Origin of the sequence: Micromonospora sp. NPDC000316 (assembly GCF_042898885.1) — a bacterium.
Classification (GTDB): domain Bacteria; phylum Actinomycetota; class Actinomycetes; order Mycobacteriales; family Micromonosporaceae; genus Micromonospora.
Genome location: NZ_JBIAZG010000004.1, coordinates 224,206 through 442,284, shown reverse-complemented (window position 1 = coordinate 442,284; position 218,079 = coordinate 224,206). Strand labels below are relative to the sequence as shown.

Sequence of the window (218,079 nt, the reverse complement as noted above, 5' to 3'; positions counted from 1 at the left end):
GGGGTGGCCGTTTCTCCCGCCCTCCTACCCCCGGGGGGGGGGGGGGGGGGGGGGCGCCGTCCGGGTTGGGTGGGGGGGGGGCGGGGCGGCCCCCCCCCCCGGGGGGGCCCCCCCCCCCCCACGTCTCGGCCCTTTCACCCGGAAACGGGTCTAACACCTAATTGCTCGTGGGGCCTTTTGGACGTAACAGTTTGGCATCGTGGGTACCGATTGTTCGGTTCTGAACCTTGATTGCCTTCGATTCGAACGTCAGGCGACGATTGAGGCACGATCCGATACCAACCGGCTACCGGGCTGTTTCCGGTCACACGCCACGGGAGCTATGGTCACCGCCATCGGTGACCCCTGTCACCACGTTGTCCGTACCCCCAAGGACGAGGTGAAAGCACGATGCGTGCACCCAGGCCGAAGGTCGCGATCGCGGCCGTCGCGGTCGCGGCCCTCGCGGTAGCAGGCTGCGCCGAGAGCAACCGCGACGACAGTTCCAGCGGCAGCAAGAAGGACACCCTCGTCTTCGGCGTCGCCGGAGACCCGAAGGTGCTCGACCCGAGCTTCGCCAGCGACGGTGAGTCGCTGCGTGTGGCCCGTCAGGTCTTCGAGACCCTCGTCCGACCGGAGGAAGGCGGCACCAAGGTCACCCCCGGCCTGGCCGAATCCTGGACCCCGGACGCCGCCGGCACCACCTGGACGTTCAAGCTCCGGTCCGGCGTGAAGTTCCACGATGGCACCGACTTCAACGCCGAGGCCGTCTGCGTCAACTTCAACAGGTGGTACAACGCCAAGGGCCTCATGCAGAGCCCGGACGTGACCGCCTACTGGCAGGACGTCATGGGCGGCTTCGCCGCGAACGAGAACGCGGACCTGCCGCCGAGCCTCTTCAAGTCGTGCGCCGCCAAGGACGCGACCACTGTGGACCTGTCGTTCACCCGGGTCTCCAGCAAGATCCCGGCCGCGCTGATGCTGCCCTCGTTCTCCATCCACAGCCCGAAGGCGCTGCAGGAGTTCGACGCCAGCAACGTCGCGGGCACCGCCGAGGACATCAAGTACCCGGCGTACGCGACTGAGCACCCGACCGGAACCGGCCCGTTCAAGTTCAAGTCCTGGGACATCGCGAACAAGACGCTGACCCTTGAGCGCAACGAGGACTACGCGGGCACCAAGGCCAAGCTGAAGACCCTGATCTTCAAGACGATCTCGGACGAGAACGCCCGCAAGCAGGCGCTGCGCTCCGGTGACATCCAGGGCTACGACCTGGTCGGCCCGGCCGACGTCGAGCCGCTGAAGGGCGAGGGCTTCAACATGCTCACCCGCCCGGCGTTCAACGTGCTCTACCTGGCGATCAACCAGAAGGGCAACCCGAAGCTCGCCGACATCCGTGTCCGGCAGGCCATCGCGTACGCGCTGAACCGTCAGCAGCTTGTCGACTCGAAGCTGCCCCCGGGCGCCAAGGTCGCCGACAACTTCATGCCGGACACCGTCGAGGGCTGGAACGGCGACGTCACGAAGTACACGTACGACCCGGCCAAGGCGAAGGCGCTGCTGGCCGAGGCGGGCGCGTCGAACCTGACCCTGCGGTTCCACTACCCGACCGAGGTCACCCGGCCGTACATGCCGAACCCGAAGGACATCTTCGAGCTGCTGTCGGCGGACCTGAAGGCGGTTGGCATCACCGTCGAGGCAATCCCGCTCAAGTGGAGCCCGGACTACCTCAACGCCACCACCTCCGGCGACAAGCACGACATCCACTTCCTCGGCTGGACCGGTGACTACGGCGACGCCTACAACTTCATCGGTACGTTCTTCGACCGGCCGAAGGACGAGTGGGGCTTCAACAACAAGGCCCTGTTTGACCAGTTCAAGGACGCGGACGGCACCGCCGACATCGCGGCCCGTACGGAGAAGTACAAGGCCCTGAACAAGGCCGTGATGGACTTCCTGCCCGGTGTGCCGATCTCGCACTCGCCGCCGGCGATCGTGTTCGGCAAGGACGTGACCGGCGTCAAGGCGAGCCCGCTCACCGACGAGCGTTTCTCCAGCGCCGAATTCAAGTAAGTCCTGATCTGACGCAAGGAACGCGGGCGGGCGCTGTCGCACAGCGCCCGCCCGCAACCCTCCGCACCCCTTCGAGGCCGCCGTGTTCCGGTTCATCGTCAGGCGCCTGCTTCAGCTGATACCCACGCTGTTCGGGCTCTCCCTTCTGCTCTTCATCTGGCTACGTCGGCTTCCCGGCGGCCCCGAGACCGCCATCCTGGGTGAGCGCGGCACGCCCGAGATGCGTGCTGCCATCCGCCGCAACATGGGTCTCGACGAGCCCATCCTTGTGCAGTACGGCCGATTCGTACGCCGGATGATCAAGCTCGACCTGGGCACCTCGACCTCCACCAAGCGGGCGGTCACCACGGAGTTCATCGAGCGCTTCCCCGGCACCGTCGAGCTGACCATCACCGCCATGGTGATCGCGATCGGTGTCGGCATCCCCCTCGGTTATCTGGCCGCCCGACGTCGCGGCCGGTTCCTGGACCACGCGTCCGTGGGCGGCTCGCTGATCGGCATCTGCATCCCGGTCTTCTTCCTGGGCTACGTGCTCAAGGCGATCTTCTCGGAGAACCTGCACTGGTTCCCGTCCAGCGGCCGGCAGGACCCGACGCTCGGGGCGACCCGCGTCACCAACTTCTTTGTCCTCGACGGACTGATGACCCGCGAGTGGGACGCGGCAGCCGACGCCATCTGGCATCTGGTGCTGCCCGCCATCGCGCTTGCCAGCATCCCGCTGGCGATCATCGTCCGGATAACCCGGGCGAGCGTGCTGGAGGTTCTCAACGAGGACTTCGTCCGAACCGCCGAGGCCAAGGGCCTGACCGAGCGGACCGTCCGTGGCCGGCACGTGCTGCGCAACGCGATGCTGCCGGTGGCCACCTCGATCGGCCTGCTCGCCGGCGGCCTGCTCTCCGGTGCCGTACTGACCGAGACCGTCTTCGCCTTCAGTGGCATCGGAGCATTCGTCGCTGAGGCCATCGGCCAGCGTGACTATCCGGTGCTGATGGGCTTCATTCTGATCATCGCGGTGGTGTACGTGCTGGTGAACCTCCTGGTCGATCTCTCCTACAGCTTCATCGACCCGAGGGTGAGGGTCCGATGACCCTCAGCCCGGGCAAGAAGCGCGAAAAGATCGACCGGCTCTCGGAGTTGGCCGCCCGCGACGACGAGCGCGGGGTCAGCCTCTGGCAGGAGGCGTTCCGCCGGCTGCGCGGCAACCCGGCGGCGATCGTCGGCGCGATCATCCTGGCGATCTTCGTGTTGGTCTCGGTGATCGGGCCGTTCCTCGTGCCGTACGCGCCGACCGACACGATCGGCATCCGCGAGGGCCTGATCAAGCCGGGTGTCATTCCCGGCCCGACGAGCGAGCACTGGTTCGGCTACGACCACCAGGGCCGGGACGAGTTCAGCCGGATGATCGTGGGTGCCCGGCAGACCCTGCTGGTCGGCGTGGTCTCCACCCTCATCGGCCTGGCGATCGGCGCGCTTATCGGCGGCATCTCCGGTGCCGCGGCCGGCCTCGGTGGCCGGTGGGGGCGGTGGATCGACACCGTTCTGATGCGGTTCGTCGACATGCTGCTGGCGATGCCGAGCCTGCTGCTTGCGGTAAGCATCGCCGCCCTGCTCGGTGCCAGCCTGACCACTGTGATGATCGCGGTCGGTGTGGTCTCGGTGCCGGTCTTCGCGCGGCTGCTGCGCGGCTCGATGATCTCCCAGGCCAACAGTGACTACGTGCTGGCGGCCACCTCGCTCGGCGTGAAGAAGTCGAAGATCGCGCTGACCCACGTGGTGCCGAATTCGCTCGCCCCGGTGATCGTGCAGGCCACCCTGACCCTGGCCACCGCGATCATCGAGGCCGCGGCGCTCTCCTTCCTGGGCCTGGGTAACCCCGACACCGCCGTACCGGAGTGGGGGGTCATGCTCGCCGACGCGCAGCAGTACCTCGGCATCCGGCCGTCGCTGGCGATCTACCCGGCGGTCGCGATCATCATCACCGCGCTCGGCTTCACCCTGCTGGGTGAGGCGATGCGCGAGGCCCTCGACCCGAAGCTGCGGAAGTAGGCCCCTAATGGCACTGCTCGAAGTGGACGATCTGTCCGTCACGTTCGCCCGGCGCGGCCAGCGGACCGTGCACGCGGTCGACGGGGTGTCCTTCTCCGTCGACGCCGGTGAGGTGGTCGGCCTGGTCGGCGAGTCCGGCTGCGGCAAGAGCGTCACCTCGCTGGCGCTCATGGGTCTGCTGCCGAAGCAGCCCGGGCTGCGGGTCGGTGGCAAGGCCGTCTTCGACGGCACGGACCTGCTCCAGCTCGACGACAGGTCCCGGCGGGACATCCGTGGCCGGGACATCGCGATGATCTTCCAGGACCCACTCTCGTCGCTGAACCCGGTGATCCCGATCGGGTTGCAGGTGACCGAGGTGCTCGCCCGGCACCGGGGGATGAAGGGCGACGCCGCAGCCAAGGAGGCGGCGTCGCTGCTGGACCGGGTCGGCATCCCCGACCCGAAGCGCCGGCTGAAGGAGTACCCGCACCAGCTCTCCGGCGGGATGCGGCAGCGCGCGTTGATCGCGATGGCGGTGGCCTGCCAACCTCGGCTGTTGATCGCCGACGAGCCGACGACCGCGCTCGACGTCACCATCCAGGCCCAGATCCTGGAGCTGCTCAAGGATCTGGTGCGGGATTCCGGCACCGCGCTGCTGATGATCACGCACGATCTCGGTGTGGTGGCCGGGATGGTCGACACGGTGAACGTGCTCTACGCCGGCCGAGTCGTGGAGACGGCCCGCCGTCGTCCGCTGTTCCGCGAGCCGCGTCACCCGTACACGGTGGGCCTGCTCGGTTCGGTTCCGCGCCTGGACGCTGGGCGGGGCGAGAAGCTCACCCCGATTCCCGGTTCGGTCCGCGACCTGCTGCCCTGGCCGGACGGCTGCGCCTTCGCCCCGCGTTGCGCCCGCCGCACCGACGAGTGCGTGGGTCAGCCGCCGGAGCTGGTGCACACCTACGACGGGCGCAGCTACCGGTGCGTCAACCCGGAGCCGGTGCCCGGCACGGTGCCCGCTCCCCGCGAGGAGGAACCAGCGTGAGCGAGAACGACATCCTCGTCGAGGTACGCGACCTGAAGGTGCACTTCCCAATCAAACGGGGAGTGCTCTTCGACCGGGTGGTCGGGCACGTGAAGGCGGTCGACGGGGTCGACCTGAGCATCCGGCGCGGCAAGACGTACGGCCTGGTCGGCGAGTCCGGCTGCGGGAAGTCCACGCTCGGGCGGGCGCTGCTCCAGCTCACCCCGCCCACCTCGGGTGAGGTCGAGTTCGACGGCGTCGAGCTGACGACGCTGCCGGCTGGCAAGTTGCGCACCATGCGGCGTCGGATGCAGATGATCTTCCAGGATCCGATGTCCAGCCTCGACCCCCGGCAGAACGTCGAGTCGATCCTGACCGAGGGGTTGCAGACCCACGGCATCGGCACCGACCGCACCGACCGTCGGCGGATCATCGGCGAGACGCTCGACGCGGTGGGGCTGCCCCGCTGGGCGTTGTCCCGCTATCCGCACGAGTTCTCCGGCGGGCAGCGCCAGCGCATCGGCATCGCCCGCGCGGTGGTGCTCGGGCCGGAGCTGATCGTCGCCGACGAGCCGGTCTCGGCGCTCGACGTGTCGATCCAGGCCCAGGTCGTGAACCTGCTGGACGAGCTACAGGACAGCCTGGGGCTGACCTACCTGGTGATCGCGCACGACCTCGCGGTCGTCCGGCACATCTCCGACACGGTAGGCGTCATGTACCTGGGCGCGCTTGTCGAGGAGGCGCCGAGCGACCGGCTCTACACCGAGCCACTGCACCCGTACACCAGGGCTTTGATGTCCGCGGTGCCGGTGCCGGACCCGGACGTGGAGGATCGGCGGGAGCGGATCCTCCTCGCGGGTGACCTGCCCTCGCCGGCGAACCCGCCGTCCGGGTGTCGTTTCCACACCCGCTGCCCGTGGGCGCAGCCCACCCGCTGCAAGGACGAGCGGCCGGTGCTGCGGGAGATCGGCGCCAGCCGGGTCGCCTGCCACTTCGCCGAGCAGATCGCCAGCGGAGAACTGCGCCCGCACAAGGTAAGCGTGCAGATCGTCCGCCCCGAGGGCGAGGGCGACTCGCCGGGCGTGGTCTCCGCCCCGAGTGAGCCCGGCTCGTACGTCTGAGACAGCGCCGCCCGGAGGTCGTCAGCCCTCCGGGCGGTGCAGCAGGGCCACCGCGACACCGTGCACCGCGTCCAGCCCTGCCGGGTCGGCAAGCGCTACCGACCCGCCGGTCACCACGTACCACTCGTCCGCGTCCTTGTACTGCACCCGCAGCGTGACAGTGCCGTCCGCGTACTCGGTGCGCAGGGTCAACTCGCCGGTGATCACGCCGACCTCGTCGGTCATCACCCCACCCGGACCGGGCACGATGTCGGCGGTGCGGCTCTGCGCGCCGCCGGCACCGTCGGAATCCGCGACCATGCCGGCCCCCGGCACGGCGGCCGGGGTTTCGGCGGCGCCGTCCGCGACCATGCCGGCCCCCGGCACGGCGGCCGGGGTTTCGGCGGCCCCGTCCGCGGTCATGCCGGCTGTGGCCGGGCCCTTGTCAGCGGCACCCGCGGCCTCTGTCACGAATTGCTCCCCACCCTGCAGCCCTCCAACATGTCGGTCAGAGCGGACTTCTCGGCACTTGTCACCGTCAGTCGCCAGTAGTGCTTGACGGTTACCCAATCTTCGGCGTACTGACACCAGTACGACCGGTTCGCCGGCTTCCACTGGGACGGGTCCTGGTCACCCTTCGACCGGTTCGACGACGCGGAAACCGCGAAGAGCTGCGGTCGTGTCGTGTCGTTGGCGAAGTCGCCACGCTTCGTGTCGTCCCACTCGTCGGCGCCCGAACGCCACGCGTTGGCCAACGGCACCATGTGGTCGATGTCCACCTCAGAGGGGTCGGCGGCGCTGCGGCCGTCGTACACGCTCTCCCAGCGACCACCGACCACGTTGCAGCCGGACAGCTTCACGTCCTCGCCGTCGCGCTGCAGGATGGTGTCCCGCACGTCGCAGTTCTTGCCGGTGTTCCGCCAGTGCGGAAAACGACTCCGGCTGTAGCCCTTCATCGAGCCGGCCTCGGCGACGGTCAGCTCACCCAACTGCTGCGCCGCACTGCCGCCGCCACCCGACGGGGACGCCTCCGGTTCGTCCGGAGGGACGCAACCGGCAACACCAAGCGCCAGCGCCGCGACGAGCGCGGTCACCGCCGCGCGCGATCCTGATCTGGTACGCACAGACGACACCTCTCCAGCTTGCGGGCTCTCGGCGATTGCGCACAGTACCCGGGCACGGTTTCGGCGTTTCGTGGCGTCTCCCACAATCTGCAAGGCAGATTGGTGAGATGACCACCGCCGTCCCCTCGCCCGCGCTACGGATGGGCACCGCCGCCGGTCGGGGGACGCTGCTCGCCGCAGTGCTCGCTTCCGGAATGGTCTTCCTCGACAGCACTGTCGTCAACGTGGCGCTGCCGAAACTCGGCCAGGATCTCGACGCCAATGTGGCCGATCTCCAATGGACTGTCAATGGCTACCTGCTGATGCTTGCGGCGTTCGTGCTGCTCGGTGGGGCGCTCGGGGATCGCTTCGGCAGGCGGCGGGTCTTCCTGATCGGGGTGGTGTGGTTCACCGTCGCCTCGGTGCTGTGCGGGCTGGCCCAGGGCACCGGCACGCTCATCGCGGCCCGTTTCCTCCAGGGCGTCGGCGGCGCGCTGCTCACCCCCGGGTCCCTGTCGGTGCTCCAGGCCAGCTTCCACCCCGACGACCGGGGACGGGCGATCGGTGCCTGGGCCGGCCTGTCCGGAGTGTCCACGGCGCTGGGGCCGTTCATCGGCGGCTGGCTGATCGACGCGCTGTCCTGGCGGTGGATCTTCTTCCTGAACCTGCCGCTCGCCGTGCTGGTGCTGCTGGCCGCCGTGCGCTGGGTGCCGGAGAGCCGCGACGAGAACGTCTCACGGACGCAGGGGCCGGGCCACACCCGACGCCGGTTCGACGTGGCCGGGGCGCTGCTCGGCGCGCTCGCGCTCGCCGGCGTCACGTACGCCCTGATCGACGCGCCCGCACGCGGCCACACCTCGGCTCCGGTGCTTGGCGCGGCGGTCGTCGGGGTGGTGGCGGCGGTGACGTTCGTCCTGCTGGAACGGCGACGCGGCGACACCGCGATGCTGCCCACCGGCCTGTTCGGCAGCCGGCTCTTCTCGGTGCTGAACATCTTCACGGTGGTGGTCTACGCGGCACTCGGCGGCTTCACCTTCTTCTTCGCCGTCTATCTGCAGAACGTCGTCGAGTGGTCGGCCTTCCGCACCGGGATCGCGCTGCTGCCGATGACGGTGCTGCTGCTCCTCGGATCGGCTCGCGCCGGCGCGCTGTCGGCACGGATCGGCCCGCGACTGCCGCTGGCCGTCGGGCCGGTGGTGGCCGCGGTGGGTCTGCTGCTGTTGCGTGGCGTCGGGCCGGGCGCGTCGTACTGGCGGGACGTGCTGCCCGGGGTGCTGCTCTTCGGCGGCGGCCTGACCCTTGTGGTGGCGCCGCTGACCGCGTCGGTGCTGGCGGCGGTGCAGGACCGCTTCTCCGGAGTGGCAAGCGGCTTCAACAACGCCGCGTCCCGGGCCGGCGGTCTGCTCGCGGTAGCAGCGTTGCCGCTGCTTGTCGGCCTCTCCGGCGGCGGGTACGAGCAGAAGACCGAGCTGACCGACGCGTACCGTGCTTCGTTGCTCTGGTGCGCGGGGCTGCTGCTGGCCGGCGCGGTGCTGGCCCTCGTGCTCGTGCACCGACCGCCCCGCGCTGCCCCACCGTCGCAGCCCTGCCACTCGATGCCCGCCGCGACACCTCCGCGATAAGGAAGGGCCCCTTGTTAACGCCTGGGCGCTAACAAGGAACCCTTCCTTACAGCTCAGCGGCGGGCGCGGTTCACGGCGCTTGTGACCGCCTTGATCGAGGCGGTCACGATGTTGGCGTCGGTGCCGACGCCCCAGACCGTGCGGCCGTCCACCTCGCACTCCACGTACGCGGCTGCCTGCGCGTCACCACCGGAGGAGAGCGCGTGCTCGTGGTAGTCGAGCACCCGCACGCCCACCCCCACCGACTGGAGCGCGTTGACGTACGCGTCGATCGGGCCGTTGCCGATCGCCGTGAGCGACCGCTGCTCGGCGGCCACGACGACCTGGGCCTCGATCTCGACCTTGCCGTCGGTGGTGCCGATCGTGTAGTCGGCCAGGCGGACCGCCGGGTCGGGCTGGTGGTCGAGCAGGTAGTGCGTCGCGAAGATCTCCCACATGGCGCGCGGGTCGACCTCGCCGCCGTCGTGGTCGGTGACCTGCTGCACCACGCCGGAGAACTCGATCTGGAGCCGGCGGGGCAGGTCCAGTTGGTACTCGCTCTTCATGATGTACGCGACGCCGCCCTTGCCGGACTGCGAGTTGACCCGGATGACCGCCTCGTAGGTGCGGCCCAGATCTTTCGGGTCGATCGGCAGGTAGGGCACGGCCCAGGTCTGCTCGTCCACAGGTACGCCGGCAGCCTTCGCGTCGGCGTGGAGGGCGTCGAAGCCCTTCTTGATGGCGTCCTGGTGCGAGCCGGAGAAGGCGGTGTAGACCAGGTCACCCGCGTACGGGTGGCGCTCGTGCACCGGCAGTTGGTTGCAGTATTCGACGGCTCGCCGAATCTCGTCGATGTCGGAGAAGTCGATCATCGGGTCGATGCCCTGCGAGAACAGGTTGAGCCCCAGCGTCACCAGGTCCACGTTGCCGGTGCGCTCACCGTTGCCGAACAGGCAACCCTCGACCCGGTCGGCGCCGGCCAGCAGGCCCAGCTCGGCGGCGGCCACACCGGTGCCCCGGTCGTTGTGCGGGTGCAGGCTCAGCACCACGCTGTCCCGGCGCGGCAGGTGCCTGTGCATCCACTCGATCGAGTCGGCGTACACGTTGGGCGTGGCCATCTCGACGGTGGCCGGCAGGTTGATGATCAGTGGCCGGTCGGGCGTCGGGTCGATCACGTCGATCACCCGGGAGCAGACCTCCAGCGCGTACTCCAGCTCGGTGCCCGTGTAGGACTCCGGCGAGTATTCGTAGAAGATCTCGGTGTCCGGGGTGTGGATCTCGGCGTACTTCTGGCAGAGCCGGGCGCCGGTGGTGGCGATGTCGGCGATGCCGTCCTTGTCCAGGCCGAAGACGACCCGGCGCTGCAGCGTCGAGGTCGAGTTGTAGAAGTGCACGATCGCCCGCTTCGCACCGCGCAGCGACTCGAACGTCCGGTCGATCAGGTGCTCCCGGCACTGCGTGAGCACCTGGATGGTGACGTCGTCCGGGATCATGTCCTGTTCGATGAGCTGCCGGACGAAGTCGTAGTCGGTCTGGCTGGCCGACGGGAAGCCGACCTCGATCTCCTTGTAGCCCATCTGCACCAGCAGCTGGAACATCCGGCGCTTGCGCTCGGGTGACATCGGGTCGATCAGCGCCTGGTTGCCGTCGCGCAGGTCCACCGCGCACCAGCGCGGCGCGGCCTCGACGGTGCGGGTGGGCCAGGTGCGGTCCGGCAGCTCGACCCGGACCTGCTCCTGGTAGGGCTGGTAGCGGTGGTACGGCATCCCACTCGGGCGTTGCCGAGCGATCGGATCGGTGTCAGCGGCGGTGACAGGTTGAGCCATCTCAGAGTGCTCCCTGGAACATGTGGCGTCAGCAGATCGGAAGGTGTCGGCGAGGCGTCGGGCAACGGTGCCCACGCGGCTGCCGAAAAGAAACTCGGATGTGCTGGACGGCGCGATGCGACTCCGCGACGAGGTGCCGGCCGGTTAGGCCTCGTCGCGGCGGCTAAGGAGAAGAAGCGCACGCCACATGACCAGGTAACCGTACGTGATGGAACTGGGGGTGGAAAGGCAGGTCCGGACTATGGGACCAACGTCATGGTCTGCTCCGGAGCCGTGCCGCCAAGCCTCGGCGTCCGTTCGGCCCAGGCCACCACGGGTACGATCGCCAGCCCGACCAGCACGAAGATGGCCGCAGTCGGGTACCACCCCCAGCCGCCGGTGCTTACCCCGAGCGCGGTCAGCCCCGCCGGGGCGATCAGGTACTGCACCTGCTCGCCGAGTCGCAGCGCCCCCACGTACGCGCCGCGCTGGTCGTTCGGCGGAAGGGTGGCGGTGAGCCCCCAGGCGCCCGCCGACTGGATCAACTCGGCGAGGATCAGCAGCATCGCGGCGGCCACCAACACCACGATGGTGAGCACACCCCGGGTTGCCCCGGAGATCGGCAGGACCAGGCAGAACACGGCGACCAGCAGGCCACCCCGGCGCGAGGCCCGGGCCGCGCCCGACGCGGTGTCGGCGCCCCGGCTGGCGCGTACCTGGAGCAGCACGATCAGGATCGTGTTGAGCAGCACCAACCCTGCGATCACCGTCTTCGGGGCGTCCGTGTGGGTGATGATCCAGAGCGGCAGCACCGTCAGGTAGAGCACCCCGTGCGCGGTGAGCAGCCCGGACAGCAGGGACACCGCCAAAAACGGGCGGTCGCGGAGCACTGCGAGCCGGCCCATCGGCTCCGTGGCCCGGGCCACGTGGGGCAGCCGGGGCAGTCGTCGCACGAAGAGAGCCGTCACCAGGACCACAGTGGCGATGAACCAGACCATGCCCCGGTACGCCGCGATGGTGTCCACGGCCAGCACCACGCCGCTGATCACCGCGCCCAGCCCGAAGCCGACGTTCAGCAACGAGCGCTGGTAGGCCAACCCCGTGACGCGCTCGGCCGGGGGGAGCGCGTTGATCGAATACACCTGACGAGCCACGCCTGTGGCGGCGTCCACGGTCCCCAGCGCCACCACCACCGCGAGGAAGCCGGCGAAGCTGCCGACGAAGGGGTAGGACGCGAAGAGCGCCGCGTCCAGCACCAGCCCGCAAACCCAGACCCGCTGCGGTCCGTACCGGTCGGTGAGCCCACCCAGTGGCACCGTACCCAGCAGCGACACTCCCGCCGAGATGGACAACCCCAGCCCGACCTGGGCGGCGCTGAGCCCGAGCGCCCGGGTGAAGAAGACGGCACTGCCTGCGTGGAACAGGCCGCTGCCGATGGCGTAGACCATGGCCTGCACGGCCAGGGCACGGGTCAGCCCGGGCGGCGGAATGACGTCTCGGACAGCGGTGCGGATGGTTTCTCTGGCCCCCATGGCGGTGAGTGAACCGTGCCCCCATGGCCCCGGTCGAACCTTTTAGTCTGAGCCGAATCCGGCGTACGGGGGTGCGTGTGTCTGAGTTGCGGTTCAGCCTGGCCGACGTGGCGGGAGTGCGGCTCGCCGTGTCGCCCGTCAACGAGACGGTCCTGAGCATGTGGGCTGTGGCCGACCCGGTCCACTACGCCGTGCACCTGCCCTGGATCGAGCGGGCCCGGGTGACGTTGCGTCGCCCCGAGGTGGCCGTCCGGGTCCGGCCGCTGACGGAGCTGACCTGGCAGGGTTGCCCGTTGCCCGACTTCCTCACCCCGGCGGCCCGGCCCAACGTGACGATGGCCGAGCAGCTCGACCACATCGCCGCCACGCCGCCGGCCGTCGTGGTCAAGGATCTGCTGGCGACCACCCCGCGTCGGCCGTTGAGCGCGTTCGGGCGGGCGCTGCTCGCCGAGCCCCGTGAGCTGCTGCCGCAGCTCGTCAACGCGGTGCGGGTCTGGCACGACGAGGCGATCGCCCCGGACTGGTCGCGGATGAGGGCGCTGCTCGACGCCGACGTGGCGTACCGGGCCGCTCAGCTCGCCGAGGGCGGTGCCGGTCGGTTCTTCGAGCAGCTCCACCCGAGCCTGCGCTGGCTCGGCGACCGGGTGGTGAGCGACGACCCGTTCGAGCGGGACTTCGATCTCCGTGGTCGAGGGTTGGCGCTGAACCCGACGGTGTTCACCGAGCGGCGGGTGCTGTGGAACCTGTTGGAGGATTCGCTGCCGGCCGCGGCGTACCCGGTCCGGGCTGTCGGAACGCTCTGGGAGGCGACCCCGGCGCCGCCCGGTGACTCGCTGGCGCGCGTGGTCGGCCCCGGCCGGGCCGCGCTGCTGCACCTGCTCGACACGGCGTCCACCACCACCGACCTGGCCCGACTCGCCGGGATGTCCGCCGGGAACGTCTCCCAGCACCTTGCCGCGCTGCACGCAGCCGGTCTGGCCTCCCGGTCCCGGCAGGGTCGGCACGTCATCTACCGCAACACCGAGGCCGCGACGATCCTGCTTCGGGCCAGCCGTGGCGGGTGACCCGCGGTCAGCAGAGCAGCAGGTCGGTGACCGGGCGGCGGTGACGCAGGTCGGTTTCCCGGGCGCGTAGGTCGGCCGGGAGCGCGAACGGGTCCCCGAGCCGCCCGACGGCGGCGACCACAAGCGGGCGGACGCCACCGGGCATGTCGAGTTCGGTGGCGAGGCCGGCCTGATCGAAGCGGGTGAGCTGGCGCACGTGCAGGCCGAGCGCTGTGGCCTGCAAGGTCAGGTGTGCGATCGCCTGACCGAGGTCGTACGCGGCCCGCTCGGCGTCGCCGCCGGTGTGCGCGCCGACCACAAGGGTCGCGGCGTGCCTGGCCCAGCCCTGGTCGCTGTCCGGAAGGCTGACCATGATCCGCTTCCAGTTCTCGTCGTCCCGGTGGCCGAGAGCGAACCGCCAGGGCTGCCCGTTCTCCTCCGACGGCGCCCAGCGCGCGGCCTCCAGCAGCGAGGCGGCTTCGTCCGAGGTCAGTTCGGCGCTCGGGTCGAAGGCCCGAGGGCTCCAGCGGAAGGCGAGCAGCGGGGTCAGGTCAACCATGGTGAGAATCGTCCCGTACGGGTGATTCGAGACTCAGGGCAGCCTCGGCAAATGTGGTCAAACGCACCCGTAACGGGATGAAGATCAGGGCGTTCCCGCGCTCGGGCTGTCCGACGGGTCGGGGGTCGGAGGTGCCGCGGTGTCGAGGGGCTCCGCGTCCGCCACCACCGGCCCGGCCAACTGCACGGTCGCCGGTGCGGGGGCGGGCGGGGCGGCCAGCCGCAGCGTCCCGGCGGCGGTCCGGACGCCCGTCGGCGTGCCGTCCGGGTCATAGCAGTAGATGCCGACATCAAGCGGGGCGTTGAGCGAGGCCGACGTGGACTCCACCGAGTAGCAGGCGCCGGTAAGCCCCTTGGGTGTGGCGGCCAGGGCGACCGCGAGCGGCGCGCGTCGGTCGGTCAACACGTCAAGCCAGTCGGTGAGCGCGTGCTGGATCCGAGGGTCCAGCCGGCGCGGGAGTGCGTCGTCGCGCTCACCGAGGCGTACGCACCGCGCCGGCTCGGGTCGAGCGCTCGACGGAAGGGCGCACTGGAACAGCCCGTCGGCCGTGGCGGCCAGCGAGATGTCGGCGGTGCCACCGAGAGCCCCACCCGGCACGTCGACCCGCCAACTGCCGTCGTTCGCGCTCGTGAACACGATGGTGCGGTCGGGGCGGCCGGGTTGGCTGAACACGTACTGCGCCACGAAATGGCGATCCTGCGCGGCGGCCGCCAGAGCGGCCAACTCGTCGCGGGCGGCATCCACCTTGACCGGCTCGGGAGCGGCCGGCGGTGGGGGTGCGGGCTGCTCGGTGCCGCAGGAGAGCAGGGCAGTCGGCAGGGCGAACACGAGCGACCCGAGCACGCGGCCGGCCGAGCGGTTGAGGACGGGCACCGGCTCATTCTGGTGGGTGTGACAGGTTCGCGGGGAACAGCGCGCGACCGGGCCGCCCCGGCGTGTCGGGCACGGCGTTGGGGCGTACCCCCAGAGGCTGCGGACCTGGCCACCCACGCTGACTGACGGGTCACGCGGGCCGGATGGTGGGATCACACGACCCGGCGTCGTGGCCCGCCGCGTACCCTCATGTGGTCTGACATGCGCCGCCGGCCCCGGTTCCGGCGGCGTCGGCACGCTCAGGGACGCTGGGAGGGAGTGCACCGTCGTGGCACTCGTGGTGCAGAAGTACGGCGGGTCCTCCGTCGCGAACGCGGAGCGGATCAAGCGGGTGGCCGAGCGCATCGTCGCCGCCCGCAAGGCCGGCGACGACGTCGTGGTGGTGGTCTCCGCGATGGGGGACACCACAGACGAGTTGCTCGACCTGGCCAACCAGGTCAGCCCGTTGCCGCCGGGCCGCGAGCTGGACATGCTGCTCACCGCCGGGGAGCGGATCTCGATGGCCCTGCTGGCCATGGCGATCCACAACCTGGGGTACGAAGCCCGCTCGTTCACCGGCTCGCAGGCCGGCGTGATCACCACCTCGGTGCACGGCCGCGCCCGGATCATCGACGTCACCCCGGGGCGCCTCAAGGGCGCGCTCGACGAGGGGTCGGTGGTGATCGTGGCCGGCTTCCAGGGTGTCTCGCAGGACACCAAGGACGTCACCACGCTGGGTCGAGGAGGTTCCGACACCACTGCCGTGGCGCTCGCCGCCGCCCTGCACGCCGACGTGTGCGAGATCTACACCGACGTCGACGGCATCTTCACCGCCGATCCGCGGATCGTGCCCAACGCGCGGCACATCCAGCAGATCACCTACGAGGAGATGCTGGAGCTGGCCGCGTGCGGCGCCAAGGTGCTGCACCTTCGTAGCGTGGAGTACGCCCGCCGGGCGGGGTTGCCGATCCACGTCCGTTCGTCATACTCGACCAACACCGGCACGATGGTCACCGGATCAATGGAGGACCTTCCCGTGGAGCAGGCACTGATCACCGGGGTCGCGCACGACCGCAGCGAGGCCAAGATCACGATCGTCGGCGTGCCCGACGAGCCGGGCGCCGCCGCGCGGATCTTCGACACCGTCGCCGGCGCCGAGATCAACCTCGACATGATCGTGCAGAACGTCTCCACCGAGGGCACCGGCCGGACGGACATCTCGTTCACCCTGCCCAAGGCCGACGGCCCGACCGCGATGGCCGCGCTCAGCAAGATCCAGGAGTCGGTCAAGTTCAAGGGCCTGCTCTACGACGACCACGTCGGCAAGGTCTCGCTGATCGGCGCCGGTATGCGCTCGCACCCCGGTGTGGCCGCCGGCTTCTTCGCCGCGCTCGGCGCGGCCGGAGTCAACATCGAGATGATCTCCACCTCCGAGATCCGGGTCTCCGTCGTCTGCCGGGACACCGACCTCGACGCCGCCGTGCGCGCCATCCACGACGCGTTCGAACTGGGCGGCGACAGCGAAGCCGTGGTCTACGCGGGGACGGGTAGGTAGCGCCCGATGACGGCGCTGCCCACCCTCGCCGTGGTCGGAGCGACAGGTGCCGTCGGCACCGTGATGTGTGAGCTGCTCACCGGGCGTCGCAACGTCTGGGGTGAGATCCGGCTCATCGCCTCCGAACGATCGGTGGGGAAGCGGGTGCGCTGCCGGGGCGAGGAGATGGTCGTCCAGGCACTGACGCCGGAGGCCTTCGACGGGGTCGACGTGGCGATGTTCGACGTGCCCGACGAGGTCTCCGCAGAGTGGGCACCCATCGCCGTCGCCCGCGGCGCGATCGCCGTGGACAACTCGGCCGCCTTCCGGATGGACCGGGACGTCCCGCTCGTGGTTCCGGAGATCAACCCCGAGCAGGTCCGCGACCGGCCTCGGGGCATCATCGCGAACGCCAACTGCACCACCCTCGCGATGATCGTGGCGGTCGCGCCGCTGCACCGCGAGTACGGCCTCCGGGAACTGGTGCTCGCCTCCTACCAGGCGGCCTCCGGGTCCGGCAAGGCCGGCGTGGACATCCTGCACGACCAACTCGCCAAGGTCGCCGGGGATCGCGCGCTCGGCTCGCGCACCGGCGACGTCCGCCAGGCCGTCGGCGACGACCTCGGCCCGTTCCCGGCCCCGCTGGCGCTCAACGTGGTGCCCTGGGCCGGCTCACCCGCCGACGACGGCTGGTCGTCGGAGGAAATGAAGATCCGCAACGAGTCGCGGAAGATCCTCGGCCTGCCCGACCTCAAGGTCAGCGCCACATGCGTCCGGGTGCCAGTGGTGACCGCCCACTCGGTGGCCGTCCACGCGGTCTTCGCCACCGAGGTGGACGCCGAAGGCGCCCGCGAGGCGCTGCGCAACGCCCCAGGCGTGATCCTGGTCGACGACCCCGCCTCCGGGGAGTTCCCGATGCCGATCGACGCGGTCGGCACCGACCCCTCCTGGGTCGGCCGGATCCGCCGCGCCCTCGACGACCCGCGCGCCCTCGACTTCTTCGTCACCGGCGACAACCTCCGCAAGGGCGCAGCCCTCAACACGGCCCAAATCGCCGAACTAATAGCCAAAGACCTAAAAAACCAGTAACCCCCACGCGCCCCGCTCCGCGCGCCGCGCCGCGCCGCGCCCTCGCTCGCCCCCGCGATCTTGCAGTTTCTGCCCGGGAAAAAGGGGCAAACGTGGCAAAGGTGCGACCGAAAGTGCAAGATCGCGGGGGTTGGGGGCGGGGGCGGGGAGAGCGCGCGGGGGCGCGGGGGTGCGGGGTTAGGCTGCTGCTAGGTGGACTCCGTCTCGGCCTTGGCGTTTTACCGCGTAGAGGGCCTGGTCGGCTCTGCGGAGGGTGCGGTCGGGGGTTTCGCCGGGGCGGGGTAGCGCGACGCCCACGCTTATCGTGCGACCGGTGCGACGGGCCGCCTCGGCCAGCCGCTCGGCGATCCGGACCGCCTCCTCCGGGCGGTTCACCTCGATCACCGCGACGAACTCGTCACCGCCGATCCGGTACAGCTCGTCCCCGTGTCGCAACGCTCCCTCAAGCGCCCGGGCCAGCCCGACGAGCACCTGGTCACCGGCCTGGTGGCCGTACGTGTCGTTTACCGTCTTGAAGCCGTCCACGTCGATCGCCAGCAGTGCCGTACGCCCCGGTTTGGCCGCCGCTATCCGCTGCCCGAACGGGCCGGTGTGCCCCAACCCCGTCAGCGGGTCCGAGCTGGCCTGCTCCCGAAGCCGAGTCAGTGTGCGCAGCCGGTCCAGGCTGATCCACACCTGCCCGGCGAGCAGTTCCATCAGGCTGACAGTTGTCGAGTCCGGGTGCAGCGCCCGCTCGTCGGCGACCAGCAGCGCCCCGCCCGCGTCGGACGGCCCGACCGGAACGGCGATCAGCGAGCGCACCCCGGCCCGGGTCAGCGGCCGGTAGTCCTCCGTCGGCGGGTGCCCCACCTCGCCCAGCGTGTAGCCGGCCCCGTACCGGTGCGCCCGGTCCACCATCCGACCGAGCGCCCCCGGCCCCGCCCCGGCCAACTCCGCACGGATGCGGATCTCCAGGTCCCCCGGGGTCAACGGCGACGGCCCGAGCCGGGCGCCGTCCGGCCCGCCGATCAGCAATACCGCAGTGGAGAGGGTGGAGACCTCCCGCGCCGCGCGGGTCGCCGCGCCCATCACGTCGCCCTCGGTCGCGGCGGACGAGAGCGCGGCGGCGTGCCGTAGAAGCTTCTCGCTGCGACTCTCCGCCGGAGGGCCGCCGAGAGCGGCGATCCGGGTGCCGAGCCGAGCGGCCACCCGCTGCACGGTGTCCCGCCACGGCTCCAGGTCGACCGGCCCGCTCCACTGCACGTCGAGGACGCCTATCGCCCGGCCGGCCGGGTCCAGCACCGGCACGCACAGCTCCGCGGTCACGTCGGGGCGTACCGGAAGGTAGTCGGGGTCGACTGTGACGTCCGGGACCACGGCGGCGGTGCCTGTGGCGAATACCCGGCCGACGATCCCGGTGCGGGCCGGCACCGTGGCGAAGACCTGCCAGGCGCCGGTCGCCGCCACGCAGCGCAGCCGGTCATGAACATCGAGCAGTACGGAGATGGTCGCCGGGGTGTGCTGGGACATGGCGTCCACCGTCCACCGACAGGCCTCCGGCACGCTCGACGCCATCGTCAGGCGGGCGGTGACGTCACGGATGACTCGCTGATGATCCACTCGCACGTCGTTCCAGGTAGGGGAGGGGATCGGCCGGGTGCCGAGCCGCGCGATCAAGCGTACTCACGGTCGGCCGGGTGCCGATCTTCTTCGTACACATGTGCCATCCACAGGCTGTGGACGCAGCCTGTGGGGTTAGCGTGGGAACCCCCGGTGCCGAGGAGGCGAACCCATGCCCGGTGAGCTGCGGGCCGTCGTGGTCGACGCCGAGAAACAACTCGTCTGGTACGTCGCGTACGGCTCGAACATGCACGCCGCGCGGCTGGCCTGGTACATCGGTGGCGGCTGCCCGCCCGGCGGCCGGCGGACGTACCCGGGCTGCCGGAACCCTCGCCCGCCCCGCCGGTCGGTGCCGGTGTCCCTGCCCGGCGGGATCTACTTCGCCGGCGAGTCCGGTGCCTGGACCGGCGGGATGGCGTTCTACGACCCGCAGCTGCCCGGGCTGGCCGCGGCGCGGGCGTACCTGGTCACCATCGAGCAGTTCACCGACATCGCCGCCCAGGAGATGTACCGCCCAGCGGGGGACGGCGCCGACCTGCTCGCGACAACCGTCGAGGCGATCGACACCGCTGTGGCCGGCGGACGCGCCACGCTCGGCCCCGGACGCTACGAGACGTTGGTCTGCCCGGGACACCGCGCCGGAATCCCGATGCTCACCTTCACCGCGCCCGAGCCGGCGTCGGCCGTACGCTGCCGGCCACCCGCGCCGCTCTACCTCGGCATGATCGCCCGAGGACTGCGCGAGTCGCACGGCTGGCCGGCCGAGCGGATCGCCAGCTATCTCGCACAGCGCCCCGGTGTCGCGGACGGCTGGCTGCCCGACGCTGTCGCGGCCCTGGTAACCAACGCGCTCGCCGCCGACTGACTGCGGCTCGGCTCGACCGGTAGGCGTTCGGATGAGAGGCTGTCCGGGGCGGCGACCCCCAACCGCCGCCATCCACGATCGACACTTCCGACGGCGTCGGTCGGCGGCCCGGTCGACCCACAGTCCGGGCACCGCACACGCCGATTCTCACGAGGAGTCTCATGTCCATACCCGGGATGCGTCGGGCCGCCGTCGGCCTGACCGCGCTCGCGGTGGCAGCGCTCGGCGCGGTCGCCACCACCCCCGAGCAGGCCGATGCGCGACCGAAGCCGGTCGACGTCACCCTGCTTGCCCTCAACGACTTCCACGGCAACCTCGAACCGCCGAGCGGGTCCAGCGGCACCATCGCCGGGCAGACCGCGGGCGGCGTCGAATACCTCGCGACCCACCTGGCCGAGCTGCGAGCCGCCGCCAAGAAGAAGAACACCATCACGGTCGCTGCCGGTGACCTGATCGGCGCGTCCCCGCTGCTCTCCGCCGCGTTCCACGACGAGCCGACCATCGAGGCGCTGAGCATGGCCGGCCTGGACTACGCGAGCGTCGGCAACCACGAGTTCGACGAGGGCGCCGCCGAGCTGCTGCGGATCCAGAACGGCGGCTGCCACCCGGTGGACGGCTGCGGCGACGGCACCCCATTCCGGGGTGCCGGCTTCACATACCTGTCCGCCAACGCCTTCAAGACCGCCACCGGCAAGCCGCTGATGGCGCCGTACGCGATCCACAAGGTGCAGGGCGTCAAGGTCGGCTTCATCGGGATGACCCTTGAGGGCACCCCGGAGATCGTGAGCCAGCAGGGCGTCGCCGGCCTCACCTTCACCGACGAGGCCGACACCGCCAACCGGTATGCCCGCGAGCTGCGGCGCAAGGGCGTGGAGGCCATCGTCGTGCTGCTGCACGAGGGCGGCACCCAGGCCGCCACCGGCGGCATCAACGACTGCGTCGGCATGACCGGGCCCATCGTGGACATCGCCAACCGGATGGACCCGTCGATCGACGTGGTGGTCAGCGGCCACACCCACCAGGCGTACAACTGCGACATCAACGGCAAGCTCGTCACCAGCGCCAGCTCGTTCGGTCGCCTGGTCACCAACATCGACCTGAAGATCGACCGTCACTCCGGTGACATCGTCTCCGCCGCCGCCGAGAACGTGGTGGTCAGCCGGGACGTCGCCAAGGACCCGAAGCAGACCGCGCTGATCAACCGCTACAAGACGGTGCTCGGCCCGGTCGCCGGCCGCCAGGTCGGCGAGACCACCCAGGCCATCACCCGGAGCCAGGAAACCCTCTTCGGTACGGCCATGGGCGAATCGCCGCTGGGCAACCTGATCGCCGACGCGCAACTCGCCGCCACCGACGACGAACAAAATGCCGTCGCCGCGTTCATGAACCCCGGCGGTGTACGGGCCGACCTCGACGCCGGCCCGGTCACCTACGAGGAGGCGTTCACTGTGCAGCCGTTCGCCAACAACCTGGTGACACTGGACCTGACCGGCGCGCAGCTCTACTGCGTACTGGAGCAGCAGTTCGTCACCGGCCGGACGCTGTACCCGTCGTCGACCGTCGGCTACGTGGTCGACCCGGCCGGCACCACCGGCACCGTCGCCGACCCGTGCGCCGGCACCCGAGTGGTCCGGGGCAGTCTCACCCTCGGCGGCACCGCCGTCGACACCGCCGCCACCTATCGGGTGACGGTGAACAACTTCCTGGCCGGCGGCGGCGACGGGTTCAGCGCCCTCACCGGCGGCACGAACCTGGTCACCGGCCAGATCGACCTGGACGCGTTCGTGGATTACCTGACCGCGGAGTCGCCGGTGTCCGCGCCGACGCTCGACCGCATCCGCACCACCGCCGAGGTCCCCGCCGCCTGACGGCCGACCCCGCAACGACCGGGCCCCGGAGCATCCGCTCCGGGGCCTTGGTCGTTGCGCGGGCCTTGGTCGTTGCGCGGGCCTTGGTCGTTGCGCGGGCCTTGCGAGTGTCGGGGCGGGCGCGGGCGGCGCAGTGCGGGCGGTGCCGGGCGGCGTCGCTGCAAAGCGCGGCTGGGTTGCGCGGCGTCAGGCGGAGGCCAGGGCCGGGTCGGAGGTGGTCGGGGTCGTCGTTGCGCGGCCGTCCTGACCGGCGGTGAGCAACCGGCCCAGGGAGAGCGCGATGACCGAGGCGACCAGGCAGCCGCCGACCACCACCGCAACCCAGACCACGCCGTTTGCCGCTCCCATGAGCGGGCCGGCGGTCACCGGGCCGATCACACCGCTGATGCCGAAGATCATCGAACTCATGGCGTTGTACCGCCCGCGCAGCTCGTCGGATGCCAGCGCATTCGTCAACGCAGGCATCACCGGCGACAGCATCGTCTCGCCGAAGCCGAAGATCGCCGAACAGGCCACCACGCACAGGGCTGCCAGCAGGGCGTTGCCGGTGCTGACGACGCCGCCGACGCCGAGGACCAGCCAGGCGGTCGCGAACACCGCACCCACCAGGGCGAGAGCGCCGGTACGGCTGCGCCCCTCGATCCGCCGGATAACCAGGAGCTGGGCGAGCACGATCATCACGGTGTTTGCGGCGAGCGCCCACGCCACCACCCGAGGGCTCACCTCGGCGACCCGCACAGCGAACGCGGTGAAGCCCACCTCGACCTGCGCGTACCCGCAGGTGGTCAGGACCAGGCCGAAGATCACCAGCCGGCGGAACGGGCGGTCGCGGAGCACGGTCAGGTAGCCGCCGGACGGCGCCGCCGCGCCGCCGGCCGCCCGGTTGACGAGCCGGTGGCCCACGCCCGACAGGCTCAACAGGATGAGGGCCGGCATCAGGTAGCTGACCGCGTCCAGCAGGTACAGCGCCTGGAAGGTGATGAGTCGCGCGGTGTCGACGATCGCTCCGGAGGTCATCCCGCCGACACCGATGCCGAGGTTGAGCAGGGCGAAGTTCAACCCGAAGACGCGTTGCCGCTCATCGTCGTCGGTCAGCGAGGCGAGGATGGTGTTGAACCCGGACCAGATCGCCGAGCTGCCGGTGGCCACGACCGTCATCACCAGCAGCGCCGAGCCGGTCGAGTTGACAAGTGCCAGCGAGCCGGTGCCGACCGCCTCGATGAGCAGGCAGGGCACCACCACCCGACGGGCGCCGAACCGGTCGATGAGCGTCCCGCCCAGCGGGGACAGAGCCAGGGTCACCACGCCGTACCAGCCGATCACCAGCCCGGCACGGGTGTCGGTGAGCCCACGCACGTCGGTGAGGTAGATGAACAGGAACGGCAGGGTGAGACCGCGCCCGATCGCCGACAGCAGGGTGCCGATGAGGAGTCGGCGAGCTTCCGGACGGCGGGGCAGGGTTCGGCGCAGCACGCCCGCATTCTGCGTGCACGGTACGACAAAGTGCGAATCGTTTATGCGGCCTTCGCCGTCGGGGCGTGCGGTGGGTGTCGGTGTGCTCTGCCATGCTGGCCCGGTGAGCGTGACCTGGCGGCATCTGCCCGCATCGGCCCGTGAGATCGCCAACGCGGCCGGGGAGGCCGTCGCAGCCGTGCAGCAGCGCGACCCCACGGCGTACGAGGCGGCGGTTGCGCGGCTCACCGGCGCCGACCGGTCCGGCTTGGTGCTCGGCGTCGCGGTCCGGTTGCTGCTGGAGGAGACCCACCCGGACGGGCTGGACGGCGACGACGTCCGCCAGGTGCTGGAACGCTGCGTTCGCTCGGCCGCCGAATGGTGTTCCGACGTCGACCCTCATGTGGTGCTGGTGCTCCTCGCCGGGGCGCTCGGCGTGTACGACCCGGGCGACGACGACCAGCCGCCCAGCCCGGCGGCGGTTGCCCGACACTCTCCGCTGCTCATCGCCGATCTGGTGTCGGCTGCGGGCCGGCCGCTCGACGGCTATCTGGCTGCCGCCTTCGCCGAGATCGAGCGCACCGAACGGCACGACTGACCGGCGCCGCCCATGCTCTTCGTACACCCTCAGGTGGCCCGGGCCGCCGCCGCTCTCAGGCTGGCGAGGGCGTCCGCTCGGCCACCACCTCCAGATACTCCGCCGGGATCCGCACCGTGCCGTCGGTGGCCCGGTTGTTCGTCCGGGCCAGCTGCACCAGGTCGGCGTGCAACTCCGGTCGTCGTTCCTCGGGCAGCGCCTCGAACGCCTTCAACGTCGGCCCGTAGTTGGCCCGGAAGAAGTGGGCGAACTCCTCCGGTGTGCCAAAGCGGAAGACGAACTCCCGGCGTACCGCCCGCAGTTCACCCACCGCGTCGCCGAGCAACTCGCGGAGCCGGCCCTCGTCGCCCCACTGGACCGGCGGGCGCAGCCCTGCCGGTGGCGGCACGTGCCGCCCCACCGTGCGGAACAGGTCGCCGATGAAGCCCTGCGGCGTCCACGACGCCAACGCCAGCGTGCCGCCGGGTCGGCAGACCCGGACCAGCTCCGCCGCCGCCCGCTCCTGGTCCGGCGCGAACATCACGCCGACGACGGACAGCACCGCGTCGAAGGAGCCATCGGCGTACGCCAGCCGCTCCGCGTCCCCGGTGACGAACGTGACCGGGAGTCGTTCCGCCGCGGCGCGTGCGTGGCCCCGTTCCAACAGTTCGGGTACGTAGTCGACGCCGGTGACGACGCAGCCGCAGCGGGCGGCGGCGATGGCGGCGTTGCCGGTGCCGGTCGCGACGTCCAGCACCCGGGTGCCGGCCGACAGGTCGGCTGCCGCAACCAGCCACTCGGAGATCGGGTGGATGAGCGCGGCGACCGCGCCGTAGTCGCCGCTGGCCCAGGTCACCTGCTGGCGTGTCTTCACGGCGTTGAGATCGAGTGCGGTGGTCATCGGTGTCTCCCTCGGACGGCTCGTTGTGCCATCGACGCTAGGCAGGGCGACACCCTCGGTAATCGGCAGAAACACCTATGTTGGCGGCACCAGCCCTCGACGGCGGGCCGTCGCGGCCGCCTGGCCCCGGCTGGGCACCGCGAGCTTGTCCAGCACCGCCGACACGTGGTGGTCGACGGTGCGGGTGGAGAGCGACAGCCGCGCGGCGATCTCGGCGTTGCTGAGCCCGTCGACGAGCAGCGCGAGCACCTCCCGTTGCCGCGCCGTCAGACCGCTCGGGTGCGCGGCCGTCGCCGGCCGCGGCCCCCTCGGCACCCGGGCCATTCCGCGTCCGCGCAGGTCGGCGCGGACCCGTCGGGCCACGGCCACCGCACCAAGACCGTCCAGGATCCGCAACGCTTCACCGGCCGCCGGGCCGTCGCCGCAGGCCAGCGCCTCCACCCGGGAGTACGCGCAGCCGAGCTGCTGCCATTCGTCGGCCGCACCGGCCCAGTCACCCTCGATCAGCCGCCGGTACGGCGACGCCAGCGCGTCAGTGTCCCCGACCGGTTCGCCGACACGCCACAGCCAGTACGCCAGCTCCCCGGCGAACCAGGGTTGGCCCGCCTGCACCGCGAGCTGGTACGCGCGCCGCAGCTCGGCGACCGCCGGCGCCGCGTCGCCGGCCAGCCAGTGCCGTTCCGCCAACGCCACCGCGACCGGCACCACGAACTGGAGTTCCCGGCTCTGCGCCGCCCAGCCTGCCGCCGTGTCCAGGTGCGGGGTCGGCTCGTCGCGGCGGGCACCGAGCCGGCCCAGCGCGACCAGGGCCGGGACGAGGCTCCCGCCGGGCTGCGCAGCTCCGGCCAACGCCCGCTCGGCGTCAGTACGCGCACCGACCCAGTCACCGATCGTCACCCGCAACCGGGACCGGTAGCCCAGCAGGTGCCGGGCGTACCCGTCGAGGTCCCGGCTGGTGGTGAACCGCAACGCCCGGTCCAGGGCCTCGGCTGCCGGCGTGACCCGGTGCCACTCCACCGCCATCGTGGCCATGTTGACAAGCGCGCGTGCCGCGTGGTCGTCAAGGTGGTGCGTGAGGGCGAGGGCATAGCCACGTTCCAGCTCCACGAGGCCCGCGACATCACCGCCCTGTAGACGCGCCGATCCGACGTTGACCAGGGCGTGCGCCTCGGTGTCGGCGTCGCCGAGACGGCGGGCCAACGCCTGTGCCCGGTCACCCCAGTCGATGGCCCGACGGTTGTCGTCGGCGAGCATGAGCAACTGCGACATGTTGCTGTAGGCCATCGCCAACTGCCGACCGGCAGGCGCGGACTCCAGCACCTCGACCGCACGGGTGCCCGCCGTCCGGGCCGCCGGGCTGTCCCCTGTCCACCAGCAGAGCCGGGAAATCCAGCGCAGGTTGTCGCCGATCCGCAGCGGATCGCCGTCGGCTTCCCGCAGGACCAGCGCGGTCCGGCGGGCCTCCAGCGCCCGCGCGGCGAACCCGGCCAGGTACGCCGCCGTGGCGTACGCCTCCAGCAGTTCCGCCCGGCGCGGCGCGGGCAGGTCCGCGGCGTGCGGAAGCGCCACGGCGTAGTGGTCCGCCGCCTGCCGGTGAGCACCCGCCCGGCTGGCCCGCTCGGCCGCCACGGGCACCCAGCGCAGCACCGCCGCCGGGTCGTCGGCGTGGTGGGCGTGGTGCACCAGTCGGGCCGCGTCCACGTCGGCGCGTGGTGTGAGCCGGGCCAGTACGGCGGAGTGCAGCGCCACCCGCCGGACCGGGGACAACGACTCGCGTACCGCACGACCCAGCAACTCGTGCCGGAACGCCACCGCGTTGCCCACGGACACCAGCACGCCCCGGTCCAGGCATTCCTGCACGGCATCCGACGGGTGGCCGTCCAGCAGGTACGGCTCGGCCCGGGACGGCACCACCGAAACCAGAGCGGCGACCTCCCGGGCGGCCACCGGCAGCGCGGCCAGCCGGGCCAGCATCAGATCACGTACGGTCGGCGGCACACCGGGGCCGGCTGCCGCCAGCACCTCGGTGACCAGCAGCGGATTGCCGCCGGTGGCCTGGTACAACCCGCCCGGAGCGCGGCCGGCGGCGCGGGCCAACGCCGCGACGGCGTCGGTCGACAACGCCGGCAACGGCACCCGGCGGACCAGTTGGCGGGGTAGGCCCGCCAGGACGGCGTGCAGTGGATGCTCCACCCCGACCTCGTCGTCGCGCAGGGTCAGCACCAGCAGAGCCGGATGGCGGATCAGCCGCCTCCCCAGGTACGCGATCAGGTCAAGGGTGGCCCCGTCCGCCCAGTGCGCGTCCTCCACCACCATCACGGTGCGGCGGCCGGGGCGGGAATCCGTCAGCTCGTCGAGGAGCGCGTCGAACACGGCACCCCGACGGTCGGCCTCCGGCCCCGCGTGCAGCGCGGCCAGTCGGTCCGCGAGCACCCCACCGACCTGGCGAGCCACGTCGTGCAACGGGCCGAGCGCCCGAGGTGTCAGCAGGGGATCACAACTGCCCCAGAGCACCCTCGCCCTCGCTGTCGCCGCGAACGCGCCGACCAGGGCGGACTTACCCGCGCCCGCCTCACCCGCGACGAGCGCGATCGCGCCGCCGGCAGAGGCCAGCAGCCCGTCCAGCGTGGCGAGCGCATCCGCACGCTCCAGCAACTCCATCGAGGTCGATGCTAGTCAGCGGGACACCGCACAGGCATCGGCCGCGACGGTGACATCCGCGCCGTTCAGTAGGCGGCGCTGGCCTGCGGTAACAGCCGACCTCGGCGATCAGTGACCGCCGGGGCGCGGGACTGTACGGCCCGAGGCGCGTCCCGGCAGAAGGACGCTTCCCGCGATCCGGCCGCCTGCCAGTGCGAGTAGCTGGCCAGCGAAGATCCAGAACGGCCCGACGAAGACAGCCGCAACGCATAGGGACAATCCGATGACGAAAAGAGCACCTCCGGCAGCGAGGGCCATGCGGCGCTTCGTCGCCTCTGCGGTCATGTCCCAGCCAAGCAACTCGTCGTACCTGTCGGTATCCACCAAGCCGCTGCTTCGGTGGAGACGCCTATGCGCCTGTTACCGCTGGGCGTAGTCACTCAGATGGTCATCCAGGATGCACTAGAGGGCACATCCATGGATCGGATGTGCCCTCTGACCTGGTCGGGGTGGCCGGATTCGAACCGACGACCTCTTCGTCCCGAACGAAGCGCGCTACCAAGCTGCGCCACACCCCGAGGCGTGCCGACAAATAGTAGCCCACCCGCTCCGATGGTCAAACTCGGTACCCCCGCCACCCGGACCTCGCCCGGAGCAGCCAAGATCCGCACAACTTCAGGGATGTTGCTGCCTCACGGCGTGCTGAGGCAGCAACACCAGGGAAGCTGCCCGGATCTTGAGGCGGCGGCGGGGGCAGTGGGCGGCACGCGTGCACCGCGGGCGTGTGGGTAGGCGGGGAGTGGGCGTGCGGGTCGACGCCCTCCGCATGCCGTCAGCGGGGGATGAGGGTGAGGATGCTCGCCTCCGGGGGGCAGGCGAAGCGGATCGGGGCGGTCGGGTGGGTGCCGAGGCCCGCGGAGACGTGCAGCCAGGAGTCCGAGCCCGGCCACCGGTGCAGCCCGCGTGCCATCGAGCGGGGCAGGCCGCAGTTGGTCACCAGCGCCCCGTAGCCGGGCACGCAGACCTGGCCGCCGTGGGTGTGCCCGGCCAGCAGCAGCCCGAAGCGGTCGGCGGCCATCTGGTCGAGCACCCGCGGCTCGGGGGAGTGCGTGACGGCGATGGACAGGTCGGCGGAGGACGAGACCGCGCCGGCCACCGACGGGTAGTCGTCCCGGTCGATGTGGGGGTCGTCCACGCCGACCAGGTCGAGCTGCCGACCGCCGGCCTTGAGGGTGGTCCGAACGTTGTTGAGGTCCGCCCAGCCGGCGCCGGTGAACACCTGGCGCAGCTCCTCGTAGGGAAGCTCGACGCCCTCGGTGTACTCCCGGTTGGGCAGGAAGTAGCTGAACGGATTCTTCAACACCGGGCCGGTGTAGTCGTTGGAGCCGAACACGAACGCGCCGGGATAGTCCAGCAGCGGTTGTAGGGCCCGCAGCACACCCGGCACCGCCCCCGGGTGCGCCATGTTGTCGCCGGTCACCACCACCAGGTCGGGGTCGAGGGCGGCCAGCGACGCCACCCAGCGCTGCTTGCGTGCCTGGTCGGGCATCATGTGCAGGTCCGACAGGTGCAACACGCGCAGCGGCTCCGCGTCGGTTGGCAGCACCGGCACGTCGTACCGCCGCAGGGTGAACATGTTGCGCTCGATGAGCGACGCGTACGCGAGGGTGGCCGCGCCGACCGTGGCGGTTCCGGCGGCAAGGCGGAATAGTGTGCGCTTTCGCATGGCGTTCAGGGTAGTTTGACCGACCATGAGCACGCTGAAGGACCGCCTCACCGCCGACATGCGTTCCGCGCTCAAGGCGCGCGACGAGCTGACCACCTCCACGCTACGGATGGCCCTGGCCGCCGTGGGCACCGCCGAGGTCGCCGGCAAGGCCAAGCGCGAGCTCACCGACGACGAGGTGCTCGCGGTTCTCACCAAGGAGGCCAAGAAGCGCCGGGAGGCGGCCACCGCCTTCGCCGACGCGGGCCGCGCCGAGCAGGCCGCGAAGGAGACCGCCGAGGGCGAGGTGCTGGACCGCTACCTGCCCAAGCAGCTCTCCGACGCCGAGTTGACCGAGCTGGTGTCGGGGGCGCTCGCCGCGGGCGGCTTCACCGGCAAGGCCCAGATGGGCCCGGCGATGAAGGCGGCCCAGGCCGCGGTGGCCGGCCAGGCCGAGGGTGGTCGGGTGGCCGCAGAGGTACGTCGCCAGCTCGGCCTCTGACTCAGCGATAGTCCGGACAGGCGAACGGGCGGGCACCCCCAGGGTGCCCGCCCGTTCATCTGCTCTGCGTGTCGGCTCAGCCGCCGGGGCGACCGCCGCCGCCGGGTCGACCGGGTGGGTTACCCGGCCCGCCGCCGGGCTGCCCCGGCGTGGTGCCGGGCGTGGTGCCGCCGCCGCTGCTGACGTCGATGGAGACGACGCCGCCCTTGATCTGGCGGTTGTTCGGGCTGGTGCCTGCGGCGGTGCCCGCCGGGCAGGTCGAGGCCACCCTCCCGTCGGAGACGATCGGCACGAAGCCCGCGCCCTTGAGCCGGGACTTGGCGGTCTCGATCGACTGGCACTTCACGTCGGGGATGCTGCGCTGGTCACCCTCGGAGATCTTCTGGCCCGGAGGTTCGAAGTTGATCCGAGGCTTGCCCTTCATGGCGTCCCGCAGTGTCTCGTACACCGGCGGGTTGATGCCGTCCTTTTCGGCGTGCTTCATCTTGACGTTTGTCTGCGGCCAGTCCGGGTCGGCCATGATGCCGGCCACCGAGTACTGCTTGGTCATCGCGACAAGGGCGGCGGTCTTCTCCGAGTCGGTGGTGCCCGACTTGCCAGCCACCGGCGCGTTGACGATGCCCTTCACCACGCCAGCGGTGCGGCTGCCGCCGCACTTGCTGGTCTTGGAGTTGTCGCCGACCGGGCAGCGGGCGGCGTCAACGGCGGCTCGGGCCACGTCGGTGCTGAACCGCTTCTCGCAGCGCGGGTTGGCGATGTCGAGCTTGTTGCCCTCCGGGTCGCGGATCTCCTGCACCGGGATGGGCTCGCAGTACTTGCCGTCGGCGGCGAGGGTCGCGTACGCGTTGGCGAGGTCCAGCGGCGTGGTGGAGGAGACGCCCAGGGTGAAGGCGCCCCACTGGTGCGCCGCCTCCTTGGTGGCGGCGAACTTGGCGTCGTTGCTGGCCCGGAACTGGATGCCGGCCCGTTTCGCGGCGTCGACCACGTTCTCCGCGCCGACCTGCTGTTGCAGCGGAACGAAGTAGGTGTTGATCGACGCGCTGAAGGCGCTCCACATGTTCTGGACGCCGCCGGCATTCCCGCCGGAGTTGGTCGGGCAGTAGAAGTGGGTCCCCTTGCAGGCCGCGGGGCTGCTGCTGTCGATGATGTATTCCGACTTGAACTGCTTCGGCGCGTTGATCGGGTAGCTGAGCGGGATGCCCTTCTCCAACGCGGCGAGGATGGTGAAGATCTTGAAGGTCGAGCCGGCCTGATAACCGGTGATGCCGTCGCCGCCACTGAGTAGCGGGTTGACGGTTGCCGGGTAGTTGCCCTTGATGCCCTTGCGGCTCTTCGCCGGATCGCTGGAGATCTTGTTCTTCGGGTCCTTCGGGTCGTCGAGCTTGAACTGCCGGTTGACCGCGAGCGCCCGGACCCGGCCGGTGCCGGGCTCGACGACCGCGACCATTGCGGCTTCCTTGCTGTTCACGCTCTTGGCCTTACGAACCGCCTTGTCCGCGCCCCGCTGTGCCTGGACGTCGATCGAGGTCACGACTGTGTAGCCGCCGCTCTTCAACCGCCGCTCACGGTCGTACGAGGTCGAGCCGAACGTCTCCTGCTGCATCCACCAGCGGTAGAAGTAGTCGCAGAAGAAGCCCCACTCGTTGACGTTGGTCGCGACGCAGCCGTTCGGGGTGCGCTTGTCCTTCACGACAAGCTTGACCGCCTTGGCCGCGTCGGCCTCCTGCTGGGTGATGGCCTTGGTGTCGACCATGTTCTGGATGACGTAGTTACGCCGGTCCAGAGCCAGCGGGTAGCCGCTCCTCGTGGTCGGGTCGTTCGTCGTCGGGGCCTTCACCATGCCGGCCAGCAGCGCCGCTTCCTCGATCTTGAGCTTGCTCGGCGGCTTACCGAAGTAGACCTGGCTGGCGGCGTAGATGCCGTACGCGCCGTTGCCGAACGAGGCGAGGTTGAGGTAGCGGGTCAGGATCTCGTCCTTGGAGAACTCCTTGTCGACCTGCAGGGCCAGTCGCATCTCGCGGAGCTTGCGGGCGCTGGTGTCCTCGGTCGCGGCGACCACGTCGGCCGGGTGGGTGGCCGAGTAGGCGATGGCCAGCCGGACGTACTGCATGGTCAGCGTCGAGGCGCCCTGACGGCCGGCGCCTTCGCTCTGGTTGTTGACGAACGCGCGGGCGACACCGTTGATGTCGACGCCGTTGTGCTTGTAGAAGTCGTGGTCCTCGGCCGCGATGATCGCGTTCCGCATGTGCGGCGAGATGTCATCGAACTTCACGTCGCGCCGGTTCTCGTCGTACATCGTCGCGAGCGGTGTCTTGCCGTCCGAGGCCAGCAGGTAGCTGATCTGCGGCGCGCGGGCCACCGTCAGCTCCGTGGGCAGGTTGCCGAAGGTTTCGGCACCGGCCTTGGCCGCCAAGCCGGACATCGCCACCGCGGGGAAGGCCGCCGCAGCGACCACCACGCCAGCCAACAGGCCACATATGAGCAGCGATGCGGCGTTGGTCAGCACATTGTGGTCACGTTTCCGCATCCAGGTCACCTCGACAGGGTACGCGAGTAGGGAACGAGGGGCGCTGGGGCGTTGTTTCCCCATTTCCTGCGTGCGCTGCCCTCGTTGTGCTAAACGCATGACCCCCGGCATGTGGTTGCGTGTGACCTGGCGTGAGTCTCCACCGGATGGAGGTGGCGGCGCAGCGTTTTCGCGGACCTCGGCGGGGTAACCGGCGTTCGATAGCCCGGGAAGCCGGGAGTGTCCGGAATGATGGATTTCGTCGACAACGTTGCGTAATCGGTCGACTACAGAGCATGATGATGGCGGCGACAGCGCCACATGTCGTTCGCGCCGCCTTGGGGAAGGCGAGCCGAACGATCGGGGGGAATTGCCGGCTGCCGTGCAACGAGGTCGGTAGGTACTGCTAGGGGGGACGTGTACACATGGGCATGATCACTGACTGGCCGTCGCTGGCGGCGTGTCAGAACGGGGACCCGGACGCGTTGTTCGTACAGGGCGCCGAACAGAATGTGGCGAAGCGGATCTGCCGGAGCTGCCCAGTTCGGTACGAGTGCCTGGCCGACGCGCTGGACAACCGGATCGAGTTCGGTGTGTGGGGCGGCATGACCGAACGCGAACGCCGAGCGCTGCTGCGTCGTCACCCGCAGGTGACGAGCTGGCGCAAGATGTTCGAGGCGGCGATGAAGAAGAACAGCAAGGACAAGGCCGGCAAGGACAAGATCCTCGTCAGCGCGGCCAACTGACGCCGGTCACGGCCGGCTGATCGCCGCGCCGATCGTCCGTAGCCCGTCGACGTCGTGCACGTCGGCGGGCTGCGCCGTCACCGACACCGCCGGCACGCCCGGGAACGCCTCGGTGAACCGCGCGGCGACCTGCTGCTCGCGTACCGCCTGACGGGCCAGCGCGGCGTGTGCCCGCAGCACGTCGGCGGTGGCCTCGTGCCCACCCAGCTCGGTCAGCCGCTCGGCGGCGGCCCGGCTCTGCTCCGCGTCCAACTCCGGAACCGCCGGTCGGTGCACCCGGTTGAGCACCAGGCCGGCCAGTGGCATCTTCTCGTCCCGCAGCCGGCCGGCGAAGTACGCGGCCTCCCGGACCGCGTCCGGCTCCGGCGCCGCGACAAGCACGAAGGCCGTCTCCCGTGCCTGGAGGATGCGGTACGTCTGCTCGGCTCGCTGCCGGAAGCCCCCGAACATCGAATCCAGTGCGGCCACGAAGCCGGACAGGTCGGTGAGCAGTTGTGCGCCGAGAACCTTCTGCACCACCTTCGAGAACATCCCGAAGGAGGCCGTGACCAGGCTGAACATGCTCCGCCCGCCGGTGCGAGCCGGTGCCAGCAGCAGTCGCAGCATCCGCCCGTCGAGAAAGCGAGAGAGGCGTGCCGGCGCGTCCAGGAAATCCAACGCCGAGCGGGACGGCGGAGTGTCCACCACGATGAGGTCCCACTCGCCCCGGGCGTGCAGCTGGCCCAGCTTCTCCATCGCCATGTATTCCTGCGTGCCGGCGAACGTCGAGCTCATGGCCTGGTAGAACGGGTTCGCGAAGATCTCCGCGGCCCTTGTCGGATCGGTGTGTTGCAGCACCACGTCGTCGAAGGTGCGCTTCATGTCCAGCATCATGGCGTGCAGCTCACCGCCGCTGGCCTCGACGTCGATCCCCTTGACCTGGCGGGGTGTGTTGTCCAGCTCGGTCAGGCCCAGCGACTGGGCCAGCCGGCGGGCCGGGTCGATGGTGAGCACCACAGTCCGCCGCCCGTGGTTCTCGGCGGCCCGCAGCGCCAGCGCCGCGGCGGTGGTCGTCTTTCCCACCCCACCGGCACCGCAGCACACGATGATCCGCACGCCCGGGTCGGCGAGGATCTGGTCGACGTCCAGCTGCGGCGCCGCGTCTTCGGAAGGCACCAATCGAGCGTATCGGGCCGGGTCGGTCCATGCGCCCGTGCCGACATCAGGTGTGAGTCAATCGGCCCGCACGAGGGCCCGCGCCAGGCTGGCGATCCCCGCCTGGTCGATCCCCTCGGGCAACAGCGGCAACTCGACCATCGGCAGCCCCAGCTCCACCAGGTCGGCCCGCAGCGAATCCTCCAGCTCCCGCCGGATGGCCTGGTCACGTGCCTCGCCGTGCAGGCCGGCGACGGTCTCCCGGTCGGCAGGCAGCCCGGCGGCGACCAGCCCACGCCTCAGCTCCGCCGCGCTGACCGCCCGGCCGGCGGGCAGCGGCGGGCGGGTGGCGTTGACGATCACCTTGCCGACCCCGAAGCCGAGGGAGGTCAGGTCGGCGATGGCGTCGACCGTCTCCTGCACCGGCATCTCCTCCAGCAGCGTCACCACGTGCACCGCGGTGATCGGGGAGCGCAGCAGCGCGGCGACCCCCTCGCTCTGGGTCTTGATCGGGCCGACCTTTGCCAGCCGGGCCGTCTCCGCCGTGACGTTGAGGAAGCGGCCGATCCGCCCGGTCGGCGGTGCGTCCAGCACCACAGCGTCGTACACGCGTCGCTGCCCCGAGGTGCGGGTGGTGGCCTCCTTCACCTTGCCGGTGAGCAGCACGTCCCGCAGACCCGGAGCGATCGTCGTGGCGAAGTCGATGGCGCCGAGCTTGCGCAGGGCCCGCCCCGCCGCGCCCAGCTTGTAGAACATGTCGAGGTATTCGAGCAGGGCTTCCTCGGCATCCACCGCGAGCGCCCGCACCTCACCGCCGCCCGGGGCGTCGGTGAGGTGCCGCTCCTCGTACGGCAGCGGGTCGATGCCGAAGAGCTGGGCGATGCCCTGCCGCCCCTCGACCTCCACCAGCAGGGTGCGCCGGCCACCGGCGGCCAGCGCCATGGCAAGTGCCGCCGCCACGCTTGTCTTGCCGGTGCCGCCCTTGCCGGTCACGACGTGGAGGCGGGCCGACCATCCGGTACCGGCCGGGTCGGACGGCCGCTCAGCTGCTCGCACCCGTCGAGCCTATCCAGGGTCGCGGGTCACGCGACCTCGCAGACCCACCAACCCGTCTTCTGCACCACAGTGAAGCGCAGGTCCTGGTCGGCCACCTTCTCGTCGGCGGTGGTCATGGTGATGCGGGTGGAGACGGTCGCCCGGTCCCCGGTCTGGTTGTCGACCTTCGGGGTGGTCCACTTGAAGCGCGGGTTCTGGTATTCGGCCGCGTACTTCTGCACCTCGGCCACCTTCGCGGCGATCTTGTCGTCGTCGCGGGAGGCGGCACAGACGTGGCTTGCCGCCTTGGTGGCGCTGCGATCCTTGTAGACAGCGGTGAGGAACTCGTCGACGGCGACCGCCGGCTCCTTGGCGCCGTCACCGGACTCGGCGTTGCGCAGGGTCAGGAACGCCACCACGCCGCCACCCACGCAGAGCACCATGATCACGACGAGTGCGATGGCCGCGATCAGCAGGCCACGCTTCTTCTTCGGCTCGGCGGTGCCCGGGTACGGCGGGTAGCCCGGCTGGGGTGGCGGGATCGCCCCCGGCTCGGAGGTGGCCGGAGCCGCTGTCGCGCCGGCCCCGAGGGCCACGGTCGCCGGGTCGCCCAGCGGGCCGCCGGGCTGCGGTGCGCCCGACTGCGCTGCGCCGGCCGGAGCCCCGGAGTGCGGGGCGTCACCGGGCTGGGCGGAAGGAACCGCCTGCGTGGGGAGCGTGGACGGGGTGGGCTGGGCCGGAACGAGCGGGCCGGGCTGCGCGGCCGGCCCCGGCTGCGCGGCGATGGCCGGCTGACCGGGAACGGCCGGTGCGTCGGGCTGCGGGGGGACTGTGGGATCGCCGGGTTGACCGGCGGGATCCGGGTGGGCCGCCGGGAGGGCGCGCGGGCCGGTCTGGTCGCCGCTGGGCGGTTGGGTCATCTCGTTCCCCCGAGGGTGCGGCGCCCGGCCGCCACCCCGGGCGCCGAGCGTGATCGAGCGGGCGGCCGGGCGCTGCTCGCGACCGTCCGACGGGAAGGGTAGCGGTCAACCACCCGTTTGGTGTCGCCCGTATCGCGCCGCGCAGGTCACGGATCCGGTCGGCGGGACTGCCGCTTCGGACAGCCCCAGGCCCCCGCATGCGACGTGTCGCATATGTGACTTTAGGGCGTTGATGTGCGCGTCCTGTTGGCGGGACTGCCCCCGCAGACCTACCTTCGTCTCGGCGCGGGGGCCGGTCGGCTGGATGAGCCGACGGGAGGCGTGACCGAGAGGTTCGACCGGAGGAAAGTGCATGCGCGACGCGGACAACATCCCTCGCACCCAGTTTCCGACAAACGACCGGCTGCGCCGGCCCAGGTCGGTGGGGGAGGCGGCGGGCGGGTCGCTCGGCAACCTGCCGATCAACGAGCGGTCGTACCGTCGGGTTCCGGAACCGCCGGAGGTGGTCCGCGTGCCGAGTCGAGCCGTCGAGCGCCGGGACGACGACGAGCCGGGCTTCATCATCCACCTGCCGATCCGGGTCGCCGACTTGGCGTCGGCGACGGCGCTGGCCGGTCGGGTCGCGGTGTCCCTGGCGTTCCTGCCGGAGCTGGACGCCGGCGAGACCACCGTGTCGGACGCCGACGACCAGAACAACAGGTACCGGGTCTTCTGCGACCTGCTGCTGCCCGACCGGTCGCGCTGCCCCCAGGGGTACGGGCACGAGGGGCCCTGCGGGGAGGTGCCGGCCACGCCGGAGCAGCGTCCCGCGCCTCGCTCGGCAAGCGGACCGTAGGCTGTGCCTCGACGACGTCCGTACCGAGAGGGAGCCTTCCAGCGATGCAGAAGTGGGAATACTCCACGGTCCCGCTGCTGGTCCACGCGACCAAGCAGATCCTCGACAACTGGGGTGAGGACGGGTGGGAACTCGTCGCCGTGATCCCCGGCCCGAACCCGGACCAGCTGGTGGCGTACCTGAAGCGACCCAAGGCGTGAGCGCGAGGAGTGCAGCGCAGCGGAGCCCCGCAGTCGCGAACAGAGGGGTGACGGCATGAGCAACGGCCCGCACGCGAAGCTCGCCGAGCTGGGCCTCGAACTGCCCGAGGTGGTGCCGCCGGTGGCCAGCTACGTGCCGGCCGTGCAGTCCGGGCAGCACGTGTACGTCTCCGGCCAACTGCCGATCGCCGACGGAAAGCTGCTGGCCACCGGCAAGGTCGGTGCCGGCGTCTCGGCCGAGCAGGCGAAGGACCTGGCCCAGCGGTGCGCGCTCAACGCGCTGGCCGCGATCGACTCGCTCGTCGGCCTGGAGAACGTGGTCAAGGTGGTAAAGGTGACCGGTTTCGTGGCCTCCGCGCCCGGCTTCACCGGCCAGCCCGGCGTGATCAACGGCGCCTCCGACCTCTTCGGCACCGTCTTCGGCGAGGCCGGCCGCCACGCCCGCAGCGCGGTAGGCGTAGCCGAACTCCCGCTCGACGCCCCGGTAGAGGTCGAACTGATCGTCGAGGTGGCCTAGCCCCCTCAGTACCCCCGCGATCTTGCACTCTCTGCCTGGATGAAAGCCCCGAAAGGGGACGAATCAGGGGCCGAAAGTGCAAGATCGCGGGGGGTGGCGGGCGGGGTCGTACGATCGCAGCCATGAGTGGGCACGTGACGGCGCCGGCGGCGGCACTCGCCGCCGAGTTGCCGGACTGGGTGACGCTGGTGCGTGCGCCCAACCCGGGGCCGATGACGCTCGACGGCACCAACACCTGGGTGCTGCGCGCCGCCCCGGGCGAGCCGGCAGTGGTGGTCGACCCCGGGCCGGCCGACGAGGGACACCTGGCGACGATCGCCGCGCACGGCCCGGTCGGGCTCGTGCTGATCACCCACGGGCATCCGGACCACACCGACGGCTCGGCCCGACTCAGCGAACTGCTCGGCGGGGCGCACGTCCTGGCCGCCGACCCGAGGCACACAATCGGCGGTGCGCCCCTCACCGAGGCGGCCGAGCACCTCGGCGGCTTCGGCCTCGACATTCGTCTGCTGAACACCCCCGGGCACACCGCCGACTCGATCTGCTTCCTGGTTGAGCACGCCGACGAGCGTGTGGTGCTCACCGGCGACACCATCCTCGGCCGGGGCACCACAGTCGTGGCGCATCCGGACGGGCACCTCGGCGACTACCTGGACAGCCTGGAGTTGCTGTCGACGTACCAGGGAATCGCGGCGCTGCCCGGGCACGGCCCGGCGCTTGCCGACTGCGGCGCGGCGGCCGACTTCTACCTCGTCCACAGGCGTGCCCGGCTCGACCAGGTCCGGGCGGCGGTCGCCAACGGCGCTCGCACGCCCGACGACGTGGTCGCCGTGGTCTACGCGGACGTGGACCGTTCGCTCTGGTGGGCAGCCGGGTGGTCGGTCCGCGCCCAACTGGAATATCTGGGTGTCGACACCGGGGAATCCGCACCCGGGGTCAGTGGGTTGGAGCACATGTGACCTGCCCCGTGTGCGGAACTGTCGCCGTGCCCGGCGCGCGGTTCTGCCACAACTGCGGTGCCGCGCTGCCGGCAGCCGCCACGTTGCCGGCGGCCGAGCGCCGGGTGGTCACGGTGCTCTTCGGCGACCTGTCCGAATTCACCTCCTGGTCGGAGGACCTCGACCCGGAGCGGGTCGGCGCGGTCACCGACCGGGTGCTCGCCTCCCTCGCGGGAGCGGTGAAGACGTTCGGCGGGCACGTCGACAAGCTGACCGGCGACGGGATCATGGCGGTCTTCGGCGCTCCGGTGGCACACGAGGACGACGCCGAGCGTGCCGTCCGAGCCGCCCTCTCCATGCAGCGGGCCGTCCGTCGCGTGCTCGACGACGAGCGGGGCGGCGGTGCGCCGCTCGGGCTGCGGGTCGGGCTGAACACCGGCGACGTCATCGCCGGCATCCAGGCCGCCATCGAATACACGGTCATCGGCGACACGGTGAACACCGCCGCCCGGCTGGCCGACGCCGCCGCTGTCGGTGCCGTCTACGCCGGTGGGCGTACCGCCGCCACCACCCGACACGTCGCCTCCTGGCGGGCGCTGCGCCCGCTGCGGCTCAAGGGCAAGCGTGAGCCCGTCGAGGCGTACGAGCTGCTGGGTCTGCTGGACGCGCCGGGCACCCGGTCGGGTCTCGGCGACGAGGCGCCCTACGTGGGCCGGGAGACCGAGATCGGCCGGGTCGCCGGCCGGCTCGCCGAGGTGATCGACCAGGGTGACCCCCGGGTGCTGCTGATGACCGCCGAGGCGGGCATCGGCAAGTCCCGCTTCGCCGCCGAGGTCGAACGCCTCGCCGCCGGATACGACGTGGGTGCCGGCCGGTACGCGGCGCACACCGGCGCCCGGGTCCTCTCGGTGCGCTGCGCCGCCTTCGGTGAGCGGCGCCGGCTCGCTCCGCTCGCCGACCTGGTCCGCGCCGCCGTCGGCCTGCCAAGTGACGCGGCCACCGCGCTGACCCGGCCGGCGGTCGAGGAGCGGCTGCGCCGGCTCGGCCAACGGCTCGCCCGGGCCGGCACCGAGCAACCGCCGATCGTCACCGACCAACTGCTCGCCCTGCTCGGCTATGCCGAACTCCCCGCGCACGCCGGCACCGACAACGGCGAGTGGGGCAGCACTGGCACGTCGGCGGCAGACGCGGAGGCGGTGCCGAACGCTGTCGCCGACCTGCTCAGCGGGCTCGCCTCGGAGGCGCCGCTGGTGATCGTGGTGGACGACCTGCACGACGCCACAGGCGAGACGATCCGCGCCCTCGGGCTGGCCCTGTCCCGACTCACCGGCCCGGTCCTCGTGCTGCTGCTCGGTCGCCCCGAGCTGGTGCGTACCGCTGGTGCGCTGACCCGTGTCGCGGACGCCGAGGTGCACTCCCTGCCGCCGCTGCGCGGCGCCGACGCGGCCCGCCTGCTCACCAGCTACCTCGGCGGCGGAAAGCTGCCGCCGGCCGACGCCGACCGGCTGCTCGCCACCGCCCAGGGCAACCCGTTCTACCTGGCCGAGCTGGTCACCCTACTTATCGAACGCGGCGCGCTCACTACTGTCGAACCCGCTCGAGGTGCCCGACCCGGCCTCGGCGAGCGGGACCAGGGCAACCCGGCGACCTGGCGGCTGGTGCCCGGCTCGCTTGGCAGCCGACTGCTCTCCCGTGACCTCGCGGCAGTGCTCGCCGCCCGTATCGACGCGCTGCCGCCGGGCGCCCGCTCGGTCCTGCGGGACGCCGCGGTGGTCGGTGACACCGTGCCGGACGGCGCTCTGGAGGCGCTGCGCGACCAGCGTGCCGGCCGCGACGGGCGGCCCTCGGCAGTGGTCGCGGTGGAGCTCGAGCGCGCCGTCGAGGAGCTGCTGCAACGCCGCATGCTGCATCGCACCCGTACCGGTTACGCGTTCGCCACCCCGCTCATGCGGGAGGCCGCGTACGCCGGGGTGAGCAAGGCGGAGTTGGCTGAGCGGCACGCCGCGCTCGCCCGCTGGGGGGCGCCGGGCGGCGACGCCGGGGCACCCACCCTCGGTGGTTTCACCGACGAGGCCCGGGACGACTTCGTCGCGACGCACGTCGAGCGGGCCGCCAAACTCGCCGACGCGGTGAAGCTGCGCCCGGACGCCCCGGCCCGCGCCGTGGTCCCGCTCGGGGTCGCGGCGCTCGGCCGGGCCGCCCGCCGGTCGCTGTCCGCGGGTGAGCCCGCGCTTGCCGTCGAGTACGCCGAACGCGCCAACGAGTTGGCCCGCGACGGGATGCCGGCGATCGACAGGGTGGTGCACGCCCGGGCGCTGCTCCAGATCGGTCGGGTCGTTGACGCGCTCGCCTACGCCGAGAAGATCGCCGCGAACGCCGGGGACGAGGCCACCCGGGCCAGCGCCCTGCTGCTCGCCGGGCAGGCCCAGCAGACCGTCGGTGACCAGGGCCGGGCCGTGGCCGCCTGGCAGGAGGCGTTGCAGGTAGCCACGGACGGGGGGCTGCCCACGCTGCGCGCGTCCGCGATGCGCCGGCTCGGCATGGCCGACTTCGTGGGTGGGCGGTTGAGCCAGGCGAGCAGCCGGCTCGCCGCCGCGTACCAGGTAAGTCTCGGTGCGCAGGACCGGCGCGGGCAGGCCTGGTCGTTGCAGAACCTGGCCTGGGTGACCACCACCCGGGGTGACTTCGCCGGCACCGACGCGGTGCTCGGCCGGGCCGCCCGGCTCTTCGCCGAGTTGAAGGACCCGTACGGGCGGGCCTGGCTGCGTGGCACCACGGCGTTCGCCCGGCTGCTCGCCGGGAGGCTGCGCGAGGCGTACCGGATGGCGCAGGTGTTCCTGCCCTTCGGCGAGCGGGTCGGCGAGGCGTGGGCGGTCGGCACCCTGCGCGCGGTCGCGGCGTACGCCACGGCCGAGTTGGGTGAGCTGGCCCAGGCGGACCAGGAGGCGCGCCGCGCGTACCGCGAGTTCGCCGCCGCGTCCGACGACTGGGGGCGCGGGTTCGCGCTTGTGGTCCGGGCCGTGGTGGCGCGTGGGCTGGGCGAGCCGGCACACGCGGCTGACCTGCTGACCGACGCCCTGGTGGAGGCCCGGCGGACCTCGCATCCGCTGCTCACCGGGATGGCCGGCACCTTGCGTGGCTTCGTGGCGCTTGACATGGGCGACTGGGAGACCGCCGAGCAGGCGGCCCGCGAGGTGCTGACGGCCGTCGAGCCGCACAACCCGCAGGCGCCGGCGCAGGTCGCGCCCCGGGTCCTGCTGGCCACCGCCCGACTGGCGGCCGGCGACCCGGCGACCGCGGTCGGGCTGCTCGCTCCGGTGGCGACAACCGCCGCGAACGCGCCCTCGCTGCTCTTCTCCCGCCGACAGACGATGGCCCGGTACGCGTCGGCGCTGCTCGCCCACGGTCAGCGGGAGCAGGCGCTGGACTGGGCCCGACGGGCGGTCACCGTGCTCGCGGAGGACGTGCGCAGCCAGGTGATCGCGGCAAGCGTGCTGGCGGAGGCGCTGGCCGCCTGCGGCCGATCGGTGGAGGCGTTGAGCTGCGCGGACGAGGCGGTTCGCCTGGCGTACTCCACCGAGCAGCGCAGTGAACGCGCCGCCGCCGACGACCTGCGAGCCCGGATCGCCGCCCAGGCATAGCCGTCGCTCCATCCCGTGTTTGGCGGTTCCGGTGATGTGATTGTCGGGGTGACCGGCTAGCGTGTCACCACCGCGTGCCGGTCCACAATGGTGACCGTCGCCGTGCCTGGGAGGCCCCTCATGAAGCTGCCGCGTTCCGTCGCGGGCTGGACCATCGCGGTCTTCGGTGTGCTGGCGCTGGTGATGGGTGCGCTCGGGTTGCTCTGGCCGGAGGCGTTGCTGGGCATGCTCGGGCTGGAGGTGCCGTCGAGCCGCGCCGCCGGTGACCACACGGGCACGTTCGTGCTGGCGTCGTCGATGGCGTCGTTCAACATGGGTGTCTACTACCTGCTCGCCACGGTCACCGAGTGGCGGGCGTTCTACCGCTTCACAGTTGTCTTCCGGTTGGTCACGTTCACCGTGTTCACCATCGCGGTGCTCGCCGACATCGCCCCCGACCGGTTCTTCGGCGTGGCCGCCTGGGAGGGCCTTGGCGCGCTTGCCACCGCCGTTGGCCTGCGCCTGGACGCCCGTCGGAGTGCGCCGGCCGGCACCGGCACCCCTGCCGCCGCCGACGAGACCTCGACCACCGCCGAGGTGGCATCGAGCGACGTCGGGGAGGCTCCCGGTCCGGCCGGTGCCGCTCCGGCGGACGCGGTGCGCTGAGCCTCCGGTCGGGTTGGGTATTTTCGAGCAGTGACCGACACCCCGACCGGCGGCTTGCGGGTGCCGATCGTGCCCGGCCTGACCGATTTGCGGGTTTTTGCCCGTGGTGGATATGCGACCGTCTACCAGGCCACCCAGATCTCGGTGGGGCGTGAGGTCGCCGTCAAGGTAGAGAACCGCACGCTGGACAGCGACCGTGACCAGGCCCGCTTTCTGCGCGAGGCGCGTGCGGCCGGGCGGATGTCGTCCCACCCGCACGTGGTGGATCTCTTCGATGTCGGGGTCACCGTCGACCAGCACCCCTACCTGATCATGGAACTCTGCGACGGGTCGTACGCCGAGCGGATGCGCACCTCGCCGCTCGGGCCAGTGGAGGCCCGCGATCTCGGCATCAAGATCGCCGACGCGTTGGCCCACTCGCACGCGGCCGGGGTGCTGCACCGTGACGTCAAGCCGGCAAACATCCTCTACTCGCACTTCAACTCGGCGGTGCTCGCCGACTTCGGGCTGGCCGTGCTCGCGGAACACCGGGATCCCACTGTCACGCTGGAGGTGCTCACCCCGGCGTACGCGCCACCGGAGATGTTCAGCCACAGCCCGCCATCGCCGGCCGTCGACGTGTACGCGCTCTGCGCCACCCTCTACGCGGTGATGAACGGCCGTCCGCCACGCTGGCAGTCCGAGCGCAACCCCAGCCTGGTCACCGTGCTGGAGATGTTCAACCAGCAGGTCCCCGCTCTGCCCGGCGTGCCGGACGAATTGATCGAGGTGCTGCGCGCCGGGATGGCAAACGATCCGGCCGAGCGGCCCTCCGCCCTCGAACTGCACGACCTGCTCACCAGCCTGCCGTTCGGCTCGCCGCCGAAGCCGGTAAGCGGCGCCCCGATCAGTGGTGGCCCGATCAGTGGTAGCTCGGGCGGCGGTGGCCCGTACGTCACGGGCCAGCCGGCGCCCCGGACCCCGGTCGAGGACGCCCACCCGACGGCCCCCGACACTCGGCGCTGGCGGCGACGCTGGTTCCTCGGCGGCGCGGGGGTGCTCGCGCTCGCCGCCTCAGCGACCGCCGGCGCCTGGTTCGCCAGCAGTGGGCCGCCGTCCGGCCCGTCTCCCGGGGTCAGTCAGGTCGGGGCGCCGCCGACGGGTGCACTGCCCGGCTGCACGACAGGTGCCGGTGCGCCAACAGCTCTGCCCAGCGGTGCCCGGTGCCTGCCGGAGTTGGAGTGCTTCGGCCCGGTGCGCATCCGCGGCAGCCGTGCCGAGGCGGCCCGGGTGCCCTGCGACGCCCGGCACACCTGGGAGACGTACGCCGAGGGCATTCTGCCGGTGTCGCTCGTCGGCGCCGCCTACGACGAGGTGGCCTCCGCCGAGCCGGTCCGTCAGGTGTGCGGCACGAAAACGTTCCGCGTGACCACCGGGATCAGCGACCCGGCCGGTTGGCACCTGGAGGTGCTGCCGCCGGTGGACGGTAGCGTCGACAGGTCCTTCCGGTGCCTGGCCGGGCGGGGTGTGGACGCGCTCACCGGCCCCACCCTCACCGGTCGCTGAGGCCGCCGGGCGTTTCGCGCCTGTCACGCACCGCACGCAGGGCGGCCCGGCTGTCCAGGCTGTCGAGAGTGTCGGCGTCGATCCCGTACGGCATCAGCTCCGCCGGCCCGGTTGCGAACCGGTCTGTCGACTCTGGCTCGTCGTGCTGCCGGGCGGCGGACACGGCCACGCCGGTGACCATGGTCAGCAGCACGAGGAGCAGCGCGAGGAGCACCCCGAGAAGGTCTTGGCGGCGCCACACGACAAGCAGGACCAGGAGCGCGAGAGCTCCCAGAGCGGCGACCGCAGCCACCATCCGCGCGTCGGGCCTGGCCAGTCGATTCACCCTCTAAGCATGGCGTGACCTGGCCGTCTGTCAACCGCAGAGGGCCGGCCGAGAGGCAGCGCCGGCCGGGCACCTCCATGGGCGTGATTCCACTCCGGCATCAAGATGCCGGAGTGGAATCACACGAACGAGGGGGGACCGCCCGGTTGGCGTTCGCCCCCGCCACGGGGACGTGCGGCCTAGTAGGACTTGTCCTGGCCCAGGACGTGCTGGGCCACGAAGTTGAGGATCATCTCGCGGCTGACCGGGGCGATCCGACCCGCCCGGACGGCGCCGAGCAGGGTCGCCACCCCGTACTCGGTGGTCATGCCTGCCCCGCCGAGAGCCTGGACGGCGGTGTCCACGGCGAGCGCGGCGGCCTCCCCGGCGGCGTACTTGGCCATGTTGCCGGACACCCCGGCCTCCAGGTCGCGGCCGGCGTCGTACAGGTTGGCCGCCTTCTGGATCATCAGGCGGGCGAGTTCCACCTGCACCGCCGCGTGCGCCAGCGGGTGCGACACGCCCTGGTGCGAGCCGATGGTCCGGCCACCCCAGACCTTGCGGGTGGCCGTGTACTCGGTGGCCCGCTCGATGGCGTACCGCCCGGTGCCGGCGCCCATCGCGGCCACTGTGATCCGCTCCGGGTTGAGCCCGGCGAAGAGCGCCGGCAAGCCGGAGTCCAACGATCCGCCGAGCAGCGCGTCGGCCGGCAGCCGCACGTCGTCGAGGTAGAGCAGGAACTGGTTCTCCGGCGACAGGATCTCCATGTCCAGTTTGGAGCGGGTCAGCCCGGCCGCGTCGGTCGGCACGAGGAACAGCGCCGGCTTCAGCTTGCCTGTTGACGAGTCCTCGGTGCGGGCCACCACCAGGACGTGGTCGGCCTCGTCCACACCGGAGATGTAGCACTTGCGGCCGGAGAGCAGCCAGTCGTCGCCGTCGCGGCGGGCAACCGTGGCGAGCCGGTGGAAGTTCGAGCCGGCCTCCGGCTCGGTGATCGCGAAGACGATCTTCTCGGAGCCGTCGGCGAGGCCGGGCAGGTGCCGCTTGCGCTGCTCCTCGGTGCCGTGCCGGGCGAGGACCGTGGCCGCGATGGCGGGGGACACCACAAGCAGCAACAGCGGGCAACCGGCCGCCGCCAACTCCTCGCAGACGATTGCCAGCTCGGTGATGCCGCCGCCCCCACCGCCGTACTCGGTGGGGATGTTGACCCCCAGGTAGCCGAGCCGGCCGGCCTCGGCCCACAGTTCGGTGGTGTGCTCGCCGGCCTTCGCCTTCTCGACAAAGTAGCTGTGGCCGTACCGGCGGCCCAACGCCCGCACGGCGTCGCGCAACTGGTCCTGCTCGGGGGTGAGGTCGAAGGTCATCGGGGGTCCTCCTCGGGGTTCGACGGCGCAGGGTCGCTCGGGGCGGATGCGCCGTCGATGACGGCCAGCACGGCGCCGGTACGCACCTGACCGCCGGCGGGCACCGGCAGTTCGGCGACGACGCCGTCGGTGGGGGCGAGCACGGGATGTTCCAGCTTCATCGCTTCCAGCGTGAGCAGCAGGTCGCCGGCCGCGACCCGCTGACCGACCTCGACGTGCACCCGGGTCACCGCTCCGGGCAGCGGCGCGAGCAGCGAACCGGCGGCCAGCTCCGCGGTGGGCAGCGGGAAACGCGGCAGCTCGACAAGGCTCGCCGCCCCGTCCGGGCCGTCCACGAAGACCTCCGAACCCACCCGGTGTACGCGGTACGCGCGCCGCACGCCGTCGACGTTCAGCACCACCCGGTCCCGGGTGGCCTCGACGAGCGCCACGGTCAGCGTGTCGGTGCTGCCGGGTTCGGTCGACCACTCGGCCAGGCCGCCCCGGCGGTCCAGGCGGTAGCGGATTTCGATCTCACCGTCCGGCCCGGTGAACCGGGCGACCTGCGCGACGGCAGGCACGTTGCGCCAGCCCGACGGCAGCCCGGCCAGCACCTTTGCGTCCGCGCGACGGCCGGCAGCCGACGCCAGGGCGCCGGCCAGCGCGAAGAGCGGCAGTCGCTCCGCCGGCACCAGCGGGGCGAAGACCTCCGGATGCCGGTCCAGGAAGCCGGTGTCGATCTCCACAGCATCGAACTCGGGGCTGCGCAGCACGCGGACCAGCAGATCCCGGTTCGTCGACACCCCGTGCAGCTCGGCCCGCGCCAGCGCGCCAGCGAGAGCCCGGGCCGCCTCGGCGCGGGTGGGTGCCCAGGCGATCAGCTTGGCGAGCATCGAGTCGTAGTGCACGCCGACAACGGAACCGTCCACCACACCCGAGTCGAGCCGCAGCCCTGCCCGCTGAAGACCACCGAACTCGCAGTCCACCCCGGGGATGGCGAAGCGGTGCAGGACGCCGGTAGCCGGGCGGAAACCCTGAGCCGGTTCCTCCGCGCAGAGGCGTACCTCGATGGCGCAGCCATGCGCGGACGGCGACTGGGCGTCCGCCGGCAACGCCGCGCCCTCGGCGACAAGCAGTTGCAGCCGGACCAGGTCCAGCCCTCCGGCGGCGGTCAGCTCGGTCACCGGGTGCTCCACCTGGAGCCGGGTGTTCATCTCCAGGAAGTAGATCGCCCCGTCGGGTGCCAGCAGGAACTCGACAGTGCCGGCGCCCACGTAGTCGACAGCCTGGCCCGCCGCCACCGCCGCCTCGTGCAGCCGCTCCCGCACCTCGGCCGAGACGACGCCGGGCGCCTCCTCGATGATCTTCTGGTGTCGGCGCTGGATCGAGCACTCCCGGACACCGAGCGCGGCAACCGTCCCGTGCGTGTCGCCGAAGATCTGCACCTCGACGTGTCGGCCGCGCTCGACGTACCGCTCGACGAAGACAGTGCCGTCGCCGAACGCCGCAGCCGCCTCGCGGCCCGCCGAGGCCACGGCCTCGGCCAACCCGGCGGCATCCCGGACGATGCGCATGCCGCGACCGCCGCCACCGGCGGACGCCTTCACCAGCACCGGGAAGTCGGTGACGTCATCGGTGTCGGTCCAGCTCGGCAGCATCGGCACGCCCGCCTCGGCGAGCAGCGACTTCGCCGCCAGCTTGTCGCCCATCGCGGCGATCACCTTGGCCGGCGGGCCGACCCAGGTCAGCCCGGCGTCGGTGACCGCCGCCGCGAACTCGGCGTTCTCGGCGAGGAAGCCGTAACCCGGGTGAACGGCGTCCGCGCCGCTGCGCCGGGCCGCGTCCAGGATGAGATCGACCCGCAGGTACGTCTCGGACGGCGTGTCACCAGGCAGCCGGACCGCCTGGTCGGCCTCGGCGACGAACGGCGCGTCGGCGTCCGCGTCCGAGTGCACGGCGACCGTCTCCACGCCGAGCGCCCGGCAGGTCGCGAAGACCCGGCGGGTGATCTCCCCCCGGTTGGCGACGAGCAATCGGTTGATCATGTTGGCTGAGCCTGCCTCTCGTTCGCCAGTGCGGGGTTGGGGTTCGGTGCGTTCCTCGTGCTCACCTGCTACATCCGGAAGACGCCGAAACCGTCGGCGCCCTTCACCGGGGCACTGTGGATCGCCGAGAGGCAGAGCCCGAGGACGGTACGGGTGTCGCGCGGGTCGATCACCCCGTCGTCGTAGAGCCGGCCGGACAGGAACAGCGCCCCGGACTGCGACTCGATCTGCTGCTCGACCATCATCCGCATCGCCGCGTCGGACTCCTCGTCGTAGTCGCGCCCCCGCGCTGCGGCCGCCTGACGGGCCACGATCGAGAGCACACCGGCGAGCTGTGCCGGACCCATCACCGCCGACTTCGCGTTCGGCCAGGTGAACAGGAACCTCGGGTCGTACGCGCGACCGCACATGCCGTAGTTGCCGGCCCCGTACGACGCGCCCAGGTTGACCGTCAGGTGCGGCACCGTCGAGTTGGACACCGCGTTGATCATCAGCGCGCCGTGCTTGATGATGCCGCGCTGCTCGTACTCGGTGCCGACCATGTAGCCGGTGGTGTTCTGGAGGAAGATCAGCGGGGTGTTCGAGGCGTTCGCGAGCTGGATGAACTGCGCCGCCTTCTGCGCCTCCTCGCTGAACAGCACACCCCGCGCGTTGGCCAGCACACCCACCGGGTAGCCGTGCAGCTCACCCCAACCGGTGACAAGCGCATCCCCGTACGTCGGCTTGAACTCGTCGAAGTCGCTGCCGTCCAGGATCCGGGCCAGCACCTCACGCGGGTCGAACGGCACCTTCAGGTCGCCGCTCACGATGCCGAGCAGTTCCTCCGGGTCGTACTTCGGCGGCTGCGGCACTGCCGTACGCGGCGACGGGCCGGCCTTGTGCCAGTTGAGGCGGCGGATGCACTGCCGAGCCAGCCGGATGCCGTCGCGCTCGTCGGAGGCCAGGTGATCGGCCAGCCCGGACGTGCCGGCGTGCATCGCCGCACCGCCCAACGACTCGTCGTCGGTGACCTCGCCGGTGGCCATCTTCACCAGCGGCGGCCCAGCCAGATAGACCTGCGAGCGGTCCCGAATCATGATCACGTGATCGGACATCCCCGGCACGTACGCGCCACCGGCAGTGGCGTTGCCGAAGACCACGCTCACAGTGGGGATCTTCGCCGCGGAGAGCCGGGTCAGGTCGCGGAACACCCGACCGCCCGGAATGAAGATCTCCGCCTGGGTCGGTAGGTCCGCGCCGGCCGACTCGACAAGGTTGACCATCGGCAGCCGGTTGGCCAGGGCGATCTCGCCGGCCCGCCGCGTCTTGGCGAGCGACCACGGGTTGACCGCTCCGCCGCGTACCGTCGGGTCGTTGGCCACGATCAGGCACTCCACGCCCTCGACCACGCCGATGCCGGTGACCACGCTGGCGCCCACCGGGAAGTCCGTGCCGTAGGCGGCCACCGGCGACAGCTCCAGGAACGGGCTGTCGGCGTCCACGAGCAGCTCGATCCGCTCCCGGGCCAGCAGCTTTCCCCGCTTGTGGTGCCGGGTCACGTACTTCTCGCCGCCGCCCGCGCGGGCCTGGTCCAGCGCCGCGTCCAGCTCGGCGAGCCGATCCAGCAGCGCCGCCCGGTTCGCCACGAAGCCGGGCGCGGACGGGTCGGCGGTGGTGTCCAGTGTGGTCACAGGCCCATCCCCTTTACGATGATCTCGTTCATGATCTCGGTGGCGCCGCCGCCGATGCCGAGGATCCGGGCGTCGCGGTAGTGCCGCTCCACCTCGGCGTCGCGCATGTAGCCGAACCCGCCGTGCAGCTGCAATGCCTGGTCGACGACCTGATCGCAGGCGGCCACCGCCACGTTCTTGGCCATCGCCACCTCGGTCACCACAGGCTCACCGGCCGCCACCCGAACCGCGACCTCGTGCACGTACGCCCGGGCAGCCTCGGCGCGGGTGTGCATCTCGGCGAGTCGATGCCGGACCACCTGCCGGCTGGCAAGCGGACGTCCGAAGGTCTCCCGGTCCCGGCACCAGCGCACCGTCAGCTCGACGCAGCGCTGCGCTGTGGCGTACGCCTGGGTGGCCAGCGAGAGCCGCTCCGCCGCGAAGTTCTGCATGATCGCCAGGAAGCCGGTGTCCTCCTCGCCGATCCGGTTGGCCACCGGCACCCGCACGTCGACGAAGGACAGTTCAGCGGTGTCCGAGCAGTGCCAGCCCAACTTCTCCAACCGACGACCCACAGTGAAGCCGGGGCTGTCCTTGTCGATGACCAGCAGGCTGACCGAGCCGCTGCCGGGGAAGCCGGTGCAGACCGCAGTGGTCACGAAGTCGGCCCGATGCCCGCTGGTGATGTACGTCTTCGACCCGTTCACCACGTAGTGGTCGCCGTCGCGGCGGGCCGTGGTGCGGATGCCCGCCACGTCCGAACCGCCGTCCGGCTCGGTGATCGCCAACGCGCCGATCATCGTGCCGGCGAGGGTCGGCCGGACGTACCGCTGGACGAGGTCGTCGTCGCCGGGCGTCGAGGTGCCGCCGAGCATGCCGCCCAGCGAGCCGCCGATGCCCACGCCCGCCGCCGCGACCATGTGCGGCAGCGCGATGCCGTGCGTGAACAGGGCCGCGATCAGGCCGGATGACCCGCCGGAGCGGATCACCTCCTCGGTCACGATGATCGAGTCGAGCAGGTCACCGCCGCTGCCGCCGACCGACTCGGGAAAGCCGACGCCGAGCAGGCCGACCTTCGCGGCGCTGGCGTGCAGGGCCCTCGGCACCTCGCCGGCCCGTTCCCAGTCGTCCAGGTGCGGCAGCACCTCCCGGTTCACGAAGGCCCGGGTCAGCTCGCGCAGTTGCCGCCGCTCCGGGGTGTCCACGATGCTCATGCCGCCGCCTCCCGGTCCGCTGCCAGGGGACCGGTCGGCACGCCCGCCGGCAGGTCGACGAGCCGGGAGCGCAGCAGCTCACCGAGCGCCTTGGCCTGCGGGTCGAACCGCGTGGACGCGGCCACCCCCGCCCCGAGCAGGCCCTCGATCACGAAGTTGACGGCACGAAGGTTCGGCAGCTCGTACCGCCGCACCACGAGCGACGCCGTCTCCGGAAGCAGTTCCGCCAGCCGCTCGACGGTCAACCAGCCGCGCAGCCACGCGTACCCGTCGTCGGAGCGCGCCCAGACGCCCAGGTTGGCGTCGCCGCCCTTGTCCCCGGAGCGGGCACCGACCAGTTCGCCGAGCGCCCCACGCCGGGTCGGGCCGTCGACAGCTGTCGCATCGCCAGGTGACGCCTCGGAGTCGGGGACGGGCGCGGTCTGGGTCGGGGGAGCGATCGGCACCCGCTCGCCGCCGGGCAGCACCGCCACGTGCGACACCGCGTCCTGCGGCACCGTGTCGGCGGTGAAGACGCCGTACGGCGTCGCGTCGCCCGGCAGGGTGGTGATCGTGCAACCCGGGTACGACGCCAGGGCCAGCTCCACCGCGGCGGCCGAGAAGGCCCGCCCGGCCCGCGTCCGGTCCATGTCGCGCAGGTGTACGTGGAGCAGGGCGCTTGCCGCCTCGGTGTCGACGGCGTCCGGGTGGTCGGTCCGGGCCAACGTGAACTCCAGCCCTTCCTTGCCGACCGCCTCCTCCATCTGCCCCCGCACCAGGGCCGCCTTGGCCTCGATGTCCAGACCGCAGAGGACGAAGGTCATCGAGTTACGGAAGCCACCGAGGTTGTTGACGCCCACCTTCAACGTCTCCGGCGGGGGAGTGCCCCGGACGCCGGAGACGCGGACCCGGTCCGGCCCGTCGGCGTGAAGCGTCACCGAGTCCAGCCGGGTGACCACGTCCGGCCCCAGGTACGCCGGTGAGCCGACCTCGTAGAGCAGTTGGGCGGTGACCGTCTCGACAGTGACCGCACCGCCGGTACCCGCGTGCTTCGTGAGCACCGCGGAGCCGTCCGGGTGCACCTCGGCGATCGGGAAGCCCGGCCGACGCCCTCCGTCGGGCAGCTCGGTGAAGAAGCTGAAGTTGCCGCCGGTGACCTGCGCGCCGCATTCGAGGAGGTGCCCCGCGACAGTCGCGCCGGCCAACTCGTCGTAGTTGTCACGACCCCACCCGTACCTGGCGATCGCCGGCCCGACGACAAGCGACGCGTCGGTCACCCGGCCGGTCACCACGACATCCGCCCCGGCGTCGAGACAGGCGGCGATCCCGAACGCGCCAAGGTAGGCGTTCGCGGTCAGCGCGTCGGGCCGCTGGAGCGCGTCACCCTCGACGTACCCGACCTTCACCGGCACGCCCAGCCGACCGGCGAGGGCTTCGACGGCGGCGGCCAGGCCAGCGGGGTTCAGCCCCCCGGCGTTTGTCACGATCCGCACGCCCCGGTCGAGAGCCGTGCCGAGGCAGGTCTCCAACTGGCGCAGGAACGTCTTCGCGTACCCCAGGTCGGGGTCGCGCAGCCGGTCGCGGCCGAGGATCAGCATCGTCAACTCGGCCAGGTAGTCACCGGTCAGCACGTCCAGCTCGCCGCCGTCGAGCATTTCGCGCCAGGCAGTGAACCTGTCGCCGTAGAAGCCGGAGGCGTTGCCGATGCGGATCACGCGCGGACTCCGTTCCGGCTGCCCGGTTCGCGGCCGGAGCCCGGCGGGCCGGCGAAGGCCTGCGCCACGTCGAGCCACTCGTCGGCGACCGGGCCGCTGGCCAGCAGGGCGAGATCCGCGCGATGCCGGCGCTGGGTGACAAGCAGGCAGAAGTCCAGAGCCGGGCCGGTCAGCCGGTCGGCGGCGTCCGTGGGACCCCAGGCCCACGTGTCGCCGCCTGGCGCGGCCAGCTCGACCCGGACGGGCTCCGTCGGAACCGGCCGGCCGTGGGCGGCAAATCCGTGCCCGAGAGTACGCACGCCCAGGTGTGCAACGTGCCGGAGCCGATCCGAGGCGGGGCGGGCGACACCGAGCGTGTCGGCCACGTCCTCGCCGTGGGCCCAGGTTTCCATGATCCGCGCGGTCGCCATGGAGGTGGCTGACATCCGGGTGCCGTACCAGGGCAGTTTCTCGCCTGCCGGCACCGCCGCGAGCGCGTCGGTGAGGGCTGTCCGGCCGGCCCGCCAGCGGGCGAGCAGTTCTGCGGGCGGGGCGAGGAACTCCTCGGCGCCGGCGTCGACCATCCGGGTCGGGTCCGGAGCGTTGAGCACGGTCGCGTAGAACGCCTCGGCGTCGGTGGCGGCAAGCACCGCCACGTGGTCGGTCCAGGCGAGGTGGGCGATCTGGTGGCCGATGCTCCAGCCCGGCGCGGGGGTCGGCCGCGCCCAGTCGCCCGCCGACAGAGGTGCTACCAGGGCGTCCAGTTCGGCGGGCTCAGCGGTGAGGTCCGCGAGCAGGTCGGTGAGGTCGACCATTGTGCCTCCGGTCGGTGCGGGCCGGTGCGGCCGGTGGTCAGGGGGTGAGCAGGGTGGCGAGTTGGCGCTTCCAGGTGACGAGCAGGGCGGCGCGACGGGCCGAGTCGTCACTGAGCAGGCTGGCCACGCCGAGCCCGCGGAGAAGGTCGAGGGTGGCCTGCACGGACTCCCGCACGCCGGGCCGGCGCTCGTCGACGCCGAGCAGCGAAACGGTGAGCCGGTGCATCTCCCGGCCCACCATCGCCTCCAGCGGCATCAGGGCGTCGCGAAGCTCGCGGTCGGTGCGGGCGGCGACCCAGAGTTCGAGCGCGGCGACGAAGAGCGGCCCGGTGAACGCGGCGGCGAGCAGATCAATCACCCGGTCCAGCCGCTGCGGGCCGGCCGGCAACGTCTCCGCCTCGGTGCGCAACTCGTCGGCCCGACGCTCGGCCAGGTGGGCGACGGCGGCCGTGACCAGCGCGGCTTTCGTGGGGTAGTGGTGCAACTGCGCGCCACGCGACACACCGGCCCGGGCGGCGACGACTGTGGTCGTGGTGCCGGACCAGCCGTGCTCGATCAGGCAGTCGACAGTCGCCTCCAGCAGGCGGGCCTGGGTGGCGCGACTGCGCTCCTGCTGCGGGACACGGGTCGATGCGGCGGACATGCGGGACAGCCTGCCGGCTCAGAAACAAACAGTCAAGACTGACTTTTTTTGGAGCGTCGCCGCTTCCAGGGAAGGGATGCGGTGGGGCGGGCGGCGCGGTGACGGCGGCGGGGGTGTGAGGTCGGTGTTGGTGGTGCTGCGAGGGCGGCGGCGGGGTCGGTGCTGACGTGGGGTTCGGTGCTGACGTGGGTTCGGTGCTGGCGTGGCCGAACCCCAGGGGACAGGCTGGGTACTGGTGTTTGCATCCTTTGGAGCTGATGTCGCAAACGAATCACCTGCGGTGTGGGGCCTGCGGACTCATCTCCTGGTTGCATCACGGCGGTCGCGTCACGGCGGTCGCGCCCCTCAACCTGCCATCGCTCCCGCCCCGCCCCGCCCCGCTCCCGCTCCCGCTCCTGCTCCCGCTCCTGCTCCCGCTCCTGCTCCCGCTCCTGCTCCCGCTCCCGCTCCCGCTCCCGCTCCTGCTCCCGCTCCCGCTCCTGCTCCCGCTCCTGCTCCCGCTCCCGCACAGGCCATCGGACCGCCGGGCTTGGCGGCCGCCTCGACCCGGTCTCGCCCGCTGATGTCGTAAGCGATTCAGCTCCAAAGGATGCAAACACCCAGTACCCAGCCGGTCCCCTGGCTACTGCCTTTGCGGCCGTCGCGAGGACTGCCGCTGCGACGACTGCCATTGCAGGGACTGCCGTCGCGAGGACTGGCTGCGGACCCTGCGGCGATGTCGCCGGTGAGCACGATGAGGTCGAACGGTGGAGACGTGCGGCTCGGGCGGCACCGCCCTCCAGCGCGGGCAGCACGCCGTGAATCTCGGAGAGCACCGCAGCACCGCAGCACCGCAGCACCGCAACTTCGCCAGAGCCGCCACCCTCGCGCTGACCGGCGTGGCCATACGCGAACGGCCCGGACCGCGCTTGGCGGTCCGGGCCGGAAGGCTCGTCACAGCCGGGGCGAGCCCGGCGGAATCACTCAGACGCGGGCGCGACGGGCCAGGCGCTCGGGGTCGAGGATGATGATGCTCTTGCCGTCCAGCCGCAGCCAGCCGCGCGAGGCGAAGTCGGCAAGCGCCTTGTTGACAGTCTCCCGGGAGGCGCCGACGAGCTGGGCGATCTCCTCCTGGGTGAGGTCGTGCGTCACCCGCAGGACGCCGCCGTCGCGGGTGCCGAACCGACCGGCCATCTGGAGCAGGTTCTTGGCAACCCGACCCGGCACGTCCGTGAAGATCAGGTCGGCGAGCGAGTCGTTGGTCCGGCGCAGTCGCCGCGCCAGCACCCGGAGCAGCTGCTCGGCGATTTCCGGGCGGTTGTTCAGCCAGGGCCGCAGGGCCTGCTTGCGCAGCCGCACCAGCCGGGTGTCGGTCACCGCGGTGGCGGTCGCCGTACGCGGACCCGGGTCGAAGAGCGACAGCTCACCGACCATGTCCGACGGCCCCATCACCGCGATTAGGTTCTGCCGGCCGTCGGCCGCCCGGCGGCCAACCTTGATCTTTCCGGACAGCAGGATATAGAGGCTGTCGCCGGGCTCGCCCTCGTTGAAGACGATCTCGCCCTTGCGGACCTCGATCGTCTCCATCTCCTTAGCGAGCGCCTCGGCAGCTTCCGGGTCGACACCCTGGAAGATCCCGCTGCGTGCCAGTACCTCATCCATCAAGCACCTCCGGTTGCGCGTGCCGTCCGTCGGCCCGGGGCCGCCGTCCGCTGATCCCCTCGCGCGCCGCCAAGTCTAGGCGCACGTGAGCATGAATCAGAGGTCGCCCCTGGAATCCTGATCGGTGGGCGTAACCTGCCCGACGTGCTGAGCGAGCCGAGTCTGACCAGCCGCGTCGAGAACGGGCAGCGTATTCCGCTGCTCGTCTGGCGCACCGACGGGCCGTTGCGGGCGGTCAGCAGTGGCCCGCTCGGCGGTGGCATCGGCGTCCGGCGCTGGGTGTTGAACGCGACGGTGCCCATGTCGTACGACCGGGACGACCCCGCTGAACACCTGGCCGCGCTCGCCGCGGACCTGGCGCTCGACGGGCCCGGAGTCGGTCTGCTGACCGGCGTCGATGTGGCCGAGGTGGTGGCCCGGACCGACACCGGCGTGCGTGCCTGGGCGACGGTCGGGCTCGGCACCCCGGTGCTCGCCGCCGCGCCGGCACCCACCGCGCTCACCCAGCACGTGGGCACGGTCAACATCGTGGTGTACGTCCCCGCGCGGCTCGCCGACTCCGCTCTGGTGAACGCCGTGGCCACCGCCACCGAGGCGAAGACCCAGGCGATCAGCGAGCTGGGGCTGCCGGGGACCGGCACCCCCACCGACTCGGTCACCGTGCTGTGCCCGGTGGACGGGCCGGAGGCCACCTACGGCGGGCCGCGCTCCACCTGGGGTGCCCCGCTGGCCCGGGCGGTCCACGCCGCAGTGCTCGCCGGGGGTGACCGGCTGGTCGTGCCCTGGTCAGACCAGCTGACCGGCTGAAGTTCCGACCGATCGGCCCTCGTCGGCGCGTTTACGGGCCGGTAGGGTCGCCTGCGATGTACGCTACCGCCCCCCTCGCGCCCCGCCCGCGTCGCCGCGTCGCCCTCGGCCTCGCCGCGCTGCTGGCTGCCCTTCTCGTCACCGGTTGCGCCGAGGCCGCCGAGGCCCCGTTGTGGCAGCCGGGCGCCGGCGGCGGTGGCACCGGAGCGCCGGTGGCCACGGCTGGCCCGAAGGCCAGCGGTGACGCCTCGGCCGACGCAGGGGGCGACGCCATCTCGTTGTCCGCGACCGGCGACATCATCATGGGCAACGCGCCGAACCGGTTGCCGGCCGGCGGCGGTAAGGGCTTCTTCGACTCGGTAAAGCAGGCGCTCAAGGCCGACCTGGTCATGGGCAACCTGGAGGAGCCGCTGACGGTGGACACCGGCACCGGCAAGTGCGGGGCCAACTCGACGCGCTGCTTCCAGTTCCGGGCTCCACCGGAGTACGCGGCCCACCTGCGCGACGCCGGCTTCGACCTGCTCAACCAGGCCAACAACCACGGCTACGACTACGGCCCCAAGGGCTACGAGAACACCCAGCAGGCGCTGGAGAAGTACGACCTGGAGCACACCGGCGCGCCGAACCAGATCACAGTGGTCGACGTCAAGGGCGTCAAGGTTGCGGTGGCCGGCTTCTCGTCGTACGTCTGGTCGAACAGCCTTGTCGACATCGCGAAGGCGAAGACTGTGGTCGCCAAGGCCGCCACGATGGCCGACCTGGTCGTGGTGCAGGTGCACATGGGTGGCGAGGGTGCCGACAAGACCCGGGTGAAGCCGGGCACCGAGATGTTCCTGGGCGAGAACCGGGGCGACCCGGTGAAGTTCTCGCACGCCATGATCGACGCCGGTGCGGATCTGATCGTCGGGCACGGGCCGCACGTGCTGCGCGGGATGGAGTTCTACCAGGGGCGCCTGATCGCCTACAGCCTGGGCAACTTCGCCGGTGGCGGCAATTCGCTGAGCAACAGCGGACGGCTCGGTTGGGGCGGGGTGCTGAAGGTGTCGCTCAAGCCCGACGGCAGTTGGGCCGGCGGCTCGTTCACCTCGACGTACATGAACTCCGCCGGCAAGCCGACGATGGACCCGAACGACAGGGGTCTGGGCCTGATCACCGAGCTGAGCCGCACCGACTTCCCGAAGAGCGGCGCTCGGCTCGACGCCGACGGCAAGATCTCCGCGCCGACGGCCGGTTGACGCGACGGGAACGTCCGGGGCGCGACGTAGGCTGACCGTCGTGACCAGTAGCCCTCCCGGTGCCAGCGAGACCGACCTCGGGCGCAAACGCCGTGCCCGCAAGATCGGCCGGGTGCTGGCCGAGACGCACCCCGACGCGCACTGTGAGCTGGACCACTCCAGTGCCCTGGAGTTGGCCGTCGCCACGATCCTCTCCGCGCAGTGCACCGACAAGAAGGTCAACGAGGTCACGCCGAAGCTCTTCGCCCGCTACCCGAGTGCCGCCGCGTACGCCGGTGCCGACCGTGGCGAGATGGAGGAGCTGATCCGGCCCACAGGCTTCTACCGCAACAAGACCGACTCGCTGCTCAAGCTCGGGCAGGCGCTCGTCGACCGCTACGACGGCCAGGTCCCCGGCCGGCTCGTCGACCTGGTGACACTCCCCGGGATCGGCCGCAAGACCGCGAACGTCATCCTCGGCAACGCGTTCGACGTCCCCGGGATCACCGTCGACACGCACTTCCAGCGGCTTGTGCACAGGTGGCAGCTAACCACCGAGACCGACCCGGTCAAGATCGAGCACGCGATCGGCGGGCTGTACGACAAGCGTGACTGGACCATGCTGTCGCACCGGATCATCTTCCACGGGCGACGGGTCTGCCACGCCCGCAAGCCGGCCTGTGGCGCATGCACGCTCGCGAAGCTCTGCCCCTCCTACGGCACCGGCCCGACCGAGCCGGCCGCCGCCGCCAAGCTGCTCAAGGGCCCTCGGGCACGGGACCTGGCGGTGGCAGCCGGGGTCGACCCGGATTTGGTGCCCGCCCAGGCGGTCGCCGCGGAGGTGCCGTGAACCGCCGTCTCGCCCTGCTCGCCCTGCCGCTGCTGCTGGCCGTCGCCGGCTGCACCGGAGGCACGACCGACGACGACCCCGCGCCGAGGCGGGCCGCCGCCGAGCGGCCGTCGCCGTTCCGGGACTGCGCCGCGCTGGGCACGTCGCCCACCTCCGCGCCGCCGACCGCCGCGTCACCCGGCGGCGGGCTGCCCGGGTCCGCATCGCCCGGCGCCGCATCGCCCAGCGCCGCATCGCCCGGCGCCGCATCGCCCGGGACCGGCGCGACGGCTCCCGCCAGCGGCGCGACGGCTCCCGCCGCAGGCGCTCCGGTGCTGCCGGAGCTGACCCTTGCCTGTTTCACCGGCGGTGCGCCCGTCGCGCTGCGCGACGTGGCGGGGCCGGCCGTGATCAACGTCTGGGCCTCCTGGTGCCCGCCGTGCCGCAAGGAGCTGCCCGCCTTCCAGCGGCTCAGCGAGCGGGCCGCCGGCCAGCTCCAGGTTCTCGGCGTGAACAGCCGGGACAGCCGCGGCGGTGCCCAGTCCATCGGTGAGGACTTCGGCGTACGGTTCCCGATCCTTGTCGACCAGGGCGAGGCGCTGCAACGGGAGTTGAACCGCAACGCCATCCCGCTGACCCTCTTCGTCGACACGCAGGGCCGGATCCGGCACATTGATGCCACAGGTGCCCTCGACGACGCCCAGCTCACCACGCTGGTCCGCGAGCACCTCGGCTTGGCGGTGCCGGCGTGACCGTCCGACCGCCGGGCTGGTTCGAGCCTCTGCTGGCCCGGCTGGGCACCGCCCGCGCCGAGGACTTCACCCGACTGACCACCCCCGCCGAGGGTGGCCGGGAGAGCGCCGTGCTGGTGCTGCTGGGCGAGCAGCCCGGCGTCGGGCCCGACGTGCTGGTCCTGCAACGGGCCGCCAACCTGCGCAACCACGCCGGCCAGCCCGCCTTTCCCGGCGGTGCCGCCGACCCGGAGGACGCCGACGTACGCGCCACGGCGCTGCGCGAGGCGAACGAGGAGGTCGGCCTGGACCCGGGCAGCGTGACCGTGCTCGCCGAGCTGCCGAAACTGTGGATTCCGGTAAGCGATTTCGTGGTCACCCCGGTGCTGGCCTGGTGGCACGACCCGCACCCGGTGCACCCTCGGGAGCCCGCCGAGGTGGCGCACGTGGCCCGACTGCCGGTCAGTGAGCTTGTCGACCCGGCCAACCGGATGCTGGTCCGCCACCCCAGCGGTTGGATCGGTCCGGCGTTCTCGGCGCGCGGCATGCTCGTCTGGGGCTTCACCGCCGGGGTGCTTGCCACCCTGCTGGAGATGGGCGGATGGGCCCGCCCGTGGTCGCGCAAACGGGTGGTCGAGTTGCCGCCCAGCGGGGCGACCCCGGCGCCGTCGGCCGGCACCGACGAGGTCGACGAAACCGCCCTACGCTGACCACGCGGTCACCTTCCGCAAGCGATGGTCATCTGTCGGGCGCACTGCCCGTACGCTTGACCCGTGTCCGTCGTGGATCTCGTCCTCCTGCTGCTCATGCTCGTGTTCGCGATCAGCGGATACCGTCAGGGTTTCGTCATCGGCATCACGTCGCTGTCCGGGTTCTTCCTGGGCCTGCTGCTCGGCCTCCAGCTCGGGCCGTTGTTCGCTCGGCAGTTCGTGGATGCCGGCACCCGCGTGCTGATCTCCCTGGTGGCGATCTTCGGGCTGGCCGTGGTGGGGCAGGCGCTCGCCGGCTGGCTCGGCTCGCACCTGCGCAAGACGATCACCAGCGACGTGGGCAGACGGATCGACGACGTCGGTGGGGCTTTCGTCTCACTGTTCGCGGTGCTCCTGCTCGCCTGGCTGGTCGCCGTGCCGCTCGGCTCGTCCTCGGTTCCCTGGCTCGCGTCCGCGGTGCGCAACAGCGCGCTGATATCTGTGGTGAACGGTGTCCTGCCGGAGCAGGCCCACCGGCTGTCCACCGCGCTGGAGGACACCGTCGACACCGACGGCTTCCCGGACGTCTTCGGCGACCTCGCGCCCACCCGGGCCCGACAGGTCGATCCGCCCGATCCGGCGTTGGCCGGCTCCCAGGTGGTGGTCAACGGCCAGCGGTCGGTGGTCAAGGTGCTCGGCTCCGCGCCGAGTTGCTCGCGCCGCATCGAGGGCTCCGGCTTCGTGTACGCCGACGACCGGGTCATGACCAACGCACACGTGGTCGCCGGCACCCGTTCGGTGGCGGTGGAGCTGGGCGGGGAGCGGTACGACGGTCAGGTGGTGGTCTACGACCCCAACCGGGACCTGGCCGTGCTGCTGGTGCCGGGGCTGCCCGGCCCGTCGATGCGGTTCGCCGCCGGCAACGCGGGCAGCGGCTCGGACGCCATCGTGCTGGGCTTTCCCCTCGACGGCCCGTACAACGCGCAGTCGGCGCGGATCCGTGACGTCGACAAGATCAAGGGACCGGACATCTACTCCTCCGGCGACGTCACCCGGGAGGTCTACACGATCCGGGCGCTGGTGCGCAGCGGCAACTCCGGAGGCCCGCTGCTCTCCGCGAACGGCTTGGTGCTCGGCGTGATCTTCGCGGCGGCGGCGGACGACCCCAACACCGGCTTCGCGGTGACCGCCGCCGAGGCCCGCCCGGTGGCGCTTGCCGGTGCCGAACGCAACCGTGCCGTCGCCACCGGCGAGTGCACCTGAGCGTCGAGCGACGTCAGTTCGGTCGACCGGCGGCTTCGCCGGGTGCTGCCCGCCAACTCGTGAACGCGGCAGTGGTCGCCGCGAGCACCGCCACGCCGAGCAGCCAGCCGCCGATCACGTCGCTTGTGAAGTGCACGCCGAGCGCCACCCTGCTCAGCCCGGTAACCACGGTGATCAGCACGGCGGCGATCCAGAGCGCGATCCGCGACGCTGCCCGCCCGGCGTACGGCAGGAACACCAGCAGGAGCACCCCGGCGGCCAGTGTGGCGTTGAGCGCGTGCCCGGAGGGGAACGAGTAGCCGGCGGCCCGTGCCACCGGATCGAGCAACTCCGGCCGGTCCCTGCCGACGAGCAGCTTGAGCAGCGGACCGAGCGACCCGCCGACAACAATCGTGGTGGTCACCCAGAGGGCCAGTCGGCGGGCGCTCCGACGCAGCAGCCAGATCACCACGAGCAGGGAGGCGGCCCGCAGCGGCATTGGCGCGAACACCTCGGTCCAGACCCGCATCAGCGTGACCCAGGCCGGGTGGTCGAGCGCGTAGGCGTGCAGCGCCTCGGTGACAGTCGTGTCCAGCCGGTGCAGCGGCGCCCACACCCCCAGCGCCAGCAGGGCGAGCAGGGCGAACGGCACCAGCACCAGGAACGCCGCCGTCACCGCCAGGGTCAGCCGCAGGCCAAGTGCCTGGTCCGGGTCGAGACGGCGGCGCCGCCAGGACGGCTGCCGGGTGGTGTCGAGGGTACGAGTGCCGGACGTACTCATAGGAAGGGGTCTACCCCGCTCGGCCGCCGATCAGCCCTGCCGATCAGCGGCTGCGCTGACGGAACCGGCGCACCATCAGGGCCGCGCCGGTGACGAGGGCGGCCAGCAGCACGGCCCCCGTCCACAGTTGCTCGGGCGCCGAATCGTCGGGCACGCCCGCCGCCCGGGCCGTCCACCCCGTCTGCGGCCGTGGCGCGGTGAAGCCGAGCGGGTCGCTGCCGGCGCCCTCCACCGGGTCGTCGTCGGCGGAACCGGGGGCCGGGCCGAAGCCGACCACACCGGGCGACGTCTGATCGTCCAGTGGGTTGGCGGTCACCGACGGCACCTGGGCGGTAAGCGCGGCCACCGGATCGACAACGCCGTACCCGAATCGGTCGTCGCGGCCGGTCGGCCCGAGGTCCCGGGCGGTGGCCAGCATCCGGTTGACCACCTCGCCGGCGGACATCTGCGGATAGCGGGACCGGACCAGCGCGGCGGTGGCCGCCACAAGCGGCGCGGCGAAGCTGGTGCCCTGCACCCGCCAGTATCCGGTGGGGGGCCGGGCGCCGACCAGGCCGGTGGCGGGGGCGCTGAGCACCGTGGCCCGGCCGGTGATCGACCCGGACCACAGGTTGTCGCTGTTGCCCTCCAGGCCGGCGACCGCGATCACGCCCGGCTCGCGGGCCGGGTACCACACCTTCGAGTTGGTGGAGGTGGCCAGGTTTCCGGTGCAGGCGACCACCACCACGTCCCGGGCGAACGCGTAGTCCAGAGCCGCCGCCAGAGCCGGGCTGTCGCCGCTGCCACCCAGCGACAGGTTGATCACGCGGGCGCCGTTGTCGACCGCCCAGCGCACGCCCTTGGCGACGATGAGCGCGTCGTCGTAGCGGTTCTCCTCGTCGAGCACCCGCACCGGCAGGATCCGGGCGTCCGGCGCCAGGCCGACCACGCCCCTCTTGTCGTCCTTGCGGCCGGCGATCAGGCCGGCGACTGTCGTGCCGTGCCCCACCGGATCCGGGCCGGCGCCGCCTGCGGGACCAACGAGGTCCACGCCGGTCAGCACCTGGCCGACCAGGTCGGGATGGGTGCCGTCCACTCCGGAGTCGACAACGGCGACTGTCACGCCCCGGCCGGTCGAGGTGCGCCAGGCCGTCTCGGCCCGCAACTCGTCGAGCTGCCACTGCTCGTCGCGGACCTGGTCGGTGCGGGCGACCGTGTCGCCGGGGGCGAACGCCATCGGCGCGCCGGCGATCTGCCCGCCGGTGGTGGGCGCCGTGACGGGTGCGGCGGCCGGGGCCGTGACGGCGAGCGCCGCCACCACACCGAGCAGCGCCCGGCCGGCGACCCCGCGGGTCGCTGCCGGACACCTGTGCCGAACCCCAGTCACATCCCCAGCCATTCACCCCGACGGAACCATGACGATCGGAGATTACCGGTTTCCCCACCCGTGTCGGGAGGAACTACGAAGACAGGTCATGGCGGCGGCAATTGGGCGAGCTGAACGAGGCGTACGCCCTCCCGCCGGGTGACCAGCCGGCCACGGCCCGGGGGCAGCGGCCCGGGCCGGACCGGCCCGACGAGCGCGCCCTCGTCCGGGCTGCCCGCCATCACCAGACCGGCGGTGGAAAGTTCCCGCAGGCGCTGCACGATCGGCTCGTACTGGGCCCGGCCCGCCCCGCCCGTTCGCCGGGCCAGCACCAGGTGCAGCCCGACGTCCCGGGCGTGCGGCAGGTGCTCCTCCAGCGCCCGCAACGGGTTCGCCGGACCGGCCGCCACCAGGTCGTAGTCGTCGACAAGCACGAACAGCTCCGGCCCCGACCACCAGGACCGGTCGCGCAGTTGCTGCCCGGTGACCTCCGGGCCGGGTGCCCGCCGCTCCAGGTATCCGACGGCCGACTCGACCAGGTCGGCGGTGTGCGCCGCGGCGGTGCCGTACCCGATCAGGTGCGGCGTCTCGATGGCGTCGAGCAGACTGCGCCGGTAGTCCACGAGGATGACCCGGGCCTGCTCGGGCGTGAAACGGGTGATGATCGAGGTGGCCAACGCCCGCAGGAACGAGGACTTGCCGCACTCCGCGTCGCCGAACACCACGAAGTGCGGTTCGGCCGCGAAGTCGAGCAGCACCGGGCGCAGGTCCGCCTCGGCGATCCCGATCGGCAGCCGCAGGCCGGTCGTCGCGGTGAGGTCCAGTTCGGCGTACGGCAGCACCGGCGGCAGGAGCCGGATGCGGGGCGCCCGAGGGCCACTCCAGCTGTCGGCGACCCGCTTGACCAGGTCGGTGGTGTCACCGCTGTCGGCGCCGAGCTGCGGCAGCGCGGTGAGGAAGTGCAGGCTCTCCGCCGTCACCCCCCGACCGGGTTGCTCCGGTACGTTCGCCGCCGCCCTGCGCGCCACAAGCGAGTCCGCCGGATCACCGAGTCGCAGCTCCAGCCGGGAGCCGAACAGGTCCCGGATCGCCGGGCGGAAATCCAACCAGCGCAGCGCCGTGGCGACGACGTGCAGCCCGTACGACAGGCCCCGGGTCGCCAGGTCGGTGACCAGGGGCTCCAGGTCGTCGTACTCGCCACGGATGGTGCTCCAACCGTCGATCACCAGAAAGACGTCGCCGAACGGGTCGGCCCCCGGCTGGCTGGCCGCGCCCACTGCGGCCCGACGCTGCCGGTACGCCGCCATCGACTCCACGCCCAGCTCGCCGAAGCGACGCTCCCGCTCGGCCAGCAGTGTCGTCATCTCACCCACGGTTCGCCGGACGGCTGTCGGGTCGGCGCGGCCCGTCACCCCGCCCACGTGCGGCAGGTCCCGCAGTGCGGCAAGGCCACCGCCGCCGAAGTCGAGACAGTAGATCTGCACCTCGGCCGGGGTGTGGGTGAGCGCCAGCGCGCAGATCAACGTCCGCAAGACGGTGGACTTGCCGCTCTGCGGTGCCCCGATCACCGCGACGTGCCCGGCCGCGCCGTCCAGCGCCAGCCAGAGCAGGTCGCGGCGCTGCTCCAGCGGTCGGTCCACGACTGCCACCGGCACGCCGAGCGCGCCGTGCAGCTCGGGGTTGCCCACTGTGAGCCCGCGCGCCGGGTCCACCTCGACCGAGCCGAGCAGCTCGTCCAGGGCCGGTGGCTGACCGAGCGGCGGCAGCCAGACCTGGTGTGCGGGTGGACCCTGCCCGGCGAGCCTGTCGACGAGCAGGTCGAGCAGGGTCTTCCGGCTGCTCTCGTCCTCGGCCACCATCGGCAGGGCCGGGGTGGCCGGCTCGGGCAGCGGCACCGTGTGGGTGGTGAAGGTGAGCAGGCGGGCACCTCCGTCGGCCGCCGTGCCCGCCGACGAGGCCCGGCGGCGGACCGCCCCGGAGACGTACGCGGCCTTGAACCGGGCCAGCGGATCGGTGCCGGCGCGCAGAAAGCCGTGGCCCGGTGAGCGGGGTAGTTCGTGCGCGTCGGGCACGCCGAGGACCGTGCGGGACTCCAGCGCGGAGAACGTCCGCAGCCCGATCCGGTACGACAGGTGGGTGTCGAGCCCACGCAGCCGGCCCTCTTCCAGGCGCTGGCTGGCGAGCAGCAGGTGCACGCCGAGCGACCGACCCAGCCGGCCGATCTGCACGAACAGGTCGATGAAGTCGGGCTTGGCGGAGAGCAGCTCGGAGAACTCGTCGCAGATCAGCAGCAGCGACGGCAGCGGGGCCAGGGGGGTGCCGGCCGCCCGGGCACGCTCGTAGTCGCGCACGCTTGCGAAGTTGCCGGCCCGGCGCAGCAGCTCCTGCCGGCGGACCAGCTCACCGTTGATCGCGTCGACCATCCGGTCGACAAGGGGCAGCGCGTCGGCCAGGTTGGTGATCACGGCGGCGGTGTGTGGCAGCCGGTCGAACGGTGCGAACGTGGCACCGCCCTTGAAGTCGACAAGGACGAAGTTGAGCTGCTCGGAGCTGTGCGTCGCGGCCAACCCCAGCACCAGCGTACGGAGCAACTCGGATTTTCCCGAGCCGGTGGCGCCGATGAGCAGGCCGTGCGGGCCCATCCCGTCCTGGGCGGACTCCTTGAGATCCAGCTCGATCGCGCCCCCGTCGGTGCCCACCCCGATCGGCACCCGCAGCCGGTCCCGGGCCGAGCGCGGCGCCCACCCCTGCTCGGCGGTGAAGCTCTCCGGGTCACCGAGGCCGAGCAGTTCCGGGAGGCCCAGCTCGGCCTGGAGCGGCGCGTCGGGGCCACGGGCCGTGCCGGCCAGCCGGAGCGGCGCCAACCGTCGGGCGATCGCCTCGGCCTCGGCCAGGTCGAGTTGGTCGGCGGTGCCCACCTCGGCGTGCCCTTCGATCGACATGGAGTGCAATCGTCGGCCGCGCAGTTCCAGCAGCAGCGCGTACCTGTCGAGCAGGCGGGGCGGCGGGGTGTCCAGGTCCAGGACGGTGACCGCGTCGATTCCGCCGTCGCCGGTCAGGTCGCTGGCGCCGGTCAGGTCGCCGCCGTCGAGGACCACCACGACGTGCGGGCCGTCGGTGGCCGGGCCCGCTGGACTGAACCGGGAGCGGCTGGCCAGCACGTCGCCGAGTAGCCGTTCCAGGTCGGCGGCCGAGGTGGTGACCAGCCGCACCGGCCCGAGCGCGTCGGTGCGGCCGGGGTGGTGCGCGTGCGGGAGCCACTTCACCCACTCCCAACTGGCCCGGCGCTCCGGCCCCGCGCAGATCGCGATCAGCAACTCGTCGGAGGCGTGGAAGACGGCCAGTTGGGTCAACACGGCCCGGACCAGGGCCTGCGCCGTCGGGTCGCCGCCCGGCGGCCGGCCGGTGCCCGGCCCGCCGCCGAGACGTATGTGCACCCGGGCGAAGCTGCGCAGGGACAGGGCCACCGGCAGTTCCGGCACCACTGAGTACGCGTCCAGGAAGCGGCGCAGCGCGCCCGCTGTCATCGGTTCCAGCTCCTCCAGGGGCCGGGTGACCGGTGGGACCAGCGGGGTGGCAAGCGTCTGCGGCCCGACGGCGACCCGCACGACAGCGAAATCCGGGTCGGTGGGACGCCGCTCCCAGACCCGGTGACTGTCCACGGTCGACCACAGCCGGCCCGGATCCGGGTGTCGGTAGTAGAGCCCGGCCCGCTGCTGCCCGGCGGTCTGTCGTACCCGGCGGCGCAGGGTGGCCAGATGACGCAGGTACTCCCGGCGGGCCGCCATCATCTCCGACTTCTTCGGAGTGCCCGAGGCGCTGCCCCAGGACGTCACGAGCATCGCCAGCGAGGAGAGCCCGAACATCCCGCCGACCACGTACGAGTAGGTGCCGCCGCCCCGACCGAACATCATCGCCATCGCCACCGTGCCCCCGAGCATGGGCAGCAGCATGAGCATCTGCTGCCACCGCCCGCCGGTCACCACGGGGATCTCCGGCGGCGCCTCGACAGGCAGTTCACCGGCGGGGATCTCCGGTGCCGGCCGGCGGGGCGGGCGCTTGATGATGACTGTGGACACTCGGCCTCCTGACAGCGCTGGGTAACCCGAGCCTGGCTCATGGTAGGTAAAGTCCTGTCGTCCGCGCAGCCTCCGATCCCCCTCGATATGGAGACCAGTCGATGACAACAGGGCTGGCCCGCGTCACCATCAGTGCGCCGCAACGGCGGGTGGACGTCGCCCTGCCGGAGCAGACGCCCCTGGCAGAGCTGCTGCCCGACGTGCTCCGACACGCCGGTGAGGGCCTGGCCGACGACGGCGAACGGCACGGCGGCTGGGTGCTGCGGCGCACCGACGGCGCGCTGCTGGCGACTGCCCAGGCGCTGCTGCCGCAGGGCGTCCGCGACGGTGAGGTGCTGCACCTGGTGCCGGCCCGCGCGTACTGGCCCGAGTTGGAGTACGACGACGTGGTCGAGGCGATCGCCGACGGGGCCCGGCGTCGCGGCGGTGCCTGGTCGCCCACCGCCACCCGGGTGGCCGGTCTGGCCGGTGCCGCCGTGCCGCTCGCCGTCGGGCTGCTCGCCCTGCTCGCCGTCGGCCCGACGCACCGCAGCGGTTGGCTCGTGGCGACGGTGGTGGCCCTGCTGCTCACCGTGGCCGGCACTGTCGCCTCCCGCGCCAACGGTGACGGCACGGCCGGGGCGACGCTCGGCGGCTACGCCCTGCCGTACGCGTTCGTGGCCGGTGCCCTCGCGGTCGGCTCCGGCGATCCGGTCGGGCCGCTCGGGCTGGCGCGCTGGGTCGGCGCGCCCGAGTTGCTGGCCGGCTCGGCGGCGCTGCTGTTCGTGGCTCTGCTCGGGCTGCTCGGGGTGGCCAGCCGACTGCGGGTCTTCGTGGCCGGCGTGACGGTCGGCCTGCTCGGTGCCGGCGCGGCGCTCGGCGCGCTTCTGCTGACCCCGGCGGGCACGGCGGCGGTGCTGCTCAGCGCGCTGGTCTTCGCGGTCGGGGTGATCCCGCTGCTGGCGATCCGGCTGGGCAAGCTGCCGCTGCCACCGATCACCCTGCCGGCCGCCACGTCCGCCGACGAGCCGGAGCGGGCCCGGGACCTGCCGGACCGGGGTCGGGTGCACGCGGCGGTCACCCGCACGGAGGAGGTGCTGACCGGGATGCTGCTCGGGCACGCCCTGCTGGCGGTGGCTGCGGCCACCGTGCTCGGGACGACCGGGGGTACGGCCGGACGGGTGCTGGTGGCGGTGGTCTCGGCGGTGCTGCTGCTGCGGTCGCGGCTGTTCGTGGCCCTGCGGCACCGGGTGCCGACGGTGCTCGCCGGGCTGGCCGGCTACGCGGTGCTGGGTGCCGTGCTTGTCGACCGGGCCGACGACACCGGGCGGCTGGCGCTGGTCCTCGGCGGGGCGGCGCTGGGCCTGGTGGCCGTGGCCGCCGGCACCGGGTACGCGCGTCGGCCCGTCTCGCCGTACCTCGGAAGGGTCGCGGACCTCACCGACACGGCGCTCGTGGTCGCCGTGGTGCCTGTCGCCTGCGCGGTCCTCGACCTGTACGACAGGGCCCGGGGGCTGCTCGGGTGAGCGGCCACCGGGCCCGGTGCGTCAGGGTGCGTCAGTGCAGGGTCTCGCCGCGCGCCTCGGCGTCGCGGGCCCGCTGGTACGAGGCGTGGATCTCGGCCTCGGCCTCGGTGCGGCCGACCCAGGTCGCGCCCTCCACCGACTTGCCGGGCTCCAGGTCCTTGTAGACCTCGAAGAAGTGCTGGATCTCCAGCCGGTCGAACTCGCCCACGTGGTGGATGTCGCGCAGGTGCTCCTGGCGCGGGTCCTCGTAGGGCACGCAGAGGACCTTGTCGTCCCCGCCCTTCTCGTCCGTCATCCGGAACATGCCGATGGCACGGCACCGGATCAGGCAACCCGGGAAGGTCGGCTCGGGGACCAGCACCAGGGCGTCGAGCGGGTCGCCGTCCTCGCCAAGGGTGCCCTCGATGAACCCGTAGTCGGCCGGGTACTGGGTGGACGTGAAGAGGGTGCGGTCCAGCCGGATCCGGCCGGTCGCGTGGTCCACCTCGTACTTGTTGCGGTGACCCTTGGGGATCTCAACCGTCACGTCGAAATCCATCTGCACGCTCCCTCGTCTGCCCACGCTGGCTAACGGATATCACTGGCGGCTCCCCCGGACAGGTGAATGCCCACCCGCCGACTCCGGCCGCCGCATAGTCTTCGGACCGAAGTAGTGTCACCCAAGCCGATTTTCGCTGGGGGAGGAGGGGGTCGTGGGGAGGGAAGATTCACACTACCGCCCGGACGGGGGCGCCGCGCGCGGTACCGGACGATCCGGCTCCGGTGGCGCCACCGGACGGGTTCCGGTGCCCGACGCCCACCTCCCTCGGGCCTCCGAACCGACGTCTCCGGCAGGCGCGACGTCTCCGGCATCTCCGGCAGGCCCGACACCGGGTCCGGAGTCGGTCTCCGAGCGGCCTCCACCGCTGCCGTGGCGTCCGTCCGGTCCGGCTCCCGTGGGGCCGAACACCGGCCGCTTTCCGGTCCTCGGCGGTGACCGCCCCACGAGCGCCCCGGCGGCTGGCCGCGCCACGGTGCCGACCAGCCCAGCCCCGGGTGGTGCCGCTCCGACCGGCCCAGCCTCAGGTGGCGCCGCCTCGACCAGCCCAGCCTCGGGTGGTGCTGCTCCGGCCGGGCCGGCCTCGGGTGGTCCCGTTCCAGGGGGTCCTGCCCAGGCCAGCCGTCCGCCGGCCGGTGACCGAACGACGACCCCCGGGGGCGGTCCGCCGCTGGGCCCGCCGATCTCCGCGCTGCCGGCTCCGGCCGGCGTAGAGCCGCCCGCCGCTCCGGCCGGCACTCGCCAGCGGGGGCGGCTCCTCGCCGTACTCGCCGCGGTGGTGCTGCTGGTGCTCGTCGGCGTCGGCGTGGTCGTGGTCCGACCCGGGCCGGTTGCCGGCTGGCTGGGCGAGGACGTCGCGTCCGCGCCGACCGCAGCCGCCGCCACCCCGGAACCAGACCCGTCGGACGTGCTGGCCGGGCCGGACGCGAATGCTCCGCTGCCCACCCCGGACGGGGTCAAGGCCGCGCTGGGCCCGCTTGTCGGTGCGGCCGCCCTGGGTGACCGGGTGAACGTCTCGGTGGCCGACGTGGCGTCCGGCCAGACGCTGTTCGCCAAGGGGGCCGACGACGGGACGGTGCCCGCCTCGGTGACAAAGCTGGCGACCGCGGTGACCGTGCTGGCCGCTCGTGGCCCCGGCTACGAGATCCCGACCCGGGCGGTGGCCGGCGCGAAGCCCGGCGAGGTGGTGCTCGTCGGCGGTGGTGACCCCACCCTCGCGGTGGACAAGAAGGGTTACTACCCGGGCGCGGCACGCCTGGACGACCTGGCCGCGCAGGTGCGTACCGCGCTCGGTGGCACCGCCCCGACAAGCGTCACAGTCGACGGTTCGATCTACTCCGGCCCGGTGTACGGCCCCGGCTGGGATTCCGACATCCCCACCGGCGGCTACGGCGGCGCGGTGACCGCGCTGATGACCGACGGCGCTCGCAGGGACCCGGGAGCCGAGCCCGGCGGCGCCGAACGTGTCGCCGAGCCGGACCTCAGCGCAGGCCGGTCGTTCGCCCGCCTGCTCGGCGTACCGACCGACACCGTGAAGCGGGGCACGGCCCCGGCCCTGTCGACCGCCGCCGGTGGCACCCCGCCCTCCGGCACAGAGTTGGGCACGGTGCAGTCCCCGCCGTTGATCCGGCTGGTGGACATCATGATCAGCGAGAGTGACAACCTGCTGGCCGAGGCGCTCGCCCGCCAGGTGGCGCTGGCCCGCAGCCAACCGGCCTCGTTCGACGGCGCCGCCGCCGCGATGGACGCGGAGGTGGCCGCGCTGGGCCTGCCCGCCGAGGAGATCACCCTCTCCGACGGCAGTGGGCTGTCCCGCCGTAACCGGATCAGCCCGTCACTGCTCACCGACCTGATCCGGCTCGCCGCCAGCCCGGACCACCCGGAGCTGGCAGGGGTCTTCGGTGGTCTGCCGGTGGGCGGGTGGTCCGGCACTCTCGGCGACCGCTACCGAGGCGCTCCGGGCACCGCCGCCGGGGCGGGTGCCGTACGGGCCAAGACCGGCACCCTGACCGGGGTGCACGCCATCGCCGGCCTGGTCACCACAGCTGACGGCCGGCTGCTCACCTTCGCGGTGCTCACCGACAAAGTGCCCGGCGGCACGGACACTGCCCAACCGGCGCTGGACCGGATCGCCGCTGCGTTGGCGGGCTGCGGCTGCCGCTGACCGCGCTCTCCGGCATGGGTCTCGGGAGCCGCGATCGGCGTCGATCGCCGACGCGACCCCGGGCCGGGGTGTCGCGGCGCGGGTACGGTGGGTCCATGGCGCAGTTCGTGGACTGGGATCTGGCCGCCGCCACCGCGGGGGCGTTGAGCAAGTCGGGCCCTCGGGTGTCGTACTCCGAGGCCACCGACGTGGTCGGCGACCTGCGTCGGCTGACCGACGAGGCGGCCGGGCACGTGGCCGACTACACGGGGCTACGGGCGCAGGTGGCGCACCCGCCGGTCCGCGTGGTCGACCGCCGGGACTGGGCGGCCACAAACATCGCCGGGCTGCGTGAGGTGATCACTCCGCTGGTCAGCCGGCTCTCCGGTGACAAGCAGCCGGGCGCGTTGACCGAGGCGATCGGGTCCCGGCTGACCGGGGTGCAGGCCGGCACCGTGCTTGCCTACCTGTCCGGCCGCGTGCTCGGCCAGTACGAGGTCTTCTCCGCCGATCCGGGCCAACTGCTGCTTGTCGCGCCGAACATCGTCGAGGTGGAGCGCAAGCTCGGCGCCGACCCACGGGACTTCCGGCTCTGGGTGTGCCTGCACGAGGTCACCCACCGCACCCAGTTCACCGCCGTGCCGTGGATGCGGGCGTACTTCCTCAGCGAGGTGCAGGCGTTCGTAGACGCCTCGTCCAGCGGCAGCGAGCACCTGGTCGAGCGGTTGCGGCGTGGCGTGGCGACGCTGTCCGACGCGGTCCGCGACCCGGAGAGCCGCACAAGCGTGCTGGACATCGTGCAGACCCCGGCGCAGCGGGCCGTTCTGGACCGGCTGACCGCGTTGATGACCCTGCTGGAAGGGCACGCCGAGTTCGTGATGGACGGCGTCGGCCCGCAGGTGATCCCGAGCGTGGAGCGGATCCGCGCCTCGTTCAACAGGCGTCGCGAGGCGGGCAACCCGCTGGAGAAGGCGATCCGCCGGCTGCTCGGGGTGGACGTCAAGATGCGCCAGTACGCCGAGGGCCGCAAGTTCGTGCACGGCGTGGTCGAGCGGGTCGGCATGGAGGGCTTCAACTCGATCTTCAACTCACCGCTGACCCTGCCCCGGTTGTCCGAGCTTGGCGACCCGGACGCCTGGGTGGCGCGGGTGCACGGCCCGGCCGGCCACATCCCGGCCGCTGGCTGACCGTCCGCAGGTGGCCGCGCTCGCCCCGCCGGTGGCCGCGATCCGGGTGGTGGTCCGCCGCGCGCTGAACGGCCTGCCGCCCGGTGGTCCGGTGCTGGTGGCCTGTTCCGGTGGTGCCGACTCGCTCGCCCTGGCTGCGGCGACCGCCTTCGTGGCACCCCGGCTGGGCCGGTCTGCGGGGCTGGTGACCGTCGACCACGGCCTGCAGGCCGGCTCGGCGCAGCGGGCGGAGGCGGTGGCTGCCTGGGCACGCGAGGCCGGCTTCGCTCCGGTGGAAGTGGCCCGGGTGGAGGTGGCCGGGCGTCCGGGCGGCCCCGAGGCGGCGGCCCGGGAGGCCCGCTACCAGGCATTGACGGAGGCGGCTCGCCAGCACGGGGCTGCCGCGCTGCTCACCGGTCACACCCGGGACGACCAGGCGGAGACCGTGCTGCTCGCCCTGGCGCGGGGAGCCGGCCCGCGCGGGCTGGCCGGAATGCCGGCTCGACGGGACCTGGCCGGGGTGCCGCTGCTGCGCCCGCTGCTGGAGATCAGCCGGGAGCAGACCCGCGCCGCCTGTGCCGCGCTCGGCCTCGACACGTGGCAGGACCCGCACAACACCGACCCGTCGTACGCCCGCTCAAGGGTTCGCGCCGACCTGCTGCCGGCGCTGGTACGCGCGCTCGGGCCGGGCGTGGTGGACAACCTCGCGCGTACCGCCCGGTTGGTGGCGGCCGACAACGCCGCTCTCGACGGGTTGGCGGTGGCGGCGCTGGCGGCGGCCCGGTGTGCCGATGGAGGGCTCTCCGTGGCGGCGTTGGCGGGCCTGGTGCCCGCCGTGCGTGGCCGGGTGCTGCACACCTGGGCGCGGGAGTTGGGCGCCCTCCCGGCTGCGTTGTCCTACGGGCACGTCAACGCGTTGGACGCCCTGGTCACCGAGTGGCACGGTCAGGGGCCTGTCGACCTGCCCGGAGGGATCCGGGTGCTGCGCCGCGCCGGCGGGCTGGCGCCGGTCGACCCCACCTGACTGACCTCCTTTGCTCTGCTTCAACCGGCGCAACAGAAACGGCGCTCAGCTGTTGCGTGGGTTGAAGCAGAGCAAAGGCTCTCCGAGCGGTGCGTCGACCGGCCTGCGTCACAGGTCCGGACTGCCCGCCGGGTCGCTCGGCGGCCTGCGTCAGACGGTGTGTGCGCGGTCCCGGAAGGTGGTCCGGTAGCTGTGCGGGGTGGCGCCGACGCGGCGGCTGAAGTGGTGGCGCAGCGTCGCAGCGTCGCCGAAGCCGGCCTGGGCGGCCACGGCCTCCACGCTCAGCGGAGTCTCTTCCAACAGCCGTCGGGCGAGTAGCACCCGCTGGTTGGTGAGCCAGTCGTGCGGGGTGGTGCCAGTCTCGGCGCGAAAGCGGCGGGCGAACGTGCGCGGTGCCATGTCGGCGCGGGCGGCCAACTCCTCCACCGTGATCGGCCGATCCAGATGCCCCATCAGCCACTCCAGCACCGGCTCCAGGGTCGGTGCCTCGGGCATCCTCGGGATGGGCGCCTCGATGTACTGCGCCTGCCCGCCGTCGCGGTGCGGCGGGACCACCATCCGCCGGGCCAGGCGGGTCGCGGTGGCCGAACCGTGAGCCTGGCGGATCAGGTGCAGGCAGGCGTCGATGCCAGCCGCCGTGCCGGCGCTTGTCAACAGTCGACCGTCCTGGACGTAGAGCGAGTTGCAGCGGACCCGGGCACGCGGGTGGCGGCGCTGCAATTCGTCGACGTAGCGCCAGTGGGTGGTGCACTCCCGGTCGTCGAGCAGCCCGGCCCGGCCGAGCAGGAAGGCGCCGGAGCAGACGCTGAACAGGTGCGCTCCGCGTGCGTCGGCTCGGCGGAGCGCGTCGAGCACCGGCTCCGGAACGGTTGTGCCCATGGCGTGCGCGGGCACGGCCACCAGGTCGGCCTCCTCCACCGGCCCGAGGTCGGCGTTCGGGGTGAGGTGGAACCCGGCGGAGGTGCGGACGGGCGCGCCGTCCGGGCTGCACACGTCGAAGCGGTACGCGGGGAAGCCGTCGGCGGTGCGGTCGGTGCCGAACACCTCTGCGAGGACGCCCAACTCGAACGGGGCGACCTGGTCGAGGGCGAGGACCGCGACAGAGCGAAGCATGTGACGAGGGTAACCCGACAGGTGGCAGTAAATCGATGATCAGTGGCATCTCTGCCACTGTTCGGTCAGCGCGAGTCGTCGCAGACTTGTCTCAGTCCGGTGCGCACCGGCGGCGAAACCGACAGCAACCATGCGAAAGTGAGCGCCGCCATGGAGTTCCTGTTCTTCCTCCTGTTCCTTGCCCTGCTCGTCGCCGCCTCGGCGGCCGGTCTCACCGCGGACAGCCGCGACTCGGCCGACTGGAAGCCCACCGAGGACGGCCGCCGCTGGCAGTCCCGTACCTGCTGATGCGTTTGATGCTTTTTGCGCCGAAAATCCCGGGCGGGACCGCGCCGAAAGGTGCGGCCCCGCCGACGGAGGCCATCCGTCGTACGGCAGGCTAGGAGACATGGCTGACGGCTCCTGGTACGACGCCGACATCGACCACGTGATCATCTCCGAGGCGCAGATCCGCGAGAAGACGGCGGAACTGGCCAAGCAGGTCTCCGCCGACTACGCCCACGTGGGTGACGGACTGCTGCTGGTCTGCGTGCTCAAGGGTGCGGTGATGTTCATGGCGGACTTCGCCCGGGCGTTGGGCCGCAACGGCCCCCCGGCCGAGCTCGACTTCATGGCCATCTCCTCCTACGGCCAGGGCACCACCTCCTCCGGTGTGGTCCGCATCCTCAAGGACCTGGACCGCGACATCGCCGGCCGGCACGTCGTGGTGGTCGAGGACATCGTCGACTCCGGGCTGACGCTCTCCTGGCTGCTGCGCTACCTGGAGTCCCGCTCGGCGGCGAGCGTCGAGGTGGTCGCGCTGTTCCGCAAGCCGGACGCCGTCAAGGTGCCGGTCCCGGTGAAGTACGTCGGCTTCGACATCCCCACCGAGTTCGTGGTCGGGTACGGCTTGGACTTCGGCGAGCGTTACCGGGAGCTGCCCTACGTCGGGGTGCTCAAGCCCGAGGTCTACGCCCGGTCCTGAGGTCGGCTGACCGCTCTCGCCGGCTCGACCCGACGATGTGAGAGCAACTCGCATCGGTGCTCGTCAAGCCGACGTTCAGCGCGCTCTCAGTTCTTCCGGCTACCGTGGAGCCCGGTGGCGTGAAAGTACCCTCGCGCCCGACCCCTCGACCGCGCGACCGGGCGAACGGGTGGTCGGGCCGGAATTCCCGCCACGCCGGTTTCTGCCCGGACCCGCCGTACGACGTCGAAGCGGGGCTGGTGAGGCCGCCCACGGTGCCCGCCGTCGATGGCGACGGTGCGCCGAGTGCGGGGCTCGCAAGCTCACTCGTCGCGTACACGGTGTACCGTCGAATGACCGCGGCGCGGCAGTATTCGCGCTTCGGGGTCGAGGCCGGCCCGCACGGCGGCTCCGGCCGCCGCCCAGTGCGGCGACACCATCAGACGGTCAGGACGTCGATCAGGAGGATGCGGGCGCCTTGGCGCTCGACAACAGTATGGAACGTACGCGTTTCTTCCGCCGACCGGTGGTCTGGATCATCCTGGTCATCCTCGGCGCCGTTGTGCTCAGTCAGCTGTTCACCGCTGGTCCCAGCTACCACCGCGTGGACACTTCCGTTGCGCTCGACCAGCTCCACACTGCCAAGATCAACAAGGTCGTCTTCCAGGACAAGGAGCAGACGCTCCAGCTCAACCTGGCCGAGAAGGCGAAGTTCGGCAAGACCGAGACCGACAAGATCGAGGCTCAGTTCCCGTACCAGGCTGGCGACCAGATCTGGAACGAGGTGCTGGACGCCAAGGCGGCCAACCGGGTCACCGGCCCGGCCGACGCCGAGGTCTCGTCGGACAGCATCTGGGTGAGCCTGCTGGTCAACCTGCTGCCCATCGCGCTGCTCGTGCTCCTGCTGCTGTTCTTCATGTCGCAGATGCAGGGCGGCGGCTCCCGTGTGCTCAACTTCGGCAAGTCCAAGGCGAAGATGATCACCAAGGACACTCCGAAGACGACCTTCGCGGACGTCGCGGGTGCCGAGGAGGCCGTCGAGGAACTGCACGAGATCAAGGACTTCCTGCAGAACCCTGCGAAGTACCAGGCCCTGGGCGCCAAGATCCCGAAGGGCGTGCTGCTGTTCGGCCCGCCCGGCACCGGCAAGACGCTGCTGGCCCGCGCGGTCGCCGGCGAGGCCGGGGTGCCCTTCTACTCCATCTCCGGCTCCGACTTCGTCGAGATGTTCGTCGGGGTCGGCGCCAGCCGGGTCCGTGACCTGTTCGAGCAGGCCAAGACGAACGCCCCGGCGATCGTCTTCGTCGACGAGATCGACGCCGTCGGTCGGCACCGTGGCGCCGGCATGGGCGGCGGTCACGACGAACGCGAGCAGACGCTCAACCAGTTGCTCGTCGAGATGGACGGCTTCGACACCAAGGGCGGGGTCATCCTGATCGCGGCCACCAACCGGCCGGACATCCTCGACCCGGCGCTGCTGCGCCCGGGCCGGTTCGACCGGCAGATCCCGGTGGACGCCCCCGACATGGAGGGCCGCAAGGCCGTCCTGCGGGTGCACGCCAAGGGCAAGCCGTTCACCCCCGACGTCGACCTCGACGCGGTGGCACGGCGTACCCCCGGCTTCAGCGGCGCCGACCTGGCCAACGTGATCAACGAGTCGGCCCTGCTCACCGCCCGTAAGGACCAGCGGGCGATCACCAACGACTCGCTCGAAGAGTCGATCGACCGCGTGGTCGCCGGTCCGCAGCGTCGGACCCGGGTGATGAGCGACCAGGAAAAGAAGATCACCGCGTACCACGAGGGTGGGCACGCGCTGGTCGCCTGGGCGCTGCCGCACGCCGCACCGGTGCACAAGGTGACGATCCTGTCGCGTGGCCGCTCGCTGGGCCACACCCTGGTGCTGCCGACCGAAGACAAGTACACCCAGACCCGCGCCGAAATGATCGACACCCTGGCGTACGCGCTGGGCGGCCGGGCCGCCGAGGAGCTTGTCTTCCACGAGCCGACCACCGGTGCTGGCAACGACATCGAGAAGGCCACCCAACTGGCCCGCGCGATGATCACCCAGTACGGCATGAGCTCCAAGCTCGGCGCGATCAAGTACGGCACCAGCGGGGACGAGCCGTTCCTCGGCCGCAACATGGGCCACGAGCGGGACTACTCGGACTCGGTGGCCGCCGAGATCGACGGCGAAATGCGGGCGCTGGTCGAGCTGGCGCACGACGAGGCCTGGGAGATCCTGGTGGAATACCGGGACGTCCTGGACAACATCGTGCTGGAGCTGATGGAGAAGGAAACCCTCTCCACTGCCGACATGGCGCGGATCTGCGCCCGGGTGGTCAAGCGCCCGCCGCTGGCGCCGTACAACGGCTTCGGCAAGCGCCAGCCTTCCACCGAGCCGCCCGTGCTCACCCCTGCGGAGAAGGACAAGCTCAAGGCGCAGGCCGAGGCTGACGGCGCGCAGGCGTCCGTCGGTGGCGGCACGCCGTCCAACAACTCGGACGGTACGCACTGAGCAACGACCCGACGGCCAGCTCCCCTCACCGGGAGCTGGCCGTCTCCGCGACCGAACCCGACGGCGACGACACGTTGGACTACGTGGCCGCCCGACTGATCAGCGGCAGGCTCAGTGGCCGCCCCGTCGAGGACGCGGTCGACCTCGGCCGGATCGAGAAGGCGGTCCGGGAGATCCTGATCGCGGTCGGCGAGGACCCGGATCGGGACGGGCTCCAGCAGACCCCGGCCCGGGTCGCCCGCGCGTACGCCGAACTCTTCGCCGGCCTGCGGGTCGACCCGGCGCAGGTCCTCAGCACCACCTTCGAGGCCAACCACGAAGAGCTGGTGATCGTCCGGGACATCGACGTGATGAGCCTCTGCGAGCACCACCTGCTGCCGTTCCGAGGCAGCGCGCACATCGGCTACATCCCCGGCCCGGACGGGCGGATCACCGGCCTTTCCAAGCTCGCCCGACTGGTCGAGGTCTTCGCCCGCCGGCCGCAGGTGCAGGAACGACTCACCTCGCAGGTCGCCGACCTGCTGATGAGCAAACTCGCACCGCGCGGCGCCGTCGTCGTGCTGGAGTGCGAGCACATGTGCATGGCGATGCGCGGCATCCAGAAATCCGGTGCCAAGACCATCACGTCGGCCGTGCGCGGCGTCCTACAGTCGGACTCCAAGTCGCGGGCCGAGGCGATGGCCTTGATCATCCCCCGCTGACCCGTACGCTGCTGGTCGGCCGACCAACCCCTGTGTTCGTCGCGGTGGGTCAGCCGGCCAGCAGGGCCAGCAGCAGACCCGCCGTCACCAGCACCGCCGGCACCAGGCAGACGAGCGCGCCGAAGCGCACCGTGCGGTCCAGCCGCTCACCGGGGCCCGCGCGGAACGACCGCCCGACGGCCACCCAGCCGGCGACGAACGCGACCGCCGGCATCGGCAGCCCGCAGATCAGCGCCGCCACACTGGCCGCGCCCGGCCCGGTCGACGCGTACACGATCACCTGGATCAGAGGCACAAGCAGCGCCAGCGGCCCGTACACCAGAAGGTTCCTGGCCCGCGCGGGCCAGGAACCCGGCCGGAACCCGCGACGGGCGGCCAGCGCCGCGTCCGCCGCCTCGGCCCGACCCCGCGCGGCCCGCAGCGCCGCCAGCACGGCCGCCGGGCCGCCGGCCATCGACCGGGCCGCCTCGGTCAGCTCCGGCGGCGACGGCACAAGCGAAATCGCCGGTACGCCAAGCTCCCGCAGCCGATCCTGCTGGCTCGCCAGCCCGGTGCGAACCACAGTCAGCTCCTCGCGAGCAGCCTCCGCCGAGCGGGCCTGCTCGCCGGCCGCCGCAGCCGCTCCGCGACGCACACCGTCCAGCTGACGCGCCGCTGCGAGGTACTCCGCCCACGCGTTGGCAGGCTCCGCGTCCGGCCGCGTGACCGCATCGTCCGGCCCGGCCGTCCGTTGACGGACCGGCCCGGTCACCGTCGCCTCCGCGCTCATCCCCGCACCTCCCGCGCGCACCACCGGATCACACCGCCTCGTCGGCGAACGGCACCAGGACCGTGCCCCGATCGTCCGGACCATCCCAGAGCGTCACCCGGTCGGGACGCGCCCGCCACTCCACCGGCCGGCCGAAGACCGCGGCGAGCTGCGCGGCCGGCACATCCAGCACCGCGACGGCGGCGAGCTTGTCCACCTCGCCCTCCGGCTCCAGCAACGCGGCGAACGGCGGCACCGCCCGCCACCAGCCCAACAGGTGCCGGCCGGCCGGCGGCCCCTCCCGCAGCAGCGCACGCAGCCGGTCCACCGGCAGATCCCGAGGCCCGGGCCGATCCAACCCGAAGACCACCAGGTACGTCGGCAGGTCGTCGTCCGGGTCCGCGAGCAGCGTCGGCAGGTCCGCCATGCTGGCTGGATGGCGGGCGGCCAACTCGGCCGTCAACGCCTCCACAAGCGGTCGGGCTCCCGGGTCGGGTGCCGCCAGCAGAAAACGGGCGGTGCCCGGCGAGTGATGGGCCGCGGTGCTCCGCGCCGCCGTCGCCAGCAACCCACCCGCCGCCGGACCCGAACCCAGCACCGCGAGGTTACGGCCGGCCGCCGGCCCCAGTGGTACGGCAACAGTCGTGCGGGCCACGTCCACGGCCCGGCCGAGCAGGGCCGCCGGCCCGTGCGCCTGCCCCGCCAGCGCAGCACGGTGCCGCGGGTCGTTGCCCAGCAGCGGCCTGGCGTACCCGGCGAACACCACGGGCGGCGCCGACGCCGCCGGACGGGCGGCGAACAGCTCGTGCCGCAGCCGCTCCACCACCTCCGGATGGTCCTGCGGATCGGGGTGGTGGATCAGCCGTTCGTGACCACGAATCGCGCCCCGAGGGCCGCCGAGCCCGCCGGCCGTGTTCACTACCGCGCTGCCGACCGGCAGGCCGGCGGCCGAGTCATTCGTCGGCTCCAGGACGGGGCTGCCACCCGGCAACGCCACACGCACCGGAAACTGCCCGAGCACCGAATCCCGGTGGCCGGCGTCCGAGCGTGCGCTCAACCCCAGCTCACCGGCCCCGGCCAGCACCAGGTGTACGCCGTACGCCCGACCGGCCCGGGCCAACCCGTCCAGCCGGGCGGCCACCTCGGCGGCCAGCCGGTCCCGCTCGGCGAAGATCAGCGGCAGATTGTCCACCACACAGACGATCCGGGGCAGCGGCTGGTGCTGGCGCAACTCGGCGAAGCGCTGCCCACCGGCCCGCCCGCCCGCCTCCGCCCGGCGCTGCACCTCGGTCATCAACTGTTCGAGCAGATCCCGGACGTACTCCCTGTCGGCGGCCATCGCGGCCGCCCGCACCTGCGGGATCCAGGACCGGTCCCGCTCGGTCTGGAGGAACTCCACGAAGGACTCGCCATCCCCGAGATCCGCCAGATAGAGGGCCAGATCGTCCGGACCGTACCGGGCGACCAACCCGAGCAGCGCCGTGGTCAGGAACGCCGCGCGCCCCGCCCCGGAACGGCCACTCACCAGCCAGTGCGGGGTCAGTTCCGTGAAGCCCAGCGGCACCTGTCGGCCACCGGCGTCACCGACCATCGTGGTCAGCCCGTCGGCCGAATCCGCCTCCCAGAGCCGCTCACCCGTCGCCGGCAGCAGACTCGCCAGCCCCAACCGGGAACCCGCCTCCACCTGCTCGGCCAACCGCCGACAGACCGCGTCGACCAGATCGGCCGGCGGGTCCGCCTCGACGAAGACCGGGGAGTTCAACCCGCCCGGCGGCTCGGCACCTGGGCTCGCGAACGACGTTCCCGGCGGGTCGCCAAGCAGCGCGTACGCGTTGCGTAACACCAACGCCGTGGCCCGCGCCAGCGGCGCGCGGGCCGCGTACGGGCCGGCGGGAGGCCACCCCGCCACCACCAGGTGCAGCCCAGCGGCCGGACCCTGCTCCGCCAACGCCTCGATCCGTGCCAGGTCCGTCGGGCCGGTCAGCTCCGGCAACGCTGCGACCACAAGCAGCAGCGTCCGGTCGTGCCGACGTCGCCCACTCGCCCCCGGGGTCACCCACTGCTCGGCCTCGGTCAGCACGGCGCGCAACCCCGCCACGTCCACCGCCGGCGGCGGCAGCAGGCCGGCATCGCCCAGCGCGCTAAACGGGCTGAGCGCGACACCCGTGGCGTCCACCGCGCGCACCAGCAGCGCACCCGCCGGCGCCGCACCCAACAACCGCAGCAGTACGGCCCGGAGCAACCCCGCGACCCGCGGCTCCCGGGCATCGGCGTCCACACTCAGGTGCCCCGTGCCGACAAGCGGCACCAGCGCGGGGAAACGGGCGTCGTCCAACGGCGCCGCCGTGCCCACCCGCACGAACGGAGGCGGGCCGTCACCCGCCGGAGAGTCCACGGCCAGCGAATCCAGGGCGGCACCCGCCCAACCCGGCGCCAGCCGCTCGGCAACCACCCGCAGACGGTCGGCCAACTCGTACTGGCGGCGCTGGTCAGCGGGGGCCGGTCGGGTCTCGTCGAGAATGCCGGCGGCGGCGGTCACGACAGCTGCGGCCCGGCGGTGCAGCGCTGCGGCGCGGTTCGTGCGTGCCTTCGGACCGGCCACCGCGTCCACCCCCTCTACCCGAGGTTGGCAACCCCTCCCGAGCAGAGACGGTATCCCAGCCAGGGCCGCTCCACCGGGAGGTGCCACGGCGGTGCGCCGGTGTTGTCGCGGATCTCACCAGTGGGCAGCGGTCCGTCACGATCCGCTCGATCTGAGGCATTGGCTCCGGAGCGTCCAGCCGTTAACGTCAGGAGGTGGAATCAGTGCAGCCCCCCGCCGGTTCCCAGGTCTCCCGCGTACCGGCCCAGCGGACGCCGTCCGAGCAGCTGCCGCCGGCCCAGCCGGCGCCAGCGCCGGAGCCGCCACGCCGCCGGTTGCGAACTGTCCTCATCGTGGTCGGAGGGGTGCTCGCCCTGCTCGGCATGGGTGCTGCCATCACCGGGTTCGTCTGGTACAACAGGGCCGCCACCCCGGACCGCAGCTCACCCGACGTGGTGGTGGACAACTATCTGCGAGCCTTCCTCGTCGACCGCAACGACATACGGGCGGACCAGTTCACCTGCAAGGACAGCGCAGACCTCCAGGCTTTGCGGGAGCTCCGTCTTGAAATGCAGCAGCGCGAGTCCAACTTCAACGTCACGGTGCGGGTCACATGGGGAGCGTTAACCAGGAACCCATCCGGTGACGGCGAATCGGTCGACACGACGCTCACCATTTCCGGCTCCGCGGATGGCGTCCCCAGAAGCAGCCGGCGGGAGGACTGGACGTTCAGGGTGATCGAAGATGATGACGGCTGGCGCGTATGCGCTGGCACCAAGTCGGGTTGACGTTACTCGATCCACAGCAGGTGGACCGGAACCTCCAGCGTGGTGGGTGACTGGCCGCGCCAGGCCCAGCGGTACCACTCCACCTCGGGCGTGATCCGTACGCAGATGTCGCCCTCGGCGCCCGAGTAGGTCTCGGTGACCGCTCGCATGTCCCGATGTTCCACGCCGCCCTCGACGTGCACGACCCGGCGTCCGGTCACCGCGTCCGCCTCGAAGACGGGGGTGGGCGACGGGTGGGACGGGCCGTCCAGTGAGACCAGCCGGATGCCGGTTTCTCGGGTGCTGTCCGCCGCGGGCCGCTCGACGATCGTCTCCACCCACACCCGCTCCACGGGCATCAGCGGCGCGAACACCTCGACCTGGTCTGCCTCGGCCCGGTACCACTCGTGCTCAGGAATCACCGGCACGTAGGTGCGGGCGCCCTGCACCACCCGGTCGTCGGCGCGCAGATCGCCGCGCCAGCCCAGCCCCGGCAGGCCCACCAGGACCCGCCGCCCGCGTAGCTCCACGGGCTCGGTCGCGGAGACGATGGTCAGCGGACGGGGCGGCCGAGGTGCCCAGTCGGGCTGGTCGGCGAAGGGGTCCGGCATTGGTCCGGTCATGCCCGTGGTGACCTCACTCCGCAGCGCGCAGCGGGGCGCCCCGCTGCCGCATGAACGGAACCGGGTCGATCGCACCGCGGCTGGACCGGTCGCTGCGCTGGTGCACCTCGAAGTGCAGGTGCGGGCCGGACGAGTTGCCGCTGCTGCCGACCTGCCCGATGACCTCGCCCGCCGGCACGATCTGGTCGGGCGCGACCCGGGGACGGGTCACCATGTGGCAGTACCTGGTGATGTAGCCGCCGGCATGCAGCATGTCGACGAACCACCCACAGCCACCCTTGCCGGGATATCCGTCCACGTCGCAGCTCTGCCGCCCACGGTCGTCGGGGTCGCAGCGGGCGACCAGCACTCGACCTGCCGCCGCGGCGCGGATATCGGTGCCCTTGGCCGCGCCGATGTCCACCCCGTTGTGGCTGGGCCGGTCGGCGGTCCGGAAGCCGGACCCGACGTCGCCGGGGATCGGTGCGGTCCAACCGGAGGCGGCGATCTCACCACGCTCGGCGGCGTTGCAGACCGCCTTGCCGTTGATCTCGACGGTCCGGGCGGCACCGCCGGCCAGGGCATCCACGATCGTGCTGGCCAACTCCTCGTGCTTGGCGTACGCGTCCGGATATGCGCTGATCTGGACCTGCTGCGCCACCACGGTCAGCGGCCGACGCTGCCAACTCCGCACCTTGACGAGCTTCTCGTAGAACTTCCGAGCCGTGTAGGCGGGAGTCATCCTCTCGGCGACAGAGCCCCACCCTGGCCGCTGCTGGAACAGCCCCAGCGAGTCGTGGTCGGCACCTACACCCTCATGCGGCAGGGCTAGAGACTCGGGAACGCCGGTGTTCGCCAGGTTGCGCAGGGCGGACTCCTGCATCGCGGTGGCCAGGGCGATCACCCAGCCACGCGAGGGCACCCCCATGTCCTGGCCGACCTTGATGATGATCGCGGCGTTACGGATCTGCGTGTCGCCGTACTCGGCGAACCGGGGGAGCTCCCCGGTGATGTCGACCGGCCGGACGGGGCCGCAACCCCACCCGGCCAGCCGGTCCCCGTCCTCTGCTGCGCCGCCGAGCCCGCTGAGGAAGAACGCCGCCGTGCCGCCCGTGCAGCAGAGCAGGAGCAGCACACCGGTGAGAATGCTGGCGATCAGTCCAATCCGTATGGGCCGGCGGACGGCTGCGGAGGCGCTGCCGGTCACTGCCGCTCCCAGTCCAGGACGTCGACCAGCCAGCCGCCGTCGGCCATGACCAGCTCGAGCCGCAGCCGGCCGTTGTCGAGTGGCAGAAGCACCTCGACGAACGTCTCGGTGCCTGCCCGCACCGTCGACGGACCGGTGACCTTCTCGGCTGGAACGCCGGCAGGCTCGGCGCCGGCCAGTTTCTCGGTCAGCGTCGGCGTCGACAACGGCCGCAGGCCGGCGTGCCATTCCTCGGCGGTCATTCCGGGCCGGCCGAGCCAGGCCGCTGTGAACCGGTCGGCGGTCTGCTCAGGAGTACGGGCACCCACCGGGGTGACCGGTGACGGTGGCGCCTCGGTGGCGAGCACGCCATCGTCACCGGCCTTCGGGTCCACTGTGGTGATCGGCCGGCTCGGTCGGCTGCTCAGACCGTCCGCCGGGCCGAGTGGCCCGGAGGCCAGACGGGCAACCCCGATCACGCCGAAGACGAGCACCGCGATCACCAGCGCCACCCCCAGCCGGGACCGCAGCGCCCGGGTGAAGAGGAACTCCAGGGCACGTCGCATCGCTGTCACCGGGCCTCTGAACGCACCCGCGGTCCGGTGCGGTCCGGCGCACGTTCGGCGGAGCCTGGCCGGTAGACCACGAACGACGGATTCTCGGCCGGCACGTCCGGTTCGGTCCAGGTCGCCGGCTGCCGCCGTCGAGGCTGGGGCGGAACCGGTCGACGCTTGCCGCCCGTCTCCGTTGTCGGCGTCTCGTCAGTGCGTTCCTGACCATCGGGCCGTGCGCCGCTGGCGCGTTGACCCTCGATCGGGGCAGCCGAGGTCGGCACCGGATCTTCCCTGCGCGCCTCCGGGCGTAGCCGGGTCTGCTCCGCGACCGGCGACCGGCGTCCACCCACCGGCTCCGCAGTACCCCCCGGCTCCGCGATGTCGAGCCGCGCCGCGACACGCATGTCCCGGAAGAACCGGCGGTGCCAGGAGCCGGCCGAGCTGACCGCCTCGCTGCTGTCCTTGCCGCCCAGTTGGGTGATCCGTCGGTACGGCCGTAGCAGCAGCCAGCCGACCACTCCGCAGAGCCAGACCAGGACCACCTGGAGCCAGCCGGGCAGGGTGGGCGTACTCATGATCAGATCGACCGCGAACAGGTAGATGGCCGCCCCGGTGCCGAAGATGGCGATGTTGAAGACAGCGGCGACCACGGCGTTCGCCAGCCGTCGAAGGCCGGCGCTGGCTGGTCGGAGCAGCCCGACGGTGCCCAGGATGGGTGCCGCGATCACCGCCCACCGGAAGACAAGGAAGCCCAGTAGCACCAGCAAGGACGCGGTGAGATCGAACATGGCGAAGAGGATGGAGGCCAACACCGCGATGAAACCCGCGCCGACCCGGTCCATGTCCCGGATCCCCTGGAGGTACTCGTACGCCTCCGGATCCTCGGTCTGGATCTGCTGGGCCACCCGCGCCCACTGCTGCTGCTTCGCCTTGATCGTCCCCTGCCGCGTGGCCGGGTTGGCACGGAGCTTCTCGACCTCCTCCCACGACAGCGCCTTGGCGTCGTAGAGCGCGGGGCCGTACTTCCGAGCGGTCTCACTGTCGGCGGAGCCGAGCACCCCTCGCAGCCAGTTCCGGTAGAGCATGGATTCGGTGGCAGTGTCGCTGGCCCGAACGGCGGGCGGCCGGTTGTCTTTGCAAGCTTCGGGATTGGGATCGTCGCACTGTTCCGGGGGGGTGTCTCGGGTTGCGGGACCCACTGCGTCGTGCACCACGCCCAGCGTGGTGACGAGCGTGCCATCCGCGATGTTTGCCGACTTGACCGGCCAGGCGGCAAGCGCGGTGACCGCGACCATGACGAGCAAAGCCCAGCCAGCGGTGGTCATCGCGTTGCTCATATCCGACTGACGGGACCGCCAGAGCAGGTAGAGCCCCACCACGCAGAGGGTGACGATGCCAAAAACGCTGAACACCTTCTGGTAGACAGCCTTGGTCGCCTGCTCGACCAGCGGATCCGCCCAGCCCCACATCGACCGCGGATCCCAGGCTCGCTCCCTCAGGGCGTTCGAGGCGCCGACGATCGCGGTGGCGACCATGAACTCGCCGTTCGCGACAGTAGTGGTGAACTTGTAATCAGGATGCAGGACCGACGACGCGCACCCGCCAGGGATGTCGTACGTCGGATAGCTGTATCCGGCGTAGCCGTAATCGCTGTAGAGCCCCTTCGGACCAAGCTCCTTGGCGGAGTCCGGCCGGCCGGCGAACCAGCCGGCGAGGCCGGAGTCCGGGGTGCCGGGGGTCGGGGCGTTGCGGCAGGTGATCTCGTCCTCGCTGACCGCTTGGAGTTTTGCCACGCAGGCCCGGAAGTCGGCCTGCCACTCCGGGGTCGTACACAGGTCGGCGCGAGCCTGGGCGACGGGCTGGGTGGCAGCGGGCGGGGCGGCGGCGGCAGCCTCCGCACCGATCAGCGGCCAGGTGAGGGTGGCCCCGGCCAGTACGCCGAGGGCGAGCAGGAACGACGCGATCCGTGCCCAGGCCCTCGCCATGTCACGCCTCCAGATCCGGCAGGGGGATGCTCGGGAGCACTCCGGCCGCCGCGGCGATCGCGGCGGGCGTCGTGTCGAGGTGGTCCAGCAGGCCTTCGACGTACGAGACGTCGACTCGGACCTTCTGGACACGGCCGTCGACGTCGCGCATCACGAACTCTCGGAAGCCGAGCCGGTTGGCCGAGTTGGTGTCGGCGGCGGAGAGCGAGGCGAGGGTGGCTTCGTACCCGTCGTTGACCGGCACCCGCAGCAGCCGCAGCGCTTCGGAGGCGATCTCGGCGTCCTCGGCGATCCGGCCGACGAAGACTGTGGAGACGAGGTTCTGCACGTCGAGACCGAGGATGTCGCGGGGGTTCTGCGAGGCCACGAGCGCTGCGAGGTTCCACTTGCGGGAGTCGCGGGCGAGCCGGACGAGGAACGATCGCCCGGAGCGCCAGCCCTCCATGAAGTGCGCCTCGTCGAGGCCGACGAGCTTGCGCGACGACATCGACCCGCCGTAGCAGCGGCGGACGGCGAGCCGGTGCGCGGTGTGCAGCATCGGCAGGGCGAGTGCCTCCTCGGCCGACCAGTACTCGCGTTCGATCTTGAGGTCGGGCAGTCGCAGCCCGGCCATGGTGATGACGGTGAGCGCCGCGTCGGCGCCGAGCAGGCCCTCCGGTGGCCTGCCGAAGAAGAGCATGGCAAGCGGCATCTCGGCGGTGTCGAGCAGGAGGTTTGCCAGCTCCTTGCCGGCGTCGTCGTCGAGGCGGCCGAGGCAGCTCACCACGTCGTCCAGGGTGGACGTCTCCTCGGCGGGGACCTGCCGGACCGCGTGCCGGAACAGGGTGGCGGTCGACGCCTCCCGTGCCACCTGTGGCGGCACCAGCATCATGCAGATGTCCTGGACCAGCATCCGCCGCTCGGCGCGGGCGTTGGAGACCGCGATCTCGAACTCCCGGTCACCGGCGGCGCCGGCCGCGAACTCGCTGCGCAGGGGCGTGGGGATGAGCGAGTAGGGCGCCAGGGTGCCGTGCTCCGAGCCGGTCAGGTTCAACACCCGGGAGTACGGCCGCAGCTCGGGCATGGCGCAGAGCCGGGCCAGCGGCCCGGACGGGTCGAGCAGGGTCACCTGGACGCCTCGGCGGGCGGCCAGGTAGCCCAGGGCGCCGAGCAGGGTGGACTTGCCACCGCCCGGCTCGGCCACGAAGACCGCGAGCCCGGAGCGTTCGCGGACCTCCATGGGGAAGTGCAGGTCGAGGAAGACCGGACGGCGGCAGGTGCCGGCCGTCCGACCGATGAGGTCGCCGCGTCTGTCGCCCACGTTGGAGGCGGCCTGCGGGAGCGCGGCGGCGAGCAGGGGGACCGGCATTCGGCGGACGTAGCCGGTGTTGGCGATCGGCTCGCCTGGGATGAACTCGCGGGCCAGCCAGTCCTGGTTCTTGGGGTGCTGAAGCGAGATGCGCAGCTCGCGGGAGTAGAGCTGGATGAGCCGGCGGGCCCGCTCCAGGCATTCCTCCCTGGTCCGGCCGCCGACGGCGATCCGGTGCCAGCCGTGCGCGCGGGCCGAGTCGACCGGCAGGCCTGTGGTCATCTCGTCGCCGATCACCAGCGCCCGCTTGGCGAGCCGTTCCAGCTCCGGTGGTGCGTCGATGCCGTGCTCGGCGTAGTCGAGCTGCTGGGAGCGGATCATCCGCAGCCGGTGTTCGAGGTTACGGAAGGAGTCGCCGGAGCCGAGGATGTCGACCCGGGTGGAGATCTCCATCGGCCAGGGCAGCCGCTCGTGGAAGTGCAGCCAGGGCTCGTGTCGTTCGGGGATCTCCAGCGGTTCCATCCGGCCGACGGCGAGCACCGCGACGTGTCGTTCCTCGCCGGTCATCCGGTTGACGAGCTTGACTGTCGAGCCGTACGGGGTGCGGTAGCGCTCGACCTGCTCAGTCAGGGCGAGCAGGTCGCCGCGTTCCCACTGCCCGTTGGTGACCGGGGAGAGCCGGCCCGGCGGTGACATGCAGAGTGCCACCGAGCGGTAGAGCAGCCACTCCAGTTCCTGCGCGGTGACCCGCCGGCCGCGCATGCCGAACGCGCCGAGCACCTCGTCGAACTGCTCCACTGTGCGGCCCAGCTTGCGGCGTTCACCGTCGGCGGTGCCCCGGCCGAAGGTGCGCAACAGCCGCTCGGTGAGCGAGTCGCCGAGGGATCGGCGGGCGAATGTGACGCCCAGGTAGGTCTGCCCTTCGGCGTGGTTGACCGACATCAGGTGCCGTTGGGCGGCGACCAGGTGATCGGCCCAGCCGGTGGTGCCGGGCACGTCGGCGAGTGGCGCCGGGGTGTGCGCGTCGATGGTGCGTGCCCACTCGTCGGCGGGGAAAGGCCGGGTGGTGCGGCGCAGGTGCAGCCGGAAGCCGGCCAGGCCCGCGTACTGCTCGGAGATCGCCGACAGCAGCGCCTCGCGTTCGGCGTCCGGACGGAAGGCCCAGCGGACCTCGGGCAGCCAATACCAGGCGGTGACCGTGTTCGGGGTGAAGGTCAGGTGGCCGGCGATCTCGGTGATGGCCAGCTCGACCGACGGATCCCGGTCACCGAACTTGATCTTCGGTGCGCGGACCCGGGTCGGTCGGGTCGGTCGGTCCTGGCGGCTGGCGGACCGCTGTCGGGGGGTGGCGACCTCTCGCCCGGTCGGCTCGGTGCCGGCGGACCTGGGCCGGGCCGCGTCGGTCACGGACGCCGGCCGCGCTTGCCGCTCCAGGGCCGGCCGCTCGGCAGCCGTCACGTCGGCCGCTGTCGCCGGTGCCCGCGTCGGCGGTGCTGCGCCGGCCGGACCGCCTGGCGGTGTCGTCGACCGGTCGATCGGGGTGGCGGGGCTGGTGGTGGCCGAGGTCGACGGGTGGCCCGCGACGGGACCGAGCGCAGCCGGCGGGCGGGGCATGGGCAGCCGGTCGCCGGCCTGGTGTGGCACCCGGGACTCGATGGCCGGGCTTGCACCCCCGCGCCACGGCTCGACGGGCCGGCCGCCGTGCTTGTCGTCGGGGGTCCACTGTGGTTCCGGGTCGGGTGCGCGGTCCGGCACCCGCTGAGCCGGTCGGGTGGGCGCCGGACCCACGGCGGGCTGCTGTGGAAGAGCCGGCTGCTCCCGGGTGGCGGGGCCGGCCGTCACGGCCCGTGCCGAGCCGGGCCGGGACGCGCCGAAGAGGTCCAGGAACGGCGAGTCGATGTCGGCGTTTTCGCCGGCAGCCGACACCGCGGTGGGCTCGGCGGGTGGCGTACGGCGGCTGACCGGCCGGGGAGCCTGGAAGACGCCGACAGCGCCGTGACCGGGTGAGGTCACCAGGGCGGGATCGAGCGCGACCTCATCCTCGGCGTCGTTGTAGTCGAATGACTGCGCACGGTGACTGGCCGGCACGCCCGGCCGGCCGGCCGGGGAGCCCGGCGTGGAAGAGCGACTCATGCGGCAGCCTCACCCACAACGTGTGCCAAACCGATCGGCGTACGCCCGGTCATGCCAGCTCCTCCCGAATCCTGATCCGACTGCCGACCAGGCGCGGGTCGCGCTGCTCGATCGCCGGCTCCCGGGTGCGTCGCCAGTCGGTGAGCGCGGTGCGGATGACCACCCGCGCCGGCCGATCGGGGTCGACGTGCCGGAAGATGAACGACGTGGTCACGATGGCGAGCGCGATCTCCCAGGCCGGGAAGAGCTCGACCGTCAGCGTGAACAGCCAGTGGATGAACATGTAGAGGGGGACGAGCAGCATGAAGAGCCCGTACTGGGCGTAGGGCAGGTGGACCGGAAGGGTGTAGCCGGGCGGCCCGAGGTAGACCAGGCGGGCCCGGTAGATGTCGTCGTCGGTGCGCAGCCGCATCTGGTGAACGCGCCTATTCGAAGATGAGGTCGATCAGGTAATCGCCGACGAAGAAGAGCGTGGCCGCGCCGGCGATGAAGGCCAGCCCGACGATGGCGATTGCGGAACTCGTCAGCACCTTGGATATCTCGCCCCGGCTGGCTCGGCCGATGAAGATGACGCCCAGGACGGCGAGCAGGATCGGCGCGATCTTGCTGGCGAAGAAGGTGACCACACTGTTGGTGTCGATCCCCTTCGGTGCCGGCTCCGCGAGCGGAGCTGACGCCAGGGTGGAGAGCGCGTGGGCGACGCCGGACGACGCCGTCTCCATGAGCTCGAAGGCGATCACTGGAAACCTCCCCATATCGCGGCCGGCCGTGCCGCGGCGGTGCAGTAGGCCAAGCTTGGCGGGAAAATTGCTCACAGGGCGCAGCGTTGTCGACCCTGTGTTCGTTACTCACCACGGAGAGTGGTGAGCTTTGGGCGGTTTTCCCCGCTTTGGCCCTCCCCTCCAGGCTTCGTCATCTCGATGCTGGCCAATTCCAAAGCGTACGGGCCGCCCCGGATTGCGACAAGCGCGAAGGGGCTGCCTGATTCTGCCCGGACGACCGATCGTACACCTGTTCCAATGTGCACGTCAGGGGTGTTGGTTCGGGGGTCCACCCGGGCCGGTGGGCACCGCCGCCACGACCGGTACCGTCTAGTCGTGACCGATCTGGTACGGGCTCCGGGCCCGGTGGTGATGGGCGTCCTCAACGTCACACCGGACTCCTTCTCCGACGGCGGACGGTACGCCGACCTCGACGCCGCCGTCGGACATGGCGTCCGTCTGCGCGACGCCGGGGCGCACCTGGTCGACATCGGTGGCGAGTCGACCCGCCCCGGCGCCGAACGGATCGATGCGGCGACCGAGGCCAACCGGGTCCTGCCGGTCATCCGCGAGCTGGCCGCCGCCGGTGTGCAGGTCAGCATCGACACCAGCCGCGCATCCGTGGCCGAGGCAGCGTTGGCCGCCGGCGCGGCGGTGGTCAACGACGTCTCCGGCGGTCTGGCCGACCCCGATATGGCCCGCGTGGTCCGCGACGCCGGCTGCCCCTGGGTGCTGATGCACTGGCGTGGCCACTCCCAGCAGATGCGCGAGTTGGCCAGCTACACCGACGTGGTGGCCGACGTCCGTGCCGAGCTGGGTCAGCGGATCGACGCCGCGCTTGCCGCGGGGGTGGCCGCCGACCGCATCGTCATCGACCCCGGCCTCGGTTTCGCCAAGACGGCCACGCACAACTGGGAGCTCAGCGCCCGCCTGCCGGAGCTGCTGGAACTCGGATACCCACTGCTCTTCGGGGCCAGCCGCAAGTCGTACCTCGGGCGGCTGCTCGCGGCCGGCGACGGCACGCCGCGGCCCACCGCGCAGCGGGAGGCGGCCACGGTCGCCACAAGCGTGCTGGCGGTCGCGGCGGGCGCCTGGGGGGTACGCGTGCACGACGTGCGCGCCACCGCCGACGCGCTTGCGGTCTGGGCCGCCACCGGAAGCCCGCGCCTGGTCCCCGCCCGGGCCGGTCAGGGACGGCCCGAGTGAGCGGTCGACGCAGCGGCGGCGCACCGGGCAGCCGCAGCACACCGACCGGTCGGGTGGCCGGCCGGCGAGAGGGGAAGCGATGACCGACCGCATTCAACTGACCGGCCTGCGGGCCCGCGGCCGGCACGGGGTGTACGACTTCGAGCGGGAACAGGGGCAGGACTTTGTTGTCGACGCCGTCCTCGAATTGGACCTGGCCCCGGCCGCCGCAAGTGATGACGTCGCGGCGACGGTCCACTACGGCGAGTTGGCCGAGCGGCTGGTCGCGGTGGTGACCGGTGAGCCGGTCAACCTGATCGAGACTCTCGCGGACCGGCTGCTCGCGGTCTGTCTGGCCGACGAGCGGGTCAGCAGCGCCACGGTGACCGTGCACAAGCCGGAGGCGCCGGTGCCGCACACGTTCACCGACGTGGCTGTCACCATGACCCGGGCGCGTACCCGGTGACCCGGGCCGTGCTCTCACTCGGCAGCAACCTGGGCGACCGGCTCGACCACCTGCGTACGGCCGTCGCCACGCTGGGCGACGCCGTGCTTCTGGTCTCCGGTGTGTACGAGACTCCACCGTGGGGGGACGCCGACCAACCCGCGTACCTCAACGCTGTGCTGCTGGCCGAGGACGACGCCGCCGACCCGCGCGACTGGCTGGAGCGGGCGCGGGCCGCGGAGCGCGCGGCCGGGCGGGTCCGCGATCCGCAGCGGCGGTTCGGGCCGCGCACCCTCGACGTGGACGTGATCGCGGTCTGGGACGACGACGGCGAGCCGGTGCTCAGCGACGAGGAGGAGTTGACCCTGCCGCATCCCCGGGCGCACCTGCGGGCGTTCGTGCTGCGGCCGTGGATCGACATCCAGCCCTACGGACGGCTGCCCGGCCACGGCTGGCTGACCGACCTGCTCACCACCGGCCCCGCCGCCGACGACGCGCTGGAACTGCGTCCCCGGCCCGAACTGGCGTTAGAGTCGACGGCATGACCCAGTGGAGCCGGCCGGCATGACGCAGGCGAAGTCCCCACCACCGGGCGACCCGTCGCGGATGGGTCCCACGCGCATCTCGACCCTGGTCGTGGCCGCCCTGGGCGCGGCGGCGGTGGCCTGGTTGCTGATCAGCACCCTCTACGGCGGCTTCCCCCGACTGCCCTGGCTGCCGGTGGTGACGCTGGCCGCGCTCGCCGTGCTGGAGGCGTACGCCGCCATCAACACCCGTGGCCGCATCGACCGCAAGCCCGGCCGGGATCCGGTCAACCCGTTGCTGGTTGCCCGGTTCGTGGTGCTGGCAAAGGCGTCGGCGCTGGCCGCTGCCATCTTCGCCGGTTTCTATGCCGGGCTCAGCGGCTGGCTCTTCGTCGAGACCACACATGCCGCGTCGGAGGACCGGCCGGCCGCCGGCGGCGGGCTGCTGGCGTCGCTGGCGCTTGTCGGCGCCGCGCTCTGGCTGGAGCGATCCTGCCGGGTGCCGGAGCGCCCGGACGACCACGAGCCCGACGAGCGCGACAGCCGCCCCGGCCAGCGCTGAGCCGAGGGGTTACGTCCGGCTCCGGGCGCGGGTACGGTGCCTGCGATCGGAGAGCAAGGGCCGCCCCCGATCCGTCCGTGCGCCGGACCGAGGACGGCCGGCGACTGGGGAGGCGGCGCCATGGGGTACGAAGAAGCGGGCCGGGACCGGCCGATCGAACCCTCGTCCGGGGTTTCCGCCGCAGTCCTGGAGAACGTCTTCGACGACCCTGCCCACGGTGACCCCGGCCGGGACCGCATCGGCGTGCACGTGGGCTGGGAATTCCTGTTACTGGCCAGCCTTGTCGCCCTGGGCTGGCTGCTCTGGCGGGCCGACCCGGATGTGCTGCGTGGGGCCGGCCTGCACACACTGCTCGTCAACGCGGTCGGGCTCGGCCTGCTCGCTCTCGCCGCCGGCCTGAGCCTGCGCACCGCCGCCCCGAACCTGGCCGTCGGGCCGGTCGCGGTAGCCGCCGCGTTGCACTACGCGGAGCAGGGCGACAGGGGTCTGATGGCATCCGTGGGGTCGGCAGTCGTGGTCGCCGCGCTGGGCGGGCTCGTGTTGGCGCTGGCCGTGGTGGTGTTGCAGGTGCCCGGCTGGGCGGCCAGTCTGGCGGGAGCCGCCGGAGTGGTGGTGTACATCGAACGACGTACGGCGCCGGTGCTGGTGCAGGGCAACTACGAGCCCTCGCGGTCGGCCGTCTACCTGTTCGCGGGCTTCGCCGCCGTCGCGGTCCTCGGCGGGGTGTTCGGCGCGATCCGGTCGATCCGGAAGCTGGTCGGCCGGTACCGGCCGGTCGCCGATCCGGCCCGCCGCCGGGGCGCCCTGGCCGCCGTGGTGGCAGCGGGCGCGCTTGTCGGTTCCACCGTGCTGGCCGCGCTCGCCGGCACCCTGCTCGCCGCCAACAACCCGGGACCTGTCACACCCACCTCCGGGTTGCAGTGGACCGTGCTGGCCGTGGGGGTGTCCCTGCTCGGCGGCACAAGCGCGTACGGCCGCCGGGGCGGGGTGTTCGGCACCGTGCTGGCGGTAAGCCTGGTCACCGTCTACCTGGCGTACGCGCCGGAGCGCCACTGGACGGTGAGTCTCTGGGCGGTCGGTGGGGTGGCGTTCGGCATCGGGCTTGTGGTGACCCGGCTTGTCGAGACGTTCGGGCGGCCCCGGCCGGGAAGCGTCGACACGCCCGAGCCGGTCGGCGACGGCGCGATCAGCACGGGCTGGGCGGTGCACCAGGCGCAGCCGGCCGACAACTGGCCACCGACGTTGCCGACACCGCCCGCGCCGCAACCTGTCGACCCGTGGCGTGACCCGCGTTGGGAGGACGGCCCGCGCCGCTGGGACACGAACGACAGGTGAGCCGCGCCGTCCGTCGAGCCGAAGCTGATCTCGACAGTTAGGCTCGGCGGCATGACCGACACACCTGCCGCCACCGCGGGCGGACCCTCGTTCGAGGAACTCGACGCGCTGTCCACCGAGGAGTTGCGGGAACGGGCGTTCGCCCTGGCCCGGGAGCGTCGTGACGTGGGCTTCTTCTGGTCGGTGCTGCGGCGCCTGCCGAACGCGGACGAGGCGACGGTGCTGGACGGCGCACCGAACTCGATCGGCCCGACCATCGACGAGGCCAACGCGTTGTGGCGGGAGTTGACCGGGCACGGATATGAGGAGTCGGCGCCGCTGCTGCGGGCCGCCTTCATCGACTACCTGCTGAAGCACTGAGCCGTCCGGGGCAGCCCAGGTCAGCCCGACCGGCCGGTTCGGGGCCTGGGCGGATCAGGGGACTCGTCAGCCGCTCCGGCCCGGTCAGCCGCTACGGGACGGCCGCCGGCACCGGCGCGCTCGCCGTGCTGCTGCTTGTCGGCATCTGCGGCAGCCCGGCGTACACCGGTTGGGCCGCCAACACGCTTACCGGCCCGGATTCGGCCGGCGGCTACTACCTCCGCACACTCGCGTGGCCGGCCTGGCTGCTGGACGCGGACGGGCAGGCCGGCGGTTTGTTCGCCGCGAACCTGCGGGCCGTTTTGCTGGTGGTCCTCGCGGTGACCCTGCTCTACCTGCTGCCCGCCGCGCAGGTGGCCCGCGTGCCCGGCTCGATAAGCCAGTTCTTCTCCGGCTGGGCCGCGTACGTGCTCGCCGGTGGGCTCGCCGCCGTGCTGGCGGCGCTGCTCGGCCCGGACCCGTCGATGCTGGGAGCGCTGCGGGACGCCAGCGCCGGTGCCGGTTACGGCTTCCTGACCGGCTGGATCATCGGCACCGCGAGCCTCGGCGGTCGTGCCTGACCCGACCGGGTCAGCCCGTCGACCGGCCGAGGTCGAGCAGGCGTTGCCGACTGAGCGCGCCCACCGGTCGGCCGGCGTCGGTCACCACGAGCCGGTCGCGTCCCGAGGTGAGCAACACCGCCAGAGCGTCGTACGCGGTGCCGTCCAGTGGCACGGTGGGCAGATCGGTGTCGCCGGGTACCGGCTCCAGCGCGTCCCGGTCGAGCGGGGTGACGGCCAGCCGGCGGATGCCCCGGTCGGCGCCGACGAACTCGCGTACGAACGGGGTGGCCGGTGAGCCGAGCAGGGCGGCCGGCGTGTCGTACTGCTCCAGGTGCCCGCCCTGGGAGAGCACCGCGATGCGGTCGCCGAGGCGTACGGCCTCGTCGAGGTCGTGGGTGACAAGCACGATCGTCTTGCGGAGTTCGGCCTGGAGGCGGAGGAACTCCTCCTGCAGCCGGGCTCGGACGATCGGGTCCACGGCCGAGAACGGCTCGTCCATCAGCAGCACCACCGGGTCGGCGGCGAGCGCGCGGGCCACGCCGACGCGCTGCCGCTGACCGCCGGACAGTTCGTGCGGATAGCGGCCGCCGAACTGGGCCGGATCCAGCCCGACCAGGTCGAGCAGTTGGTCGACCCGGGCCCGGGTCCGGTCCCGGGACCAGCGGAGCAGGCCCGGCACGGTGGCCACGTTCGCCCGTACCGTCTGATGTGGAAAGAGACCGACGTTCTGGATCACGTAGCCGATCCGGCGGCGCAGCCGCACCGGGTCGACGTCCGTGACGTCCTCGTCGCCGAGCGTGATCCGCCCCGCGGTCGGCTCGATCAGACGGTTGATCATGCGGAGCACTGTCGACTTGCCGCAGCCGGACGGGCCGATAAGCACCACCAACTCGCCGGCCCGTACGTCCAGGCTGAGGTCCCGGACGGCGTCGGTGCCGTTCGGGTAGCGCTTCTGGATGCCCTGTAGGGAGATCGACGCCGCGCGAGGGGATTCGGCCACGTCGGCGGCCTCCGGGGTAACGTCCACGTATGTCCTTCCGCCTGAGCTACCGGGCCGACCCGGGTAACCCCTGGTTCTCCTGGCAGTACGTGCGGGACAACTCTGACACGATCCTCGCCGCCTTGCGTGAACACGCCTCCCTCACCGGGCGCGCGGTGGTGATCGCGGTGTTGATCGCCCTGCCGTTGTCGGTGCTTGCGTACTGGGTGCGTCCGCTTGCCGGCCCGATTCTCGGCGTCACCGGAGTGATCTACACCATTCCGTCGCTGGCGCTGTTCGCGTTCATCGCGCCGTACCTGGGCACCGGGACCACCACAGTGCTCGTCGGCCTGGTCCTGTACGCGCTGCTGCTGATCGTGCGCAACGTGGTGGCCGGGCTCAACCAGGTGCCGCCGGAGGTCAGTGAGGCCGCCGAGGGCATGGGCTACGGCCGGTGGAGACGGCTCTTCCGGATAGACCTGCCGCTGGCGATCCCGGGCATCCTGACCGGGCTGCGACTGGCCACTGTCTCGACTGTCGCGCTTGTCACCGTCGGGGTGCTTGTCGGGCACGGCGGGCTCGGCCAGCTGATCTTCGCGGGTTTTCAGAACAACCTCTACAAGGCCGAGATCATGACTGGCGCGCTGCTCTGCGTGGCGCTCGCGGTGCTGCTGGACCTGCTGCTTGTCCTCATCGGCCGGCTGATCACCCCCTGGTCCGTGCGGGGTGCCCGGTGAGCGCGGCGGCGAACCCGGTGCACCAGGCGGTGCTCTGGCTCAACGACCCCCTGAACTGGACAAACCCCGGCGGCATCCTCGACCGCCTCGGCGAACACCTGACGATCTCCGCCCTGGCGGTGGCGCTCGGCTGCCTGGTGGCCTGGCCGATCGGGCTCTGGCTCGGGCACGCCGGGCGGGGCGGCGGCCTGGTGGTGCTGGTGTCCAACGCCACCCTCGCCATTCCCACCCTGGCGCTGCTGACCATCCTTCCGCTGACCTTCCTCGGGTTCGGCCGTACCCCGGTGGTGGTGGCACTTGCCGTCTTCGCGGTCCCGCCGCTGCTGGCCAACGCCTACACCGGCGTACGGCAGGTGGACGCGGAGGCGCGGGACGCGGCCCGGGGAATGGGTCTGTCCGGCGGGCAGGTGCTGCGCCGGGTGGAGTTGCCGCTCGCGGTGCCGTACCTGGCCGCCGGCTTCCGGACCGCCGCCGTGCAGGTGATCGCCACGGCCGCGCTGGCCTCGTTCGTCAACGGCGGTGGGCTCGGCGAGATCATCCGCACCGGGTTCGGGCTGAGCATCGCGGCCGGCGGTGGCCAGATCCTTGCCGGTGGTGTGCTGGTGGCCGGGCTCGCGTTGCTTGCGGAGCTGCTCCTCGGCATCGTCGAGCGGCTGGTCACCCCACGTCCGCTGCGGCGTGGGCGACAGCGCGCCGTGAGGCCCCTGCCCGCCGACGCCACCGGTCGGGCCTGACGTCGCTCGCCGGTGGCCCCGTCCGGGTGAGCGGACGGCCAAGCGACGACCGGCGGCGGGACGTTCGGTGACGATGCGGTGACGATGCCCATTTTCAAGTTGTCGGTCGGTTGCGGACCATGTTGGGTGGATAGTCGCGGGCGACAGTCAGTCAGGATCGCCCGTCGGACACGCGGCCGGCCCGGGACGGGCCGCGCCGGGACACGGAAGGCGGGCACATGCGCGCACGTACACGTCTGGCGATAGGTGCGATCGGCGCCGTCGCCGCGGCATCGCTCCTCACCGGCTGCGGTGACGCCGGTTCGTCCGGCACCGACGCGCCGCAGACGAGCGCTTCCGGCGCCGGGTGCGCCCCGGTCGCCGGCCAGCAGCTCGTGGCGCTGGAGGATGACAAGAAGCTGCAGAACTCCGACAACGTCATTCCGGCGGTCAACACCAAGGTGGCCACCCCGCAGCTGATCGCCGCACTGGACAAGGTCTCCGCAGCACTCGACACGCCGAAGCTGGTCCAGCTCAACAAGGCCGTCGACGTCGACCGCAAGACTCCCAAGGTGGCGGCCGAGGAGTTCGCCGCCGCCAACAACCTCACCGCGGGCATCGCCAAGGGCCCGGGCGGCGAGATCGTGGTCGGCGCCGCCAACTTCAGCGAGAGCCAGATCCTGGGCGAGCTGTACCGGGTCGCGCTCACCGCGGCCGGTTACCAGGTCAAGGTGCAGCAGATCGGTAACCGGGAGCTCTACGAGCCGGCGCTGGCGAAGGGCGAGGTCCAGGTCGTTCCGGAGTACGCGGCGACGATGGCCGAGTTCCTCAACACCAAGGCCAACGGCCCGAACGCCCAGCCGGTCTCCTCGCCCGACATCAACACGACAGTGACCGCGCTCAAGGCCGAGGGCGACAAGGTGGGCCTCACGTTCGGTGCCCCCGCCGCCGCTCAGGACCAGAACGCCTTCGCGGTGACCCAGGCCTTCGCCGACAAGTACGGCGTGCGGACCCTCTCCGAGTTCGCCGCGAAGTGCTCCGGCAGCGCGACTGTGCTGGGTGGCCCGCCGGAGTGCCAGCAGCGTCCGTTCTGCAAGCCGGGCCTGGAGAAGACGTACGGGCTCTCAGTGGGCTCGTTCTCCTCGCTCGACCAGGGTGGGCCGCTGACCAAGAACGCCCTGCGTGAGGGCAAGATCAGCGTGGGTCTGATCTTCTCCTCGGACGGCGCCTTCGCCACCAGCTGAGCGCACTTTCGGCGTGCTGACGACGCCCCCGCCCACCTCGGGACGGGGGCGTCGTCCGTGGGGGAGCCCGTTCCATCTGGTGGACATCGTGGGTAGGCTGCACATCCATGCCAGCCCCGGCCACCCCCGACGCCCGGCGTCAACCGTTGCTGCTGACCGTGCTCTTCTGGGCCGGTGTGTGCCTGGCCCCGCTGGCTGCACTGATCCTGCTGGTGGCGGACGGTAACGGTCCGCTGCGCGTCGCGGCGGTGCTCGCGATCCTGGCGGTGATGTTGATCGGCCTCTCCATCGCGTTGCGGCCCGACGGTGCCGACGCCTCGGCGCGGGCCGACGAGTTGCTTGACGAGATCGAGGAGCTACGGCGGGAGCTGCGCACCGAGATCGTCGCCGCTGCCCAGCGTGGCAACCAGGCCCTCGACCAGGCGCAGCGGGCCCAGGAGGGGATCGCCGCGGTTCGCCGCCGCCTCGACGCCACAGGCGCCGCCCTCGCCGGCGCCGCCCCGACGGCCGAGCCGCCCGGTCGTGCGCGGGTGCCGTCTGTCGAACCGGTCGGCCAGGCCCCAGCGGCCCGCAGCCGGGTCGCGGCACCCGGCGACACACCGGCCGCACGTGCTCGGGTACCAGGCCCGGATGCCCCCTCCGCGCGCCGGGGCGGCCACGAGCGCGACGACGACGAGCCGGTGCACCGGCCGGTCGGCGTGGTCCGGCACACCGAGACCGTCCACGTCACCACCCGGCACACGGTGGTCGATGGCGGGCAGGCCGAGCCGGACGGACGCTTCGGCAGCGGGTACGTCGGCCAGTGGACCCCGCCGGCGCAGGAATGGGCCCGGGGCGGTGCCGGTCCTCAGGGGAGTGCCCGGTCGGCCGACCCTTCGTGGGGCGACCCGGGGAACCCCCGAGCCGCGTACGACGACGACCGCGCCCGTCCTGCCCATGACCGCGCCCGCCCCGGTGACGACCGCCAGTGGGGCGCACAGCCCTCGACCCGGGGCGAGCCGACCCGGGCTGGCGTACGGGACGGGGCGGGTTGGGGGCCGAAGCAGGACGGGCCCGATCTCGGAGACGACGAGCCGGGCTGGTCGGCCCGCCGCGCCGATCCGCAGTGGACCGGCCCGCGCGACGCGTACGCCCAGCCCGAGGAGCCCGCCTGGGGTGCCCGGTCCCAGCGCGACGACCGCGGCTGGTCTCCGCCGCACGAGCCTGAGCGGGGCGGTGCCGGCGCGCCGCAATCCGGTCCGGCCCTGCGGGCGGACGACACAGGTGAGTACTGGTCGCAGTTGCGGGCCGGTGACCGGTGGGCGGCCGTCCGCGATGACGACAACGGCCGTGAACTGCACGTTGGCGAGCGCCGGGCCGAGGTGCACGCCGACAGCACGGGCACCGAGTACCGGGTGGCCGACCGCTGGGCCTCCGTCCGCCACGAGGACCCGCGCCGCCGCGAGGACCCGCGCCGCCACGAGGACCCGCGCCGGCACGAGGACCCGCGCCGGCACGAGGACGCGCGCCGGCATGAGGACGCGCGCCGGCAGGACGGGCGTGAGTCGTACCACCGGGCCGAGCCGGAGGGGCGGCCGGCGCTGCCGGCGGGTGGGGTGCCCGTGCCGGACGAGTGGCACCCGCCGCGTCAGCACGGCCACGAGGCGGAACCCGCACCCGAGCGGGTCGGACGACGGCGGGTCGAGGAACGGTACGGCTACCCACCGCAGGACGACGTGCCACGTGCCGGCGGGGCCCCGGCCACCGACAGGTGGCGCTGACCCACCCGGCCTACTTGTCGATGTCGCCGACCACGAAGAACATCGAGCCGAGGATCGCGATCAGGTCCGGCACGAGGCAGCCCGGGAGCAGGGTGGCAAGCGCCTGCACGTTGGCGTACGACGCGGTGCGCAGCTTCAACCGCCACGGCGTCTTCTCGCCCCGGGACACCAGGTAGTAGCCGTTGATGCCGAGCGGGTTCTCGGTCCACGCGTACGTGTGCCCCTCCGGAGCCTTCAGCACCTTGGGCAACCTGGTGTTGATCGGCCCGGTGAGCTGGTCCACCCGCGCCAGGCACTGCTCGGCGAGGTCCAGCGACACGTACACCTGGTCGAGCAGCATCTCGAAGCGGGCGTGACAGTCCCCGGCGGTCTTCGTCACCACCGGCACGTCCAGTTGGTCGTAGGCCAGGTAGGGGTCGTCGCGACGCAGGTCGAGGTCGAGCCCGGAGGCCCGGGCCACCGGCCCGGACGCGCCGAACGCGGCGGCGTCGGCGGCCGACAGCACGCCCACGCCCACAGTGCGGGCCAGGAAGATGTCGTTGCGTCGGATCAGGTTGTCCAGGTCGGGCAGCCGCCTGCGTACCTCGCCGATCGCCGCCCGCGCACGGCCGGTCCAGCCGTAGGGCACCTCCTCCTTCAGGCCGCCCACCCTGTTGAACATGTAGTGGATCCGGCCGCCGGAGACCTCCTCCATCACGGTCTGGATGGTCTCCCGTTCCCGGAACGCGTAGAACATCGGCGTGATCGCGCCGATCTCCAGCGGGTAGGAGCCGAGGAACATCAGGTGGTTGAGCACCCGGTTCAGCTCCGCGAGGGCCATCCGCAGCCAGGTGGCGCGCTCCGGCACCTCCATGCCCATCAGGCGTTCCACGGCGAGCACCACACCCAGCTCGTTGGAGAACGCCGAGAGCCAGTCGTGCCGGTTGGCAAGCACGATGATCTGCCGGTAGTCGCGGACCTCGAAGAGCTTCTCGGCTCCCCGGTGCATGTAGCCGACGATCGGTTCGCAGGCGATCACCCGTTCGCCGTCGAGCACCAGCTTGAGCCGCAGCACGCCGTGCGTCGACGGGTGCTGCGGGCCGATGTTCAGCACCATGTCGGTGCCGAGCTGCTCACCGCCGGTCCCGGCGACCAGGCCGGCCCCGGTGCCGACGGTCAGTTCACGGAGGTCCCCGGCGTCGGTGGTCATGCCCGTCATCGTGCCACGGCCGGCCCGAGCCCGATGCCGACCGGTTGGCGCAGCCACAAGTGCCCGCCGAGCCCGGCCGGGTCGGTCAGCTCGGCCACCGCCGACGCGGCGGCCAGCGCCCGCACGTACCCCGCCGGGTCGGTGCCGGCCAGGCTCAGCGGCGGTCGGCCGCCGTCGGCCCCGAGCGCCCGCAGCGCCTCGGCCTGCGAGACCAGGGAGTACGCGCACAGAGCCACTTCCGCGCCAGCGGAGGCGACCGAGTCCATTGCGACGTGCGCGGTCACGTCACAGGACCCGTCCGGCACCGGAGGCACCTGCCGTCCGGCCCGATACCCGGTCAACGTCCCGTCCACGGGTCGGCTCTCCCGCAGGTGCCCGTAGTCGACCGCGACCGCGAGCCCTTGACTGATCTTCTGGATCGCGTTCGCCCAGGCTTCGTCCCGTGGTCTGCCGATCTCTGCTCGGTGGTCGCTGTGGGGGGTTTCCGGGCAGCCCGGCCGGCTCCGGGCGGTCAGGCTTGATCCCTGCGCCGGCCGGGCTGCCCGGAAACCCGACTCGTTTTCGCTTGTCGCGCCCGTCCAGGTCAACCCCAGATCCGGCGCACTGGCCGCACGGGATGGGCTTGTGGGCCACCACTCGTTGAGCCAGTCGAGATCGGCGGGGCTGACCGGCTCCCCGAGCGTCTCCGCGCCGCTTTCGAGGTCGACCAGCACGTATCGCCATCCGTCGGCGGTGTGCACCGCAACGTCGAGTGGGACGTTGTCCAACCACTCGGTTGCCAGCAACACCCCGTTGATCTCGGCGGGAATCTCAGACACCCAGTTGATCTCATCAGGCAGGTGTTGGGGGCGGCTCGCGTACTCGACCGCTGTGAAGCGCACGCGTTCCGCGAGCGACGGACGGACCGTGCCGGACGACGGCTCCTCTCCCAACGGACGGGCGGAGGCCGTGGGAGTCAGGGTTTCCGGGGAGCCCGCCCGCGCAGGGATCAAGCCTGACCGCCCGGAGCGGGTGGGCTCCCCGGAAACCCCCACCGCGAGCCCGGCGGTTTCTTCAGACGCGAGGAGCCTGAGCAGGCTGTGCAATAGTTCCCCCCGCCCAGCGCCCACGTCGACCACGTCGAGGCAGGACGGATGGCCGAGGGCCGCGTCGACCTGCGACAGGAGGAGCAGTAGCGCGCTGGCGAACGCGGGGGAGGCGTGCACGCTGGTCCGGAAGTGGTCGGCCGGGCCGGCGCCGGCCACGAAGAAGCCGGCCGGCCCGTAGAGGGCCCGGCTCATCGCGTCCCGCCACGGGATCGGCATCAGTTCAGTCCGAGTTCAGGGGGCGTCACCGTGCCGACCCTACGGCCACTGTCCGGATGCGACTCCCGATCCCCGCCTTCGTGGCTCACGCCTGGAAGTAGTGCCCTTCGTCCAGGTCGGCGATCAGACCGGGGCGGGTGGGGGTCCAGCCAAGCAGGTCGCGCGTGATCGCGGACGACGTGGGATTGTCCAGCTGCGCGAACGGCCCGAGGAAGCCGAAGTAGGCGTCCGCCAGGTCGGAGCTGATGCTCCGGACCGGGAGGTCGAGGTTGCGGCCGATGGCCGTCGCGATCTCCCGGAAGGGGACTCCCTCATCGGCGGCTCCGTGCAGGCGGGAGCCGGCCGGTGCCTTTTCGAGGGCGAGTCGGTAGAGGTCGGCCGCGTCGAGCGTGTGCACGGCCGGCCACCGGTTGGCGCCCTCGCCGACGTACGCGGCGTACCCATGCCGGCGGGCCGACGCGATGATGATGGTGAGGAAGCCGTTGTGGTCGAGCGAGCTGTGCACGGTGGGCGCGAGCCGGACGATGGAGGACCGCACGCCGCGCGAGGCAAGGTCGGCTACGAAATTCTCCGCGTCGATCCGGTAGCCGCTCGGGAAGATGTCGCGTTCGGTGCCGCTGCGGCCGACGATGCCGCCCGTCGCGAGCATGGCGGTGCCGCTCGTGCCGACCAGAGGCTTGCCGGAGCCGGCCAGGACGTCGGCGAGTGCTGTGAGGGCGTCCAGATCGGCCCTGGCGGCGGCGGCCAGGTCGCCGTTGAGCATGAGGTCGTGGCGGAACGCCAGGTGGATCACCCCGTCGGAGGCGGCCGCCTCTTCGCGGAGCACGTCGAGGTCGGACAGGTCCCCGTGGCGTGCCGTGGCGCCGAGCTTCTCGATGGCGGCGGCGGACGTGTCGGATCGGGCCAGACCGACGACCTCGTGGCCGGCGGAGAGCAGTTCCGGGACGACTGCCGAGCCGAGGTGGCCGGAGGCGCCTGTGACGAATACGCGCATGGTGGGTCCTTCGTGAGAGCTGATATCACCTTGCGACATCACCGTACCTCGCGTGATGTCACCCTGCGACATGCGAGCGGCATTCGATGTCGCGGTGTGACGTCGGATACCATCGCCGCATGGCCCGCTGGCAACCGGACGCACGCGGCCGCCTGGAGGCGGCCGCCTTCGAGTTGTTCCGTGAGCGCGGCTTCGAACAGACCACAGTCGCCGACATCGCCGCCCGTGCCGGCCTGGACAAGCGCACCTTCTACCGGCTCTTCGGGGACAAGCGCGAGGCGCTCTTCAGCGGCAGCGTGCGCCTGGAGGAGGTCCTGGTCAAGACGGTGGCCGAGACCGACGCCGGCCCCTTCGAGGTGGTCATTGCCGCCTTCCGGCGGACGGCGGAGGAGGTGTTCGCCGACCGCCTGGAGTTGGTCCGGGCGCGACAGGCCGTCATCGAGAGCAGCCCGGAGTTGCAGGAGCGCGAACTGCGGAAGACCGGCTCGCTGGTGGCCGCGGTCACCACCGCCCTGCGGGCCAAGGGCCTCGACGAGACCACCGCAACCCTGGCCACCGAATCGGGCGTCACGGTCTTCCGGGTCGCGTACGCCCGCTGGGTAGCGCCCGGCAGCGACGCCTCGCTCGCCGACCTGATCGCCGACGTGGCCGCCGAACTGCGCGCCATCACGTCGACTTCGGAAAGGCGTTGACGAATAGCCCGCGCTGGGGTGGTGAAGGTTTTCACACATCCTGTTTGGGTTCCGCGGCGCGGGAGCATACTTGCGATCGACCGGTACCCCTTCTCGAGGACTGGATCGTCGCCATGAGCGCACCGTTGCGCCCGCGTCCGGCCGCCCAGCTTGGGCCCGCCGTGCCGTGGGACCGCGCCGTCACCGGCGCCCCCGCCACATCCCGTCTGCTCACCGTGGGCATCGTCGGCGCCGGCCGAGTCGGTGCCGTGCTGGGCGCGGCCCTCGCCGCCGCCGGGCACCGGGTGGTGGCCGTTGCCGGCCGCTCCGGGGCCAGTCGTGCCCGGCTCGCCCTGCTGCTGCCCGAGGTGCCCCGTCACCCGGTCGACGCCGTGGCCCGCGCTGCCACCGACCTGCTGCTGATCGCCGTGCCGGACGACGCGTTGGCAGGCGTGGTCGCCGACCTCGCCGAGCGGGGCGCGCTGCATCCGGGCCAGGTGGTCGCGCACACCTCCGGCGCGCACGGGCTCGCCGTGCTGGCCCCGGCCGCCGCCGTTGGCGCCCAGCCGCTCGCCCTGCACCCGGCCATGACCTTCACCGGTACGCCTGACGACCTGGCCCGGCTGGCCGGCATCTCGTACGGGGTGACCGCCCCGGCCGGGCTGCGCCCGCTTGCCGCCCGGCTGGTCGCCGACCTGGGTGGCGTGCCCGAGTGGGTGGCCGAGACGGACCGACCGCTGTACCACGCGGCGCTGGCACACGGCGCGAACCACCTGGTGACACTTGTGAACGAGGCGACCGACCGGCTGCGTGACGCCGGGGTGGCCCGGCCGGAGAAGGTGCTCGCCCCGCTGCTGCGGGCTGCCCTGGAGAACGCGCTGCGGCTCGGTGACGACGCGCTGACCGGCCCGGTCTCCCGTGGTGACGCCGGCACCGTCGAGCGGCACCTGGCCCGGCTGGCGGCCACCGCACCGGAGTCCGTCCCCGCCTACCTGGCGTTGGCCCGGCGTACCGCCGACCGGGCGATAGCCGCCGGCCGGCTCCGACCGGTGGACGCGCAGTCGCTGCTGGGTGTGCTTGCCGACAGCGGTCGGGAGGTGGCGGCATGACGCAGCTTGTGCACACGCGTGCCGAGCTGGCCGAGGCCCGGGCCGCGCTCAAGGGCACCGTCGGCGTGGTGATGACCATGGGCGCCCTGCACTCCGGGCACGAGACGCTGCTGCGGGCGGCCCGGCAACAGGCCGACCACGTGCTGGTGACGATCTTCGTGAACCCGTTGCAGTTCGGGCCGAACGAGGACTTCGACCGCTATCCGCGCACCCTCGACGCCGACCTGGAGGTGTGCCGGCGGGCGGGGGCCGACCTGGTCTTCGCCCCGTCGGTGGCCGACATGTATCCGGACGGCCAGCCCCGGGTGCGTCTCGACCCGGGCCCACTCGGCGCGGAGTTGGAGGGTGCCAGTCGCCCCGGCTTCTTCCACGGTGTGCTGACAGTTGTGCTCAAGCTGCTCCAGCTCACCCGGCCGGACCTGGCGTTCTTCGGCGAGAAGGACTATCAGCAGCTCACCCTGGTGCGGCGGATGACCCGCGACCTGGATGTGCCGGTCGAGGTGGTCGGCGTGCCGACCGTCCGGGAGCCGGACGGGTTGGCGCTGTCCAGCCGTAACCGCTACCTGAGCGAGTCCGAGCGGGCGGCGGCGTTGAGCCTGTCCGCCGCGCTGCGGGCCGGTGCCCGGGCCGCCGACGACGGCCAGGACGCGGGGGCGGTGCTGACCGCCGCACACGCTGCCTTCGGTGCCGGTACGCCCGGTGCTCAACTCGACTACCTGGTGCTCACCGATCCCGAGCTGGAGCCGGGGCCGGTGTCCGGGCCTGCGCGCCTGGTGATCGCCGCGTGGGTGGGCAACACCCGGTTGATCGACAACGCGGCCGTCCACCTCGCCCCGCGCCCCTGACCCGGCCGCACCCCCTCCACCACCTTTCGCGAAAGGCCAGCCCCGATGCTGCGGACCATGCTCAAGTCGAAGATCCACCGAGCCACGGTGACCCAGGCGGACCTGCACTACGTCGGCTCGGTGACCGTGGACGAGGACCTGCTCGACGCCGCCGACCTGCTCCCCGGCGAGCAGGTCGCGATCGTGGACATCACAAACGGCGCCCGGCTGGAGACGTACGTGATCCCGGGTGAGCGGGGCAGCGGCGTGATCGGCATCAACGGTGCCGCAGCCCACCTCGTGCACCCCGGTGACCTGGTCATCCTGATCTCGTACGGGCAGATGGACGACGCCGAGGCCCGGTCGTATCGGCCGCGGGTGGTGCACGTGGACGCCGACAACCGGGTCGTCGAGCTGGGTGCCGACCCCGCTGCGGCGGCCCCGGGAACGGCAGGCGACCCGGTTCCCAGCCCGCTTGCCGTGTCCGGCGTCTGATCCCACGCGACGCGATTCCGGTCTGTCACCGGAAGGTCATTTCCGGTTACCCTTGGCACGCCGTCGGAAGATGGTCGGTGGCTGGGGGAGGCCGCGATGCGCCGTGCCATGACGACCCTGTTCGCCTCCGCCGTCTCGGCGGTGCTGCTTGCGGGCTGCGCCGCGTCCGGTGACCTGGACGGTGACCTGACCGACGACTGGGCGGCGCTGCCGCCGGCCACCGCGTTCACACCTGTCGCCGGTGTGTGTCAGGCCGCCGACTTCGCCGACGTGATCACCCTCGCCAGCTATCAGCCGATCGACTGCGCCGACCCGCACCGGTTGGAGACCGTGTACGTGGGGGCGTTCCCGGCCGAGCAGGCCGCAGCCCCGGCCAACGGGTCGACGGAGTTGCGCGGCGCGTTCGCCGAGTGCGACACCCGGGCCTCCGGGTACGTGGGCGACGACTGGCGGGCCGGGCGGCTGCGGTTGTCGGTGGCGCTGCCCTCCGGGACGGGTTGGGCGGCCGGCTCCCGCTGGTACCGGTGTGACCTCACCGAGCTGACCACTGTCGAGGCGGCGGCCACCGTCGTGGTCCGGTCGGGAAGTCTGCGGGACGCGTTGAAGGCGCCCTCCGGGCTGCGGTTGGGCTGCCAGCAGACCCGTGGCGGGGCGGGCGCGGGTGTGCAGACGCTGGTTCCGGTGGAGTGCGGCACGCAGCACGACGCCGAGTTCGTCGGGGTATGGCGTGCACCGGACAAGCCGTACCCGGCCCGGGACGCCGACTGGGTGCCGCTCTATGACGGTTGCCGCAGCGTCCTCGGCCGGTACGTAGGCGTCCCCGACGACGTCCACCTGCGGTTCCGCAGCGGCGTGGTGGTGCGTCCGCCGGGTGCGGGGCGCTGGCGGGTCGGTGACCGGGGCGTCCGCTGCTACCTGTGGCTCAGCGACCGTACGGTGACCGGCTCCCTGCGGGGCGTTGGCCCGGCCGGCCTGCCGATCCGGACGAAGTGACAAGGGTCCGTCGGACGGGGTAGCCCAAACCACTCGTCCCGCCCCCGTCGCCCCCGAGCGAGGATGGTTCGGGTTGACTGTGGGGATGGACCTTCCGACAGTCGATCTGCCGGCCCTGCCTTCGAAGCTGGCCGCGCCCGCGCCCGGCTGGGTGGAGACCACCGACGTGATCGTGGTGGGCTCCGGGGTGGCCGGGTTGACCGCCGCGCTGCACCTGCGTGAGGCGGGTCTGCACGTCACGGTCGTCACGAAGGTCAACATCGACGATGGCTCGACCCGGTGGGCGCAGGGTGGCATCGCGGCGGTGCTCGACCCGGCGGACACCCCGGCGGCGCACGCCCGGGACACCGAGATCGCCGGGGTGGGGCTCTGCGACCCGGCGGCGGTCCGGGCGCTGGTCGAGGAGGGGCCGACCCGGCTGCGGGAGCTGATGCGGATCGGCGCCGAGTTCGACCGCCACCCCGACGGCTCGCTGATGCTGACCCGCGAGGGCGGGCACCGCGCGGACCGGATCGTGCATGCCGGTGGCGACGCGACAGGCGCCGAGGTGCAGCGGGCCCTGCACGCGGCGGTGCAGCGTGACCCGTGGATCCGGCTGGTGGAGCACGCCCTGGTGCTGGACCTGCTGCGGGCGCCCGGCGACGGCCCGGACGGCCTCGGCCCGGCCTGCGGGATCACCCTGCACGTGCTTGGCGAGGGCAGCGAGGACGGTGTCGGCGCTCTGCTGGCCCGCGCGGTGGTGCTGGCCACCGGGGGGATGGGGCAGGTCTTCGCGGCCACCACCAACCCGGCGGTCTCCACCGGCGACGGGGTGGCGCTGGCGATGCGGGCCGGCGCGGCGGTGACCGACGTCGAGTTCGTCCAGTTCCACCCGACCGCCCTGATCACCCCGCCCGGCGCGGGGGTGCCCGGCGCCGGTCACGCGCAGCAGCCGCTGGTCTCCGAGGCGCTGCGCGGCGAGGGCGCGCACCTGGTGGACTCCGACGGCAAGCGGTTCATGGTGGGCCAGCACGAGTTGGCCGAGCTGGCTCCCCGGGACGTGGTGGCCAAGGGCATCCACCGGGTGCTGATGGCGAGCGGCGCGGACCACGTCTTCCTCGACGCCCGGCACCTGGGTGGGGCCTTCCTGGCGGGACGGTTCCCGACCATCGTGGCGTCCTGCCTGGCGATCGGCGTGGACCCGGCCACCGATCTGATCCCGGTGGCCCCGGCCGCGCACTACGCGTCCGGCGGCGTCCGCACCGACCTGCGCGGCCGCACCTCCATCCCCGGCCTGTACGCCTGCGGCGAGGTCGCCTGCACGGGTGTGCACGGTGCGAACCGGCTGGCCAGCAACTCGCTGCTGGAGGGCCTGGTCTTCTCCCGGCGGATCGCCGAGGACATCGCCGCCGGTCTGCCCGAGCAGGCTCAGCCGGCGGACACCGGTGCCTGGCGCGGCGGCACGGGTTGGGTGTTGCCGGCCGAGGCGACGCCGACCCTGCAACGGGCCATGACGCGGGGAGCCGGCGTGCTCCGCTCCGCCGCGACGCTCGCCGACACGGCGGGGACGCTTACCGAGCTGGGCGTTGCCCGGGGCCGACCGCGGACGGCCGACTGGGAGGCGACAAACCTGCTCACGGTGGCGTCGACGCTTGTTGCTGCCGCGTACGCGCGCACCGAGACGCGGGGATGCCACTGGCGGGAGGACTTCCCGACGGCCGACGAGCGGTGGCTGGGCCATCTGGTCGGCTCGGTCGGGGCGCAGGGCCTGTTGACGCAGCTATGGGAGGAACGTTCATGACAGAGTCGACGCAGGCGGCGTTGCGGGCGGCTGGACTGGATCCGGCACAGGTACGGCAGGTGATCGAGACCGCGCTTGTCGAGGATCTGGGGCCGGATTTCCTCGACGTCACAAGCGTGGCGACCATCCCGGCGGACCAGACCGACACCGCCGACCTGGTGGCCCGCGCGGACGGCGTGCTGGCCGGGCTGGCCGTTGCCGCCGCCGTGTTCGAGCTGGTCGGCGAGGTGACCGGGTTCGGGCGTACCGTCGAGGTGTCGCAGTTGGCCCGTGACGGTGAGCGGGTGGCCCGCGGTGACGTGCTGGCGACGGTGACCGGCCCGACCCGGTTGCTGTTGACGGCCGAGCGGCCGGCGCTCAACCTGCTGTGCCGGATGTCCGGCGTGGCCACCCACACCCGCGCCTGGGCCGACGCCCTGGCGGGCACGAAGGCGATGGTGCTGGACACCCGCAAGACGACGCCGGGCCTGCGGGCGCTGGAGAAGTACGCGGTGCGGGCCGGTGGGGGCACCAACAAGCGCATGGGCCTCTACGACGTCGCCATGATCAAGGACAACCACAAGCTGGCGGCCGGGGGCATCACCGCGGCCTACCGGCGGGTCCGGGAGGCGTTCCCGGAGGTGCCGGTGCAGGTCGAGGTGACCACTGTCGCCGAGGCGGTGGAGGCCGTGGAGGCCGGTGCGGCGTTCCTGCTCTGCGACAACATGACGCCGGAGGTGCTGGCCGAGGCGGTGACCGCGGTGGGTGACCGGGCGGAGCTGGAGGCGACCGGCGGGCTGACCCTGGAGGTGGCCGGGCGGTACGCGGCCACAGGCGTCGACTTCCTTTCGGTGGGCGCGCTCACCCATTCGTCGCCGATCCTGGACATCGCGCTGGACCTGCGCACGGAATAGTTGTCTAGGCTGCGTGCGTGCTGCTCTGCATCGACATCGGAAACACAAACACCGTGCTGGCGACCTTCGACGGCGACAAGCTGGTGCACTCCTGGCGGATCAAGACCGACGCCCGATCGACGGCTGACGAGCTGGGCCTGAAGTTCCGGGGCCTGCTCGCCGGGGACAACGTCGAGATCACGGGCGTGGCCGCCTGCTCCACAGTGCCGGCCGCGCTGCGGTCGCTGCGGACCATGCTCGGCCGCTACTACGCCGACCTGCCGAGCGTGATCGTCGAGCCCGGTGTGCGGACCGGGGTGCAGTTGGCGATCGACAACCCGAAGGAGGTGGGTGCCGACCGGGTGGTGAACACGCTTGCCGCGTACACCCTCTATGGCGGGCCGTCGATCGTGGTGGACTTCGGCACGACCACCAACTTCGACGTGATCAGCGGTCGGGGCGAGTTCCTCGGTGGGGCGTTCGCCCCGGGCATCGAGATCTCCTTCGACGCGCTGGCCGCCCGGGCGGCCCAGCTGCGCAAGGTGGAGGCGACCAAGCCTCGCTCGGTGATCGGCAAGAACACCGTGGAGTGCCTCCAGTCCGGCCTGTACTTCGGCTTCGCCGGGCAGGTGGATCGCATCGTCGAGCGGATGACCGAGGAGTTGGGCGAGGTGAAGGCCGTGATCGCCACCGGCGGCCTCGCCTCCCTGGTGATCAACGAGTGCCGCAGCATCACTCACCACGAGCCGATGATCACGCTGATCGGCCTGCGGATGGTCTACGACCGCAATCTCTGACGCCGGCGCGGGCTCAGCGCCGCCGGGCGCGCAGGACGATCGTCCGGTACGGCAGCTCGACGGTCTGGCGCCCGGCCAGGTCCCTGTGGGTGTCCAGGAGGTGCCGCAGCTCCCGCTCGACCCGCTGCCGGTCCGCGCTGGACGCGGTGAGCCAGTACGACCGGGTGCGGATCATCGCGAGCACCTCGTCGGGGGTGAGCGTGCTGCGGTGGGCGAACTCGCCGACCTCGATGGTGTCGAAGGCGAGGCCGAAGTCCGTGTAGCTCTCGATCAGGTTGGCGGACCGCTCTCCGACGTGGGCGATGCGGCTCAGCTCCGCCACCCAGTCGAGCCGGTCGTCCCGAACGTTCCAGATCGGCGCGAACGTGCCGCCGGGGCGGAGCACCCGGGCGATCTCGGCGTGCGCGGGCTCCCGGTCGAACCAGTGGTAGGCCGTGCCCACAAGCACCGCGTCCGCAGCGCCGTCGGGCAGCGGCACGGCCTCGGCGCTGCCCGCGAGGGCTGTCGTGCCCGGGGTGGCGTCCGCGAGCTGCGCCCGCATCCCCGGATCCGGCTCGACGGGTACGACGTCGTGACCCAGGGCCAGCAGGGTGCGGGTCAGGATGCCCGTGCCTGCGCCCAGGTCGACCACCCGGGCATCGCTCAACCCGTCGAGTGCCCAGCGCACCGCCGCTTCCGGATAACGGGGTCGAAACCTGTCATAGTCGCTCGCCGCAGCGCCGAAGGAGAGGGCGTGAGTGTGATCGACCATGACGGGCAGGTTATCCGGTAACGACCCCCGGAACGCTTGAGTACGCTCGGGCTTGACCCCCCGTAATCTTTCGTGACGAGGAAGCGTGCCGTGAGCGAGCAGAACGCCGTGCCAGTGGACCCCGCCGACGACCTTCCCGAGCAGATGAAGGTCCGCCGGGAGAAGCGGGACCGGATGCTCGCCGAGGGCATCGAGCCGTACCCCGTCGGTTTCTCCCGGACGACCACCCTCGCCGAGATCCGCGCGAAGTACGCCGACCTGGCCACGGACACCGCGACCGGCGACCAGGTCTCGGTCACCGGCCGGGTGATCTTCGTACGCAACACCGGGAAGCTCTGCTTCGCGACCCTGCGCGACGGTGACGGCACCGAGTTGCAGGCGATGCTCTCCCTGGACCGGGTCGGTGCGGAACGGCTGGAGGCCTGGAAGCGCCTCGTCGACCTCGGTGACCACGTCGGCGTCACCGGCGAGGTGATCACCAGCCGTCGCGGTGAGCTGTCCGTGCTGGCCGAGCGGTGGGAGATGACCGCAAAGGCGCTGCGGCCACTGCCGGTGGCGCACAAGCCGCTCTCCGAGGAGGCCCGGGTCCGGCAGCGCTACGTCGACCTGATCGTCAGGCCGCAGGCCCGGCAGATGGTCCGTACCCGCGCCGCGGCGGTGCGCAGCCTCCGCGATTCACTGCACGGGCAGGGTTACATCGAGGTGGAAACGCCGATGCTGCAACTGTTGCATGGCGGCGCGGCGGCCCGACCGTTCGTGACCCACAGCAATGCGTTGAGCACCGATCTGTATCTGCGAATCGCCCCGGAACTGTTTCTCAAGCGCGCCGTGGTCGGCGGCGTCGATCGCGTCTTCGAGATCAACCGCAACTTCCGTAATGAGGGCGTCGACTCTTCGCACTCGCCGGAGTTCGCGATGCTGGAGACCTACCAGGCGTACGGCGACTACGACACGATGGCCGAGTTGACCCGCAATCTCGTGCAACAGGCGGCGATCGCGGTCAGCGGCTCGATGACGGTGACCCACGCCGACGGGCGTGAGTTCGACCTCGGCGGCGAGTGGCGCTCGGTCACCCTCTTCGGGGTCCTTTCCGAGGCGCTCGGCGAGGAGGTCACGGTTCGTACCGAACGGTCCCGCCTCGTGGAGTATGCCGACAAGGTGGGTTTGGCCGTCGACCCGAAGTGGGGCCCGGGCAAGCTGGCCGAGGAACTGTTCGAGGAGTTGGTAGTTCCCGGTCTGCAGGCGCCCACCTTCGTCCGGGACTACCCGGAGGAAACCAGCCCGCTCACCAGGGCGCACCGCACCGAGCCGGGCCTGGCAGAGAAGTGGGACCTCTACGTGCTCGGCTTCGAGCTGGGCACCGCGTACTCCGAGCTGGTCGACCCGGTGGTGCAGCGGGAACGGCTGCTGGCCCAGGCGCAGCTCGCCGCGCGGGGCGACGACGAAGCGATGCGCCTCGATGAGGACTTTCTCCGGGCGATGGAGTACGGAATGCCGCCGGCAGGCGGTATGGGAATGGGAATCGACAGGCTGTTGATGGCCCTGACGGGCCTCGGAATTCGGGAAACGATCCTCTTCCCGCTGGTCCGCCCGGAGTAGTCACAGCTGGCTCTCAGCGAGTCGCAACCGCATCCCATTGACGAGCCGAGCAGTGCGGGGGTTATTGTGCTCTCGTTAGCAGGACACCCTGCTTGAAAGGAATGTGGGACGTGGCCAAGCAAATCATTCACAAGCTGGTCGATGACCTGGACGGTGGGGACGCTGACGAGACCGTCAAGTTCGCGCTCGACGGCGTTCAGTATGAGATCGACCTGTCCGGTGCCAACGCCGCGAAATTGCGCGACGTATTCGCGCCGTACGTCGGTGCCGGCACCAAGGTGGGTCGCGGCGGCGTGGTGATCGGTGGACGAGCTGCCCGTGGCAGGGGTGGCGCGACCGCCGACCGGGAGCAGAACAAGGCGATCCGGGAGTGGGCCAAGAAGGCCGGTAAGGACATCTCGGATCGGGGTCGTATCCCGCAGGAGATCGTCGACGAGTATCACGCCAAGCGCTGATCCGTTCAGCAAGTGGTGGCCGGCGGGCCACCGAGGGCGACACCGACGCCGGGCCGGAGATTCTCCGGGCCGGCGTCGCCGTGTGAGCGGGGCGGTGCCGGCGGGGTTCGCGGCCGGGGGAAGCTTTCGGGCCGGGCCGACGTTGTCCACAACCAGTGGAGTGGACATCCGCAGCCTGTGGACAACTCCCTCAGGGCCGTGCGTGGTGCTCGTCGCCGGCGCCCGGTCCGCCCTCCGCGGGGCCCCGGAGACGCTCCGAGGGCCGGGAGAGGGCTCCCGTCGCGCCAGTCGGATTTCGCTCTGCGCGTAGCGACAGGGGTACCGGAACACCTCCTGAGCGCGGACGGTTGTGCAAAACGACGTGGAACTGACCCAGAGCAGAGACACACGACCTCAGCTGAGTCGGTCAGCGACGATAGAGTAAGGAGGCACGGACGCCCGTCCTGGACGTTCGTGCACCGGCCCCGCCAAGATCTTGACCATCAAGGCGCACGGCACGTGAGGAGCACGAGGGCATGTTCGAGCGGTTCACCGACCGAGCGCGACGGGTTGTCGTCCTGGCCCAAGAAGAGGCCCGGATGCTCAACCACAACTACATCGGTACGGAACACATCCTGCTGGGCCTGATCCACGAAGGTGAAGGCGTCGCGGCTAAGGCCCTGGAGAGCCTCGGCATCTCCCTGGAGGGCGTCCGCCAGCAGGTCGAGGAGATCATCGGCCAGGGCCAGCAGGCGCCGAGCGGGCACATCCCGTTCACGCCGCGGGCCAAGAAGGTGCTGGAGCTGTCGCTGCGCGAGGCGCTGCAGCTCGGGCACAACTACATCGGCACTGAGCACATCCTGCTCGGTCTGATCCGCGAGGGCGAGGGCGTCGCCGCCCAGGTGCTGGTCAAGCTCGGCGCCGACCTCAACCGGGTCCGCCAGCAGGTGATCCAGCTGCTCTCCGGCTACCAGGGCAAGGAGCCGGCTGCCGCTGGCGCCGCCCCGGGTGAGGCCGCGCCGTCGACCAGCCTGGTGCTGGACCAGTTCGGCCGCAACCTGACCCAGGCCGCCCGCGAGGGCAAGCTCGACCCGGTCATCGGGCGCGAGAAGGAAATCGAGCGGGTCATGCAGGTGCTCTCCCGCCGTACCAAGAACAACCCGGTCCTGATCGGTGAGCCCGGCGTCGGTAAGACCGCCGTGGTGGAGGGGCTTTCCCAGAAGATCATCAAGGGCGAGGTGCCCGAGACTCTGAAGGACAAGCAGCTCTACACGCTCGACCTCGGTGCGCTTGTCGCTGGTTCCCGCTACCGCGGTGACTTCGAGGAGCGCCTCAAGAAGGTGCTCAAGGAGATCCGCACGCGCGGCGACATCATCCTGTTCATCGACGAGATCCACACCCTTGTGGGTGCGGGTGCCGCCGAGGGCGCGATCGACGCGGCGAGCATCCTCAAGCCGATGCTGGCCCGTGGTGAGCTGCAGACCATCGGCGCCACCACGCTCGACGAATACCGCAAGCACCTGGAGAAGGACGCCGCGCTTGAGCGTCGTTTCCAGCCGATCCAGGTGGGTGAGCCGTCGCTGGCCCACACCATCGAGATCCTCAAGGGCCTGCGCGACCGCTACGAGGCGCACCACCGGGTGAGCATCACCGACGCCGCTCTCGTGGCTGCCGCGACTCTGGCCGACAGGTACATCTCCGACCGCTTCCTTCCGGACAAGGCGATCGACCTGATCGACGAGGCCGGCGCGCGGATGCGGATCCGTCGGATGACCGCGCCGCCAGACCTGCGTGACTTCGACGAGCGCATCGCCCAGGTGCGTCGCGACAAGGAGTCCGCGATCGACGCGCAGGACTTCGAGCGCGCCGCCCAGCTGCGTGACAAGGAGAAGCAGCTCCTCGGTCAGAAGGCGCAGCGGGAGAAGGAGTGGAAGGCCGGTGACCTGGACGTCGTCAGCGAGGTCGACGACGAGCAGATCGCCGAGGTTCTCGGCAACTGGACAGGCATCCCGGTCTACAAGCTGACCGAGGAGGAGACCTCGCGCCTGCTGCGCATGGAGGACGAGCTGCACAAGCGCGTCATCGGCCAGGAGGACGCGGTCAAGGCGGTTTCGAAGGCGATCCGGCGTACCCGGGCCGGCCTGAAGGACCCGAAGCGCCCGTCGGGCTCGTTCATCTTCGCCGGCCCGTCCGGTGTGGGTAAGACCGAGCTGTCCAAGGCGCTCGCCGAGTTCCTGTTCGGCAGCGAGGACGCCCTCATCCAGCTGGACATGTCCGAGTTCCACGACCGTTACACGGTCTCCCGGCTCGTGGGTGCCCCTCCCGGCTACGTCGGCTACGACGAGGGCGGGCAGCTGACCGAGAAGGTGCGCCGTCGGCCGTTCTCGGTGGTCCTCTTCGACGAGATCGAGAAGGCCCACCCGGACGTGTTCAACACGCTCCTGCAGATCCTGGAGGACGGTCGGCTCACCGACGGTCAGGGCCGGATCGTGGACTTCAAGAACACGGTCATCATCCTGACCACCAACCTGGGCACCCGCGACGTGGCCAAGGCCGTGTCGCTGGGCTTCCAGCAGTCGGAGGACTCCGAGTCCACCTACGACCGGATGAAGCAGAAGGTCAACGACGAGCTCAAGCAGCACTTCCGGCCTGAATTCCTCAACCGGATCGACGACACAATCGTCTTCCACCAGCTGCGCCAGAACGAGATCCTCTCGATCGTCGACATCATGATCCGGCGGATCGAGACGCAGCTGCACAACAAGGACATGGGTCTGGAGCTGACCGACAACGCCAAGAAGTACCTGTCCAAGAAGGGCTTCGACCCGGTGCTCGGTGCCCGTCCGCTTCGTCGCACGATCCAGCGCGACATCGAGGACAACCTCTCCGAGCGGATCCTGTTCAACGAGCTGACCCCCGGTCAGATCGTCGTGGTGGACTGCGAGGGCGACCCGGAGGACATCGACAAGTCCAAGCTCGTCTTCCGGGGCGCGGAGAAGCCGGTCGAGGTTCCGGACGCCGTGCCGGCCGACCTCGGTGGCACCGCCGCTGGCACCGCCGCCGCCGGCACGGACGAGTAGTAGGCAGCAGTAAGGGGACGGGGTCCCGGTGGCGCGAGCCACCGGGGCCCCGTCCCTTTTCGCTGTCCGCCCGCCCTGCACCGTTCACGCCTTCGGGGCGTCCGCCTCGTGCGGTGATCGACTCCGTGTCGGCGATGTGGTGGTGTCCTGATGCCGATAGGCCGCAATATCGGCGATATGGAGTCGATCAGGGCCTGGGCAGGGACGGGCCGTCGCCGGCCAGGCGGAAGGAGTCGGCGCCGACCGGTTCGACCAGACCGTCCTGCACGAGGCCGGCCAGGGCGCGGGCGCGCTGCACGTCATCGGTCCAGACCTGGTCCAGCCGCTGGTGCGGGACCGGTCCGGTGGTCTCCCGGAGGACCCCGAGCAGCAGTCCGCGTACCTGCCGGTCGGTGCCCGCGTACCGCTGGGGTCGGCGGGTTGGCCCGGCCGGTGCGGTCTGCCCGGAGGCCCGCCACGCGCAGACCGACTCCACCGGGCAGGCGGGGCAGCGCGGCGACCGGGCCGTGCAGATCACCGCGCCCAGCTCCATGAACGCGGCGCTGGCCAGCGCAGCAGCGGCCGGCTCCGCCGGGAGCAACTCCTCGGTGGCGACCAGGTCGGCCGGGCGGGTGACCGGCCCGGCGTCCGGTTCGCCGGCCACGGCCCGGCTGACCACCCGCCGTACGTTTGTGTCGACCACCGGATGCCGCTGCCCGAATGCGAACGCGGCCACCGCCCGAGCCGTGTACGTGCCCACCCCGGGCAGCGCCAGGAGCTGATCCAGTCGGTCCGGCACCTGGCCGCCGTGCCGATCCACCATGGCGACCGCGCACTCCCGCAGCCGGACGGCCCGACGGGGATAGCCGAGGCGTCCCCACATCCGGATGGCCTCGGCGGGTGTGTCCGCAGCCAGCGCGGCCGGCTCCGGCCAGCGGGCCAGCCAGGCGTGCCAGGCCGGGACGACCCGGACCACAGGCGTCTGCTGGAGCATGACCTCGCTGACCAGGATGGCCCACGGTGTGACCCCGGGCTCGCGCCACGGCAGGTCACGGGCGTGCTCTTGGAACCATCGGCTGACCAGTGCGGCGAAATCGGGTTGAGTCATGGCGCCGTCGATGATGTCACGCGATGCGTTCCCGCTGGATGGGCGGCTCGGGTGGGGCGCCGCCGCGACTGTGGGCGGATCGGGCAGAATGCGCGGATGAACGAGCTCGCGATCACCGTCATCGGCCGGGACCGGCCGGGCATCGTGGCCGACGTCGCCGAGGTCCTGGCCCGGTTGGGCGCCAACCTCACCGACAGCACGATGACCCGCCTGCGGGGGCATTTCGCGATGACCCTCATCTGCACGGGGCCGGCCGCCGCCGAGGTCGAGGTGGCGCTGGAGGCCCTGACCGCCGAGGGCCAGCTGCTGGCGACCGTACGCGCTGTCACGCCCGACCGGGAGGTTGCCCCAGCCGGCGAGCCATACGTGATGGCGGTGCACGGATCGGACCGGATGGGCATCGTCGCGGCCATGACCCGGGTGCTTGTGGACGCCGGTGGAAACGTCACCGACCTGAGCACCCGGTTGGCGGGTTCGCTCTATGTGGTGCTGGCTGAGGTCGAGTTGCCGGCCGGTGTCGCCGACACGCTGATCGAGCGGCTGCAACGAACTGCCGCCGAGTTGGGCGTGGGGGTCACGCTCCGTCCGGCGGACCCGGATCTGCTGTGAGCGGCGAGCAGAGGCCGGGCGACGGCCAGGACCTGGAGACGTACACCGGCCTGGGTGACTGGACACCTGAGTCGTTGGCGGTGCCGGGTGAGGTGCGGCCCGTCGTGTCGGCCCCGCACCCGGTGTTGAGCCAGGTCGGGGGTGACGTCGATCCGACGGCTGAAGAGACCGTCCGGCTGGCCGCCGACCTGGTGGCCACCATGCGGGTCTCGCCGGGCTGCGTGGGTTTGGCCGCGCCGCAGATCGGCGTGGGCGCTCGGGTCTTCGCCGTCGATGTGACAGGGCATTCGAAGGCGGTCACTGTGCACGGCACGTTCGTGCTCTGCAACGCCCGGGTCGTCGAGGCGACGAGGTGGAAGCCGGGCCGAGAGGGGTGCATGTCGGTGCCGGACCTGACCGGGGATGTGAAGCGGGCCAGCCGGCTGGTCGTGGAGGGTGATCTGCCGGGCAGCGGCGCGGCGGTCCGGTTGGTGACCGACGGTTTCGAGGCACGGGCGTTGCAGCACGAGATCGACCACTGCGCGGGTCTGCTCTTCCTGGATCGGGTGGCCGGCGCACATGCCGTCTACCAGCGAAAGGTCTATCTCTGATCGGGCCGTGGACGACCGGCGACTCCGTCCCTAGTGGAGGGTTGCTGGGTCATCGGAGTGGGGTTACGGCGCGTCGTGCCGGGCTGGCGGGTGCGGCGCGGCTACGGTGGGGGGCATCATGCGTCTGACGGTCGGCCCCCTGCCACCCGCCGTGTACTGGCGGCGTCGCGCCGTCGTACTCGGAGCGGGGCTTCTCTTCCTGATTGTCCTGCTCTATTCCTGCACCGGATCGGGTCGTTCCGGCGGGCGAACGGAGGCGGGGGCAACGCCGACGCCTACCGCGAGTTCGCCAGCCGCGAGCCCGGGGCCGGCCGGGCCGGTGCTGACTCCGCAAACCGGGGAGCCGCCGGCGTCCGAGTCGGCCGCACCGGAAGCCACGGAGCCGACCCCCGAGATCACCAGCAACAATCCGCCGCCGGGCTCGGCCGGGTCGGCGGACGACAGCACCTGCACCGACGCGGAGATCAGTGTGACCGCGGTGGCGCGGCCGACCTCGGTGCAGCGCGGGGCGGTGGTCGACCTCCAGTTGAAGATCAAGAACACCTCGAACCGGACGTGCAGCCGCAACGTCGGCGCCGATCTCCAGGAGATCTTCATCAAGTCCGGTGCCGAGAAGGTGTGGTCCTCGGACACCTGCGGCAAGGTCCAGGGCTCGGACGTGCAGACCTTCACGCCGAACTTCGAGCGCTCCTACCAGGTGGGTTGGAACGGTCGGGACGCCACCCGATGCGACGGCAATGGGCTGGCCGCGGGGCCGTTCCCGCAGGCGGGGACATACCAGGTGTTCGCCCGGGTCGGCACCAAGCTCAGCCCAGCCGTGAAGATCACCGTTACCGGCTGAGCCGGATCAGACGTACCGCTCCAGGATGGATGCCTCGGCGAGCCGGGACAGCCCTTCCCGGACGCCCCGGGCGCGGGCGTCGCCCACCCCCTCGACGGCCTGCAGATCCTCCACTGTCGCGCCCAGCAGTCGCTGGAGGCTGCCGAAGTGCAGCACCAGGCGGTCGACCACGGCCACCGGCAGGCGGGGCACCTTGGCCAGCAGCCGGAAGCCGCGCGGGCTGACGGCGGCGTCCAACGCGTCGGACGCGGCCGGGTAGCCGATCGCCTTGGCGACCGACACCAGGTCGATGAGCTCGGTGGCGCCGAGCAGGTCGAGCTCGACAAGCGCCTCATCGAGGGTGCGGGACTTGCGGCCGACGGGCAGGTAGTCCCGGATGACAAGCGTGCGGTCGGCGTCCACGCCGGCCATCAGCTCGTCGAGTTGGAGGGCGAGGAGGCGGCCGTCGGTGCCCAGCTCGACCACGTAACCGGCGATCTCGTCGGCGATCCGGCGAACCATCTCCAGTCGCTGCACCACGGCCACCGCGTCTCGTACGGTGACCAGATCCTCTATCTCGAGGGCGGACAGCGTGCCGGAGACCTCGTCCAGTCGGAGCTTGTAGCGCTCCAGGGTGGCGAGCGCCTGGTTGGCCCGCGACAGGATCGCCGCCGAGTCGTCGAGCACGTGCCGCTGACCGTTTACGTAGAGGCTGATGATCCGCATGGACTGGCTGACCGAGATGACCGGGTAGCCGGTCTGCCGGGCCACCCGCTCGGCGGTGCGGTGCCGGGTGCCGGACTCCTCGGTCGGGATGGACGGGTCGGGCATGAGGTGCACTGCCGCCCGGACGATGCGGGTGCCGTCGCTTGACAGCACCACGGCACCATCCATCTTGCACAGCTCGCGGACCCGGGTCGCGGAGAACTCCACGTCAAGCGGGAAGCCGCCGGTGCAGAGGCCCTCGACGACCTTGTCGTAACCGAGCACGATGAGCGCGCCCGTACGCCCGCGCAGGATGCGCTCCAGCCCGTCCCGCAGCGCGGTGCCGGGTGCCATCAAGGCGAGGTTTGCCCGCAGCGGGTCACCGGCGCTGCCGGCAGCGGTGGTCACGCTCACGCTGATCGGGCGGGCTGGCGAGCCCACGGCGCCGGTGCGGGCCTGGGGCGGCGCGCCGGCAGGCTTGGTGGTATCGCGGTCGATCGGCACGGGCACAGTCTACGGACTGCCGTGCGGTGGGTGCTGTCGTGGTTACTGTGATGTGTCACGATGCTGCCCCTTCCGAGCATTTCCGCTGGCGCCGTGTTGTCCGATATGGCCGTCCGCGTCGGCACGGTGGGTCACTCGGCGGACGCGCGAGCCGCATGGTGCAGTGCCGAGCGGACGTCAGTGACCTCGGTCACCTTCATCTGCTCGGGCCCGGCGCCGGTGCTTGTCGGGCCGCAACCCGGGGGGACCAGGGCGACCTTGAAGCCCAGCCGGGCCGCCTCGGCCAGCCGGCGTGGCACCGCACCGACCCGGCGCACCTCACCGGTCAGGCCCACCTCACCGATCGCCACGAGGTGCGGCGCGATGGCCAGGTTGAGCCCGCCGGACGCGACAGCCAACGCGACGGCCAGGTCGGCCGCGGGCTCCACCACCCGGATGCCGCCCACCGTGGCCGCGAAGACCTCCCGGTCGTGAAGCGTCAACCGCTCGGTGCGCCGTTGCAGCACCGCGAGCACCATGGCCAGGCGGGCCGAGTCGAGGCCGGAGACCGTCCGCCGGGGCGAGCCGGCCACGGTCGCGCCGATAAGCGCCTGCACCTCGGTGACAAGTGCCCGCCGCCCCTCCATCGCCACGGTCACGCAGGTGCCGGGGACGGGCTCTGAGTAGCGGGTCAGGAACAGACCGGACGGGTCGGCAAGGCTGCTGATGCCACCCTCGTGCATCTCGAAGCAGCCGACCTCGTCGGCAGCGCCGAACCGGTTCTTGACGCCGCGCACCAGTCGCAGCGAGGAGTGCTTGTCGCCCTCGAAGTGCAGCACCACGTCGACAAGGTGCTCAAGCACCCGGGGCCCGGCCACCTGGCCGTCCTTGGTGACGTGCCCGACCAGCACTGTGGCGATGCCCCGCTCCTTGGCGACCGACACCAGGGCGGCGGTGACCGCGCGGACCTGCGTCACCCCGCCCGGCACCCCTTCGGTGCCGGTGGTGGAGATGGTCTGCACCGAGTCGAGCACCAGCAGGCCGGGCTTTACCGCGTCGAGGTGCCCGAGCACCGCCGCCAGGTCACTCTCGGCCGCCAGGTAGAGCCGGTCGTGCAGTGTGCCCATCCGCTCGGCGCGCAACCGCACCTGACTGACCGACTCTTCCCCGCTGACCACGAGCGAGGGGCTGCCGGCGCCGACGGCCCACTGCTGCGCCACATCGAGCAGGAGTGTCGACTTGCCCACGCCGGGCTCGCCCGCGAGCAGCACCACCGCGCCGGGGACCAGCCCGCCGCCGAGCACCCGGTCGAGCTCGCTGACGCCGGTCGGCCGGGCACGTGCCGGAGCGGCGCTGATGGTGGCGATCGGCCGGGCCGGCTCGGTCGGTATCCGGGAGCTGACCACCCGACCGGAGACGGTCGGGCCGGTCACCGTGCTCTCGACCACCGCACCCCACTCGCCGCACTCCGGGCAGCGCCCCACCCACTTGGGCGGCTGGTGCCCGCACGCGTCGCACTGGTAGGCCGGACGCGGGTCGCGGGCGGCGGACCGGCCACGGGCGGCACCGGCGGAGCTGCCGCGCGAAGGGGTCGATCGGGAGGTGGTCACATCAGGACGCTAGCGCTCCGGTGCGACGAAAACACCCCGGCGTGGTGGTCACCACGCCGGGGTGTTTGTCGATGTGAAGGTCGATCACTCGTGGGTCGTGCCACCCTCGTCGTGGCCGCCCAGGCGCTCGATGATCGGCGACGGAACCGGCGGGGCGGTGAGCGGCACCGCGATCGGCACCGGGCTGGTGACCGTGTTGCCGTTGCCGAAGTCGAACGTCACGACGATGTTCTGCCCGCTGCGCAGGGCCTCGTTCAGGCCGATCAGCCGGAGTTGACTGGTGGCCTCCGAGTTGAGCTGGAGGTAGCTCTGCGGGGCCAGCTCGATCCGGGCCGGCTGGCCCGGCGCGGCGGGGCTGGCCGAGCCCGATGCCCGCGCCGATTCCGGGGCGGACGGGGTTGCCGACGACGACCCGGTGCCGGACGGGGTCGCCGACGGGCTGGGCGAGCCGGATTCGGAGGTCGACGGGCTGGCGGAGGCCGACGGGCTGGCGGAGCCCGACGCCTCGGCGGACGGCGTCGCGCTTGCCGAACCGCTCGAGATCACCAGCTCGCGGGCGCTCTCCGTGGTGACGGTGACCGTCACGGTGCTCTTCGAGTCGTTGTAGATCACGGCGTTGAGCAGCGCGTCCTGGCCGGCCTTGTAGCCCTCGGTGCCGGGGTAGTCGACAAGCAGGCCGCGTACCGCGTACGCGCCGTTGGCGGTGGTGAGGCTGACGCCCTGGACCGACGGCTCCTTCAGCGCGGTCTCGGCGACCTGGCCGGTGCCGCATCCGGACGCCAGCAGGCCGGTGGCCGCCGCGATCCCGACCAGCAGCAGGCCTGCCCGTCGGGAACCCCTGATCGAGCGCGTCACGTCGGTCCTCCTCGTTGCGATCCCCACCCGGCCGCACACCGGGCACGGTGGCCATACCCGCGCAGACCGCGTTCCAGGGTAGTTGGAGCTGATCGAGGCCCGCACACGGACCCGGCAATGCCACCTTCCCGGGTGCCCCTCACACCACCCGGCCGCTGGCCACCAGCAGAACGACGTCGATGAGGGCTATCAGCATCACCGCCCGGAAAGCGGACACCGGTCGCCGGCCGGCGCGGGCCGCCGAGCGTCCGGCGTACCAACTCAGTGGCGGCACCACGGCGGCCGTGCCGACCGCCGCCAGGCCGACCGCCGACGGCGGCCCGGGTGGCCCCAGGACCAGGGTCGCGGTCGCGGCGAGGAGCAGCCCCGCTGCGGCCACCCGGCTGCCGGCCGCGCCGAGCCGGTGCGGCAGGCCGCGCACCCCCGTCCGGGCGTCGTCGGCGAGGTCGGGCAGCACATTGGCGAAGTGCGCGCCGGCTCCCAGGCAGGCCGCCGCGACAAGCAGCCAGGCCGGCGGGGTCGGTTCGCCCGGCAGCCCCAGCACCACGAAGGCGGGCAGCGCGCCGAAGGAGACGGCGTACGGCAGCACCGAGAAGGCTGTGGCCTTGAGCGGCCAGTCGTAGAGGAGCGCGGAGACCAGGGCGACCGTGAGCCAGAACGCCGCAGTGGGGTTCGTGGTCAGCGCCAGCAGCGGGCAGGCCACCGCGGCCGCCGCCGCGGCCCAGGCCGTGGCGCGTCGGCCCACCGCGCCAGCGGCGACCGGCTTGTCGGTACGTCCCACTGTGGCGTCCCGCTCGGCGTCCAGCGCGTCATTGGTCCAGCCGACGGCGAGTTGGCTGGCGAGCACGGCGAGCACCACCGAGACGATTCCCGCCGGTCGGTGCCCCACTCCCCAGGCGAGCAGACCGGCCACCGTTGTCACCGCTGCGGCCGGTTCCGGATGGCTCGCCTTGACCAGCCCTAACACCCTCGACGACATAAGGGAAGTCTGGTCGTTACCGAGCAGTCGTGCCACGCTCGGTTGCATGCGAGACGTGGCTGCGGCCGAGGCGTCCACCGGTCACCGGGTGCTGCCGCGCAACGATCCACGCCAGTACGACGACCTGGCCGACGAGTGGTGGCGGCCGGACGGCGCGTTCGCGATGCTGCACTGGTTGGCCGAGGCCCGCGCGGCGCTCGTGCCACCGGCCGACCGGCCCGACGCGATCCTCGTCGACCTGGGCTGCGGCGCCGGGCTGCTCGCGCCGCACCTGGCCGGCAAGGGCTACCGCCATGTCGGTGTCGACCTGACCCGCTCGGCGCTGCTGCAGGCCGCCGAGCGTGGGGTGCGGGTCGTGCAGGGCGATGCCACCGCGGTGCCACTGCCCGACGGTTGCGCCGACGTGGTCTCCGCCGGTGAGCTGCTGGAGCATGTGCCGGATTGGCGGCGCGCGGTGGCCGAGGCGTGCCGGCTGCTACGGCCGGGTGGTCTGCTGGTGCTGGACACCCTTAACGACACGGCGCTGGCCCGGCTGGTCGCGGTGCGGATCGCCGAGCGGCTGCCCGCGGTGCCGCGCGGCATCCACGATCCACTGTTGTTCGTGGACGCCCGCGCGCTTGTCGCCGAGTGCGCCAGACACGGCGTCGAGTTGCGGTTGCGGGGCATCCGGCCGCAGGTCGGCGGCCTGGTCGCCTGGCTGGTGCGCCGGGCCCGGGGGCCCCGGGCGTCAGGTGTGGCGCGCGCCGGTCGGGCCCCGCGCATCGTGTCGACCCGGTCTACCGCCGTGTTGTACCAGGGCCGGGGGGTCCGTAACGGATAGTCGGGTCGTGGTGGGGGTATGGGACGCCGAGGAGGGGGCGATATGACGGTGCACGCGCTTGAGGCGGCCCGCCGGTTGGCGCCGCGGTTCGCCGCGCGGGCGGCGGAGCACGACCGGGACGGCTCCTTTCCGGTCGAGGACTTCCGTGACCTGCGGGAGGCTGGCCTGTTCGGGTTGATGGTGCCCCGCGCGCTGGGCGGGCTGGGTGCCACCTTCGCCGAGTACGCGGCAGTGGCCACTGAGCTTGCCCGGGGCAACGGCGCGACAGCGCTGGTGTTCAACATGCACGCCTCGGTGACCGGCGCGTTGGGCGCGGTCACCGAGGAGTTGGCCGAGGCGCTCGGTGTGCCGGCCGAGGCGCTGGCCGCCCGGGACCGGCTGCTCACCGCCGCGGCGCAGGGCTCCTGGTACGCGGTGGCGATGAGCGAGCGGGGTGCCGGTGCCCGGTTGTCCCAGCTGAGCACGGTCTACGAGGCGACCGACGAGGGCTGGCACCTCAAGGGCAGCAAGACCTTCTGTTCCGGCGCCGGGCACGCCGACGGTTACCTGGTGGCGGCGCGCAGCTCGGCCGACCAGTCGGTGGTCTCGCAGTTCCTGGTGCCGGCCGGCGATGGTCTGACCGTCGAGCCGACCTGGGACGCGCTGGGGATGCGTGCCACCTCCTCGCACGACCTTCACCTGGACGTCACGGTGCCGTCCGACCGGTTGTTGGGCGGGGTGGAGGGGCTGGCCCTTGTGGTCGCCCAGTTGATGCCGCACTGGCTGGTGGCCAGCTACGCCGCCGTGTACGCGGGGGTGGCCCGGGCGGCGATCGACGCGGCGGCCGAGCACCTCAACGCCCGGAACCTGTCCGGCCTGCCGGCGGTGCGGGCGCGGCTGGGCCGGGCGGACGCGGCGACGGCGGCGGCTGAGCTGGTGGTGGCCGAGGCGGCCCGACGGGTGGACGACGCCCCGGGTGACGAGGAGACCAATCGCTGGGTATGGCGGGCGAAGTTGCTCGCCGGCACGACGGCCGCCGAGGTGGCGGCGTCGGTGCTGGAGGCGGCGGGCACGTCGGCGACCCGACGTGGCCATCCGTTGGAGCGGCTCTATCGGGACGCCCGCTGCGGCTCGCTGCACCCGGCCACGTCGGACGTCTGCGCCGACTGGCTGGGCATCGCCGCGTTGGGCGGCGATCCGGACCGTGACGGATCGGCACCGCGTTGGTGAGCCGGCCGCGCGGTTGTCGCGAGGGGATTTGGCCGGCCGAGGTGGCCGGTGGGACGGCAAGGGGGAGGACAGCGTCTGACGAGAGGTGGGGATCGTGCCCGTACCAGTGATCGCAGGGCTCGGGACGGCGCAACCGCCGTCCGCTTCGCAGGACGAGTTGTGGGAGGGCTTCTTCTCCCGGCACTTCTCCGGCACCACCCGGTCGTTGGCCGAGCGGATCTTCGCGAACTCGGGGGTGACCCGGCGTCAGGCAGCGGTAAACCCTCTGTTGGAGGACGTCTCGGAGTGGCCGACCGAGCGGCGGATGCGTCGCTACCAGGTGGAGGCACTGCCGCTGGGCAAGGAGGCGGTCGGGCGCGCGTTGACGGCCGCCGGGTTGGACGCCGGCGACGTGGGCATGTTCATCGTCTGCTCCTGCACCGGGTACGCCACCCCGGGGCTGGACATCCTGCTCGCCAGGGACCTCGGGATGGCGCCGAGCACCCAGCGGATGTTCGTCGGCCACATGGGCTGCTACGCGGCGCTGCCGGGCCTCGGCGCGGCGAGTGACTTCGTCACCGCTCGGGGTCGCCCGGCGCTGCTGCTCTGCGCCGAGTTGACAAGCCTGCACATCCAGCCGTCCAGCGCCCGGGTGGACACCCAGCAGATCGTCTCGCACGCGCTCTTCTCGGACGCCGCGGTCGCCGCGGTGGTGGTGCCGGGCGGCCCGGGGTACGCGTTGCGCGAGGTCACCGCGGTCACCGACACCTCGACGGCCGACCACATGACCTGGGACGTCACCGACGTCGGTTTCCGGATGGGGCTGTCGCCGAAGGTGCCGCAGGTGCTCTCCCGGCATGTCCGCGCTCTGGTGGACGACCTGCTGGCCCGGCACGACGGCACCGGTTCGGAGGTTGACGGTTGGGCCGTGCACCCGGGCGGCCCTCGGATCCTCAACGTGGTCGAGCGGGAGCTTGCCCTGCCGCCGACGGCGCTGGCCGCGTCCCGGGCGACGCTCGACGAGCACGGCAACTGTTCCTCGCCGACGGTGCTGCTGATCCTGGACCGGCTGGCTCGCGCGACAACCGCCCCGCGACGGGTCGTCATGCTGGCGTTCGGCCCGGGCCTCACCCTGTACGCCGCCCTGCTGGATCGACAGGACTGATCGCCGCAGGCCGGGCCGGTACGCTCGCCGCATGGATGCGGCGGAGGGTTACCGGCTGCGGTCTGCGGTGCTCGCCGGGGTGGCGGTGGCCGCCCTGGCGGTCGGCGGCTGGTGGTGGCAGGCCGCCGCTCCGACTGTCGGTTCGGCGCGTCCGTCGACGGCCGAGCCGAGCGGCGAGCCGACCCTCAGCACCGCTATGGAACGTGTCCTGGCCGCAGGGGTGCCCGATGGGCGGCCGGTGACGGTGCGGGTCGACCCCGAGACGGGCGAGGTCAACGAGGTGCGGTCCAGATCGAGGGTGGTGATCGACCCGGCGACCGGTGCGGTCGTCGACGTCGAGGGCCCGCCCGGCGACGGCTTCACCACCGGTGACCTGCCGCTCTTCAAGGAGACGGTCTGGCGTGTACGGCGGGAGCTCAGCCCGGGGGTGGCCGTGACCCGGCGGTCCGCCGACGATGGCGGCCGCCATCTGCTCCAGTTCCGGTGCACCCGGCCCGGCTCCCTGGCGGTGGCGGTCACCGGGGCCCGGGTGGCGGGCCCGTCACACGTCGACTGCGACGGCACCATCGCCACGGCCGAGGTGGTCTCCGCTGGCGGGTCGATCCGGGTGTCGCTGCTGTCGACAGGCGCGCAGCCCATCGACGTCCAGGCGCAACTCGTCACGCTGCCCTGACGCCGGTCAGGCGACGAGGGCTGTCAGTTCTTTCTGGTAGGCCTCGACCGGCCCGAGATCGGGCAGCACGCCTGTCACCACGCCCGTGCGGTCGACGAGGAGCGCGGTCAGGGCGCCGGGTCGGGCTGGTTGGCCCAGGAAGGAGCGCAGCCCGCCAGCGGGGTCGGCAAGCGCCCGGACGTTTCCACCGGCCGGTGGCGTGGCCGCGACCGTCCGCCCTCCGGCCACGGTGATCACGGCGACCCCCGCCGGGGCTGCGGCCGCGGCCTGGGCGACCCGCTCGGGGCAGGGGCAGCCGTCCACGAGGATGATCATGGCGGGGAGCAGACCGCGCAGCGGCACTGGCGCCTGGGCGGCGTCGACGAGATCCAGCGCGGGCAGCGCCCGCCCGGTGACCATCGGCGGCGGCGCGAACGGGGTCGGGGCGGGCCGGTCGGTGCTCCGGTTGGCGCGCGGCCAGGTCACGGCGAGCAGGCCGGCCAGGGTGGTGAGCACCGCTACCAGCAGCACCAGCAGCGGCAGGGCGAGGGCGCGGTGGTCGGCGTGCTGGCCGGCGGCCCGGCGCAGCTCGCGGCGAACCCGGGCGGCCTCGGCGGCGAGCGCCGACGCGTCGTCGGGGACCACTACACGGCCCCACTCGGGTGGCAGGTCGGGCAGGCCGTCGGACGGTCCGTTGCCCTCTGCGTCCGGCTTGCCCATCGGACCCCCTGGAAGCGTCTCGAGAGCGGAGTGTTGCTCGGACTCCAGCGTCCCGTACCGGGGGCACCTCCCGCTACATCTGGGCGCAGTCCCGCCGGGCGGGATACCATGGGATGAGCGCATAGCCCTTGATCTCGACGTTCTGATCACCCGTACCGGGAAGTCATCCGCAGGTTACGGAGCGTGTTCGAATCATCAGTTTGACTGCCTGTCAAGCCGAAGAAAGACCTCTCACAGGGCCCCTGAGCTGCGCCAACGGTCAGGACATCGGTGAGACATCGTTGCCTGATCGTGTTACCCTAGACACAGCGAAAGGGGTTTCGAACCTATGGTTTTCAGTGTCGGCGAGACCGTTGTCTACCCCCACCACGGGGCCGCACTCATCGAGGCAATCGAGACTCGGGTCATCAAGGGCGAGCCTAAGCAATATCTCGTCCTGAGGGTCGCGCAGGGTGACCTGACGGTCCGGGTGCCGGCCGAGAATGCCGAGATCGTGGGTGTCCGCGAGGTGGTTGGCGAAGAAGGCCTCGGCAAGGTCTTCGACGTTCTCCGGGCTCCGCACACCGAGGAGCCGACCAACTGGTCGCGGCGTTACAAGGCCAACCTGGAAAAGCTGGCCTCCGGCAATCCGCTGAAGGTCGCCGAGGTCGTTCGCGACCTGTGGCGCCGGGAGCGGGAGCGGGGCCTTTCCGCGGGCGAGAAGCGGATGCTCGCCAAGGCCCGTGACATTCTCGTCGGCGAGGTCGCGCTGGCAGAGAAGAGCACCAAGGACGAGGCAGAGACGCTGCTCGACAAGGTCCTCACCGAGGCCTAGTCCACAGCATCGTCGTACCCACTTCCTAGCGAAGAAACCACCGAGGACCGCGACGTGACCGCGCAGCTCAATCCGCGCGGTGACGTCGCGGTCCTCGTGCCTGCGGCGGGCGCCGGCGTACGGCTCGGCCCCGGCCGACCCAAGGCGCTGCGCCTGCTCGCCGGTGAGCCGCTGCTTGTGCACGCCGTGCGTCGGCTGGCCGCTGCGGCGTCGGTGCACACGATCGTGGTGGCCGCGCCGTCGGCCGAGGTGGCGGCCGTCCGTGAGCTGCTGGCCCCGGTGGCGCCGGTGATCGTGGTCCCGGGTGGCGCCGAGCGGCAGGCGTCGGTGGCAGCCGCGCTGGCCGCCGTGCCCGAGGGTCCGACGATCGTCCTGGTGCACGACGCCGCCCGCGCGCTGACCCCACCGGAGCTTGTCGAGTCCGTCGCGGCGGCGGTCCGTGGCGGTCGGGATGCGGTGATCCCCGTCCTGCCGGTCGTCGACACGATCAAGGAGGTCGGTGCCGGCGAGGTGGTGCTCGGCACCGTCGACCGGGCCGCCCTCCGTGCGGTGCAGACCCCGCAGGGCTTCCGCCGGGCAGTGCTGATCGCCGCGCACGCCGCCGCCGGCGACGCGCTCACCGACGACGCGGGGCTGGTCGAGAAGCAGGGCGTGACAGTGAGCTGCGTGCCCGGCTCGGAGTACGCCCTGAAGATCACCCGCCCGTTCGATCTGGCTCTCGCGGAGCATCTGCTCGGCACCGCCGGTTGACGCGTACTCTCGATTAATGATCATTCCTCGGGTGGCCATCGGCACCGACGTCCACGCGTTCGAGCCCGGACGCCCCTGCTGGGTGGCCGGCCTGCTCTGGCCCGACCAGGACGGCCTCGCCGGGCACTCGGACGCGGACGTCGCCGCGCACGCCGCCTGCAACGCCCTGCTCTCCGCCGCCGGTCTCGGCGATCTCGGCTCCACCTTCGGTGTGGGCGAGCCCGAGTGGGCCGGCGCGTCCGGTCAGGCACTGCTTACCGAGACGGCCCGCCGCGTGCGCGCCGCCGGCCTGGAGATCGGCAACGTGTCCGTGCAGGTCATTGGCAATCGGCCCAAGATCGGCCGGCGTCGTGTGGAGGCCGAGCAGGTGCTCTCCGCCGCCATCGGCGCCCCGGTCACCCTCTCGGCCGCGACCACCGACGGGCTCGGCTTCACCGGCCGCGAGGAAGGGCTGACCGGCATCGCGGTGGCCCTGGTGTACGACGCGCCAGCCGCCTAGGCTCGCCGCGATGTCAAGCGAACCCGCCCCCGATCGTTCCGCCGCCGACGGCTACCTCGACCGGGCTCAGCTCCTTGCCGAGCTCGGCCGCCACGACGAGGCCGTCACGGAGTTGGCCTACGGGCTCGCGTTGAAGCCCGCGGACCCAGAGGCGCTCACCATGCTCGCCCGGGTGCACCTGGCGGCGGGCCGGCCCGCCGATGCGCTCACCGCCGCCGACGCGGCCGTGGCCGCCGCTCCGGAGGCGCTGCCGCCGTTGGTGGTGCGGGCCATGGCGCTTGCCGACCTGGAGCGCTACGCGGAGTCCGCCGCGACCGCCGACCGGCTGCTGGCGCTCGGTCCGGCCGACGCGTACGCCCAGCGCAGCGCAGCGGCGATCCTGGCCGACTCGCGCAACGGCCAGCCCGCGCTGAACGCGGCCTGGCGGGGGGTCGAGCTGGCGCCCCAGGAGCCGCAGGCGCATCTGGTGCTCAGCCTGGTCGCCGCCCGGCTGGAGTTGTTCGACCTGGCCGAGCGGGCCTACGCGGAGGCGCTGCGGCTCGACCCGCGTCTCGCCGACGTCGGCCAGGACGTGGGTGTCATCCGCCTGGAGCAGCGCCGCTGGTCGCAGGCGCTTGAGCACGTCGCCGAGGCGGTCACGATCAGCCCGAAGCGGATGGACTCGGGGCGGACGATCGCCTACGGGCTGCACCGCCTGGTGCTCTACGGCGCCGGCTGGTCGCTCGTGGCCGCGGTGGTGGTGGCGTTCGCGGCTGCCGCAAACGACGGGTTCTCCCGCATCCTCGCGGTCCTCGCCGCGCTCACCGGCGGGATCGTGGTCTGGCAGCTCGCGGCCCGGCTGCCGGGGCTGACCCGGACCATCCTGCCCAGGCTGTTGCACTCGGACCGAGGGCTGGCCCTGGCGATCTACGCGGTGGCCGCCGCGCCGGTGCTGCTGCTGGCGTACGCGGTGGTCGGCTCGCCGTGGCCGCTGGTGCTGGCCATCGCCGCCACCGCCGTCGCCGAGTTCGCCATCTTCACCCGCACGGCGGCGCGCTCCTGAGTCAGGCGCGACGCGCCCACGTCCAGGCGTACCCCTCGTCCTCGCAGGTGCGGGCCGCGTCGCAGAGGTCCAGCGGGCGGAACGTGTCGACCATGACGGCCAACTCGTCGAAGTAGTCCGCGCCGATGGATCGCTCGGCGGCACCCGGCTGGGGGCCGTGGGTGAAGCCGGACGGGTGCAGCGAGATCGAGCCCTGCTCGATGCCGGAGCCGCGCCGGGCCTCGTAGTTGCCGCCGGTGTAGAAGAGCATCTCGTCGGAGTCGACGTTGTGGTGGTTGTACGGCACCGGGATCGACTGCGGGTGATAGTCGACCTTGCGGGGCACGAACGAGCAGATGACGAAGTTGGGCCCCTGGAAGGTCTGGTGCACCGGCGGGGGTTGGTGGATGCGGCCGGTGATCGGCTCGAAGTCGTGGATGGAGAACGCCCACGGGTAGAGGTGACCGTCCCAGCCGACCACGTCGAACGGGTGGTTGGCGTAGACGTGGCGGGTCCAACCGCGTCGGTGGCGTACGAGCACCTCGACCTCCTCGCCGTCGACGAGCAGCGGCGCGTCGGGGCCGCGGACGTCGCGCTCGCAGTACGGCGAGTGCTCCAGGAACTGCCCGCGTACGGAGAGGTAGCGCTTGGGCGGGCCGATGTGCCCGGACGCCTCGACGGCGAGCAGTCGGGCGGGCTGGTCACCTGTGGGCACCAGCCGGTGGATCGTGGAGGTGGGGATGATGATGTAGTCGCCGGCGACCGCCTCCAGCACGCCGAACGGCGACTCGACCCGCAGCGTGCCCGCCTCGACGTAGAGGCAGTGGTCGCCGGTGGCGTCGCGGAACAGCGGTGAGGGCCGGTCGGCGAGGACGTACCCGATGCGGACGTCGTCGTTGGCGAGCAAATACTGCCGGCCGAGGATCGGGTCGGCGCCACCGGCGTCGAGCTTGTGGGTGCGCAGGTGGCGGGGCTTGAGCGGCAGGTTCGGCGCCCGGGTGAACGCGGGCGGGGTGAACTCGTCGGCGGCCAGGATCGCGGTGGGGGCGTGCCGGTGGTAGAGCAGGGACGAGTCGGACGAGAAGCCCTCCTGACCCATCAGCTCCTCGGCGTAGAGGCTGCCGTCGGGCTGGCGGAACTGGGTGTGGCGCTTGCGCGGCACCTCGCCGACGCTGCGGTAGTACGGCATCTCGCCTCCCGAAATATCCCGTTCACCGGCCAGAGGCGTCCGATAATCGGACGCTGTTGTCCGTTCCTTGTAGCGTCCCGTACATTCTTGTTCCGTGTCAACGCAGGTGCCCGCACTCCTCCACGGCCTGGTGGACGACGCTGCCGTCTTCCCTCCGGGCAGTGCCGCGCTGCACGACGCCCTGGCCGCCCACCGCCAGCACCGCGCCGCCTGGTACGCCGACCTGGTCGGCCCGCTGCTGATTCCCGCCTCGACCGTGGCGGCCGGTGAGCTGAGCGGTCTCGTCGACCCAGGCGAGGGCCTGGTGGTCGGCGTGATCGGTGACACCGGGATCGAGACCCTGCCATTCGCGCTGTCGTTTCTCGCCCCGGACGGCGTCACCGCGCGTCAGGTCGAGGTGGCGATCGCCAAGCGCGGCGAGGACCCGCTGCCCGGCATCGCCGCGCTGCTGCGGCTGATCGACGCGCTACCGGGCGTGGAGGCCGTCTACGCCGAGCTGCCGCTGACTTTCGGGCTGATGGGCGGGCTGGACGCGCTCGCCGCCGCCCGCGCCGACGGGGTGCCGATCGCTGCCAAGTTCCGCACCGGCGGACTGGCCGCCGAACTCTTCCCCACGCCCGCCGAACTGGCCGCGGTGATCTGCGCCTGCCGGGACCGTGGCCTGCCGTTCAAGCTCACCGCGGGGCTGCACCAGGCCGTTCGGCACCTCGACCCGGAGACCGGCTTCACCCACCACGGCTACACAAACGTGCTGGCCGCGACGCTTGCCGCCGCCGGCGGAGAGAGCGTCGGCGCGATCGCCGAACTGCTGACCGCCCTCGACCCGCGCCCGCTGCTGGAACGCGTCGACGTGCGGCGGGACGCGCCGCGTCCACTCTGGGTCGGCTTCGGCTCGTGCAGCATCCTGGAACCACTTACCGATCTGATCCAGCTGGGGCTGGTGAACGGGGGCTACGACGCATGACCTGGGTGACCGGTGTTGACGGTTCGCCGTACGGCGTGACGAACCTGCCGTACGGGGTGTTCCGGTCCGACGAGGGCCAGCCGCGGATCGGCGTACGGATCGGGTCCTGGGTGCTCGACCTGGCCGGCGCGGAGGCCGCCGAGCTGGTGCTGGCCGCCGGCACGCTCAGCAGGCCCACCCTCAACGACTTCATGGCGCTCGGTCGTCCCCAGTGGACAGCGGTGCGGCAGCGGATCACCGAACTGCTGACCGACCCGGCGCACCGACAGGCGGTGGAGCCGCTGCTGATGCCCCTTGACGACGTGGAGATGCTGCTCCCGATCGAGGTGGCCGACTACGTCGACTTCTACTCCTCCGAGCACCACGCCTCGAACGTCGGCCAGATCTTCCGTCCCGGCCAACCGCCGCTGCTGCCCAACTGGAAGCATCTGCCGATCGGCTACCACGGGCGGGCCGGCACTGTCGTCGTCTCCGGCACGCCGGTGATCCGGCCGGCCGGTCAGCGCGCCTCCGCCGAGGGGCCGGTCACCGGCCCGTCGGTACGCCTCGACATCGAGGCCGAGGTCGGTTTCGTGGTCGGTGTGCCCAGCCCACTGGGCTCGCGGGTCTCCGTCGACGACTTCGCCGACCACGTGTTCGGCGTGGTGCTCGTCAACGACTGGTCGGCCCGGGACATCCAGGCGTGGGAGTACCAGCCGCTCGGTCCGTTCCTCGGCAAGTCGTTCGCCACCTCGGTCTCGGCCTGGGTGACGCCCCTGGACGCGCTCGGTGCCGCCTTCGTGCCGGCCCCGGACCAGGACCCGCCTGTCGCCGGCTACCTGCGTGACGTGCCGCACCTGGGTCTTGACCTCCGGCTGGCCGTCGAGTGGAACGGCGAACGGGTAAGCGAGCCGCCGTTCGCCAGCATGTACTGGACGCCGGCCCAGCAGTTGGCGCACCTCACCGTCAACGGCGCGTCAGTGCGCACCGGCGACCTGTACGCCTCGGGCACCGTCTCCGGCCCCGACCGTTCGCAGGTCGGCTCGTTCCTGGAGCTGACCTGGGGTGGGGCGGAGCCGGCGAAGGTCGGCACCGAGAGCCGTACCTTCCTCGTCGACGGCGACACGGTGACCATCACTGCTACGGCACCCGGCCCGGACGGCACCACAATCGCCCTCGGCGAGGTCACCGGAACGATCCTCCCGGCTCGCTGAGCCGCCGCCTTCGAATCGTGGGCGTCGACACCTACCCTGCCCCGGCTCCTTTGCTCTGCTTCACTCCACGCACCACCTGGGGCCCCTTGTTGTTGCGCCAGTTGAAGCAGAGCAAAGGGGTTGAGTAGTCATCCCTCCACCCGCCTCGGTTGTGGTGCGACCCCGCGCCTGTCGGGGTGTCTCATCGGTGGGACTCGTGATCGCACCGGATGTGCGATCACCAGGCCTGTTTGCCCCGTTGGTTGACGCGGATCATGTCGCCCCGCCGACCGGCACACATCAGTCATCGTCTGTCTGCTGGCGGTAGGGCAATCCCATCGCACACGGAGGTAATCACGATGCACGATCTTGCGGGAGCGATCTGGCGGACCAGCAGCCGCTCGAATGACCAAGGGCTCTGCGTGGAGGTGGCGGACAACCTTGTCGACGTCGTCGGCGTTGTCGGGGTCCGTGACTCCAAGGACCAGACCGGCCCCACACTGGCCGTCAGCCCGCCGGGGTGGACGGCGTTCATCGGTGCCATCCGGGGCGGTCGCTTCGAACGCTGACCGGCGCGCCGGCACCTGTCGACGACCCGGTGCCAAGCGACTGCCGAAACGGACAGCGGGGCCCTCGGGTGGTGGAAATTCCGTCCCGGGGGCCTCGTCCGGCCCTCACCGCGCGTACCGTCGACGACACGGGAGGGTGGCATGTCGACGGTGACGGTTTCCGGGCTCATCGAGGCGCACGCTGTCGACGTCTGGCGTCTGCTGACCGACCTGCCCGGCCGGGCGGCGCGGCCGACGGCTGTCGGCCCGATCGAGATGCTGACCCCGGGGCCGTTCGGGCCGGGCACCGCCTGGCGTGAGGAGCGTGTCCAGCCGGGCGGTGGCACGCTCACCGAGGAGTTCTTGGTGGCGGAGGCCCTCGCCCCGCAGCGACTGGTGCTGTGTTCCTCAGGCGCCGGTGCGGATTACCGGATCACCTGGAGCCTGCGACAGGTCCGCCGTCGCCGCCGGGCTCGCACGGCGATCACCATCACCCAGGAGGCGGTGCCGACCGACCCGTACGGTCGGGTGGTGGCGTTGCTGCTCGGCGGGCTCGCCGCCCGGGCGGTCGAGGTGGCGCTCCGGCGTGACCTCGCCGACCTGGCCGTGGCGGCGGGTGCGGCCGGCTCGGTCGAAGCGGCCTGACCGGCACCCAGCCCGCGATCGGTGCGACGGTGGCCATCGCGACCTGGCCGGGGCCTGACCAGTTTCCCTGGGTAGGGTGCCGGGCGGAGGTGCGGCATGGGGTTTCCGAGGGGCCGGCGACGGCTCGTGCCGGCGGTGGTGGCGATGCTCGCCACGGCGGCCACCGCGACAATCGTGTATCGGGTGCTCGCGCCGGCCGAGGTGAGCACGGTGGCGACTGCGGAATACCCGGCTGCGGCCCAACCGCCAGTCGGCGTGGTCGGTCGGCTTCCGGTCGCCCCGCTGATCGTGGACGACAGGCTGCGGGTGTACGCCGCGCACCGCCAGGTCTATGCCGATCGCCCGGTCGACGGGCGGCACCGCACCACCCCCTACTGGTCGTACCGGCGCTGGCCGGCGGAGTTGACGGCAGTGGTGGCCAGCGGCAGCACTGTGGTCAGCCGCTGGTCCGATGGCCAAATGGTCGCGCTCGACGCGCCGACCGGCCGGGTGCGGTGGCGGGCCGAGGGTCCGGTGCCCGCCGAGAGCGCGGCGGTGGTCCGGCGAACGAGGGCTGCCACCGTCTGGGACTCTCGCGGGCTCTACCTCACCCACCTCGCGGACGGCAGGACGGTGCTGGTGGTCACCGGCGACACCGAGGCACGCGGGGTGGAGGTCGCCGGCGGCCGGGAGTTGTGGCGGGTCGACCTGCCCGGCGACTGCCGCAGTGACGTCGGCACCACGAACTCCGGGCAGTTGATCGGCTTGGACAGGTGCGCGGGCCCGGCCACCGTCGAGTTCCGGGACGCGGCGACGGGTGCGGTGGGTACGCGTTGGCGACCGCCGGGTGGCGCGGACGGATTGGTGGCGGCTCCGCTCGGTTGCCGTACCGGCCATTCGGAGTGCTCGGGGCTGCGGACCGCGGGGCCTGGGGACGCGGGTGGTCGGGGCTGGCTGCTGGGCGACGGCGAGCCGATTCCCGCTCCCGCGCTGGACCCGACCGGCACCGCGCTGGCCGGCGAGCAGGCCGTCGCCGTGGTCGACGGGGCGGCGGTGGGTCGCTCGGCGCGTGACGGCACCGAGTTGTGGCGGTCGCCGGGCCTCGGAACGGCACGGGTGCTCGCGGTGCAGCCCGGCCGGGTGCACCTGCTGACCGATGTGAACGACCTGGTGACGCTGGATCCGGTGACCGGTGCGCAGTTGTCCCGCTTTTCGCTGAATGTCGGGTCCGACGGTACGGGCTGGATGCCCGGGGCGGTGTTCGCCGAGGACGGTTATGTCGCGGTGGAGCGGCTCCGAAAGCCTGTCGACCCGGAGGGTGACGACCAGCGCTACTACCTGACCGCCGAGGCGGTCATCCTGGCCGCCACCTGATCGTTAGATCCCGCACCTGGGCACACTCTTTGTCCAGAAAGGGTACGTTTCTCACGGTTCAGGTTTCCGTGGGAAGGGGTCGGCGCATGGGTCGGACGGCAGCCAACTATTTCGTGGGCAGCGCGCTCGCCGTCACCGCGAGCCTCACGCTTGTGGCTTCGCCGGTGCAGACAGCGGACTCGGCGTCGGCGCGTGGGCTCAGCGCCGCAGGAGCCGAGCGGTCGACAGACGACGGCGTCTCCTTCGAGATCGTGCCGGCCTCGCCGACCCCGACCCCGGCCCCGCCCACTCCCACGCCGACACCACCCACTCCCACGCCCAGCCACGGTGGTCAGTTACCGGTCACCGGTTCCGGAGGGTCGGCGCCGCTGCTCGCCGGGCTGGGCGGGGCACTGCTCCTTGTGGGTTGGCTCGCCGCCCGCCAAAGGCGGTCGATCTGATCGCCCGCCGGAGGCGGCAGGTCTGACGGTCTGCGTCCGCGCAGCCGAGGGCTGCCGTTGGCGACGGCGTTGGGGCACCACCAGGCGGCCTCAGCGCCCGGCCGGGACCCGCTCCCGCGGCCTGCGGGCGGGAGGCCTACCGGAACGGTGCGAGCGTCGGGCCAGCACACCGAGGCCGGTGATCAGCAGCAGACCCGCGACGACTGCGCCCACGGCCCAGCCGGAGATCATCCGGGAGACGATGGTGCCCCGCATCCCGACCTGACCCGCGTCGGGGAACTGGATCTGCGCGGTGATGGTGCGCTTCACCAGCCCGCTCTCCAGGTTCACCTCCACCTTCCAGGGGCCGTTGGGCAACTCGGCGGGGAGTCGAGCGACGACCTGCCCGGAGCCACCGGGCGGAAGCGTGACGCCCTGGCCGATCGGGAAGGGGCCGGCCCGGCTGCCTGCCGGCCCATCGCTCAGGGTGACCGTGCCGGTCAGGTCGAGGGCGCGACCGCCGGTGTTGGCGACCTGGATGGTCACCGACGGTTCACCCTCGGGGCTGCGGGCCGGGCGTAGCTCTCCGATCGAGAAGTCGGAGGCCGGTTCGCCGCCGGGGCCGATGTCGAGGTACATCCGGACGCCGACCCGATGGACCTGGGTGATCTCCCCGCTGGTCCGGGGTGCGGACGTCGTGGACGCCCAGAGCACCCCGTACCGCTCGCCACGCGAGGCGGGCGGCGGCACGGTGATGGTCGCCTGGACCCGGGTCTCGCCCCACGGCTGCACCTCCACGGTGTCGCGGTCGAGGGTGGTCCAGGAGGTCAGCTCGTTGGCCGCGCGTCCCTCGCCGAAGCGGAACGTCGATCCCTCCACGGTGGCCGCCGCCGGGTACACGTCGATGCGACGGGTCTCGCCGGTGCGATTGGCGATAAGCAGTTGCCGCTTGATTGTGGTGCCCGGCGGGAGATGGTCGACGATGTAGCGCAGCGCCCGGGGGTCGGCACGGCGGTCGGTCGGTGCTTCCAGCAACCGGATCCCGATGCTGCCCTCGTCCGACCCCGACCCCGACCCCGTTCCCGGCTCGGCCGCGCCGGCCCGGGTCGACAGACCCGGACCGGCGAGGCAGAACAGGGCGAGCGCGACCGCGACGGTCGACCGCCCCCGGGGGCTACGCCACCGAATGTGTCACCGTGCCGGTGTAGGTGCCCGCGACGCTGTCCAGCGGGACGTTGACCACCAGGGTGGGGTTCCAGGTTGCGGTGTTGCCGCCGGTGCCACCAGCGTGGGTGAACGCGGTCAGCGGGGTGGTGCTGGACAGCGGCGCGGCGTCGCCAGCGGCGGCCTGCCCCGGCGTGAAGGTGCCGGTGCCCGTGGTCGCAGACGCCACGCCGGACCAGTAGTTGATCTCCTCGGGGAGGACGGTCTCGGTCGGGGAGCCCGTGCCGGCCTGGAAGACCGAAGCCGTCACCGTGGCGGTCCAGGAGGCATCGTCGGAGGCCCGGGAGTCGTCGACCGTCACGCTGCCGAGTTGGCCGGTGATGGTGCCACCGACGGCACCGGTGCCCAGGTCGGCGGCGGCTGGCGCAACGACGTCGAGCGTGCCGGCGAGCACCTCGAAGGTGGTGTCCGTGGTGTCCGTGGGCGCGGCGGCGGCGGGCGTGGCGAGGAAGCCCACCATCGCGGCGGCAGCGGCCCCGGCGAGACAGATCTTGGCAGTACGCACTGTTCGTTACCCCGTTTTCTCGAAGTGAGCCGGCGTGCGTCCTCGGCACGCCGGCTTACTTCGGAAGATAGGGCACAAACTACGCAAGACCGGACAAACGGTCCTTATGTCACAAGTTGGTCATTCAGGTGTCAGGTTAGGGCCGCCTCGGCCGCCGCCAGGAAGGCGTCGTTCTCGGCAGGCGTGCCGATGGTGACCCGAACGCCGTCGCCGGGGAACGGTCGGACGATCACTCCGCGCGCCTCGCACGACTTGCCGAAGGCCACGGCCCGGTCGCCAAGCGGCAGCCAGACGAAGTTGGCCTGGCTGGCCGGCACGTCGGGCACGAACTTGCGCAGCGCCTCGGTGACCCGGTCCCGTTCGGCGATGACCAACGCGCAGCGGCGCTCCATCTCGGCGACCTGTGCCAGCGCGGCGAGCGCCCCGGCCTGGGCGGCCGTGCTTGTGGAGAACGGGGTCGTCACCTTGCGGATCGCCGACGCCACCGCAGGCTGGGCCACCAGCCAGCCGATCCGCAGACCAGCCAGGCCCCACGCCTTGGACAGGGTGCGCAGCACCGCGACGTTCGGCCGGTCCAGATAGTCGAGGCCGTCCGGCACCTCGGGGTCGGTGACGAACTCCCGGTACGCCTCGTCGATGACCACAAGCACGTCATCGGGCACCGCGTCGAGGAACCGGTCCAGCTCGGCACGGCGTACCGCCGTGCCCGTGGGGTTGTTCGGGTTGCAGACCAGGATCAGCCGGGTCCGGTCGGTCACCGCCGCGGCCATGGCCGCCAGGTCGTGCCCGTGCCCGGCGTCGTTGGGCACCCGCACGCTTGTCGCGCCGCTCGTCGCCGCGATGATCGGGTACGCCTCGAACGACCGCCACGAGTAGAGGACCTCGTCGCCGGGCAGGCAGGTGGCCCGGACCAGGTGCTCGGCGAGCGCCACCGACCCGCAGCCGGTGGCGATCCGGTCGGCGTCCACGCCGTACCGCTCGGCGAGTGCGTCGCGCAGCGCCACGACACCCATGTCCGGGTAGCGGTGCGAGGCGGTGATCGCCTCGGTGACCGCCTCGACCACGCCCGGCAGCGGCCCGTACGGCACCTCGTTGCTGGCCAGCTTGATCGCCTCCGGCAGACCCAACTCGCGTGCCAGGTCGGCCGGGCTGCGCCCAGGAACGTAGTTGGGCAGCGCGTCCAGGTCGGCGCGGGTCAGTCGCAGCGCCGGCTCGTGGCGTCCGGAGTCGGTCATGGGGTGTCTCCCGTGGGCTGGGGGTGGTCGTCAGTGGTGGTGGACTCAGCGGGGTCGGGGAGTTGGACGACAACCGTCTGTGCGCGCTTGTCGTGCAGCGCCCGGCGGAGCGGATGGTCGAAGAGGGGGGAGAGGGCGCCGACCAGTTGCAGCACCAGGCCGAGGCCCGCGCAGTACCAGAGCAGGGTGGGCAGGCCCATCGTGCTCCACCGGCTGAACGCCCGACCGAAGCCCAACGGCTGGTCGGCGGCGATCGGCACCGCGCGGATCCGCATGACCCGCTTGCCGAAGGTCTGCCCGTTTGCGGCCATCGAGGGCACCTCGTACGCCAGCCAGAGCGCTGTGGCGATCATGACGATCACCACCTGGAGGAGCCCGGCCTGCTCGCTGATCGGCGGCAGCCCTTCGGTGGAGGTGTTGCCCTCAAGCCCGCGCCGGAATGCCTCCCGCCAGTACGGCAGCAGCTCCTCCAGCCACCGCCAGACGAACCAGCCGTTGACCACCGCGTTCAGGGCGAACACGATGCCGAAGTCGATCAGCCGGGCGGTGAACCGGCGGCCGTAGCCAGCCAACGGCAGCCCGTGCGGGCGCGGCTCGGGCGGTCGGCCGGGCCAGCCGGGTGGAGCACCCGGCGGCGTCCAACCGGGTGGACCGGCCTGCGGCGTCCACCCGGGCGGCGCACCTGGCGGGGTCCATCCGGGCGGGCCGGCCTGTGGCGTCCATCCGGGCGGGCCGGCCTGAGGTGTCCATCCCGGCGGACCGGCTTGGGGTGTCCAGCCGGGCGGGCCGGCCTGGGGTGTCCAGCCGGGCGGGCCGGCCTGGGGGTCCTGCCCGGGGTGCGGTGCCGAACCGGGGTGCGGCGTCCGGCCCGGCGGGTTTGTCACCCCGTTGGATGCTGCGGGCGCGGCCGGGGTGACAGGTACGGGTGGCGGCTCGACCGGGGGCGGCCCGTCCGGTGGGGTGGCGTCGACGGGGATGGGCGCGCCGAGCCAACCCTCACCGTCCCAGTACCGCCGGGTCTCAGTGTCGGCCGGGTCGACGTACCAGCCTGGTTGCACACTCACGCCGTCGCTCCGCTTCGCTGCGCGTCGGCGTGAGGCGTCACCCTGCTGAGCCTGATGGTTCGCTCGCTGCGCTCACTCACGAGGCAACCTTAACGACGACCGTTCCGGCGAACTTGTCGTGGAGGCACTGCTGCCAGGGCTTGTCCCACAGCTGCCAGAACCCGTCGGCGTAACTCATGCCCGGAACCAGCGAGGACGCCAGGTGCTGCACGAGCCACCGTCGGCCGGCCATCCGCCTGTCGAGCGTGCGGGTCGGGTCGAGCGGCACCACGCGCAACTTCATGATCTTCTTTCCGAGCGTCTGACCGCCGCGCTTGAGGTACTCCACGTGATAGAGCCAGTAGAGCCCGAGCAGCACGACGAACAGACCGAACTGGAGCAGCAGGATCGGCAGGAAGAAGCTGACGAAGAACGTGCCCGGGTCGGGTTCCACGAGGGTGCCGTCCGGGTTGATCTGGGTCATCTCGGTGAACATCCGCCACCAGAGGACCACGAAGATCGGCATGAACAGCACAAGCGCCACGACGGTCGCCAGTGCGGTGTCGATCAGCCAGGCCAGCAGCCGGTCGCCGAAGCTGGCAAGTGGCTGCCCAGCCGGGCTCAACGTCGGTGGCGGCGGGCCCACCGGGCGGGGTGGTCCGGCGTACCAGTGCGGCGGGGCGTACCCGGGCGGGGCGTACTGCGGCGGCACGGCGTACCCCTGGGGGTTCTGTCCGGGCGGCGGCGCGACGCCGCCAGCGGCGGGCGGAGGCCCACCAGCCGGCGGCGTCGGGTACGTCGGAGGCTGCGTCACGCTCGCAAGTGTTACAGGTTGCCGCGCGCTTCCTGCTCCCGCTCGATGGCCTGGAAGAGCGCCTTGAAGTTGCCCTTGCCGAAGCCGAGCGAGCCATGCCGCTCGATCAGCTCGAAGAAGACCGTCGGGCGGTCCTGGACCGGCTTGGTGAAGATCTGGAGCAGGTAGCCGTCCTCGTCCCGGTCGACAAGGATCTTGCGGGACTTCAGCTCCTCGATCGGCACCCGTACGTTGCCGATGCGGGCGCGCAACTCCGGGTCCTCGTAGTACGAGTCGGGGGTGTCGAGGAACTCGACACCGGCGGCCCGCATCGCGTCGACGCTGGCCAGGATGTCGTTTGTGGCGACGGCGACGTGCTGGGCGCCCGGGCCCTGGTAGAACTCCAGGTACTCGTCGATCTGGGACTTCTTGCGGGCGATCGCCGGCTCGTTGAGCGGGAACTTCACCTTGCGGGTGCCGTTCGCGACGACCTTGCTCATCAGCGCCGAGTAGTCGGTGGCGATGTCGTCGCCGATGAACTCCGCCATGTTGGAGAAGCCCATCACCCGCTTGTAGAACTCGACCCACTCGTCCATCCGGCCCAGCTCCACGTTGCCGACCACGTGGTCGACGGCCTGGAAGAAGCGCTTCGGCTGGATGCCGGCGTCGATCATCGGCTTGCGGTCCACGATCGGGCCGCGGGCCACGAAGCCGGGCAGGAACGGGCCGGTGTAGCGGGAGCGGTCGACGAGCGTGTGCCGGGTGTCGCCGTACGCGGCGATGGCTGCCATCCGGACGGTGCCGTGCTCGTCGCTCACCTCGTGCGGCTCGACGACGCCTGTGGCGCCCTGCCCGACGGCGTGCGCGTACGCGGCGTCGACGTCCGGCACCTCCAGCGCGATGTCACTGATGCCGTCGCTGTGTCGGGCGACGTGGTCGGCGCCGTCGGCGTCCGGGCGCACCGCGCCGGTCAGGACGAACCGGGCCGAACCGCTTGTCAGCACGTACTGGGCGTGGTCGCGGTAGCCCTGCTCGGGCCCGCGGTACGCCACGCAGGTCATGCCGAACGCCGTGGAGTAGTAGTGCGCGGCCTGCTTGGCGTTGCCGACCAGGAAGTGCAGGTGGTCGAGGCCCCGCACCGGGAACGGGTCGTGGCTGATGTCGTGGTCGACTGCGCCGACGAGCCGGTCGACGTCGACGTCCTCGGTCGACTTGGGTCGGTCGATCGCCTGGGTCATGGTGGCCTCCCTCGCGTACCGGCCGGCCTCATGGGCCGCCGTGGTCTCCTCTTGTGGCGAGGATCGCGGTGTCCGCCCGGCTGGGCAACTGTTAGTGGAAAGGCTGGTCAGGTTGTGCATTCGGTATCGTCTGAGCCCATGAACGGTGAACAGGCTGTACAGCTCGACGCGCTCGATGTCCGGTTGGTCGAACTGCTCACCGAGGAGCCGCGGATCGGTGTGTTGGAGTGCTCCCGCCGGCTCGGCGTGGCTCGGGGCACCGTGCAGGCCCGACTGGACAAGCTTGTCGACAGGGGCGTCATCGGCGGCTTCGGCCCGGAGATCTCACCGGCCGCGATCGGGTTCGCGGTGACAAGCTTCGTCACCCTGGAGATCAGTCAGCGGCACGGCCACGACCCGGTCACCGCCCACCTGGCCGGGATCCCCGAGGTGCTGGAGGCGCACACCATCACCGGCTCCAGCGACCTGCTCTGCCGGATCGTGGCCCGTTCCAACGCCGACCTCCAGCGGGTCATCGACCTGATCGTGTCCTCCGCCGGGATAACCCGCGCCTCGACGATCATCGCGCTGGACGAGCAGATTCCCTACCGCACGCTTCCGCTTGTGCGCAGCGCCGTCCGCACCGACGGACGATCCACCTCGTAACACCTCCGCGCCCAGAAAGCGCGGCGACACGGCGGCGCGGGCGTACGGAAGATCCGTGATCGTGGCTACGGTGTGCGGTGTGGCGAAGGGGAGCGTGCGCGGTGGGCTGCTGCTTGGCCTCGCCGTGGTCGTCGCCCTCGCCGCCACCGGCGTGTGGAACCCGTTCCCCGGCCTGTGGGACTGGGTGGACCGCAGCCAACCCATCTCCGAGCCGGACGTCGTGTGGCAGCAGCGGGTCGGCGGCACCCCGCGCAGCGTGACAATCGCCGGTGACGCCGTCGTGGTCGAGCAGCGCACCCGGGTCGAGGCCCGCAGCCTGGCCACCGGCACCCAACTCTGGGAGCGCAAGGCGGACTGGTCGGCGGTCGCCGGCGGTGACCGTGACCCGGTCGTCGCCGTGGGCAAGCTCCTGGTCAAGGGGTACGAGCTGCTCGACCCGACCACCGGCGCGACCCGGCGGCGTGACGACGACGCGGTGGCCGTGTGGACGTACCGCAATCTCCTGTTGGACGCCCGCTGCACGGCCGCCACCGACTGCACACTGAGTGCCTGGGACCCGCGCGGCACCAAACCACTCTGGACGGCGTTCCTCCCCGGGGTGCACAGCGGCCTGCTCGCCGACAACCCGGGCCTGCGGGGCACCCGCCGGTTGACCGCCACCCGCATCGACGACGGGGTGGCTGGGCCCGAGCCGGTGCCACCGCTGCTCGGCTTCCCTGTCGACGGCCGCGTGCACGTCGTGGACACCGCCACCGGGCGGGTGCTGCAGAACGTCGAGCCGGGCCGGGACGAGCGGCTCTCCGTGGTGGGGGGCCGGATGTTGCGGATCGCCGCCCGCTCCCAGGACGGCACCTGCTACTACGCCATCTCCGCCCGGGACCCGGCGACCGGGCAGGAGGCGTGGCAGAGGGCCGGTGTCAACCTGCGGACCGCCGACGCCGCGGGCTGCGTGCAGCGCGAGGACCCGCAGGGCGCCCGCAACGTCCTGATCGGCGTCGGCGCGGACGGCCGTGAGGCGGTCATCGACGGGTACGACGGGCGGCTGCTCTGGGTCGGCGACTCGGCCACCAAGCTGATCGCTGTCGACGACCGTTACGCGGTGTTCCGGAGCGCCGACAAGCGTTCGGTGGTGGCCCGTGAGCTCGGCACCGACCGGGTCCTGTGGACCCGACCCGCAAGCGCCAAGGCCGGTGCCGCGCTCACCCCGTACGCGGCGGTGCTCGGCGACGAGAAGCCTTCCCGGTTGGTCGCCGTGGACCCGCGCAGCGGCCGGGAGTTGGCCGTGCTGCGGACCTCCGCGAACGCCCTGGCGGTCGGATCGCAAGGCATGATCGTCGGTGAGGGGCGCGAGATCGGTTACGTCCGCTTCGGAGCCGCCGGAGGCACCCCCGCGCCGCCACCCGGCGACGGCGGAATCCCGGGCCCCGGTGGCAACGGCCCCGGCGGCACCGGCCCGGGCTCGGGCGACAACGATGACTGCGGACCGAAGGGGGAACTCTGCCCCGAGCCCGGTGGCGGCAAGGACGGCTGAGCGAGCGGGTCGACAGGGCGTAGCACGTGGTGGGCCGCGGTCTGTTCGGCCGTTCTGGGAGCGCGGCGGGCCCGGCGGATGAGAGCGTCGTCCCAGCAGCAGCCTGGCGGGTGGGAATGATCGACCGGTCTGCCCTAGGCTTGCCGCTCATGAGCAGTGCCGCCGGATTCTCGTACGCCCCCCTCCTGCCGACCGGCCCCGATCAGACGGAATACCGCCTGATCACCGACGAGGGCGTGGACGTCGTGCACGGCCCGGGAGGTCGCCGGTTCCTCACCGTGGAACCGGCCGCGCTTACCGCGCTGACCGCCGAGGCGATGCACGACATCGCGCACTTCCTACGCCCGGCGCACCTGGCCCAGCTCCGCGCGATCATCGACGATCCGGCCGCGTCGCCGAACGACAGGTTCGTCGCGCTGGACCTGCTGCGTAACGCCAACATCGCCGCCGGTGGGGTGCTGCCGATGTGCCAGGACACCGGCACCGCCATCGTGATGGGCAAGCGCGGCCGGCACGTGCTGACCGACGGGACCGACGCGGAGGCCATCTCCCGGGGCGTCTACCAGGCGTACACGCGGCTCAACCTGCGCTACTCCCAGCTCGCCCCGCTGACCATGTGGGACGAGCGCAACACCGGCAGCAACCTGCCCGCCCAGGTGGATCTGTACGCCGAGGACCCGGACGGGCACCCCGACGCGTACAAGTTCCTGTTCATGGCCAAGGGCGGCGGTTCGGCGAACAAGTCGTACCTGTACCAGGAGACCAAGGCGCTGCTCAACCCGACGCGGATGATGCAGTTCCTGGAGGAGAAGCTGCGGCTCATCGGCACCGCCGCCTGCCCGCCGTACCACCTGGCCGTCGTCATCGGCGGCACCTCAGCCGAGTACGCGCTGAAGACCGCCAAGTACGCGAGCGCCAAGTACCTTGACGCGCTGCCCACCTCCGGGTCGATGAGCGCGCACGGCTTCCGCGACCTGGAACTGGAGGCGGAGGTGCTGGAGCTGACCCGCAACTTCGGCATCGGTGCCCAGTTCGGCGGGCGGTACTTCTGCCACGACGTACGGGTGGTCCGGCTGCCCCGGCACGGCGCCTCCTGTCCGGTGGCGATCGCGGTCTCCTGCTCGGCGGACCGCCAGGCAGTCGCCAAGATCACCCCGTCGGGCGTCTGGCTGGAGCGCCTGGAAACCGACCCGGCCCGGTTCCTGCCCGAGGTCACCGACGACTCGCTTGACGCCGAGACGGTCGTCCGGGTCGACCTCAACAGGCCGATGGACGAGATCCGCGCCGAGTTGTCCAAGTACCCGGTGAAGACCCGGCTGTCTCTGTCCGGCCCGCTCGTGGTGGCCCGCGACATCGCCCACGCCAAGATCGCCGAACGGCTGGACGCGGGCGAGCCGATGCCGCAGTACCTGCGCGACCACGCGGTCTACTACGCCGGCCCGGCCAAGACCCCCGAGGGGTACGCGTCCGGCTCGTTCGGCCCGACCACCGCCGGCCGAATGGACGCCTACGTGGAGAAGTTCCAGGCCGCGGGCGGCTCGCAGGTGATGCTGGCCAAGGGCAACAGGTCGGGTCAGGTGACCAGCTCCTGCCAGCAGCACGGCGGCTTCTATCTCGGCTCGATCGGCGGCCCGGCGGCCCGTCTCGCCCAGGACTGCATCCGGCACGTCGAGGTGCTCGAATACGCGGAGCTGGGCATGGAGGCGGTCTGGAAGATCGAGGTGGAGGACTTCCCCGCCTTCATCGTGGTCGACGACAAGGGCAACGACTTCTTCGCCGAGGTCACCAAGCCGGTGCTCACCGTCGGCCGCCGCTGACCCGACAGGTACGCGTCGCCAAGATCGCGCGAGGTGGAGCGGCTCTCGGCCGAGTTGGGCTGAGGGCCGCGCCACTTTCCCTGCACAGTGGCAGGTGGCGCGGCAGGATGGTACGCGTGACGATTCCAGAGGCGACGGGTTACCGGATCGAACGAGACTCGATGGGCGAGGTGGAGGTGCCCGCCGAGGCGCTGTGGCGGGCGCAGACCCAGCGTGCGGTGCAGAACTTCCCGATCTCCGGTCGGGGGATCGAACCGGCGCAGATCAAGGCGCTCGCCCAGATCAAGGGTGCGGCGGCCGAGGTCAACGGTGAGCTTGGTGTGATCGACGCGAACGTGGCCGCCTCGATCGCCGCCGCCGCCGCGCATGTGGCCGACGGCGGTTACGACGACCAGTTCCCGATCGACGTGTTCCAGACCGGCTCCGGAACGTCGTCCAACATGAACGCCAACGAGGTGATCGCCACTCTGGCGAGCCGGGAGCTAGGCGCGCCCGTGCACCCGAACGACCACGTGAACGCCTCACAGTCCAGCAACGACGTGTTCCCGTCGTCGATCCACCTGGCTGCGACGCAGTTCATCGTGGAGGACCTGCTGCCGTCGCTGACCCACCTCGCCGAGGCGCTGGAGGGCAAGGCGGCCGAGTTCGAAACGGTGGTGAAGGCGGGCCGTACCCACCTGATGGACGCCACGCCTGTCACCCTCGGGCAAGAATTCGGCGGGTACGCCGCCCAGGTCCGCTACGGCATCGAGCGGTTGGAGGGCTCGCTGCCCCGGCTGGGTGAGCTGCCGCTCGGCGGCACCGCCGTGGGCACCGGGATCAACACCCCGCTCGGCTTCGCCGCCGCTGTCATCGGCAGGCTGCGCGAGTCGACAGGGCTGCCGCTGAGCGAGGCGCGCAACCACTTCGAGGCGCAGGGTGCACGGGACGCGCTCGTGGAGACCTCTGGGCAGTTGCGCACAGTGGCCGTAGGCCTCTACAAGATCGCCAACGACATCCGCTGGATGGGCTCGGGCCCTCGTGCGGGCCTGCGGGAACTGCGCATCCCCGACCTCCAGCCCGGCTCGTCGATCATGCCGGGCAAGGTCAACCCGGTGGTCGCCGAGGCGATGCGGCAGGTCTGCGCCCAGGTCATCGGCAACGACGCGACGGTCGGCTTCGCCGGCTCGCAGGGCGACTTCGAGCTGAACGTGATGCTCCCGGTCATGGGTCGCAACCTGCTGGAGTCGATCCGGCTGCTCGCCGCAGCGAGTCGGCTGTTCGCCGACCGCCTGGTGGTCGGCCTTGTCGCGGACGCCGAGGTCTGCCTGGCGTACGCCGAGGGCTCGCCGTCGATCGTCACCCCGCTCAACCGCTACCTCGGGTACGACGAGGCCGCGTCGATCGCCAAGGAGGCGCTGGCCAAGCAGACCTCCATCCGGGAGGTGGTGATCTCCCGAGGTCACGTCGACTCCGGCAAGCTCAGCGAGACCCAGCTCGACGAGGCGCTCGACCTGCTCCGGATGACCCACCCCTGACCTGCGCGCCGCCGCGTGGTGCCGCCCAGCCGAGGAAGCGCGCGTAGAGCGTGGCGGGGTCCGGGCCGTCGTGCGGGTTGAGCCGGTACAGGTCGGCGGCCGCGTCGTGCAGGACCGTGCACAGGTAGATGCTCAACGCGATCCGGTCGTGCGCGTACTCCTGGCGCAGGGTGAGCCGGGCGACCGGGCACGGCCAGGGCGCGGCGCAGACCCGGCAGAGCCAGAGCGGGCGCAGTGGCAGGTGCGGTCGACGTGGGATGGCGGCGCGGTCGTCCGGGGCGCTCCGGGTCATGGTCCGGCCTTCCTTTGGAGCTGAATCGTTTGCGGCATCACCCCGCCGCCGCCAAGGTCGCGGTCGATCCTGGCTGCGGCATGACCCGCCGCCGCCAAGATCTCGCTCGATCCTGGATGTAGTGGTCTCCGTCCGCCGGGACCCCACTACTTCCACGATCGAGCACGATCTTCCGGGGCCGGTCGGCCTGGTCTGGGGTGGGACCGCCCGCCGGGGGAGCGGGCGGTCCCGGGCGGCGCCGACAGACCCGGGGGACGGGCGGCGGTGTCGCGCTTCACAGTCTGGTGATCAGGCGATTACGGTCGGAAGGGTCTGGTCGACCTGTCGTGGCTGCCCTGTTGCAGGCTGGACCGCCGCTGGCGGCCGACTGGAGTTGATCGTCGGCGGGGTGGAGGGCGGCAGGGCATGGCCGATGGGCAGATGACGGCGGCGGCGTTCCTGATCGCGGAGTTGCGGCGGGCCCGCGCCCGGCGGGGGTGGAGTCAGGACGAGCTGGCCAAGGCGGTCAACTACTCGGCGTCGATGGTCAGCGCTGTCGAGTTGGGCCAGCAGCCGCCCACCGGCAAGTATCTGGAACTCGTCGACCGCGCCCTGGACACCGGCGGCCTCTTCGGCCGCATGTCCACCGAGCTGGTCAGCCTGGACCGGGCACAGCCGTGGCTGCGCGGCTGGCAGGCGATTTTTGAGCAGGCGCGCACTGTCCGGTGGTACGAGCCCCGTTACGTGCCCGGGCTCTTCCAGACCGAGGCCTACGCGCGGGCGGTCTTCGAGGCGGGCGACCTGCTCGATGCCGAGGAGGTCGCCCGGCGGCTGGCCGATCGGATGGACCGCCAGGAGGTGCTGCACAGCGAGCGGTCGCCGCACATCGTGGCGGTGCTGGACGAGGCGGTGCTGCGCCGACGGGTGGGCGGGCGGAAGGTGATGCGCGACCAGACGCTGCACCTGGTGGGCATCGCCACCGGGCACCCTCGGGTCCGACTGCACGTGGTGCCGCGTTCGGCCGAGGAGTACCCGGGGCTCGGTGGGCAGTTCGCGCTCGCCACCCTGCCGGACGGCATGGAGTTGGCCTATATGGAGTGCCAGGTTCGTGGTCAGGAGCTGGACCAGCCGCGGGATCTGTTGCGGTTGCAGCGGGTCTGGGAGGCTACCTTGGGCGAAGCCCTGCCCCCGCAGGCTTCCATCGAGTTGATCAGCGAGGTGGCCGAGTCGTGGAGTTGACCGACGCTCGATGGCGCAAGAGCAGCCGCAGCAACCAGGACAACAACTGTGTCGAGGTGGCTACGAACCTGGGGGAGGTGGTCGGGGTGCGAGACAGCAAGGACCCGGACGGGTCCGTGCTCGTCGTCGACGCGTACTCCTGGCGGCTCTTCGTGGCCGCGCCCCCGCGCTGACGCGACCGCCTCGCGCGGCCGGAAATCGGCTCGACGGCGGCGCGCCGTGGGCGGGATGATCCGGCGATGGATGGGGATGGCGCCGGCGTGCCGGCGGCGACCGAGCGGTTGCGGCTGCGGCGGCTGACAGTGACCGATGTGGACGCGCTCGTCGAGTTGGACAGCGACCCCGAGGTCATGCGTTTCCTGACCGGCGGCGTCGCCACCCCGCGTGCCACTGTCCGCGACGAGCAGGTGCCGAGGCTGCTGGCCGAGTACGACAGGCACCCCGGGCTGGGCCGCTGGGCGGCGCTCGATCGGGCGACCGGCGAGTTCGTGGGCTGGTTCGCGCTCGACCCGTCGGCCGACGGTGGCGAGGCCGAGTTGGGCTACCGACTGCGGCGCCCGACGTGGGGGCGTGGCCTGGCGACCGAGGGGTCCCGGGCGCTCGTGCGGCATGCCTTCGACGTGGTCGGCGTGCGTCGGGTGTGGGCCGAGACGATGTCTGTCAACGACCGGTCCCGGCGGGTGCTGGCGAAGGCGGGGCTGCGCTACGTGCGGACCTTCCACCTGGAGTGGGACGACCCGATTCCGGGGACCGAGCACGGCGAGGTGGAGTACGAGTTGTCGGCGCGGGAGTGGGCCGCGGCTCAGGACCGGTAGGCGGCCCGACGGGCGCGGTAGGCGGTCACCGCCGCCCGGTTGCCGCAGCCGGCGTCGCAGAACCGCCGCGACCGGTTGCGGGACAGGTCGACGACCACGTTGCCGCAGTCCGGGTAGTCGCAGATCCGTAGTCGGCTCAACTCACCCATCCGGACCAGGTCGGCCATCGCCATCGCCGCCTCCACCGCCATCCGCGTGGCCAGCGGTGCGTCGAGGGGCACGGCGTGCAGATGGTACGGCTCGTCGTCGTGCCGGATGAGCTGCGGCAACGCCTGGTGCTCCAGCAGCAGTTCGTTGATCACGGCGACGATCTCGGACGGCTCGGCCTGCCAGATGCGGCGCAGCCGGGGCCGCAGCGCCCGGACGGCGTGCAGCTCGGCGTCGGTGCACTCGTGCCGCCCGGTGTAGGAGTGCCGGATGAAGTAGTCGTTGAGCGCGGCCACGTCGGGCAGCAGCTCCCCGTCGCGGCCCGAGGTGTTGACAAGCGCGGCAGCGGCGATCAGCGAGTATTCGGTGTCATGAGCGAACAGCAACTTGATTCCTGTCACAGGTGGCACCTAGCGTCATCGGCACAAGGATAGTTTGCTCATGACATTGTGTCTTCCCGAGGAGCGCGAGATGCACCCACGACCCGCCGCCGGCGCCGCGCTGGCGCTGCTCTCCGCGGTCACGTTCGCCACCTCGGGCACCTTCGCACGCTCGCTCATCGACGCCGGCTGGTCGGCCGAGGCCGCGGTGATCTGCCGCGTCGGCATCGCCGCCCTGGTGCTGGCGGTCCCTGCCGCGCTGTCCCTGCGAGGCAGGTGGGACGTGCTGCGCAGCAACATCACGGCGGTCGGGCTGTTCGGGCTGCTCGGGGTCGCCGTGGCCCAGGCGTGCTTCTTCAACGCCGTGCGCTACCTGCCGGTCGGTGTCGCGCTCCTGCTGGAATACCTCGGCATCATCCTCGTTGTGGTCTGGATGTGGCTGCGGCACGGGCAGCGCCCCCGCCAGCTCACCGTGGCCGGGTCGATGGCCGCCCTGTGCGGGCTGGCGTTCGTGCTGGACCTCACCGGCACCACGAGCTTCCACCCCGTGGGCGTCCTCTGGGGGCTGAGCGCCGCCGTCGGCCTGGCCGGCTACTTCGTGCTCGCCGGCCGTGTCGACCCCCGACTGCCCTCCGTCGCCTTGGCCAGCGGCGGAATGGCCGTCGGTGCCGTCATGCTGCTCATCGTCGGGCTGACCGGCCTGCTGCCGCTGCGCGCCACGTTCGGCGAGGTCACCTTTGCCGGGCAGACCACCAGTTGGCTGCTGCCCATCGCCGGGCTCTCCCTGATCGCCGCCGTGGTCGCGTACCTCGCGGGGATCGCCGGCACCCGCATCCTCGGCGCCCGCCTGTCGTCGTTCGTCGGGCTGACCGAGGTGCTCTTCGCGGTGCTGATCGCCTGGCTGTTCCTCAACGAACTGCCGACCGCCTGGCAGCTGTTCGGCGGTGTGCTGATCATCGCCGGGGTCGCACTGGTGCGCCTCGACGAGCTGCGCGGGACGCCGGCGTCCGCAGCGCCCGAGCCCGCGCTGGCTGTCAGCGCGCGGTGAGACAGTGGGCACCGTGCTGACCACAGTCGTCTTCGACGCCGACGAAACCCTGCTCGACCTGCGCCCGGCAGTGACCGGCGGGCTGGTGGCCGTCCTCGACGAGATGCGGCGGCGCACCCCGGCCGCCGCCGCGGTGACACTCGCCGAGTTGGAATCCGACTGGGGCGCGGTCTTCGGCGAGCTGAGCGCCGCCCCGGTGGCGGAGATCCGCCGCGCGGCGCTGGCCCGATCGCTGGCCCGCGCCGGGCTGGACGACCACCTGGACGAGTTCGCCGCCCTCTTCTTCGCCCGCCGATTCGCCCTCACCCGACCCTTCCCGGACGTGCGGGCTGCGCTCGCCGCGCTGCGCGCCAGGTACACGCTGGGCTTCGCCACCAACGGCAACAGCCGCGCCGAACGCTGCGGACTCGCCGGTGAGTTCACCTTCGAGGTGTACGCGCACGAGAACGGCCTGCCCAAGAAGCCCGCCCCGCAGTTCTACGCGGCGGTGGTCGCGGCGGCAGGCGTTCCAGCCAGTCAGATCGTGTACGTCGGCGACTCGTGGGTGCACGACGTCGTCGCACCCCGGATGGCCGGCCTCCGCTCGGTGTGGCTGAACCGGGCCGGCCTGCCCCGCCCGGACGGATTCGTGCCCGACGCCGAAGTATCCACGATGGCTGACCTGCCTGGTGTGCTGGCTGACCTACCGGCCGGCCTGGCTGCCGGTGCTGGCTGACCTGCCTGCCGTTGCCGATGGCCTGTCTGCCGGGGTTGCTGGCCTGCCGGCGGCGGTTGCTGATCGGCCTGCGGCGGTTGCTGATCGGCATGCGGCGGGTGTTGGTCTGCCTGCCGGGGTCGCTGGCCTGTCAGCGCTGGCAGCCGATCAGCCAGCGGTTACCGTCGATCCGGGTGGAGCGCGCGCCAACCTGGGCGGATCCGGCAGAGATTCACCGTCATAACGGGCGTTCATCTGGCGAAATCCCGCCGGGTGTTGTGTGATGGCTGCCACGTCCCTCAACGAGAGGATCTGATGTGGTGAGCAAGCGCTTCACCGTCGGCGCCGTCGCAACCGCGGCAGTGCTGGCACTTACGGCAGCAGGGCTGAGCGTGCCGGCCAGCGCCGCGCCGACCAGTTCCCGAACCTTCACCGTCGTCGCCGAGGACGGCGTCGCCGCCGACACCGCGGTCGCCGCCATCCGGGCAGCCGGCGGCACTGTGGTGTCCCGGTCCGACGAGGTCGGGATGTTCCAGGTGACAAGCGATCGGGCTGACTTCGCGGCCAAGGCGACCGCTGCCCCGGCGCTTGTCGGTGCCGCCCCGCAGAAGGCGATCGGCCACAAGCCGAAGCTGGACCGCGTCGAGCAGGAACACCTGACGGCCGCCGGCAAGGGGCCCAAGAAGGGGCCCAAGAAGGGTGCCAAGCTGGACCCGCTCGACGACAAGCTCTGGGGCCTCAAGATGATCGGGGCCGACCAGGCCCGCAAGATCGAGCCGGGTGACCGTCGGGTGACCGTCGGCGTACTCGACACCGGCGTCGACGCCAGCAACCCGGACATCGCGCCGAACTTCAACTGGGCGCTGTCCCGTAACTTCGCGCCCGACCTGGTCGACGTGGACGGCCCCTGCGAGGTGCCGAGCTGCCTCGACCCGGTTGGCACCGACGACGGCGGGCACGGCACCCACGTGGCGGGCACCATCGGTGCCGCCGCGAACGGCTTCGGCCTCTCCGGTGTCGCGCCGAACGTTTCGCTTGTCGAGCTGAAGGGTGGCCAGGACTCCGGCTACTTCTTCCTCAACCCGGTCGTCAACGCACTGGTGCACGCCGGCCGGTCCGGGATCGACGTGGTCAACATGTCGTTCTACGTCGACCCGTGGCTCTTCAACTGCACCGCCAACCCGGCCGACTCCCCCGAGAACCAGGCCGCGCAGCGGGCCACCATCAAGGCCATGAAGCGGGCCCTGAACTTCGCCCACGACAACGGCGTCACCCTGGTCGGCGCGCTCGGCAACAGCAACATGGACCTGGGCGCACCGCGTACCGACACCAGCAGCCCGAACTACGGTGGGACGGCGCCGTACCCCCGGCCGATCGACAACAACAGCTGCTGGGACCTGCCCGTCGAAGGCCCGCACGTCATCGGGGTGTCGTCGGTCGGCCCGTCCGGCAAGAAGTCGGACTTCTCCAACTACGGCACCGAGCAGATCTCGGTGGCGGCACCGGGCGGCTGGTTCCGGGACGGCTTCGGCACCGACACGTTCCGTACCGACGCCAACATGATCCTCTCGACGTACCCGAAGCACGTGCTCCAGGAGGAAGGCTCGGTCGACGCGAACGGCAACATCGTCGCCGGGTTCGAGGAGTCGGTCTTCAAGCAGTGCAAGGCCAACGGTGAGTGCGGCTACTACACCTACCTCCAGGGCACCTCGATGGCGTCCCCGCACGCCGCCGGCGTCGCCGCGCTGATCGTCAGCCGGCACGGCAAGCCGGAGCGCCGGGGCGGCTTCGGCATGTCGCCGAACCTGGTCGAGCAGCACCTCTACCGGACGGCCGCCGAGCGCGCCTGCCCGGAGCCGAGGCTGCAGCAGTACCGCAATGAGGGCCGGGACGAGACCTACGACGCGTACTGCGCCGGTGGGGTCAACTTCAACGGCTTCTACGGCTACGGGATCGTCGACGCCTACGCGGCGGTGAAGACCCCGCTCAAGCCGAACGCCCGCCCGTAACGCACCACCCTCGAGGCCCGGCCGACAGACTGTCGGCCGGGCCTCGTCGGCGTTCCGGGCCGCTGTCCGGGCCCCGCCCGACGTTCGGGCCCCGGGCGTGATCGACTCGGGTTCCTTGAAATCGGGGTATCACCGTGCTTGGGATACCCCGATTTCAAAGAACCCGAGATGGTCTTGGCCGGTCGGGTCGAGGGTTCACCGGCGCCAGCCGCGGGAGGTCAGTGCGGCGCCCACCTCGCGGAGCACTGCGGGGAACTCGGCGTGCAATCGTCGGCTGGTCACGTGCAGCACCAGCCACCCCGCTCCGACGAGCAGGTTCAGCCGGCGGCGGTCGCGGTGCAACTGGTCCGCGTCGGCATGCCACTGCCCGTCGTACTCGACCGCTACCCGGTATTCCGGCCACGCCAGGTCGGGGTGCAGGACAACCCCGGTGGGCAGGCGCACCGGATGCTGGGCGACCGGGCGCGGCAGCCCGCCCAGCACCAGGCGTACCCGTAGCTGCGATTCCGGCGGGGACTGGGCTCTGCCGTCGGCCAGGTCGAAAACCCAGCGTGCCCGACGGCCACCGGAACGGTCCGCGTTGCGGCCAGCAACCTCGGTCAGCGTGTCTCGGTCGGTCAGCCCCAGCCCCAGCATCGCGTCGACGATGGCCACCGCCCGGATCGGATCGAGCCACACCGCCGTTTCCCAGGCGGCCTGCCCCGGGTCGGAGCGGGGAATCGGGCCTCGTGGCTCCCAGATCGCCTGCCCCGAGGCAGAATTGGGAGCCGGAATGCCCGACTTCCGGACGGACTCCAGCCCAAAGGCCCTCGTTCGTCCATCACCAGGCCTGACTGCTCGCGTGCTGCCTGGGCTGACCCTGTCAGGCCTGGCCCCGGCCGCGCCCTCCTCAGGCTGCCGCCCTGGTCGGCGCGGCGACGTGTCGAGGTCAGGTGTTCGTCTCGTACGGGGTGCATTCACTGCCCTGAGCGAACGGTCCGCGCCGAGCGGGTGCGCTGCTGCTGAGGGACGACGCGCGCTCGGGTGCTGCCCCGTCACCAGGAGTCGGCTGGCGTCCGGTGTGATCTCGGATCGCCCAGGTGCGCGGTTGTCATCGGAGGGCGGAGCGGCGTCGACGTGCACGCGCAGGCCGCGCTGCGCGCCGATCCGCAGCGGTCGGGGCACGAGGACATGCACGTCGTCGGTGAAGGCAGCGGCATGGTTGACACCGTGCAGGTAGGCGGCCGAAGGACCGCCGACCAGAACTCCGGGGGGTAGCCGGAGAAGGGCGCCGCGGCAGGCCAGGCCGTGGTCCCGGTCCAGCCGTGCGTCGGCGTACACGTCGTGGCGCAACCGCACCCAGGCGGCGCTGCGCAACTGATGCTCGGTGAGCAGGCCGTCCCGGACAGCGTCGGAGCCGCGGAAGACCTGCCACGTCAGGGCGTCGGGTCGGTGTGGACGTGGTGGCATGCTGAGCAGCCTGCCGACCGCCCATCGCCTGCGAAAACCCCTGTGGACAACGCGCCCGGACGCCTAATCGGCCCCTGTGGACAACCGCCGCGTCGGCCGTTGATCGTGGTATGGCTGCCGAGTGGAGATCCACTCGTGCTCATGGAAGTCGGGCTATCGCAGCCACTCGGACACCGCGGTATCCGTGAAGTCGAGTCGATCAACCGACGGTGCCGGCCGAGCGTTGCCAGCGTCGGCGGTGTGGCCCGAGTGTGCTGTTAGCGGAGGGTGGTGGCGATTGTTCTGGCGGCGGCGAGGACCTGGGGGCCGATCGTGTCGACGTCCAGCGGGGCGAGCGCGACCACGCCGACGCTCGCCTCCAGACCGGGTACGCCGAGCACCGGTGCCGCCACCCCGTACGCCCCGGCCTGCAGCTCTCCGCTACTGATCACCGGGTCAGCAACCCCCGCCCGACCGCCCAGGATGGCCCGGCCCGCCGCGCCCCGGTCCAGTGGATGCCGTGCACCCGTCCGGTACGCGACGTGGTACGACGTCCAGCTCGGCTCGACCACCGCCAAGGCGACTCCCTCCCCACCCTCGACCACCGTCAGGTGCGCGGTCGCGCCGGCCTGCTCGGCGAGCCGGCGCAGCGCGGGTAGCGCCCCCTCGGCGAGCAGTGGCTGCGCCCGTCGGGCCAGGTGCAGCACGCCGACACCGAGGCGGAGTCGGCCGTCGCTGTCGCGCCGTAGCATTCCGTGCCCGGTCAGTGGACCCACCAGCCGGTAGACGGCCGCCCGGCCGATGCCGAGCCGAGCCGCAGCCTCGGTGACGGTCAGCCCGCCCGGCGCGTCGGCAACCAGGTGCAGCAGCCGCAATCCCCGGTCCAGCGTCTGCGCCGTCTCCCCAGCTCGACCGGCGACCCCGTCGGCTGGGCCGGAGACCGTGTCGGATCGCCCGGAGACCGTGTCGGGCCGTCCGGTCGCCGTGTCGCCTCGCCTGGCGCCTCTGTCGGCGGGCGTGATCGCGTCGGGCTGCCCGATGGCTGCCTTGGCTGGGCCGGTGGGGTGGGCGGAGGGCTCACCGGGGCGTGCGGTCGCATCCACGCCTGGCAGCGTACGACCCGGCACCGCCGGACCCGGACAGACACGGACGGCTACCCTTGTACGGTGACGCTACGCCTGTATGACACCGCCACCCGATCGGTGCGGGACTTCGTCCCGCGGGAAGCCGGCAAGGTGGGGGTCTACCTGTGTGGTCTCACCCTTCAGGCTCCGCCGCACATCGGCCATCTTCGTTCCGGCGTCAACTATGACGTGCTGCGCCGCTGGCTGCTGTCCGCCGGTTACGAGGTTACGTTCATCCGCAACCTGACCGACATCGACGACAAGATTCTGGTCAAGGCGGGGGAGCAGGGCCGGCCGTTCTGGTCGATCGCGTACGCGAACGAGCGGATCCTCGCCGAGTCGTACCGGGCGTTGAACGTGCTGGCGCCCACCTATGAGCCGCGCGCCACAGGGCACATCCCCGAGATGCACGAGCTGATCACGAAGTTGATCGCGGACGGGCACGCGTATCCGGCGACCGACGGTTCCGGCGACGTCTACTTCGATGTGGCGTCCTGGCCGACGTACGGGGCTCTGTCGGGTCAGTCGCCGGACGCGATGCAGTCGTCCGATGACGCACCCGACCGGGGCAAACGGGACCCACGTGACTTCGCGCTCTGGAAGGGCGCCAAGCCGGATGAGCCGGCGGATGCCTACTGGCCGTCGCCGTGGGGGCTGGGCCGCCCGGGCTGGCACATCGAGTGCTCGGCGATGTGCTGGCGCTATCTCGGCCCGGAGTTCGACATCCACGGCGGCGGCCTGGACCTGACGTTTCCGCACCACGAGAACGAGATCGCCCAGTCCCAGGCGGCGGGGCTTCCGTTCGCCCGCTACTGGGTGCACCACGGGCTGCTCAGCATCGGCGGGGCCAAGATGGGCAAGTCCGCAGGCAACGCACTGGACCTGGCGTACGTGGACTCGCTCGGGGTGCGGCCTGTGGAGCTGCGCTACTACTACGCCGCAGCCCACTACCGCTCGGTGATCGACTACTCGGAGGACTCGCTGCGCGACGCGGCCACCGCGTACCGGCGGATTGAGGGTTTCGTGCAGCGGGCCGCCGAGCGGGTAGGCGCCGGGCAGTTCGGTGAGCTGCCGGCCGGCTTCGTCGCGGCCATGGACGACGACCTCAACACCTCCGCCGCCCTGGCCGTGCTGCAGCAGCACCTCCGGGACGGCAACACCGCGCTGAGCGTCGGCGATGATGTGACCGTCCGCACCACCCTGGCCGCGGTCCGGGCGATGCTGGATATCCTCGGAATCGACCCCCTCGACCCCGCCTGGACCGGTGGCGGCAGCTCGAACGATCTGCGTGCCGTGGTGGACTCCCTGATCGCGCTGGCCCTGGAGCAGCGTGCGCAGGCCCGGGGCCGCAAGGACTGGACCGCCGCCGACGCGGTACGTGACCAGCTCAAGCTGGCCGGCGTGGTGGTCGAGGACACCCCCCAGGGCCCCCGTTGGACTATTGGAGAGCAGGACTGATGGCCGGCAACTCGCAGCGCCGTGGCCGGCGACTGACGTCGAAGGCGGGTGCCCCCAAGGGCACCGGCGGCAAGAACAAGGACTCCCTGGCGGGGCGGGGTCGCACCCTGCCCGCCGACGAGCGGCCGTGGCACAAGGGTTATTCGGGCACCGAGAAGCTGCCCCAGCGCACCGCCTGGAAGCAGGACAAGGAGCGCCGGGCCGCGGCCGAGGAGGGGCGTGCCCCGAAGATCGGTCAGCCGGGCAGCAAGGACACCACCTGGGGCAGGGGCGGCGGTCGGGGCGTACCCGCCGGTCGGTCTGGTGCCGGCGGTCGCGGTGGTGCCGCAGGTCGGGGTGGCGCCGGCGGTCGGTCTGGTCCCCGGGTCGCGCCGGGGCGCAAGTCCAACCCTTCGAAGGACACGCCGGAGCTGCTGGTCGGGCGCAACCCGGTGCTGGAGGCGCTGCGCGCCCTGGTGCCGGCGACGGCGCTCTACACGGCTCAGGGCCTCGACGCGGACGACCGGATCAACGAGATCCTCCGGACCGCCGCCGACCGGGGCATCGCCATCCTGGACATCAGCCGCGCCGAGCTGGACCGGATGACAGGCGGGGTGCTGCACCAGGGCGTCGGGTTGCAGGTGCCGCCGTTCGCGTACCAGCCCTTCGAGGACATGGTTGCCGCGGCCCTGGAGCAGCCGGCGCCGCTTCTGGTCGCGCTGGACGGGGTCACCGACCCGCGCAACCTGGGTGCGGTGATCCGTTCGGCCGCCGCGTTCGGTGCGCAGGGTGTCTTCGTACCCGAGCGGCGTGCTGCCGGGATCACGGCGACCGCCTGGCGGACCAGTGCCGGCGCGGCCGCGCGGGTGCCGGTGGCCCAGGTCACCAACCTCACCCGGTCGCTGAAGGCGTGCCGGGACGCGGGCTTCATGGTGGTCGGCCTGGACGCCGACGGCGACACCGACCTGTACGACCTGGAGGCCGCCGTCGGCCCGCTTGTGGTCGTGGTCGGCTCGGAGGGGCGCGGGCTGTCCCGCCTTGTCGGCGAGACCTGCGACCTGACCGTCAGCATCCCGATGATCTCCGAGGTGGAGTCGCTGAACGCAAGCGTGGCCGCCGCGGTCACCCTCGCCGAGGTGTCGCGCCGCCGCTCGGTCGAGCTGTAACGAACGTCGACGAGGCCCCTCCCGGTTGCCGGGACGGGCCTCGTCGCATGTCCGAACCTGGTGGGTCCACGCATCATCGGTACGACGAAAAGGGGCGGCCCGCCGAAGCGGACCACCCCTTTTTCGGTACGGCGTTACGTCAGATCCGGCCACCGGTGGCGGCGTGGAAGACGTGGCTGCGGCCGGTGCGCGGCTTGACGAACACGGTGTCACCCATGTTCGGCATGCTGCGCCGGTCGGTGCGGACGACGAAGCGCTCCGAGTTGCCACCCAGCGCGGCGTGGCCGTAGACGTTGGCGTCGGAGCCGAGGTCCTCGACCAGTTCGACCACTACCGGCATGCCGCCCTCGGTCGGGCTGACCAGGTCGCAGTCCTCCGGGCGGAAGCCCACCGTCACCTTGCCGTCGCCACCCTCGGCGCGGGCCGCAGCGACCTGCTCGCGGGTCAGCGGGATGTGCAGCTCGGCGAACTCGGCGCCCTGCTCGTTCAGCGGCACGGTCTTGATGTTCATGGCGGGGGAGCCCATGAAGCCGGCGACGAACACGTTGGCCGGGGTGTCGTAGAGCGCCCGGGGGGTGTCCACCTGCTGGAGAACACCGTCGAGCAGCACCGCGACCCGGTGACCCATGGTCATGGCCTCGACCTGGTCGTGCGTGACGTACACGGTGGTGACGCCCAGCTTGGCCTGCAACGACGCGATCTGGGTACGGGTCTGCACGCGCAGCTTGGCGTCGAGGTTCGACAGCGGCTCGTCCATGAGGAAGACCTGCGGCTCGCGGACGATCGCCCGGCCCATCGCGACACGCTGACGCTGACCACCGGAGAGCGCCTTCGGCTTGCGGCTGAGGTACTCCTCCAGCTGGAGCAGCCCGGCCGCCTCCTTGACCCGCCGGTCGATCTCCGACTTGGAGGTCTTGCGCAGCTTCAGGGCGAACGCCATGTTCTCGTACACCGTCATGTGCGGGTAGAGGGCGTAGTTCTGGAAGACCATCGCGATGTCGCGGGCCTTCGGGGGGAGGTGGGTGACGTCGCGCTGGTCGATGTAGATCGAGCCGGCGTCGACATCCTCCAGGCCGGCGAGCATCCGCAGGCTCGTGGACTTGCCACAACCGGAGGGGCCGACGAGGACGAGGAACTCGCCGTCGCCGATCTCGAGGTCAAGCTCGTTGACGGCGGGACGCTCTTGGCCCGGGTATACCCGGGACGCCTTGGAATAGGTGACCGTAGCCATGGTGAAGCGCTTCCTTTCACCGGCAGGAACGTGCCGGACGATCCGAGTGAAGGAGCGACCGGCACGTTCACGTACCGGTCAGCGGACGACGGGCCGCCGCGGGGGTGGCTGATCGTCATCCGTGTCACTGCACCGTAAACGGGTTTCATCCCGCTGCCAAGGTGAGGGGTCGTCAGGAGTGACTCAGCAGCCAGGCATTCCGGTCAGTCGGGCACGGTCGGACATCAATCGACCCGCCGCCCCGGCCCTGCGAAGGCGTACGGAGGTCGGGTTGTTGACGTTTCCCGTGCTCGGGAGGCCTCGGGAGCGGGATATCCGGGCGCTAGTCGCTATGCTGACCTCGACGCGCGCGCCCCTGTAGCTCAGCTGGCCAGAGCACTCGCCTTGTAAGCGAGATGTCGCCGGTTCGATCCCGGCCGGGGGCTCCAATTTCATCAGGCACTTTCGGGCTGGCCGCCGCTACGTCGAGCTGGTCTGCCACAGCCGCTCAACGCAGTGCACTCGAGGCGCTGGCTGGAGCAGCTCACGGACCCGCTGCCGGTATGCCGGGTAGCAGGGCTCCTCGGTGAGGCGGTCCAGTACGTGCTGCCTTCGGCAGCAACACTTACAGCAACCGGCCGACCAGGCGCCGCATCATCGAATGTTGCTGTGCAGGCTCCGGTAGGTGCCGGGCTCGACCTTCTCGGGCGGGGACAGAGGCGCGTGCCCGGTGAGGACGGCATCTTCCTCAGGTTGGGCATCATCCCCGCTGAGGACGGCACTGGAAAGCTGGCGGGGTACCGCTACGGCCTCTTGCGTGGCGGCCTCGTGCGTCGCGGTCTCCGGCGCAACGGCCCCCTGCCCGACGGCTCCCGCAACGACTCCCTGGGCGGCGGCCTCCTGCGCGACGGCCTCCTGCGGCGCGGGCGGGTCCGCAGCCGGGACGCGGCGCGGGTAGAGGCCGCGGAGGAATCTCTCCACCGGGTGTTCGATCCACCTGTAACACGCCCACGCTAGGGCGATGCCCATCACCGCCCAGACCAGGAGGACCTTGAGGTTCGCCCAGTTCGCGGGGCTGGTCTTCACCGTGCCCATCAGCCAGTAGATGAGTGACAGGTGGACCAGGTAGAAGGCGTAGGACCAGGCGCCGAGGGAGACCAGTGGCTTGCTCCGGAAGATCGAGGGCCGCCCGGAGACGTCGCGGAGCGCTGCAGCGAGTACCACCAGCACGCATGCGGGGATCAGGCCCTGCTGTGACCAGTGCGGGCCCCACCAGCCCTGCTGTGCGCCCCACCACAGGAACAGCACCGAGGCCGGCACCGAGGACAGGGCGAGCCACAGGTTGATCCTCGGCCGCCAGCCGCGGAGGAGCGCGGCAGCGGTGATCATTCCCAGCAGGAACTCGATGAATCGGATCGGTGGGAAGCGCAGGAACCAGGAGAGTTGGATCCAGTACTGCTTCGGGTCGATAAAGTCCTGCACGAAGAACCAGTAGGCCCATTCGATGGCCATGCCGGCTGCGGCGAGGATCGCGAGCGCCGGCAGTCGCAGCCGCAGCAGGGGCCGGATGACGAATGGGAAGAGCAGGTAGAAGAAGGCCTCGCAGGCGACCGACCAGGCCACCGGGTTGGCGACAAGATGGCCCGCCGGCGGGAACCACGCCTCAGTCAGCGACAGGCTCAGCAGGGTGCGCTTCCACGAGTCGTGCCAGACCTGGTCGAAGGCCACCCAGGCGATGATGGTGCTGACCGCGAGCGCCGGCCAGACCCGGGCGAACCGCCGCCAGTAGAACGTCCCGGTGCTCACCGATGGGGAGAACGACCAGGTCAGAACGAAGCCCGAGAGCACATAGAAGAACGTGACCCCGGCATCACCAAACCGGAAGAAGTCGCCGGGCTTGATGTCGTAGACCGAGGGCAACTTCATGACCTGGTTCGCGTGGAACAGGAATACCGCGAACGCGGCGAACCAGCGCAGCCCGGTCAGGGATTCAACCCGGGGCATGCGTTCTTTGGTAGCACTCATCGTGATGTGGCACCTTTTGGGGGCATCCGCCTGACCGGGGGTCGGCTGGCGCTCCAGGCATGATGCCAGGTGCCCCGCCGCTTTGTTAGCCGGGCTGGAGCCTCTGCGGGTGACCCCTGTCGCGCGCCGATCGGCAGTCAGTCGGGTCGCAACAGTGGTCCTTGGCGCTGCCCGTCGACCGGGGCCGTATCGACGACGGCGAGGCCGACGGCAGCAGTGCCCGGAGGATTCCTGGTGAGATGGCGGCGAGCGCGAGGATCGGGTCGGGCGGCGGTAGCCTGGGCCTGGCAAGCGGCCGGATCGGGGCGGAGGTCGATGAGTCGCGCGGCGGAGGAGTCCAACCGGGCGATGCTGCGTGCCCGGGACGCGATGGACCGGGCGTACGCCCAGCCGTTGGACATCCCGGCGCTGGCCCGGATCGCGCACGTCTCCGAGGCGCATTTCATCCGGACGTTCCGGGCGACGTTCGGCGAGACGCCGCACCGCTATTTGCAGCGGCGCCGGATGGAGCGGGCGATGGCGTTGCTGATGGAGACCGACCGGGACGTGACAGACATCTGTTACGCGGTCGGCTTCGGCAGCCTGGGCACGTTCAGCAGGACGTTCCGGCAGGTGGTTGGGGAGTCGCCCTCGGATTTCCGGCGTCGGCACGTCGCGCCGCCGAACGTGCCGTCGTGCTTCACCAAGGCGTGGACCAGACCTGTCAGTTTTGGATAAGCAGCAGGTCAGGGGCGACCTCTAGCGTCATGGGCATGACGATGAACGCGATCAGCCGCTCCCAGATCTACGTCCTGGACCAGAACGAGGCGCTTGACTTTTACGTCAACAAGCTCGGCATGGAGGTCAACACCGATCAGGATCTCGGGTTCATGCGGTGGTTGACAGTAAACCTGCCCGGCGATTCGGAGCGCGAGATCCTGCTGGAGAAGCCGGGACCGCCGGCGCTGGACCCGGCGACCGCCGAGCAGGTCCGGGAGTTGCTCACCAAGGGTGCTCTGGGTGGGTACCTCTTCATGACCACCGACGACGCCCACAAGACGTACGAGGATCTCGTGGCGAAGGGTGTCGAGATCACCGACGAGCCGACCGAGCGCCCGTACGGGATCGACTTCGGCATCCGTGACCCGTTCGGCAACCGGATCCGCATCGGCCAGATGTTCCCGCGGTCGTAGGGCGGACCGACACCGGAGGGCGCGGGGCAACCCGCGCCAACTCCATCAGGCTTTTTCCGACCGACGTCGTCGCGCGGCGACGTAGCGGCGCATCTTTTCGGCAGTGCCGCAGTCGTCCATGCTGCACCAGCGGCGACTGCGGTTCTTGCTCTCGTCGTTGAAGAGGAATCGACAGCCACCGCATCCCTTGATCCGGTCCAGTGCCCCCGCGGTGAGCAGTTGGACCGCCGCGTGCACCACTGGCCGGAGGGGCCGGGCAAGCGTGTGGTCATCTCGCCAGACCCATGCGAACGTGCTCCCGCCTTGAAGCTGTGCGTGGCCGAGAGCGTCCGCTTCGTCGTCCCGCAGCCGGGCCAGCGCATCCGTGCTCGGAGCGCCTCCGGCGGCCAGCGGCCGGAAGATTTCGTCGAGGTAGTCGCGGGTGCCCAGCGCTCGCGCGAAGGCAGCGTGAGCGCCATCTGGGTCGTTGCGCGACAGCCGGTGTAGTGCTGTCGCCTCGGCCTCGGTGAGGGTGCCCGCGTGTACGCCCCAGGCGACAAGCTCCTGATAGCCCGTGAGCACGTCGTCGTCCGACGGCCCGCCGGGTGGGCCGGTGCGGGTGTTGATGAAGCCCAGGGCGACGTTGCCGCCCACCAGGTGCATCCGCGTCACGCCCTCGACTGTTTCCATCAAAACCGACTTTACCAGTTGACCCCGATTGAGAGCCTGGCTAGCTTGTTTCTGGTGTAAGCAACTTAGCCGGTAACAGTTGGAGGGTGGATGAGCCGCTGGCGAGCAGTGGGAGCGCTGATCGGCTTGTCCGGCGGCACGTTCCTCTACACCACAGCCGAGGCGCTGCCGATCGGCCTGCTGCTCCCGATGGCCGCGGACCTCGCCGTCGCACCGTCGCAGGTGGGCATGCTCGTCACCGCGTACGGCGCGGTGGTCGTTGTCGCCTCGATTCCGTTGACGGCCCTGGCCAGGAGAATTCCTCGCCGGCGACTACTGTCGGCGCTCCTGGCCGGCTTCGTCGTCAGCACCGCGACCACTGTGTTCGCGAGTATGTTCGCGCTGCTGTTGGCGGCCAGGATGGCAACCGCTGCTACGCACGCGTTGTTCTGGGCCGTTGTGGTGCCGGCCGCGGCCGAGCTGTTCCGACCCGAGCTACGCGGTCGGGTGGTGTCGATCGTGTTCGCCGGCGGTAGCGTCGCCCTGGTCATGGGGGTGCCAGCGGGCACCTGGCTGGGCGAACGCGCGGGCTGGCGGGTGTCGTTCCTGGCGGTGGCCGGACTCGGCGCGATCGTGCTCGTCGCGGTGGCGTCGCTCCTGCCCTCCACGCCGCCCGATCAGGGGCACGCCGTCCGGGGCGAGACACCCGATGTCCACCGCTTCTGGCTGCTCGTCGCTGTGGCCATCCTGACGACCGCCGGCGCCATCGCTGCCTACACCTATGTCGCCCTCTTCGTCACCGAGGTCAGCGGGTTCCCCGCCTCGGCGGTCGGGGCCATCCTGCTGGCGCGCGGTGTGGCAAGCGTGCTCGGGATCCTCGTTGTCGCAGCGGTGGTGGACCGCAACCCGTGGCTCGCCCTGGTCGCGACCGTCGCGCTTCAGTCGGTGGCACTGCTCGGGCTGTACGCGATCGGCCACCGTCCGGCGGCCGCCGTGGGCCTGCTCGCTCTGGCCGGCCTGGCGTTCGCGGCGTTCACCGCTGTGCTCGGTGGCGTCGTCCTGCAGGTGGCACCCGGGCGCTCCGACCTCGCGGCCGCCACCGTCTCCGCCGCTGTGAACGTCGGCATCACCGGCGGTGCCCTGGTCGCCGGCTTCGCCCTGCCGAGCCATGGCGTACACAGCACGGTGCTGCTCGGCGCCCTGCTCGGCGGCGTCGCTCTGATGATCATCGCCGCTGGCCTCACCGGGCAGGCTCGCCGCCGGCGCAAGCGCGCAGCAGCGCCGACCGCCGCAACCCCAGATCCGCTCGGCAATCGGATCCGCGTTGGGCAGACGTCCCCCCGGTCGTAGGGCGGCCAACAGCGAAGGGCGCGGGGCGATCCCGCGCCCTCCGATGTGTTGAGGTGTGGGGCATGCGGACGCGACTGCTGTACCTCGCCCGGCACGCCGAGCAGGACCTGACCGGTCCCGGCGAGCCCGACACCGGCCTGTCGGAGCGGGGCCGGCGACAGGCCACACTGCTCGGCGAGCGGCTGCGGGGCCGCTCATTCGCCGCCGTCCACCACGGGCCGCTGCGCCGGGCCGCGCAGACCGCCGAGCTGGTCGCCGCGTCGCTGCCCGGAGTTCCGGTGTACGCGTCGAAGCTGGCCGGTGACCACCTCCCACACGACACGGACCCGGCCGGCCTGCCGTCGGCGTACGCCGAGTTTCTGGGCCGGTTCTCGCCGGCCGAGCGGGCCGACGGGCCGCGGGTGACGGCGGAGGCGGTGCGCCGCTTCGCCGGCCCGGTCAGTGTGGAGGCCGCCGGTGAGGAACCGGTTCGTGAGCTGGTGGTGACGCACGCCTTTCTGATCGGTTGGCTGATCCGGCATGCCCTGGAGGCGCCGGAGCGGCGGTGGCTGGGTTTGAACTCGCACAACGCGGGGCTGACCGTGATCCGGTACGGCGTCGGTGGCCCGCCGAGCCTGATCGCGGTCAACGACGTGGCGCACCTGCCTCTGGAGCTGCGGGGCACCGGCCTGCCGGCGGACTACCTGGTCTGAGTGTCCGTGGCGCGCAGCAGCAGTTCGACGAGCGCGCGGGTTGCCGGCGGTGGTGCGGGGTCGGCGGGGCAGTCGACGTACCCGGTCTCGATGGTGCCGACGGTCAGTCGGTAGCTGAACGCGTCCGAGCAGCTTGTCGTGGTGTTTTCCGGGCGGCCCTCGGTGGTCAGCCGGGGGTCGGCGGCGAGCCCACGGAGCCGGCCGAGGTCGGCGGGGGCGAGTTGGCCGGTACGCCGGCTGCCGGCCCGGTCGACCGCCGTCCATCTGCCGTCCGGCTCGACGGTCACCTGGTCGCCGCGACCGGCGAAGCCGCCGGAGCGGAACAGCAGCACGCGGGCGGTCGAGCTGTCGGTGGCGGTCGACGCGGGGGCTGGGGTGGCGGGGGCGGCGGACGGCGGGGCGGCCGTGGCCGAGCCGGCGTCGGTGGTGGCCGACGGCTGGTCCCGAGGGGTGCCGACCTGGTCGGTGCTGGTGCAGCCGACCAGGAAAGCGGCCAGGAGTGCGATCGTGGCACCGGCTGTCGAGGCGGGTCTCATGTCCGTCGGACGCGCGATGCGTGCCGCTGGTTCCCATGTCAAGGCACTCATCCGTTCGGCCATTGTCGATGTCTGTGAGAGGTCGAACCCTTCTCTTTTCGTCGACACATCGCTATATCTACATGCGTGACTACCCCCGTCACACTCTTCTCCTTCCAGGAGGGCACGTGAAAAGATCCGTCGCCGCCGTCAGCGCAGCGCTGCTCACCAGCGGCCTGCTGACCTGTGTCGCCACCGCGGCACAAGCGGCCCCACCGACCGCCCCCGCGCCGGACGCCTCCGTCGCGGCCCAGGCGGCGACCGTTCTGCGAACGAACCCCGGCGCCGTCCAGGGTTCCGGCGCCGAGTCCTACCAGGTGCGCAGCACCAAGGTGGACGCCAACGGCGCGGCGCACACCCGCTACACCCGGACCTACCAAGGGCTTCGGGTGTACGGCGGTGACTTCGTCATCCACGCCGCTCCGAACGGCACCTACGCCGGCAGTTCGGTCGGACTCGTCGCACCGCTGACCATCGCCACCACGGCCAAGGTCACCGCCGCCGCGGCGAAGAAGGCAGCCCGCGCCGAATTCACCGGCAAGGCGGAATCCGTCGGCACCCCGGAACTGTTCGTCGACGCCAGCTCCGGCACGGGCCGACTCGCCTGGGAGACCGTGGTCAGCGGCTGGCAGCCCGACGGGCAGACCCCGTCCCGGCTGCACGTCATCACCGACGCCGTCACCGGCGCGGCAGTGGGGTCGTACGACGAGATCGAGTCGGTGGTCGGCAGCGGCCAGGGCATCTACAGCGGCTCGGTAAGCATCGACACGACGCTCTCCGGCAGCACGTACCAGATGATCGACCCGTCGCACGGCAACGGCCGCACCTGCGACATGAACAACGGCACGTCGACCTGCACTACCCTCACCGACGCCGACAACGCGTGGGGCACCGGCGCCAACTCCAACCGGCAGTCCGCCGCCGTGGACGCGCACTTCGGTGCGGCGAAGACGTTCGACTACTTCAAGAACGTGCACGCCCGCAACGGCATCTTCGGCAACGGCAACGGTGTGCCGAGCCGGGTGCACTACGGCAACAACTACGTGAACGCCTTCTGGGACGGCTCCCAGATGACCTACGGCGACGGCTCCAGCAACTCCCGCCCCCTCGTCTCGCTGGACGTGGCCGGGCACGAGATGAGCCACGGTGTCACCGAGGCGCTGGCCGGCCTGGTCTACTCCGGCGAGTCCGGCGGCCTCAACGAGGCCACAAGCGACATCTTCGGCAACATGGTGGAGTTCTACGCCGCCGCGCCGAGCGACCCGGGCGACTACCAGGTCGGTGAGAAGATCAACATCAATGGCAACGGTACGCCGCTGCGCTACATGTACAACCCGTCGCTGGACGGCTCGTCCGACAGCTGCTGGTCCACCAGCACCAAGAACAAGGACGTGCACTACTCCTCCGGCGTGGCTAACCACTTCTTCTTCAACCTCGCCGAGGGCACGGGCGCCACGTCGTACGGCACCTCGCCGGTCTGCGGCTCCGCTCCCGCGGTGACGGGCATCGGCCGGACCAAGGCCGAGAAGATCTGGTACCGGGCGCTCGACGTCTACTTCACCTCCAACACGTCGTACGTCAACACCAGCAACCCGGCGAACACCGCCCGCGCCTACAGCCTGCGGGCGGCCACCGACCTGTACGGCAGCTGCTCCACCGAGTACAAGGCCGTGCAGGCCGCCTGGACCGCGGTGAACGTGGCCGGCAGCGACTCCACCTGCTCGACCGGAAACGACTTCTCGGTGTCGCTCTCGCCGACCGCCGGCTCGGTCAACCCGGGCAGCGCGGTCTCCACCACAGTGGCCACCGCCACCACGAGCGGTACGGCGCAGACCGTGACGTTCTCCGCGTCCGGCCTTCCCAGCGGGGCGAGCGCCGCGTTCAGCCCCACCTCGGTGACCTCGGGCGGCTCGTCCACCCTCACCATCAGCACCTCGGCGAGCACCCCGCCCGGCACCTACTCGATCACCGTCAACGGTGCCGGCGCGGTCACCCGCAGCGCCACATACTCGCTTACGGTGAACGGCACCGGCGGCGGCTGCACCGCGCCGGGTCAGAAGCTGGCCAACCCGGGCTTCGAGTCCGGCGCGACCGGCTGGACGGCCAGCTCCGGCGTCATCACCAACTCGAGCAGCCGGCCGGCCCGCACCGGGTCGTACAAGGCATGGCTGAACGGGTACGGCAGCACCCGCACCGAGACGCTCGCCCAGTCGGTGAGCGTGCCGGCCGGCTGTTCGTCGTACGCCCTCAGCTTCTGGCTGTACGTCAGCTCCGCCGAGACCACCACGAGCGTCGCGTACGACAAGCTCACCGTGCAGGTGCTCAACTCGAGCGGAACCGTGCTGGCCACGCTGGCGACCTACTCGAACCTGAACAAGGGCACCAGCTACAGCCAGAAGTCCTTCTCTCTGGCCGCGTACGCCGGCCAGACCGTCAGCCTGAAGTTCACCGGCACCGAGGACTCCTCGCTGCAGACGTCCTTCGTGATCGACGACACCGCGCTCACCGTCTCCTGACCTGAGCTGACCTGAGCTGACCTGAGCTGATCGACGTCGGGCCCGGCGGCCACCCCCTCACGGGTGGTCGCCGGGTCCGCGCCGTTATGGTCGCCGCACCGCCCGTGTTGGCGGGTCGGATCGGCGGCGTCGGACGCTGGCGCGGAGAGGGGCGGACGTGTCGGACGCGGAGTTGACCGTCGAGGTGACCGGGCCGGTGGCGACCGTGGTGATCCACAACCCGGCCCGCCGTAACGCGATGACGGCGGCCATGTGGCGGCAGTTGCCCGAGCTGCTCGACCGGCTGGAGCCCGACCCCGACGTACGCGCGCTGGTGCTCACCGGCGCGGGCGACGCCTTCTGCGCCGGTGCCGACCTCGGTGACCTGGCCGAGTTGCTGGACGCCGGCGACGCCAGCATCGCGGTGGCCGCCGAGGAACGGCTGGCCAGCTTCGCCAAGCCGACAGTTGCGGCCATCCGGGGCGCCTGCGTCGGCGGTGGCGCCCAGCTCGCGGTTGCCTGCGACCTTCGGTTGGCGGCGGATGACGCCCGCTTCGGCGTACCGCCGGCCCGGCTCGGCCTGGTCTATCCGGCGCCGACGACGCGCCGGCTGGCCCGGTTGGTCGGCCCGTCCGCCGCCAAGCACCTGTTGTTCACCGCCGAGCTGATCGACGCCGAGCGCGCCCTGCGGATCGGCCTGGTCGACGAGGTGCTGCCCGCCGACCGGCTCGCGGGGCGGGTGGACGAGCTCACCGCCACGATCGCCAAGCGCTCGCCGCTGAGCGTCGCCGCCGCCAAGGAAATCGTCGACGACCGGGCCGGGCCGGCGCGAATCGCCTGGTGGCACCGGAAGGTGGCCGCCAGCGGCGAGGCCCGGGAAGGGGTGGCGGCGATGGCCGAGCGCCGCACGCCCCGCTTCGCCTGGCAGCCACCGACCGACACCTGAGCGTTCCGGCTGCGGCCGCCGGGCCGCCCGAGCCGCGGGCCGTCCGAGCTGCGGGCCGCGCGAGCCGTCGCGTCGCCGGGCCCGCCCTACCTACCGCCGTCCCCTTTGCTCTGCTTCAACCGACGCAACACTCACGGCGCCGAAGTGTTGCGTCAGTTGAAGCAGAGCAAAGGGCTCGGTGTGCACCTGCCGGGCCGTTGGAGCCGTTCCGCGCGCTCTGCCAGACCTGACCACCCGATGGCCGCCGTCGATTCCACGCATTGCGAAACCTCGATCCCGGGTGGTGTCGGCTCGGGGCCGTACGGCAGGCTGTCCGTCGTGCAGCGTGATCGGTTGCTTGCGGGCCGCTACCGGCTCCTGGAGCGTCTCGGCAGTGGCGGAATGTCCGCGGTGCACCGGGCGTACGACGAGGTGCTCGAACGGGACGTGGCGGTGAAGGTGCTTGTCGTCTCGGGCACCCACGGCAGGCGGCGGGGCCCGAGGTGCTCGCGGTGACAGCCGCCCCGGGCTACCGGGCGCAGCCGTTCGATCCCGGCCCGACGAAGCGGGTCCAGGTCGAGCTGACCTCGGCCGAGCATCGCAGCGAGATCCGTGTGCACTGCGCCAACGGCCGCCCCAAGTCGAAGGTCAAGGAACGCGCCGCCTGACGGGGGCCGGCGGGTGCCGCGCCGGGGACGTACCCCGGACGCGGCCCCCCGTTCCCGCCGGCCCGGTCCGTCACCGCCCGGCCAGCGCAGCCCAGCCCGGGTTGACCGGCTCCCGACGCAGCGGCATGTCCGCCTCCGCCGGCGTCCGGTCGCCCTTGCGCTGGTTGCAGCCGTAGCAGGCGGCGGTGGTGTTCCGCCAGGTGTTCCGGCCGCCGCGCGAGCGGGGCAGGATGTGGTCGATGGTCGCCGCCGGGCCGTCGCAGTACGCGCAGCGCCTGTCGTCGCGGCGCAGCACGCCCGCCCGGGACCAGGCTGGCCCGGCGCTGAACCGCCACCGGGTGACCACGTAGCGGACGAGCCGCACCACCCGGGGCATCGGGAAGACACCGATCACCTGGTCGGGCTCCGACTCGTGGATCTCGGCGACCCGGCGGCAGAGCATCCGGATGGCGTGTTGAACGGTGACCCGGTGCAGCGGGCCGAGGTCGGCGTTGATGACGAGGACGGCGTCCACCGGGAACTCCTTCCAGGGGCGGACTGCTCCGGACGGCGAAGAGCCGCCCGGTCCGGCTGTCGGACGGGGCGGCTCAGCGCGTTCGGGTACGCGTCAGTCGGGCCGGCCCGCCCGGGGACCTTCCGCTCGGCAACCGCCGCCGGGCAGCACCGACGACGGCACGGTGGTGACGTGCGACATCGTCATGATCTGCTCCCGTGGCGGTGGTTGACCTTGCGCGATCACGGTAGGTCGGCGGGGGATAGAGGGGCAACGTATTTCGATCGGCCCTCCGGCGACTCGGGGCGCCGCTGACGACGGGTCCGAGGGGTGGCTGCCGTCGAACGTCGGGCGATTGTCAGCGGCCGGTCCAGCCGGAGGGCCATCCGCGCGGTGAGTTCGCTGTCCAGCAGCGGTCGGTTGACCTCGGCGGCGACCGCCAGGGCCGGGCCGGAGACGGAACGCCAGATGGCGGCCAGGCCGGCACCGAGACCGAGCAGGGCGACGGCGGCCCGGGTGGTGGGCGAACCAGCCGCCGCAGCGGCACTCACCCCGACCACCGCGAAGAGCACGACGAGCAGTGGCACCAGCACCGGCCAGAAGATGCCCCGGGCGGCCTGGGCCACCAGCCGCCGGTCGCGGATGATCAGGTTGCGGGCGACCACCGCGTAGTCGTCCTCGTCGAGCAGGTCGCGCGGGTGCAGGCCACCGGTGAGTACGCCGCGCCACAGGTCACCCTGGTTGCGCAGCTCGCGGCTCAGTTCGGTGGCGTCGGGCTCGGTCGGGTCGCCCCGGCCGGCCCGGTCCACCGCGACCGCCCACGCGGCAAGCGAGCGGCGCACCACCGCGGCCGAGTACGGCGGCAACACGCTGGCCAGCTCGTCAAGCCACCGGCTGAGCTGGATCTGCCGGCCGTTGAAGCGCCGCAACAGTTGGGTGACGTCGCCGGGCCGGACCGTGTCGGCAAGGGATCGGCCGAGCCGGTAGGCAAGCCCGACCCGGAGGTTGGTGGCCATCGCCCAGCGCAGCACCTCCACGTTGAGGTCGTCCAGGGCGAGCAGCAGCGGTTCGAGGTCGGGAGGATCGGGCTGGGCCAGATCGGGCAGCCGGTCCAGGTCGGGCAGTCGGGAGCGGGCGGCGGACGTGTCGGGCAGCGGCCCGGCGTGCCGGGTGAGCGCGGCGATCTGGGCGAGCGCGACGTCGACCCCGTCGAGGTACATCCGCATCCGGCGGGGTGTCGACATCTCGGTCAGGTTGGAGAGTTTCGCCGGTGGGCGGGCGGCGACGGCGGGAGAGGGCTCGGCGTGCTGACCGTTGTGGTACGCGTCGGCCATCCACCAGCCCAGACGCAGCGCGGTGACGACGCAGGCGCGTTCGTCGCGGAGCAGGGGGTACGCGTCGTCCCGGCCGATGTCCTCGGCCAGCGGAAGGCCGCCGGCGCGGTGCAGTGGTGACATCTCCCGCTGCCCTCCCGCCCGACTGATCGACGGATGATCATTCGAGCGTACGGCAGCGTACTGTCGCTTATGTTGGTTTTTGTCGGTTTGGGTTGCCTCGCCCGGCCAGCAGCCCGCGCGGCCGGATCGACCGCACCGGCTCGGCCGCCGCGCCCTCGGCGCGCAGGATGTGGTTCGCGGCGATGATCCCGGTGGCGGCAGAGCGTTCCATCAGGGCGCTCGGGAAGCCGGTGGCGATGCCGTCGCCGGCCAGGTAGACGCCTGGCGCGTCCGTGCGTACCCCAGGACGCCAGGCGTGGCTGCCTGGCGTGAAGGCCGGCGCCTGCGCCTCCACCCGGGCGCGCAACTCGCGGACCCGCAGGTCGGCGGCCTCCGGCCAGAGCGTCACCAGCTCGCGGCGCATCCGCTCGGCCAGTTCCTCGGCCGGCACGTCGGGCTCGCAGGCGTACGCGTGCAGCTCGACGACCGACCCGCCGGTCTGCCGGGCCCAGCGCCGCGACTCGTTCTCCAGCCGGTGATAGAGCGTCACCGAATCCAATGTGGGCTGGCGGGACACGCCGCTGAACACCGCCCGCTCGGCGGCGACGTCCCCGTCGCACCAGTACCGGGCCACCGCGTACGGCGGGCCGGGCGTGCCGAACGCGGGCATCCGCGCCACAAGCTCCGGTGCCTGTCCGACCAGGTCGGCGGAGGCCGCGACCAGTGCCGCCATGGCCGGCGGATCCATGGCCAGCACCACATGGCCCGCCGCGTGACTGCCGCCGTCGGAGGTCGTCACCCGCCACCCGTCGGCGTCGCGGTGCACACCTGTCGCGGCGGCACCTGTGAGCACCCGGCCGCCGTGCTTCTCCACGTGCCGGGTCAGCGGCCCCCAGATCGCCGTCGCGTAATCCTCGTCGGGGCAGTCGAAGGCAAGCCCCTCCGGGTTGCCGAGCAGATAGAAGTGGAACTGGGCGACCATCTCGGCTGCCGACATCTCCGCCTCGTGGTTGAAGAACGAGTGCGAGAAGACCTCGAACAGCATGGCCCGCGCCCGATCCGGCAGCCGCAGCGAGGCCAGCAGCTCGTCGGCGGTGGAATCGTCCAGCTCGGCGTAGGTGCGCACCGGGTCGTAGCTGAGCAGCGGCAGCGCGGCGTCCCGGTCCATCGACCGCAGGTCGGAAAAGCGCAGGCTGGGGCTGCGCAGCAGCAACGCCAGCAGGTTGGCCGGCGGCGCTGGCGGCAGCTTGCCGAACTCCTCGGTCGGCCACTGCTCGCTGAGGATCGGATAGCCCGGAATGGGCTTGAGGAAGCCCAGGTCGGGGTCGATGCGACGGAGGATGGAACGCCAGTTGTAGTACTGCCGGAAGAACGCGTGGAACCCGTGCTCGTTCTGCTGACTGCCGTCGGCGAGCGCCTCCGGCCAGGCGCCCAGTCGGCCGCCGAGGGTGGGTGCCGCCTCCAGCACCGTCACCGCCACGCCCCGCTCGGCCAGCACGACAGCCGCCGACATGCCGGCGATGCCACCGCCCACCACCACCGCCGCGACCGGTCGCGGCACGCGGGCCGCCCCACCGCCGCCCGGGTCCACCTCATGCTGACGTACGCCGATGAGTCGACCCACCACTCGCGACAGCGCCACGGGGCACCTCCCTTGCGGCAAGTCTTCCCTACGGGAGGCAACGGCGCGCTCTGTCGGAGGCCGGCCAGACGTACTCCAGGTCCCCCGGCACGTCGGTCCCGAAGATCGGGCCGTAGTGCGCAGGGTCCTTGCGCAGCAGCGACGCGCGGTGGCTGAGGTGCATGTCGTCGCGGCCCAGCCACGGCGGCAGCTCGCCGGCGGAGGCCAGCTCGTCCTGGGTGCGGATCACCCCGGGACCGCAGGCGGCGGCGAGGTCGACGGCCAGCGTGCCGGCGCACGTGTCGGCCCGACCCGGCTCGGTCCAGACCGCGCACATGTCCAGCCCGTAGCGGGTGAGCGCCTCCTCGTACCCGGCCCACATCTTCACCGCCGGGTGGTTGCGCCAGCCGTACCCGGGGCGGGTCAGCCCGCGCAGCACCTGGATGGCCTCCACCCGCTGCTTGCCCAGCCGCTTCTGGTCCAGCACGCGGGCGCTGGCCAGGAAGTTCGGATACGGGAGGAAGGTCTGCATGTCGCTGCTCTACCCGCCGGCCGGGCCGGCATGCCTGACCTGGGATGATCCGGACGGGGTCGCCCAGTGTGGTCGTGCTGACTACGATCCGGGCATGGCGGAGCCGTGGCGGAACCGGGCGCGACGGGCGGTCGAGTGGAACTGGCGACTACGGTCCGCTGGGGATCCCCGCCCGCACTACGTGATCTGTGGTCGGGACTCGCTCGCCTACTACGTCGCCCGCGCGATCCTCGAATCCGAGCCGCCCGTCGGCGGGGCCCGGGTGACGGTCGTGGTGCCCGAGCGTTACCCCGACAACGGGCCGGACGTGGCCGCGCTGCGCGGGGTCCGGGTGGTCCGCTCCGACCGGCTGGACGTGGCCACCTTCGAGACCGCCGGGCTGGCCGGGGCGGCCGGGCTGGCCCTGCTGCACCAGGACGACGTGGGCAACCTGCACGCCGCGCTCTGCGCCCAGGCCGTCGATCAGCGGGTCCGCCAGGTGCTGCGGATGTTCAACGGCACCCTCGCCGACGGCGTACGCAAGCTGCTCAAGGCACCCGTCGAGGTGCTCTCCGACGCCGAGATGGCCGCGCCCGCGTTCGTCGCCGCCGCGCTCGGCGAGGTCGACCCCAGCTCATTCCAACACCGGGACAAGACGCTGCGGGTGGCCCGGCGCGACGACGTCCGTCCGCAGGATGTGGTGTGCGCGCTGGCCCGCCTCAGCGAAGAGCAGGGTGTCGAGCTGTTGCCGGCCGAGCAGGCCGGCGCGGACCTGGTGCTCGCCGAGGCGACAGGTCAACCGCCGGGCACCGAGGTGGCCGCCCGGCGGCTGGTCCGCGCCCGGCGGCGGCGTCGTCCGGTGGCGGTGTTGATGCGTGCGGTACGCGGCTTCGCCACCCGCAAGATCGGCATCGCGGTGATGCTCGTGCTCGCTGTGATCGCGGTGCTGGGGGCGCTCATCTCCCGCGCCGAGGGCGTCTCCCCGGCGGAAGCGCTGTACCTGACACTCGTCACCACGCTCAGCGGCGCCGACCCGGACACTGGCAAGCCGCCGGACGCGCAGGTCATGCAGGTGGTGCTCAACCTGGCCGGGCTGGCGCTGATCCCGCTGATCACCGCAGTCGTGGTGGACGGCATCGTCAACGCCCGACTGGCCCTGCACACCGGCCGGCAGCAGCCGGCCCGGGCCGGGCACGTGGTGGTGATCGGCCTGGGCAACGTCGGCACGCGGGTGATGGCACGCCTGCGCGAGTACGACGTCGAGGTGGTCGCCATCGACAAGGACCCGGAGCCGCGCGGCGGTGCCCTCGCCCGGCAACTGGAGGTGCCGCTGATCGTCGGCGACGCCGCCCTGCCCGAGACGCTCATCTCCGCTTCGGTGGCCGACTGCCAGGCGCTTGTGGTGGCGTCCACCGACGACGTGGCGAATCTGGAGGCGGCACTGACCGCCCGGGACCTCCGCGACGACCTGCGGGTGGTGCTGCGCCTCCTCGACGGCGACTTCGCCGCGCGGGTCGAGGAGACCCTTGCCCTCGGCGTGTCCCGATCGGTTTCCTACCTGGCCGCGCCGGCCTTCATCGGTGCCCTCACCGAACGCGCTGTCATCACCACGATCCCTGTCGACCGGCACGCGCTGCCGGTCGCCGAGGTGCCTGTCGCCGCAGGCTCCGAGTTGGACGGCCGTCCACTGAGCTCGGTCAGCCGGGACGGTCAGGTCCGCCTTATCGCCCGAACCCCAACCGGTGGGGGCAGGACGATCTGGTGGAAGGACCTCGACCCCCGCCAGGTGATCTTCGCGGGTGACCGGCTCACAGTGGTCGCCCGCCGACGCGGCCTGGACTGGCTGACCGGTCAGTGCGCCCCGCCGGCCCCGGTCTCCCGGCCGGCCGAGTCGGTCCATGGCGGAGTGCACAGCCCAGCGGCGGCGGCCCCCGTGGTGCCGGGCCAGGCAGGTGCGGGGGCCGACACGACGCACCCCGTTCATCCGGCCGGAGATTCGCCCTCGACGACCAACGGCGGCGGTCTACCTGACGAACCCGAGGTGACCCGTCGACATGATGGGACCGGCGAGGTGAACTGACAGCGCCCGGTGAGCCGGGCCGACGTTGTCCAGCTACTCGGCTTGCGGTGGCGTACGTTGTGCGTACACTCGGGCTGTGAGTGCTAAGGCAGAGCGACTGCACCTGCGGGTCGACGAGCAGCAGAAGGCGTTGCTGGAGGCGGCGAGTCAGGCGTCCGGGGACAGCGTGTCGACGTTCGTGTTGAAGGCGGCGACCGAAGCCGCGGCGGATGTGCTCGCCGACCGGCGGGTGTTTGTGCTGGACGAGGACGCCTGGCGGGTCTTCGACGAGGCGTTGCAGGAGCCGGCGCAGGACGTCGCCGGGCTGCGGGAGCTGTTGACCGGTCCAACGGTGCTCGACCCGCCGGCAGATGGTGCGTCGCGGTGAGATCCCGCTTCTCGGCGGTCGAGCCGCTGTCGACCGAGTCCGCAGTGACCGGGTTCGACTGCGGCTCCCGCGCACAGTCGGTGTGGCTGGTCGAGCATGCCCTACAAAGCCACCGAGCGGGCTTGTCCCGGGTGTACGTGGTGCGTGACAACGAGCACCCGGATCAGCGAGTGGCCGGCTACTACGCGCTGGCTGCCGGTAGTGTCGCTCCCGCCGATGCCTCGCCTCGCCTACAGCAGGGGGCCGGCCGCTACCACCAACCGGTGGTGATCCTGACTCGGCTCGGAGTCGACCGCAGCGCCCAGGGCGTCGGTCTTGGTCGAGCGCTTGTGGTCGACGCCCTGCGGCGTATCGCCTCCGCCGCCGAGGTCATCGGCGTACGCGCCGTGCTCATTCACTGTGAGACAGACGCTGCCCGCGACTTCTACCAGCGGCTGGCCAAGTTCGAGGCCAGCCCCACCGACCCCATGCACCTGCTGCTGCTGATGAAGGATCTCCGCCGGGCGCTGAGCGGCTGACCGATCCGCGGGAACCGGCCGACACTGAGCGACAATCCATGGCATGCGTTTCCGCGTCCTCGGGCCGACCAGGGTGCTGCTTGCCGACGGGCGAGAGCTTCCCGTGGGCGGCCCTCGGTTGCGCGCGCTCCTGGCGCTCCTCCTGCTCGATGCGGGCCGCATCGTTCCCGCCGAGCGGCTGATCGACGGCCTGTACGGCGAGCACCCACCCCGTGGACCGGCCAACGCGCTCCAATCCCAGGTGTCGCGGCTGCGTCAGGCCCTGCCCGCAGAGGACGCCCTGGTTGAGTTTCACCAGGCCGGCTACCGCCTGGCGGTGGATCCCGAGGACGTCGACGCGTACCGGTTCGAGCGCCTCGCCGAGTCGGGGCGCCGCGCGCTCGCCGCTGGTGACTGGTCCCACGCGGCGGCTGTGTTGCGCGAGGCGTCGGAGTTGTGGCACGGCCCTGCTCTGGCCGATGTGCTGAACGCGCCAGCGCAGGCGGCACGGCTGGACGAGCTGCGGCTGGCCGCCGTCGAGGATCGGATCGAGGCGGAGCTGGCGTTGGGCGGGCACAGCGCGCTGGTCGCGGAGCTGCGGGAGCTCGTCGTCGCGCATCCGCTGCGGGAACGGGCGCGAGGTCAGCTCATGAGCGTCCTGTCCGGGCTGGGCAGGCCGGCCGAGGCGCTCGCCGAGTTCGAGGACGCGCGGCGCACGCTCGCCGAGCAGCTCGGCGTCGATCCTTCGGTGGAGCTTGCCGCGATCCATCTGGCGGTGCTGCGCGGTGAGGAACGCCCGGCGACCGAGCAGGCGCTCCCGAGCCAGCTCACCACGTTCGTCGGGCGGGAAGAGGAGCTGAAGCGCGTTGGTGACCTGCTCGGCGAACGGAGACTTGTCACCGTCACCGGCCCCGGGGGAGCTGGCAAGACGCGGTTGGCGATCGAGGCGGCGGGCCGGGCCGGCGGGGAGGTCCGTTTCGTCGAGCTGGCCGGGCTGACCGACGGGTCGGACGTACCGCAGGCGGTGTTGAGTGCGCTGGGCCTTCGCGACGCGGGCCTGCGCGCCCCGGCCGAGCACGGCCGACACCCGACCGACCGGCTGGTCGAGGCGCTGGCCGAGCGGCGGATGCTGCTCGTGCTCGACAACTGTGAGCACGTCGTCGCCGACGTGGCCCGGCTGGCCGCACGGATGCTGAGCGCCAGCCCGTCGCTGCGCGTCCTGGCCACCAGCCGTGAACCGCTCGGGCTGGCCGGCGAGGCGTTGTGCCCGCTGTCCGGGCTCACAGTGCCGCCGCCCGACGTACCGACGCTGGCCGTCGACGACTACGCGGCGGTGCGGCTGTTCGCCCAGCGGGCCGCCGACGTCGTACCAGGCTTCGCCGTCACCTCGGCAAACGCAGAGGCGGTGCTGTGCATCTGCCGCACCCTCGACGGCCTGCCGTTGGCCATCGAGCTGGCCGCCGCGCGGCTGCGGGCGCTGCCTGTCGCCGAGGTGGCCGTCCGCCTCGACGACCGGTTCCGGCTGCTGTCGGTGGGCAGCCGGGCCGCCCCGCGGCGACACCGGACGCTGCGCGCGGTTGTCGAGTGGAGCTGGGACCTGCTCGACGACGACGAACGGAGGCTGGCCCGCCGGCTGGCTGTCTTCGCCGGCGGTGCCACGCTGGAGGCGGCCGGGCGGGTCTCCGGCCTGCCCACCGCCGAGCTTGTCGACGCGCTGACCGGTCTTGCCGACAAGTCCTTCGTGGAGTTGACCGGCGGCCGCTACCGGATGCTCGAAACCGTGCGCGCGTTCTGCGCCGAACGGCTCGCCGAGGCCGGTGAGGCCGAGCAGTTGCGGCGCGCGCACACCGCGTACTTCCTGGAGTTCGCCTGGACCGCCAGTGACCACCTGCGCGGGCCGGATCAGGTGCGCTGGCTGCGACGGCTCGACGCCGAACGGGACAACCTGCACACAGGGCTGCGTCGTGCCACAGCTGCCGGTGACACGGCCGAGGCGGCCGGGCTGGTCGCGGCCCTGTCGTTCTACTGGTGGCTGCGCGGCATGCGCGGGGAGGGTGCCCGGCTGGCCGCCGCCGTCCTCGACCTGCTCGGCACCGGGGCGCCACAAGAGCTGGGCGAGGAGTACGCCCTCTGCGTCTACAACGCCTCGCTCGGAGGGTTCGGCCAGCTGTCGTCCCTCGGGTCGGAGCAACCGCTGCTCTACGGCCTCGACCGGCTGCCTCGCCAGCCCTTCCTGCTGTATCTGTCGGGGATCTCGAACGGACCGCCGGCCGGCGGTGTCGAGGACGTCGACGACCTCATGCGGCACCTGCGGCGGCTGGCCGGCCCGGACGTCTGGATCAACGCACTCGGCACGATGGGGCTCGGTTCGGCGCAGATGTCGGCAGGCCAGTGGGAGCAGGCCAGGGCCTCGCTCGTCGTCGCGCTCGACGGTTTCCGGAGCGCCGGAGACCGGTGGGGGTCCATGATCACACTCGGTGCGCTCGGCGAGGTCGCCGCCTGGCAGGGCGACCCGGACACGGCGAGCGACCTGCTGGACGAGGCGATGGACCTGGCCGAGCAACTCGGGTCGGTCGTCGACCGGGCCGACATGATGCGTACGCGGGGCGAGGTACGGCTGCGCGCCGGCGACCTCGTGGCGGCGCGCAACGACTTCGCGGACGCGCTGCACCTCGCCCAGCGCAGCGGCGCGCCGGAGTTCGTGTCCGCCGCCCGGCTCGGCCTCGCCCGGGTGGCACAGTTGCGCGGCGACCTCGCCGAGGCCAGGCGGCTGTGCGAGGCGGCGCTGGTCGGCGGGCTCACCGGCTGGTACGTCGGCGAGGCCACCCGTGCGGAGATCATGCTGGTGCTCGCGCAGATCGCCGAGGCGGAGCAGAGGACCGCGACGGTGCCTGACCTGCCGCCGTCAGCGGACGGTGCGTGACCGGTCAGCGCCGCCATGCACCGTCGTGGCATGACGACATTCGAAGTGGTCGCCGAAGGGCTGGGCAAGCGGTACGGCCCGACCCTCGCGCTCGACACGTTCGACCTGGCCGTGCCGACCGGTACGGTCCACGGGCTGCTCGGTCCGAACGGCGCGGGCAAGACGACGGCAGTACGGATCTTTGCCACGCTGCTGCGGTTCGACACCGGCCGGGCGACAGTGGCCGGATTCGACGTGGCGCGTCGACCCGACGAGGTGCGTGCCCGGATCGGGCTGACCGGTCAGTACGCAGCGGTCGACGAGACCCTCACCGGTCGGCAGAACCTGGAGTTGTTCGGTCGACTGTTCCGGCTCCGCCCGAAGGCAGCCCGCCGACGCGCCACCGAACTGCTGGAACGGTTCGGGCTCGACGAGGCGGCGGGCCGGTCCGCAGGTGAGTATTCGGGTGGGATGCGTCGTCGGCTGGATCTTGCCGCCAGCCTGATCCGTACGCCGCGTGTCCTCTTTCTTGACGAACCGACGACAGGCCTGGACCCACGTAGCCGCAACCAGGTGTGGGACCTGGTCCGCGCCCTAGTGGCGGAGGGAACCACTGTGCTGCTGACCACGCAGTACCTGGAGGAGGCCGATCAGCTCGCCAACCGGATCTCCGTGATCGACGCCGGGCGGGTGGTCGCCGAGGGCTCGCCGGACGAGCTGAAGTCGATGACCGGTGGTGACCGGATCGAGGTGGTGGTGCGGGACGTGGCGCAGTTGGCCGGAGCCGAGCAGATCGTCGCCCGGGTGTGCGGCGTGCAGCCCGAGCGGGATCCGGAGATCCGGCGGGTGAGCGCGCCGGTCGCTGACCGGGTCGCCGGTTTGATCGACGTGGTGCGGGGGTTGGACGACGCTGGCATCGCTGTCGAGGACATCGGTCTGCGTCGCGCGACGCTTGACGAGGCGTTCCTGTACCTGACCGGGCACCTGTCGGACGGGGTGCGCGGGTCGGCAGCACGAGAGGCGGCGGTGGCATGACGACAGCGGTGACCGATGGCTGGACGATGACCAGGCGGAACATGATCCATGTTGTCCGCGCGCCGGAGGAGCTGATCCTCTACTTCTCTTTGCCGATCATGTTCGTGCTGGTGTTCGGGTACGTGTTCGGCAGTGGCATGCAGGTGCCAGGTGGCGGCAACTATCGGGAGTTCCTGCTCCCGGGGGTCTTCGTGATGACGATGCTGTACGGCCTCGGCGCCACCGCGACGGGCGTGGCGCTGGACCTCAGCCGGGGAGTTGTCGACCGGTTCCGGTCGATGCCGATGGCGCGTTCCGCCCTGCTGGCCGGCCGTAGCGCCGCCGATCTCATCCGTGCCCTGCTGGAGATGTCCACACTGCTGGTCTGCGGCCTGCTCGTCGGCTGGCAGTGGCGCGACGGCGTGGGCCGGGCGCTGCTCGCGGTCGGGCTGCTCCTGCTGCTGCGCGTCGCGATCACCTGGGCAGGCATCTACCTCGCGCTGCTGGTCCGCAACCCGGACACGGTAGGCGTCATCGTCTTCCCTGCGGCGTTTCCGTTGACCGCCCTCTCCAACGTCTTCGTCGCGCCCGAGTTGATGCCGCGGTGGATCGGTGCGATAGCGGAGTGGAACCCACTGTCGGCGACGGTGGCGGCGATCCGCCACCTGTTCGGCAACCCGGGCCTGGGCGGCGATTCGTGGCCTGCGGAGAACGCCATCATGCTGGCGGTGCTGTGGCCGGTAGTCCTGATCGCGGTGTTCGCGCCGCTGGCGGTGCGCCGCTACCGGCGGCTGAGCCGCTGACCGGGCCGCCTGCCCGGGTCAGCGGCGGGCCCGCAGAACGAAAGAGGCGGCGCCGACGGCGAGCACGCCGAAGCCGGCGATCACGCTGCCCAACGGCAGGTTGACCGCGAGCAGCAGGCACCCGATCAGCCCGAGAACCGCGAGGACCCGGACCGGCAACCGCCGGTCCGGGTTGCGGCCCAGGGTGAGCGCCGCCGCGTTGGTGATCGCGTAGTAGACGAGCACCGTGCAGCTGGAGAAGCCGATCGCGTCGCGTACGTCGCCGAGCAGCACCACCACGATCACCACGGCGGCGACTGCCAGTTCGGCGCGGTGCGGCACCTGGTGCACCTGGTGCACGGCGGCCAGCGCGCCGGGCAGGTCGCGACGGCGGGCCATCGCGAGGGTGGTCCGGCCGACCCCGGCGACCAGGGACAGCAGCACCCCGACGACCGCGATGGTGGCCCCGGCGCGGACCACCCAGGCCAGGCCGGGCAGCCCGGCGGCGGTCACCACGTCGACAAGGGGCGCTGCGGATCCGGCCAGCCGGTCGGCGCCGAGCACTCCGAGCGTGACCACGGCCAGCACCAGGTAGATCGCGAGCACCGCACCGAGCGCCAGCGGTACCGCCCGGGGGATGGTCCGCTGCGGGTCGCGCACCTCCTCGCCGAGGGTGGCGATCCGCGCGTACCCGGCGAACGCGAAGAACAGCAGCCCGGCGGCGGTGAGCACACCCCGCGCCGAGCCGCCGGGGTCGGTCAGTCGATCCAGGTGCACCGGCCCGCCCGCCACGCCGACGACCGCGACCAGGGCCAGCACCGCGAGCACCACCGCCACCAGCACCTTCGTGGCGGTGGCCGTCTTGCCGATGCCGCGCAGGTTCACGGCTGTCACCGCGAGCACCGCGCCGACCGCGACCAGCCGGGCCTGCCCCGGCCACAGGTACGCCCCGATCGTCAACGCCATCGCCGCGCAGCTCGCCGTCTTGCCGACCACGAACCCCCAACCGGCGACGAAACCGGCGAACGGCCCGAGACGCTCCCGACCGTAGACGTAGGTCCCGCCGGACTCCGGGTAGCGGGCCGCCAGCCGCGCCGAACTGGTCGCGTTGCAGAAGGCGATGAACCCGGCAAGCACCAGCGCCGGCAGCAGGCCGGCGCCGCCGGCCGCCGCCGCGGCCGGGCCGAAGACCACGAAGACGCCCGCGCCGAGCATCGAGCCCAACCCGATGACAACCGCATCGGGTACGTCGAGCCGCCGCGCCAGTTGATCCACGAGCCGAAACCCTAGGGGTACGACGTGAACGGCCGGTCCCATTCGCGTAACCGGCCGGGAAGCGGCAGATCGTCCCACGGCACCCGGTGCAGCAACCGGTCCAGCAGCAGCCCGAGCAGCAGCCCGGCCACCGAGTCGGTGAGCCAGTGCCAGCCCAGATAGGTGGTGGTCGTGAGGACGACAAGCGGCGGTACCACCCGGATCACGGTGACCAGCCGGGCGGGGAGCCGCCGGCCGAAGGTGCGCGCGAGCGGGGCGAGCAGCAGCGCGATGACGCCGTACCAGACGATGGCGTTGGCGACGTGCCCCGACGGGTAGGACTGGGCGAACCGCACCGGCAGGTCGTCGTGGAACAGCGGCAGCGTCTGCTCGGGTGGCAGGAACGGCTCCTTGACGCTTGCGCTCGGCGCGGCGCGGGCGGTCCACACCTTGAACGGGCCGATCGTGAAGGTGGTCAGCACGAATCCGACCACCGGCAGCAGGATGGGGCGCACCGACCGCAGCCGAACGGCCAGCAGAACGCCCAGCCCGACGCCGATCAGGGTCAGCGGGGTGCCCTGACCGAGGAAGTTCAGCACCCGGGCGACCCAGTACGCGGCGGCCGGCCGGTGCCCGTCGGCCCAGTCGGCGACCGCCCGGTCCAACCCGAAGAGTTGGTCGGCGGCGAGCGCGACAGTCAGCCCGACCAATCCGGCCAGCAGCAGCGCGTCGAACCACCAGCTGGCCGGCCGGACGGGGCGCAACCGCAGCTCACGACGTACCCCAGTGGTTTTGAGCACGCGACCACGCTACCGGCCCGGCGTGCGGCGGGGTGTGCGGCGCTGTGGGCCCAGCCACGATGTGAGGCGGATGCGGGGGCGACCCGTCATGCTTGTGCCCGTGCGGATCACCTCTGCCCTCGTCGACCCGGCGCTGCTCGACCTGCCCTGGTCGACACCGCTGGAGGAGTGGCCTGCCCAGCACCTGGTGGCCCTGCCGCAGGGCATCTCCCGGCATATCGTCCGGTTCGTCCGGCTCGGTGACTACGTGTACGCGTTCAAGGAGACCCGCGAGCGGATCGCCGAGCGGGAGTACGACCTGCTGCGAGCGCTGGAGCGGATCGACTTCCCGTCGGTCGAGGCGGTGGCTGTCGTCGCCGACCGGCAGACCGACGACGGCGAACCCCTCGAATCGGTGCTGATCACCAGGCATCTGCAGTTCTCGCTGCCGTACCGGGCGCTCTTCTCGCACACCCTGCGCCCGGAGACGATGAGCCGACTGCTCGACGCGCTCGCCGCCCTGATCGTGCGGATGCACCTGACCGGCTTCTTCTGGGGCGACTGCTCGCTGTCCAACACCCTGTTCCGCCGGGACGCGGGCGCGTTCGCCGCCTACCTGGTGGACGCGGAGACGGGAGCCCTGCACAACTCGCTCTCGAACGGCCAGCGCGGCGAGGACCTGGAGATCGCCCGGGTCAACATCTTCGGCGAGGCGCTCGACCTTCAGGCCGCCGGCCTGCTGCACGAGTCCATCGACCCGGAGGTGGTCTGCGAGGAGGTCGTGCAGCGCTACGAACGGCTCTGGCACGAGATCACCTACGAGCAGGCGATCGAGCGGGAGGCCCGGCACGACATCGAGGGCCGGATCCGCCGCCTCAACGAGCTGGGCTTCGACGTGGCCGAGGTGGCCATGTCGACGATCGAGGGCGGGCGCTACCTGGTCCGCCCGAAGGTGGTCGACGCCGGCTACCACACCCGGCGGCTGCTGCGGCTCACCGGCTTGGACGCCGAGGAGAACCAGGCCCGCAAGTTGCTCAACGACCTGGACGCCTACCGGGCGGAGAGTGACCTGATCGACGAGCAGCAGGCCGCGCACCGCTGGCTCACCGAGGTCTTCGAGCCGGTGGTCCGGGCCGTGCCCGCGCACCTGCGCCGCAAGCTTGAGCCGCAGGAGCTGTTCGCGCAGATCATCGAGCACAAGTGGCTGCTCTCCGAGCAGGCCGGCCGGGACGTCGGGATGCGCCACGCGGTCCAGTCGTACCTCGCCGACGTGCTTGTGCACCGCCCCGACGAGCAGGCCGTCCTCGGCGTCGAGGTCACCGCCATCAGCTGACCCGGCCCAGTCGTGCCGTGCCCCTCCCAGGCAGCCAGGAGTGTGGGCACTGCCTTTGGAGCTGATGTCGCAAACGATTCAGCTCCAAAGGGCCCGCAGGGCACATGTCCGGCCGACCAGGCCGGCATCGCTGAGCGACGCCACCGCCCACGGGGCGCGCGTGGAGCGGCGGCCAAGTCTCACTCCACCCAGGAGCCGCCGCGCAGCACTCGAACCACGTTCAGGTCCTCGTCCAGCACCACCAGGTCGGCGCGGAGGCCGACCTGCAGGGCACCCACCCGGTCGCCCAGGCCGATGGCCCGCGCCGGGGTGGTGGCCACCATCCGGGCGGCGTCGGCCATCGGGATGCCGGCGTCCACTGCGTGCCGCAGCGCGGCGTCCATAGTCAACGTGCTGCCGGCGATAGCTCCGTCGCGGGCCAACCGGGCCACCCCGTCGGCCACGGTGACGGCCTGGCCACCCAGCTCGTACTCGCCGTCGGCCATCCCAGCGGCGGCCATCGCGTCGGTGATCAGCGCCGCCCGGTCGGGGCCGACGGTCGCCGTGGCGAAGGTCAGGATGCCGTCGTGCAGGTGCACCCCGTCGGCGACCAGCTCACAGATCACTGTGGGCGCGTCGAGCAGGGCCACCACCGGCCCCGGCTCACGGTGGTGCACCGGCCGCATGCCGTTGAACAGATGCGTACCCACGCTCGCGCCAGCGGCGATCGCCGCGCTGGTCTGCTCGTAGGTGGCGTCGGTGTGGCCCACGGCGGCCACCACACGCTGAGCGGTGAGCAGTTTGATCGCCTCCAGCGCTCCGTCGCGCTCCGGGGCGAGGGTGACCATCCGGATCGCGCCCCGGCCCAGTTCGATCAGCTCGGCCAGTTCGTCGGTGGACGGGTCGCGGAGGTGCTCCGGGTTCTGTGCGCCGCAGCGGGCATCCGAGAGGTACGGGCCCTCGAAGTGGACGCCCGCCAGCACACCCTCGTCGACAAGCGGCGCGAACGCCTCGGTGGCCGCACGCATCACCGCGAACGGCGAGCTGACCAGGCTGGCCAGCAGGGTGGTGGTGCCGTGCGCCAGGTGGAAGCCCGCCGCCGCGCGGGCCTGGTCGGCGTCCCCGGTGGTGAATGTGTGCCCGCCACCGCCGTGCGTGTGCATGTCGACGAAGCCGGGCAGGATCCAGTGCCCGTCACGGACCGACGGATATTCGGCGACGGCGGTGATCCGATCACCGTCCCACTCGACGCAGCCCTGCCGGATCACACCGGTCGGACTCACCACTCGGCCGTTCACCCGTGCCGTCATCGTTCCTCCTGATGGTCACCGACGCCGGCGGCGTCCAGGGCATGGTCACTGACACCGGCGGCGTCCAGGGCGTCCAGGGCGAGCAGAGCGGCACCGAGGCAGCCGGCCTCGTCGCCGAGGGCCGCCGCGACCAGCCGCGGCTCCCGGTGGAAGGTCATCCGATCGTGCATCGCCACCAGCAGGGGGCCGAGGAGCAGGTCCCCGGCCTGGGCCAGGCCGCCGCCGAGCACGATCATCGCCACGTCGAACAACGCCTGCCCGCTGGCCAGGCCGTCGGCGAGCGCGTCGACCGCCTCCCGCCAGACCTGCCCGGCGAGGGGTTCGCCCGCCGCCGCCCGCTCGGATACCACGGCCGCCGTCACCGCGGCGTCGGGTGTCCCGCCGGCCAACTCCGCGTACCGACGCCCGATCGCGGAAGCCGAGGCGACCGCCTCCAGGCAGCCGGGCCGGCCGCAGCCGCAGCGCGGGCCGCCGGGGCGTACCAGAATGTGGCCGATCTCCCCGGCCGCACCGTGCGCGCCGACGGAGGCCACGCCGTCGACGACATGCGCGGCGGCGATGCCGGTGCCGATCGCCACGAAGAGCACGTGGCCGGTGCCGCGCCCGGCACCGAGCCGGGCCTCGGCGATACCCCCGACGCGCACGTCGTGGCCGAGCGCCGTGGGCAGGCCGAGGCGCGTCGTCACCAGATCCCGCAGGGGTACGTCCCGGAAGCCCACATTCGCCGACCAGACCGCCACGCCGCGCGCCTCGTCCACGACCCCGGGCACGGCGATGCCTACCGCGACCGGAGTGAGCCCATCCGCGCGGGCCTTCGCGGCCAGCCCTTCGGCGACATCGAGGATGGTGTCGACCACGGCGGCCGGGCCGCGCGCGGCGTCGGTGGGGTGCCGCTCGGTGCGTACGGCCACACCGTCCGGCCGGACCAGTGCGCACTTCATGCCGGTGCCGCCGACGTCCAGCGCAACGACCACCCGATCGGCGTCGCCGTTGCTCACGGTGCCACCTCGGTTCGCGACTGCGGGGCTCGCAAACCCGGCTCACTCCTCGCGCTCACGCCAACACCACGGACCGGCTCAGGTGCCGGGGCGCGTCCGCGTCGAGGCCGCGGCTCGTCGCCAGGGCGACGGCGAAGCGCTGGGCCAGGATCAGGTCGGCCATCGGGTCGACCGGGTTGCGGCCGGCCGACCAGCTGCCGAGCGCCGTGCGCCAACCGTGCGTACGGCTGTGCACGAAGGCCGCGCCGGTGGCCGCCACGTCCTCGGGCAGCCCGTCGGGCAGCTCGCCGAAGGCCCAGACCAGCCGGCCGGGGGCTGCGACAGAGATGGGGCCGTGCCGGTAGTCCATGGCCGGGTACGCCTCGGCCCAGAAGGTGGCCGCCTCGCGGCACTTCAGCGCGGCCTCCTCGGCCAGCCCGACCGTCCACCCCCGACCGAGGAAGGTGACCTGCTCGATGGTGGCCGGGTCGATCGGCAGGGGGGAGCGCACCGCCACCTCCGCGTCGGCGGCGAGTGCGGTGACCGGGTCGCCGAGGTGGGCTCGCAGCAGGGCAAGCGCGGTGGTCGCGAAGCGGGTCTGCACGACCGACCGTTCGTCGGCGAAGGGCATCGTCACCGAGGCGGAGGCCACCTCGACCGCGGGAGACGCCGGGTCGCCGACGATGACCGTGGTGGGGGTGACCCCGCGCAGCGCGGCGAGCAGTTCCAGCACCTCGGTGGTGGTGCCGGAGCGGGTGATGGCGATCAGCCGGTCGTAGCGGCGGCCGGCGGGGAACTCAGACGCCTGGAACGCGTCGGTCTCGCCCTGGCCGGCCTGTTCGCGTCGGGCGGCGTACGCCATCGCCATGAACCACGACGTGCCGCAACCGACGACGGCGACCCGCTCGCCGGGGCGCGGAAGGTCGCCGTGTACGGCGCTCGACAGTCGAGCCGCTTCCCGCCAGCAGTCGGGTTGGCTCGCGATCTCCGCGTCCACGTACGTCATGGGAAACTCCTCGCAGGGCCGACCTGTGCGCAATACGGCTCGTTACACCCGCATTTCGCGCGTTATTCTGCGCGAACCTGGGTGGTCGTGGCAACCGACTGGCCGATCGCGCAGTCCAGCCTTTTGCGCAGACCTAGTTTTGCGCACTAGTGTGCACGCAATCAATCACCGTTCGTGCAGTCACTGGGAGGGCCCCCGCGGTGGACCGCTACGCCAGATGGAACGCCCTGCTGGAGATGCTTACCGACAACGGCCGGGTAAGCGTCGAGGCGGCAGCCGAACGGCTGGGCGTCTCCCAGGCCACCATCCGGCGTGACTTCGACCAGCTCGCCCAGCAGCAGATGATCACTCGCACCCGGGGTGGTGCGGTCGCCAACGGTGTCTCGTACGACCTGCCGTTGCGCTACAAGACCGCCAAGCATTCGGCCGAGAAGCAGCGGATCGGCGCCGCCGCCGCCGCGCTCGTCACACCCGGCACGGTCGTCGGCCTGAACGGCGGCACCACGAGCACGGAGGTGGCACGGGCGCTTGCCGTACGACCGGACCTGAACACCAATGCCGAGGGCGCCCAGCTCACAGTCGTGACCAACGCGCTGAACATCGCCAACGAGTTGCTCGTGCGGTCCCGGATGAAGGTCGTCGTGGCCGGCGGGGTGGTACGCCCGAAGTCGTTCGAGCTGGTCGGCCCGCTGGGCGGGGCGCTGCTGCGCGAGGTGACGCTGGACATCGCGCTGCTCGGCGTGGACGCGATCGACCCGCAGCTCGGCGCGGCCGCCCACCACGAGGGTGAGGCGGCCATGAACAACCTGATGGTGGCCCGCGCGAAGCGGGTGGTGATAATTGCGGATTCGTCCAAGTTGGGCGGTCACGCCTTCGCCCGGATCTGCCCGGTCGAGCGGGTCGAGACACTTGTCACCGACTCCGGCGCCGCGCCGGAGGTGGTGGACGCCTTCCGGGCTGCGGGCGTGCAGGTCGTCTGCGCCTGACCGGTCACGCTCCGTCGACGAAACGCATTGATCGGCGTGTCGATGGATGCCGGGTATTATGCGCCCCTGCATACCGCGTATGGTGTCGGCTGTCACGCCCACCATCGGGGGAGGTGCAGCTTGCCAGCTGTCCTGGAGATCGAAGGTCTACGTAAGACGTACAAGAGTCGTCGACGCGGCACCCGCAACGCGCTCGACGGCTTCGACATGCGTGTCGAGGCAGGGCAGGTGCACGGCTTCCTTGGCCCCAACGGGTCCGGCAAGACGACTACCCTGCGCACACTTCTCGGCCTGATCCGGTCCGACGGCGGCCGGATGGCGCTGCTCGGTCACGAGGTGCCCGACGCGCTGCCCGCCGTCGCGGGCCAGGTCGGCGCGATCGTGGAGAGCCCGCAGTTCTTCCCGCACTTCACGGCCCGGGACACGCTGTCCCTGCTGGCCGGCGCGGGCGAGGTGCCGCAGACACGGGTCGACGAGGTGCTGGAGCTTGTCGGGCTGCGCGACCGGGCCGGCGAGCGGGTCAAGACGTACTCGTTGGGCATGAAGCAGCGGCTCGCCGTCGCCTCCGCCCTGCTGAAGAACCCGAGGTTGCTCATCCTCGACGAGCCGGCCAACGGCCTCGACCCCGGCGGCATCCGCGAGATGCGCACGCTGATGCGGACGCTCGCCGAATCCGGGATGACAGTGGTGTTGTCCAGCCACATCCTCGGCGAGATCCAGTTGATCTGTGACTCGGTCACCATCATCTCGCTGGGTCGACGTGTCGCCTTCGGCCCGGTCAACGAGGTGCTCGCCCAGCACTCGTCCGGCGCGGTCCGGGTCCGGCTGGAGGCGGTCAGCGACCTGCCCGCCGCCGCCGAGGCGCTCACCCGGGCCGGTGTGCGCGTCAACGCGCACCCGGACCACCTGATGCTGGCCGGCATCGACAAGCCGGCCACGATCACCCGGCTGTTGGCCGAGCAGAACCTCTTCGTCAGCGAGTTGGCCCCGATCGCGGTCGACCTGGAGAGCGTCTTCCTCGAACTGACCGCCACCGCGCCGGTCCCCGGCCAGCACCGGCAGGTCGACGAGTCCACGAGGGTCGGTGGTACGGGTCAGCCCGGTTCCGCCGCAGGAGGGTGGGGCGCGTGAGCCTCTATCGCACGGAACTGCGCCGGCTGGCCAAGCGGCGCTTCACCCGATACATGTCGCTGCTCGGCCTGCTGGTGCTGGCCGCAGTCGTGGTAGGTGTCTTCTTCACCAACCAGAAGATCGACGCCGACCAGCTCGCCAGGGCCGAACGCCAGGCCGACCAGCAGCACCAGGAGCAGGTGCGCTGGAGCGAGCAGGAGCGCGTCGCGTGCGAGCAGGCCAAAGCGGCCGGTACGCCAAATGACGGCCGCTACCCCGACGACTGCTCGGTGATCACGGCACCGACCCGCGATCAGATCGACGCGCAGTGGTTCCTGCCGTCGACGTTCGAGTTCCGCAAGACGTTCGACGAGACGTTGGTCCCGTTCGCGGCGATCCTCGCGCTCGTCGGGTTCGTGGTCGGCGCGTCCTTCGTCGGTGCCGAGTGGAGCACCGGCGGCATGATGAACCTGCTGCTCTGGCGGCCTAATCGGCTCACAGTGCTGTTCAACAAACTGGCCGCGCTGCTCACCGGCATGTTGGCGGTGACGCTGCCCGCTGCGGTGCTCTGGTTCGCCGGTTTCTGGGCGGTCGCGACGTTCCGTGGCAGCACCGAGAAGATGACCTCCGGGGCCTGGCAGTCGTTCGCCCTGACCGGTCTGCGCGGCGTGGCACTGGTGCTGGTGATCACCACCATCGGGTTCGCGCTGGCCTCGCTCGGGCGGCACACCGCGATGGCACTCGGCGGTGTCGTGGCGCTGATGGTGGTCGGCCAGTTCGGGCTGGGCATCCTGCTGGCGATGGCGAACGTGCGCTTCGCCGAAGCGTGGCTGCTGCCCACGTACGCGATCGCGTGGATGACCAAGAAGGTCACCCTCCAGGACTACCAAGTCTGCAACGCGAACTACTACGGCGAGTGCAAGCCGGCCACCCTGGACATCACCTGGCAGCAGTCCTCGGTCCTGTTCTCCGTCGGCGTGGTCGTGATCCTCGGGGCGGCGCTCTGGGCGATGCGGCGCCGCGACATCTCCTGACCGGAGGCCGCACGGCAACGTACGACAACGGCACGGCCGGCCCCGGCCGTCGGGTTCTTTCCGGCGAGCGGGGCCGGCCGTGCCGTTGCTGCGACATTTGTCGTCCCTGGCTAGGCTGAGCGCCATGCCCGCCGACGCCGCCCCGGCCGCCCCCGAGCCGTCCATCGACGCTCGTGCGGACGAGGCGACCGGCACGCCGAGTGTCCCCACCCCCCGGCCGGCGCCGGCCGTCGAGAGCACCGACGACGCCGGGCCGGACGACGAAGACGCGGCCGAACCCGCCCAACCGGCCGCGCCGGCCGTGCCGCCCGCGGGTCTGACCCCACGCGAACGCGCGATCCTCGCCTTCGAGCAGCAGTGGTGGCGGCACGCCGGCGCCAAGGAGCAGGCCGTCCGGGACACCTTCGGGGTCTCCTCCACGCGCTACTACCAGCTGCTCAACGGGCTGTTGGACAATCCGGCGGCGCTCGCGGCCGACCCCGTGCTGGTCGGCCGGCTCCGCCGGCTGCGCGCGTCGCGCGCCCGCAACCGCCGCCGCTGAACGGGCACCCGGGCCTTCCCGCGCGGCGCAGTCGGGGTCGCACCCGTACCGAACATGCCCGGCTGAGTAACGCCGTCCCCGGTGCCCGGTCCGCCGTCGTCGGCCAAAGCATGTCGCCACGCGCGACGGGTAGGCACCTCGTGCACCGAGTCGCTGCTCAGCGGCTGCGGTCCAACGGGGGGAGGGGTCATGACGGGTGCCAACCCGAGCCGGCCATCGCAGGGTGCGACCGGCAGGGGCCAACAGGCACGGCAGGAGGCGTCTCAGGTCGGGCACCAGGCCGCCCAGGCCGGCGGTCGGGTTGCCCACGCCGCCGCCGAGCAGGGTGGGCAGGTGGCTGCCGAGGCGCGTCAACAGGCCCAGCACCTGACCGGGGAGGCCACCAACCAGCTTCGGGAGCAGGCCCGGTCGCAGCAACAGCGGGCCGTCGACAGCCTGCGCGACCTGGGCCAGGGGCTCAACTCCATGGCCGAACGTGACGGTGACTCCGGGCTGGCCGGCCAGGCGGTCCGCCGGGCGGGCGACGCCGCCCAACAGGCTGCCGGTTGGCTCGACGGACGGGAGCCCGGTGAGGTGCTGGACGACGTGCGAGCGTACGCCCGGCAGCATCCCGGCACCTTTCTCGCCGGCGCGGCGGTGGCCGGGTTGCTGGTCGGACGGCTCACCCGTGGCCTGACCAGCGGTGGCGACGGCGCGGGCAGGTCCAGTGCACCACCACAGGGCGCGGCAGCCGGCGGGCCACCGCAGCCGTACGAGCAACCCGACCAGCCGTACACCGGAATGGCGCGGGCGCAGAACATTTCGCCGTCTGGCCAGCCGGAACGGGATGTGCCGGGCGGGGTGGCACCGTGAGCGCCCCGGAGAAGGAGCGGACCCAGGCATCCGTTGGCGACCTGATGGGTGACGTGACCCGGGACCTCTCCACGCTGATGCGCAAGGAGGTCGAACTGGCCAAGGCCGAGCTCCGCGAGGAGGCCACCCAGGCAGGCAAGGCCGGTGGCATGTTCGGCGGGGCGGGGCTGGCCGGGTTCCTGGCCGTGCTGTTCGTGTCGTACGCCGTCTGGTGGGGGCTCTCCAACACGATGGACGAGGGCTGGGCCGCGCTGATCGTCGCGATCATCTGGGGCGTCATCGCCGGCGGCCTCTTCGTCAACGCGCGGACCCAGGCGCGTCAGTTGCGCGCCGTGCTGCCGCGGACGAAGCAGAGCGCACAGGAACTACCGGACGCCCTGCGGGGCCGGTGACCACGTCAAGGGAGCAGGTCATGTCGAGTGATCCGGATCGGATCCGGCGGGAGATCGAGACGACCCGCAACGAGTTGAGCAACGATATCGACGCGCTGACCGACAAGATGAACCCGCGTCGGATCGCCGGTGAGCGCGTGGGTGAGGCCCGGGGCGCGTTCACCCGAGCGAAGGAGAAGGTGATGGGAAGCACGAGCCACAACCGACAGCAGCCCAACGAACGGATGTCGCACATGGCCAGTTCGGTGCGCGACGAGGCTCGGTCGTTGGGGCAACAGTCGCAGGGTGCGGTCTACTCGGCTCGGGACGAGGTCCGGTCACTCGGGCGGCAGTCCCGCGAGCAGACGCAGGGCAACCCGCTCGCGGCTGGGATTGTCGCCTTCGGGGTCGGGCTGCTGGCCGCGTCCCTGGTCCCGCCGAGCGGCCGGGAGCGGCAGCTGGCCGGGCGGGCCCGCGACATGGTGAGCGAACACTCCGGTGAGCTGCGCGAACAGGCAAGTCAGGTCGGCCACCAGGTCCGGGACAACCTCCGGGAACCCGCGCAGCAGGCGGCGCAGTCGGTGCGGTCCACCGCCCAGCAGGGGTTGTCCGCGGTCCGGGAGCAGGGCCAGTCCGCCGCTGGACAGGTACAGGGGCAGGCGCATGCGGCCGTCGACGACATCCGGCAGCGGTGACCCCGCCGGCTCGGTGGGGTCGGCGCCGGTGATGCGGGTCCGTTCCGCGTCCGCGCCGGCCCCCGGCCGCCCGGTGAACGAGGACATCGCCTTCCAGTTCGGCTCACTTGTCGGCGTGCTGGACGGCGCGACAGTGCCGGAGGGCTTCGACACCGGCTGCGTGCACGGGCCGGAGTGGTATGTCCGGCACCTGGCCGCCCGGATCGCGGTGGCCGAGGCGGTGCGCCCGGCGGCCCGCCTGACCAGCAACCTGGCCGCGGCAATCCTCGCCGTCCGCGCCGACCACGGCGGGCAGTGCGACCTCGACCATCCCGGCACCCCGTCCAGCACCGTGTGCCTGCTGCGCGACAGCGGTGACCAGGCGGACTACCTGGTGCTCTGCGACAGCCCGCTGGTGCTCGACGAAGGCGGGCAGGTAAGAGTGGTGACCGACAACCGGCTGGACGTGGCGATGGCCGAGTTGCGGCAGACGGTCGCCACCGTGCCGGCCGGGGCGACGGACCCGGTGACCCGGTTCCGGCACGCGGTAGGCGTCCAGCGGGAGCGGATGAACCGAACCCACGGCTACTGGGTCGCGGCTGCCGACCCCGACGCGGCCTTCCACGCGGTGACCGGGTCGGTGCCCAGGCGGGGCCCGGGGGGCCTGCGGCGGGCGGCGCTGCTCAGCGACGGCGCGTCAAGCGCTGTCGAGCAGTTCGGGCTTACCGACTGGCCGGGGCTGCTGGACCAGTTGAGCGCCGACGGGCCGGCGGCGCTGCTCGACCGGGTCCGGGCCGCCGAGCGCGACCACCCGGATCGGCTGCGCCGGCACAAGTCCACCGACGACGCCTCGGTGGTGTTCTGCGAGTTCGAGTCGACCGCCTGAGCATCCGGTCACTCCGAGTGATGACACGGAGCGTGAGGAGGAACACCCCAACCGCCCGACCGGCCGGTACCGGTGGCCGGACCGCCAGTGCGAGCCCAATGGGGTGGACTTCGGCCGATGAGCGCGGCAGACTGCGGCACGTGCCAGGTGCGGTCCGGCTGGAGCCGGTGGACGAGCGGAACCTCGAGTCGTTGCTCTCAGTAGCGGCTGCCGAGGCGGAGCCAGATGACGTGATGCCCCCGGTCGAGGCGCCCGCCGGTTGGTCGCTCGCGCGTCGGGAAGCGTTCCGGGACTATCACCGGGGGAGCTTCGGCGGCCTGGACGGCCCGACCGGCTCGCAGATGTACGCGGTCGTCGTCGGCGGCGAGGTGCTGGGCATGGTCCGGATGACTCGCTGTGACGAGCCGGGCACGGTGGAGACCGGAATCTGGCTGGGCCGCTCGGCGCGCGGGCAGGGGATCGGCGCGGCCGCCCTGCGCGGGTTGCTCAACGCCGCCGCCGGGGCCGGCATGCGGCTCGTGGTGGCCGAGACGACCCGGGACAATGCCGGCGCGGTCGCCATGCTTGAGAGGTGCGGCGCGAAACTGCGCGAGGACGGCGGGAAGGTGTACGCCGAAATCTGCCTCGATTCGACACTGCCCGCGCTCTGAAGCCCACCGCCGAGCAGGTCACGCCCGCTCGGCGGCGTACCCGGCGAGCCAGGCCACCTGGGCCGGGTCCAGCGATGGGCGGACCCGCTCCCGCGCGGTGGCCACGTGCGCGGCGGTGACGGTCGCGGCGGCGAGCGATTCCCGCATCGCCGCGAGCGCCGCCTCCCGGACCAGCGCCGCGCAGTCAGCCGCCGAGAAGCCGGTCAGATCCTCGCCGAGGGCGGCCAGGTCGACGTCCGGTGCGAGCGGCACGTGTCGGGATGCGGCGCGCAAAATCTCCGCACGGGCCGCCGCGTCCGGCGGCGGCACGTAGATCAGTCGTCCCAACCGGCCGGGTCGCAGCAACGCCGGGTCGACAAGGTCCGGCCGGTTCGTGGCGCCGATGACGACCACGTTGCGCAGGGTCTCCACCCCGTCCAGTTCGGTGAGCAGCGCGGCGACCACCCGGTCGGTGGTGCCCCCGTCGGTGGCCTGCCCGCGTACCGGGGCCAGCGCGTCCATCTCGTCCAGGAAGATCAGCGTCGGTGCCGCCTCGCGGGCCCGGCGGAACAGCTCACGTACGGCGCGTTCGCTCTCACCCACCCACTTCGAGAGCAACTCCGCGCCCTTGACCGAGAGCACGTTCGCCCGTCCCGACCCGGCCAGGGCCGTCACCAGGTACGTCTTGCCGCAGCCGGGCGGGCCGTAGAGCAGCACACCGCGCGGCGGCTGCACGCCGAGGCGGGCGAAGGTGTCCGGGTAGGTGAGCGGCCAGAGCACTGACTCGGTCAACGTCTGCTTGACCTCGTCCAGGCCACCGACGTCGTCAAGGGTCACCGAGGCCAGCTCCAGAGTCGACGCGGCCATCGTCGTGGGCCGGACCACCTCCAGGGCGGCGGTGAAGTCGGCCATCGACACCGTCGGCGTCTCGGCGGATTTCTGCCGCAGCGCGGCGCGTACCCCGGCCTCCCGGACCAGCGCGGCCAGATCCGCCGCGACGAACCCGGGGGTGCGCCCGGCCACCTCGTCCAGTCGCACGTCGTCGGCGAGCGGCACCTGCCGGGTCAGGACGCCTAGTTGCTCGCGGCGCAGGGCCGGGTCGGGCAGCGGGATGCTGATCCGCAGCGACAGCAGGTCGGGTGCGCGCAGCGCCGGGTCGACAGCCTCCGGGCGGCTGGTGGTGCAGACCACTGCGACGCCGGCCCGGACGCTCTCCGCGAGCACCTGCCGGAACACGGTGGACAGTGGGCCGGGCTCGTCCGCCGGGGCGAGCGCCTCCAGGTCGGTGACCAGCAGCACCGCCGGCCCGGCGGCGCGTGCCGCTGTGGCCGCGGCCCGCAGCCGGTCAGCGGCGGCCTGGTTGCTCAGTGCGGCCACCTCGGGCGCCCACAACTGGTGTACGCGGGCACCCACCCGGGCCGCGACGGCCCGGACCAGCGCCGACTTGCCGGAGCCGGCCGGCCCGCCGAGCAGCACGCCAAGCGAGATGGTGGTCCCCAGCCGGCCCAGTACCTCCCGATGGTGGAAGCCGAGGTCCAGCAGTTCGGTCAGCTCCTCGGCCTGGGCCCGCAGCCCGGGCAGCTCGTCCACGTCGGGCGCGTCGGTCACGTCGAGGGCGTCCACTGTCGCGTCCGGCAGGGGAGCTGTCGCGCCGTGCCGGGCCGGGGCGGCGTCGGCCGGGGCGGACAGCCTGCCGGTGGCCTGGCCGTGGGTGGCCCGACCCTGCATGGTTTGGCCGTAGGTGGCCTGGCCGTGCTCCCAGCCGACAAGCGTGTCCATGGTGACGAGCGACCCGGCGGACGGCTCGACGGCGACAACCCTGATCAGGGTGCTCGTCCAGGCGAAGCCGATCGTGGTGGCGAGGCTGCGCCGGGCCGCCTCGACCAGACTGCGCACTGAGGCGTCCGGCAGCACGTCCTGTGGCAGTAGCGACACGTCGTCGCCGGCGGTGAGCACCTTGCCCAGCAGGGCGAGTCGGAGCATCTCGGGGCTGACCGCCGCGACCACCTCCACTGGCCCGGCCAGGGTGACGCGGGCCGCCGGGGTCAGCGGCACCGGCGACACCCGCACCTGGCCGCCGTCACGCAGCCCGAGGTTGCCAAGTGTCAGGTCGTCGGCGTACAGCAGGGCGGTGCTCGCCCCCGTTCCGGCCGCCGCGACGATCCCGGCGGTCTCCCGCCGGCCGGACAGCCGGACCGGGTCGCCGGGGCGTAGCCCCAGCGCGGTCAGCGCCTCCGGGTGCAGCCGCACGATGCCCCGTCGGGCGTCCAGCGCCGCGGGCCGCAGGCTCGCGATCAGTGTCAGGTCGGGTTGCGCCACCGCCCGACCGTAGCCGCCGACAGCCAGTCTCGGCGATCAGCGCCGCGGATCGAGCTCGTCCAGCACCGTCGGATCCCGCCGGATCAGCTCCGCCAGGCGGGCCGCCGGGTCCGGCGCCAGACCGTCCGGGCCGGGTGTCCAGCCCGCCACCGTCCGGCCGGACAGCGGCCAGGCCGGCGGCGGCTGCACCGGGGCCGCCGACCGTTCCGGGCCGACCGTGACGCCCTGGCCGTCCCAGTGGACCCGCAGCGGGTACGTCCGACCGTCGTGTTCGACGTGCACCGTCACCGCCAGCCCCGGGTGGGCGCCGACGACCTCGCGGACCGCCTCGGCCACCGCCTCGACCGGACCCCACCCGGCGACGTCGGCGTGGTCGTCCCGGCCGGCGTGTCGCGCGTCGTGGCGGCCCGGGCCGGCGTTGCGGGCGTCGGCGTGACCTCCCGAGCTGTGCTCCGGGCCGCCAGCCGGACCCGACGGCGGTGGGGTGTCGTCACGGTCGCCGCCCCGCCGGCGCAGCGCCTCCTCGCGCCGGGCCAGTCGGGCCAGCGTTTCGTCCAGGTCGCCCCTCACCAGATCACCCCTTCCCGCCACGGCCGGAGCCGGTCGGCTCAGGCCCTACCTGTCCCGGGTCGCCCGGTCCAACGCGCGGTCCAGGACGACCAACAGGGCGTCCCGCACCGAGAGTCGATCCCGTGCGTCGAACTGCACAAGCGGCACGTGGTCGCCGATGGCCAGCGCCCAGCGGATCTCGCTCAACTCCAGGGCAAGCCGCCCGTCGAACGCGTTGACGCCGACCACGAACGGCAACCCGGCCTGCTCGAAAAAGTCGATCGCCGGGAAGCAGTCGTCCAGCCGGGCGCTGTCGACGACCACAAGCGCGCCGAGCGCGCCCCGGGCCAGGTCGTCCCACATGAAGCCGAACCGGGCCTGCCCCGGCGTGCCGAACAGGTAGAGCTTCAGACTGCGGTCGATTGTCACGCAACCGAAATCCATCGCCACCGTCGTGGTGGTCTTGGCCGAGCGGATGCCCGGATCGTCCACCCCGATCCCCGCGCTTGTCATCTCGGCTTCGGTGGTCAGCGGGGCGATTTCGGAGATCGCCCCCACGGTGGTGGTCTTACCCACCCCGAACCCGCCGGCGACCAGGATCTTGACCGGTACCGGAGGTGCCACCGGCCGCCTGCCGGACGGCGGCGTCGGCCCGGCACCCGTCGGGGGCCGGTAGGGCGGTGGCGGTGCGGACGGCGGCAGGCCGGCACGCCCGACCGCCGGATCGGTGCCCGGCGACACGCCGTAGCGGGCGGCGGCGCTGTTGCCGGCGAGCCCCCCGATCGGAGGGCTCGGCCATTCAGGAGATCGCACGGAGTCCATCAATCACTCGCAGGATGAGGTCGGGGTTGAAGGCGTCGTTGCCGTCGGTGACGTGCACGTCCAGGTGTCCGGCGGCCCGCAGGTCGCCGACCAGGACCCGGGTCACGCCGAAGTGCAGCCGGGTCCGGGCCGACAACTCGGCCACGGAGATCGGCTCGGAGCAGAGCGCGATGATCGCCTGAAGCTCTGGCGCCAGCAGGGCGGTCGACGTGCCGGTCCACCGACCGTCGTCGACGCGCAGGGTCACCTGCGTCTCCAGCCCGATCGCCGGGTCCACGCTCTCCACGCGTCCGGAGGTGAGCACGAACGGCCGTGGACCCGCCGGACGGCCGTCGTCCGGCTCCGGCGCCGCCGGCGTGCCGCCCCCACCCGGGTGCGGCGAGCGCAGGTAGGGGCGGATCCGGACCCGCGGCTCCGGGTCCGGATCCTCGCCGGCGACCTCCGGGGTCATTGCTGGACGGCGTTCTTCAGCTCGACGATCAGCCGCGGGGTGAGTGCCCCACCGGCCCGGCCGGCGAAGAGCGTCATCTCGTACGCGACGGTGCCCAGGTTGGCGGACCGGTCGGCGACGACGCCGAGCACGGAACCGCTGCTGATCGCGCTGATCAACAGGTAGCCGTCGGCCATGTCGACGATCACCCGGTTGAGGCCGCCGAGCGCGTACCAACTTGCCGCTCCGCCGGCGAGGCTTGTCATGCCGGAGACGACGGCGGCCAGCCGCTCGGCGTTGGACCGGTCCTTGATGGCCGACATGGCCATCAGCAGCCCGTCCGAGGAGACGGCGATCGCCTCCAGCACGCCGGCGGTGCTGGAGGTGAAGGAGTCCAGCAGCCAGTTGAAGGTGCGGGCCTCCGGGCTGAGGTCCACGGCTGTGGGCTGGCTCTGGTGGTCGACGTTTTCGTGCAGGAAGGGGCTGGTCACCGTGATGATCCTTCTTCGTTCCGGCGGTCTGGGCTGACTTCACGGAGGGCACGGGCGACGCCCGCCTCGAACTCGGTGATGAGGTTGCGGACCTCGGCCGGGTCGCCGGGGTGCGGGCTGGTCGGCGGGCAGGGCGGGGTGACCGTGAGGTTCGCTCCGGGCACCCGCCGGCTGAGGTGGGGTCTGTCCAGTGTGGCCTCTGCCGGGCCCGCCGTGTGTACCACCATGGGCTCGGAGCCGCCCGGTGTGGCGGGCAGGTCGATGGTGACGGTCTGCTCGGCCCGGCGTACGCCGGCCTGGAATGCCTCGACCAGCGCGCGGGCGGCAGTCGGGTCCGCGCCTGTGGCGTCGACCGGCCCGACCGGCGTGCCGGCGCTGGCGAGGCTGGCACCGGGCACCCGTTGCCGGACCCGAGGGGCGGCGGGGGCGTCGGACGGCTCCCGGCTCTCCGCAGCGGTGGCCGTACGCGGCTGGCCGGCGTCTGCCGTCTCCCGGGGCAGCCGCCGGGGCAGCCTGGCGTTGGCCTCGGCCAAAGCGGTCGCGGCGTGTGCCGCGTCAACGCTGGCCGCTACGTCGCCTGACTCCCGTGCACCGAACGCGTCCCAGGACTCGCCGGACTCCAGGCTGCGGGTGGCCCGGCTGAGCAGGTCCGCGTCGAGGCTGGCCGGCGCGGCGACGACGGCATTGGAGTGGGCACTCGGACCCGGGTCGATGGCGGCGGACGGGCGTCGACTCCGGTCCGGCACCGTGGCCCTCGCCACTGTGGCCCCGGCCCGGTCGGCGCGTCGCAGCACCAGCGACGCCGACGGGATCTCCATCTGAGCGGTGACCCCACCGCCCACGGTGGCGGTCAGGTTCACCGCCCAGCCGTGGCGGCGGGCCAGCCGGCCCACCACGAAGAGGCCGAGCACCTCGGTGGGCGCCAGGTCGAGGCGTTCCCGCCGGGTGAGGCGGGCGTTCTCCTCGAACAGCCGTTGCTCGGTCATCCCGATGCCGCGGTCCACCACAGTGATCCGGGCGCCGGTCTCGGTGGCCTCACCGGCCACCAGCACCCGTGTGTGCGGCGGGGAGAACACCGTCGCGTTCTCCATCAACTCGGCCAGCGCCAGGACGAGGTCACCGACGACCGCCGGTGCTGCCGCGATGCCCGGCGGCACCTGCACCTCCACACGCGTGTAGTCCTCGATCTCGCCGAGCGCCAGCCGGACCACGTCCGCCAGCGGCACCGGCGCGGTGTGCGCGTCGGCTCCGGCCGAACCGGAGAGCACCACGAGGCTGCCGGCGTTGCGCCGCAACCGGCTGGAGATGTGGTCGAGTCGGTACAGGTGTTCCAGGCGACCAGGGTCGGCCTCCTGCTGCTCCAGCCTGTCGATAAGCGCGATCTGCCGGCCCACCAGGTTCTGGGTACGTCGTCCGACGTGGCCGAACATCTGTGCCACGTTGCGCCGGCCCGCGATCTGCCGCTCGACAAGTTGGGCCGCCGTGTTCTGCACCCGGTCGAACGCCCGCGCCAGATCGCCGATCTCGTCGTTGGCCCGAATCTCCACAGGTTCCAGTCGAACCGACTGGCCGCTCTCCGTCTCGTCGTCGGTGACCCGGACCAGCTCCGCCTCGGCGACTCTGGCGACCCGGTCGGCGGAGCGGGTGAGCCGCGACAGTGGCCCGGCGACCGTCCGCGCGACCGCCGCGCTGAGCAGCACCACAAGCGCGAGGATCAGCGCCGCCGCGCCGCCGACCAGGTACGCGGCAGTCAACGCCCGCCGCTGCTCGGCGGTGACCTCGGCGAGTACGTCGGCGACGAGCTTCTTCTCGACGAACTGGCCGAGCCGGATCATCGAGCGGACCGACGGGAAGAGCACGTCCAGCGGCACGTCCCGGACCGCGCCGGCCGGGTCCCGGGCACTTGTGACCAGGAAGTCGGCGCTGGTACGCGCGGCGACCGCCGAGTCGAGGAGCAGGGCCACCTTGAGTTGCTCGGGTGTGATGAGGCTGCGGAAGCGTCGACTGTCCACCTGGAGGGCGGCGATGCACGCCACGTACGCGGCGCTGGCCTGCGGTGCGCCTGTCGCCTTGACCAGCACGCTCAGGGTGGCGCAGGCGCCCAGACCCTCGTCGGCGCGCAGCAGCCCGTCCAGGGCGAGCACCTGGCGGCCGGTCAACGTGTCGGTGTCCACGCCGAAGTTCAACCGGAGCGAATCGATCAGCCCGGTGTTGACGGGGCCGAACCCGTCCATCACCTGGGTCGGGTTGGCGGTGCCGGCCAGGACTGCCGTGCGCAGGTCGATGAGGCTGGCCACCGCGTCGAGGGCGCGCTCGACCGGGCCGGTAAGCGCCTCGCCGCCGCCGGAGCGCAGGTCGGTCACCCGGTCGTCCACGTCGGCGGACTTGCGGATCAGTTCGGCGCGTTCGACACGGCCGAGCAGGAGGCCGACCGAGAGGACACGCTCCTGCTGGAGGTCCTGGACGAGGCTGCCGACCTGGCTGGCGAGCCGTACCCGGTCGGTGATGTCGCTTGCGCGTTGCGCGGCGGCCACCCGGTCGAGCACCACGGGCACGGCGAGGCCGATCATGCTGAGCAGTGGGATCACCACGAGCAGCGCGAGCTTGCCGCGGATCCGGAGCCTACCGAGAAGCATCGAAGGCCCCCCAGGGTGCGATCTCCGGGTTCTGGGCCGCGCCGACAGGTTGCAGCGGTCGCGGGTCGGCGGGTCTGCCCGTGCCGCCCGACGGCTGCCAGAGGTCACCCGGCGGCGGGGCGCCGGGGCTGTCCACTTCCGCGGTGGGCGCGGCAGCCCGACGGCGGGCCCGCCGGGCGGCGGCGATCAGCAGCGTGGCGAGCCAGGCCAGCAGCAGAAGTGCGGCGGTTCCGGCGCCGGCGGTGACCCAGCGCTCCCGGTCCAGGCCGTCGATGCGTTCGACGAGCAGGGCGTCCAGTTCGCCGAGGATTACCGGTTGGAGTTGCCGGGCGGCGTTGCGCGAGTTGAGCGCGGCTGCGGCAAGTCGGCCCGCGTCCACGGTGCCGGTGTCGGGGGCCGGGGCCGAGTACGCGGCAAGCGCCTCCACCGACCGCTGGTAGGCGTCAAGTGGGGTGAGCACGTTCGCGCCCAGGTCGGTGCTCTCCGAGCTGTCCACAGCCGCACGCAGGTTGTCGACCACGTCGTTGGCGGGGCCGAGCGCGGACACCCGGAGGCTTGTCAGTTCGATGAGGCTGCGGGGCTGTTCGGCGTCCGGCCGGCGGCTGGCGAGCGTGCTCAGGTCGGCGAGCCGGCCGGCGGCCACCACCGCCTCCGGCAACTCCTCGCCGGCACTGTCCTGGAGGAAGAACGAGTCGGCGCCCTGGTCACGGACCAGCCCGGAGCTCTCCCGCACCTTGTCGTGCAGGTCGAGCAGCAGGTCGGTGACCTCGCCGTACGCGGTGTAGGCGGATTCCGGGTCGGCGGGGCTGCTGACGCGCAGCGCCTCCAGTTTGGCCCGGAGACCGGCCCAGCGTTCCTGGCTGCGCAGTTCGACGCCGATGCGAGCGTCCACGGTGGCGGCCTGCTCGACCGCGCGGGTCAGCGGCTCGCCGGGGACGGGTCGGCCGCTGACCGCGGCCGACTGGGCCTCCACGAGCGCCTCGGTGACCGGGGCGAGGGCGCGCAGATATTGCACGCCGAGCCGTTCCCGGGCGCTCAGGTCCCGATCGTCGCCGGTGTGCCGCCAGGCCTGGGCGACAAGCAGGCCCATGGGTGCCAGTAGCGCGGCGATGAGCAGCAGCGGCAGCAGCCGACCCATCATGGACGTCCGTCGACGGACCCGCGGCGCTCGGACTGTCATGGTGTGTCTCCTCCGGCGTCGGGTGGGGATCGACGCGGTTGCGGGTTCGCCGACGAGTCCCGTCCGCCGGACCGGAAAACTAATCGAAGCTGCCCCGGTGGAGCCGCTGCCGGCGAGTCAGGTTCGCGTCAGTTCGAGCGATGTCACCATTCGCCCGGGTTATCGACACGCTGTGTGGCATTGGTGGGTGTGACATGAAGGGATCGAGGTGGATATCTGAGGAAGATCGGAATTCACGGGATCCGAACTCAACTCACTGGCACGCGTCGGACGGTGATCGGTCGCACCTCACCCGATCACCGATCGGGGCAACCGGACGGACGTACGGCGGATCTCAGCCAGCGCTCAGGCTGCGGGCCGTACCGTGTGCCGCATGAGATCGCCATCGCCGGCCGCGTGGTTCCGGCGTGCCCTGCCCACCCGCCGTCGCGCGATCGCCGCGGCGGCGGTCGTCGTGCTGCTGGCCGCCGCCGTCGGCTGGGCGGTGTGGCCACGGGGATCGGGCGTACGCACCCAGAGCGCGATGCTCACCGTCCGTTCCGGGCCGTCCGGTGACCAGCCCGTCGACCTGGACACCACTTTCTACCTGCCGGCCGAGGCGTCGTCCGGCCGGAAGGTGCCGGCGGTGCTGCTGGCACACGGGTTCGGCGGCACCAAGGAGTCGGTGCGCTCCGACGCGGAGGAGTTCGCCGAGCGCGGGTACGCGGTGCTCACCTGGACCGCGCGGGGCTTCGGCCGCAGCGGCGGAGAGATCCACCTGGACAGCCCGGACCACGAGGTGCGCGACGCCCAGCGGCTGCTGGACTGGCTGGCTTCCCGTCCCGAGGTGCGCACCGACGCCCCCGGCGATCCGAAGGTGGGCGTGGTCGGCGGCTCGTACGGCGGCGCGTTGGCGCTGCTGCTTGCCGCTCAGGACCAGCGGGTCGACGCGATCGTTCCCATGATCACTTGGAATGACCTGTCGCGGGCGTTCCTGCCGGAGAGCACCGGCCGGGAGCCGACCGAGGGTGTGTTCAAGAAGGGCTGGGCTGGTCTCTTCTTCGGCGGGGGAGGCAACGTGGGCAGCGGCCCGGCCGGGCTCTCCGGCACGACCGCCGCCCAGCCGGAGGGCGCACCCGCGTCCGCCGGCCCGCCCAGCCCGGGGCCGGGCAGCGGGCCGGGCACCGGTCCAGGTGGCACACCGTCCGGGGCGGCCGATCCGGCGTGCGGTCGGTTCGCCGCCGACGTGTGCGCCGCGTACCTGCGGATCGCCACCACAGGCCAGGCCGACCAGGCCGCCGTGGACCTGCTTCGCCGGTCCAGCCCGGCCGGCGCGCTGGACCGGATCAAGGCGCCCACCCTGCTGGTGCAGGGCGAGGCGGACACCCTCTTTCCGCTCGGCGAGGCCGACGCCAACGCGAAGGGCATCGCCGCCGCCGGCACCCCGGTGCGGGTCGCCTGGTTCACCGGCGGCCACGACGGCGGCGCCGGCCCGCGTTCCGATTCGGACCGGGTGAAGTTCCTTACCGTCCAGTGGCTCGACCACTACGTCAAGGGCGAGGGCGACGCACCGGGCGACGACTTCACCTGGTCGCGCATCGCCGGCTTCGACGCGCTCGACCGGGGTCTGGTCGCCACCGGCTTCCGCGCCACCGACTACCCGGGCCTGAACGGCGACAGCCGCCGCGAGGTCACGGTCACCGGCCCGGCCCAACCGATCGCGAACCCGCCGAACGGCAACCCGGCGGCCATCTCCTCGATCCCGTTCGCAGGCGGGCTCTCCTCGCTGCTCGGCGGTGTGGCCGGCGACGTGCCCGGCCAGCACGCCCGGTTCGAGTCCGAGCCGCTGACCGAGGCGGTGGACGTGGCGGGCGCACCCACCATCACCCTGCGGGCCGCGTCGCCGACGGGTGAGGCGGTGCTCTTCGTCAAGCTCTACGACGTCGACAAGGACGGCGCGGCCACCCTGTCGAACGGTCTGGTCGCCCCGGTCCGCCTCAGCGGCCTGCCGCAGCGGGTGCAGGACGCCAGCCCGGTCACCGTGACACTTCCCGGGATCGTCCACCGCGTCGAGGCCGGGCACCGGCTGCGCCTGGTGGTCGCCACCTCCGACCAGGCGTACACCACGCCGGCCGAACCCACCGTCTACACGGTGGCGGCGGACGGCGCGGTAAGCCTGCCCACGATCAGCGGCGAGCCGATCCCCACCGCGGCGACCGTGTGGCGCTGGGTGCTCGCCGGCCTGCTCGCCGCCATCGCGATAGGGCTCGTCGTGGTCGTCGCCGTGGTCCGCCGCCGGCACCGCCGGCAGGACAGTTCGGTGCATCCGGAGTACGCGGACACGCCGCTGGCCGTGCGCTCACTGCGCAAGGAGTACGCGGACGGCTTCGTCGCGGTGTCGAACGTCGACTTCGAGGTGCACCCGGGTCAGGTGGTCGGTCTGCTCGGGCCCAACGGCGCCGGTAAGACCACGACGCTGCGGGTGCTGATGGGGCTTACCCAACCGACCGCAGGCGAGATCTACGTCTTCGGCCGGCGGCTGGTGCCCGGCTCACCTGTGCTCTCCCGGATCGGCGCGCTCGTGGAGGGGCCCGGTTTCCTGCCGCACCTCACCGGCCTGGACAACCTGAAGGCGTACTGGAAGGCCACCGGACGGCCGTGGGAGGACGCCCACTTCGACGCGGCGCTGGAGATCGCCGGACTGGGCGACTCGGTGCACCGGAAGACCAAGAACTACAGCCACGGCATGCGTCAGCGGCTCGCCATCGCCCAAGCCATGCTCGGGCTGCCTGAGCTGCTTGTGCTCGACGAACCGACCGACGGGCTCGACCCGCCGCAGATCGCCGAGATGCGCCGGGTCCTCCAGCGGTACGCCACGGACGGGCGGGCGGTGCTGGTCTCCAGCCACCTGCTGGCCGAGGTGGAGCAGACCTGCACGCACGCCGTGGTGGTGAACAAGGGCCGGATCGTGGCGTCCGGGCCGGTGGAGGAGATCGTGGGCGAGTCGCCGAGCGTGCTGTTCGACGTCAGCGACCCGGCGGCGGCGCGGGCGGTGCTCGACAAGTTGCACGGCGTACGGGTGCTGCCGGAGAGCGACGGGCAGTTGGTTGTCGACACCAACGGCACGGCCCGCAGCGAGGTGGTGGCCGAGCTGGTGCGCGCCGGCATCGGAGTGGACCGGGTGGTGCCCCGGCGCCGCCTGGAGGACGCGTTCCTCGCCCTGGTGGGCGAGAACTCTCGGGGAAGCGGTGACAGGTGATGGCTGGCTCTTCCGTCGACACGCCGCTGGGCGTCACCGACCCGGCCGGTGCGGCCCGTGGTTACCGGCCGTCGGCCACAATGCCCTTCGCGGCGGAGTTCCGCAGGCAGGCGTCCCGGCGGCGGACCCAGCTGGCGCTCGGGTTCATGGTGCTGCTGCCGCTGATCATCCTGATCGCGTTCCAGTTCGACTCGGGCGGCGACGACGACAACGGCCGCAACGAGTTCTCCAGCCTGGTCGAGCTTGCCACCTCCGGTGGGCTCAACTTCACCCTCTTCTCGATCTTCGTATCGGCGTCGTTCCTGCTGGTGGTCGTCGTCGCGCTGTTCTGCGGCGACACGGTGGCCAGTGAGGCGAGCTGGGGCAGCCTGCGCTACCTGCTGGCGATCCCGGTGCCCCGGGCCCGGTTGCTCACGGTGAAGCTGGTGGTCGCTCTCGCGTACTCGGGATTGGCCCTGCTTCTGCTGGCCGGCACCGCCCTGCTCGCCGGCACCCTGCGCTACGGCTGGTCGCCCCTGCGCAGCACTGTCGCCGCCGAACTGGAACCCACCGAGGGGCTGCTTCGGCTGCTCGCCGTGCTCGGCTATCTGGCGGTCGTACTCCTGGTGGTGGCCGGGCTGGCGTTCCTGCTGTCGGTGACGACGGACGCCGCGTTGGGCGCGGTCGGCGGTGCGGTGCTGCTCTGGATCCTGTCCAGCATCCTGGACCAGATCACCGCCCTGGGCGCGGTACGCGACTTCCTGCCCACCCACTTCAGCACCGCCTGGCTGGGGCTGCTCTCCACTCCGGTGCAGACCGACGACGTGGTGCGAGGCTGCATCTCGGCGATCAGCTACGCGACGCTGTTCTGGGGGTTGGCGTTCTGGCGCTTCACCCGCAAGGACATCACGTCATAGCCGGCTGGTCTCGTTGCCGGTGCCCTTACCGCCGGCCGCTCTCACAGCCGGCTGGCGGGTGGGTTCACCGACGACGGCACCGCGCTCGGCGCCGGCGGCGGGGCCGGCCGGGTCGGCGCTGGCGTCGACGGGTCGGCCTTCTTCCAGGCGCTGACGCCGATCCGGCCGGTGTTACCCAGGTCGATCGGTCCGTCCGGGTCGACCTCCTGGGTCGGCTGCCCGGCAGCGGGGGCGACCCACAGGTACGCCCCTTCGGTGGCCACCACAGTCGAATCGGTGACCAGGTTGCGCCAGAGCACCACAGCGGTGGCCCGATCCCCGCTTTGCAGCGTGACCTCGCGGGGCGGCTGGTCGAAGCCCATCGTGATGTCCTTCGCCCCGTTCAGCACCCGCAGGGCGATCGGCTGGCGCTGCTCGTCCACCACCTGCAAACTCGGGTAGCCGTTGAGTCGATAGGGCTGCTCGCCGCAGTTCACCAACTCCAAGCCGAGGGCACGCAGGCCGCTCGCCGCGTCTCCGCCGGTGGCCCGGATCCGGATACCGGATCCCGGGCACTCGGGCAGCGGATCGGTGCTCGCGAACGGGCTGGGCGCAGCCGTGCGCACCGGCGGTGGGCCCGTCGGGTCCCCGGACTGGCCGCGATGGTCGCCGGGTGCACAGGCGCCGAGCGCCAGCGCTGACGCGACCACCGCGCCGATCCGTCGCCATGCTGCCGTGTCGTGCGAGATCATCCGCCGATCATCGCTCATCTCGGCGTCCACCATTGCCCGACGACCACCACCGCCGACCGCTCCCCACCGCTCCCCGGCCCGCCCGCCTGCCGGCTGCTCGCCCGCCCGCCCGCCCGCCTGCCGGCTGCTCGCGCGCCCGGCCGCTCGCCTCGCCGCCCGCCCGGCCGCTCGCCTCGCCTGCCCGGCTGCTCGCCCGCTCGCCCCGCCTGACTTGGCCGGCCTGTCTAGCCGCCTGACTTGGCCGGCCTGTCTAGCCGCCTGACTTGGCCGGCCTGTCTAGCCGCCCGACCCGGCCGGCCCGTCTAGCCGTCCGCCTGGCCGCCTGGCCGCCGTCTGCCCGCCGAACTGCCTGCCTACCCGGCGCTGGCCTGCCCCGGGGGCCCTCCTGTCGTGCCTTTGGAGCTGAATCGTTTGCGACATCGCTAGCCTGCTCACCTATCGCGGCCTGTTGATCCACTCCATTTCGCCGACATTGCGGTATCCCGCGAACGGGTCACCCCAATATCGGCGATATGGAGTTGACCATGCGTTCGGAGGGCCGCGTCGGGTCCGCGAGCTGCGGCCTCGTGTCGGCCGGGAAAGTCGACCATGTGCGCAGGGCTGGCCGGGTCTGCGAGTCGTCGCCTTGTGTCGGTCGGGGGAGTTGGCCGTGCGTGCACAGGGCTGGCCGGGTCTGCGAGTCGTCGCCTTGTGTCGGTCGGGGGAGTTGGCCGTGCGTGCGCAGGGCGGGCCGGGTCTGCGAGTCGTCGCCTTGTGTCGGTCGGGGGAGTTGGCCGTGCGTGCACAGGGCTGGCCGGGTCTGCGAGCCGCCGCCTTGTGTCGGTCAGGGGAGTTGGCCGATCGGCGGGTGGACGCAGCCCGCGCTGGTTAGCCACAGCGGGACGGTCGCGGCGGTCGCGGGGAGGCACCGGGTGGATTACGTGCTGTGGGGCGACGACGGCAGGCCCCGGCCGTAGTTGAGGCGAAGTGGGCGCGCGGCGGGGCGCGATGGGCAGTTCGACAGGCTGTACGGGCATCAGGACAGGCTGTATCTTAAAGTTCGGGAGCGCTCCCACGGCCGCAAGCCGGTGTGGCGCATAGCTTGAGTTCTTGCATAGGTGCAGGTGGCGGTGCCTGTGTCGCACCTCCGCCGCCGGGGCTGCTCGTGGTCGTGAACGTTTCTTCCGAGATGTTTTCGGCCAGGATCTTCCCACTAGCAAGGAATTTATGTACTTCAATCTTGCCCTGCCTCATCATTGACAGGTATCTATTTGTGTCGATGGAGGTCCCATGAACTTGTCTCGGCTCGGCGGGCCGATCCTGTCCCTGTTCCGCATCGTGACCGGCCTGCTGTTCGCGTTGCACGGCCTGTCCTCGATCTTCGGGTTGTTCGGCGGCAACCCCATTACCGGCAAGGCGATACCCCTCGGCACCTGGCCGGGCTGGTGGGCCGCGCTGATCCAGTTGGTCTGCGGCGCGCTGGTGCTGGTCGGGCTCTTCACCCGGCCCGCCGCGCTTCTCGCCTCCGGCTCGATGGCGTACGCCTATTTCGTCGTACACCAGCCCGAGGGCCTGCTGCCACTGCACAACGGCGGTGAGCTGTCGGCGCTCTTCTGCTGGTCGTTCTTGCTGGTAGCGGTGCTTGGCCCGGGGTCCTGGGCGCTCGACACGCTGCTCGCCCGGCGTCGCAACGACTCTCCATCGGCACCAGCGCCGGTCTCGGCCGCCGAGCCCAGCTCGGTGTCCGTCTGATCGCACATGTGCCGCGCGCCGCCGGAGCCTCAATGGGGCGGCTCCGGCGGCGCGCCTGGCGAGAGGCCATCCCTGCGCTGATGTCGCAGACGATTCAGCTCCATAGCGTGCGCCGGTGGCAGGTCCTACTCGGTGCGGCTGGCGAACGAGGACGCAGGCGGGCGGGGGATGAGGACGGCGTCCAGGAGGCCGGGGTAGAGCTTGTTCAGCTCGTCGCGGCGGAGGCGGACGTAGCGGCTGGTGCCGGCGGCCCGGGTGCGGGTTATGCCGGCCTCGCGCAGCACCCTGAGGTGGTGGCTGCGGGTCGCCTTGGAGACGCCGATCTCGAATGTGTTGCAGGCGTGCTCGCGGCGCTCGGCACCGCCCTGGCCGGCAGCGGTCACCGACCCGGTCGCGGTGGTCGATCCGGTGGCGGCCACCACCCGTTGATCACCTGCCCTGGCCTGGTCTGTTAGCTCACAGCGTGGGATCCGCGCTGGATGCGACGGCCGACGGTGCCTAGACTCGGCGGCACAACTGAATACCTCATCCAGAGGGGCTGAGGGATACGGCCCGACGACGCCCCGGCAACCACCCCGCGCGCTCACCGCTGAGCGACAGGCGGGGCAGGTGCCAATTCCGTCCCTGCCGCACCGTGCGATGCGGGGAAAGATGAGAGGACTTCTCGACATGACGTCGACCCTCGCCGCCTCCGGCATCGACACCTCCACAAGCCCCGCCCGCGCTCTGGTCTGTCGCGCCTGTTCGGCCCGCTACCCGCTCGCCGCCCAGCACGCCTGCTACGAGTGTTTCGGCCCGCTGGAGGTCGACTACGACACCGCCGCACTGGCCACTGTCACCCGCGAGCAGATCGAGGCGGGCCCGAAGAACATCTGGCGGTACGCCGCGCTGCTGCCCGCCGGTCAGGACCCGGCCACCCGGGTCACCCTCGACCCGGGGCTGACCCCGCTGGTGGCGGCCCCGCTCCTCGCCGCCGAGCTGGGCATCACCGCGCCGCTCTGGGTCAAGGACGACAGCGCCAACCCCACCCACTCGTTCAAGGACCGGGTCGTCTCGGTGGCGCTCACCGCGGCGAAGGCGCTCGGCTTCACCCGGTTCGCCTGCGCGTCGACAGGCAACCTGGCCAACTCGGTGGCCGCCCACGCCGCCCGCGCCGGCACTCCCTCGGTGGTCTTCATCCCCAGCGACCTCGAACAGGGCAAGGTCATCACCACTGCCGTCTACGGCGGCGAGCTCGTCGCCATCGACGGCTCGTACGACGATGTGAACCGGCTCTGCGGCGAGCTGGTCGAGACCGACGAGTTCGAGGACACCGCGTTCGTCAACGTCAACGTCCGGCCGTACTACGCGGAGGGCTCCAAGACCCTCGGCTACGAGGTGGCCGAGCAGCTCGGCTGGCGGATCCCGGCCCAGGTGGTCATCCCGATGGCCAGCGGCGAGCTGCTCACCAAGATCGACAAGGCGTTCTCCGAGCTTGTCGAGATCGGCCTGGTCCAGCCGCCGGCCGGCGGCTGGAAGGTCTTCGGCGCACAGTCGGCCGGCTGCAACCCGATCGCCTCGGCGCTGCACGCCGAGACCGACACGATCACCCCCGTCAAGCCGACAGGCATCGCCAAGTCGCTGAACATCGGTGACCCGGCAGCCGGCCTCTACGCGTTGGAGGCGGTCCGCCGCACCGGCGGCTGGATGGAGTACGTCGACGACGACGAGATCCGCGCCGGCATCCGGCTGCTCGCCCGCACCACAGGTGTCTTCGCCGAAACCGCTGGTGGGGTGACGGTGGCGGTGCTGCGCAAGCTCGTCGAGTCCGGTCGGCTCGACCCGACGGCGGAGACGGTCATCTTCAACACCGGCGAGGGCCTGAAGACCATCGACGCGGTCGCCGGCCAGGTCGGCCCGACCCACCACATCAAGCCCTCGCTGCGTGCCGCCCGCGACGCTGGCCTCCTCGGCTGACTCGGCAGGCGGGCGATCCGCCGGGTAACTGGGTTTTCGCTGTGAGTGCGGAAAACCCGCCGCTATGGACTTGACGGCAGGAACCGGACGGCGCAAGATGCTCCGTGCGGGAGGGCATTTCGCCGGAGACTTTTGAAGTTCTTGCGACCCAACGCCGGAGGCGTTGTGCGAGTGTCCCTCCCGACCACGTTCGATCGGGCCACCGGATTAATTCGGTGGCCCGATCGCTTTTCCGGGTGCCAGGCTCGCCGGCATGAGCATCACGATCGCGTCCTTCGACGGCGCAAACCG

Annotated in this window: 199 protein-coding genes, 2 tRNA genes and 1 riboswitch (1 of these 202 only partly in view); of the genes, 118 read left to right on the top strand and 83 right to left on the bottom strand. The window is 71.8% G+C overall.

Going from position 1 to position 218,079, the window contains the following annotated elements; translation table 11 throughout:
* Nucleotides 1-390 precede the first annotated feature (390 nt).
* From ACFY2Q_RS12900 to ACFY2Q_RS12880, 5 genes are all read left to right on the top strand, one after another.
* Nucleotides 391-2,052 (top strand): ABC transporter substrate-binding protein, encoded by a 1,662-nt coding sequence (locus ACFY2Q_RS12900; RefSeq protein ID WP_387129756.1) that lies wholly within the window; start codon nt 391-393, stop codon nt 2,050-2,052.
* An 82-nt stretch (nt 2,053-2,134) separates the two neighbouring features.
* Complete coding sequence (locus tag ACFY2Q_RS12895) at nt 2,135-3,139, top strand: ABC transporter permease (RefSeq protein WP_387129754.1); 1,005 nt, start codon at nt 2,135-2,137, stop codon at nt 3,137-3,139.
* Nucleotides 3,136-4,098, top strand: a complete 963-nt coding sequence (locus ACFY2Q_RS12890; protein ID WP_387129752.1) for an ABC transporter permease — start codon at nt 3,136-3,138, stop codon at nt 4,096-4,098. Before ACFY2Q_RS12895 ends, ACFY2Q_RS12890 begins: the two co-directional genes overlap by 4 nt.
* 7 nt (nt 4,099-4,105) lie before the next feature.
* Nucleotides 4,106-5,119, top strand: coding sequence for an ABC transporter ATP-binding protein (locus ACFY2Q_RS12885; RefSeq protein WP_387129751.1), 1,014 nt, complete (start codon nt 4,106-4,108; stop codon nt 5,117-5,119).
* A complete protein-coding gene (locus tag ACFY2Q_RS12880; protein ID WP_387129749.1) occupies nt 5,116-6,219 on the top strand; it encodes an ABC transporter ATP-binding protein in 1,104 nt (367 codons plus the stop codon). The genes ACFY2Q_RS12885 and ACFY2Q_RS12880 overlap by 4 nt, the downstream gene beginning before the upstream one ends.
* Before the next feature lie 21 nt (nt 6,220-6,240).
* Here ACFY2Q_RS12880 and ACFY2Q_RS12875 read toward each other — a convergent pair whose 3' ends face one another.
* Both ACFY2Q_RS12875 and ACFY2Q_RS12870 read right to left on the bottom strand, forming a co-directional pair.
* Complete coding sequence (locus tag ACFY2Q_RS12875; protein ID WP_387129788.1) at nt 6,241-6,621, bottom strand: hypothetical protein; 381 nt, start codon at nt 6,619-6,621, stop codon at nt 6,241-6,243.
* 44 nt (nt 6,622-6,665) lie between these two features.
* A complete protein-coding gene (locus ACFY2Q_RS12870) occupies nt 6,666-7,322 on the bottom strand; it encodes an HNH endonuclease family protein (RefSeq protein WP_387129747.1) in 657 nt (218 codons plus the stop codon).
* Between the two features lie 107 nt (nt 7,323-7,429).
* On the opposite strand from ACFY2Q_RS12870, the gene ACFY2Q_RS12865 reads away from it, so the two are divergent.
* The gene (locus tag ACFY2Q_RS12865) at nt 7,430-8,923 is read left to right on the top strand and encodes an MFS transporter (RefSeq protein ID WP_387129746.1); all 1,494 of its coding nucleotides are present in this window, start codon (nt 7,430-7,432) and stop codon (nt 8,921-8,923) included.
* Between the two features lie 53 nt (nt 8,924-8,976).
* On the opposite strand, the gene leuA is transcribed toward ACFY2Q_RS12865, so the two are convergent.
* Both leuA and ACFY2Q_RS12855 read right to left on the bottom strand, forming a co-directional pair.
* Complete coding sequence (leuA, locus tag ACFY2Q_RS12860; RefSeq protein ID WP_387129744.1) at nt 8,977-10,728, bottom strand: 2-isopropylmalate synthase; 1,752 nt, start codon at nt 10,726-10,728, stop codon at nt 8,977-8,979.
* Nucleotides 10,729-10,967: 239 nt separating this feature from the next.
* Entirely contained in the window at nt 10,968-12,239 is a 1,272-nt protein-coding gene (locus ACFY2Q_RS12855; protein ID WP_387129742.1) for an MFS transporter, read from the bottom strand.
* Nucleotides 12,240-12,316: 77 nt separating this feature from the next.
* Between ACFY2Q_RS12855 and ACFY2Q_RS12850 the strand changes: the two genes are divergently transcribed.
* A complete protein-coding gene (locus tag ACFY2Q_RS12850) occupies nt 12,317-13,303 on the top strand; it encodes an ArsR family transcriptional regulator (protein WP_387129740.1) in 987 nt (328 codons plus the stop codon).
* A gap of 7 nt (nt 13,304-13,310) precedes the next feature.
* On the opposite strand, the gene ACFY2Q_RS12845 is transcribed toward ACFY2Q_RS12850, so the two are convergent.
* Entirely contained in the window at nt 13,311-13,841 is a 531-nt protein-coding gene (locus tag ACFY2Q_RS12845) for a nitroreductase family protein (RefSeq protein ID WP_387129739.1), read from the bottom strand.
* A gap of 84 nt (nt 13,842-13,925) precedes the next feature.
* Entirely contained in the window at nt 13,926-14,714 is a 789-nt protein-coding gene (locus ACFY2Q_RS12840; RefSeq protein WP_387129737.1) for a hypothetical protein, read from the bottom strand.
* 268 nt (nt 14,715-14,982) lie between these two features.
* Here ACFY2Q_RS12840 and ACFY2Q_RS12835 point away from each other — a divergent pair, with 268 nt between their 5' ends.
* Both ACFY2Q_RS12835 and ACFY2Q_RS12830 read left to right on the top strand, forming a co-directional pair.
* A complete protein-coding gene (locus ACFY2Q_RS12835; RefSeq protein ID WP_387129735.1) occupies nt 14,983-16,248 on the top strand; it encodes an aspartate kinase in 1,266 nt (421 codons plus the stop codon).
* Between the two features lie 6 nt (nt 16,249-16,254).
* Entirely contained in the window at nt 16,255-17,316 is a 1,062-nt protein-coding gene (locus ACFY2Q_RS12830; protein ID WP_387129733.1) for an aspartate-semialdehyde dehydrogenase, read from the top strand.
* Between the two features lie 177 nt (nt 17,317-17,493).
* Here ACFY2Q_RS12830 and ACFY2Q_RS12825 read toward each other — a convergent pair whose 3' ends face one another.
* On the bottom strand, nt 17,494-18,915 hold the full coding sequence (locus ACFY2Q_RS12825; RefSeq protein ID WP_387129731.1) for a diguanylate cyclase: 1,422 nt from the start codon (nt 18,913-18,915) through the stop codon (nt 17,494-17,496).
* A 172-nt stretch (nt 18,916-19,087) separates the two neighbouring features.
* Between ACFY2Q_RS12825 and ACFY2Q_RS12820 the strand changes: the two genes are divergently transcribed.
* Together ACFY2Q_RS12820 and ACFY2Q_RS12815 are read left to right on the top strand one after the other, a co-directional pair.
* Nucleotides 19,088-19,780, top strand: coding sequence for a histone deacetylase (locus tag ACFY2Q_RS12820; RefSeq protein WP_387129729.1), 693 nt, complete (start codon nt 19,088-19,090; stop codon nt 19,778-19,780).
* Between the two features lie 161 nt (nt 19,781-19,941).
* On the top strand, nt 19,942-21,648 hold the full coding sequence (locus tag ACFY2Q_RS12815) for a bifunctional metallophosphatase/5'-nucleotidase (protein WP_387129727.1): 1,707 nt from the start codon (nt 19,942-19,944) through the stop codon (nt 21,646-21,648).
* Nucleotides 21,649-21,834: 186 nt separating this feature from the next.
* Here the strand turns inward: ACFY2Q_RS12815 and ACFY2Q_RS12810 are convergent, their stop codons facing one another.
* Entirely contained in the window at nt 21,835-23,121 is a 1,287-nt protein-coding gene (locus tag ACFY2Q_RS12810) for an MFS transporter (RefSeq protein ID WP_387129726.1), read from the bottom strand.
* 103 nt (nt 23,122-23,224) lie between these two features.
* Between ACFY2Q_RS12810 and ACFY2Q_RS12805 the strand changes: the two genes are divergently transcribed.
* A complete protein-coding gene (locus tag ACFY2Q_RS12805) occupies nt 23,225-23,698 on the top strand; it encodes a hypothetical protein (protein ID WP_387129725.1) in 474 nt (157 codons plus the stop codon).
* Between the two features lie 55 nt (nt 23,699-23,753).
* On the opposite strand, the gene ACFY2Q_RS12800 is transcribed toward ACFY2Q_RS12805, so the two are convergent.
* The 4 genes from ACFY2Q_RS12800 to ACFY2Q_RS12785 all read right to left on the bottom strand — a co-directional run bounded on the left by ACFY2Q_RS12800 (nt 23,754) and on the right by ACFY2Q_RS12785 (nt 28,944).
* Nucleotides 23,754-24,578 (bottom strand): class I SAM-dependent methyltransferase, encoded by an 825-nt coding sequence (locus ACFY2Q_RS12800; protein WP_334548946.1) that lies wholly within the window; start codon nt 24,576-24,578, stop codon nt 23,754-23,756.
* Between the two features lie 75 nt (nt 24,579-24,653).
* Nucleotides 24,654-27,239 carry an ATP-binding protein gene (locus ACFY2Q_RS12795; RefSeq protein ID WP_387129724.1) on the bottom strand — a complete coding sequence of 862 codons (2,586 nt, stop codon included), beginning with the start codon at nt 27,237-27,239 and terminating at the stop codon, nt 24,654-24,656.
* Between the two features lie 480 nt (nt 27,240-27,719).
* Nucleotides 27,720-27,796, bottom strand: a tRNA-Pro gene (locus tag ACFY2Q_RS12790).
* A 254-nt stretch (nt 27,797-28,050) separates the two neighbouring features.
* On the bottom strand, nt 28,051-28,944 hold the full coding sequence (locus tag ACFY2Q_RS12785; protein WP_387129722.1) for a metallophosphoesterase: 894 nt from the start codon (nt 28,942-28,944) through the stop codon (nt 28,051-28,053).
* A gap of 25 nt (nt 28,945-28,969) precedes the next feature.
* Between ACFY2Q_RS12785 and ACFY2Q_RS12780 the strand changes: the two genes are divergently transcribed.
* Nucleotides 28,970-29,425 (top strand): GatB/YqeY domain-containing protein, encoded by a 456-nt coding sequence (locus ACFY2Q_RS12780; protein WP_074315185.1) that lies wholly within the window; start codon nt 28,970-28,972, stop codon nt 29,423-29,425.
* Between the two features lie 76 nt (nt 29,426-29,501).
* On the opposite strand, the gene ACFY2Q_RS12775 is transcribed toward ACFY2Q_RS12780, so the two are convergent.
* Nucleotides 29,502-31,952: a penicillin-binding protein gene (locus tag ACFY2Q_RS12775; RefSeq protein WP_387129719.1), complete on the bottom strand. Its 2,451-nt coding sequence runs from the start codon at nt 31,950-31,952 to the stop codon at nt 29,502-29,504.
* A gap of 404 nt (nt 31,953-32,356) precedes the next feature.
* On the opposite strand from ACFY2Q_RS12775, the gene ACFY2Q_RS12770 reads away from it, so the two are divergent.
* The gene (locus ACFY2Q_RS12770) at nt 32,357-32,677 is read left to right on the top strand and encodes a WhiB family transcriptional regulator (protein WP_030328078.1); all 321 of its coding nucleotides are present in this window, start codon (nt 32,357-32,359) and stop codon (nt 32,675-32,677) included.
* A 6-nt stretch (nt 32,678-32,683) separates the two neighbouring features.
* Here the strand turns inward: ACFY2Q_RS12770 and ACFY2Q_RS12765 are convergent, their stop codons facing one another.
* Genes ACFY2Q_RS12765 through ACFY2Q_RS12755 form a run of 3 tightly spaced genes read right to left on the bottom strand, consistent with a single transcriptional unit; the run spans nt 32,684 to nt 35,460 of the window.
* Nucleotides 32,684-33,832, bottom strand: a complete 1,149-nt coding sequence (locus tag ACFY2Q_RS12765; RefSeq protein WP_387129717.1) for an ArsA family ATPase — start codon at nt 33,830-33,832, stop codon at nt 32,684-32,686.
* A 57-nt stretch (nt 33,833-33,889) separates the two neighbouring features.
* Complete coding sequence (locus ACFY2Q_RS12760; protein ID WP_387129716.1) at nt 33,890-34,867, bottom strand: ArsA-related P-loop ATPase; 978 nt, start codon at nt 34,865-34,867, stop codon at nt 33,890-33,892.
* A 26-nt stretch (nt 34,868-34,893) separates the two neighbouring features.
* Nucleotides 34,894-35,460, bottom strand: a complete 567-nt coding sequence (locus tag ACFY2Q_RS12755; protein ID WP_387129787.1) for a hypothetical protein — start codon at nt 35,458-35,460, stop codon at nt 34,894-34,896.
* Between the two features lie 658 nt (nt 35,461-36,118).
* Here ACFY2Q_RS12755 and ACFY2Q_RS12750 point away from each other — a divergent pair.
* The 7 genes from ACFY2Q_RS12750 (at nt 36,119) to ACFY2Q_RS12720 (ending at nt 44,087) form a co-directional block, all read left to right on the top strand.
* Nucleotides 36,119-36,601 carry a hypothetical protein gene (locus tag ACFY2Q_RS12750; RefSeq protein WP_387129715.1) on the top strand — a complete coding sequence of 161 codons (483 nt, stop codon included), beginning with the start codon at nt 36,119-36,121 and terminating at the stop codon, nt 36,599-36,601.
* Nucleotides 36,602-36,645: 44 nt separating this feature from the next.
* Nucleotides 36,646-36,801, top strand: coding sequence for a DUF4177 domain-containing protein (locus ACFY2Q_RS12745; RefSeq protein WP_088950574.1), 156 nt, complete (start codon nt 36,646-36,648; stop codon nt 36,799-36,801).
* A gap of 55 nt (nt 36,802-36,856) precedes the next feature.
* Complete coding sequence (locus ACFY2Q_RS12740; RefSeq protein WP_357009754.1) at nt 36,857-37,318, top strand: RidA family protein; 462 nt, start codon at nt 36,857-36,859, stop codon at nt 37,316-37,318.
* A gap of 122 nt (nt 37,319-37,440) precedes the next feature.
* Complete coding sequence (locus ACFY2Q_RS12735) at nt 37,441-38,277, top strand: MBL fold metallo-hydrolase (protein WP_387129712.1); 837 nt, start codon at nt 37,441-37,443, stop codon at nt 38,275-38,277.
* Complete coding sequence (locus ACFY2Q_RS12730) at nt 38,274-41,897, top strand: adenylate/guanylate cyclase domain-containing protein (protein WP_387129711.1); 3,624 nt, start codon at nt 38,274-38,276, stop codon at nt 41,895-41,897. The genes ACFY2Q_RS12735 and ACFY2Q_RS12730 overlap by 4 nt, the downstream gene beginning before the upstream one ends.
* A 120-nt stretch (nt 41,898-42,017) precedes the next feature.
* Nucleotides 42,018-42,542: a hypothetical protein gene (locus ACFY2Q_RS12725; protein ID WP_387129710.1), complete on the top strand. Its 525-nt coding sequence runs from the start codon at nt 42,018-42,020 to the stop codon at nt 42,540-42,542.
* A 30-nt stretch (nt 42,543-42,572) separates the two neighbouring features.
* Nucleotides 42,573-44,087 carry a serine/threonine-protein kinase gene (locus ACFY2Q_RS12720; protein WP_387129709.1) on the top strand — a complete coding sequence of 505 codons (1,515 nt, stop codon included), beginning with the start codon at nt 42,573-42,575 and terminating at the stop codon, nt 44,085-44,087.
* Here ACFY2Q_RS12720 and ACFY2Q_RS12715 read toward each other — a convergent pair.
* The 9 genes from ACFY2Q_RS12715 to ACFY2Q_RS12675 all read right to left on the bottom strand — a co-directional run bounded on the left by ACFY2Q_RS12715 (nt 44,074) and on the right by ACFY2Q_RS12675 (nt 55,414).
* Nucleotides 44,074-44,412: a hypothetical protein gene (locus ACFY2Q_RS12715; protein ID WP_387129708.1), complete on the bottom strand. Its 339-nt coding sequence runs from the start codon at nt 44,410-44,412 to the stop codon at nt 44,074-44,076. The two genes, ACFY2Q_RS12720 and ACFY2Q_RS12715, sit on opposite strands and share 14 nt — an antisense overlap.
* Nucleotides 44,413-44,591: 179 nt before the next feature.
* Entirely contained in the window at nt 44,592-45,755 is a 1,164-nt protein-coding gene (locus tag ACFY2Q_RS12710) for an acyl-CoA dehydrogenase family protein (protein WP_387129706.1), read from the bottom strand.
* Nucleotides 45,752-47,779 (bottom strand): acetyl/propionyl/methylcrotonyl-CoA carboxylase subunit alpha, encoded by a 2,028-nt coding sequence (locus tag ACFY2Q_RS12705; RefSeq protein ID WP_387129704.1) that lies wholly within the window; start codon nt 47,777-47,779, stop codon nt 45,752-45,754. The genes ACFY2Q_RS12710 and ACFY2Q_RS12705 overlap by 4 nt, the downstream gene beginning before the upstream one ends.
* Nucleotides 47,780-47,847: 68 nt before the next feature.
* Nucleotides 47,848-49,449: an acyl-CoA carboxylase subunit beta gene (locus ACFY2Q_RS12700; RefSeq protein ID WP_387129703.1), complete on the bottom strand. Its 1,602-nt coding sequence runs from the start codon at nt 49,447-49,449 to the stop codon at nt 47,848-47,850.
* Nucleotides 49,446-50,642 carry an acyl-CoA dehydrogenase family protein gene (locus ACFY2Q_RS12695; RefSeq protein WP_387129700.1) on the bottom strand — a complete coding sequence of 399 codons (1,197 nt, stop codon included), beginning with the start codon at nt 50,640-50,642 and terminating at the stop codon, nt 49,446-49,448. Before ACFY2Q_RS12695 ends, ACFY2Q_RS12700 begins: the two co-directional genes overlap by 4 nt.
* The gene (locus ACFY2Q_RS12690; protein ID WP_387129699.1) at nt 50,639-52,336 is read right to left on the bottom strand and encodes an acyclic terpene utilization AtuA family protein; all 1,698 of its coding nucleotides are present in this window, start codon (nt 52,334-52,336) and stop codon (nt 50,639-50,641) included. Before ACFY2Q_RS12690 ends, ACFY2Q_RS12695 begins: the two co-directional genes overlap by 4 nt.
* Nucleotides 52,333-53,130, bottom strand: a complete 798-nt coding sequence (locus tag ACFY2Q_RS12685; RefSeq protein ID WP_387129697.1) for a TIGR03084 family metal-binding protein — start codon at nt 53,128-53,130, stop codon at nt 52,333-52,335. The genes ACFY2Q_RS12690 and ACFY2Q_RS12685 overlap by 4 nt, the downstream gene beginning before the upstream one ends.
* Nucleotides 53,131-53,167: 37 nt before the next feature.
* Nucleotides 53,168-53,773, bottom strand: a complete 606-nt coding sequence (locus tag ACFY2Q_RS12680; protein ID WP_387129696.1) for a TetR/AcrR family transcriptional regulator — start codon at nt 53,771-53,773, stop codon at nt 53,168-53,170.
* 963 nt (nt 53,774-54,736) lie between these two features.
* Nucleotides 54,737-55,414: a Crp/Fnr family transcriptional regulator gene (locus tag ACFY2Q_RS12675; RefSeq protein ID WP_007466162.1), complete on the bottom strand. Its 678-nt coding sequence runs from the start codon at nt 55,412-55,414 to the stop codon at nt 54,737-54,739.
* A gap of 144 nt (nt 55,415-55,558) precedes the next feature.
* On the opposite strand from ACFY2Q_RS12675, the gene ACFY2Q_RS12670 reads away from it, so the two are divergent.
* The 6 genes from ACFY2Q_RS12670 (at nt 55,559) to ACFY2Q_RS12645 (ending at nt 60,947) form a co-directional block, all read left to right on the top strand.
* A complete protein-coding gene (locus ACFY2Q_RS12670) occupies nt 55,559-56,221 on the top strand; it encodes an adenosylcobinamide amidohydrolase (protein WP_387129694.1) in 663 nt (220 codons plus the stop codon).
* A 56-nt stretch (nt 56,222-56,277) separates the two neighbouring features.
* Nucleotides 56,278-57,456: a CapA family protein gene (locus ACFY2Q_RS12665; protein WP_387129693.1), complete on the top strand. Its 1,179-nt coding sequence runs from the start codon at nt 56,278-56,280 to the stop codon at nt 57,454-57,456.
* A gap of 40 nt (nt 57,457-57,496) precedes the next feature.
* Nucleotides 57,497-58,285, top strand: coding sequence for an endonuclease III (nth, locus tag ACFY2Q_RS12660; protein ID WP_387129691.1), 789 nt, complete (start codon nt 57,497-57,499; stop codon nt 58,283-58,285).
* The gene (locus tag ACFY2Q_RS12655; protein ID WP_387129689.1) at nt 58,282-59,016 is read left to right on the top strand and encodes a redoxin domain-containing protein; all 735 of its coding nucleotides are present in this window, start codon (nt 58,282-58,284) and stop codon (nt 59,014-59,016) included. The genes nth and ACFY2Q_RS12655 overlap by 4 nt, the downstream gene beginning before the upstream one ends.
* Nucleotides 59,013-59,705: an NUDIX hydrolase gene (locus ACFY2Q_RS12650; protein ID WP_387129687.1), complete on the top strand. Its 693-nt coding sequence runs from the start codon at nt 59,013-59,015 to the stop codon at nt 59,703-59,705. Before ACFY2Q_RS12655 ends, ACFY2Q_RS12650 begins: the two co-directional genes overlap by 4 nt.
* A gap of 63 nt (nt 59,706-59,768) precedes the next feature.
* Entirely contained in the window at nt 59,769-60,947 is a 1,179-nt protein-coding gene (locus tag ACFY2Q_RS12645) for a MarP family serine protease (protein WP_387129686.1), read from the top strand.
* Between the two features lie 13 nt (nt 60,948-60,960).
* On the opposite strand, the gene ACFY2Q_RS12640 is transcribed toward ACFY2Q_RS12645, so the two are convergent.
* From ACFY2Q_RS12640 to eccCa, 3 genes are all read right to left on the bottom strand, one after another.
* The gene (locus ACFY2Q_RS12640) at nt 60,961-61,707 is read right to left on the bottom strand and encodes a phosphatase PAP2 family protein (RefSeq protein WP_387129685.1); all 747 of its coding nucleotides are present in this window, start codon (nt 61,705-61,707) and stop codon (nt 60,961-60,963) included.
* A gap of 43 nt (nt 61,708-61,750) precedes the next feature.
* A complete protein-coding gene (gene mycP, locus ACFY2Q_RS12635; protein WP_387129684.1) occupies nt 61,751-63,085 on the bottom strand; it encodes a type VII secretion-associated serine protease mycosin in 1,335 nt (444 codons plus the stop codon).
* Between the two features lie 74 nt (nt 63,086-63,159).
* Nucleotides 63,160-67,131, bottom strand: a complete 3,972-nt coding sequence (gene eccCa, locus ACFY2Q_RS12630) for a type VII secretion protein EccCa (protein ID WP_387129682.1) — start codon at nt 67,129-67,131, stop codon at nt 63,160-63,162.
* A 101-nt stretch (nt 67,132-67,232) separates the two neighbouring features.
* Between eccCa and eccD the strand changes: the two genes are divergently transcribed.
* Nucleotides 67,233-68,636: a type VII secretion integral membrane protein EccD gene (gene eccD, locus ACFY2Q_RS12625; protein WP_387129681.1), complete on the top strand. Its 1,404-nt coding sequence runs from the start codon at nt 67,233-67,235 to the stop codon at nt 68,634-68,636.
* A 31-nt stretch (nt 68,637-68,667) separates the two neighbouring features.
* Here eccD and ACFY2Q_RS12620 read toward each other — a convergent pair whose 3' ends face one another.
* Complete coding sequence (locus ACFY2Q_RS12620; RefSeq protein ID WP_053654810.1) at nt 68,668-69,174, bottom strand: inorganic diphosphatase; 507 nt, start codon at nt 69,172-69,174, stop codon at nt 68,668-68,670.
* 775 nt (nt 69,175-69,949) lie between these two features.
* Between ACFY2Q_RS12620 and dacB the strand changes: the two genes are divergently transcribed.
* The 3 genes from dacB to tilS all read left to right on the top strand — a co-directional run bounded on the left by dacB (nt 69,950) and on the right by tilS (nt 73,507).
* The gene (dacB, locus tag ACFY2Q_RS12615) at nt 69,950-71,338 is read left to right on the top strand and encodes a D-alanyl-D-alanine carboxypeptidase/D-alanyl-D-alanine-endopeptidase (protein ID WP_387129679.1); all 1,389 of its coding nucleotides are present in this window, start codon (nt 69,950-69,952) and stop codon (nt 71,336-71,338) included.
* A gap of 95 nt (nt 71,339-71,433) precedes the next feature.
* Nucleotides 71,434-72,504, top strand: a complete 1,071-nt coding sequence (locus ACFY2Q_RS12610; protein ID WP_387129678.1) for a zinc-dependent metalloprotease — start codon at nt 71,434-71,436, stop codon at nt 72,502-72,504.
* 10 nt (nt 72,505-72,514) lie between these two features.
* Complete coding sequence (gene tilS, locus ACFY2Q_RS12605) at nt 72,515-73,507, top strand: tRNA lysidine(34) synthetase TilS (RefSeq protein ID WP_387129677.1); 993 nt, start codon at nt 72,515-72,517, stop codon at nt 73,505-73,507.
* 150 nt (nt 73,508-73,657) lie between these two features.
* Here the strand turns inward: tilS and ACFY2Q_RS12600 are convergent, their stop codons facing one another.
* The gene (locus ACFY2Q_RS12600; protein ID WP_387129676.1) at nt 73,658-74,620 is read right to left on the bottom strand and encodes a GlxA family transcriptional regulator; all 963 of its coding nucleotides are present in this window, start codon (nt 74,618-74,620) and stop codon (nt 73,658-73,660) included.
* Between the two features lie 138 nt (nt 74,621-74,758).
* Here ACFY2Q_RS12600 and ACFY2Q_RS12595 point away from each other — a divergent pair, with 138 nt between their 5' ends.
* From ACFY2Q_RS12595 to folE, 4 genes are all read left to right on the top strand, one after another.
* Nucleotides 74,759-74,908, top strand: a complete 150-nt coding sequence (locus ACFY2Q_RS12595) for a hypothetical protein (protein WP_387129790.1) — start codon at nt 74,759-74,761, stop codon at nt 74,906-74,908.
* A gap of 100 nt (nt 74,909-75,008) precedes the next feature.
* Complete coding sequence (gene hpt / locus ACFY2Q_RS12590) at nt 75,009-75,584, top strand: hypoxanthine phosphoribosyltransferase (protein ID WP_030328005.1); 576 nt, start codon at nt 75,009-75,011, stop codon at nt 75,582-75,584.
* Nucleotides 75,585-76,059: 475 nt separating this feature from the next.
* Complete coding sequence (gene ftsH / locus ACFY2Q_RS12585) at nt 76,060-78,078, top strand: ATP-dependent zinc metalloprotease FtsH (protein WP_387129674.1); 2,019 nt, start codon at nt 76,060-76,062, stop codon at nt 78,076-78,078.
* A gap of 35 nt (nt 78,079-78,113) precedes the next feature.
* Complete coding sequence (gene folE, locus ACFY2Q_RS12580; protein WP_387129786.1) at nt 78,114-78,779, top strand: GTP cyclohydrolase I FolE; 666 nt, start codon at nt 78,114-78,116, stop codon at nt 78,777-78,779.
* 49 nt (nt 78,780-78,828) lie between these two features.
* On the opposite strand, the gene ACFY2Q_RS12575 is transcribed toward folE, so the two are convergent.
* Together ACFY2Q_RS12575 and ACFY2Q_RS12570 are read right to left on the bottom strand one after the other, a co-directional pair.
* Nucleotides 78,829-79,548, bottom strand: a complete 720-nt coding sequence (locus ACFY2Q_RS12575) for a hypothetical protein (RefSeq protein WP_387129672.1) — start codon at nt 79,546-79,548, stop codon at nt 78,829-78,831.
* Between the two features lie 28 nt (nt 79,549-79,576).
* Nucleotides 79,577-82,138, bottom strand: a complete 2,562-nt coding sequence (locus ACFY2Q_RS12570; RefSeq protein ID WP_387129669.1) for an FtsK/SpoIIIE domain-containing protein — start codon at nt 82,136-82,138, stop codon at nt 79,577-79,579.
* A 194-nt stretch (nt 82,139-82,332) separates the two neighbouring features.
* Between ACFY2Q_RS12570 and ACFY2Q_RS12565 the strand changes: the two genes are divergently transcribed.
* The gene (locus tag ACFY2Q_RS12565) at nt 82,333-82,896 is read left to right on the top strand and encodes a hypothetical protein (RefSeq protein ID WP_387129784.1); all 564 of its coding nucleotides are present in this window, start codon (nt 82,333-82,335) and stop codon (nt 82,894-82,896) included.
* A gap of 2 nt (nt 82,897-82,898) precedes the next feature.
* Here ACFY2Q_RS12565 and ACFY2Q_RS12560 read toward each other — a convergent pair whose 3' ends face one another.
* From ACFY2Q_RS12560 to ACFY2Q_RS12530, 7 genes are read right to left on the bottom strand one after another with little or no spacing between them, the layout of a single operon-like run.
* Complete coding sequence (locus tag ACFY2Q_RS12560; RefSeq protein ID WP_387129667.1) at nt 82,899-83,498, bottom strand: hypothetical protein; 600 nt, start codon at nt 83,496-83,498, stop codon at nt 82,899-82,901.
* 13 nt (nt 83,499-83,511) lie between these two features.
* A complete protein-coding gene (locus ACFY2Q_RS12555; protein ID WP_387129665.1) occupies nt 83,512-84,684 on the bottom strand; it encodes a M23 family metallopeptidase in 1,173 nt (390 codons plus the stop codon).
* Nucleotides 84,681-85,238, bottom strand: a complete 558-nt coding sequence (locus tag ACFY2Q_RS12550) for a hypothetical protein (RefSeq protein WP_387129663.1) — start codon at nt 85,236-85,238, stop codon at nt 84,681-84,683. Before ACFY2Q_RS12550 ends, ACFY2Q_RS12555 begins: the two co-directional genes overlap by 4 nt.
* On the bottom strand, nt 85,235-87,202 hold the full coding sequence (locus ACFY2Q_RS12545; RefSeq protein WP_387129660.1) for an MFS transporter: 1,968 nt from the start codon (nt 87,200-87,202) through the stop codon (nt 85,235-85,237). The genes ACFY2Q_RS12550 and ACFY2Q_RS12545 overlap by 4 nt, the downstream gene beginning before the upstream one ends.
* Before the next feature lies 1 nt (nt 87,203).
* Complete coding sequence (locus ACFY2Q_RS12540; RefSeq protein WP_387129658.1) at nt 87,204-90,623, bottom strand: ATP-binding protein; 3,420 nt, start codon at nt 90,621-90,623, stop codon at nt 87,204-87,206.
* Nucleotides 90,624-90,672: 49 nt separating this feature from the next.
* On the bottom strand, nt 90,673-91,035 hold the full coding sequence (locus tag ACFY2Q_RS12535; protein WP_007466101.1) for a hypothetical protein: 363 nt from the start codon (nt 91,033-91,035) through the stop codon (nt 90,673-90,675).
* A gap of 13 nt (nt 91,036-91,048) precedes the next feature.
* Entirely contained in the window at nt 91,049-91,363 is a 315-nt protein-coding gene (locus tag ACFY2Q_RS12530; RefSeq protein WP_030327982.1) for a hypothetical protein, read from the bottom strand.
* A 357-nt stretch (nt 91,364-91,720) separates the two neighbouring features.
* Between ACFY2Q_RS12530 and folP the strand changes: the two genes are divergently transcribed.
* The 7 genes from folP to ACFY2Q_RS12495 all read left to right on the top strand — a co-directional run bounded on the left by folP (nt 91,721) and on the right by ACFY2Q_RS12495 (nt 96,355).
* Nucleotides 91,721-92,590: a dihydropteroate synthase gene (gene folP / locus ACFY2Q_RS12525; protein WP_387129655.1), complete on the top strand. Its 870-nt coding sequence runs from the start codon at nt 91,721-91,723 to the stop codon at nt 92,588-92,590.
* 79 nt (nt 92,591-92,669) lie between these two features.
* Nucleotides 92,670-93,035 carry a dihydroneopterin aldolase gene (gene folB, locus ACFY2Q_RS12520; protein ID WP_387129652.1) on the top strand — a complete coding sequence of 122 codons (366 nt, stop codon included), beginning with the start codon at nt 92,670-92,672 and terminating at the stop codon, nt 93,033-93,035.
* Complete coding sequence (folK, locus tag ACFY2Q_RS12515; RefSeq protein WP_387129650.1) at nt 93,032-93,559, top strand: 2-amino-4-hydroxy-6-hydroxymethyldihydropteridine diphosphokinase; 528 nt, start codon at nt 93,032-93,034, stop codon at nt 93,557-93,559. The genes folB and folK overlap by 4 nt, the downstream gene beginning before the upstream one ends.
* 19 nt (nt 93,560-93,578) lie before the next feature.
* The gene (locus ACFY2Q_RS12510) at nt 93,579-94,100 is read left to right on the top strand and encodes a DUF3180 domain-containing protein (protein ID WP_387129647.1); all 522 of its coding nucleotides are present in this window, start codon (nt 93,579-93,581) and stop codon (nt 94,098-94,100) included.
* A 120-nt stretch (nt 94,101-94,220) separates the two neighbouring features.
* Nucleotides 94,221-95,435 carry an ABC transporter permease gene (locus ACFY2Q_RS12505; RefSeq protein WP_387129644.1) on the top strand — a complete coding sequence of 405 codons (1,215 nt, stop codon included), beginning with the start codon at nt 94,221-94,223 and terminating at the stop codon, nt 95,433-95,435.
* A gap of 51 nt (nt 95,436-95,486) precedes the next feature.
* Complete coding sequence (locus ACFY2Q_RS12500) at nt 95,487-95,795, top strand: hypothetical protein (protein ID WP_387129643.1); 309 nt, start codon at nt 95,487-95,489, stop codon at nt 95,793-95,795.
* A 125-nt stretch (nt 95,796-95,920) separates the two neighbouring features.
* A complete protein-coding gene (locus ACFY2Q_RS12495; protein ID WP_387129641.1) occupies nt 95,921-96,355 on the top strand; it encodes a hypothetical protein in 435 nt (144 codons plus the stop codon).
* A 10-nt stretch (nt 96,356-96,365) separates the two neighbouring features.
* On the opposite strand, the gene ACFY2Q_RS12490 is transcribed toward ACFY2Q_RS12495, so the two are convergent.
* Nucleotides 96,366-97,364 (bottom strand): ABC transporter ATP-binding protein, encoded by a 999-nt coding sequence (locus tag ACFY2Q_RS12490; RefSeq protein ID WP_387129638.1) that lies wholly within the window; start codon nt 97,362-97,364, stop codon nt 96,366-96,368.
* Between the two features lie 2 nt (nt 97,365-97,366).
* Here ACFY2Q_RS12490 and ACFY2Q_RS12485 point away from each other — a divergent pair, with 2 nt between their 5' ends.
* From ACFY2Q_RS12485 to ACFY2Q_RS12470, 4 genes are all read left to right on the top strand, one after another.
* On the top strand, nt 97,367-98,053 hold the full coding sequence (locus ACFY2Q_RS12485; RefSeq protein WP_387129636.1) for an ABC transporter permease: 687 nt from the start codon (nt 97,367-97,369) through the stop codon (nt 98,051-98,053).
* Complete coding sequence (locus tag ACFY2Q_RS12480; protein ID WP_387129634.1) at nt 98,050-98,787, top strand: ABC transporter permease; 738 nt, start codon at nt 98,050-98,052, stop codon at nt 98,785-98,787. Before ACFY2Q_RS12485 ends, ACFY2Q_RS12480 begins: the two co-directional genes overlap by 4 nt.
* A gap of 218 nt (nt 98,788-99,005) precedes the next feature.
* Complete coding sequence (locus ACFY2Q_RS12475) at nt 99,006-100,010, top strand: glycine betaine ABC transporter substrate-binding protein (protein WP_387129631.1); 1,005 nt, start codon at nt 99,006-99,008, stop codon at nt 100,008-100,010.
* A 107-nt stretch (nt 100,011-100,117) separates the two neighbouring features.
* Nucleotides 100,118-101,770: a hypothetical protein gene (locus tag ACFY2Q_RS12470; RefSeq protein ID WP_387129628.1), complete on the top strand. Its 1,653-nt coding sequence runs from the start codon at nt 100,118-100,120 to the stop codon at nt 101,768-101,770.
* A 10-nt stretch (nt 101,771-101,780) separates the two neighbouring features.
* On the opposite strand, the gene ACFY2Q_RS12465 is transcribed toward ACFY2Q_RS12470, so the two are convergent.
* The 3 genes from ACFY2Q_RS12465 to ACFY2Q_RS12455 all read right to left on the bottom strand — a co-directional run bounded on the left by ACFY2Q_RS12465 (nt 101,781) and on the right by ACFY2Q_RS12455 (nt 105,257).
* A complete protein-coding gene (locus ACFY2Q_RS12465; RefSeq protein WP_387129626.1) occupies nt 101,781-102,968 on the bottom strand; it encodes an NADH-quinone oxidoreductase subunit D in 1,188 nt (395 codons plus the stop codon).
* Nucleotides 102,965-104,263 carry an SAM-dependent methyltransferase gene (locus ACFY2Q_RS12460; protein ID WP_387129624.1) on the bottom strand — a complete coding sequence of 433 codons (1,299 nt, stop codon included), beginning with the start codon at nt 104,261-104,263 and terminating at the stop codon, nt 102,965-102,967. The genes ACFY2Q_RS12465 and ACFY2Q_RS12460 overlap by 4 nt, the downstream gene beginning before the upstream one ends.
* 85 nt (nt 104,264-104,348) lie before the next feature.
* Nucleotides 104,349-105,257, bottom strand: a complete 909-nt coding sequence (locus ACFY2Q_RS12455; protein ID WP_387129622.1) for an SDR family oxidoreductase — start codon at nt 105,255-105,257, stop codon at nt 104,349-104,351.
* Between the two features lie 119 nt (nt 105,258-105,376).
* Here ACFY2Q_RS12455 and ACFY2Q_RS12450 point away from each other — a divergent pair, with 119 nt between their 5' ends.
* The 8 genes from ACFY2Q_RS12450 (at nt 105,377) to ACFY2Q_RS12415 (ending at nt 112,798) form a co-directional block, all read left to right on the top strand.
* On the top strand, nt 105,377-105,949 hold the full coding sequence (locus tag ACFY2Q_RS12450) for a TetR family transcriptional regulator (RefSeq protein WP_387129620.1): 573 nt from the start codon (nt 105,377-105,379) through the stop codon (nt 105,947-105,949).
* A 113-nt stretch (nt 105,950-106,062) separates the two neighbouring features.
* Nucleotides 106,063-107,037: a Rossmann-like and DUF2520 domain-containing protein gene (locus ACFY2Q_RS12445; protein ID WP_387129618.1), complete on the top strand. Its 975-nt coding sequence runs from the start codon at nt 106,063-106,065 to the stop codon at nt 107,035-107,037.
* Nucleotides 107,034-107,882, top strand: a complete 849-nt coding sequence (panC, locus tag ACFY2Q_RS12440) for a pantoate--beta-alanine ligase (protein ID WP_387129616.1) — start codon at nt 107,034-107,036, stop codon at nt 107,880-107,882. The genes ACFY2Q_RS12445 and panC overlap by 4 nt, the downstream gene beginning before the upstream one ends.
* A gap of 45 nt (nt 107,883-107,927) precedes the next feature.
* Complete coding sequence (gene panD / locus ACFY2Q_RS12435) at nt 107,928-108,356, top strand: aspartate 1-decarboxylase (protein ID WP_387129614.1); 429 nt, start codon at nt 107,928-107,930, stop codon at nt 108,354-108,356.
* Between the two features lie 96 nt (nt 108,357-108,452).
* The gene (locus tag ACFY2Q_RS12430; protein ID WP_387129612.1) at nt 108,453-109,349 is read left to right on the top strand and encodes a septum formation family protein; all 897 of its coding nucleotides are present in this window, start codon (nt 108,453-108,455) and stop codon (nt 109,347-109,349) included.
* An 85-nt stretch (nt 109,350-109,434) separates the two neighbouring features.
* A complete protein-coding gene (locus ACFY2Q_RS12425) occupies nt 109,435-111,129 on the top strand; it encodes an L-aspartate oxidase (protein WP_387129610.1) in 1,695 nt (564 codons plus the stop codon).
* Nucleotides 111,126-112,022: a carboxylating nicotinate-nucleotide diphosphorylase gene (nadC, locus tag ACFY2Q_RS12420; RefSeq protein ID WP_387129608.1), complete on the top strand. Its 897-nt coding sequence runs from the start codon at nt 111,126-111,128 to the stop codon at nt 112,020-112,022. The genes ACFY2Q_RS12425 and nadC overlap by 4 nt, the downstream gene beginning before the upstream one ends.
* A 17-nt stretch (nt 112,023-112,039) precedes the next feature.
* Nucleotides 112,040-112,798 carry a type III pantothenate kinase gene (locus ACFY2Q_RS12415; RefSeq protein WP_053654741.1) on the top strand — a complete coding sequence of 253 codons (759 nt, stop codon included), beginning with the start codon at nt 112,040-112,042 and terminating at the stop codon, nt 112,796-112,798.
* A 13-nt stretch (nt 112,799-112,811) separates the two neighbouring features.
* On the opposite strand, the gene ACFY2Q_RS12410 is transcribed toward ACFY2Q_RS12415, so the two are convergent.
* Nucleotides 112,812-113,549, bottom strand: coding sequence for a class I SAM-dependent methyltransferase (locus tag ACFY2Q_RS12410; RefSeq protein ID WP_387129607.1), 738 nt, complete (start codon nt 113,547-113,549; stop codon nt 112,812-112,814).
* A 90-nt stretch (nt 113,550-113,639) separates the two neighbouring features.
* Here ACFY2Q_RS12410 and lysS point away from each other — a divergent pair, with 90 nt between their 5' ends.
* The 3 genes from lysS to ACFY2Q_RS12395 all read left to right on the top strand — a co-directional run bounded on the left by lysS (nt 113,640) and on the right by ACFY2Q_RS12395 (nt 118,662).
* Entirely contained in the window at nt 113,640-115,148 is a 1,509-nt protein-coding gene (gene lysS / locus ACFY2Q_RS12405; protein WP_387129606.1) for a lysine--tRNA ligase, read from the top strand.
* Between the two features lie 110 nt (nt 115,149-115,258).
* Entirely contained in the window at nt 115,259-115,603 is a 345-nt protein-coding gene (locus ACFY2Q_RS12400; protein ID WP_007466057.1) for an Lsr2 family protein, read from the top strand.
* Nucleotides 115,604-116,118: 515 nt separating this feature from the next.
* On the top strand, nt 116,119-118,662 hold the full coding sequence (locus ACFY2Q_RS12395; RefSeq protein WP_387129605.1) for an ATP-dependent Clp protease ATP-binding subunit: 2,544 nt from the start codon (nt 116,119-116,121) through the stop codon (nt 118,660-118,662).
* Between the two features lie 187 nt (nt 118,663-118,849).
* Here the strand turns inward: ACFY2Q_RS12395 and ACFY2Q_RS12390 are convergent, their stop codons facing one another.
* Complete coding sequence (locus tag ACFY2Q_RS12390; protein WP_387129604.1) at nt 118,850-119,749, bottom strand: A/G-specific adenine glycosylase; 900 nt, start codon at nt 119,747-119,749, stop codon at nt 118,850-118,852.
* A 96-nt stretch (nt 119,750-119,845) separates the two neighbouring features.
* On the opposite strand from ACFY2Q_RS12390, the gene ACFY2Q_RS12385 reads away from it, so the two are divergent.
* The 3 genes from ACFY2Q_RS12385 to ACFY2Q_RS12375 all read left to right on the top strand — a co-directional run bounded on the left by ACFY2Q_RS12385 (nt 119,846) and on the right by ACFY2Q_RS12375 (nt 121,789).
* Entirely contained in the window at nt 119,846-120,358 is a 513-nt protein-coding gene (locus ACFY2Q_RS12385; RefSeq protein ID WP_387129602.1) for a glycine cleavage system protein R, read from the top strand.
* Between the two features lie 32 nt (nt 120,359-120,390).
* Nucleotides 120,391-120,948, top strand: a complete 558-nt coding sequence (locus tag ACFY2Q_RS12380) for a peptide deformylase (RefSeq protein ID WP_387129783.1) — start codon at nt 120,391-120,393, stop codon at nt 120,946-120,948.
* Nucleotides 120,949-121,066: 118 nt separating this feature from the next.
* Complete coding sequence (locus tag ACFY2Q_RS12375; protein ID WP_387129600.1) at nt 121,067-121,789, top strand: hypothetical protein; 723 nt, start codon at nt 121,067-121,069, stop codon at nt 121,787-121,789.
* Nucleotides 121,790-121,795: 6 nt separating this feature from the next.
* On the opposite strand, the gene disA is transcribed toward ACFY2Q_RS12375, so the two are convergent.
* The 4 genes from disA to ACFY2Q_RS12355 form a co-directional block, all read right to left on the bottom strand.
* Nucleotides 121,796-122,977 (bottom strand): DNA integrity scanning diadenylate cyclase DisA, encoded by a 1,182-nt coding sequence (gene disA / locus ACFY2Q_RS12370; RefSeq protein WP_354857469.1) that lies wholly within the window; start codon nt 122,975-122,977, stop codon nt 121,796-121,798.
* Nucleotides 122,978-123,108: 131 nt separating this feature from the next.
* Nucleotides 123,109-124,566: a DNA repair protein RadA gene (radA, locus tag ACFY2Q_RS12365; RefSeq protein WP_387129598.1), complete on the bottom strand. Its 1,458-nt coding sequence runs from the start codon at nt 124,564-124,566 to the stop codon at nt 123,109-123,111.
* 84 nt (nt 124,567-124,650) lie between these two features.
* Nucleotides 124,651-125,421 carry a hypothetical protein gene (locus tag ACFY2Q_RS12360; protein ID WP_387129596.1) on the bottom strand — a complete coding sequence of 257 codons (771 nt, stop codon included), beginning with the start codon at nt 125,419-125,421 and terminating at the stop codon, nt 124,651-124,653.
* A gap of 139 nt (nt 125,422-125,560) precedes the next feature.
* Nucleotides 125,561-126,400 (bottom strand): UbiA family prenyltransferase, encoded by an 840-nt coding sequence (locus ACFY2Q_RS12355; RefSeq protein ID WP_387129595.1) that lies wholly within the window; start codon nt 126,398-126,400, stop codon nt 125,561-125,563.
* Between the two features lie 46 nt (nt 126,401-126,446).
* Between ACFY2Q_RS12355 and ACFY2Q_RS12350 the strand changes: the two genes are divergently transcribed.
* The 4 genes from ACFY2Q_RS12350 (at nt 126,447) to ACFY2Q_RS12335 (ending at nt 130,246) form a co-directional block, all read left to right on the top strand.
* Nucleotides 126,447-127,220 (top strand): methyltransferase domain-containing protein, encoded by a 774-nt coding sequence (locus ACFY2Q_RS12350; RefSeq protein WP_387129594.1) that lies wholly within the window; start codon nt 126,447-126,449, stop codon nt 127,218-127,220.
* Nucleotides 127,221-127,262: 42 nt separating this feature from the next.
* Complete coding sequence (locus ACFY2Q_RS12345) at nt 127,263-128,429, top strand: acyl-CoA dehydrogenase family protein (RefSeq protein WP_387129591.1); 1,167 nt, start codon at nt 127,263-127,265, stop codon at nt 128,427-128,429.
* Nucleotides 128,430-128,523: 94 nt separating this feature from the next.
* The gene (locus ACFY2Q_RS12340) at nt 128,524-129,573 is read left to right on the top strand and encodes a type III polyketide synthase (RefSeq protein ID WP_387129590.1); all 1,050 of its coding nucleotides are present in this window, start codon (nt 128,524-128,526) and stop codon (nt 129,571-129,573) included.
* Between the two features lie 31 nt (nt 129,574-129,604).
* Complete coding sequence (locus ACFY2Q_RS12335; protein ID WP_387129589.1) at nt 129,605-130,246, top strand: hypothetical protein; 642 nt, start codon at nt 129,605-129,607, stop codon at nt 130,244-130,246.
* 6 nt (nt 130,247-130,252) lie between these two features.
* On the opposite strand, the gene ACFY2Q_RS12330 is transcribed toward ACFY2Q_RS12335, so the two are convergent.
* A complete protein-coding gene (locus ACFY2Q_RS12330) occupies nt 130,253-130,945 on the bottom strand; it encodes a hypothetical protein (RefSeq protein WP_387129588.1) in 693 nt (230 codons plus the stop codon).
* 328 nt (nt 130,946-131,273) lie between these two features.
* Between ACFY2Q_RS12330 and ACFY2Q_RS12325 the strand changes: the two genes are divergently transcribed.
* From ACFY2Q_RS12325 to ACFY2Q_RS12310, 4 genes are read left to right on the top strand one after another with little or no spacing between them, the layout of a single operon-like run.
* On the top strand, nt 131,274-131,759 hold the full coding sequence (locus tag ACFY2Q_RS12325) for a CarD family transcriptional regulator (RefSeq protein ID WP_007073334.1): 486 nt from the start codon (nt 131,274-131,276) through the stop codon (nt 131,757-131,759).
* Nucleotides 131,760-131,813: 54 nt separating this feature from the next.
* Nucleotides 131,814-132,509, top strand: coding sequence for a 2-C-methyl-D-erythritol 4-phosphate cytidylyltransferase (ispD, locus tag ACFY2Q_RS12320; protein WP_387129587.1), 696 nt, complete (start codon nt 131,814-131,816; stop codon nt 132,507-132,509).
* Between the two features lie 16 nt (nt 132,510-132,525).
* A complete protein-coding gene (gene ispF, locus ACFY2Q_RS12315) occupies nt 132,526-133,008 on the top strand; it encodes a 2-C-methyl-D-erythritol 2,4-cyclodiphosphate synthase (protein ID WP_387129586.1) in 483 nt (160 codons plus the stop codon).
* Between the two features lie 10 nt (nt 133,009-133,018).
* The gene (locus ACFY2Q_RS12310) at nt 133,019-134,050 is read left to right on the top strand and encodes a tetratricopeptide repeat protein (protein ID WP_387129584.1); all 1,032 of its coding nucleotides are present in this window, start codon (nt 133,019-133,021) and stop codon (nt 134,048-134,050) included.
* 1 nt (nt 134,051) lies between these two features.
* Here ACFY2Q_RS12310 and ACFY2Q_RS12305 read toward each other — a convergent pair whose 3' ends face one another.
* Complete coding sequence (locus tag ACFY2Q_RS12305; RefSeq protein ID WP_387129583.1) at nt 134,052-135,218, bottom strand: homogentisate 1,2-dioxygenase; 1,167 nt, start codon at nt 135,216-135,218, stop codon at nt 134,052-134,054.
* 94 nt (nt 135,219-135,312) lie between these two features.
* Here ACFY2Q_RS12305 and ACFY2Q_RS12300 point away from each other — a divergent pair, with 94 nt between their 5' ends.
* The 6 genes from ACFY2Q_RS12300 to ACFY2Q_RS12275 all read left to right on the top strand — a co-directional run bounded on the left by ACFY2Q_RS12300 (nt 135,313) and on the right by ACFY2Q_RS12275 (nt 140,340).
* On the top strand, nt 135,313-136,182 hold the full coding sequence (locus ACFY2Q_RS12300; RefSeq protein WP_387129582.1) for a hypothetical protein: 870 nt from the start codon (nt 135,313-135,315) through the stop codon (nt 136,180-136,182).
* Entirely contained in the window at nt 136,179-137,375 is a 1,197-nt protein-coding gene (gene fahA, locus ACFY2Q_RS12295) for a fumarylacetoacetase (protein WP_387129580.1), read from the top strand. Before ACFY2Q_RS12300 ends, fahA begins: the two co-directional genes overlap by 4 nt.
* A 338-nt stretch (nt 137,376-137,713) precedes the next feature.
* Entirely contained in the window at nt 137,714-137,923 is a 210-nt protein-coding gene (locus tag ACFY2Q_RS12290; protein WP_387129578.1) for a DUF397 domain-containing protein, read from the top strand.
* Between the two features lie 141 nt (nt 137,924-138,064).
* Complete coding sequence (locus tag ACFY2Q_RS12285) at nt 138,065-138,547, top strand: SRPBCC family protein (RefSeq protein WP_387129577.1); 483 nt, start codon at nt 138,065-138,067, stop codon at nt 138,545-138,547.
* 96 nt (nt 138,548-138,643) lie between these two features.
* Nucleotides 138,644-139,900: a pyrrolo-quinoline quinone gene (locus tag ACFY2Q_RS12280; protein WP_387129576.1), complete on the top strand. Its 1,257-nt coding sequence runs from the start codon at nt 138,644-138,646 to the stop codon at nt 139,898-139,900.
* A gap of 86 nt (nt 139,901-139,986) precedes the next feature.
* On the top strand, nt 139,987-140,340 hold the full coding sequence (locus tag ACFY2Q_RS12275; RefSeq protein ID WP_387129574.1) for an LPXTG cell wall anchor domain-containing protein: 354 nt from the start codon (nt 139,987-139,989) through the stop codon (nt 140,338-140,340).
* Between the two features lie 90 nt (nt 140,341-140,430).
* On the opposite strand, the gene ACFY2Q_RS12270 is transcribed toward ACFY2Q_RS12275, so the two are convergent.
* The 6 genes from ACFY2Q_RS12270 to hppD all read right to left on the bottom strand — a co-directional run bounded on the left by ACFY2Q_RS12270 (nt 140,431) and on the right by hppD (nt 146,357).
* Nucleotides 140,431-141,354: a hypothetical protein gene (locus tag ACFY2Q_RS12270; protein WP_387129572.1), complete on the bottom strand. Its 924-nt coding sequence runs from the start codon at nt 141,352-141,354 to the stop codon at nt 140,431-140,433.
* A gap of 139 nt (nt 141,355-141,493) precedes the next feature.
* Entirely contained in the window at nt 141,494-142,048 is a 555-nt protein-coding gene (locus tag ACFY2Q_RS12265) for a hypothetical protein (RefSeq protein ID WP_387129571.1), read from the bottom strand.
* Between the two features lie 131 nt (nt 142,049-142,179).
* Complete coding sequence (gene hisC / locus ACFY2Q_RS12260) at nt 142,180-143,283, bottom strand: histidinol-phosphate transaminase (protein ID WP_387129569.1); 1,104 nt, start codon at nt 143,281-143,283, stop codon at nt 142,180-142,182.
* Nucleotides 143,280-144,347 (bottom strand): RDD family protein, encoded by a 1,068-nt coding sequence (locus ACFY2Q_RS12255; RefSeq protein ID WP_387129567.1) that lies wholly within the window; start codon nt 144,345-144,347, stop codon nt 143,280-143,282. Before ACFY2Q_RS12255 ends, hisC begins: the two co-directional genes overlap by 4 nt.
* A 76-nt stretch (nt 144,348-144,423) precedes the next feature.
* The gene (locus ACFY2Q_RS12250; RefSeq protein WP_387129566.1) at nt 144,424-145,140 is read right to left on the bottom strand and encodes an RDD family protein; all 717 of its coding nucleotides are present in this window, start codon (nt 145,138-145,140) and stop codon (nt 144,424-144,426) included.
* A gap of 11 nt (nt 145,141-145,151) precedes the next feature.
* Nucleotides 145,152-146,357 (bottom strand): 4-hydroxyphenylpyruvate dioxygenase, encoded by a 1,206-nt coding sequence (hppD, locus tag ACFY2Q_RS12245; protein ID WP_387129565.1) that lies wholly within the window; start codon nt 146,355-146,357, stop codon nt 145,152-145,154.
* Nucleotides 146,358-146,495: 138 nt separating this feature from the next.
* Between hppD and ACFY2Q_RS12240 the strand changes: the two genes are divergently transcribed.
* The 4 genes from ACFY2Q_RS12240 (at nt 146,496) to ACFY2Q_RS12225 (ending at nt 151,867) form a co-directional block, all read left to right on the top strand.
* On the top strand, nt 146,496-147,002 hold the full coding sequence (locus ACFY2Q_RS12240; RefSeq protein ID WP_387129564.1) for an Lrp/AsnC family transcriptional regulator: 507 nt from the start codon (nt 146,496-146,498) through the stop codon (nt 147,000-147,002).
* Nucleotides 147,003-147,072: 70 nt separating this feature from the next.
* A complete protein-coding gene (locus ACFY2Q_RS12235) occupies nt 147,073-148,533 on the top strand; it encodes a PQQ-binding-like beta-propeller repeat protein (protein WP_387129781.1) in 1,461 nt (486 codons plus the stop codon).
* Between the two features lie 149 nt (nt 148,534-148,682).
* Nucleotides 148,683-150,350, top strand: coding sequence for a fumarate hydratase (locus ACFY2Q_RS12230; protein ID WP_387129562.1), 1,668 nt, complete (start codon nt 148,683-148,685; stop codon nt 150,348-150,350).
* A gap of 107 nt (nt 150,351-150,457) precedes the next feature.
* Nucleotides 150,458-151,867, top strand: a complete 1,410-nt coding sequence (locus ACFY2Q_RS12225; RefSeq protein ID WP_387129560.1) for a class II fumarate hydratase — start codon at nt 150,458-150,460, stop codon at nt 151,865-151,867.
* Here ACFY2Q_RS12225 and ACFY2Q_RS12220 read toward each other — a convergent pair.
* Nucleotides 151,812-152,159, bottom strand: a complete 348-nt coding sequence (locus ACFY2Q_RS12220) for a hypothetical protein (RefSeq protein WP_387129559.1) — start codon at nt 152,157-152,159, stop codon at nt 151,812-151,814. The two genes, ACFY2Q_RS12225 and ACFY2Q_RS12220, sit on opposite strands and share 56 nt — an antisense overlap.
* Before the next feature lie 405 nt (nt 152,160-152,564).
* Here ACFY2Q_RS12220 and ACFY2Q_RS12215 point away from each other — a divergent pair, with 405 nt between their 5' ends.
* From ACFY2Q_RS12215 to ACFY2Q_RS12205, 3 genes are all read left to right on the top strand, one after another.
* Complete coding sequence (locus ACFY2Q_RS12215; protein WP_387129557.1) at nt 152,565-153,377, top strand: Scr1 family TA system antitoxin-like transcriptional regulator; 813 nt, start codon at nt 152,565-152,567, stop codon at nt 153,375-153,377.
* On the top strand, nt 153,368-153,550 hold the full coding sequence (locus tag ACFY2Q_RS12210) for a DUF397 domain-containing protein (protein ID WP_387129555.1): 183 nt from the start codon (nt 153,368-153,370) through the stop codon (nt 153,548-153,550). The genes ACFY2Q_RS12215 and ACFY2Q_RS12210 overlap by 10 nt, the downstream gene beginning before the upstream one ends.
* Nucleotides 153,551-153,616: 66 nt before the next feature.
* Nucleotides 153,617-154,192, top strand: a complete 576-nt coding sequence (locus tag ACFY2Q_RS12205; RefSeq protein WP_387129554.1) for a GNAT family N-acetyltransferase — start codon at nt 153,617-153,619, stop codon at nt 154,190-154,192.
* Here ACFY2Q_RS12205 and ACFY2Q_RS12200 read toward each other — a convergent pair.
* Nucleotides 154,180-154,725: a CGNR zinc finger domain-containing protein gene (locus ACFY2Q_RS12200; RefSeq protein ID WP_387129780.1), complete on the bottom strand. Its 546-nt coding sequence runs from the start codon at nt 154,723-154,725 to the stop codon at nt 154,180-154,182. The two genes, ACFY2Q_RS12205 and ACFY2Q_RS12200, sit on opposite strands and share 13 nt — an antisense overlap.
* An 85-nt stretch (nt 154,726-154,810) precedes the next feature.
* Here ACFY2Q_RS12200 and ACFY2Q_RS12195 point away from each other — a divergent pair, with 85 nt between their 5' ends.
* Genes ACFY2Q_RS12195 through ACFY2Q_RS12180 form a run of 4 tightly spaced genes read left to right on the top strand, consistent with a single transcriptional unit; the run spans nt 154,811 to nt 158,470 of the window.
* Nucleotides 154,811-155,767 (top strand): DMT family transporter, encoded by a 957-nt coding sequence (locus ACFY2Q_RS12195; protein ID WP_387129552.1) that lies wholly within the window; start codon nt 154,811-154,813, stop codon nt 155,765-155,767.
* 13 nt (nt 155,768-155,780) lie between these two features.
* Complete coding sequence (locus tag ACFY2Q_RS12190; RefSeq protein ID WP_387129778.1) at nt 155,781-156,482, top strand: HAD family hydrolase; 702 nt, start codon at nt 155,781-155,783, stop codon at nt 156,480-156,482.
* A gap of 17 nt (nt 156,483-156,499) precedes the next feature.
* Entirely contained in the window at nt 156,500-156,745 is a 246-nt protein-coding gene (locus ACFY2Q_RS12185; RefSeq protein WP_387129550.1) for a hypothetical protein, read from the top strand.
* 36 nt (nt 156,746-156,781) lie between these two features.
* The gene (locus tag ACFY2Q_RS12180) at nt 156,782-158,470 is read left to right on the top strand and encodes a S8 family serine peptidase (protein WP_387129548.1); all 1,689 of its coding nucleotides are present in this window, start codon (nt 156,782-156,784) and stop codon (nt 158,468-158,470) included.
* A gap of 195 nt (nt 158,471-158,665) precedes the next feature.
* Here ACFY2Q_RS12180 and ACFY2Q_RS12175 read toward each other — a convergent pair whose 3' ends face one another.
* Together ACFY2Q_RS12175 and ACFY2Q_RS12170 are read right to left on the bottom strand one after the other, a co-directional pair.
* Nucleotides 158,666-159,148, bottom strand: a complete 483-nt coding sequence (locus tag ACFY2Q_RS12175; RefSeq protein ID WP_387129546.1) for an endonuclease domain-containing protein — start codon at nt 159,146-159,148, stop codon at nt 158,666-158,668.
* A 1,028-nt stretch (nt 159,149-160,176) separates the two neighbouring features.
* The gene (locus tag ACFY2Q_RS12170) at nt 160,177-160,785 is read right to left on the bottom strand and encodes an IclR family transcriptional regulator (protein WP_387129776.1); all 609 of its coding nucleotides are present in this window, start codon (nt 160,783-160,785) and stop codon (nt 160,177-160,179) included.
* 279 nt (nt 160,786-161,064) lie between these two features.
* Between ACFY2Q_RS12170 and cysS the strand changes: the two genes are divergently transcribed.
* Nucleotides 161,065-162,480 carry a cysteine--tRNA ligase gene (gene cysS, locus ACFY2Q_RS12165; RefSeq protein ID WP_387129544.1) on the top strand — a complete coding sequence of 472 codons (1,416 nt, stop codon included), beginning with the start codon at nt 161,065-161,067 and terminating at the stop codon, nt 162,478-162,480.
* Complete coding sequence (gene rlmB / locus ACFY2Q_RS12160; RefSeq protein ID WP_387129543.1) at nt 162,480-163,625, top strand: 23S rRNA (guanosine(2251)-2'-O)-methyltransferase RlmB; 1,146 nt, start codon at nt 162,480-162,482, stop codon at nt 163,623-163,625. Before cysS ends, rlmB begins: the two co-directional genes overlap by 1 nt.
* A gap of 139 nt (nt 163,626-163,764) precedes the next feature.
* On the opposite strand, the gene ACFY2Q_RS12155 is transcribed toward rlmB, so the two are convergent.
* Nucleotides 163,765-164,856, bottom strand: a complete 1,092-nt coding sequence (locus ACFY2Q_RS12155) for an ABC transporter ATP-binding protein (protein WP_387129541.1) — start codon at nt 164,854-164,856, stop codon at nt 163,765-163,767.
* Between the two features lie 351 nt (nt 164,857-165,207).
* Between ACFY2Q_RS12155 and ACFY2Q_RS12150 the strand changes: the two genes are divergently transcribed.
* A tRNA-Thr gene (locus ACFY2Q_RS12150) sits at nt 165,208-165,284 on the top strand.
* A 205-nt stretch (nt 165,285-165,489) separates the two neighbouring features.
* Here the strand turns inward: ACFY2Q_RS12150 and ACFY2Q_RS12145 are convergent.
* On the bottom strand, nt 165,490-166,860 hold the full coding sequence (locus tag ACFY2Q_RS12145; protein ID WP_387129540.1) for an acyltransferase family protein: 1,371 nt from the start codon (nt 166,858-166,860) through the stop codon (nt 165,490-165,492).
* A 315-nt stretch (nt 166,861-167,175) separates the two neighbouring features.
* On the opposite strand from ACFY2Q_RS12145, the gene ACFY2Q_RS12140 reads away from it, so the two are divergent.
* Entirely contained in the window at nt 167,176-167,577 is a 402-nt protein-coding gene (locus ACFY2Q_RS12140; protein ID WP_387129538.1) for a helix-turn-helix domain-containing protein, read from the top strand.
* 35 nt (nt 167,578-167,612) lie between these two features.
* Entirely contained in the window at nt 167,613-168,032 is a 420-nt protein-coding gene (locus ACFY2Q_RS12135; protein WP_387129536.1) for a VOC family protein, read from the top strand.
* Nucleotides 168,033-168,077: 45 nt separating this feature from the next.
* On the opposite strand, the gene ACFY2Q_RS12130 is transcribed toward ACFY2Q_RS12135, so the two are convergent.
* The gene (locus tag ACFY2Q_RS12130; RefSeq protein ID WP_387129534.1) at nt 168,078-168,701 is read right to left on the bottom strand and encodes a CGNR zinc finger domain-containing protein; all 624 of its coding nucleotides are present in this window, start codon (nt 168,699-168,701) and stop codon (nt 168,078-168,080) included.
* Between the two features lie 90 nt (nt 168,702-168,791).
* On the opposite strand from ACFY2Q_RS12130, the gene ACFY2Q_RS12125 reads away from it, so the two are divergent.
* Together ACFY2Q_RS12125 and ACFY2Q_RS12120 are read left to right on the top strand one after the other, a co-directional pair.
* Complete coding sequence (locus tag ACFY2Q_RS12125; protein WP_387129532.1) at nt 168,792-170,030, top strand: MFS transporter; 1,239 nt, start codon at nt 168,792-168,794, stop codon at nt 170,028-170,030.
* 62 nt (nt 170,031-170,092) lie between these two features.
* Complete coding sequence (locus ACFY2Q_RS12120) at nt 170,093-170,722, top strand: histidine phosphatase family protein (protein ID WP_387129531.1); 630 nt, start codon at nt 170,093-170,095, stop codon at nt 170,720-170,722.
* Here the strand turns inward: ACFY2Q_RS12120 and ACFY2Q_RS12115 are convergent.
* Nucleotides 170,710-171,258, bottom strand: a complete 549-nt coding sequence (locus ACFY2Q_RS12115) for a hypothetical protein (protein WP_387129529.1) — start codon at nt 171,256-171,258, stop codon at nt 170,710-170,712. The two genes, ACFY2Q_RS12120 and ACFY2Q_RS12115, sit on opposite strands and share 13 nt — an antisense overlap.
* A gap of 167 nt (nt 171,259-171,425) precedes the next feature.
* On the opposite strand from ACFY2Q_RS12115, the gene ACFY2Q_RS12110 reads away from it, so the two are divergent.
* The 4 genes from ACFY2Q_RS12110 (at nt 171,426) to ACFY2Q_RS12095 (ending at nt 175,385) form a co-directional block, all read left to right on the top strand.
* Nucleotides 171,426-173,813, top strand: a complete 2,388-nt coding sequence (locus ACFY2Q_RS12110) for a M4 family metallopeptidase (RefSeq protein ID WP_387129527.1) — start codon at nt 171,426-171,428, stop codon at nt 173,811-173,813.
* A 157-nt stretch (nt 173,814-173,970) separates the two neighbouring features.
* Nucleotides 173,971-174,738: an enoyl-CoA hydratase/isomerase family protein gene (locus ACFY2Q_RS12105; RefSeq protein ID WP_387129526.1), complete on the top strand. Its 768-nt coding sequence runs from the start codon at nt 173,971-173,973 to the stop codon at nt 174,736-174,738.
* 318 nt (nt 174,739-175,056) lie between these two features.
* A complete protein-coding gene (locus ACFY2Q_RS12100) occupies nt 175,057-175,233 on the top strand; it encodes a hypothetical protein (protein ID WP_387129524.1) in 177 nt (58 codons plus the stop codon).
* Nucleotides 175,230-175,385 (top strand): hypothetical protein, encoded by a 156-nt coding sequence (locus ACFY2Q_RS12095; protein WP_387129522.1) that lies wholly within the window; start codon nt 175,230-175,232, stop codon nt 175,383-175,385. Before ACFY2Q_RS12100 ends, ACFY2Q_RS12095 begins: the two co-directional genes overlap by 4 nt.
* 70 nt (nt 175,386-175,455) lie before the next feature.
* Here the strand turns inward: ACFY2Q_RS12095 and ACFY2Q_RS12090 are convergent, their stop codons facing one another.
* From ACFY2Q_RS12090 to ACFY2Q_RS12075, 4 genes are all read right to left on the bottom strand, one after another.
* On the bottom strand, nt 175,456-175,899 hold the full coding sequence (locus tag ACFY2Q_RS12090; RefSeq protein WP_387129521.1) for an HNH endonuclease: 444 nt from the start codon (nt 175,897-175,899) through the stop codon (nt 175,456-175,458).
* Between the two features lie 221 nt (nt 175,900-176,120).
* Nucleotides 176,121-177,335, bottom strand: coding sequence for a hypothetical protein (locus ACFY2Q_RS12085; protein ID WP_387129519.1), 1,215 nt, complete (start codon nt 177,333-177,335; stop codon nt 176,121-176,123).
* 67 nt (nt 177,336-177,402) lie between these two features.
* A complete protein-coding gene (locus tag ACFY2Q_RS12080) occupies nt 177,403-178,956 on the bottom strand; it encodes an FAD-dependent oxidoreductase (RefSeq protein WP_387129517.1) in 1,554 nt (517 codons plus the stop codon).
* A 28-nt stretch (nt 178,957-178,984) separates the two neighbouring features.
* The gene (locus ACFY2Q_RS12075; protein ID WP_387129516.1) at nt 178,985-179,467 is read right to left on the bottom strand and encodes an MSMEG_6728 family protein; all 483 of its coding nucleotides are present in this window, start codon (nt 179,465-179,467) and stop codon (nt 178,985-178,987) included.
* 94 nt (nt 179,468-179,561) lie between these two features.
* Between ACFY2Q_RS12075 and ACFY2Q_RS12070 the strand changes: the two genes are divergently transcribed.
* From ACFY2Q_RS12070 to ACFY2Q_RS12045, 6 genes are all read left to right on the top strand, one after another.
* Complete coding sequence (locus ACFY2Q_RS12070) at nt 179,562-181,526, top strand: potassium channel family protein (protein ID WP_387129514.1); 1,965 nt, start codon at nt 179,562-179,564, stop codon at nt 181,524-181,526.
* A 76-nt stretch (nt 181,527-181,602) separates the two neighbouring features.
* Nucleotides 181,603-181,893: a DUF1778 domain-containing protein gene (locus ACFY2Q_RS12065; protein WP_355627801.1), complete on the top strand. Its 291-nt coding sequence runs from the start codon at nt 181,603-181,605 to the stop codon at nt 181,891-181,893.
* Entirely contained in the window at nt 181,890-182,411 is a 522-nt protein-coding gene (locus ACFY2Q_RS12060) for a GNAT family N-acetyltransferase (protein ID WP_387129513.1), read from the top strand. The genes ACFY2Q_RS12065 and ACFY2Q_RS12060 overlap by 4 nt, the downstream gene beginning before the upstream one ends.
* 43 nt (nt 182,412-182,454) lie before the next feature.
* Nucleotides 182,455-185,313 (top strand): BTAD domain-containing putative transcriptional regulator, encoded by a 2,859-nt coding sequence (locus ACFY2Q_RS12055; RefSeq protein ID WP_387129511.1) that lies wholly within the window; start codon nt 182,455-182,457, stop codon nt 185,311-185,313.
* Between the two features lie 30 nt (nt 185,314-185,343).
* Nucleotides 185,344-186,327, top strand: coding sequence for an ATP-binding cassette domain-containing protein (locus tag ACFY2Q_RS12050; RefSeq protein WP_387129509.1), 984 nt, complete (start codon nt 185,344-185,346; stop codon nt 186,325-186,327).
* Entirely contained in the window at nt 186,324-187,109 is a 786-nt protein-coding gene (locus ACFY2Q_RS12045) for an ABC transporter permease (RefSeq protein ID WP_387129508.1), read from the top strand. Before ACFY2Q_RS12050 ends, ACFY2Q_RS12045 begins: the two co-directional genes overlap by 4 nt.
* An 18-nt stretch (nt 187,110-187,127) precedes the next feature.
* On the opposite strand, the gene ACFY2Q_RS12040 is transcribed toward ACFY2Q_RS12045, so the two are convergent.
* Together ACFY2Q_RS12040 and ACFY2Q_RS12035 are read right to left on the bottom strand one after the other, a co-directional pair.
* Nucleotides 187,128-188,363 (bottom strand): APC family permease, encoded by a 1,236-nt coding sequence (locus tag ACFY2Q_RS12040; protein WP_387129506.1) that lies wholly within the window; start codon nt 188,361-188,363, stop codon nt 187,128-187,130.
* Between the two features lie 11 nt (nt 188,364-188,374).
* A complete protein-coding gene (locus ACFY2Q_RS12035) occupies nt 188,375-189,112 on the bottom strand; it encodes a phosphatase PAP2 family protein (RefSeq protein ID WP_387129774.1) in 738 nt (245 codons plus the stop codon).
* Nucleotides 189,113-189,230: 118 nt separating this feature from the next.
* On the opposite strand from ACFY2Q_RS12035, the gene ACFY2Q_RS12030 reads away from it, so the two are divergent.
* The gene (locus ACFY2Q_RS12030) at nt 189,231-190,454 is read left to right on the top strand and encodes a DUF4032 domain-containing protein (RefSeq protein ID WP_387129773.1); all 1,224 of its coding nucleotides are present in this window, start codon (nt 189,231-189,233) and stop codon (nt 190,452-190,454) included.
* A 179-nt stretch (nt 190,455-190,633) separates the two neighbouring features.
* Here ACFY2Q_RS12030 and nagA read toward each other — a convergent pair whose 3' ends face one another.
* From nagA to ACFY2Q_RS12015, 3 genes are read right to left on the bottom strand one after another with little or no spacing between them, the layout of a single operon-like run.
* Nucleotides 190,634-191,743 carry an N-acetylglucosamine-6-phosphate deacetylase gene (gene nagA / locus ACFY2Q_RS12025; RefSeq protein ID WP_387129505.1) on the bottom strand — a complete coding sequence of 370 codons (1,110 nt, stop codon included), beginning with the start codon at nt 191,741-191,743 and terminating at the stop codon, nt 190,634-190,636.
* Nucleotides 191,740-192,741, bottom strand: coding sequence for an ROK family protein (locus tag ACFY2Q_RS12020; RefSeq protein WP_387129504.1), 1,002 nt, complete (start codon nt 192,739-192,741; stop codon nt 191,740-191,742). Before ACFY2Q_RS12020 ends, nagA begins: the two co-directional genes overlap by 4 nt.
* 55 nt (nt 192,742-192,796) lie before the next feature.
* Nucleotides 192,797-193,726, bottom strand: a complete 930-nt coding sequence (locus ACFY2Q_RS12015; protein WP_387129503.1) for an SIS domain-containing protein — start codon at nt 193,724-193,726, stop codon at nt 192,797-192,799.
* 200 nt (nt 193,727-193,926) lie between these two features.
* Here ACFY2Q_RS12015 and ACFY2Q_RS12010 point away from each other — a divergent pair, with 200 nt between their 5' ends.
* The 9 genes from ACFY2Q_RS12010 (at nt 193,927) to ACFY2Q_RS11970 (ending at nt 200,830) form a co-directional block, all read left to right on the top strand.
* Nucleotides 193,927-194,712 carry a DeoR/GlpR family DNA-binding transcription regulator gene (locus ACFY2Q_RS12010; protein WP_387129501.1) on the top strand — a complete coding sequence of 262 codons (786 nt, stop codon included), beginning with the start codon at nt 193,927-193,929 and terminating at the stop codon, nt 194,710-194,712.
* A 120-nt stretch (nt 194,713-194,832) separates the two neighbouring features.
* Complete coding sequence (locus tag ACFY2Q_RS12005) at nt 194,833-195,843, top strand: ATP-binding cassette domain-containing protein (protein ID WP_387129500.1); 1,011 nt, start codon at nt 194,833-194,835, stop codon at nt 195,841-195,843.
* A complete protein-coding gene (locus tag ACFY2Q_RS12000; RefSeq protein ID WP_387129498.1) occupies nt 195,840-196,856 on the top strand; it encodes an ABC transporter permease subunit in 1,017 nt (338 codons plus the stop codon). The genes ACFY2Q_RS12005 and ACFY2Q_RS12000 overlap by 4 nt, the downstream gene beginning before the upstream one ends.
* A gap of 124 nt (nt 196,857-196,980) precedes the next feature.
* Nucleotides 196,981-197,397, top strand: coding sequence for a DUF3263 domain-containing protein (locus tag ACFY2Q_RS11995; protein ID WP_387129497.1), 417 nt, complete (start codon nt 196,981-196,983; stop codon nt 197,395-197,397).
* Nucleotides 197,398-197,586: 189 nt separating this feature from the next.
* Nucleotides 197,587-198,249, top strand: coding sequence for a hypothetical protein (locus ACFY2Q_RS11990; RefSeq protein ID WP_387129495.1), 663 nt, complete (start codon nt 197,587-197,589; stop codon nt 198,247-198,249).
* Nucleotides 198,246-198,641 (top strand): phage holin family protein, encoded by a 396-nt coding sequence (locus ACFY2Q_RS11985; protein ID WP_387129493.1) that lies wholly within the window; start codon nt 198,246-198,248, stop codon nt 198,639-198,641. The genes ACFY2Q_RS11990 and ACFY2Q_RS11985 overlap by 4 nt, the downstream gene beginning before the upstream one ends.
* A gap of 20 nt (nt 198,642-198,661) precedes the next feature.
* Nucleotides 198,662-199,315, top strand: a complete 654-nt coding sequence (locus tag ACFY2Q_RS11980) for a DUF3618 domain-containing protein (RefSeq protein WP_387129492.1) — start codon at nt 198,662-198,664, stop codon at nt 199,313-199,315.
* On the top strand, nt 199,284-200,180 hold the full coding sequence (locus ACFY2Q_RS11975) for a hypothetical protein (protein WP_387129491.1): 897 nt from the start codon (nt 199,284-199,286) through the stop codon (nt 200,178-200,180). The genes ACFY2Q_RS11980 and ACFY2Q_RS11975 overlap by 32 nt, the downstream gene beginning before the upstream one ends.
* A 98-nt stretch (nt 200,181-200,278) precedes the next feature.
* Complete coding sequence (locus ACFY2Q_RS11970; RefSeq protein ID WP_387129489.1) at nt 200,279-200,830, top strand: GNAT family N-acetyltransferase; 552 nt, start codon at nt 200,279-200,281, stop codon at nt 200,828-200,830.
* 18 nt (nt 200,831-200,848) lie between these two features.
* On the opposite strand, the gene ACFY2Q_RS11965 is transcribed toward ACFY2Q_RS11970, so the two are convergent.
* The 7 genes from ACFY2Q_RS11965 to ACFY2Q_RS11935 are packed head-to-tail and all read right to left on the bottom strand — an operon-like array spanning nt 200,849 to nt 209,236.
* Nucleotides 200,849-203,128: an AAA family ATPase gene (locus ACFY2Q_RS11965; protein WP_387129487.1), complete on the bottom strand. Its 2,280-nt coding sequence runs from the start codon at nt 203,126-203,128 to the stop codon at nt 200,849-200,851.
* A gap of 36 nt (nt 203,129-203,164) precedes the next feature.
* On the bottom strand, nt 203,165-203,698 hold the full coding sequence (locus ACFY2Q_RS11960; RefSeq protein WP_387129486.1) for a hypothetical protein: 534 nt from the start codon (nt 203,696-203,698) through the stop codon (nt 203,165-203,167).
* Between the two features lie 45 nt (nt 203,699-203,743).
* Complete coding sequence (locus ACFY2Q_RS11955) at nt 203,744-204,499, bottom strand: ATP/GTP-binding protein (protein ID WP_387129484.1); 756 nt, start codon at nt 204,497-204,499, stop codon at nt 203,744-203,746.
* Entirely contained in the window at nt 204,477-204,950 is a 474-nt protein-coding gene (locus tag ACFY2Q_RS11950) for a DUF742 domain-containing protein (RefSeq protein WP_387129483.1), read from the bottom strand. The genes ACFY2Q_RS11955 and ACFY2Q_RS11950 overlap by 23 nt, the downstream gene beginning before the upstream one ends.
* Nucleotides 204,947-205,420 (bottom strand): roadblock/LC7 domain-containing protein, encoded by a 474-nt coding sequence (locus ACFY2Q_RS11945; RefSeq protein ID WP_387129481.1) that lies wholly within the window; start codon nt 205,418-205,420, stop codon nt 204,947-204,949. The genes ACFY2Q_RS11950 and ACFY2Q_RS11945 overlap by 4 nt, the downstream gene beginning before the upstream one ends.
* Nucleotides 205,417-208,056 carry a nitrate- and nitrite sensing domain-containing protein gene (locus ACFY2Q_RS11940; RefSeq protein WP_387129480.1) on the bottom strand — a complete coding sequence of 880 codons (2,640 nt, stop codon included), beginning with the start codon at nt 208,054-208,056 and terminating at the stop codon, nt 205,417-205,419. Before ACFY2Q_RS11940 ends, ACFY2Q_RS11945 begins: the two co-directional genes overlap by 4 nt.
* Nucleotides 208,043-209,236: a hypothetical protein gene (locus tag ACFY2Q_RS11935; RefSeq protein ID WP_387129478.1), complete on the bottom strand. Its 1,194-nt coding sequence runs from the start codon at nt 209,234-209,236 to the stop codon at nt 208,043-208,045. Before ACFY2Q_RS11935 ends, ACFY2Q_RS11940 begins: the two co-directional genes overlap by 14 nt.
* Nucleotides 209,237-209,609: 373 nt before the next feature.
* Here ACFY2Q_RS11935 and ACFY2Q_RS11930 point away from each other — a divergent pair, with 373 nt between their 5' ends.
* Complete coding sequence (locus ACFY2Q_RS11930; protein WP_387129477.1) at nt 209,610-212,474, top strand: alpha/beta fold hydrolase; 2,865 nt, start codon at nt 209,610-209,612, stop codon at nt 212,472-212,474.
* Complete coding sequence (locus ACFY2Q_RS11925; protein WP_387129475.1) at nt 212,474-213,370, top strand: ABC transporter permease; 897 nt, start codon at nt 212,474-212,476, stop codon at nt 213,368-213,370. The genes ACFY2Q_RS11930 and ACFY2Q_RS11925 overlap by 1 nt, the downstream gene beginning before the upstream one ends.
* 41 nt (nt 213,371-213,411) lie before the next feature.
* Here ACFY2Q_RS11925 and ACFY2Q_RS11920 read toward each other — a convergent pair whose 3' ends face one another.
* Nucleotides 213,412-214,119 (bottom strand): DUF4232 domain-containing protein, encoded by a 708-nt coding sequence (locus tag ACFY2Q_RS11920; RefSeq protein WP_387129473.1) that lies wholly within the window; start codon nt 214,117-214,119, stop codon nt 213,412-213,414.
* Between the two features lie 1,251 nt (nt 214,120-215,370).
* On the opposite strand from ACFY2Q_RS11920, the gene ACFY2Q_RS11915 reads away from it, so the two are divergent.
* Complete coding sequence (locus ACFY2Q_RS11915; protein ID WP_387129472.1) at nt 215,371-215,832, top strand: DoxX family protein; 462 nt, start codon at nt 215,371-215,373, stop codon at nt 215,830-215,832.
* A gap of 125 nt (nt 215,833-215,957) precedes the next feature.
* Here the strand turns inward: ACFY2Q_RS11915 and ACFY2Q_RS11910 are convergent, their stop codons facing one another.
* On the bottom strand, nt 215,958-216,254 hold the full coding sequence (locus ACFY2Q_RS11910) for a winged helix-turn-helix domain-containing protein (protein WP_387129469.1): 297 nt from the start codon (nt 216,252-216,254) through the stop codon (nt 215,958-215,960).
* Between the two features lie 100 nt (nt 216,255-216,354).
* A riboswitch (SAM riboswitch) is annotated at nt 216,355-216,490 on the top strand.
* 11 nt (nt 216,491-216,501) lie between these two features.
* Here ACFY2Q_RS11910 and thrC point away from each other — a divergent pair.
* Together thrC and ACFY2Q_RS11900 are read left to right on the top strand one after the other, a co-directional pair.
* A complete protein-coding gene (gene thrC, locus ACFY2Q_RS11905) occupies nt 216,502-217,788 on the top strand; it encodes a threonine synthase (RefSeq protein WP_387129467.1) in 1,287 nt (428 codons plus the stop codon).
* Nucleotides 217,789-218,041: 253 nt separating this feature from the next.
* On the top strand, nt 218,042-218,079 hold the 5' end (the start) of the coding sequence (locus ACFY2Q_RS11900; protein ID WP_387129466.1) for a GNAT family N-acetyltransferase. It continues 982 nt past the right edge of the window; the window shows 38 of its 1,020 coding nt (coding positions 1-38); the start codon lies at nt 218,042-218,044; the stop codon falls past the right edge of the window.

Bases quoted from the DNA above. Each gene is read 5' to 3' on its own strand.
- ACFY2Q_RS12900 (WP_387129756.1), top strand. From the start codon at position 391: ATGCGTGCACCCAGGCCGAAGGTCGCGATCGCGGCCGTCGCGGTCGCG.
- ACFY2Q_RS12890 (WP_387129752.1), top strand. From the start codon at position 3,136: ATGACCCTCAGCCCGGGCAAGAAGCGCGAAAAGATCGACCGGCTCTCG.
- ACFY2Q_RS12885 (WP_387129751.1), top strand. From the start codon at position 4,106: ATGGCACTGCTCGAAGTGGACGATCTGTCCGTCACGTTCGCCCGGCGC.
- ACFY2Q_RS12875 (WP_387129788.1), bottom strand. From the start codon at position 6,621: ATGACCGCGGACGGGGCCGCCGAAACCCCGGCCGCCGTGCCGGGGGCC.
- ACFY2Q_RS12865 (WP_387129746.1), top strand. From the start codon at position 7,430: ATGACCACCGCCGTCCCCTCGCCCGCGCTACGGATGGGCACCGCCGCC.
- leuA (WP_387129744.1), bottom strand. From the start codon at position 10,728: ATGGCTCAACCTGTCACCGCCGCTGACACCGATCCGATCGCTCGGCAA.
- ACFY2Q_RS12855 (WP_387129742.1), bottom strand. From the start codon at position 12,239: ATGGGGGCCAGAGAAACCATCCGCACCGCTGTCCGAGACGTCATTCCG.
- ACFY2Q_RS12845 (WP_387129739.1), bottom strand. From the start codon at position 13,841: ATGGTTGACCTGACCCCGCTGCTCGCCTTCCGCTGGAGCCCTCGGGCC.
- ACFY2Q_RS12830 (WP_387129733.1), top strand. From the start codon at position 16,255: ATGACGGCGCTGCCCACCCTCGCCGTGGTCGGAGCGACAGGTGCCGTC.
- ACFY2Q_RS12820 (WP_387129729.1), top strand. From the start codon at position 19,088: ATGCCCGGTGAGCTGCGGGCCGTCGTGGTCGACGCCGAGAAACAACTC.
- ACFY2Q_RS12815 (WP_387129727.1), top strand. From the start codon at position 19,942: ATGTCCATACCCGGGATGCGTCGGGCCGCCGTCGGCCTGACCGCGCTC.
- ACFY2Q_RS12800 (WP_334548946.1), bottom strand. From the start codon at position 24,578: ATGACCACCGCACTCGATCTCAACGCCGTGAAGACACGCCAGCAGGTG.
- ACFY2Q_RS12795 (WP_387129724.1), bottom strand. From the start codon at position 27,239: ATGGAGTTGCTGGAGCGTGCGGATGCGCTCGCCACGCTGGACGGGCTG.
- ACFY2Q_RS12785 (WP_387129722.1), bottom strand. From the start codon at position 28,944: ATGCGAAAGCGCACACTATTCCGCCTTGCCGCCGGAACCGCCACGGTC.
- ACFY2Q_RS12780 (WP_074315185.1), top strand. From the start codon at position 28,970: ATGAGCACGCTGAAGGACCGCCTCACCGCCGACATGCGTTCCGCGCTC.
- ACFY2Q_RS12775 (WP_387129719.1), bottom strand. From the start codon at position 31,952: ATGCGGAAACGTGACCACAATGTGCTGACCAACGCCGCATCGCTGCTC.
- ACFY2Q_RS12770 (WP_030328078.1), top strand. From the start codon at position 32,357: ATGGGCATGATCACTGACTGGCCGTCGCTGGCGGCGTGTCAGAACGGG.
- ACFY2Q_RS12750 (WP_387129715.1), top strand. From the start codon at position 36,119: ATGCGCGACGCGGACAACATCCCTCGCACCCAGTTTCCGACAAACGAC.
- ACFY2Q_RS12745 (WP_088950574.1), top strand. From the start codon at position 36,646: ATGCAGAAGTGGGAATACTCCACGGTCCCGCTGCTGGTCCACGCGACC.
- ACFY2Q_RS12740 (WP_357009754.1), top strand. From the start codon at position 36,857: ATGAGCAACGGCCCGCACGCGAAGCTCGCCGAGCTGGGCCTCGAACTG.
- ACFY2Q_RS12735 (WP_387129712.1), top strand. From the start codon at position 37,441: ATGAGTGGGCACGTGACGGCGCCGGCGGCGGCACTCGCCGCCGAGTTG.
- ACFY2Q_RS12725 (WP_387129710.1), top strand. From the start codon at position 42,018: ATGAAGCTGCCGCGTTCCGTCGCGGGCTGGACCATCGCGGTCTTCGGT.
- ACFY2Q_RS12710 (WP_387129706.1), bottom strand. From the start codon at position 45,755: ATGACCTTCGACCTCACCCCCGAGCAGGACCAGTTGCGCGACGCCGTG.
- ACFY2Q_RS12705 (WP_387129704.1), bottom strand. From the start codon at position 47,779: ATGATCAACCGATTGCTCGTCGCCAACCGGGGGGAGATCACCCGCCGG.
- ACFY2Q_RS12695 (WP_387129700.1), bottom strand. From the start codon at position 50,642: ATGAGCATCGTGGACACCCCGGAGCGGCGGCAACTGCGCGAGCTGACC.
- ACFY2Q_RS12685 (WP_387129697.1), bottom strand. From the start codon at position 53,130: ATGGTCGACCTCACCGACCTGCTCGCGGACCTCACCGCTGAGCCCGCC.
- ACFY2Q_RS12680 (WP_387129696.1), bottom strand. From the start codon at position 53,773: ATGTCCGCCGCATCGACCCGTGTCCCGCAGCAGGAGCGCAGTCGCGCC.
- ACFY2Q_RS12675 (WP_007466162.1), bottom strand. From the start codon at position 55,414: ATGGATGAGGTACTGGCACGCAGCGGGATCTTCCAGGGTGTCGACCCG.
- ACFY2Q_RS12665 (WP_387129693.1), top strand. From the start codon at position 56,278: ATGTACGCTACCGCCCCCCTCGCGCCCCGCCCGCGTCGCCGCGTCGCC.
- ACFY2Q_RS12640 (WP_387129685.1), bottom strand. From the start codon at position 61,707: ATGAGTACGTCCGGCACTCGTACCCTCGACACCACCCGGCAGCCGTCC.
- mycP (WP_387129684.1), bottom strand. From the start codon at position 63,085: ATGGCTGGGGATGTGACTGGGGTTCGGCACAGGTGTCCGGCAGCGACC.
- eccD (WP_387129681.1), top strand. From the start codon at position 67,233: ATGACAACAGGGCTGGCCCGCGTCACCATCAGTGCGCCGCAACGGCGG.
- ACFY2Q_RS12620 (WP_053654810.1), bottom strand. From the start codon at position 69,174: ATGGATTTCGACGTGACGGTTGAGATCCCCAAGGGTCACCGCAACAAG.
- ACFY2Q_RS12610 (WP_387129678.1), top strand. From the start codon at position 71,434: ATGGCGCAGTTCGTGGACTGGGATCTGGCCGCCGCCACCGCGGGGGCG.
- ACFY2Q_RS12600 (WP_387129676.1), bottom strand. From the start codon at position 74,620: ATGCTTCGCTCTGTCGCGGTCCTCGCCCTCGACCAGGTCGCCCCGTTC.
- hpt (WP_030328005.1), top strand. From the start codon at position 75,009: ATGGCTGACGGCTCCTGGTACGACGCCGACATCGACCACGTGATCATC.
- ftsH (WP_387129674.1), top strand. From the start codon at position 76,060: ATGGAACGTACGCGTTTCTTCCGCCGACCGGTGGTCTGGATCATCCTG.
- ACFY2Q_RS12575 (WP_387129672.1), bottom strand. From the start codon at position 79,548: ATGAGCGCGGAGGCGACGGTGACCGGGCCGGTCCGTCAACGGACGGCC.
- ACFY2Q_RS12560 (WP_387129667.1), bottom strand. From the start codon at position 83,498: ATGACCGGACCAATGCCGGACCCCTTCGCCGACCAGCCCGACTGGGCA.
- ACFY2Q_RS12545 (WP_387129660.1), bottom strand. From the start codon at position 87,202: ATGGCGAGGGCCTGGGCACGGATCGCGTCGTTCCTGCTCGCCCTCGGC.
- ACFY2Q_RS12540 (WP_387129658.1), bottom strand. From the start codon at position 90,623: ATGAGTCGCTCTTCCACGCCGGGCTCCCCGGCCGGCCGGCCGGGCGTG.
- ACFY2Q_RS12535 (WP_007466101.1), bottom strand. From the start codon at position 91,035: ATGCGGCTGCGCACCGACGACGACATCTACCGGGCCCGCCTGGTCTAC.
- folB (WP_387129652.1), top strand. From the start codon at position 92,670: ATGACCGACCGCATTCAACTGACCGGCCTGCGGGCCCGCGGCCGGCAC.
- ACFY2Q_RS12510 (WP_387129647.1), top strand. From the start codon at position 93,579: ATGACGCAGGCGAAGTCCCCACCACCGGGCGACCCGTCGCGGATGGGT.
- ACFY2Q_RS12505 (WP_387129644.1), top strand. From the start codon at position 94,221: ATGGGGTACGAAGAAGCGGGCCGGGACCGGCCGATCGAACCCTCGTCC.
- ACFY2Q_RS12500 (WP_387129643.1), top strand. From the start codon at position 95,487: ATGACCGACACACCTGCCGCCACCGCGGGCGGACCCTCGTTCGAGGAA.
- ACFY2Q_RS12485 (WP_387129636.1), top strand. From the start codon at position 97,367: ATGTCCTTCCGCCTGAGCTACCGGGCCGACCCGGGTAACCCCTGGTTC.
- ACFY2Q_RS12475 (WP_387129631.1), top strand. From the start codon at position 99,006: ATGCGCGCACGTACACGTCTGGCGATAGGTGCGATCGGCGCCGTCGCC.
- ACFY2Q_RS12470 (WP_387129628.1), top strand. From the start codon at position 100,118: ATGCCAGCCCCGGCCACCCCCGACGCCCGGCGTCAACCGTTGCTGCTG.
- ACFY2Q_RS12465 (WP_387129626.1), bottom strand. From the start codon at position 102,968: ATGACGGGCATGACCACCGACGCCGGGGACCTCCGTGAACTGACCGTC.
- ACFY2Q_RS12460 (WP_387129624.1), bottom strand. From the start codon at position 104,263: ATGCCGATCCCGTGGCGGGACGCGATGAGCCGGGCCCTCTACGGGCCG.
- ACFY2Q_RS12455 (WP_387129622.1), bottom strand. From the start codon at position 105,257: ATGCGCGTATTCGTCACAGGCGCCTCCGGCCACCTCGGCTCGGCAGTC.
- ACFY2Q_RS12450 (WP_387129620.1), top strand. From the start codon at position 105,377: ATGGCCCGCTGGCAACCGGACGCACGCGGCCGCCTGGAGGCGGCCGCC.
- ACFY2Q_RS12445 (WP_387129618.1), top strand. From the start codon at position 106,063: ATGAGCGCACCGTTGCGCCCGCGTCCGGCCGCCCAGCTTGGGCCCGCC.
- panC (WP_387129616.1), top strand. From the start codon at position 107,034: ATGACGCAGCTTGTGCACACGCGTGCCGAGCTGGCCGAGGCCCGGGCC.
- panD (WP_387129614.1), top strand. From the start codon at position 107,928: ATGCTGCGGACCATGCTCAAGTCGAAGATCCACCGAGCCACGGTGACC.
- ACFY2Q_RS12430 (WP_387129612.1), top strand. From the start codon at position 108,453: ATGCGCCGTGCCATGACGACCCTGTTCGCCTCCGCCGTCTCGGCGGTG.
- ACFY2Q_RS12425 (WP_387129610.1), top strand. From the start codon at position 109,435: ATGGACCTTCCGACAGTCGATCTGCCGGCCCTGCCTTCGAAGCTGGCC.
- nadC (WP_387129608.1), top strand. From the start codon at position 111,126: ATGACAGAGTCGACGCAGGCGGCGTTGCGGGCGGCTGGACTGGATCCG.
- ACFY2Q_RS12410 (WP_387129607.1), bottom strand. From the start codon at position 113,549: ATGGTCGATCACACTCACGCCCTCTCCTTCGGCGCTGCGGCGAGCGAC.
- ACFY2Q_RS12395 (WP_387129605.1), top strand. From the start codon at position 116,119: ATGTTCGAGCGGTTCACCGACCGAGCGCGACGGGTTGTCGTCCTGGCC.
- ACFY2Q_RS12390 (WP_387129604.1), bottom strand. From the start codon at position 119,749: ATGACTCAACCCGATTTCGCCGCACTGGTCAGCCGATGGTTCCAAGAG.
- ACFY2Q_RS12385 (WP_387129602.1), top strand. From the start codon at position 119,846: ATGAACGAGCTCGCGATCACCGTCATCGGCCGGGACCGGCCGGGCATC.
- ACFY2Q_RS12375 (WP_387129600.1), top strand. From the start codon at position 121,067: ATGCGTCTGACGGTCGGCCCCCTGCCACCCGCCGTGTACTGGCGGCGT.
- ACFY2Q_RS12355 (WP_387129595.1), bottom strand. From the start codon at position 126,400: ATGTCGTCGAGGGTGTTAGGGCTGGTCAAGGCGAGCCATCCGGAACCG.
- ACFY2Q_RS12350 (WP_387129594.1), top strand. From the start codon at position 126,447: ATGCGAGACGTGGCTGCGGCCGAGGCGTCCACCGGTCACCGGGTGCTG.
- ACFY2Q_RS12345 (WP_387129591.1), top strand. From the start codon at position 127,263: ATGACGGTGCACGCGCTTGAGGCGGCCCGCCGGTTGGCGCCGCGGTTC.
- ACFY2Q_RS12335 (WP_387129589.1), top strand. From the start codon at position 129,605: ATGGATGCGGCGGAGGGTTACCGGCTGCGGTCTGCGGTGCTCGCCGGG.
- ACFY2Q_RS12330 (WP_387129588.1), bottom strand. From the start codon at position 130,945: ATGGGCAAGCCGGACGCAGAGGGCAACGGACCGTCCGACGGCCTGCCC.
- ACFY2Q_RS12325 (WP_007073334.1), top strand. From the start codon at position 131,274: ATGGTTTTCAGTGTCGGCGAGACCGTTGTCTACCCCCACCACGGGGCC.
- ispF (WP_387129586.1), top strand. From the start codon at position 132,526: ATGATCATTCCTCGGGTGGCCATCGGCACCGACGTCCACGCGTTCGAG.
- ACFY2Q_RS12310 (WP_387129584.1), top strand. From the start codon at position 133,019: ATGTCAAGCGAACCCGCCCCCGATCGTTCCGCCGCCGACGGCTACCTC.
- ACFY2Q_RS12305 (WP_387129583.1), bottom strand. From the start codon at position 135,218: ATGCCGTACTACCGCAGCGTCGGCGAGGTGCCGCGCAAGCGCCACACC.
- fahA (WP_387129580.1), top strand. From the start codon at position 136,179: ATGACCTGGGTGACCGGTGTTGACGGTTCGCCGTACGGCGTGACGAAC.
- ACFY2Q_RS12290 (WP_387129578.1), top strand. From the start codon at position 137,714: ATGCACGATCTTGCGGGAGCGATCTGGCGGACCAGCAGCCGCTCGAAT.
- ACFY2Q_RS12285 (WP_387129577.1), top strand. From the start codon at position 138,065: ATGTCGACGGTGACGGTTTCCGGGCTCATCGAGGCGCACGCTGTCGAC.
- ACFY2Q_RS12280 (WP_387129576.1), top strand. From the start codon at position 138,644: ATGGGGTTTCCGAGGGGCCGGCGACGGCTCGTGCCGGCGGTGGTGGCG.
- ACFY2Q_RS12275 (WP_387129574.1), top strand. From the start codon at position 139,987: ATGGGTCGGACGGCAGCCAACTATTTCGTGGGCAGCGCGCTCGCCGTC.
- hisC (WP_387129569.1), bottom strand. From the start codon at position 143,283: ATGACCGACTCCGGACGCCACGAGCCGGCGCTGCGACTGACCCGCGCC.
- hppD (WP_387129565.1), bottom strand. From the start codon at position 146,357: ATGACCCAGGCGATCGACCGACCCAAGTCGACCGAGGACGTCGACGTC.
- ACFY2Q_RS12240 (WP_387129564.1), top strand. From the start codon at position 146,496: ATGAACGGTGAACAGGCTGTACAGCTCGACGCGCTCGATGTCCGGTTG.
- ACFY2Q_RS12230 (WP_387129562.1), top strand. From the start codon at position 148,683: ATGAGCAGTGCCGCCGGATTCTCGTACGCCCCCCTCCTGCCGACCGGC.
- ACFY2Q_RS12225 (WP_387129560.1), top strand. From the start codon at position 150,458: ATGGTACGCGTGACGATTCCAGAGGCGACGGGTTACCGGATCGAACGA.
- ACFY2Q_RS12220 (WP_387129559.1), bottom strand. From the start codon at position 152,159: ATGACCCGGAGCGCCCCGGACGACCGCGCCGCCATCCCACGTCGACCG.
- ACFY2Q_RS12215 (WP_387129557.1), top strand. From the start codon at position 152,565: ATGGCCGATGGGCAGATGACGGCGGCGGCGTTCCTGATCGCGGAGTTG.
- ACFY2Q_RS12205 (WP_387129554.1), top strand. From the start codon at position 153,617: ATGGATGGGGATGGCGCCGGCGTGCCGGCGGCGACCGAGCGGTTGCGG.
- ACFY2Q_RS12195 (WP_387129552.1), top strand. From the start codon at position 154,811: ATGCACCCACGACCCGCCGCCGGCGCCGCGCTGGCGCTGCTCTCCGCG.
- ACFY2Q_RS12185 (WP_387129550.1), top strand. From the start codon at position 156,500: ATGGCCTGTCTGCCGGGGTTGCTGGCCTGCCGGCGGCGGTTGCTGATC.
- rlmB (WP_387129543.1), top strand. From the start codon at position 162,480: ATGGCCGGCAACTCGCAGCGCCGTGGCCGGCGACTGACGTCGAAGGCG.
- ACFY2Q_RS12155 (WP_387129541.1), bottom strand. From the start codon at position 164,856: ATGGCTACGGTCACCTATTCCAAGGCGTCCCGGGTATACCCGGGCCAA.
- ACFY2Q_RS12145 (WP_387129540.1), bottom strand. From the start codon at position 166,860: ATGAGTGCTACCAAAGAACGCATGCCCCGGGTTGAATCCCTGACCGGG.
- ACFY2Q_RS12140 (WP_387129538.1), top strand. From the start codon at position 167,176: ATGAGTCGCGCGGCGGAGGAGTCCAACCGGGCGATGCTGCGTGCCCGG.
- ACFY2Q_RS12135 (WP_387129536.1), top strand. From the start codon at position 167,613: ATGACGATGAACGCGATCAGCCGCTCCCAGATCTACGTCCTGGACCAG.
- ACFY2Q_RS12130 (WP_387129534.1), bottom strand. From the start codon at position 168,701: ATGGAAACAGTCGAGGGCGTGACGCGGATGCACCTGGTGGGCGGCAAC.
- ACFY2Q_RS12125 (WP_387129532.1), top strand. From the start codon at position 168,792: ATGAGCCGCTGGCGAGCAGTGGGAGCGCTGATCGGCTTGTCCGGCGGC.
- ACFY2Q_RS12120 (WP_387129531.1), top strand. From the start codon at position 170,093: ATGCGGACGCGACTGCTGTACCTCGCCCGGCACGCCGAGCAGGACCTG.
- ACFY2Q_RS12115 (WP_387129529.1), bottom strand. From the start codon at position 171,258: ATGAGACCCGCCTCGACAGCCGGTGCCACGATCGCACTCCTGGCCGCT.
- ACFY2Q_RS12085 (WP_387129519.1), bottom strand. From the start codon at position 177,335: ATGTCACCACTGCACCGCGCCGGCGGCCTTCCGCTGGCCGAGGACATC.
- ACFY2Q_RS12075 (WP_387129516.1), bottom strand. From the start codon at position 179,467: ATGCAGACCTTCCTCCCGTATCCGAACTTCCTGGCCAGCGCCCGCGTG.
- ACFY2Q_RS12070 (WP_387129514.1), top strand. From the start codon at position 179,562: ATGGCGGAGCCGTGGCGGAACCGGGCGCGACGGGCGGTCGAGTGGAAC.
- ACFY2Q_RS12055 (WP_387129511.1), top strand. From the start codon at position 182,455: ATGCGTTTCCGCGTCCTCGGGCCGACCAGGGTGCTGCTTGCCGACGGG.
- ACFY2Q_RS12050 (WP_387129509.1), top strand. From the start codon at position 185,344: ATGACGACATTCGAAGTGGTCGCCGAAGGGCTGGGCAAGCGGTACGGC.
- ACFY2Q_RS12045 (WP_387129508.1), top strand. From the start codon at position 186,324: ATGACGACAGCGGTGACCGATGGCTGGACGATGACCAGGCGGAACATG.
- ACFY2Q_RS12030 (WP_387129773.1), top strand. From the start codon at position 189,231: ATGCTTGTGCCCGTGCGGATCACCTCTGCCCTCGTCGACCCGGCGCTG.
- nagA (WP_387129505.1), bottom strand. From the start codon at position 191,743: ATGACGGCACGGGTGAACGGCCGAGTGGTGAGTCCGACCGGTGTGATC.
- ACFY2Q_RS12015 (WP_387129503.1), bottom strand. From the start codon at position 193,726: ATGACGTACGTGGACGCGGAGATCGCGAGCCAACCCGACTGCTGGCGG.
- ACFY2Q_RS11995 (WP_387129497.1), top strand. From the start codon at position 196,981: ATGCCCGCCGACGCCGCCCCGGCCGCCCCCGAGCCGTCCATCGACGCT.
- ACFY2Q_RS11990 (WP_387129495.1), top strand. From the start codon at position 197,587: ATGACGGGTGCCAACCCGAGCCGGCCATCGCAGGGTGCGACCGGCAGG.
- ACFY2Q_RS11980 (WP_387129492.1), top strand. From the start codon at position 198,662: ATGTCGAGTGATCCGGATCGGATCCGGCGGGAGATCGAGACGACCCGC.
- ACFY2Q_RS11975 (WP_387129491.1), top strand. From the start codon at position 199,284: ATGCGGCCGTCGACGACATCCGGCAGCGGTGACCCCGCCGGCTCGGTG.
- ACFY2Q_RS11970 (WP_387129489.1), top strand. From the start codon at position 200,279: ATGGGGTGGACTTCGGCCGATGAGCGCGGCAGACTGCGGCACGTGCCA.
- ACFY2Q_RS11955 (WP_387129484.1), bottom strand. From the start codon at position 204,499: ATGGACTCCGTGCGATCTCCTGAATGGCCGAGCCCTCCGATCGGGGGG.
- ACFY2Q_RS11950 (WP_387129483.1), bottom strand. From the start codon at position 204,950: ATGACCCCGGAGGTCGCCGGCGAGGATCCGGACCCGGAGCCGCGGGTC.
- ACFY2Q_RS11940 (WP_387129480.1), bottom strand. From the start codon at position 208,056: ATGCTTCTCGGTAGGCTCCGGATCCGCGGCAAGCTCGCGCTGCTCGTG.
- ACFY2Q_RS11935 (WP_387129478.1), bottom strand. From the start codon at position 209,236: ATGACAGTCCGAGCGCCGCGGGTCCGTCGACGGACGTCCATGATGGGT.
- ACFY2Q_RS11930 (WP_387129477.1), top strand. From the start codon at position 209,610: ATGAGATCGCCATCGCCGGCCGCGTGGTTCCGGCGTGCCCTGCCCACC.
- ACFY2Q_RS11925 (WP_387129475.1), top strand. From the start codon at position 212,474: ATGGCTGGCTCTTCCGTCGACACGCCGCTGGGCGTCACCGACCCGGCC.
- ACFY2Q_RS11920 (WP_387129473.1), bottom strand. From the start codon at position 214,119: ATGAGCGATGATCGGCGGATGATCTCGCACGACACGGCAGCATGGCGA.
- ACFY2Q_RS11915 (WP_387129472.1), top strand. From the start codon at position 215,371: ATGAACTTGTCTCGGCTCGGCGGGCCGATCCTGTCCCTGTTCCGCATC.
- thrC (WP_387129467.1), top strand. From the start codon at position 216,502: ATGACGTCGACCCTCGCCGCCTCCGGCATCGACACCTCCACAAGCCCC.